This is a genomic window from Pelagihabitans pacificus (assembly GCF_009371985.2).
GTDB lineage: Bacteria > Bacteroidota > Bacteroidia > Flavobacteriales > Flavobacteriaceae > Pelagihabitans > Pelagihabitans pacificus.
Window position 1 is genome coordinate 288,358 of the sequence record NZ_VIKU02000002.1, and the last position, 230,686, is coordinate 519,043.

Sequence of the window (230,686 nt, forward strand, 5' to 3'; positions counted from 1 at the left end):
TTTAATGGCACTTTTGAAATCGACGGAAAAGTGATGCCCGTATCCCTTTTCAAACTCATCAAAAGAACCTCCCGGGAAAACCCGAACGATATCGTTTCGGCCTATAAGGACAATGTAGCCTTTGTACAAGGACCCCGGGTGATACAGTTCGCCCCAAAAAGTGCCGACAAACCTGATTTTTATGAGGAAAAACCCTTTGAGTCGGTTATTTCCCTTAAGGCAGAGACCCATAACTTTCCTACAACGGTAGAGCCCTTTAATGGTGCCGCCACCGGTTCGGGAGGGGAAATCAGGGACCGTTTGGCAGGTGGTAAGGGATCATTGCCTTTGGCAGGTACCGCCGTGTATATGACTGCTTATTCGCGATTGGAGGCAAATCGGCCTTGGGAAAAGGCAATGCCTGAACGCAAATGGTTGTACCAGACCCCGATGGACATCTTGATAAAAGCCTCCGATGGGGCCTCCGACTTCGGGAATAAATTTGGCCAACCCCTTATTTCAGGTTCCGTACTCACCTTCGAACATGCCGAGGAACAAAGGAGGCTTGCTTATGATAAGGTCATCATGATGGCCGGGGGCATTGGTTATGGAAAAAGGGAACAAGCCTTGAAAGATACTCCCGTAACCGGTGATAAAATTGTAATCCTTGGAGGGGATAACTACCGGATCGGAATGGGCGGGGCGGCAGTTTCCAGTGCCGATACCGGGGAATTCAGCGCGGCCATTGAGTTGAACGCCGTTCAGCGCTCTAATCCGGAAATGCAGAAAAGAGCGGCCAATGCGATTCGAGGCATGGTCGAAAGTGACCACAACCCTATCGTCTCCATCCATGACCATGGCGCTGGCGGACATTTGAATTGCCTCTCGGAACTAGTGGAGGAAACGGGCGGTAAAATCGATTTGGACAAATTGCCCATCGGTGACCCCACCTTGTCGGCCAAGGAAATAATTGGCAATGAATCCCAGGAGCGAATGGGGCTCGTTATTGGGCAAAAGGATATTGGCCTATTGCAACGAATCGCCGATCGGGAACGTTCACCCATGTACCAGGTAGGGGATGTTACCGGTAATCAAAAATTTACTTTTCAATCCCAAAGCTCCGGGGAGAAGCCGATGGATATGGACTTGGAAGACATGTTCGGTAGCTCTCCCAAAACAATCATGGCCGATACCACCGTTGAAAGAACCTACCACGACCCCAACTATTCTTTGGAACATTTCCACGAGTATCTGGAACAGGTGCTACAAATCGAAGCCGTGGCGTGTAAGGACTGGTTGACCAACAAAGTAGATCGATGTGTGGGCGGAAGGGTAGCCAAACAACAATGTGCAGGCCCTTTACAGTTACCCTTGAATAATGTGGGTGTAATGGCCTTGGACTTTAAGGGCAAGGAAGGCGTCGCGACCAGTATCGGACACTCGCCCATCTCCGGCTTGATCGATCCCATTGCCGGGAGCAAGAATAGTATCGCCGAAGCCTTGACCAATATTATCTGGGCCCCTTTAAAAGATGGTCTCCGATCGGTTTCCCTATCGGCCAACTGGATGTGGCCTTGCAAAAACGAAGGGGAAGATGCACGACTGTACCAGGCAGTAAAGGCCGTTTCGGATTTTTCCATAGCACTGGGCATCAATGTGCCTACCGGAAAAGATTCACTTTCCATGAAACAGAAGTATAGTGATGGGGAGGTGCTTTCTCCGGGTACGGTCATCATCTCGGCAGCTGGGAATTGTAACGATATAACCCAAGTCGTAGAACCGGTATTTCAAAAGGATGGTGGAAGCATTTACTATATCGATCTTAGTAAGGATACTTACAAATTGGGGGGGTCTTCCTTTGCACAGGCACTGCACAGTATAGGCAGGAAAGCCCCGACTATAAATGACTCCGATTATTTTAGTAAGGTTTTTAATACCTTACAAGAATTAATTAAAGAGGGGCACATCCTAGCCGGACATGATATCGCCTCGGGCGGATTGATTACAACGCTATTGGAGTTATGCTTTGCCGATACGGATTTGGGGGCCACTTTGGACCTGTCCGATCTGGAAGAGCCGGATAGTATAAAACTGTTGTTTTCGGAGAATGCAGGGATCGTATTTCAATCCAAGAACGGTAACACTGAACAGCTACTCATAGACAGAGGTATCAACGTAAAAAAAATTGGGGAAGTGACCAGCGTGGCCACACTTACCATCAAAAATGGTGGTATGGAGATGGGCTTGAACATTACCTCCCTCCGGGATACCTGGTTTAAGACCTCCTATTTGTTCGATGACCGGCAGACCGCAAGCGGTCTGGCAAAGGAGCGATACAAAAATTACAAAAATCAGGGATTGCGGTACAGTTTCCCGGAACACTTCAAAGGCATCATCCCCAAGAAAGGACAAAATGAAAGACCCAAAGCGGCTATCCTAAGGGAAAAAGGAAGTAATTCCGAACGCGAAATGGCCAATGCCATGTTCTTGGCCGGGTTTGATGTAAAGGATGTTCATATGACCGACTTGATCTCGGGCCGAGAGACCTTGAAAGACATTCAATTTCTAGGAGCCGTTGGTGGATTTTCCAATTCAGATGTATTGGGTAGCGCCAAAGGTTGGGCAGGTGCTTTCAAATACAATGAGAAAGCAAATACCGCTCTCAAGGATTTCTTTGCAAGACCGGACACCTTATCCATCGGAATCTGTAATGGCTGTCAATTATTTATGGAACTGGAATTGATCAATCCAGAACACTCGGCTCATGGAAAAATGACCTACAACGATTCCCATAAGCACGAAAGTAATTTTACCTCGGTCAAAATTCAAGAGAATAATTCGGTAATGCTATCCTCCTTGGCGGGATCCACCCTAGGAGTTTGGATATCGCATGGGGAAGGTAAATTTAGCCTACCCCTGCCTGAGCAACAGTACCATGTTGTTGGGAAATACGGTTATGAAGGGTATCCGGCCAATCCAAACGGCAGTGATTACAATATTGCTATGCTGTGTGATAAGACTGGCCGCCATTTGGTGACCATGCCGCATATTGAACGTTCCATATTTCCTTGGAACTGGGCATACTACCCCAAAGACAGAAAAGATGACGTGTCGCCCTGGTTGGAAGCTTTTGCGAATGCTAAAAAGTGGGTCGTAGAAAATAGTTAGCAATAGTAGTATACACTATTCCGGGTTCAAGTTTTATGGTTTTCAAACTGGTTAGTATTCGCACTAATTCCTGAAATGCGTGTCAAGCTAAAAATGGTAGTATTGGGATTTCCTCTGTGAACCTCCCAATGCTCTGTACAACCCTTTGAGATAACCAGCCTGCACTCTTGGTAATTTGTTAAATTAATCAAATTCGTGTTTATGAAGATACGCCCAGCAACTCGAGAAGACGTTCCAAAAATTGTTCAAATGCTTGCGACCGATCCGCTGGGAAAATTACGTGAGGCGTATAGAGACCCCCTTCCACAGAAATATTATGAGGCTTTTTCTCAAATTAATTCTGACCCAAACCAAGAACTGGTCGTTATTGAAAATAAGGAAAATAAGGTTATCGGTACCTTACAACTAAGTTTTATCCAATACCTTACTTATCAAGGTGGCGTTAGGGCGCAAATTGAAGCAGTCCGAGTGAGGGAAGAATATCGTGGCAAGGGTATTGGACGGTTATTGTTCGAATGGGCGATTCGAAGGGCGAGGACCCGAGGAGCGCATGTGGTGCAATTAACCACGGATAAAAAGCGGCCCGAAGCTTTTCGTTTTTATGGGAAATTGGGTTTTGTAGCAAGTCATGAGGGGATGAAACTTCATTTCAAATAAATACGGGATTCCCTACTTGAAAATCAAACTTGGTTTCCAGCATCATTGGCAAGAAGTTTGACTTTACTGCAGATTTGGCAACAAGTATGACGGTATTTTATCAAACTCATTTTATAATCCCGCTCACTTTCCCTATTTTGCAATTACCAATTAGAAACCTAGTATGCAAAACATCACCAGACTTTTCGATTTTCCCTATTACGCTTTGGAGAAATACAATCTCAAGGAAGCATTGGTCACCAAATACGCCGGTCAATGGGTGGCCACTTCCAATCAGGAATATGTGGACAAAGCGAACGCGGTGAGCCGCGCCTTGCTTCGAATGGGGGTACAACCCAATGACAAGATTGCACTTATCAGCATGACCAACCGTACGGAGTGGAATATCATGGATATCGGAATATTGCAATTGGGAGCACAGAACGTACCCATTTATCCTACCATTTCCGAAGAGGATTATGCCTACGTGCTCAACCATTCCGAGTCGAAGTACTGTTTTGTTTCTTGCCAAGAGGTTTATGAAAAGGTAAAGGCGGTTCAAGCCCAAGTCCCTTCCCTCAAGGATGTCTATTCGTTCGACGATGTTCCGGAATGCAAAAACTGGAATGAGATACTTCAATTAGGGGCCGATACGTCGAACCAAGAGGAGGTGGAAAAATTAAAAGCAGTGGTCAAACCGGAAGATCTGGCCACTTTAATTTATACCTCGGGAACGACCGGAAGGCCAAAAGGGGTAATGCTGTCGCATCGTAATGTGGTGTCGAACGCCATGGCCAGTGCAGAAAGACTCGCGATTGACTACGGCAAGGCCAAATGTCTCAGTTTTCTACCAGTGTGTCATATCTACGAACGTATGATGATGTATCTCTATCAGTACGCCGGGGTTACCATTTATTTCGCTGAATCAATGGAAACCATCAGCGATAACCTCAAAGAGACTGCCCCCCATGTGATGACTGCCGTACCTAGATTACTTGAAAAGGTATATGACAAAATCATCGCCAAGGGAGCCGATTTAACAGGGATCAAGAAGAAACTGTTCTTCTGGGCCGTCAATCTAGGTTTAAAATATGAACCGTACGGACGTAATGGTTGGTGGTATGAAAAGAAATTAGGGCTTGCCAGAAAACTCATTTTTAGTAAATGGAAAGAGGGCCTTGGAGGTAACCTATCATTAATTTCTTCGGGGAGTGCAGCGCTCCAGCCTAGATTGGCGCGGATCTTCAACGCCGCGGAATTCGGGGTGATGGAAGGATATGGTCTTACCGAAACCTCCCCGGTGATTTCCGTGAACGATATGCGCAACGGTGGATTTCGAATCGGGACCGTGGGCAAATTACTGAGGGATACCGAAGTAAAGATTGCCGACGATGGTGAAATATGTGTCAAAGGACCACAAGTAATGATGGGGTATTACAAAGACCCTGAAAAGACGGCCGAAGTGATGATCGATGGGTATTTTCATACCGGGGATATTGGCGAAATCGATTCCGATGGTTTTTTGAGAATTACCGACCGCAAAAAGGAAATGTTCAAAACTTCCGGCGGAAAATACGTGGCCCCACAATTATTGGAAAACCGCTTCAAGCAATCCCGTTTTATAGAGCAATTGATGGTAGTCGGGGAAGGGGAAAAAATGCCGGCAGCCTTGATACAACCGGATTTTGAATATCTTTTCGACTGGGCAAAAGAAAACAACATCACGATTAGTGAAAACTCCGATATCATTTTGAACGATAAAGTGCTTGCCAAATACCAAGAAGAAGTAGACTTGGCCAATGAACATTTTGCCAAATGGGAAAAGGTAAAGCAATTTCGACTCACCCCCGATGTATGGAGCATTAGCGAGGGCCATTTGACACCGACCATGAAATTAAGACGAAAGATTATCAAGGAAAAATACATGATCCTTTACAACGATATCTACGGACACTAGGGGGGCATACCTCGATTTTTACGAACATGTAAGGCGGCATGACCGGACTTCTTTGTAGCAACGTCACAAGACTAAAACATCATTTATGGGCCGTAGAAACGGGCATGTCTCAACGGCCATGTCAATTTATTGATCTGATAGGGTCCAAATACATAGATCTGGTATCCCCTCCCATTCCGAATCATAGAAGGTATTTTTTTAACAATTTATTATGCATGCATAATAAATTTTTCTATATTTGGGTACCCACAACCAACAAATAATGAAAGAAGTTACCATAGATTACGCACTACGCGCCACTTGGCAGGCCGTAGCCCGTATGTATAATGAAGAGGCAAAGAGTTTCGGGTCTACCATGGCCGTCGGCTTTACCCTATTGAGTATAGACCCCAAAACAGGAACCCCGTCCACGGCCCTTGGGCCTAAAATGGGTATGGAGGCAACTAGTCTTTCCAGAATCTTGAAAAGTATGGAGGAGAAAGGCCTAATAGAACGCAAACCGAATCCAAATGACGGTAGAGGGGTCTTGATTCATCTGACCGATTTTGGTTTGGAAAAAAGGAAAGATTCAAAGGATGTGGTTTTGCGTTTTAATGAAATGGTCAAAGAAAATGTATCACAAGAGAAACTCGACCATTTTTTCGAAGTTATGGAGACCATTAACAACCTGATTGCCGAAAAGAAAATACATCCTATAGAGACAACTGATTAATACCTAAAAATTAGATGAACAGACACATTAAAAAAGTAGCCGTCATTGGCTCTGGAATCATGGGAAGCGGCATCGCCTGCCATTTTGCCAATATCGGGGTCGAAGTGTTATTATTGGATATCGTTCCGAGGGAATTGACTGAAAAAGAAAAAGCCAAGGGACTTAGCTTGCAAGACAAAGTCGTTCGCAATCGTTTGGTCAACGACTCTTTGAACGCCGCCTTAAAATCAAAACCCTCGCCTATTTATCATCAGAAGTTCGCCGACCGGATAACTACCGGAAATTTAGAGGATGATATTTCAAAGGTCTCCAAGGTAGATTGGATCATCGAGGTGGTCGTTGAACGTTTGGACATCAAAAAGACCGTTTTTGAAAACTTGGAAAAACATCGGACCCCAGGTACTTTGATCACTTCCAATACCTCCGGTATTCCCATTAAGTTCATGAGTGAAGGCCGCAGCGATGATTTCCAGAAACATTTTTGCGGAACACATTTCTTCAATCCGGCGCGTTATCTGAAATTATTTGAAATTATACCCGGGCCAAAAACTTCAGCTGAAGTACTCGATTTTCTTAATGGATATGGAGAGCAATTCTTAGGGAAAACTTCCGTGGTCGCCAAGGATACTCCGGCGTTCATTGGAAATCGCATTGGAATCTTCAGCATCCAAAGTCTGTTCCATATGGTAAAAGACTTGGGAATGACCGTAGAAGAGGTCGACAAGCTAACGGGACCTGTTATCGGGCGCCCCAAATCGGCTACTTTTAGAACGGTCGATGTGGTTGGTTTGGACACTTTGGTACACGTGGCTAACGGCATTGCAGAGAATTGCAAGGACGATGAACAACACGGTCTCTTTCAGTTGCCAGACTTCATCAAGACGATGATGGATAATAAATGGTTGGGTAGTAAAACGGGGCAAGGTTTCTATAAAAAGGTAAAAGGGGATGGAGGAAAAAGCGAAATCCTAACCTTGGATTTGGACACGATGGACTACCGTTCCAAGAAGAGCGCCAAGTTCGCAACCTTGGAATTGACCAAAACCATTGATACTGTTACCGACCGCTTTAAGGTATTGGTAGGCGGTAAGGATAAGGCCGGGGAGTTTTATAGAAAGAGCTTTGCCGCCCTATTTGCTTATGTTTCCCATCGTATCCCTGAAATTACCGATGAGCTGTATAAAATCGATGATGCTATGAAGGCCGGTTTTGGTTGGGAGCATGGTCCGTTTCAAATTTGGGATGCCATTGGTGTTCAGGAAGGTTTGGAAATGATGAAGAACGAAAATGCGGAAGCCGCCCCATGGGTGAACGAGATGCTGACAAGTGGACAAAAATCATTCTATTCTGTCAAGGAGGGTGCCACCTATTTCTACGATATCCCTAAAAAGGCTTTGGAAAAAATACCAGGTCAGGATGCTTTTATCATCCTAGACAACATCCGTAAATCCAAGGAGGTTTTCAAGAACAGCGGTGTCGTAGTCGAAGATTTGGGCGATGGGATCCTCAATGTGGAATTTCAATCAAAAATGAATACCATAGGGGGCGACGTGCTTGCCGGCCTCAACAAAGCCATTGATATGGCCGAAAAAGAGTATCAAGGGTTGGTAGTCGGAAATCAGGCCGCAAATTTCTCCGTAGGTGCCAATATCGGAATGATTTTTATGATGGCGGTCGAACAGGAATACGACGAATTGAACATGGCCATCAAAATGTTCCAGGACACCATGATGCGTATGCGCTACTCCGCTATTCCTACCGTAGCTGCCCCACATGGCATGACCTTGGGTGGCGGGTGTGAATTGTCGATGCATTCCGATAAGGTGGTCGCTGCGGCAGAAACCTATATTGGATTGGTAGAATTCGGTGTCGGCGTTATCCCCGGAGGGGGCGGTTCCAAGGAAATGGCGCTGCGAGCACAGGATACGTTTAAAAAGAACGATGTAGAACTTAACGTCTTGCAGGAGTATTTCCTCACGATCGGAATGGCCAAAGTATCCACTTCGGCCTATGAGGCCTATGATTTAGGAATCCTGCAAAAAGGAAAGGATATCGTGGTCGTGAACAAGGACCGTCAAATTGCCACTGCCAAGGCACATGCCAAATTATTGGCCGAAGCAGGGTATACGCAACCTCCTAAGAGAAAGGATATCAAAGTGCTCGGCAAACAAGCCTTGGGGATGTTCCTGGTAGGAACCGATTCGATGGAGGCGAGCCATTATATCAGCGAACATGATAAGAAAATTGCAAATAAGTTGGCCTATGTGATGGCGGGAGGCGATTTGTCCGAACCCACTTTGGTCAATGAACAGTATTTATTGGATTTGGAACGGGAAGCCTTTTTATCGCTCTGTACCGAGAAGAAAACATTGGAGCGAATTCAGCACATGCTTAAAACCGGTAAACCACTAAGAAACTAAGAAACATGAGAACAGCATATATAGTAAAAGGATACCGAACTGCGGTCGGTAAGGCACCAAAAGGGGTTTTCCGATTTAAAAGAACCGACGAACTCGCTGCGGAAACCATCGAACACATGATGAAAGAATTGCCGCAGTTGGATAAAAAACGCATCGATGATGTCATTGTCGGCAATGCGATGCCCGAGGGCTCACAAGGACTCAATATGGCACGGTTGATTTCTTTAATGGGATTGGATATCGTGGATGTGCCTGGTGTCACAGTGAATCGTTTCTGTTCTTCGGGAATTGAAACCATCGGAATCGCCACCGCCAAGATACAGTCTGGAATGGCCGACTGTATTATTGCCGGTGGTGCGGAGAGCATGAGTGCCGTACCCATGACCGGTTACAAAACGGAACTGAACTATGACCTGGTCAAATCCGGACATGAGGATTACTACTGGGGCATGGGTAACACGGCGGAAGCGGTTGCCCAAGAATTCAATGTGTCGCGTGAGGACCAAGACAAGTTTGCGTTCGAATCGCACCAAAAAGCACTAAAAGCGCAAGCCGAAGACCGTTTTCAAGAACAAATAGCCCCTATTGAAGTAGAACAGACCTATATCGGTAGCGATGGTAAAAAGGCGACCAAAAAGTATACGGTCACCAAGGATGAAGGACCTAGGGCCGATACATCTTTGGAGGTCCTGGCAAAATTACGCCCGGTTTTCGCGGCCGGGGGAAGCGTCACGGCAGGGAACTCCTCACAGATGAGTGATGGTGCCGCGTTCGTGATGGTCATGAGCGAGGAAATGGTCAAGGAATTGAATCTGGAACCCATCGCACGCTTGGTCAACTATGCTGCCGCAGGGGTACCTCCTAGAATTATGGGTATCGGACCCGTTGCCGCAGTACCAAAAGCCTTGAAACAAGCTGGTTTAAAACAAGGGGACATCGAACTGATCGAATTGAACGAGGCCTTTGCCTCCCAATCATTGGCGGTCATACGCGAGCTCGATTTGAACCAAGCTATCGTGAACGTGAACGGAGGAGCCATCGCACTAGGGCATCCACTAGGTTGTACCGGGGCTAAACTGTCGGTACAACTGTTCGATGAAATGCGCAAACGTGATATGAAAGGGAAATACGGCATGGTCACTATGTGCGTGGGAACCGGACAAGGTGCGGCTGGGATATATGAGTTTTTAAATTAGAAACAAGACGAAAGAACAAAGAGATAGGACCTAAGGTGGGAAGACATAATTTCAAAAAACTCAAAATTTGGGAAGAAGGAATGTCCATAGTGGATGAAACCTATGTGGTAACCAAGAAATTTCCCGATTTTGAAAGATATCATCTAATTTCCCAATTAATCATGTGCTCGGTTTCCATACCGTCCAATATTGCCGAAGTTACGAGAAAGTCTTGCTATAAGCACTTTAACAAGTATATAGAAGACAGTCTTGGCTCGGCTTTTGAATGGGAAACGCAGTTGAATGTGGCATATCGTCAAAAATATATCGATGAAGAAAAATTTGAAATATTAGAAAATAGAATACAACAATTACAACGAATGATTTCAGGATTTCAAGACGGACTGAATCGTTAGTCTTGTCTCTTGAATCTTGATTCTTTAATCTTAGAATAGCTATGAGCACAGAAACATTAAATAAAGAGATACTACGAGGCGGACAGTTCCTCGTAAAAGAAACCAAATGCGAGGATATTTTTACCTTGGAGGACCTTTCTGAGGAGCAAAAAATGATGCGGGACAGCACAAAGGAATTTGTGGACCGCGAACTATGGGCACACTGGGAACGCTTTGAACAAAAAGACTACGCGTTTACGGAAGAATGTATGCGCAAGGCAGGTGAGCTCGGTTTGCTGAGCGTTGCTGTTCCGGAAGCATATGGCGGAATGGGCATGGGCTTCGTCTCCACCATGTTGGTATGCGATTACATCTCAGGGGCTACCGGTTCCTTTAGCACTGCCTTTGGGGCCCATACGGGCATTGGTACGATGCCGATTACCCTGTATGGCACCGAAGAGCAAAAACAAAAATACGTGCCAAAATTAGCCTCTGGTGAATGGTTTGGAGCTTATTGCCTTACGGAGCCTGGGGCTGGATCGGACGCGAACTCGGGTAAAACCAAAGCGGTCCTTTCCGATGACGGTACCTATTACAGCATCTCCGGACAAAAAATGTGGATTTCCAACGCAGGTTTCTGCAATCTGTTCATCGTATTCGCCCGTATCGAAGACGATAAGAATATCACCGGATTTATTGTGGAGAACGACCCGAGCAACGGTATCACTTTGGGAGATGAGGAAAAGAAACTCGGCATCCACTCCTCCTCTACCCGACAGGTGTTCTTCAGCGAAACCAAGGTTCCCGTTGAAAACATGTTGTCTGAACGCGGAAATGGCTTTAAAATAGCTATGAACGCCTTGAACGTTGGGAGAATTAAGTTAGCGGCTGCTTGTTTGGATGCCCAGAGAAGGGTTACGACCGAAGCGGTCAAATATGCCAACGAACGGATTCAATTCAAAACACCTATTATAAACTTTGGGGCCATCAAGGCAAAAATCGCCACCATGGCCATGAATGCCTATGTAGGGGAATCAGCCAGTTATCGCGCGGCCAAAAATATTGAGGACCGTATCGCCATTCGGGAGGCGGAAGGAAACTCCCACCAAGAAGCAGAATTAAAGGGAGTGGAAGAATATGCCATTGAATGCTCCATTCTGAAAGTGGCGGTCTCCGATGACTGCCAGGTAACCGCTGATGAAGGCATTCAAATTTTTGGAGGAATGGGCTTTAGTGCGGATACCCCGATGGAATCGGCATGGAGAGATTCGCGTATCGCACGAATCTACGAGGGCACAAATGAAATCAACCGGATGTTGGCAGTTGGAATGCTGGTCAAGAAGGCAATGAAAGGTCATGTGGATCTGTTAGGTCCGGCAAGGGCCGTAGGCGAGGAATTGATGGGAATCCCATCGTTCGACACCCCTGATTTTTCAGAATTGTTCGCCGAGGAAAAAGACTTGATTACCAGACTTAAAAAGGTATTTCTAATGGTCGCTGGAAGCGCCGTTCAAAAGTTTGGTCCGGAACTGGAAAAGCACCAACAGTTGATGATGGCCGCTTCCGACATCTTGATCAAGATCTATATGGCGGAATCAACCCTTCTCAGGACCGAGAAAAATGCAAAACGCTTCGGGGAAGAGGTGCAGGCCACTCAAATTGCTATATCTAAACTATATCTTTTTGAGGCGACCGAAACCGTGATTCGGAAAGGAAAAGAAGCTATCATCTCATTTGCGGAAGGCGATGAGCAGCGAATGATGTTGATGGGGTTAAAACGCTTTACAAAATATACCAATAACCCGAACGTAGTGGCCTTGCGCAATCAAATTGCCGATAAGGTAGCTGCGGATAACGGTTACACCTTTGACTAATTCAGATGAAACCCTTCTTTGAGACAGAGGGTAAGGGCTGTCCGCTAAAGCGGACAGCCTTATTTTTTGTCTCCTCAGAAGCTCTTTACCGGTTCCCGACCAAAAATCCAAACTTCTCGGAATAGTCGAGCATCTGGCCTTCGAAACTATCCGGCTGTATCACCCTAATGTCGACGATTTCACCCGAGTCGTTCGTTTCGGGTAGGAGCACCGGATTCACAAACCCGCTGTAAGGCGCCGATTTAAATTGCTGATTTCGGTCCAACACCTCGGCATGCAGCTTTTGATCCACTTTTACACCATAACCCTCTACCAAATCCTGCGCCGCTTTGAAATCTCCTTCCGATTTTATGCGCTGTGTCTCCCGCAATAGTTGCCCGAACAGGTCCCGCAACTTTTCATAATCGTTGATATTATAATAGGTCTTTCCATTCTTTTCCATCCTTTCGATCACATTGTCTTCCTTCCCCTTTTCAAAAGCCCAGGCAGAGACCCATTGTCTGTTGACCATGTGATCCTCCTCGATATCATCACCAAGCTCTATTCGAATCAACTGGGTCATCAATCCATTTCGGATATACCCATCATAGGCCGCTTTCCCAAGCTCTTCCCAATCGTCTACTAAGCCCAACTCCTGTATTTTGGGGTCCATCAAGAAATAGAGACCTACCAAATCTGCCCTTCCTTCCTCCATGGTAGAGGCATAATTCTTTAAAGTTTCCTTGGGTTGTCCGATTCCTGGGTTAATTTGCCCCGATGCATGACCGACTACCTCGTGCAGGGCGGTATGCAGTTTATCGGCCAATTGTCCGTACTGCTCTTCCAGAGCGATTTCCTCATCATCGTAGGCAAATTCCTTTAACCTACCACTTCCTCCGGCGTTGTTGTAGGCGTCGATAATATTTCCAAGGGAAACCGACTTGCTACCGTGTTTTTGGCGTATCCAATTGTTATTAGGGAGGTTTACGCCAATAGGAGTACTCGGGGAAGCATCCCCTGCCTCTCCGGCTACATTAACCGTCTTGTAGGAAACACCTACGACATCGCCTTTTTTGTGCTCCTCCATCAGAGGGGAGTTGTCCTCGAACCACTGGGCATTTTCCGATAGCACTGCCATTTGTTTGGACATCTCGAAGTCTTTTATCTGAACGATATTTTCATAAGAGCCTTTGTAACCTTTTGGGTCATTATAAACTTCTATAAAACCATTGATCCAATCAATATTTCCATCGGTAGCATTCACCCATGCGATAGCGTATTCATCCCAGGTATCAAGGCTTCCGGTCTTATAATAATCGATCAACAAACCTAAGGTTTTGGCTTGTTGCCCGTTCTCTGCTACTTCCTTTGCTTTTTCCAACCATTTGATGATTTCATCAATGGCGTTTCCGTACATGCCCCCGACTTTCCATACCTTTTCGATGAGCTTTCCGTTTTCCCTGACCAATTTTGAATTCAATCCGATCTCGATGGGCATCCCTTCAGGGCCTGTATCCATCGCCGAATAGAATGCTTCGACATCCGCATCGGTAACTGAGGGGCCATAAAAGTTAACGGCGGAGGAGGCCACATTATCAACCCCCTTTTTCTTGTTTACTTTTTTACTGTCCTCATCATTGAAAATGACCTCAAAAGCTGCCCCTTGCAACTCCGTATCGGTCTCTTTCAATAGAAAACCTAGGTAATCCTTGCCAAAACCTGGCTTTATTTTATCATTGGAATAGTGATGATGTATTCCGTTAGAGAACCACACCCGTTTCAGATACGTTTCAAATGCCTGCCAGTCCTCGGTGCTTTTATCGCCTTGGTAAGATTGATAAACATTTTCCAACGCACCCCTAATTTCAAGGTTATGGCGGTAATTCTGGTCCCAAATGATATCCCGGCCCGCGAGGCCCGCTTGGGTGAGATAATACACTAGTTTCTTTTCCTTGAGGGTCAATTGTTCAAAACCTGGAATTTGGTAACGAAGAATCCGGAGATCAGCGAACTGATCGACCACGTATTCAAATTCCGTTTTCTTCGCGACAACCGGTTTTTCTGTGACCTGTTCCTTACAAGACCACAAAAAACTTATAATCAGAAGACTACCTAATAGATTCTTTATTTTCATAATGAAGAGAAGATTTGAATTATGTTCAAATGTAACAAAACGCCTACTAATTGTTAGCTATCAAACCGGAAGTTTTAAAGGTCCGTATACCAACAAAAATTGTTTCGTATTCCGGTGTTGTTTTAAATCGTACAACCCGCTACTTTTAATGTATGAATAAAAATCTACTAAAATCGGCCTACTCCCCAGAGGATTTTCGAAAAAGAGGTCATCAGCTAATCAATGAACTCGCCGACCATTTATCGGACAAACTACATGGGAAATCGCAAAAGGCAATACATTGGAATCTTCCTGAGGATGAGCTCAACTTCTGGAAGGAATTTCTAAGGCGTGGAGATGACGCTTCCTTATTTTCCGAAATCACCAAACGCACCACCTATGTACACCATCCGCATTATATCGGACACCAGGTGAGTCCGTCGGCACCCATCACTGCGCTGAGCGGAATGATTAGTTCCTTGTTGAATAACGGAATGGCCGTATACGAAATGGGGATGTCGCCCTCGGCCATCGAACGGGTGGTAACCGATATTCTTTGTAAAAAGATAGGGTATAATGCCGATTCCAGGGGATTCCTTACCTCCGGCGGTACCTTGGCCAACCTCACCGCCTTGCTATCGGCCCGAAAAGCCAAGGTCGTACAAGACGTTTGGAATGAAGGGCATTCAGGGCAGTTGGGAATTATGGTTAGTGAGGAAGCCCACTATTGTGTAGACCGCGCTGCTAAAATCATGGGGTTGGGGGAAAAAGGAATCATTAAAATTCCGGCGACGAACGACTTTGAAATGGATACCTCTTTATTGGAGAAACGCTATCAACAAGCAACCGAAAAGGGAATTCGTCCTTTCGCTATTATCGGAAGTGCCCCCTCGACGGCTACCGGGGTATATGATAATCTGGAGGTTATTGGCCAATTCGCCCAACAGCATAACCTTTGGTTCCATGTAGACGGGGCGCATGGGGGAGCCGCCATCTTTTCGGAAAAATATCGATATACGGTGCATGGTATCGAGCTAGCAGATTCGGTAGTCATCGACGGCCATAAAATGATGATGATGCCCACTATCACTACCGCCTTGCTGATGAGAGAAGGAAAATACGCAAATGCCACCTTTAGCCAAAAGGCAGAATATCTTCTTACAGAGGCCGATCATGAGGATTGGTATAACTCCGGCAAAAGAACTTTCGAGTGTACAAAGACCATGATGAGCATCCACTGGTACACGATGTTTAAAGTATATGGGGAAGGTGTCTTCGACGAATTCGTAACCCAATTGTATGATATGGGGAGGCTTTTTGGGGATATCATCGAAAAGGAACCCGATTTTGAGCTTGCGGTTGCACCTGTATCGAATATAGTCTGTTTCCGTTTTGTAGATGCTACCCTCGATACAAAGGCCTTAAACAAGCTCAACGCAAACATACGGCAACAGCTGCTGGAAGATGGGGAATTCTATATTGTGCAGACCAAATTGAGAGGCATCCATTATCTCAGGGTGACCGTAATGAATCCCTTTACTACGGAGTTTCATTTTAAAAAGTTGCTGGGGAACATTAAAGGAATATTGGAGAATAGTCGACTGACCAAACGCTAAAACATTTTATTTAACCTGTCTTCAAAAGGGAATCCCTGTCCTACAAACAGTCTCAAAATCATTGCCGTTTATTGCTTGTCAAATAATGAGTACGCTTCATAAGGCAACAGCTTATTCCCGCATCGCGTCCAATACCTGCTCTTCGCTTTCTTTGCGAGAGAAGTTGATGGCGCATTCGATCAATGCTAAATGGGAGTATGCCTGAGGAAAGTTTCCTAAGAGTCTTTTGGTCTTAAAATCAATATCTTCGCTGAACAAACCTAAATGGTTACTATAGGACAAGAGCCGGTCAAAATGGACCATCGCCTTTTCCTCTTCCCCAATCTTGAACAGACTGTTGATAAACCAAAACGTACAAATTGTAAAGGAGGAGGAAGGTAAACCAAAATCATCTTCATTCTTGTATCGGTACAGCAAACCATCATTGCTCAAATCTTTCTCTATGGCTCTTACGGTACTCATAAACTTAGGGTCCTTTGCATGGATGAAACCGTAGGATTCCATCAATAGCACAGAAGCATCCAGGTCCTTTGAACCGTAGGACTGGGTAAAGGCATTCACCTCGGGATTCCAGGCATTTTCGTGGATATCCTTTTTGATTTCTTGTTCCAACTTCGTCCATTTTTCAATCTTACGGGACTTACGAAACAAACGGGCCACTTTAATCGCCCGGTCTACCGCAACCCAGCAAAGTACCTTTGAAAAAGTAAAGTGCCGGTCCTCGGTGCGAAACTCCCAAATTCCCTTATCGGCTTCTTTCCAGTGATTGGATACGATCCAGACAATCCCTTTTGTAATACCCCATAATTCCTCGCCATTTTCAAGATCGGTGGAATACTTGGCCAGCTGTTCATAAATAACATCCATCAAAATTCCATAAATATCATTTTGCCTTTGCTTGTAGGCTGCATTTCCAACACGAACTGGCCGGGACCCCTTGTAACCACTAAGATGTTCAAGGGTAGCCTCGGTCAATTTCTTCTCCTTGTTGATGCCGTACATAATCTGTAGTTTCTCGTCCTTATCGGGAATCAAATCAACGATAAACTGCAAATATCGACGGGCTACGTTCTTATGGCCCAAGTCCCCAATAACCTTGATAACCATAGAGGCATCCCGAATCCAACAAAACCGATAATCCCAATTGCGTACTTCCCCGATTGTTTCGGGCAAGGAAGTCGTTGCTGCGGCCAATACGGCACCCGTCTTGTCGTAGCTCAACAATTTTAAGGTGATAGCGCTACGGCCAATCTGCGTATTGTACTTTTTGTAATTTGGGGTTTTGCTGCTCCAGTTGAGCCAGTAAACCTTGGTACGTTCCAGTTCGGTGTACATTTTACGTACCGTTGGTTGAAAAATCTTTTCATTGTAACCCAGGAGCACGTAACCATCTTTTATGAGTTCGATTTCCCTGCCTTCCACCACAGCGTTTTTGTTAAAAGAGGTGTAGAGGAAAAAAGTATCGAACTTCTTTCCTTGGGTAAGGCTTACCACAAAATTCTTTTTTACATAGGTCTTGGTTTCCCCAAGTGCATATTCCAATCGAGGATTGTAGTGTAATATAAATCTAGGGGCCCCTTTGATATATTTGAAGTATCGAACGACTTCCGGAGGAGCGTTGTAACCCCCTCCTTCCTTTCGATACCTAGGCATAAAATCGCGAATCTCAAAGGAATTTTCACCGTCGGAAAAATGGGTGATCAACACCGCCGTATGTTTTTTATAGCGCTGCTTAACGGTATAGCCCGAATCGACCAAAATCTCAAAACTACCTCCTATTTTCTCATCCAACAACTTGGCAAAAACAGAGGAAGAGTCAAATTCCGGAAGACAGCACCAATCCAAACTGCCCGTTTTTGAAATAAGCGCTGCACTTCTACAATTTCCTATAATTCCGTAGTCTAAATTATCCATTTAATAAAAAAGTTGGTTCAATCGGAGCTACAATTGGTTTTGCCCTTGTTTTTGTCGAAATTTAGAGAAATTAAAAACAACAGAATACAAAATCGACCAATTTATGGGTAAAACTATCATAATCTCAAACAGACTCCCCGTGCAATTGCAAATTAGCAATGGAGGCATCACGGCCATCCCCAGTGTAGGGGGTTTGGCAACCGGGATGAAATCGGTACATTCCGGGGGTGATAGTCTTTGGATCGGCTGGAGTGGGCTGACCAACGAGGAAATCCCCGAGGAATTGGAAGATGAGATCGACGACGCACTCTCCAAACACGGCTCGTCAAAAGTGAGCCTGACCGAAGAGGAGGTCGAAGGTTTTTATTTTGGCTTCAGCAATCGTACCATCTGGCCTTTGTTCCATTATTTCCTGGAATATTCGGAATTTGAATTGGATAGTTGGAACACGTATAAAACGGTGAATAAAAAATTCGCCGATGCCATCCTTGAAAAGGCGGATGAAGACGATACGATTTGGGTACATGACTACCAGTTGATGTTGGTACCGCAAATGATCCGCGAAAAACGACCAAATATCGCTATTGGTTTCTTTCTGCACATACCATTCCCATCATATGAAATATTCCGCACACTTCCTTGGCGTAAGGAAGTTTTGGAAGGACTCCTCGGATCGGATTTGATCGGGTTCCATATTTACGATTACGAACGTCATTTTTTAAGTTCCGTGAGGCGACTTTTGGGTCTAGAAGTCAGTTTTAATGATATTTACAAAGGAAATAGAATCATTAAGGTCGATTCGTTCCCAATGGGCATCGACTATAAAAAATTCAGTGAGGCGGCCAAAAAACATGGGGAACGTAGTCCTGAACAGCACTCCGAGTTACAGCAACGCCTTAACAAGCATAAAACGAGTGACCCGGACGCCAAATTTCTTCTATCAATCGACCGCTTAGACTATAGCAAGGGTATTGCCAAACGTTTGTATGCGTTTGAATATTTTTTAAATAAATATCCCCAGTATAAGGAAAAAGTGAGGTTGATTATCCTAGCGGTCCCCTCCCGCTCCAACGTACCACAATATCAATTACTTAAAAGGGAGATCGATGAACTGGTGGGCCGTATCAACGGCGAATTTTCTACCGTCAGCTGGACCCCCATCTGGTATTTCTATCGATCAATGCCCTTTGAGAATCTCATTGATCTCTATACCTCTAGCGACATTGCCTGGCTCACCCCCTTGCGTGATGGAATGAATTTGGTTGCCAAGGAATATATCGCTACTCGAACCGACAAAACAGGTGTCTTGATTTTAAGCGAAATGGCAGGTTCGGCCAATGAAATGAATGAGGCACTACTAATAAATCCCAATAATTTCGAACAAATAGCCGATACTATTTATGAAGCTATCAATATGCCCAAAGAGGAGCAACAGCACCGCAATGAACAGTTGCAGCAACGCTTGCGACGCTATAATGTCGAAAAATGGGCACAGAGTTTCATGAACTCGCTGTTGGCCCAGAAAGAACGGGATGCAGCCCATGTATCTAAAAAATTGACCGACCATCATTTACAGATCATTATGGATGCATACGGTAATGCAAAAAAAAGGGTGTTATTCCTGGACTATGACGGCACCTTAACAGGCTTTCATAACGATCCCCAAAAAGCAAGTCCCGATGACGAGCTTTATCAATTACTCGATGCCATACATCAACAGGAGGGTACCGATATGTTTCTTATCAGTGGAAGGGACAAAGATACCTTCGCCAAATGGTTCCTATCGAAAAAATACAATATGATCGTGGAACATGGTGTTTGGATTTCCAAGGATGGTGAAGACTTTAAATTACTGGAAAATGTGAAAAATGATTGGATGGAAAATATTCGTCCCGTATTGGAATCGTTCGTAGACCGGACACCTGGCAGCTTCATAGAAGAAAAGAACTATTCGCTTGCGTGGCACTATCGAAAGACCGATCCCGATTTTGGCAATCTGAGAGCCTCCGAGCTAACGACGGTCTTGACCAGTCTCATCGGCACTGACGACCTTAGCGTACTTAACGGTAATAAGGTCATGGAAGTAAAAAGTAGTAACGTGAACAAAGGAAGGGCATCTGTTAGGATGTTGGGGGAAAACGAATACGATTTTGTATTTGCGATCGGTGATGACTGGACGGATGAATTTATGTTTCAGGAGTTACCCGATAGCGCCATTACCGTCAAAGTGGGCAGACAAAAGACACAAGCCGCTTATTTTGTGGAGAACACCTTGAAAGTACGGGAACTTTTAAAATCTTTTATGAATATTGCCCTATGACACAAAAAATCACCGCGCTATTATTTTTGGTCTCAATAATCGCCCATGCGCAGACCAATACCGAAGTATATCTTATGGATGTTAGCACAACCGATGGCAAAATAAGCTTGGGGGAGCCCCGGAATATTTCGAACAACGAAGGCTATGACAACCAGCCCTCTTTTTATAATGACAATCTGATATTGTTTTCCTCCACACGAAACCGTCAGACCGATATCGCCCAGTATAATGTGAGGGACAACATAAGCTCGTGGATTACCGATACCCCGAGGGGAAGCGAGTATTCCCCCCTGAAAATTCCTGGAAAGAAGGAGTTTTCAGCTATCCGTTTGGATACCAATGGTTTGCAACGCCTGTACCGATATGATATGGAATCGGGAAAACCCAGCCTCTTACTTCGGGATTTAAAGGTCGGATACCATCTCTGGTTTGCTGAGGATATTTTGATTTCCACTGTTTTAGTGGACGATCGAATGGACTTGGTGGTATCGAACTTACAGGATAACACCAACTACACCTTTCAGAAGAACGTAGGGCGATCTTTACATAAAATTCCCGGCACCAAATTGATCAGCTATATCAGTAAGGAAAACGAGGTGTGGGAAATAAAATCAATGGATCCTATCTCCGGAGCTACCCAATTTATCACCAATATACCTCCAGAAATTGAGGATATATGTTGGTTGATTAATGGTACTATCCTTGTGGGAATGGGCAATACCCTATATCGATTTCATCCCAAAACGGATTCCCAATGGAGTGTGCTCCATACCTTCGAAGGCAAAAACCTGGGCAGCATTTCGCGCCTGGCCACCAATGCCAATTCCTCTAAATTGGTATTGGTCTCGGAGGTATCCCCTGAAATTGTGGTCCAGAAACAAGTAGAAGCATATAACCAGAGGGATTTGGATGCCTTTGCCTCTTGCTATTCGGAAAATGTCTTGGTTCAATATTTTCCGAGCGATACCCTATACATGGGTCGCGAAACATTGAGAAACAACTACCAAAATTACTATGAAAACACCCCGGAAACCGGTGTGGAAGTAATTAAACGGATCAGTATCGGGAACAAAGTTATCGATGAGGAAAAAGCCAGCGATATGGGTAAGACCCAACGTCAGGTGGCCATATATGAAGTGAACAACGGTCTTATCGATAGCATGAGCTTTTTGTTTGAAAAAGAATCGGATATGGAAGCGGAAGCCGTTGTTCAAAAACAATTGGATGCCTATAACGCTAGGGATATCGATGCGTTTTTGGAAACCTATTCCGATGATATTCAAATATTCGACTATCCAAACAAGTTCAGCTATCAAGGAAAGGAACGAATGCGATCGGGATACGGTGATTTTTTTCAAAACACTCCGGACTTGAATTGCACCATTAAAAACCGCATAATCATAGGCAACAAAGTGATCGACGAGGAATATTTGACTGTCAATGGAAACAATTTTAACGCGGTGGCCATTTATGAGGTGAACGAGGGAAAGATTTCAAAGGTTACTTTTGTACGATAAGAACTCCCTTTGAAAACGCGGCCCCATATACTTCCCACTATTATTATTTCACAATTTGCATGTACCAGTCTTTGGTTTGCAGGAAATGCCATTGTCGACCAATTGGCCAGAAAAACGGGGCTAGGGCCGGAAATTATAGGATATGTATTGTCGTCCGTACAATTGGGGTTCATTATGGGCACCTTGGTCTTTGCTTTTTTAATGATTGCGGACCGGTTTTCACCATCCCGCGTTTTTTTGATCTGTGCGATACTGGGCGCCTTGTGCAACCTGTGCCTGCTTTTCGAGGAGATCTCCCAATGGGCCCTTCTTGCCGCGCGCTTTGGTACCGGATTCTTTCTAGCCGGAATTTACCCGGTGGGAATGAAAATCGCCGCCGATTACTATGAAAGGGGCTTGGGAAGGGCCTTGGGATATCTGGTCGGAGCGTTGGTGTTGGGAACGGCCTTTCCCTTTCTAGTAAAGGCCTTATCTATAGATACCAATGGCGCAATGGTAATTAAAACCACCTCCCTGCTGGCAGCCTTGGGAGGATGTACCCTTTGGTTGTTCGTACCAAACGGTCCGTTTCGAAAACGCAGCAAAAAACTGCAGTTGTCCGCGGGGCCAACCCTGTTTAAAATTGGCGGCTTTCAAAAAGCGGCCTTTGGTTATTTTGGTCATATGTGGGAGCTGTATGCCTTCTGGGCCTTCACACCCTTGGCGTTGCAAACTTTCAATGCCATGAACAACAAGGAATTCCCTGTCGCCATAGCCACATTTATGGTCATCGCCATGGGTGGGGTCTCCTGTATGTTGGGCGGACTGCTATCGCAACGTTTTGGAAGTAAAAAAGTGGCACAGTCGAGCCTGACGGTTTCCGGTCTTTTCTGTTTGGTCTCTCCCCTTCTTTTTTATTTGGATCCGTTGTTGTTTATGGCTGCCTGGTGTCTTTGGGGAATGGCCGTCACGGCCGATTCCCCTCAATTCTCTACATTGGTCGCCATAAACGTTCCTTCCGAACTCAAAGGTACGGCCCTCACCTTGGTCAACTGTATCGGTTTTGCCATTAGCATCGTCAGTATTCAATTAGGGTCTTTTGTCCTAAAGGGAGTAAATCCCCAATTCCTTTTTTTGATGTTGGCCTTGGGTCCGATTATAGGAATCTGGCAATTGACCAAAAAAGCCATTAATTTTTAATACATTGTAAGCCTCATAACAGATAGAAAATGAAACATCTTTTAGTTGTATTACTCTTTGTTTTTTACCTGGGGGGGAATGCCCAAACCGACCAACGCCTATATGACATTATCGAGGCAGTTTCAGCCGAACGCATCGCAAAGGATATAGAGACCCTGGCAAATTTTGGTACCCGGCATACCCTGAGCGATACACTTTCCCAGACCCGTGGTATAGGGGCTGCAAGACGGTGGATCAAAGCCGACTTCGAGAGGACCTCGGCCGCCTGTAATGGTTGTCTGGAGGTTTCCTATCAAAAGAACTTGGTACCAAAGGGTGATAACGACCGGATAACCAAAGATGTTTGGGTAGTGAATGTCCTGGCAGTTAAACGGGGTACCAAATACCCCAACCGCTATATCATCATGAGCGGGGATATCGATTCGCGGGTTAGCGACCCCAACAACTTCACCTCCGATTCACCGGGTGCCAATGACAATGCAAGTGGCATGGCCGGGACCCTTGAGGCTGCCCGGGTACTCTCAAAATATGATTTTGAAAATAGTATTTTATTCGTCGGACTATCGGGAGAAGAACAAGGATTGTACGGTGGGAAAGGACTCGCCGCCCATGCCATGGAACAGGGTTGGGACATCATCGGTATCTTCAACAACGATATGATCGGTAACATTACAGGTGTCGACGGCGTTGTGAGCAATACCGACTTTCGGATATTCTCCGAACCCGTCCCACCCACGGAGACCGAACGGGAACGAAAGGCCAGACGGTTCTATGGCGGCGAGGTCGACGGCATTTCGCGACAGTTGGCACGCTACATATACAGGAATGTTCGAACCTACATGCCCGAAATGAACCCCATGCTGGTCTACCGGCTCGACCGGTTTGGAAGAGGAGGTCACCACCGACCGTTCAACGATGTCGGTTTCGCGGGCATACGCATCATGGAAGCCCATGAGAACTATACCCAACAGCATCAGGATATCCGAACCGAAAATGGCATTGAATACGGTGATGTGCTGAGACATGTCAATTTTGAGTACGCCAAAAAATTGACCGCTGTCAATGCCATCAACTTGGCGTCTATTGCATGGGCACCACCTGCTCCTACTGAAGTGAAAATCGGTGGCATTGTACAGCCCTCGGCCAAATTTCAGTGGAGTCCGGTAGAAGGTGCCGTGGGCTACAAAATTTATTGGCGGGATACGACATCACCCACATGGGATTATAGTCGTTACGTAGGAGATGCCACGGAATACACCTTGGATGGCATCGTTATTGATAATTATTTCTTTGGAGTCTCCTCCGTTGGAAAAGATGGTTTTGAAAGCCCCGTAGTTTTTCCGAATGGAATCTTTCGATAAACCGGAAACGCACGTACCGCGTTCCAAAACAAACAATGGAATTTAGTGCTTCGACCTTTTAAGTTTAGCTAACCTATGAAAAAAAAAACATTTCTCATTGCCCTATTGCTTGTAAGTGTCACCGCTGCAGTTTTTGGTCAAACCTTTACCAAACAGGACACCCTACGAGGTAGTATTACCCCGGAACGGGCTTGGTGGGACTTGAATTATTATGACCTCAACATTAAAATCCAACCGGACAAAAAGTTTATTGCAGGCTATAACATTGTTCGCTACAAGGTTTTGGAAAAGAACGATGTGTTACAGATTGATTTACAGAAGCCTTTGAAAATAACCGCTGTTTTACAAGATGACGAGCAATTGGACTTCAGTCAAATTGGTCCAGCCTACTTCATCAATCTTAAAAAAGAGCAGCTCCCGGGAGAATACAACGAACTGTACGTACAGTATGAAGGACATCCGAAAGAGGCGGTTCGAGCACCATGGGATGGAGGGTTTTCCTGGAAAAAGGATTCCAACGGGAAGCATTTCGTCGCTACCTCGTGCCAAGGCCTGGGTGCTAGTGTATGGTGGCCCAACAAAGATCATATGTACGACGAGGTAGACAGCATGCGCATCGCGGTAGATGTTCCCAAGAATCTAGTAGCAGTGGCCAATGGTCGCCTTCGTGAAGAATACGAGTATGATCAAGGTGATTACAAACTGTACGAATGGTTCGTATCGAACCCCATCAACAATTATGGGGTGAATGTAAATATCGGTGATTACGTGCGTTTTGGGGAAACCTATGAAGGTGAAAAGGGTGCCTTGGATATGGATTACTATGTGCTTCGCGACGATTTGGAAAAAGCCAAGGAGCATTTTAAGGATGCTCCCAAAATGATGAAGGCCTTTGAACATTGGTTCGGCCCCTACCCTTTTTATGAGGATAGTTTCAAATTGGTTCAGGTGCCCTACCTTGGCATGGAACACCAAAGTTCGGTCACCTACGGCAACCAATTTAAAAAAGGCTATTTGGGAAACGACCTCTCCGGAACCGGTTGGGGGCTTAAATTCGATTTTATCATTATCCACGAAGCCGGGCACGAATGGTTTGCGAATAACATTACCTACAAAGATGCCGCAGACATGTGGATACACGAAGGTTTTACCGCATATTCGGAAAATCTATTCCTAGACTATTATTATGGCACGGAAGCGGCGGCGGATTATGTCATCGGGACCCGCGCCAACATACAAAACGACCGGCCCGTAATCGGAATCTACGATGTAAACTACGAAGGTAGCGGCGACATGTACTACAAAGGAGCCAATCTATTGCATACCCTAAGGCAACTGGTGGAAGACGACAAAAAATGGCGTGAAATCCTCCGCGGTCTCAACAAGGACTTCTACCACCGGACCGTCACCACCAAACAGATCGAGGATTATCTCAGTAAACATACGGGTAAGAACTTAAACGCTTTTTTCGATCAATACTTGAGAACCACGCAGATTCCAACGCTCGAATATGTGATTGAAGGCGATACCATTCAATACAGATATACTGATATCGTGAAAGACTTCGACATGCCCGTTCGTGTTTTTATAGACAGCGCAGCTTACTGGCTTTTTCCCGGTTCGGAATGGAAAACCGAACAGTTGGAAGGCGACTTATCGAGCTTCGAAGTGGATAGAAATTTTTACATTGAAACCAATAAAAGAACGAAATAACAACCGGTTTTCAATCCCCCTATGAAAACCGAACCAATCCTTGAAAAATGAAAAAGCATATCTTACTGGCATTGGCGCTATTCGGGGGAACGCTACCGCAATCATTGTTTGGACAGACACCTTCTTTTGAAGAGGTTCTTTCACTACGGTCTGTCTCCAATCCAATAATCTCGCCCAATGGGAAGCATATCGTTTTCCAATCACGATCGGCAGATTGGGATGCCAACAGTTATGACACGGAACTTTGGCTTTCCAAAAACGGGGATATCCCTTTTCAACTCACCAACAATCCCAAAAACAGCTCTACCAATCCGAAATGGTCCCCTGACGGACAATGGATTGCGTTCTTATCTAAAAAGTCTGACCATACCCAGCTACAGGTAATCCGTGCGGCGGGAGGGGAATCATTCCAACTCACCCACACCAAAAACAACGTCTTCAATTTTGAATGGTCACCGGACGGCAAACAAATCGCTTTTCTTCAATCAGAGGACAAGAAGGACGAAACTAAAAAGAGAACCGAAAAACTCGGAAGTTTTGAAGTCGAGGACAACGAATACCGCTTAAACCAACTATGGGCCATCGATTTTAAACCCGACCGCCTATATCACGCTGCCCTACCCAGCCAACTGAAGGATTCAATCTATACCAAAAGTTTGGAAGCCATCAAGGTCTTGGACAGCGTACCCTTTTCCATCAATGATTACGATTGGTCGCCCGACGGCAAAAAAATAGCCATTGAGCATCAGCCCGACCCCCTAAGAAACACCTTTTTTAAGGCTGATATCTCCATTTACGATACGGCCTCCAAAAGTTTAAAAAAATTGGTCGGCAACCGAAGCTATGACGGACTAGTAGGTTGGTCTCCCGATGGAAAATCCATCTTATACCAAACCAGTCTCAATGATAGCACCTCGAATTACTATCGCAACGGCAAGCTCTTCCGTATCGATATAGACGGCACCAATAATTCGCAATTGGCAAAGGATTTCGATGAAGACTTGTCCCGATTATATTGGAATGAGCAAGGCATCTTCGGGATAGCTTGGCAAAAGACAAAAAGACCCATGGTAAAAATAAATCCCAGGACCGGTAAGACATCCTTGCTTCCTTTAAATCTTGAACGTGTCTGGGGATATTCATTTTCGGACGATGGTAAAAAAATGGCTTTTTACGGAGTAACGGATGATCAAATATCGGAAATCTACTCAGCGGCCTATCCGTTTAAAGGCGCAACTAGGATTACGCAATCGAACCAACAGATCCAAGATTGGGCCACCTCCAAAAGTGAGGTGATTCGTTGGGAAAGCGAAGATGGTACGACGATAGAGGGCATACTGCACAAACCACAGGATTTTGACCCTGGTAAAAAATATCCGCTGATGGTCGTTATCCACGGAGGCCCTACCGGCATATCTACCCCAACACCAGTGCCAACGGGAGTCTATCCCATGCTGCAATGGCTGAACAAGGGAGCGCTGGTACTGCAACCCAATTATCGCGGCTCGGCGGGTTACGGGGAGGCCTTCCGTTCTTTGAATGTAAAAAATCTCGGTGTCGGCGATGCGTGGGATGTAGAGTCCGGAGTGAAACACTTAATAGAACAAGGCATTGTCGATAGTGAGAAGGTCGCCTCCATGGGTTGGAGCCAAGGGGGCTATATTTCGGCTTTCCTGACCACCAACTCGGAACTTTTCAGAGTCATTTCGGTGGGGGCGGGTATCTCGAACTGGATGACCTATTACGTCAATACCGACATACACCCATTCACCCGACAGTACCTAAAGGCCACCCCTTGGTCCGATAAGGCCATTTACGAGAAAACGTCGCCAATGACCAATATTGCGAATGCGACCACCCCTACTTTGATACAGCATGGGGAGTTCGATAAAAGGGTGCCACCGGCCAATGCCTATGAGTTATTTCAAGGCTTACAAGATGTAGGAGTCGAGACTAAATTGATTATTTACAAAGGGTTTGGTCATGGTATCAACAAACCTAAGGAACGACTCGCCGCTACTTGGCATAATTGGCAGTGGTTCGGGAAATACATATGGGGACAAGAAATTGAAATCCCCTTGGAATGAAATGGGATTCACCAACTTTTTAACGGTCAAGAAAGCGATTGGGATTGTATTTGCATTCAAGTCAAAGAAAAGAAGGGCGACAACTACTACCAACGGGCCCTGCACCACTAACCGTTTTAATACGGGATATGGAAAGATATTTAAGTGGGTTATGCCTTGAAATCAATTAGTTATTACCAACGAAGATACGCCATGAACCTCAATCAAGTTACAGTTCCTTCCTTAGACCTCGAAAAGTCGGTCCCGTTTTATGAAAAATTAGGCCTTCGACTGATTGTGAGCGCATTGCCACATTATGCCAGATTTGAATGCCCCAATGGCGAATCGACCTTTTCAATACATCAAACCGACGAACTCCCAAAAGGAGACGGGATTTATGTTTATTTTGAATGTGAAAATCTCGATGAGAAAGTGAAAAAACTAGTGGCAAAAGGAATACAATTCTACGAATTACCCAATGATAAAGATTGGTTATGGAGAGAGGCCCGATTGAAAGATTTGGACGGCAATCGGCTAATTTTGTTTTTCGCCGGGGAAAATCGATTGAATCCACCTTGGAGAATAAGACACTCCGACCATCCGTAAGCAATCAATGAAATAGTTCCGACTATGAAACTAAAAGTAGGCCTCGTTCAGGACAGTCCTGTCTTCTTTGACAAGGAAAAGACCCTCGATAAACTGGCGACATTGACCAAAAAGTATGCACAACAGGGTTGTCGCCTGTTGGTTTTTCCCGAATCCTTTGTTCCAGGATATCCCAGGGGTTTTGATTTTGGCGCCACGATAGGTAGTAGAACCCCGGAGGGAAGGGCGTTGTATGCAGCTTATCGAGACAACAGTATCTTACTAAAGGGAAAGGAGCTGGAACGACTCGAAAAGTTGGCAAGATCACAGAACGTATATTTGGTCATTGGAGTTACCGAAAAACAGGAGGCAAATGGAAGCCTCTACTGCTCGATGCTCTATCTCTCCCCTACCGATGGGCTATTAGGAGTACATCGGAAAATAAAACCTACCGGCACCGAACGAATTGTCTGGGCAGAGGCAGGTGGGGAATCATTGGTCACTTTCGATACCAAGATAGGTCGTTTAGGCGGACTCATATGTTGGGAAAACTATATGCCTACGGCACGGATGGCCATGTACCGAAAAGGGGTGGAGATCTACCTTGCCCCCACCGCCGATTCGAGACCTGAATGGACCGCCACTATGCAGCACATTGCCTTGGAGGGTCGATGTTTTGTCTTGAGCTGTAACCAATTCTATACCAAATCAATGTATCCTGAAAACTACCAACATTTAGTCTCGACAGAACCGGAAGACCTCTGCCCCGGAGGAAGTGTCATCGTTTCTCCGCTAGGAAAAATTTTGGCCGGACCGTTGTTTGATAGAACGGGTGTAGTGATGGCTGAATTGGATATGGCGGAAATCCCACAAAGCAAACTGGATTTTGATGTGAATGGTCACTATACACGAAACGACCTTTTTTCTTTCGAAGTTTCTGGACAACCGGAAACAAGGAAAGAAAAGGATATTCGTTAATTTTCAGTACCTCCCGAAAAACATTAAGACTATTTTAAGTCTTTGGAAGCACATAGCCATTTATTGTGCCGTAGCTTAGCACATTAAAAGATACAATGATCCAGGATTTCCTATTCACTTTCCTATGGAGTATTTCCCCCTTTGGCGAGGCCAAAGTCGGTATTCCTTTCGGAATGTTGAACGGGCTCAATATCTACGCGGTGTTTGTCATCTGTTTTTTCGCCAACGTGCTCGTTTTTCCCCTGATGTCCTTTTTCCTTCATAGTGTCAACAAATATTTTCTAAGATGGAACTTTTATAAGAAGAGTGCCTTGTATGTTGCAAGAAGAGCAAAAACAGGTTCAGGCCGAAATATTGAAAAGTATGGGTTCTGGGGACTCATCCTGTTCGTTATGCTACCCCTACCGGGCACGGGTGTCTATGCCGGAAGTATCGCCAGTTATTTGTTCAAAATGGAGAGACAAAAAGCTTTTATCGCCAACACCATCGGTGTCTTCTTCTCTTCGGCTATTATTTGGACTATGACCCTGCTAAGCATGAAAGGCTTGGGGTAAGGTTGTGATGTGGATAACTTCAAAAAAAAATCTTATTAGACTTTAAAAACTCCCCCTATTTTTGTCGGCTTTCGGGTACTTATGGAAAAACTGAAAGTCGTTGATAAACTCTACAATGTAAAGCAAAATGGATTTTCCGATTTTGCCCGATACTCTTTTTCCGAAGTGGTTAGACTCACAAAAACCTTGGCCATTTTAAAAAATGGGGTGCGGCTCGTCAACCAACCGGTCACATCCTATATTATGGAGGAAGTAGGCTTTTCGGTCTCAAGAAACAAAGGAGCCCATTGGCATTTAGTCAGCTTAAAGGCCATTCGAGATGCACAAGTGGAAAATGAAAAAATCGCTGCCCACGATTGGTTTGAAATGAAAGAATTTACCTTAGAGGAAAAACAACTTATCTATCTTCAATTCAAAAACGGAGAAGCTCAAAAATAAAGGATCAATTTGGCCCAAAAGCCTAAAAGAAATACCATTTTCACGCTTAGATTCCCTACACTGGGCTTGGCCGAGGTGCAGAAGCGCATCCAAACCAGGCATATCGCCCTTTACAGGCCTTTCCCAATTCGAATCGAAGGCCTACGGCCCACAATCTAGGGCTCACCGGTATTGAAAAAAAGAGACCATCTCAACAGTAGAATGGCCTTTCAGCGTAGGGTTTATGGACATCATTTTCCATTAAACTTCACATTCAGAAACGCCATTTGACCTACTTCTTCCCCTTCTTTGGGTTTATGAACAAAATAGATTTCCTTAGCCTTAATCTCGGTAGGCTTTTCTAGGTTGATCATAACCATACCCCCAGGTTGACCGGCTACCGGAGCTGGCATACTACCCGAACCCAACAATTCTCCATCGGGAGCGTTTAACCGCATTTCCATGTCCAGGCCCACTTTGGGCGGTTCTTGCCACCCTGCAGTAATCATTACCGAATTCACCCCTTTCAAATCGATATCGTCCAAAGCGAACCAACCTTCTCCTGAAGGAACCATCAAGAGTTTCATACCTCCGAATTCGATGGGTGAAAAACCCTCCACTTTGTCACTGCCGCTAAAGGGCACCGTACTTCCGCGAAGTGTAACCGATGCCATCCCTGTCAAAGGTCCGGCACCATCGCTACCCTCATCGGTATAACTCGCGGTTAGTACCATCACATTGTCGGTAGGTGACGGGTCGGGAATGATGGTTCCTGCTAAGGGAAGTGACTTTTTCCTCTCACCGGTATCGACCAAGGATTGAATGTATAAGGCCATCTGTCGTGACTCATCACTAGTGACATTTGGATGGGCCGGCATCATGACCTCGCCCCATACGCCAGTGCCCCCGGCTACGATTTTCTTTTGCAGATAGCCCAAGGCATTTCGCTGGCCTTTATATTTTTCCGCTATGGCCAAGTAGGTGGGGCCGATAGAGGCTTCCGCCTCCTTATGACAGGTTTTACAGTCCATTGCCTGGGTAAGGGCCTTTCCCGTGATCGCTGCTGACACCTGTTGGTGCCCCAAAGACTTGTTCACCTCATCCATACCCTCCATATAATCGACAGAGACAAAAACATTGTCGTCGTCGATAGCGGCATTATCATCGGGGTCGCTAACCGATACTTTATATTTTACCGGGGTTCCGGCAATAAAGAAAGATGAGTTTCCCCCACTTAGATCAATGGACAACTCGGGCCTTGAGTTTCCGGCCACTATGGATGTCATCGTACTTTTAGCGGAGGCCCCTTTATCATCTTTTACTTCGACAAAAACTTTGTAGTCCCCCGCTTGATCATAGGTATGGGTTATCTCAGGTTCGGAGGTCTCACGGGTCTCCCCATTTCCCAGATCCCATAGATAACGTACCGGATCACCCTCTCGATCTCGCGCCTCGACTTTTGCCGTAACGGTTAGCGGTAGCTTCCCCGAGGTTCGGTCTACTATTAAATTGTCGATCAAAGGAGGCCGGTTTCCTCCGTTGTATTCAATATAACTTAAGCCCGAGTCATCGTTTTGTGAAAACCAACCGCTTCCGTATTCGAGAAGATACACTCGTCCGTCCGGACCCATTTCCATATCAATCAAATTATTGAGTTTGATGTCGGAGGCAAAGGGCTCCATTTTATTGAATGTGCCATCTTCGAACAAGGTCACGGCCATCATCCAGCCACGCATCCAATCGTATATAATAACCTTTCCATCATAATACGAGGGAAGCCCTCCTCCATTGGGATACAGATCGGAATAGTAGGTAGGGCCTGCCATGGCATTTCTTCCCCCTGTACCTACCTGCGGAAAATCGCCGGTTTCAACATAGGGATAATAAACATAAGCCGGTTGTGCCGGAGGCAGTTCCCTTAGACCCGTATTATTTTTTGAATCATTGATTGGTTTCTCAGGGTCAAAGGCAGGGCCACTCTCGCCAGTCGCGTAGTCGTAATCATTGTAAGGTTTGTTATCACCGATAAATAGTGGCCAACCGAAATTTCCCGCGCTTCGGGCCTGGTTCATTTCATCATACCCTCTTGGTCCGCGTGTACCAATGCTATCTGCCCTGGCATCCGGCCCAACATCGCCCCAATACACGTATCCTCTCTTGACGTCCACCGAGATACGATACGGATTCCGATGTCCCATCGTATAAATTTCAGGCCTAGTTTTTTCGGTTCCCATAGGGAACAAATTGCCCTCCGGGATATCATAGCTGCCATCCTCATTGACCTTGATGCGAAGTATTTTTCCCCTTAGATCGTTTGTATTCCCGGAGGAGCGTCGCGCATCGTACTGCTCTTTACCAGGCAAATCGTTTAATGGGGCATACCCGTTATTCACATACTTGACGTTCTTTTCATTGAACGGGGTAGAATTGTCCCCGGTCGATAGGTACAGGAGATCATCGGGGCCAAAGGCAATAGATCCCCCGGTGTGACAACAAATTTCACGTTGTGAATCCACTTCCAGAATTACTTGCTCCGAGGCTAAATCAAAATTCCCGTCCTGATATTTAAAGCGGGAGAGACGATTCACCCATTTTTCTCCTGTTGGGGCGTAGTACACATATATCCAATGATTATTGGTATAATCGGGGTCTTTTTGAAGCCCCATCACGCCTTCTTCCGCATTGACCCCAGGGGTGTTCAAGGTTTTATGGTAAACATCCAAGACCGCTATTTCTTTCAGTTCCTTGGTATCATCCTTGTAGAGCATGATTTCGCCCCTTCGCTGGGAAATCAATACGTCATTGTTGGGCAGAATTGCCATTTCGGTGGGTTCAAAGAATTCACCCTCTACCAGGGTTACTTTGGAAAACCGGTCGATATCCGGTGGTATTTGGGTTGTGGCTTTTTCGTAATCAAGAATTTTATTATCGCCGATGGCATACTGGATACCGCCTAACAAATGTTTCAGAAAATTTTCTTCGGTATAGCTTTCTTCGGTATGTCCGGCCCCCGTATAGAAGGCACGGCCACCATCAAACTCATGGTACCAGGCAATAGGATGGAAGTCACCGTTCGTACCGCCTTCATAGGTAGACTCGTCAAGTGTCATCAGCACATTGACATCGGGATTGATACTCTTATAATTGTAAAGTTCATCGGTGCGATGCCAAACCGAATCGGTGAAGTGTTTCGTAGCGACAAAACCAAAATCCCTAATGATAAAATCGGCTTCAGGGGTCCCCGATGGATGGCTCTCGAATTGTGCCCCGGCCAATTTGTTGTACCAACCCCAATCGTATTCGGTATCGGCAGCGGCATGGATGCCCACATACCCCCCTCCAGCTTGGATATAGCGTTCGAAGGCAGCTTCTTGCCGGTGGTCCAGGACATTCCCGGTAGTACTCATAAAGATGACCGCGGAATACTGTTTCAAATTCTCATCGTTGAACAGCTCCGCATTCTTGGTCGTATCGACGGCAAAGCCGTTTTCGGCACCCAGCTTTTGAATAGCCGCAATTGCGGCTGGTATCGAAGCATGTTTGAAACCCATGGTATTGGAGAAGACCAGAACTTTCGGGTCACCTTCCCTTTTATTGTTGCATCCGGTCAAGACGAGACCGAACAAAATAATTACTGCCAACAGAAATTTTTTCATTGAATTGAGTTTAGCTCGTTTCAGCTTGGTTTAATTTATAAAAGTAATGATTCGGCCTCTAAATTGCCAAAATGATGGACAGGAATGTGTTATTTTTAGGGAAAATTCAAGCTGCAGCGATTATCCATGGAAAAAATACTGGAACACTATTTTAAGAGTGACGCTGAATTCCGCATTTGGTTACATGAAAACCATACCCAAAAGGAAGGTATTTACCTTATTTTTTATGCTGTTTCCCATGAAAAGGAAAGCATGCGTTGGGAGGAAGCGGTTAAAGTAGCCCTCTGCTACGGTTGGATCGATAGTACCGTAAAAAGTCTGGGTAACGGAAAACGAAGACAATATTTCTGCCCCCGAAAACCAAAGAGTGTATGGAGCAAGGTCAACAAAGACCATATCAAAGACTTACTCTCCAAAGGGTTGATGCACGAAAGTGGACTAGCCAAAATAGAGGCTGCCAAAAAGGATGGATCATGGACGGCATTGGACGATGTTGAAAATGGTGTAATCCCCAAAGATCTTCAGGACGCTTTTGATCAAAATCCGCTGGCCCTAAAAAACTTCAAAGGGTTTACGCGAGGGCAGCGAAAAAGTTATCTCTATTGGCTAAATCAAGCTAAAAGAAAGGCGACTCGACAAAAGCGTATCGATGAGATTGTGGGACTTTGCAAACAAGGTATCAAAAGCAGGGCATAAGGACTGGGGTGGCTTGTTATCAAATTGTAAATTTAATGGTACTTTTGTAGTAGCAGGCGGAGAGTGCATCGGGCCAGCGTGTTTCCGTTCTCGATTTTAATATCCGTTCCTAAGTTAAGTATGTCCAAATTACCAAAGGAATACCGATTCCTGGATTTATCGGATTACGGAAGACCTTTCGCACGAATCATTGCGGAATTCCTTAAGAATACCTCGTTCACCCCCATCCATATTACCCTGGCCTTTGTCGTTTGCGGTATCTTGGCCATCATCTGTATTTTGAACCAATACTATTGGGCTACGGCATTTTTTCTGATACTCAAATCAATTTTGGATGCGGCAGACGGCGAACTGGCACGGCTCAAGGAAACGCCAAGCTACACCGGAAGATATCTTGATTCCGTATCCGACATTCTTTTAAATCTTTTGATATTACTGACTATCTGGTATGTTACCAATGGTTCCTTAGTGCTTACGTTTCTTGCTTTTTTCGGGATTCAGCTACAAGGAACCCTCTACAATTACTATTATGTGATTCTTAGGAATAAACATAATGGCGATACCACCAGTCGCATTTTTGAAGAGGAGACCCCTCTTGCCATGAAAGGGGAAAAACAGCGGAACGTCAATATCCTTTTTGGGATGTACAGTTTGTTATATGGGGTTTTTGATAAAATCATTTATCGTTTGGATCGTGGCGCCGTCGAAAGCGAAAACCTTCCCAACTGGTTTATGACCGTTGTTTCTACCTTCGGACTGGGCTTTCAGTTGTTGGTGATCGGGGTGATGTTGGTTTTGGGCATCAAAGAGTACATTATCCCATTCTTTATCGGGTATTCATTGTTGATTTTTGTATTTATCGCAGTTCGTAGACTTATCAATCGGTAATTATTTATACCTTGGAGGGTGGGGTGTTCAATTAAAAACAAATCCTGTCTACTTGGTAAAGACATCAACCATGAAAAAACTAGTATTCATCGCGGCCTCTATTTTACTGGGTAGCTGTAATCAAGCCCAGGAAAAGAGGGTGAGCCCATCGGCAACCCTAATTTCCAATGTTCATATCATCGATGTCCGTTTGGGTGCTGTTTCGGAAAAAAGACAGGTAGTCATCGATTCGGGAAAAATCCAGTACATTTTGGAAACGATCGAGACGCCCGAAAACTTCGCCCTTCAAATTGACGGAACGGGAAAATACCTATTGCCTGGTCTTGCAGAGATGCACGCCCATATTCCCCCGCCGACCACCGACCCTGAAAGAATAGCGGAAACCCTATTCCTATACCTGTCCAACGGCATCACTACCATTCGCGGAATGCTTGGCGACCCTGCGCATCTGGTACTTCGGGAAAAAGCAGCTAAAGACGAAATTCTTAGTCCGAGAATCTTTACCTCAAGCCCGTCTTTGAACGGGAACTCGGTCAGGTCGACCCAGGAGGCGAGGGAAAAGGTAACCGCCTATCGGAAAGCGGGTTATGATTTCTTAAAAATACACCCGGGAATTCAATTGGACGTTTTCGATGAAATCGTCAAAACCGCCAACGAGGTAGACATCCGTTTTGCTGGCCATGTCCCTGTGGACGTCGGTATTCGCCATGCCCTTGAAAGCAAATATGCCTCTATCGACCATGTGGACGGATTTTTAGAGGGCCTTGTTCCCGAATCGGCCAACGTACAGCCGAACGAAAATGGATTTTTCGGCTACAACTTTACGCCACTGGCAGATATCGATCACATCGATGAACTGGTCCAAATGGCCGAAAATAATGAAGTCTGGATCGTACCCACCCAAAGCCTGTTCGAACGTTGGTTTGCCCCCATCGACGCCGATGAACTATTGAAACAGCCTGAAATGAAGTATATGCCCGCCAGCACCCTTAGGAGTTGGAAACAGCGAAAAAATGAATCAACAGGCGCGAACACCGGTTTTAATGAGGAACAGTGGCAGCAATTCACCAATATCCGTAGAGCGTTGATAAAGTCCCTTCAAGACAAGGGGCACGGCATGCTGTTGGGGTCCGATGCACCTCAGCTTTTCAACGTTCCCGGGTTTTCCATCCATCATGAAATCGATGGGATGACCAAAGCGGGGCTCACTCCCTTACAGATTATTCAGTCGGGCACCCTAAATCCGGCCATCTTTTTTGGTATGGGGAATACTTTTGGGGAGGTAAGGGAAGGGCTGGAAGCGGATTTGATACTACTCAATGCCAACCCATTAAAAGATTTAGAAGCCTTAAGGGAGCTTTCCGGGGTGATGGTGAGGGGAACGTGGCTTTCCAAACCGGAAATTGACAAAAAACTGGCAGAGATTGCCAATAATGCCATGAAAAACTAATCTCTTTTTTATGAGGCGACTTTTCGTTTTAATCCTTTTCACCCCGTTTTTAAGCCTTTACGCGCAAACCTTATTAAAACCCGACCGTGTTTTTGATGGTACCGAGATGCATGAAGGGTGGGTGGTTCTTGTAGAGGGAAACCTGATTACCTATGCCGGGACAGCTTCCGGATTGACCCCTCCCGAGCATATGGAACAAATCGACTTAAGGGGTTCTACCCTGATGCCGGGCATTATTGAAGGGCATTCCCATTTACTACTTCATCCCTATGATGAGACCGATTGGAACGATCAAGTGCTGAAAGAATCACCGGTAGAGCGTGCCATCAGGGGCTCGGTACACGCCAAAAAATCGTTGTTGGCCGGTATTACAACCATGCGTGATCTAGGAGCCGAAGGTGCCGGTTATACCGATGTTTATCTTAAGAAAACCATTGAAGACGGCATCATTCCAGGACCACGACTCCTAGTCGCAGGGCCTGCCATCGTTGCGACCGGTGCTTACGGGCCGAAAGGGTTTCATGATGGGGTGACCGTACCGCTGGGGGCGGAACCGGTAAGTGGGGTCGATGAAGCCATCCGGGCCGTACGGCGCCAGTTGGGCAATGGGTCGGACTTTATCAAAATTTACGCAGACTATCGTTGGGGTGCCGGTGAACCTTCCCAACCCACTTTTTTACAGGAAGAAATCGATGCCATGGTTGTCGCCGCGACCAGTGCAGGACGTTATGTGGTGGCTCATGCCAGCACCCCGGAAGGGATGCGTAGGGCGGTTTTGGGAGGGGTGGAAACCATAGAGCATGGAGATGGGGGCACTAAGGAGGTTTTTGGATTGATGAAAGAAAAGGGGGTGGCCCTATGCCCTACCCTGGCCGCTGGAGATGCGATTACCCGTTACCGTGGTTGGAACAAGGGAACCGACCCGGAACCTGCCCGTATCATACAAAAGAAAAGGTCGTTTCGATTGGCTTTGGAATCCGGTGTGGATATTGTTTTTGGTGGGGATGTAGGGGTATTCACCCATGGCGAAAACTATCTTGAAATGGAATTGATGGTTGCATATGGAATGCAGCCTTTGGACGTCCTGCGCTCCGCCACCTCCCTGAATGCCCGCGTATTTCACCTAGACAACCTGGGGAAGCTTCAAAAAGGGTTTTTGGCCGATATCATTGCCGTTGCGGGTGACCCTTCAAAGGACATACAAAGCATGCGACAAGTACCCTTTGTTATGAAGGATGGTACCGTTCTTAAAAAAGAATGAAAAAACGCTACTCCACCTCTTTCATCAACTCCTGGATAGAGCGTTCCAACTGTTCGTCACGCCCATTGTCGATGACCCCGGGCATATTCTTCACCTGAATCCCTGGATCGGTCTGGTTGTTTTCCATCCACTCACCCGCCTTGTTTTTGGCACTTACCGGGACCACCCCCCAAACACCACCGTTTGGTAGGCGCTCCCAACCCGCAAAACTGCAGGTTCCTGGAACGGGCATCCCCACGGTCTTTCCAATTTTCAGGTCCACGTAGCCACTGGCAAAACAGGATCCATCGCTGTACATCGACTCGTTAAACATGGCCAGGGTAGGCTTTGTCCATCTCGAGGTAGGCTCTCCCCCTACCTTGCGCGCTTCTGTTTCATAGGATAAAAAGGGCACTCCGGTAAAGAACATGGCCAAATCGGCCACGAGGTCACCGCCCCCGTTGAAGCGGGTATCTACTATGACTCCTTTTTTGTCGGAGAATTTGCCCATCATGCGTTCGTAAATCGAGCGGTAGGGTTCATCGCTCATTCCCGGTATATGTACATACCCCAAGGTTCCGTTGCTTTTTTCGGCGACCTCTTTTTCATTCGTTTTTACCCAGCGGCGATATAGCAATCGGTTTTCCTCCTGCAAGGAAATAGGTTTTACGGTAAGCTGTTTGCGTCCACCATTGGTATCCATCACATCCAACAAGGTGAAATTCCCGGCTTTTCGGTTCAAGTAGCTTGCCACATCCCGGCTGGGGGTAATGGGCTCCCCATCAATCTTTTCAATGACCGTTCCCGGTTGTAGGTTGAAGTCGGCCTTGTCCAATGGTCCGCCTTTGATTACTTCGGTAATTTTGATGCCATTCCCTCGGTGGGAATAGTCCATGAAAATACCCAGGGAGGCAGTGGCATCCCCATTCGGGATATTCCCGTTGTAACGTCCGCCCGCATGGGAGACATTCAGCTCCCCCAACATTTCGGAAATCATTTCGGCAAACTCGACGGAGTTGCCGATATGCGGCAAATACTTTTGATACTCCGACCGCATGGCGTTCCAATCGATGCCATGAAAGTTGGAGTGGTAGAAAATAGCATTGGTACGCAACCAAATATGATCGAACATGTATTTTCGCTCCGCGTCCGCATCCAATATCATCTCCGATTTGATCTCGACCGGCTTGGTCTTGGCTCCCTCCAAGTCAACCTTCGCAATCTTACCGTCGCTTAGCAAGAATAGGTTTTCCTTTTTCGAGTCCCATTGTAGGCTCCCTGATTTTGCCCCCAAGGGAATCAGCATTTTGGTGTTTTTTGTACGGAGCTCTGTTTCCCATAAATTCAAATCCTTTTCAAATCGTGCCAAATAATAGAGTTTCTCGCCATCTTTCGATAGCACGGCGTCACTGAGACGGGAAGAATGAATGGTCAAACGGCTTTTGCGGGTATCCAAATCTTCCCAATCGAAAGTCAATGGTTTGATCGTGTCCCTTTTGTCTTTGTCAGCATCCTTTTTCTTTTTACCCTTTTTGGCCTTCTTATCGTCCTTTTGGTCCTCCTTTTCCTTATTACCCTCTTCGATGAGCTTCATCAGGTCATATTCTTCCTTGGAAAGGTTATACTTGTCCCATGCGTCCTTGGTAAAGAACATGCTATAAACGTCCAACTCGCTACGACCGCTGGTAGCGTAGCTCTTTAATCCGTTACGGTTACTGAACCAAAGCATCTGTGTTCCACCGTTTACCCATTTGGGCGACATATCGTAGTAGCCACTTTCTGTGAGATTTATTCGTTTTTTGCCATCTACTGAAAGCATCAATACTTCATTATTACTCAATGTGGCTCCCCAGTCGACCAGTAGCCATTTGCTATCGGGACTCCATTGAAAGTATTGGTCCCCATCGGAAAAATGGTAAAGATCTTCCGGGGTCAGCAAAGTGGTCGTTGCCCTGGTCTCAAGATTCATTACCTTTAGCGTTCTTCGGTCTTCGACATAGGCCACGGATTTGCCATCGGGTGAAAATTCCGGGAGGTAATTATCCTTCCCATTGCTTATGAGGGTATCTTCCTTCACTAGTGTTGCGGCAAAGAAAAAAGGCTCCTCTTTGCGTACTTTTTTGGTTTGGTAGATATCCCATTTCCCATTTCGCTCGCTAGAATAAGCGACGGCTTTTCCATCGTGCGTGAACTTCACGAAACGTTCCTGTTCAGGGGTGTTGGTCAATCGTTTGGTCAAAGAACCTTCCACAGAAGTTACAAATACTTCCCCACGGGAAATAAAGGCAATTTCCTTACCATCCATAGAAATATCCATTTCCCTAACCTCTCCATTGATCGACACAAACTTATCGACGTTACTACCGGCCTGGGTTCGGATGTTAATGTTCACTTTTTGGGGCGATCCTCCTTCCTTCATGGTATACAACTCTCCGTCATAACTAAAGGCCAGTACGCCGTTACCGTTGCTCAAGAAACGAATGGGATGTGTTTTGAATTCTGTGAGCTGTTGTTTGTTCGAAGGAGTATCCAACACTAATTTGTGCACATTAAACGTCCCGCTTTCCTCACTTAAGTAGTAGAGCGACCTACCGTCTGTGGAGTACACAGGATTACGATCCTCACCACTAAAGGAAGTAACCATCGTATGGGTACCGGTCCCCACGTCATAACGCCAGATATCCCTTGTGATAGCCGATGTATGATGTTTTCTAAATTCATCTTCGTACCCCTTGAGGTCATGATAGACCATCTGCCTGCCATCGGCACTCACCTGAACATCCTCGGCAGGAACGGTCAGCACCTGTTCTACCCGCCCTGTATTTACGGGCACACTGTATAGTTCCGGCTGCCTGCCAGTCGGGTACTGACGGTGTCGAACATCATCTTGCCTAACGGCGCCGAACAATACCTGGGTGTCATCCCCTGAAAAAGTATAGGGTCGTTCGTCATTACTATGGAACGTAAGACGAGTGGCGGGTCCGCCCTTGGCATCCATGGTGAAAACATCGAAGTTGCCATAGCGATCGGAGGCGAAGGCCAGGGTCTTCCCATCCTTACTCCATACCGCCCTATAGTCGTGGGCGTCGTGGTAGGTCAATTGGGTAGCATTGCCGCCCTCGGACGGAACACTATATAGATCTCCTTTGTAAGTAAAGGCAATAGTAGCTCCATCAGGCGAAATTGCCGGATAACGGGCCCATCTGGGATTAACTTGTGAATGACTTAAGAAGGATACAAGGAAAAGTGTCAGAAAAAGCGGTTTGGTCTTCATAAAATAGTCTTACAAAAAATTCGTCGCGCAATATAGGGAAAGTGGGAAAATAGGGAGACTCATTTTTCAATTATTTGATAAAGGTTGCCTATATTTCGAGCATGGACAAGCACGATGAAAAAGCCTATTGGACCCAACGCTATCAGGAAGCACGAACGGGCTGGGATATCGGCTATCCGTCCGCTCCGTTAAAAGCGTATATCGACCAATTGGAGGATAAGAACATGTCGATACTGCTACCGGGCGCCGGCAATGCCTATGAGGCGGAATATCTTTGGAAACAAGGTTTCAACAATATTCGAGTCATGGATATTTCCGAGCTTCCCTTAACCCGCTTTTCGGAACGTATACCGGACTTCCCCGAATCACAACTACTAGTAACCGACTTCTTTGAACACCAGGGACAATACGACCTCATTTTGGAGCAGACCTTCTTTTGTTCGATTGTCCCTTCGGATGACAATCGATTTCGATATGCACAACACATGGCAAAGCTCCTGAAACCAGAAGGAAAATTGGTCGGTGTCTGGTTCGATTTTCCGTTGGGGGCAAGTATGGAAAAACGACCTTTTGGAGGGGATAAAAAACTGTATTTGAAATATCTAAACCCTTTTTTCGATACCATTACTTTTGAAAAGTGTTATAATTCGATTCGGCCTAGGCAAGGAATTGAACTGTTTGGGATTTTTAAAAAGAAATAGCTTTTTCCTTTCTCCGTTAACGTCCCTTTAAGAAATCCCGCTAAAGTTTTTGGTATATTTAACGCGACTAATTAAAACTTGGAAAATAGGGACGAAAATAGCCGCAAGACGATTGTAATCAACAGGAAAAACCTAGCAATCCTTAAAAGGTCATCATACTATTTTCTACACGCTCATTTCCTTTTTTTTAAAAACCGAATCACTTGAAAAAACTGTTACTCCCCGTCTTGATGCTTTTCGCATCCCTTTCGCTAGTTGCCCAAGAATTTAAAATGGATCTTGTCCAGGACCTCAAACCAAGGAATATCGGTCCTGGGGGCATGAGCGGTCGTGTTACCGCTATTGATGCCGTTCACACCAATCCCGACATCATGTATGTAGGTACCGCTTCGGGCGGACTCTGGAAATCAACTTCGGGAGGAATCAAATGGGAACCTATTTTTGATAAGGAGGTGACCGCTTCGATAGGTGCCGTGGCTATTCAGCAAAGCAATCCCTCGGTGATTTGGGTCGGCACCGGAGAGGGAAACCCTAGAAACAGTTTGAACGGCGGGTACGGGGTATACAAATCCCTGGACGGTGGTAAAAGCTGGAAATCAATGGGACTCGAAAAAACGAGACATATTCACCGCATCAAAATCGACCCTACCGACCCGAATACGGTATACGTGGGAGCCATCGGTTCCCCATGGGGCGAGCATCCCGAACGTGGTGTCTTCAAGACGACCGATGGTGGGGAGACTTGGCAGAAAATTCTTTTTGTCAACAATAAAACAGGGATCGCCGATTTGGTGATGGATCCGACCAATCCCAACAAACTGATCGCCGCGATGTGGGAACACAAGCGCGACCCTTGGTTCTTTAATTCCGGCGGAAAGGGCAGCGGCCTCTACATGACCCACGACGGAGGTAAGAACTGGAAAAAGTTGACCGATGAGGATGGACTCCCAAAAGGCGCACTTGGCCGCATTGGGGTGGCGATCGCGCCAGGAAAACCAAATATCGTGTATGCCCTGATAGAAGCCAAAAAAAATGCCCTTTACAAATCGGAGGATGGCGGCTTTAAGTGGAAGAAAATAAACGATAAAAAAGACATCGGCAATCGCCCATTCTACTATTCCGAGATCTATGTGGACCCACAAAATGAAAATCGGGTCTATTCGGTCTTTACCTATGTGAACGTTTCAGAGGATGGCGGTAAAAATTTTAGTCAGTTGATGCCCGCCTACGGGGTAGACAATGGCGTACACCCCGACCACCATGCCTGGTGGATACACCCGGAAAACGGACAGTTCATGATGGATGGTAATGATGGAGGCATGAATATTACCAAAGATGGGGGAAAATCATGGCGTTTTATAGGAAACATTCCGGTGGCACAATTTTATCACATCAATACCGACAATGAATTTCCCTATAATGTCTACGGAGGCATGCAAGACAATGGTTCTTGGCGGGGGCCGGCCTATGTGTGGCGTGCACAGGGTATACGAAACAGTTACTGGCAAGAAATAGCTTTTGGCGATGGTTTCGATGTAGTACCCGATCGAGACAATTCCCAATACGGTTACGCGATGAGTCAGCAGGGATTCGTATCACGCTATGACTGGAAAACGGGCAATAACTATATTGTACGTCCTACCCCGCCGGACGCCGATACCAAATTGCGTTTTAACTGGAACGCAGCCATCGGTCAGGATCCTTTTGACAATAATACCGTGTATTTTGGCAGTCAATTTGTACATAAAAGTACCGATAAGGGCCTTACTTGGCAGGTCATCTCTCCCGACCTCACAACCAATGACCCTGAAAAACAGAAACAAAGTGAAAGTGGCGGACTCACTATGGACGCTACCGGTGCGGAAAACCATTGTACGCTATTGGTCATAGAACCCTCTACCCTTGAAAAAGATATGTTATGGACCGCATCCGACGACGGTCGTGTACATTATACCATCAACGGGGGAACCGATTGGGTCGAAGTCACCCAAAACATTAAGGAATTGCCCCAAGGTAGTTGGGTCACCCAGATAAAGGCATCGAATAAAAACAAGGGGGAGGTCCTCTTGGTCGCGAATGATTATCGGCGATTCAACTATACTCCCTATGCCTACCGCACGAAAAACTATGGTAAGACCTGGGAGCGAATCGTCGATGAAAACGATGTGAAAAGCTATACCCTTTCCATCGTTGAAGATATTGAAAATCCTAATTTAATGTTCCTGGGAACCGACGATGGGCTCTATGTTTCATTTAATGCCGGAGCAAAATGGCAAAAATGGACCGAAGGCTTTCCTACCGTCTCCACAAAAGACCTGGTGATACAGCCAAGGGAACACGATCTGATCATCGGCACGTTCGGGCGGGCCGCATGGGTATTGGATGATATCCGCCCCTTGCGGGCCTTGGCAACCAGTATGGGTATACTTCAAGAAGAGATAAAACTATTTGATCCCCCAGTCGCGTATCAGGCAGCTTACCAGCAACCTACCGGCAGTCGTTTTGGGGGAGACGCCTTATACAACGCCGAAAACCGAAAGGAAGGAGCTATGATTACCTATTTCCTAAAAGAGGGAAAGAAAAAAGACGATGCAAAAAAGAAAGATGATGGGGAAGACGAAAAAATAAAGGATGATTCGGATGCTGAGGAAGGCACAGAGTCCGTTAATGGAAAAAAAGAACTGACAGGGGTGCAAAAAAAGGATTCCATCCAGTTCGATTTTTACGATGGCGATCGCTTGATTAGAACCCTAAAATTCAAGACCCCCGAAAAGGCAGGTTTTCACCGCATCTATTGGAACATGGATGAAAAAGGCCCGGACCGGCCCGCCCGGAAAATCAGTAAGACCAAGCGGGAAAGGGGAGGACGTTCGGTAAAACCGGGAGCCTATAAGGTAAAGGTCAGCTTTGGCGATGCTTCGGATGAAACCATATTGGAGGTCCAATCGGACCCACGTCTCAGCATCCCCCAAAAGGCGATCGATGATGCCTTTGTATATTCCAAGAAAGTGGAGGATTTGACGCAAATTGCCGCTGATGCGGTGAAACAGCTCATAGAAAGTAAAAATGTGGCCAATGAGTATAGTAAGGAGCTCAAAGAATTGGATCAAAAGAAATACAAAGACCAGATAAAAGCTTCCAACGATATTGTCAAGGCCATTGATTCGGTGGTAGCTATCTACGTTGGCAAGGAAGACAAAAGACAGGGCATCACACGTAACCCCGAAATGAATGTGATGCAACGCCTGGGCAATGCCCGATTCTACATTGCCAGTAGGCCCAACGGCATTACGGAGACGGAAAGAAAACTGCTTCTATATGCCGAGGAAGATTTGAAATCCGCTTTGGAGACGACCAATGGTTTTTTCAACGGGCGATGGAAGACCTATCGGGAAGAAATCGAAAAGTTAGAGGTATCACCGTTTAAGGAGACCAAGACCTTTAGTTTGGAGTAAGATTATTGAACTACCGTTCAATACCCCAAAACATGTCACATCAATTAAAAACAATTATCATGAAACAACTTGTAGCAGTAATTAGCCTCACCCTTTTTTTAGGATGTAAGGGGAAAGAAGAAGCCAAGACCCCAACCGTTGCGGAAAACATGAAGACCTACACCATCGAACAGATGATGAACAATGAGGCGATTGGTGGTGGTAGTTTTTCGCCAGACAAAACGAAGCTACTTATTTCGAGCAACCGCTCAGGAATCTATAATATGTACACCGTTCCCGCCTCCGGCGGGGAAATGATACCCGTCACGGAATCGGACAGCTCTTCGGTCTTTGCGATTTCCTATTTCCCCAAAGACGAACGCATGTTGTTTCGAATGGATGGAAATGGGGATGAAATCTATCACATCTACTTGCGGGAACCCGACGGAAGCCACCGGGACCTCACACCATATGCGGGCAAGAGAGCCAGTTTTTATGGTTGGACGAAAGAGAAAGACGGGTTTTATTTTTCATCGAATAAACGCGATGATCGATATACCGATCTATATGAAATGGATTTGGAAACCTTTAGTCCCAAGATGCTGTATAAAAATGAGGATGGTTATTTTTTGGGAGGACTTTCGGATGATAAAAAGTATTTACCGCTGATCAAACCCATCAATACCAACGATTCCGATTTGTTCCTGTACGATATGCAAACAAAGGAACTGACCAAAATCAATGAAAACCAAAGCGCCAATAGCCCGGAGGATTTCTCCCCGGATGGCAAGTATCTCTATTATACCACCGACGATGGAGGGGAATTCGCCCGGTTGATGCGATTTGACATAGCCAACAAAACCAACGAGGAAGTAATGACACGCGAATGGGATATATTGGGAAGTTATTTCACTGAAAATGGGAAGTATCAGGTCACGTATGTTAATGAGGATGCTAAAAACGCAATCGAGGTAATGGAGGTGGCCACCGGAAAAAATATCGTTCTCCCTTCTTTTGAAAATATGGACATCACCAATGTAGGCTTTTCCGATGATGAAAAATGGATGCGCTTCTACGCCGGTGGTTCGCACACCCCTTCCAATCTGTACGTATACAATCTAGAAACCAAGGAACAAAAGAAGCTCACCGATGTGTTGAACGATGAAATACAGCCCCAAGACCTGGTAAATGCCGAAGTAATCCGCTATAAGTCGTTTGATGGACTCGAAATTCCCGCAATTTATTACAAACCCCATCAAGCTTCGGTGGAAAACAAAGTCCCTGCACTCGTATGGGTCCATGGGGGGCCTGGCGGACAATCACGTCAAAATTTTAGTTCCTTGATTCAGTATATGGTCAACCACGGCTATGCGGTATTGGCTGTCAACAATAGGGGAAGTAGTGGTTATGGGAAGACCTTCTATAAAATGGATGACCTCAACCACGGGGATAAGGATTTAAAGGATTGCGTGGCGGGAAAAGACTGGTTGGCACAACAAGAAGAAATCGACGGTGAAAGAATCGGCATTATCGGAGGATCCTATGGGGGCTATATGACGATGGCCGCCTTGACCTTTGCTCCCGAGGAGTTCGATGTAGGCGTGAATATTTTTGGGGTGACCAACTGGATACGTACCCTTCGGAGTATTCCAGCTTGGTGGGAAGCACAGAAAGAGGCCTTGTACCTCGAGTTGGGAGATCCCAATAGTGCCGATTCCGTTCGCTTACGCGCCATATCGCCACTTTTTCACACCGATAAGGTCACCAAACCCCTCATTGTACTTCAGGGCGCCAAAGATCCGCGGGTACTTCAGGTAGAATCGGACGAAATTGTGGCAGGGGTCAAAGCTAACGGGGTGCCTGTCGAGTACGTACTTTTCGAGGATGAAGGTCATGGCTTCGTGAAAAAGGAAAATCAAATCGAGGCCTACAGCAAAATACTGGAATTTTTGGAAATTCACCTGAAGGGCGATGCCGGTAAGCCTATCGAGGATGGAAAAGCCTTGGAAATGGAACCCGGTTCGTAACCATACGCTTTCTGTAAAAACTACCCGTTCCTAACTAATTTAGGAACGGGCTTATTTTAACCAACCCAAGAGTCTTCGTTTGTTCAGCTACCATTTTAGTAAAAGAATTGCCCAAACAGTTTCAAGACGACATTTTTACTTCCGCCAAATAGGCTTTTCAGCAATTAAAATGGTTGATTCTTGATATATTGCTAATTCTTCAAACGCCCTACCAATAGTGGATTTAGTTGACTTTTGTCAGCTTTGTCGCTAGTAAGTGGCGCTACCTTTGCATTAGTAAGGGAACCGCCAATGCCACTTGGAAGAACCGCACTTTTATTTTTTATCTTAATTGGCCTTCATACCGCGGCACAGAAGGGAGAAGAGGACTGTTTCGGTACGTGGGCCGTTGTTTCCGGGGACCATCGCATATCTGAAAAACTAAGCATCCCCACTGTTGGCGTCCTGAGACACTACGAACTTTTTCAACACTACGAATTTGCCTTCGTCCGAACAGGGCTCACTTATCGGTTCAACGGAACGTTGTCAGGTACGGTTGGCTACGCCTATTTGGACTCGGAGCCTTTTATCATAAGTCCCGAGGCGAAAGGTGCACAACAACACTGGCTTTATGAAGAGCTGGTCTTGAAATCGACTCTGGGGAACCTTAATCTTTCCCATCGCTATCGATTGGAAAGCCGTTGGATACTTAAAACAGAGGGTACTATTTTGAGGCACCGTATGCGGTATCGGCTTCAATTGAAATATCCCATGGGCAAAAGATTATACGCCAACCTCTACAATGAAGTATTTGTAGCTTTCCAAGAGCCTTTGTTCAATCAGAACCGTCTACACCTTGGGTTAGCATACGTCGTATGCCCTTCATTGCGATTTGAAGTGGGGTATCTAAAAAACCATTTCCCCGATATTCATTGCGATCGTATCCGCCTTGGGTTGGTTTTCAAGACTGACTGGACGAAGAAGAAAAAACGCTAGTCCTATCCTTCTGATCGATTGAATGGTCAACTAGGACTTAAAACTTTAAATCCTTTATATTTACAGGACGTTATCGAGTGATTTTTTTCAATTTTCATCGGGTTCCAAACCGGTGAAATAATACGATGCCAAGTGCAAAAACACCTATTGTTACTACTGCTTTTATTTACAGTAATCATGAATGCCCAAGAAACGGGGGAAGACGAGCTTGGTTCTTGGCATATGTATTTTGGAATGAACCGAATTTCCGATAAACTCAGCATTCATACCGAAGGACAACTCCGTTACTATGAAGCTGGTAAAAACTTCAATCAGTTGTTGTTACGAACAGGACTAAACTATCATATCAAAAACGAAGCGATAGCTACTTTCGGATATGCCTACATTGATACGGATACCACCTTTGAGGAATTTCCAGAAGATATCGATTTCACGGAGCATCGTATTTTTGAGCAGTTCATCCTTAATAACAAGGTCTGGGAGCTGAATTTTGAACATCGATATCGATTGGAACAACGTTTCATTGATTTTGGGGCAAACAATGATGTACAACATAGGGCCCGCTATCGCTTACAGGTAATGGTACCGCTTACGGACATATTCTTTCTTAATTTTTATGACGAGGTGTTCCTCAACCTGCAAGGTAATACATTTGATCAAAACCGTTTGTATGCGGCCATTGGACTGAATGTAACCGATAATCTGAGTGTACAATCGGGCTTTTTAAAAAATCATTTCAGCACACGAAATTTCGACCGTTTGCAGGTAGCTGTTTTTTATAATCCCGATTTCAGAAAAAAGAAGTGACGATGCCCCTTATGGGGTAATAAATATACTAGATGAACATTTAGCCAACAATGTCCGTTCCGACACCTTTGAAATGAAAATAGCCTATTCCCGACCCATAAAGTGTTGCCTACGACAATTCAACGGCAACAACTTATAATAAATAATTAGCCTATGAGTCTCCAAAAAGTGACATTCCAGAACAAAGAAGGACACACGTTAGTGGGCAGATTGGAACTTCCCGTCAACAGCCATCCCCATAACTTTGCGATTTTTGCCCACTGTTTTACCTGCAATAAAAACCTTACTGCCTTAAAAAACATAGGCAAAGCCTTAACTTCCAACGGTTTTGGGGTCTTAAGGTTCGATTTTACCGGACTGGGCGAAAGCGGGGGCGATTTTGCAGATACCAATTTTTCCGGAAATGTAGAGGATTTAGTGGCTGCGGCAGACTACTTGGAGCACCGGCACCAAGCCCCTACCCTTTTGATAGGACACTCCTTAGGAGGTGCGGCCATCATTTTTGCCGCGGAACAAATCAGGTCGATCAAGGCATTGGCAACCATCGGCGCCCCCTCGGATCCGGCACATGTACAGCACCTGCTGCGGAGCGGGTTGGAAGAAATCGAGGCAAAGGGAAAAGCGACGGTTAATCTGAGTGGAAGGGATTTCACCATAAAAAAGCAATTTTTAGAAGACCTCCAGACAAAATCCCTGGCCGAAACCGTCAAAAGACTTCGCAAGCCGCTTCTTATCATGCATTCTCCCCAAGATGATACGGTGGGTATTAAAAACGCGGAGGAAATCTACGTCGCCGCCCACCACCCCAAAAGCTTTGTGTCGCTGGACGGTGCCGATCACCTATTAACTAGGAAAGAAGATTCGTTGTATGCTGGAAAGGTGATTGCCGGTTGGTCACAACGCTATGTCGATATTCCGGAAAAAACGCCCTTGAAGTCCGAACACCATGTGGTAGCAAGTCTGGACGGTACCGATGGGTTCACCACGGACATGAAAGTGGGCAACCATTACCTAACCTCGGACGAACCGACGGATGTTGGCGGTAAGGATTATGGGCCCTCCCCCTATGAGCTCGTGTCGGCCGGATTGTCGGCCTGTACGGCCATGACCGTTCAAATGTATGTCAGGAGAAAAGGATGGTCACTAGAAAACATCGAGGTACATACTTCCTACGGAAAATCCCATGCCGTAGACTGCGAGGCATGTGAATCGCCCGACTCTAAAATAGATACCTTTCATAGGGATATCAAGCTAACGGGGGATTTAGACGAAAAACAAATAACGCGTATCCTGGAAATAGCGGATAAATGCCCGGTACATCGAACCCTACATAGCGAAACCCAAGTAATTACCCAATTGGTGCACTAATGCAGAGCCCGGTGTTTGAAGTGAGCCTTTCAGGCGGCTTTGGAATTATTCTTCCGCCACACATCATCAAACCCTTTTTGGATAAGGGCCAAAAAAGGGTCAAGGTAGAGGCTTCCTTTGAAGAAAAGTCCATTTCGTTTCACGGGGCCATCCAAAAAAGGGGCGATCGCCATTTTATGATGTTCGGAAAAAACAATCAAAAAGCATTGGGCGTTTTTCCCAACGATTATTTTCAACTACAGTTTTTTGAGGATGACTCGAAATATGGGGTCGAAATATCCGAAGAACTGGAAGCAGTGCTTCTAAGCGATTATGATGCCTATCAAATTTTCGAATCTTTTACCAAAGGGAAGAAAAGGGGAATTATTTATATGATTTCAAGGTACACGGTTTCCCAAACCCGCATAGACAAATCAATTTTGCTTTGCGAAAATTTGAAGAAAGGTATTCGTGACAACAGGGATTTGTTGAAATCGTTCTAAGGAACCATTGACAATAGCCTTAATTTTGTTTAACTTTAGGCAAGAATTTAAAAACAAAAAAACAAATGAAAAAAATAAATGTATTGGTACTCGGTCTGCTGGTCGGACTGTCTTACAATTGTAAAGAAGTAAAGAAAGAGGCCCAGGAAGCCGGTGAGGAAGTCGAAGCGGCCGTTGAGGAAGTTAAGGAGGAAGTAACGGTCGAGAGCATCAAATTTTCGATGGAACCCAAAAGTGATAGCGATGTAAAAGGCGAAGTGACCTTTACGGAGGAAAACGGCGAGGTCAAGATGATCGCTATGCTCTCCGGTCTATCGGAAGGGGAACACGCGATTCACATACATGAAAAGGCTGACTGCTCCTCCGCCGATGGAAAATCGACCGGCGGACATTGGAACCCAACAAACGAACCTCATGGGAAATGGGGAGCAGCGGAAGGGTACCACAAAGGGGATATTGGTAATTTCACCGCTGATGCGGAAGGCAATGCCACCGTGGAATTTGACACGGACCAATGGTGTATTGGATGTGATGATGAGAACAAGAATATTGTTGGCAAGGCAGTCATCGTACACCAAGGAATGGATGACTTCGTATCCCAACCTAGTGGGGCGGCGGGTGCAAGAGTTAGTTGCACCGGTATCATCCAGTAAAGATGCCAAGGAATCAAAAAAACCTTGAAAGCGGCCCCGAGGCCGCTTTTTTGTTTGAATACAAGCGTACCGGCAAACGGCGTAAACACAACACCAGGACCCGTGAATTGAGGTCTGCCTGAGACTATTAAGTCAAGAGCTCACCGGTAACCGATAAGTGTTAGAACGAAACTATTGAAGTTCGGTCCTTTTCTTTGGATGTAAGGTCTTATTCAATGCCTTTTGGGCCGAAACTAGACGAAAAGCAATAAACAACATAAAAGAAAACCAAATAAAAAAGAAGACGTATTCCATAACAATTGGGGGATTTGTGGAACTTTATTCAGGTTAAATTCAATCTTTTCTGCAATACTTGGGGCATTTCAGAAGTTTAGATTCTAAATTTGAGGGTTAAATATATCACTTTAGATGATATTTTCCTACAAAAAAAATGCTAAAATGTCATAGGGTCCTTGTTTGCAATCAGAAATCCTCTTCGCTTATGCAACGTCAAGCGGGTTCATAATATCCGCTCGGAAAATGAAAACTCGACTATTTACATTATTTTAGCCTCTTAAGTACATGCCCATGAACCCTTCGGCAACTGGATGGATCGACAAATTCGGGTCCGAGGTCAAAGACCATTTGGAATATTACCCCGATTTCAGGTCGTTGTATGGAGATTTAAAAAAAATCGGCTTCGTCTATGGCATCAATATTAGAATCCCAAGGTTCATTCGGACTGAACACACTCTTTCAGAAGACGAAAAGGCAAAGATCAACTTACTTACGGCCCTCTATTTTACACATAGGCTTGAGCGGAAAGAACAAAATTTCAAGGCTTTTTTGGAAGAAATCTTTCAGTTCTATCAATCACTAAAAATAAACCAAATCTCCTTCCTTTCGAGTCTATTCGTGGGGAAGAAGACTTCGTCCCAGCTCGAAAAACTTATCGATTCCAGGGTATACCTGGAAGACAATGTCATCAGTAAGACCTTTAATAGCACCATTACCAACTCTTTGTTGTTCATAGATGTGTTATTGTTCAAAAAGTATTTAGATCAGCCACATGCCGACAGCTATGCGTACGCCCAATTGTTGGAGTATATAGCAATCAATATTACCTACCACGCCCTGAATTCGAAGGAGAAGAACAGGAGTGATGAGAAACTGGCACAATTATTCGCCGCTTCGCTTACTTTTATCGATAGCAACTCCGAGCATTTCGATGGTTCTTACCGTGAAAAACTATTGGAAAACCACTCTGTTTGGGAAAACAGCTATTTTTTGGATGTCGCCTGTCTTACCGTTTGGGAAGACCATTCATTGGAATACAAGGAATCGGAATTTATTTTCGGTATTGGAAAAGATCTTGGGTTCGATCATGTAGAGATTACCCGTGCCTTGGATGAGATTGCCTATTTTTTTGAAAAAAATGGAGAGACCATTCCGTTTTTAAAAGATCAAAACCTGGCATTGCAGTTTTATGAAAGCATGTCGAAAGTGGTCAATAAACTCATATTGAGAAACAGCAAAAGGCTTCAAAAAGAACTTTCGGAAAGTAGGGAACTGGTCGCCTTGATTTCGAAATCCGCCGTAAAGGACCTCAGTCCGGAAGAACGGAAAAAGATGCAAAATCAGTTGATCGACATCTTTAAAAGTATTCCTTCCCTAGCTATTTTTATTTTGCCGGGAGGTGCTGTTTTATTACCAATTTTTATTAAATTAATACCAAAGTTATTGCCCTCCGCTTTCGATGATAATCGTGTTAAAAAATAAGTTTTTTTCTGTTAAATTAACAGTATAAGAAAAATCTATTGAGATATTCAACTATTTAAAAATCAGATTTTTAAATGATTTTATTCCAACCATAACTTGAAATCTCTTACCCGTTCCCTACTTACGATGATTTCTTGCTCTGAAAAACGATTTAGCTTGATTTGAAGTCGCGAATTCGTATAGGATACGATGTCGTTGATGTGGTTGACATTGACGTAGAATTTCCGACTCACCCTAAAGAATGTTTTTGGCTCCAGTTCGGATTCCAAATTCTCCAACGTGGTCTCCAGCAAATAATTTCTTCCCTCGGAAGTAGCGGCATAGGTACCCTTGTTTTCACTGTAGAAACATTCTACGTCATCCGCATTGATGATTTTGAGATGCTGTCCTACCCTAGTGGTAAATCTCTTTTTGTATTCCCTTTCGAGCGGATTGACCAATAACTTCTTAATGTCATCGAAATCCAACGCCAATTTTTGGGATGAAGGTTTCAGTGCTCGATACTTTTTTACGGCTATCTCCAGTTCTTCATCATCGATAGGTTTCAATAGGTAATCAATACTATTCAATTTGAACGCTTGTAAGGCATATTCATCATAGGCGGTCGTAAAGATAATGGCGCTACGTACATCTACAGTTTCAAAAATCTCGAACGAGAGTCCGTCCGATAATTGAATATCCAAGAAAATCAGGTCGGGATGCTCATTATCTTGAAACCATTCAATGGCTTCTTCCACGGAATGTAGCATTGTGGTGACGGGAACATCAAGCTCTTCCAAAAGTCTTGCCAGACGCCTTGCGGCAGGTTTTTCATCTTCGATTATGATTGTATTCATCTGTAAGTTGAGAGGTTGAAGGTTATTTAAATGATCCTAATAGCGGAAATAAGCTCATTGCACATTCTTTATCAGTTTTCTTCTTCCATAAAACGCCGAATCTGTCGTTCTTCCCATTTCCTTCCAAAGAAAGAGATGCCCGAAAAAGTCCTCAACGCATGGATACACAGGGCAATACCCCATACAATCGACGTTCCGTAGGTATTCCAGTTCAACCAATCCAGGAACTCGGGGTTGCCCAACGCTTCTTTGCTAATGAGAATAATCGTAAATTTCTCCCTCAAGATAAGCAGTGCGGCATTTACTAGGATGTAAACCGTAAGGTGATTGTAGAATCCCCTTAGTTCCGCCACTCTCTTTTGGGCCCTTTCGTATTTTGTACGTGTTTTATTTTTCGCCTTCATTGATTCTATACGTATATTTTTTCCCTTCGCCTATTTTATATTTTTCTGCTTCTTTTCGGTCTTCCTCGATATATTTTTGTATCTGACGTTCTTCCCAGTCCTTGCTAAAAACACTAAATCCGAAGACCTTCGCAGCGTGAAACGCTAATCCTATGCCCCATGCCAACCACACGAAGAACGTGCCCAAATCCCAAAATGCTTCCGTAAAACTTTCACCATTGCCCAGGTTTCTGATCATCTTACTCACACTGATAAAGCTATTTACGATCAGATAAACGGTAAGGTGTATGTAAAAGCCCTTAAGCTCCCTTACCTTTTCCATGGCCCTTTCCTGTTTGCTTTTATTGTTGGTTTCCATTTTTTAAATTTTTGCTGCTATTCCCAACGGCTTCTTTGCTCGTCCTCTTCCATAAATTCCCGGATTTTTCGGTCCTCCCATCGCTTACCAAAGAAGGGATTGAAACCAAAAGCCTTGATTCCTTGGAATATCAATCCGATACCCCATCCAAAAGCTGCCCAAAGGAACCATGCATAGCTCCATTCATTCACATAGTAATTCAAGGCCCCCAAGAACGAAATAACCACTACATAGGATAACAAACTGGTATAGAATTTTTTTATTTCGGCCACCCTTTCCTTGGCCCTTAAATATTTATCATCGTTTTCCAAAAAATTCATGTCGTTGGTTTTTTATCATTGAACACTACAAATCTCCTAAAGAACCGTATAATCTTCAAAACTGTCATCCCGAACTGTGGTTTTACAAGGACGAGTTGGAACCTGCCCCGGTTTTACTGCACATTTTGGTCAAAAATTTTCATCTTCCATATATTGCCGCATCTTCCTTTCCTCCCATCGTTTGCCCCAAAGGGGGTGGTACCCAAAGGCTTCCATCCCGTGGGCAAAAACGCCAAAACCCCACCCTAACATGGGAAATATAACCCAAGGAAAGCTAGTTGTCCGATAATTGAGATAAGCCAAAAAGGGTATTACAATACAATAACTGATCACGTTCCCGTAAAAACCTTTGATCTTCTCCACTTTCTCTTTAGCTTTTTGATATCTTTTATCCTCAATAAGTTCTTTTTGCACCGTTATCATCGACACCTGTTTTCTGAGCATAGGCAGCCGTACCTTAAAATCGCTCGATGTTTTGTCGATACTTACCTGGCGATCGGTCAGTAAACCATAACGTTGTCGTATATTCTGCAAACCCACACCGCTACTCTTTTTGACCACCTGTTTCTCTTGAAGATTATTCCGTACCACTAGCGACCCATTTTCTTCAAAAACCGAAATGTGAAGCGGCCTGGTCTTGGTCACTACATTGTGCTTCACCGCATTTTCCAACAAAAGCTGCAACGACAAGGGTACAATCTTGGCTTCCGGGTCACTGCTTTTCTCGGGAATGTCCAAGACTATGCTGTCTTCGAAACGCATTTTCAAAAGTCGTACGTAGGTTTTGGCAAATTCCAATTCCTCATCTACCGACACCACATCCTTGTTCTTCTGTTCCAACACATAGCGATAAACCTTGCTCAAGGAAGTGGTAAACTTTTGAGCTTGATAGGGGTCTTCCTCAATTAAACTTGTGAGTACATTTAGGCTGTTGAAAAGAAAATGGGGGTCTAATTGGTTTTTAAGGGCATCAAACTTGGCCGAGGCTGTACCAGCGATTATTTTTTGTTCCTTGACCTTGGTTTCCTGTCGTTGTCTGTAATACCAAAAAGCATAAAAAATAAGCGCGACCACCAACGAAATAATCAGTGACAGATAGTATTCGTCAAAGCTTTCTTCGCTGAGAAACTCAGGAAGGTTTTGGTTATAGACACCCACCAGCAGTACAACCCTGGCAATAAAGACACCGACGACCGACAAGAGCGTATGCCCTATGATGGCCATGGCGAATCTCTTGGTCTTTAAAAGGCCTTCTTTGTACCGGTCAATCATGTAACCGTACCAAAACGCGTTGACGAGATAAAGAATGGTGGAAAAAATCATGTTGTCCAGAAAATTTCCCCAGAGCCAATCATAATCCACCCCCTCTTCAAACCTCCCCATAAAAAAGTAAATGACAAGGAATACCGTGTAAATGGATATTCCTATCACCAAGGCATTCAATACATGCTTTTTTAAGCGCCTCATTTCCCTTTATTTTCCGCAATTTTCAAGGATGGCCTCCGCTCGATCCTTTCCCCAACGCGGGTGAAAATCGCTCTCAGGTTTAAAGTTAGCAAAAAGTTCAATGGCGCGTCCCACATCCTTGCAATATGGGGCCGTATCCTGCCCAAAATACTTGGCGGACCCCATGTCCCATTGTGCCTTTGAAAAAACCACCCTGGGGTTGTCAGGGGCAAGTTTCAATGCTTTTTCATAAAGGGCCGCCACTTTACCTGAGAGGCTCATTCCGTAGGTAGCGCCATCAAAAGCAATCCAAGCCGTATAAATCATCGCCTGTTGTACCAGAATCTCGGGGTTATCCGGGGAAATCGCCTTGGCCAAGTCAACATATTCCTGTGCCTTCTCCAATTGCTGGGTCAATTTATCGGAATCCTTTTCCCCAAAGGAGGCGATGGTGTTGATTTGTGCTACATAGTAGTGCGGTAGCCAATTGTCCATTTCGACCGACGCGATACGTTCGAACGTATTGGAAGCTTCAATAGCCTTCCCGTCTCCCCATAGTTCAAATGCCTTTTGCATGCCCTTGGTGTATAGATCTTGAGCCGTTGCGAAGGTCGATATCAGAAATATAGCTGCGATTTTGATTGTCTTTTTCATACCGTTTTGATTAAAGTTTAATAATTTGCTTGACGGATTCTCCCTTCAGCTCGAATTTGGCATCCTGCCATTTTGGTGGGCCAAAACGGGCAGGGGCGTTGTTTGAAGATCCGGTGTCTTCCGTTGGTATACCTAGAAAAGTGTCCAGTTCCCCGTCGTTATCCTCATCATGAAAAACCGATACGGCGTAGATGCCATTTGGGACGTTTTTAAATGCCACAGTACTTTTGCCATCTACAATCTGACCAAAAGTGACCTTGTGTACTTTTTTAAGCCAATTGGCCTTTGAGTTGTACAGCCCAATGACCATTTGACCTTCTTCATTTTCGATATTGTTGATTACCACCTCTATTGTGACGCCCTGTTGCTGGGCATTTACTAAATGATTTAGAAACAGGGCGAGTATGATGAATACCAATTGCTGCATGATTTATTGTTTGATTTTTCGACCACAAAACTGAACCAATAAAAAGCACTTTTGAAAAAAGAACGACCGAACTGTTATTTTTTGGGGATGGACCGTGGTTACGAAGTCCTACCCAAAAACAAAGGGATTACAAACCAGCCGATCACGGGCTTTGAAAAAATCGGTCCATGTTAAGAATGGGTGCGGATAATCACCAAAGTTGGCTTGATCAATGAAAACCCTATCTTTAGGAAAACCAACGACCAAATATAATGACCGAATTCAGCACACCCCTTGAAGCTTTTTTACATTGGGAGCGTACAGACCCTGACCGCGTCTTCTTGAAACAACCTATCAACAGGAACTATAGGACCTATACCTATGGAACAGCCGGTATTGAAGCGCGAAAAATTGCCACCGCCCTGTTGGACTACAACCTACCCGATAAAAGTCAAGTCGCCTTGCTCTCCAAAAATTGCGCACACTGGTTCATGGCCGATCTGGCCATCATGATGGCCGGTCATGTGTCGGTGCCGATATATCCCACCCTAAACGCGGATTCTATAGCTCAAATCTTGGACTTAAGCCATTCCAGGGCTATTATTATCGGTAAACTCGATGATTTTGGGTTACAAAAACCGGGTATTTCCGATATACCCATTATCAGTGTGGGCCTGTATGGTGAGACCGAAGGGGACAGTTGGGAAGATTTACAACAGAAATGTCGTCCTCTCGCAGAGCCATATGAACAGCGTACCGATGACTTAACGACCTTAATTTATACTTCGGGCACTACCGGCAGGCCCAAAGGGGTCATGCATAGTGCCGGAAACTTTATGAAAAGTGCCCACACCCTAATTTCTCTGGTTAACCTACCGGAAAATCCTCGGCTTTTTTCCTATCTTCCACTATCACATATCGCAGAGCGTGCAGGGCTAGAAATGAGAGGTATGGTTTTGGGCGCTCAAATCTACTTTCCGGAATCACTGGCGACTTTCGCCCGTGATCTGGAGGCCGCCCAACCCCATTCTTTTGGTGCCGTCCCTCGAATTATGGCCAAATTTCAGGAAAAAATACTGGAAAGCCTTCCTCAAAAAAAGTTGGATCTTTTACTTAAGATTCCCTTAGTAAACAATTGGATAAAAAAGAAGTTACGAAAAAAATTAGGTTTAAGCGACGCACGAATTATAGTATCAGGGGCCGCCCCGATGGCAAGTAGCCTAATTCGTTGGTACCGCAGCATTGGAATCGAAATCAATCAAATGTATGGCATGACCGAAGATTGTATCATTTCCCACACCAATGTTCCAGGCGCCGACAAAATCGGTACCGTGGGCAAACCGCTTCCCGGGGTTCGGACCAAACTATCTCCAGAGGGGGAAATCTGGCTTAAAAACGACTGCCTAATGATGGGGTATTTCGAAGCTCCGGAAACGACCAAGAGCGTATTCACCGAAGATGGTTTTTTAAAGACCGGTGATATCGGGGAATACGACCATGACGGTTATCTCACCATTACGGGAAGGGTAAAAGACCAATTCAAAACGGACAAAGGCAAATATATTGTGCCTACACCAATTGAACTAGATCTTTCAAAGAACAACTACATCGACCAAATATGCGTTGTCGGGACAGGAATTCCTCAGCCCATCGCCCTGATAACACCCTCTGTTTTAGCAAAGGCCAAAACCCAGGAAGTGCTAGAATTCAGCCTCAACGAAATCTTGGTTTTGGTAAATTCATCCTTAGAGAAACACGAGAAAATTGAAAAAATAGTGGTCATGAAGGAAGATTGGAATGTTGAAAACGGATTGATAACCCCTACTCTTAAGGTAAAGCGGGATAGCATCGAGAAACTACACCGGCCCTATTATAAATCCTGGTTTGACCGTAAGGAGAAGGTTATTTTTGAGTAAATCGATTACTTTTTTTATTGCGCTACTCCACGTATTATGGTACCATTGGTGGCACCATGATATTGCCTTTCCCTGGCGAAATAGAAAAAAAAACGATATCCATTGGAATCCCATACCTTTGCGGCTTATTTATACTACATGACATTTAAAGAACTCGGCATTGCCGAACCTATTCTTCGTGCGGTCGAAGCCGAAGGATATACCAATCCGACCCCTATTCAACAACAGGCAATTCCTATTCTGTTAAAGGGCAAAGACCTTTTGGGGGTTGCCCAAACCGGTACTGGAAAAACGGCCGCTTTCGGGATTCCTATTCTGCAGCATCTCTTTTACGCGAAAAATGGATATCACGGCAAGCGTCGCATCAAAGCCCTGATTGTGACCCCTACCAGGGAACTCGCTATCCAGATTGGTGAAAGCCTTACGGTATACGGGAAACATACGGGCTTAAAAAATACGGTCATCTTCGGTGGGGTTAAACAAGGAAAGCAGGTAAACGCCTTGAGAAACGGTGTGGATGTATTGATAGCCACCCCTGGGAGATTGCTTGATTTAATGAATCAAGGGTATATTTCGTTCCACGATTTAGAATATGTCGTATTAGACGAAGCGGATCAAATGTTGGACATGGGCTTTATACACGACATCCGGAAAATCATTTCAAAACTACCTCCGGAACGACAATCGCTTTTCTTTTCGGCCACCATGCCTAAGGACATTGTGGAGCTTTCCAGAAAAATGCTGGGCGATTTTGAACGGGTAACCATTAAACCGGAGCAAGCCACAGCGGAAAAAGTGGATCAAGGGGTCTATTTTGTCAGTAAAAATAACAAACCAAAACTTTTGGTCCATCTCTTAAGGGAAAGACCTAATGATTCCGTACTTATTTTTTCCAGAACCAAGCACGGAGCGAATAAAATCGTAAAAAAATTGGCACAAGCCGACATTCGATCGGCCGCCATCCATGGAAATAAATCCCAAACGGCACGTCAGAAGGCTTTGGGGGATTTTAAAGATGGTAAGTTGAAGGTATTGGTCGCCACGGATATTGCGGCCAGGGGAATCGACGTGGAGGAGCTTTCACTTGTTATTAACTATGACCTGCCCAATGTTCCGGAAACCTATGTACATCGCATCGGAAGAACGGGACGCGCCAGTGCCAGTGGAATTGCCCTGTCGTTTTGTGATAAAGACGAACGTCCTTATCTAAGGGCTATCGAAAAGTTAATCAAACAGGCAGTGCCCCTTATGCCAGAGCATCAGTTTGTAGAGGAGAACGATGAGCAAGAGACCGAGCTTAAAAAACAGCCACAAAGACCGGCGGGTCACCGGCCAAAAAACGCGAACGCAAAATATGCCAGGTCAAAAAGTTCGAATTACAAAAAGGGCAACCATCGACGAAGAAAGTTTCGGGGCGGACAACAACAAGGTTCCCAGGGAAACAAGGAGGCTTAGAACAACCTCACAAGGCATTTAGATCAATTGTATTCGGGACATAAACACTTCCTTGTGTGATTTGCTCAGTGGTATCACCGTACGCCCGATTTCGAGATGATGATCGGCGACAATATCAACGTTTGACAAATTCACCATATAAGATCGGTGTACTCTGACAAATTGGGTCGTTGGAAGGCGCTCTTCCATTGTTTTAAGAGTACTTGTCAAAACATAGTTACCCTTGGCCGTGAAAATCGTGGAATAATTCCGGTCGGCCTCTATATAAAGAATTTCATCGAACAAAAGTTTCTCCATTTTGCCATGATGTCGCACGAAAAAACGATCCGATAACACCTCAATGTCCAAATGCAATCGGCCCGTACCACTACCTTCCTTCGGTTGCTCCAACACCAGCGCAATCGTACGCTGCAAGTTGAGCCTGTTAAATGGTTTGGTAATAAAAGCCTTCGGATGCGTTTCCTTGGCCTTTTCAAAAGTAGCGTCATCCGTATTGGCGGTAAGGTAGATGATCGGAAGGTCGACATATTTCCGAATAGCCTTGGCGGTCTCAATTCCATCCAATGAACCTTTTAAGTTGATATCCAAAAGCAAAAGATCGGGAATATGTTCCTTAACATTTGAAATGGCAGCCTCTCCCCTAGATTCAATGCCCGTGACCTCATACCCGAGTTTGGTCAATTGAAGTGAAAGATTCGCCCCTATGATCATGTCATCCTCAACAATTAAAATTCGTGCTGGATAATTCATCTTTAAGCAGCTTTATGGTGTTGAAATTGAATGGATACCGATGTCCCTTGATGCATATTGAGAACCATCTTGCCGTCTAACTGTTTGGTCAATAACGAAATCAACTGTGTGCCGAATCCGGTACCTTGAACATCGGTTTGGGGAGTTCTCCCAAGGCCGTTGTCGATGACTTCCAATTCTAATAGAGGTCCAATTTTCTTTAGACTTACTTGAATGAGGCCCTGTCGCCGATTCGGAAATGCATATTTCAAGGAGTTTGTTAGCAACTCGTTGACTATTAAGCCAATTGGTATTGCCATATCAACATCTAATTCAATTTTTTTCATGTCGATTTCAATCGTCACGTGACCTTCCGCTCCAAACGAATCGACTATGTAATCCGATAGGTTGACAAAATAGTCCTTCATTTCGATGGCGGCCAAGTTCTCTCCTTGATATAGTTTTTGATGGATCATACCCATGCTGTGAACCCGATGCTGGCTTTCCGAAATGGCGTTCGATACATTCGGGTCACGGATCTGTGCCGACTGCAGGGAGAGAAGACTCGAAACCATTTCAAGATTGTTCTTTACCCTATGGTGTATTTCCTTCAAAAGAAACTCCTTTTCCGCATTCCGCTTTTGGAGTATTCGATTGACTCTGTACTTATTCTGAATTGCTTTAGAAGCCAAAAGAAGAAGCAAAAACAAAAGTCCTGCTATGATGCCTATCATCACTTGCCAAGTACGTTGCTTTTGAATTTGGGCTTCCTGAAGCAATATCGTGTTTTCTTTATTGGCCACATCAAATTCGGTGCGCAACAGGGATATTCGTTGATCGGCTTCCGCGGTAAAAATCCGATTCTTCAATACATCGTATTCGGCAAATGCCATATACGCCTCCCGATAATCGTTATTAGCGGCATAGGCCCTACCCAAGCTCTCATAGGCTTGGCTCAAGTAGTACTCATCCCCAAAGTCGTCTGTGGCTATGCCAATACTTTTTCGAAGACTTTCAATAGCAGCCAAATTCTTCCCCCGTAAAAGCTGCAGTTTGCCTATAGCGAGCCACGAGCGCATCAGCATAAATTCGTTATCCAATAACAATGCATACCTTACAGCTTGATTGCCCGCTTTTGCGCCCTTATCAAATTCCTGTAAATAGGAATATAGGTCTACCAAGGAAATATATACATCACTTAGGTTATTGTAAAAACCGTACCGCTCGGCTATAATGAGTGAATGCTCGTAATATTGGAGTGCTTTCCGATATTCCTTTAAAGCCAAATAGTTGTTCCCGACTACATATAGTGTAAAATCGTAGTCAAGATCCGTAATGCCGCGATCTTCGAAAACCGCGAGCGATTTAAGTCCGTATTCCAATCCCGTCCTAAACTTGGATTGTTTCCAAAAAAGGTTGCTTAAGTCGCTAAATGCTAAGGCAACGGTTTTTTTATCATTTAACTTTTTTCCAAGATGCAGGGCTTCCAAGGCATAATCGGCCGCCTTATCGAGTTCCCCTCTTCGCTCATATACATAGCCTAATTGGGTATAAAGCGAGGCCAAGTCGCTTTTCCTCACCTTGCTTTTAGCCGACTCCAATACCTCTTGGGCCTCGCCAAGCCTTTCCATCCTTAAAAAAATGGCACCTTGGGTTATCTGAAATCGGCCCTCCCATACACTATCCTTTTTTTCTGCCGTAAGGGCCAAACCCTCATTGGTAAATTTCAGGGCCTTGACCAAGTTTCTGGTGTGCCAGTAATAGGCCAGGTCATTAAGTATCGAAAATTGAATGGAATCGGTTTTTACTAAAGCGTAGGCGTTTTCAAGTGTTTTCAAGTAAGAGGGGCCAAAATTATCGGTCTCCACAAACACTTTCTTGTAAGGGTTTTCGCGGTCAAAGTCGACTATTTGGGCAATGAGGTAACCGCAATTCAAAAAAGAAAAGATACTAAGAAAAACAGCTTTTAGGAAAAAGCCCCTCATTTGCTGGTTTGGTTGTTAGCGGGGGAACAAGCTTGTTAAATATACAACATAATTCCCACATACTGTTCGATAAACAGAAAATGGGATTCGGACAAGAAAACCACCCGTTCGTCCTCTATAGCTTCTCTAATGCTTTTTAAATCAATTCCTTAGTGTAAGACAAAACAATAAGAATAATCAGCCAACGTGGGAAGCCATGAAAAAGATACTACTTGGAATATCCACCATGGCCTTATGGTTAAACTCGTGCCGAGACCAAAGTCCAGATCATCCGATTATTTCGACTGAACCGACATCAGCCATTGAACAGCTTATGAAAAATAGAAGCAAAGACTATATCAGGGCATGGAACTCGAAGGATTTCAATTTGATGAGAACCGTTACGAGCACTGATTTTGAAAGAAATGTAAATGGTGAAATACGCTCTAACTCCCATCAGGGACTGGAAGAAACCATGCATTCTTGGCATATCGCCGTTTCCAACTTCAATATCGAGGTGCGTGAAATGATCGTGAAGGGTTCAAAGTCCTACACAAGGTGGACAGGCACCGGAACCAATACAGGAATGTATGGTGAAAATCCGCCAACAGGGAAAAAAGGCAAAACAGAAGGTTTTATGGTTTTGACCTTTAACCAAGATGGCAAGGCGATTCGGGAAGAAGTATTTTACGATGTACTGGGTGTGGTAGAGGATTGGGGCTATACACTAACTCCCCCAATTATGGAGTAATACGAACCAACACAAATTTTAATCAATAACCAATAAATCATAGAATTATGAGAACACTAAAGATCAAGCTGATGCTAGCCGCAATGCTGCTAGCACCCATGAGCATCATTCAAGCACAGGAAAGCGGAACATCCCAAGCCTTTTGGGTACATGAAGATGTAGTAAAACCTTCCATGGTGGAGGAATATGAGCGTATTTGCAAAGAATTGGTCGCCAACATGAAAAAACACAATATCCAAGAAGCAAATATGATTGTCGCCAATCTTGCCGACTCGCGCTATCTATATGTAGGACCCATCGAGAATATGGCCCAGTTAGACAAACCGGTATTTGCCACCTTGGCGCAAAAAATGGGAGGCACGGCCATGGCGGACCTATTCGATGGAATGGATAAATGCTACGACGTGGAGCAAAACTATGTTATTCATTTAGATACGGAACTATCATACATGCCCAACGGTATGACACAAACCCCGGAAGGTGAAAATTATCGAAAGTTTCACTACTTGCACTTTGCTCCCGGGAATCGAAAGATGATCAAGGAAAAAATGAAGGCCGTTCGGGATATGTTTGCCGAAAAAGGATCGAAAGTTCATTACAGGGTGTACAAAAGCGGTTTTGGGGCACGCGGAGAGTTCTATATGGTGGCAGTGGCGGCCAAGGATGCGGTAGACTATGCGCAAAAGGCATTGGAAAACGATGCGCTATTGGGGAAAGATGGAAATCAAATAATGGGCGATTTATTCAGCAATTTGCTGAAATATGAGGAATATTTAGGTCGTATGCGTCCAGATATGGCATATTCACCTGCCAATTAAAAAGAACTAAAACGGCAGGCTGCCACATTCGGGGGAATAATTGGCAATAGTTCAACTTTTGATTTTTAAAAATTAGTGTTTTCAAAAGCAATTTAGTCAATAGCTATTGCCTCTAAGGCAGCCTGCTTTTTAACCCGATAAAAAAGTAACACGAATATTAATCTTTAAATACACAACCCATGAAAAAACTATTGTACATCGCACTATTACTGCCATTTTTGGCAATTTCGCAGAACAACGAAAGCCTCGTCCTTGAAAATGTAATGATTACGGCCCTCCCTGAAAAAATTGCCGAATTCGAGGCCGGCATGGCGGCCCATAACAAGAAATTCCATGCCGACGGACCGTATGGCGCAAGGGTTTATTCCATTGCCAACGGCAAAAACGCCGGTAAATATATGTTGATTATGGGACCGTTGCCCTGGAGTGCTATGGACGGGCGACCCTCCAGCACGGAACACGATGAGGATATGAATAAGAATGTGGCCCCATACATGATGCCCGATGTTGAGGTAAATTACATGAAAATGCATCCAGAGCTTTCCAATTTTTCGAAAGATTTTGAAATCAATAACGTTTCTGTCTTCATGGTCGACATCAAACGTCTAAAAGAAATAGACTTTATGGAAAAGGTGGTCAAAAAAGTGGTCAAAATGCAAAAGGAAAAAATGCCGGATGAGATTTACGGTATTTATACCAACGAAATGAACAACATGGATGGAATGGATTTTGGTTTCGTCACCTTCTTTGACTCCATGTCATGGATGGGTCGAGAGGACAAATTTCCACAGCATTTTGAAGAAGTACACGGCGCTGGGAGTTTTAGTCAACTTTTAGCAGATCTCGAAGCGACCACCGATGGCGATAGGGCAGAAATATGGTCCCTTCGTAAAGACCTTAGCGGCCCCGATGCCAAGGTGATAGCCGCCACAAGGTAAGAAGTGACCACTAAACGATCACCATAAACTAACCAACCACTGCAAGACCCGGAAAACTCTCCGGGTCTTCTTTATGGACCCGGTCGGTTGTTTTAAGAGCGCCCACCCCTTCGATTATAAACCAATCTTGTTTAAGACGAATTCCATAGGGAAAACTATCCATATTAATCAGTATCTTGGTTGCAATACAAAAGTTCTAATCTTCTTTTTTTGATATGAAAAATACCTTTACCCTTTTCACCCTGCTGTTTACGCTAACCATACAAAGCCAGGTAAAATCGAATTTGGAACTACTTGACATATTCGACATGGAGTATATCACCGATCCACAAATCTCCCCCGATGGAAGCAAGATTATCTACGTTCGCAACTTTAAGGATGTGATGACCGACAAAAACCTATCGAATTTATGGGTTATCAATTACGACGGCTCAAACAATAGGCCGATAACCTCCGGCAATCAGAACGATTTTTATCCCAGATGGTCACACGATGGAACAAAAATCATTTTTAAGTCGAATAAGGCAGACGACAAAGTGAAATTGTACCTTATGTGGATGGATACCAAAGAAATAGTCCCCTTGACCAACACCCCTCAGGCCCCGGGACAAATAAGTTGGTCCCATGACGACCGTTACCTAGCCTTTAATATGTTTGTTCCGATGAAAAACGAGTCTATCATCAAAATGCCCGAAAAACCGGAAGGAGCCAAATGGAATGCGCCCCCCACTTATATCGATAAATTAAATTATCGCGGTGACGGGCAAGGTTATCTCAAAGGCGGCAACTTGCAACTGTTTATACTCTCAATAGATGGCGGCACCCCGAAACAGCTTACGGCTACCCCTTTTGACCATGGTGCGCCTATCTGGTCAAAAGACAATCGTACACTCTATTTTTCAGCGAATTTTAATCCCGATGAGGACTTTGAGCCCAACAACAGCGAACTGTACGAACTTGACCTGTCGGATAACAGTATAAACGCCCTTACCGATCGATACGGGCCTGACGACTCCCCTATCCTGTCCCCGGATGGCACTAAAATCGCCTATACCGGTCTTGACGATCAACTACTGGGATACCAATTAAACGAAGTGTATACGATGGACCTTACCGAGCGGAAACCCAAACTGCTCTCGGGGGATTTCGACCGAAATATTCAAAATATTCAATGGGCCGGAGATGGAAAAGGACTTTATTTTCAGTACAATGATCAGGGTGATACGAAAATCGGTCATTTGTCGCTTACAGGAAAAGTAACAAGTATTGCGGCTGGCTTGGGAGGCACCTCCTTGGGAAGACCTTACAATTCTGGCAGTTATTCCGTTTCCAAAAATAGCCGGTTAACGTATACGCTGGGGGGAACCGAACATCCATCCGATTTGGCGGTACAGGACAGGAAAGGCATGAAAAGACTCACGTTTGTCAACGACGACCTGTTTTCATTTCGAAAACTGGGAAAAGTAGAAGAACTTTGGTGGGAATCTACCTTTGACCAACGCAAAATACAAGGTTGGGTGGTGACCCCTCCCGATTTTGACCCTACAAAAAAGTACCCATTGATACTAGAAATCCATGGAGGACCTTTTTTGAGCTACGGTTCCGTTTTCTCGGCCGAGATACAGGCCATGGCCGCTGCAGGTTATGTAGTGTTATACGCAAATCCGCGTGGGAGTGCCAGCTATGGTCAAGAATTCGGGAACCTCATCCACCACGACTATCCGAACCATGACTATGAAGACTTAATATCGGGAGTCGATGCGGTCATCCAAAAAGGGTATGTTGATGATAAAAATCTTTTTGTTACCGGAGGTAGCGGTGGTGGGGTACTCACCGCATGGATCGTTGGTAAAACAGACCGCTTTAAGGCCGCGGTGGTCGCCAAACCCGTTATCAACTGGACAAGCTTTGTATTGTATGCCGATAGTCCGGCTTTTTTCTCTAAGTACTGGTTCGGGAAAAAGCCTTGGGAAGATCCGGAAAACTATTTTAAACGTTCTCCGCTCTCCTATGTCGGCAATGTCTCTACACCGACCATGTTGCTAACAGGTGAGGAAGACTATCGAACCCCCATAGCGGAATCCGAACAGTTTTATGCAGCCCTAAAATTGGAAGGGGTAGAAACGGCTATGGTACGAATCCCCGGAGCCTCTCACGGTATCGCCAACAGGCCCAGTAATCTGGTCGCTAAATTGGCCGGCATATTGGCTTGGTTCGAGAAATACAAAGAATAAACGTATGATTGGAAAACTGGGTGAACAGGTTACCCAACTGTTTCGCAAATACATGCCCGATGCTTTCGTATTTGCCATTCTACTGACCCTGTTGGTGGCATTTGGCGCCTTGTTCTGGGTAGGCGTTTCGCCTCTTGAAATCATTGTTTCCTGGTACGACGGTTTTTTTGACCTTTTGGCTTTTGGCATGCAGATCGTATTAATTATTATCACCGGTTTCGCCATAGCCCTGTCCCCTGCAGTGAATAAAGGGATCGATTATTTGACCCGTTTTATCCGTACTCCCCGTCAGGTTTATTTTTTTGTGGTCATGATAGGGATGTTGCTTTCCTTGGTGAGTTTTGGATGGTTGGTGATTACCGCCGTATTGGCGAGGGAACTGGCGCTTCGGATAAAAGGCATCAACTATGCTTTTCTTATTGCCTGCGTTTATTTTTCCATGAATAGTTGGGTAATGGGGTTATCAAGTTCTATTCCGCTCTTACTAAATACCGACAAAAACTTTTTAATCGACGCTGGAATATTGGAAACCGTCATACCTACCTCGTATACCTTAGGAGCTTGGCTCAATATTACCATGATACTACTCTTGGTGCTAGGAGCTCCCATCATCATGCTATTACTTTTACCAAAGCACCAAAAGCCAAAAGAGCTCTGTGAACTATTGGCTGAAAGTTCCGACGAGACCACCATGAGCATACAGGAGGAAGCCTCCCTTATTGAATTACCCAAAAAGGCAGTATCGGACAGATTGAACAACAGTGTGATATTACAAGCAATGATCGTGCTCATGGGCGTCACCTATATCGTATATCATTTCATGACCAAGGGGTTGGACCTCAACTTTAATATCATGATTTTCTTTTTTTTGATTCTGGGCCTCCTTTTGCATAAAACCCCCATTCGTTACGTGGTGGCCATGAAGAGGGCCAGCAGTAATATTTCGGGAGTTTTGTTTCAATACCCCTTTTATGCGGGGATAATGGGCATTATGCTCTATACAGGCCTCGGGGAGAGACTGGCGCAATTATTGGCGTCGGTGGCCACCATTGACTCCTATCCCTTTTACGCCTACCTGACCGGTGGAATGGTCAACTTTGCCATCCCTTCGGCGGGTGGGGAATTTGCAGTGGTCGGTCCCGGAATAATCGAGGCGGTAAAGGAAATTGGGGCCGGTCTCCCGGAAAAACAGGTGACGGCGATGATTTCCCGGGCGTCGCTATCGATTGCTTATGGTGAAAGCCTTAGCAATATGTTGCAACCCTTTTATTTACTGTTGGTCATTCCGATTATGGCCAAGGGGGTCAATATTCATCCTAGGGACGTGATGGGCTATTTACTGATTCCGTTCTTGTTGTTTTTTGTCATCCAATCATTATTGGTGGTTTTCATGCCCCTCGCCTAAACATCGCGATAAAAGGTCAGTCCGTTTTTATAGGGGTCATAGAATGCAAATTCCTTGGTGCCCCAGGCGGTCTCCCTTAGCAAAGTGTGTGCATGAAAAACACCCTTTTGACCGAATTCCTCATAGAGCGATTCAATGTTTTCAGCGACAATACGAAGCATCGGGCGGTCGATTTCCATCTCCCACTCGGAGGCATCGTGCCATTGCAAATGAATTTCAATGGCATCGCGAATAATCCCTGCATACTTGGGATTTTTGGAATCATCCGCAAAAGCAATCTTAAAGCCCAATCTGTTTACATAGAAATCCAAGGCTTCGACTACATCCTTCACCGGAAGTACGGGATGAATCTGATGTAAATATCCTTTTGGTTGCATTGACTAAATGTAACAGTAAATTATTACATTGACAATCCTTTCAATACACCCGTAATGGCCATCAAATTTCTTCCTTTGCTCTTTTTTCTAAGCGCGCTGTCGGTAGATGCGCAGGAAATTAAGGTAATGACCTATAATATAAAATACGACGATATCAATGATACCGTCAATAACTGGAATGATCGTAAAGATGCCATGGTTCGACTTTTGCAAAAAGAGCAGCCGTCCTTCATCGGTCTTCAGGAAGCACTCCTACGTCAATTGACCTACCTGGACGAAGCATTACCAGACTATCGGTATATAGGCGTCGGAAGGGACGATGGAAAACAAAAAGGGGAATTCTCCCCTATCTTATACGATGACAGCCGATACCACATGCTTCGATCGAATACCTTTTGGCTATCCAGGACCCCAGAAAAAGTATCCGTCGGATGGGATGCCGCCTTGGAACGCATCTGTACATACGGACTATTCGAAAACAAGCAAACCATGGAAAAACTTTGGGTTTTCAATACACACTTCGATCATGTGGGCACGAAGGCACGGAAAAAATCCGTGCGTCTTATTGTCAAAAAGATAAAAGAAGTAAACAGCCAAAATCTTCCAGTGGTGTTCATGGGCGATTTGAACCTTACCCCCGACCAAAAACCGATTGAATACCTGCAGACCAAAATGGATGATGGATTGCTTATTTCCGAAAATCCGATGAAAGGTCCATCGGGTACCTTCAACGGGTTTGACAGTCCCGCCCCTATAAATCGGCGTATCGATTACATTTTTGTAAAAGACCTTGCCGTAAGTACCTACCTGCACTTGGATGAACGATTGGAAAATAGAAAGCACATCTCGGACCATCTCCCGGTAATTGCCCTGCTGGAAAAATAAAAAGGCCGAACAGTATGACAGTCCGGCCTTCGTAATTTTATCACCTTCTTTAGTCTGTTAAGAATGAAATTAAGAGGTCGTTCAGCTCGTCGGCATGGGTAATATTCAATCCATGTGGAGCTCCCTGCACTATTTCATACCGATTATTGGGAATACCCGCTGCGGCTTGGTCTGCCGACGTCTTAATCGGCACCGTTTCGTCGGAATCGCCATGGACGATCAACGTAGGCACGGTCACATTTTTAAGTTCTGTTCTAAAGTCGGTATGCATCCAGGCCAATGCAGCCTGTATTGTTGCCCTGGGAGATGCGTGGGATGCAATGATGAAATCGTATTCCAATTGCGCTTCACTTACGCGATCTTTGTTGTCGTCGTAGTTATAAAATCCTTTGTGAAAGTTTTTTAAAAACCCCACCCGGTCGTTTTGAAGGGCTTCCTTCATTTCCTCTAAGGCATCCACGGGAACTCCATCCGGATTATCCTCTTTTTGCTTGACCAAAGGAATGATACTACTGATCAGGACTGCTTTGGCGATTTTATCCGATCCGTAATCCGTGAAATAACGGACTACCTCACCACCTCCCATGGAAAACCCGACGATTATCGCATCTGCTAATTGAAGTCCCTCAATGATAGTGTTCAAGTCGCTTGCCAAAGCCGAGTAGTCATACGATTCCCAAGGTGCCGAGGAAATACCAAATCCCCTTCTGTCGTACGAAATACATCGAAACCCCGATTCTACAATTTTCCACACTTGTTGCTCCCAAGATTTTCTACTCAGGGGCCACCCGTGAATTAATAGTACAGGCTGACCACTCCCATAATCCTCATAAAAAATATCTACTTGTTCTTTTCCTGTTTTGTTTGTTATAAAAGGCATCTATCGTGTTTTTAGTTATTGTCTAAAATTATTTGAAAACATGAAATTTTCTTGACTCATTTGACATTAAGATTCGCTGTTTTACCTAGTAGTTTAACACCTTTCCCTTATTAAAGGATTCGACAGGATACTATCTTATATATGACCAAGGCAATGCTGTTTCGGCCTAGGCAGCGTATCACCATTTCGAGGTCGGTTCCTTTATATTTCTTATATTTAAGATAAACAACCTTCATCATGTTACATAACAAATTTTGGCAGGCCTTCTTCGCATTGTCACCGATACTTATATTTATCATTGCCATTATTGGATATATGGTCTTTGTGTTTTCGCTTGTGGGGAATATTGAACAGCTAGAGAATTCCGGGAATGTCCCCGCATCCTATATACTTGGTAGCATAGGCACCTTTTTTGTGGTCATTCTACTTGCTATTTTCATCGCCTTAAGCAGTTTGATTTTTTACATTATGCATGCAGTACAAAATCCAAATCTCAAAGAAAATAATCTTTTATTGGTATGGATTCTGCTATTCATCTTTGTAGGCGGTATCGGAAAACTGATGTATTGGATCATTGAAATCGTAGGGAAGCGAAATCAAGGTATTTCAACTGATCAAATCCGAACATGAAAACGAGAAGGGATTTTATCAGGAAAACGAGTTTGGGAGGTATCGCCTTGGGAATACCTTTACCTGCCTTCACAACAGCAAAACCGTCAACCGATAAGCACCGATCCATGTCAGCACCAAAAATATCCTTGGCCCAATGGTCATTACACAGGGCAATAGAAAACGGCACTATGAAAGCAGTGGATTTTCCCAGTATAGCTAGCAACCAATACGCGATTCGAGCAGTTGAATATGTAAACCAATTCTATCTGAAGCATGCGGCGGATCAAAAGTTCTGGCTACAGATGGGACAACGGGCCAAAGACGCTGGCGTACAGAGCCTGTTAATTATGGTCGACGATGAGGGTAATTTGGGGAGTTCAAAAGCAGTGGAACGCAAAAAAGCGGTAGAAAACCATTACAAGTGGATCGATGCGGCCAAACTCTTGGGATGCCATTCCATAAGGGTAAACGCTTTCGGGGAAGGAACCAGACAGGAACTGTATGATGCACTGATAGACGGACTCGGAAATTTGGCCGCTTATGGAGCAAAAGAGAATATCAACGTATTAATCGAAAATCACGGACTGCATACCTCTGATGGAAAGTTCATGGTAGGGATCTTAAAGCAGGTAAACAGTCCCTTTTTGGGCACCCTTCCCGATTTTGGCAACTGGTGTCTGACAGCTGAATGGGGTAGCACCCAGGGCGACAAATGCGATACCGTGTACGACCCGTATGAAGGATTATCCGATTTTCTACCCTATGCCAAAGGAGTCAGCGCCAAAACATATGATTTTGATGAAGCGGGGAATGAAGCCAAAATGAACTACCATAGATTGCTCAAAATGGTGAAGAATTCTAATTTCGATGGGTATATTGGTATCGAGTACGAAGGCGAAAAGATGTCCGAACCAGAGGGTATCAAGGCGACCAAAGCATTGATTGAAAACGTTTGGAAGGAGTTGGAGTAGGTTTTAGACCAGTTCCATTTTAAACAACTCGATAGGTTCCTGCTTGCCCCGAAGTGTCAATTTTCCTATCTGTACAAATGTAGTGCCCATGTCTTTGCTTAATTCTTTCAACAAGTTTCCGGAAATCAACACATCGGCATTATAGCCGTTACACTGATCTTGGATACGAGCGCTAGTATTCAATACATCCCCTGTATAGATGATGTCTTTTTTTATGATTCCAATTTCACCTGTGGTTACTTCCCCGATATGATAACCGGCCTTGAACTCGGGAACCAACCCGAAGCGCTCAAGGTATGTAGCGCTCTTTCTGTGGAAAACCTTTTTGATTTTCTTAAAACATCGAATACAATTATCATGGCGAACTCCCTTTTTTTGTTGCCAAGACACCACGATCTCGTCACCAACATATTGATATATTTCCCCGGAAGTATCGAGAATGGCTTCGGTCATATCGGCGTAATAAGTCTTCAATAACCTAAAATACCTCTTGTGGCCCAGTCGTTCCGCAATGCTGGTGGAGGCACGCATGTCGAGGAACATAAAAATACGTATTTCGGACTTGGGCACATGATACCTGCCAAAAAGAAAATTGTAGAGCACCCCGTTCCCGAGATACTGACTTATCTCCGAGAAAAACAAAGTAAGAACCAAGGTGACCCCGATATATATAATAATGCTCCAAAATGCAAAATTACTCACGAATCGTTGCAGATCATTAAGGGCTTTTTCAGATGTAGACTCGTCGGCAATCAGACTGTTCACCAATGCTACCCCGATTAGAAATAGTATGATAAAGATTAGATAAAATGAGGTTTTCAGCACTATTTTAACCCACAACGCCTGTTTTTCGAAGCGTCTTCTCAGCCATACTACCTCTATCCAGCCCTGTAATAGTCCCATAAGCAGACTGCTTGGTAGGATGACTTTCAGGTTATTGTAAAAATCATACCGGTTTCCCGTAGCAGGATATAGAGGTTCCCGACCTAGGATTCCGTATTCGACTAAGAGAAATACCAATCCAAAAAGGAGCCAAAAAACTCCAAATGGAACAATCTGTTTAAAATAACGTCGATATCGCGGTCGCAATCCCATTCCCTAAAAATAAACTTTCTGATATGAACAAAGGATATTTATTTGGGAAGGGTTCCTTTCAAACGCAGCGAGAACCCGCTGCCCTATCAAATTGCGATGATAGCAATTTAAATAACAGGGTTACCACTGCCTAAACCTGATTTCCCACGCCTTTCATGTATGGCCCATACATCCAGATTGTTTTCGCCTAAGCATACTCTTTCGTGTAATTGCCCATTCGATACCTAAAATTTTAAAAAAAATGGTTATTGCGTAATAGTATGATTATCAGTATTTTAATTAATTTTTACAATTTTGTATTTCTTAAATTATGTTAAATAATCTATAAAATAGTACCTTTTTATACATAGTACTGTAACAAAACTAATACTATGTCGTCTAGTAGGTGTAAGCAAATCAAAAACAACTATAAAATCATTATAAAAACTAGAAATCATGAAAGCATCATTCAACAGAACGGTAACAGAATCGAAATCAGGACAGTACTTTTCATCCTTGAGCCATAGCAAAAGGGCTCAGTGGGCTCAATACAGAAATTTTAATCGATAAATAATTGATTAGGTTGGACATCATGCCAACTGGGTTTACGAAAATGACAATTGAGTAGCAATCATTTTCTTCCCATATTCAATTCTAAGATTTTTGTGTCATAAAAAAACAAACAACACTTTAAAACTAAAAATAATGAAAGCATCATTCAACAGAACGGTAACGGAGTCAAAAACAGGACAGTACTTTTCATCTTTGAGCCATAGCAAAAGGGCTCAGTGGGCGCAGTACAGGAACTTCAACCGCTAATTAAAAAAAACTATCAACAACATTCTAAAAACGACCATCATGAAAGCATCATTCAACAGAACGGTAACAGAGTCAAAAACAGGACAGTACTTTTCATCCTTGAGCCATAGCAAAAGGGCTCAGTGGGCACAGTACAGGAACTTCAACCGCTAATCACGGTTTTACCCAACAGGTCATCATCATAAAACAACGTCATGAAAACATTCATCAATCAGTATCCAACGGAATCGAGAAGGTTCGTCTCCCTGACCAAACTTAGGGATAGCAAGCGGTTTCGTTGCACAGAACAGTCATTTAGCCTTCAATAGTAGCCATACTAACACTGGGTAAAAAGGGAATACACCTCATCAATGTATTCCCTTTTTTCCTTTTACGGTACCCATGCCCATCGAATTTTTAAAAAAATAGCATAATTTAGGAAATAGGATGTCCCATTTAGAAAGTATCGATTGTCCTAAGCATATAACCTTTAAAACTTAAATCATATGAAAGAGTTTATGATGCTTTTCAGAACAGAAAGAAATGACGCACCACCACCTTCTCCGGAACAAATGCAAGCCATGGTCAAAACGTGGCAAGATTGGATCGGTGGTATTGCGGCCCAAGGCAAATTTGTAAGTACGGATGCCCTCGGCTATCAGGGGAAGACAGTTCATGCCGATGGGTTGGTCACCGATGGGCCCTATGCTGAAATCAAGGAAATCGTTGGAGGCTATATCGTAGTAAAAGCTGAAAACCTGGAGGAGGCCGTAAAACTATCGGAGGGCTGCCCTACCCTATCCATTCCAGGCGGCAAGGTAGAGGTGCGGGATGTAATGGTGTTCGATATGTAATTTACGAGCCGTCGTTGCGAGGTAGTTACCCAAGGACAGGGTTCGAGGCAATCGCTTAATTTCCGATACGAAAGCACCAACAGATTGCTTCTTTTCGCGCGCTATGACGGCTCCTTTTTACCATTGCCATAACAACTATCCGAATGAACCGTCAAGAACTTATACCACACCTTTTCCGAACCGAATACAGCAAGATAGTTTCGGTACTCTGCAAAACCTTTGGATTTTCCCAGATCGCGCTTGCCGAGGATATCGCCAGTGAGACCTTTCTGACCGCTACGGAAACTTGGGGCCTCAAAGGAACTCCCAAAAATCCAAGGGCCTGGTTGTATCAAGTTGCCAAAAACAAGGCCCGGGACGGTTTTCGTCACAATAAGGTATTTCAACAGAAAATAAAGCCCGAACTTGAACATCGAAACACCACTTCAATCGAATTGGAGATTGATCTATCCGAACCAAATATCAAAGACAGTCAACTGCAAATGCTTTTTGCAATATGTACCCCTATCATATCCAAGGAAGCCCAAATTGCCTTGGCACTGCGCATTCTTTGTGGTTTTGGGGTTACCGAGATCGCGAAGGCATTTTTAAGCAACAAAGAGACGATTAATAAAAGGCTACACAGGGCCAAAGAAAAATTGCGGGCTGCCAAAATCGATTTGGGAATCCCCCATACAATAGCCATTGAGGAGCGGCTCGACAATGTCATCTCTGTGGTATACCTTCTCTACAACGAGGGCTATTATTCGACCACCTCAGAGATAAATATTAGAAAAGAGCTTTGTATCGAGGCCATGAGACTTTCACTTCTATTGTTGGATCATGAACCGACCAATCTCCCGAAAACAAACGCGTTAATGGCTTTGTTCTGTTTCCATGCCTCTAGATTCGAGGCACGCTCCAACAAGGATGGGGAACAAACCCTATATTTCGATCAAGATATTGGAGCTTGGGACCAAGAGCTTATAAAAAAAGGGGTAGCGTATCTTCGATTGTCCAGTTTGGGTACGGCCATTACCAAATATCATCTGGAGGCTGTTATCGCCTACCAGCATACCCAACCAAACGATTCCAAGGAAAAATGGGGACAGATACTGCAATTGTACAATCAACTGCTTCAGTTAAGATACTCCCCGATTATAGCTTTGAACCGCACCTATGCGCTATCCAAGGCCTACGGTAAACAGGTGGCGCTGGAGCAGGCACTAAAAATAGATATGAAAAACAATCACTTCTATCATTTGTTGTTGGCAGAACTGTACTCCGATTCGGATAGGAAAAAACAAAAGGACCACCTTGAACTTGCCATGGTGACCGCCACCACAGATCACGAAAAAAAAATAATTCTACGTAAATTGGATAAAGCGAAACAAAATGGCATATGACGAATTTTTGGCCGATCGGATCCGGCAAGTTTTGAAACAGCAGTCAATCGTTTTTGAGGAAAAGAAAATGATGGGCGGGCTTTGTTATATGGTCGACGGTAAAATGTGCCTAGGACTTGACATCGATAAAAAAACCGATACCTCACGTCTAATGTGCCGAGTTGGTCCCGATGCATACGACCATGCGTTGGCAAGACCTTACTGTACCCCCATGAATTTTACCGGTCGTGTTATGAAAGGATATGTTTTTGTTGCCGAAGATGGTTTCGACTTGGACAAGGACCTCAATTATTGGCTTCGATTGTGTCTGGATTTCAATCCTTTGGCCAAGAGCAGCAAGAAAAAGAAATAGTGGGTCTTACAGCTCATCCCTAGTGATAACGATCGTACTGTTCATCATCTCAACGGCATTCGCATTATCGATGATAGCGACTTCGGCTCCTGACCAACTGTGCCATTGCAGAAAATAGGCTGCCTTTCCCTTCAACATATCGGCCCATTGCATCATGTTCCAATTCCCGTACCCATCTTCCAGCGGGCCCGATTCGGATAGCACCAACGTTTTTCCCAGGGATTTTAGTGCTTTATAATCCGGAAAATCCGGTGAACTTCCGTAAAAATCCATACCCACCAAATCAACTACCTCATTTCCTGGATAAAACGTTGTTACTTCAGCGTTCCAATATTGATAGGGAATCACAGAATATACCCATATAAGGTTGTCCAAACCGTAATCAAAGGTAAGGGTATGGTAAAGGTCTCTCCAAAGTGCAATAAAATCGGCCTCGTTGGTTTGTTGGTTGTTATAAGCGTTGATGCCCCACCAAAAGAAGTCTCCGTTCATTTCGTGAAAAGGACGCCATATAACGGTGACTCCGGCATCTTGAAGTTTCTGTAGCGCCCCGGCGATCTGGTCCAGTTCCGTTCGATAATTGATCCATGCCTTCGTTTGGACCTCCCCCTTGAGAAGGGATTTCAAATTGATTTTCCCTTTATTCTCAACGGTGTTCCAATATACATTGTAACCCTCTACGAAAGGGTTATCCGCATGCCAGCTTAAGGTAACCAAACCTCCTTGGTTCCAATGGTCGATCAGGGATTGCACGGGATAGTCCGAACTAGGAAAAAAGCCCAAGTCGGCTCCCATCAGCCCGACATGTCTCCCCGAAATATCGGCCAGCATATCGACATATCGATTATAATACGTTGTCATGTCATCCGGCCCGTTGCCGCAGTGCTGCCCAACTATGAGTTGTTCGTTCTTGACCAGTTCATCAAAATACGCTAGCAGTTGCCTTTTGCTCCGATCAAGAAAGAGCACTTCGCTATCGATCCCGGGTGGATTAAGCAGATCATTTGTATTGCTGCCTTCCGTGTTTTCAATATTCGGGAGTGTTTCAACAGTATCTTTAGGGACACATCCTATAAACAGTAACAACCCCGACAGTAGAAGTATTTTTTGCATCTTGGTGGGTTTTGCGGTCTCTTCATTAAAACACCAAGAATCGTTCCATAAATCGACCCAAGAAAAGGATAAACACAGGAGGTATGAAAGACTTTCAAGTGGTCAAATCAGCTAGCACCTAAAATTTTAACTTTATTATCTGTCTAAAAATGAGTATCTTATGACTTAGCAACCCATAACTATTTTCGTCATGGCCACCATTAAATCATTAAACAAATGGGCCAATGCCCATACGTACTACCCGTTAGATCTGCTGCGACTCGCCCTTGGGGTTTTCCTATTTATAAAAGGAGTCGATTTTATGTCGAACCAAGCCCAGATGGCTGAAGTTATCAAACCTTTTGAAAACATGCCGGGAGGCATGCTTATTCTACATTATATCGTCCCGGCACATTTTGTAGGCGGTTTCTTAATCGTGGTAGGTCTATTGACCCGCTGGGCCGTGCTGGCACAGTTACCAATCCTAATTGGAGCTGTCTTGGTCAATTTCTTGGGGATTATGAATCCAACAAACCTGATATTGGCTCTTTCGGCCTTAGCCATTTGTGTTTTTTTTCTGTTCTACGGTTCTGGAAAACATTCGATGGACTACTATTTGAAAATGCAGAAATAACCAATCAACGGTTTCCTCAACTCACTTGGTCTAAGGGGCATAAGGGACAGTAAATACGGTTAGTCTTCACCCTTTATCAAAGGGGTCGTTCGTATAGACAAAGTTTGGGAGGGGTAAAAGCAGATTTAAAAAATCATATTCCTATCCAATACTTGGAAATCCTCAGGACGTCATGGGTGGAATGCCTCTAGTGTCAGGTTCGTTTGACTGCAACGCCCACAGGTTAGCATTTTGGCCAAGGGAACAGAGCCCTACAGCGGCCATTCTAAAACTAGGGGAATTCAATCGGTACCAATAGTACTATTTAGGGAAACTATCACAGTGCTTCCAACGCTCTTTTTACATATACCCTGGCCAAATGTGAGCGGTACTCCTCGTCTGCAAAGTGGTCGCTAATAATATCATCGACTCCATCCATGGCATGCTTTGCGGCACTGCTAGTGCCATCGTAAGCATTTTCTACCGCGGTGGCCCTGAAGGGTACCCCCGATACTCCCGTAACACCTATCTGAACGCCATCCCCTTTTTTGATGGCCGCTACCCCAACGACTGCAAAACGGCTGGCTGATTGAAAGAACTTTTGATAGGTACCTTGGGAGACTTTGGGAAATCGAATGGCGGTAATAATCTCGTCATCTTGCAAGGCGGTCAAGAAAAGCGCTTGGAAAAAATCGTTGGCCCCGATCGTACGCTTACCGTCTTTCCCCTCGGCCACGATGGTCGCCTCACAAGCCAACACCGTTGCCGGATAGTCCGAGGCGGGATCGGCATGCGCCAAACTGCCCCCTAATGTGCCACGGTTCCGAACTTGGATATCCCCGATACATAATGCCGCTTGGGATAGAATGTTTACATGTTCCCTAACCAAATCGGAAGTAGCGATTTGATGATGCGTACAGTTGGCTCCTATAACAATTTCGTCCCCTTCCTCGGTGATGGTGTTCATCTCTGAGATACCACCGATATCAATCAATACAGAGGGTGTGGCGAGTCGTAGTTTCATTGATGGAATCAAACTATGGCCTCCCGATAAAATTTTGGCCTCATCACCGTGCTCTTGCAATAAGGTCAAGGCCTCTCCCAAAGAGGACGCTTTTATATAATCAAATTTTGCTGGTATCATGTTTCTTATTATTTGGTTTACCTCGGTTTTTTTAAATTTCTATTCTCGCTTACTTAGCTGTTGGCAGTTCAAAAGACAAAAGAAACAAGATAAAAAACGAAAGACCCTTAATTGTTAAAACCAATATGTTACTGAAAACTTCTATCTTCCGTCTTATTTCTAACAGCTCCTGTCTACGCATGCATCGCTTTCCAAACGCGTTGGGGTGTTAAGGGCATTTGGATGTCGGTCACGCCCAAATGCGAGAGGGCATCGACCACGGCATTGACCACCGCAGGGGTAGATCCTATAGCACCCGCCTCTCCGGCACCTTTGACCCCTAAGGGATTATGCGGACAAGGGGTGACGGTACGGTCGGTTTCGATCATGGGAACGTCATCTGCACGCGGCATGGCATATTCCATATAGGAACCGGAAAGCATTTGTCCCACTTCGTCATAGACTACCTCTTCCAATAACGCTTGTCCTACGCCTTGGACTACCCCACCTTGAATCTGACCATCAACAATCATCGGGTTCATCACATTGCCGACATCATCGCAGGCCAAAAAACGTTTCAAATGAACCTTCCCCGTATCCGAATCGACCTCTACTACCGCGATATGCGTTCCAAAAGGATACGTAAAGTTGGTCGGATCGTAGAAACTTGAAAAATCCAATCCGGGCTCCAATCCTTCCGGGTAATCGTGAGGTACATAAGCGGTCAAGGAAACATCCCCAAATGAGACGGACTTGTCGGTTCCTTTTACCGTCCATTTTCCTTCGGCATACTCCAAGTCTTCCTCCGCCGCTTCCAGTTTATGGGCTGCTATTTTGGCTCCTTTTTCCAATACTTTTTCAACACTCTTTATGATGGCACTTCCACCTACCGCCAAGCTTCTGGACCCATAGGTGCCCATACCAAAAGCCACCTGGTCGGTATCACCGTGCTCAATTTCGACATCGGCCATATCAATCCCCAATTTATCGGCCACGAATTGGGCGAATACGGTCTCATGTCCCTGACCGTGGGAATGGGTACCTGTAAACACCGATACCTTACCGGTGGGTTGTACACGAACCGCCCCCACTTCATAGAGTCCGGCACGAGCCCCCAAAGAACCGACGACGGCCGATGGGGCAATACCGCATCCTTCTATGTAGGTGGATATCCCGACCCCCAAAAGTTTTCCATTTCTTCGGGCTTCTTCCTGTTCTTTACGGAATTCCTCATAGCCCAACATTTCCAATCCTCTTTTTAAAACAGCCTCGTAGTTACCGCTGTCGTATTGTAACGCCACCTGGGTTTGGTAGCCAGGTTCATTGACTCCATCAAAAGGAGGGATGAAGTTTTTGAACCGTATTTCAGCAGGATCCATATTCATTTCCTTTGCTGCCTTGGAAATGATCCGTTCCAACAAATAGGTAGCCTCGGGACGGCCTGCCCCACGATAGGCATCGACCGCAACGGTATGGGTGAACGGTGCGGTTACGTTCAAGTGGATCAACGGCGTAGTGTACACGCCTTGAAACAACGTTCCATGTAAATAGGTAGGTACTGCCGGGGCAAATGTGGATAGATAGGCCCCCAGGGCACAGTACTCATCGGTTAAATGGGCCACTATCTTACCATCCTTGTCAAAGCCCATTTTGGATTTCACCACATGATCGCGCCCATGCGCATCGGTCAAAAAGGCCTCACTGCGATCGGAGGTCCATTTTACCGGTCTCCCAATTTCTTTTGAAACCCAAGTGAGAAGTGCCTCCTCTGTATAGTGGTATATCTTACTTCCGAATCCGCCTCCGACATCGTAGGATAGTACACGTACCTTATGTTCGGGTATTCCCAACACAAAAGCACATAGTAACAAGCGGATCAAATGTGGATTCTGGGTGCTGGTATACAAGGTCCATTTTCCCGCATTTACATCATAGTCGGCGATATAACTCCTGGGTTCTATGGCATTCGGTGCCAGGCGTTGGTTTCGGTATTCCATCTCGGTAACGTGATGTGCCGATGCCAAGGCGGCCTCCACTTCTGCCCGATCGTTGCCGATACACCAATCAAAAGCTGCATTATCTGGCCATTCATCGTGAACAAGGGGAGCGCCGGAATCCATCGCTTTTTGTGGGTCGGTCACCGCAGGAAGGGGCTCATAATCGACCTCGACCATTTCGGCCGCATCACGCGCCTGTTCCAAGGTTTCGGCGATTACAATGGCTACCGCTTCCCCCAAATGTCTTATTTTGTCTTTTGCCAATAGTGGATGCTTCGGCTCCCGCATGGTTTCCCCATTTTTAAAATTGACCTGCCAACCACATGGCACACCGTATTCCCCACAGCCGTCTTCCGCCGTATATATGGCCACTACACCTGCCATATTTCTTGCATTGGTCGTATCGATCCGTACAATCTTCGCGTGGGCATACGGACTTCGCACAAATGCCGACTGTGTCATTTTAGGTAATTTGATATCATCGGTGTAGCGCCCGGCACCTTTCAGAAATCGAGCATCTTCACGTCTTTTGATTGGTTTTCCTATAAATGTTCCCATACTCTATGCTTTCATTTGTTCAGCTGCATGCTGAATCGATTTAACGATGTTGTGATATCCGGTACAACGGCAAAAATTTCCCTCGAGGCCATGCCGGATTTCCTCCTCGGTCGGATTTGGGTTGTTCTTCAAAATATCGGCGGCGGTCATCACCATGCCTGGAGTACAGAACCCACATTGCAACCCGTGGTGTTCCCGAAAGGCTTCCTGTATAGGATGCATTTGGTCTCCCTGAGCCATTCCCTCAATAGTCGTTACCTCACTGCCATCGGCCTGTACGGCCAATACGGTACATGATTTCACCGCCTGGCCATCCAATGTTACCGTGCAGGCCCCACATCCACTGGTATCACAACCAATATGGGTTCCCGTAAGATCTAAATGCTCCCTGAGGAAATGCGATAGACTGATCCTAGGTTCGATATCATGGGTCACCAATTTCCCATTTATCGTAATAGAGATATTCATATGCTATGTTTTAATTTATTCCCTTTTTAATCTTGTACCCAACGAGTCTAGACATCTCTTCCGTTGCTGACAAAAGAGCCCTACTTATTGACTATAAATCGAAAGGTTCGTTTGGGTTTCGGAGCAGGGTACCTATCCCCGAAAAGTTCTTGAAGATAAAGATTAAGATGGATATTTTACAAAATTTTGGGGAAAAATTTGCCTACTATTTAACAAGAGTATCAAAAATGTTCATAGTCCTCAAAAAACACTTAAACAAGTGAAGTGTTTCGCAATTTTCGTTTTTGACGAAATTGGTACAGCACCTGTTTCAGGCTTTCCAAATTATGGGCCGAAGCCAATACATCGATATAGGGCAAGGCTGTTTTCATCCCTAAGGCGTCAGGAGAAAAATCAGGACTCCCCGCCAACGGATTCAACCAAAAGACTTTTTTTGATTTTTTATAAATGGCTTGCATCGCCTCTTTTAGCACTTCCGGCGCTCCCGTGTCCCAACCATCGCTAAGAATGAGCACCAGGGTCTTTTTGTCCAACATCCCATAACCGTATTCATTGGTAAAATCATAAAGACAGCTTCCTATAGTCGTACCACCGGACCATTGGGGCACACGATCCGAAATCATATCAAAAGCCTTTTCGAACTCGTTATTATCGAGTAACTCGCTTACCCGATGCAATGCGGTACTGAAAACAAAGGTCTCGATTTTGTCGTAGGCATTTTGAAAAGCATAAATAAGATGAACGAAAAAGCGGCTATACAGGTCCATTGATCGACTTACATCGCATAGCAGTACCAGTTTTAACTTCTTTTCCTTTTGCTGACTAAATACAAAATGTTGTAGTTCGCCCCCATGCCTCATGTTGCACCGCATCGTACGGCGGAGGTCGAGCTGTCGGTGCTTTTTGGAATATTTTTTAAGACGGCTTTTTTGATGGGCCATTCTGCGTGCCATTTTTTGAAGCAATCGCATCATCAACTGCATTTCCTCTTTGCTGAGGTCTACGAAATCTTTTTTTGCCAATACCTCGATATCGCTAAACGAGGCCACTTGCTTTTCTTCCTCGGTCGGGTTCAGATTCAACCAATCTTTTAACGATTCGAATCGAGCTTCTTTTTCCCGGCGTCCGGATTGTTGATTTTTTGGTTCCTGAACCTGCTTAATCTTGGAATCGCCGGCCTTGGAAAGTTGTTTCCAGAATTCGAGGTAAAGCTCGTCGAACAAGGATTGTTGGTATTGATTTTTGGTCAGTACCGCCTTTAAGGCCTTTTGAAAATAACGTTCGTTGCCGATAGGCAAATGGGTGAGGGCAAGCAATGCATCGGATTCCTCGCTAGCCCCTACTGGAAATCCCTTTCCCCTCAAAAACCGGCATAGAAGCACGATGTTTCCCGAAAGGGTCGTTTGTATTTCGATTGGATTGGGTTGCATTGCTTCTTTCAATTACCCAATTCTAGAGGTTACCCCTGTTTTATCCAGCAATTCCGAAAGTGCATCCTGGGTATGCCTTAGGTCTTGCCAATCTTTGAGCACTACCCCAAGTGTATCTTCTACCAATTGCTTATCGAGATGCGTCAAATGTAGGCTGGCAAGGGCCCGTGCCCAATCGATCGTTTCCGAAATACCCGGGGTTTTTTCCAATTTCATTTGCCGTAATTCTTTCATAAAAGCACAGATTTCCCGGCCTAACTTTATATCCACCTCTGGTACTCTTGTCTGTACTATTGCCAATTCCTTTTCAAAACTGGGGTAATCGATCCATAGATAGAGGCACCTTCTACGCAATGCTTCGGACAGTTCCCTGGTTCTGTTGCCGGTTAATATGATCTGGGGTTTACTGGTTGCTTTTATTGTTCCTATTTCTGGAATGCTTACCTGCCAGTCGCTCAGTACTTCCAACAAAAAACTTTCGAATTCCTCGTCGGCCCGATCGACTTCATCGATTAACAATACCGCATTCTTTGGATGGGTAATCGCCTGCAACACGGGTCTTTTGAGAAGGAACTTATCCGAAAAGATGGTTTCCTCCAACGCTTTAAGGTCCTGCACCCTTTGTTCTTGCATTTTTAGGTAGAGTAGTTGATGCTGATAGTTCCATTCGTATAGGGCATGGGTACTATCCAACCCCTCATAACACTGTAACCTTATCAAGTCGGTATCAAGTGCTTTCGCCATCACCTTGGAAATCTCGGTTTTTCCCACCCCGGCGGGACCTTCTATAAGCAGGGGTTTTTCCAATTTCATGGCCAGGAAGATCGACATAGCTATGGTATCATCACCGATATAGCCTTGTTCTTGGAGCATTTTTTGAATTTGTTGTAACTCAGGGGTCTTCATTTTTCAATCGGATATGGCGTAGAAGTTAAAGTTAACAATAAAAACTTCAATCCAAAGCGCAGCACCCAGTGTACGTATTTGATGCATTGAATCACCGTCCCACGAGTGTACTATGAATAATTTCCTGCTAATACTAAAAGATATAAGAAGGCACAAGGCTTGCCCAAAGTTCTTTGTAACCTTCCATACGAACTAGCATTGGCCCAACATTAAAGATTATCCAATTGATTGCTATTCTTATCCTGACTGATGGTCCAAAAGAAACCAACAAAAACAAAAGTGTCTGCCGTAGGTCTGATGGTGCGTCTTTCAAAAAAGTTGTTCGCATTCGGAGAATCTGCATATTGGTAGCCGTTCACGTTGCAAAAACCGGTCACATTGCTCACCGAGAAATACAGGATTTTCTGTTGTGAAATAAGATAGGCCCAATTGACACTTAAGTTGTTAAAAGGTTTCGTCTTTTCTGCGAGAAATTCGGGTGTATTGGGGTTGTCATAGGGTCTTCCGGAAGCGAAGTTGTAGGATATACCTACTTGGGACCGCCAGTCGGTAATAAAGTATTTGGTCACCAATGAAAAGTTATGGCGAGGTGCAAAATTTGGAGTGGCCCTTTCCCGAAAATTTTGAAAGTCCCGCTCGGTATCGAGGTAGGAATAGGATAGCCAGTAGTCCAAATTTTTGACGCTTTTATTATCCCTCCAAAAGAGGTCGATTCCTGTGGCATAACCGGTACCCAAATTGTTGAAGTCCGAATCGAATTGGGCCTGTTCGGTATCGAACTTTACCAGCTTGTCGTACTCTTTATAATAGGCCTCGGCCCGAAAGGTTTGTTTGTCTCCCAAGAATTGGTAATTGAGGATATAGTGGGAAGTTTTCTCGGGATCCAAGGAGGCATCAAATTTGGAATACTCGGTCAAAGGGTTCTGATAGAAGTCTCCATAGGCCACTGAAAATTGCCCCTTATCACTGCTTTTAAAGGCGAGCGATACCCGTGGAGCCAAGTTAAAATCGGCAAGTAGTTGCGAATATTCGGCCCTAGCACCCAATTTAACGGCGAACTTGTTACTGAAGAAAATATCGGTCTCGGTGAAGGCGGCGCTTAAGTTGTCCTTGGCGGCCGTGTCTGCGGTAAAACCTTGGGACGAGGTAAAGGTATCGTCATAATCCGTGATGAAATGCTCGGCCCCAAAGCTTAGTCGAAAACGATTGCTAAAGTTTTTTCCAACTTTTAGTTTTAAGTGTGACGCGACTTCAGTGGTGTTGATAATATCTTCCGTGAGTTTAATATCGTTCTTGTCCGAGGATACACTTGCCCCCGCAGTGATCATCCAATCATTTTCAAAGAAATATTTATAGGATGAATTCACGTAAAGGTTGTTATTCCTTAGCCGAAAGTTCACAAAATCGTCAAAGTTGATGTCCTCCTGTTCAATATCCAAATTAGCATAGTTAAAGCCGGTATAGAATTTAAAAATGCTTTTTTCCTTTTTACTACGAAAAACAGCCTCCCCGGAAATAGACTCGTACGGTTTGTTCCAAAGGGCCCCTTGGTCATTGGGAATCAATTTCTGATAAGGCGCCAGGTTGATGTAGGAGGTATTGATGCTCAGCGATTCGCCACCCCAAATCTCGGTATGGCCAACCCCACCCCCGACCGACATCAAGGATATATCGGTTTTTTCCTGATCAGGCATATCGGTGGTATTCAATAACAGTACACTAGACAGGGCTTGCCCATATTCCGCCGAGTAACCACCGGTACTAAACGTAATACCCTTAAAGAGAAATGGGGAAAACCTTCCTCGTGTAGGGATATTATTTGCCGTGGCGTTGAAGGGTTGAAATACACGCAAACCATCGATGAATACCTGTGTTTCCCCAGCGGATCCTCCCCGCACGAAGAGGCGTCCGTCTTCATTGACCGTGGTGGTTCCCGGCAATGTCTGAAGGGCTGCAACAAAGTCACCCGCCGCCCCAGCCGTCGTGACGATGTCCAAAGGCTTTAAGACGGAGGCTTTCGAATTGTCACCCGCCTCAAAAGTCCCTGCTGTGAGTGTTACACCGGTCAATTCATTAATCGCTTCGGTCAGTTCAATTTTCAAATCTTTCAAATAGGATACATCACCGGCTTGCATAAATGTCTCATAGGCCATCATTGAAACAATGAGATTTTGGGTTCCCGTCTCGGTGGTTTCAAAAGAGAATTTTCCGGTATCATCGGTCGATGCCCCGTCATAGGTTCCCTCTAAATATACATTGGCCCCGCCAATGGGAAATTTACCATCGGAGACTGTGCCCGAGATGATAACTTGGGAAAAAGTACTATAACTATAAAAAAAGGTAAGGACCACTAAAAATTTACGCATGACAATTCATTTATGTAGTGCCACAAAGGTCAAATGAACGTAACAACCGTACCAATCATATTGACCGAACCGTCGATATCAAGGAGTGAAATGAAAATAAAAAACAACGGTACGATTCAGTCCCCAAAATCTACAATTCGGTAGTATCGATTTTAAATTGAAGCCCTGCCATTGCATCTTTGGGGCATCATTAACAATCAAAATTTTTAAAAATGAAAAAATTAGGAATCTTAGCAGTAGCATTTTTATTCTTGAGCCTTACCTCTAGCGCTCAGGAAGAAACAGGCAATACGATTACAGTAATCGTCGAAAATGTACTTTCGGATGGGGGTACTATTTTAGCGGGACTTCATACCGAAGACACCTTCATGAAGAATGGCGGTATTGCTAATGCCAGCTCGCCCGCAAAAGCAGGCGAGGTCGTACTAACTTTTGAAAATGTACAACCAGGTACGTACGCGATCATGGTTATGCACGATGCCAATGACAACATGCGAATGGATATGGAAGTAAATGGCATGCCCAAGGAAAGCTATGGCATGAGCGGTAATGCAATGACAATGGGACCACCAACCTTTGCCGATGCTAAATTCGAATTAACCGATGAAGATCAAGAGTTCAGGATTCGGTTTTAAGACCAAAGTCGGCCCCCTAATACCATAAAAAAATATGTAAACCCGTGGCCAGCCATGGGTTTTGCTATTAGGGTACTTTTGTTTACAAGGACTTCCATTGAGGGAATAGCTTTTAAATCTCCTCCGCCAGCCAAGCTTTCATCATCCAGACTGTCTTTTCCTGTTCAGTTATAAAATCACTCATCATACTATTGGTGCCTTCATCATCGGCTTCATCGGAGGCATCGAGAATACGCCTTTCGATAATCAATAATTCTTTGAGGGAATCGACGATCAGCCGAATAGCCTCTTCATCCTTGGTGACATTTTTTCCTACCGGTACTTTGGAGTGCGCGATATAATCTTCAAAAGTATGCTGCGGTACGCCTCCTAATGTGAGAATTCGTTCCGCAACCATATCTACTTTGATATTCGCATCATCGTACAATTCTTCAAATTTGACATGAAGGTCAAAGAATCTTTTTCCCCTGATATTCCAATGAATTCCGCGCAGGTTTTGGTAGTAACGTTGAAAATTGGCCAATAATGTATTGAGATCTCCGCTCAACAATTTCGATTTTTCGGCATCAAGGCCGATACTATTTAATTTCATGGTACACCCTTTATTTAATTATATAAAGTTATTAAATATAGAATGAATTTTGGATAGATTTTATTGATAGTTTTTATAATTTTATAGGGCAAAATTATGTGCAATGACTATCACTCAATTACAATATGTGCTCGCCGTGGCGGAACATCAAAATTTCACTTTGGCGGCCCAAAAAAGCTTCGTCACCCAACCTACGTTGAGCATGCAGGTCCAGAAATTGGAAGACGAACTCGATATCTTGATATTCGACCGCAGCAAAAAACCGATTGCGGTCACAGAGGTGGGTAAGAAAATTATTGCGCAGGCTAAAAACATAGTCAATGAGGCGGAACGCATCAAGGATATCGTAGATCAGGAGAAAGGGTTTATAGGAGGTGATTTCACCTTGGGAATTATCCCGACCGTGATGCCCACTTTGTTGCCGATGTTCCTTAAAACATTTATCAATAAGTATCCAAAGGTAAACCTCATCATCAAAGAACAGAATACGGAACAAATGATCCGTAATATTCAAGACGGTCATTTAGACGCTGCTATCGCCGCCACTCCGTTGGAAATCGAATTCATCAAAGAGCGTCCTTTGTATTACGAACCTTTCGTTGGCTACGTACCCAAAGACCATCGGCTCGGAAATGCCGACAAGTTGAGTCCTGAAGATCTTGAAATCAACGATGTTCTGTTGCTCCAGGACGGCCATTGTTTTCGCGACGGGGTCATCAACCTCTGTCAGGCACCCAAAAACTTCAAGGAAGATCATTTTCAGCTACAAAGCGGTAGCTTTGAAACCATGGTAAACCTGGCCGATGAAGGTCTTGGCATGACCCTTCTGCCCTATTTGAATACACTGGAGTTGGATACTGAAAAAAGCAAAAATCTCAGACACTTCAACGAACCCAGTCCAGCGAGGGAAGTAAGCCTTATCTATCATAAGAACGAACTGAAAATTCAGATTATCAATGCGTTAAGGGAAGTAATTTCCGGGGTAGTAAGGGGAGCAATTGCCTTTCAGGATGTGAAAATAATCAGTCCTTTGAATAAAAAATAAAAGCCCCGCTAACTTGCGGGGCCTTTGATTATGCTTTCAAATAAATTAAACTTTCCTGTAATTCCGGTTTGTCGGTCAAGAACTGTTTCAACCAGCGTTTTAGTTCTTCAAGTTCTTCCGGTAACAATCGCTCAATTGCTTTTTTTACCTCTTTACAAAACAATTTCGTGTCAAAACTAACTTTTTGGAGAACGGTTTTAGTGTACTCCAGCATAGCTCTAGCCATATATCAAAATGTTTAATTGGGTTGTTGTCTACCAAGGTAACAAAAAAATGAATTTTTTATTGCCGCACACTAGTTAAAAAATGTCTAATTTCGTGTTAAACACAATAAAAATGGGCTTTGCCAAGCGTCAATAAATTCTTACCAAAACATGAAAAACACACTTTGCTGTTTTGTCGCCGTGCTACTTTTAGCGAGCTGTGCTTCAACAAAAAACCGAAAAATACGAAAAGAAATTGGCAGGGAACTAAACGATAGGCTTTTAGATAATCAGTTTACGGGTTTCTTGGTGATGGATGCCACCACAAAAGACACTATCTTTTGTAAAAACCACTTGAAATACTTTACCCCGGCGAGCAATACCAAAATTTTTACGCTCTACACTTCCCTTCAAGTGCTTCCGGAAAAAGTACCCGCTTTGAAGTATCTGGTACAAGGAGATACACTATTCATACAGGGTACCGGGGACCCTACTTTGCTCCACCCCCATTTCCAGGATAGTACTGCCATCGACTTTTTAAAGAATTATGAACATATCGCACTATACCTCAATAACTTCAATACCGCAAAATTCGGGGCTGGTTGGGCATGGGACGATTATCCGTATTACTATCAGGTCGAACGAAGCGGATTTCCCCTTTATGGAAATGTAGTTACCGTTTTTGGAAAGGATTCTATCCAGGCAATACCTGCCTATTTCAAGAACAACATTGTTGCTATGGAATACCCGATCAATCGGGAAGCAGACCGCAATCTGTTCTACTATGCCGCCGACCGAACAGATACCCTCACGGTGCCTTTCAGAGTAGATAGTTCGCTAACCCGTGTACTGTTGGAAACAGTTTTGAAAAAGAAGGTGCAAATCATCAATGAATTTCCTGAAGGGGATAAGGAACTCCTTTTCAGTGTCATTTCCGACTCGGTCAATAAAAGAATGATGGTCGAAAGTGACAATTTTTTAGCCGAGCAGCTGCTGATCTTAGCCGCTTCGAGCCTGTCGGACACCTTGGATGGGTTTAGGGCGCAGGAATACATTCTGGAAAACCAGCTCTCCGACCTCCAACATCCACCCAGATGGGTCGATGGTTCGGGGCTTTCGCGTTACAACCTATTCACTCCCCAATCGATGGTACATGTGCTTCAAAAGTTATTTGATGAACTTCCGAGAGATCGTTTGTTTACCCTATTCCCTGCCGGAGGTGTCTCGGGCACACTGGAAGACTGGTATACGGGGGATGACCAACCCTATATCTATGCTAAGTCCGGTAGTTTGGGAAACAATTACTGCCTCAGTGGTTACCTGATAACCCATACAGGGAAGACCTTGATTTTTAGTTTTATGAACAACCATTTTTTGCGACCTTCCAGTGAAATAAAAAAAAGAATGGAAGCTATTCTCGAGTTGCTTCGGGATACGTACTGAACCGGTGTTCTCCCCATGCTACATTTTTTGAAAATTTTCGCTGGAGCAACTCCAATTTAGGATGGATGTATCTCTTGCAAAAAGGTTTGTTCGGATTGGAGTAGTAATAAGCATGAAATTGTTCGTCAGAGGGCCTAAACCTCTTGAAAGGTAGTATTTCAGTAATCAATTTTCGCTTGAATTCCCCTTGTAGCTCTTCCCACATGGTGTTCAATACTTGTTCATCCTCCGATTCGATGGTATAAACAGCGGAACGATATTTTGTGCGCATCGAGTGATTCGCCGTACTCTCATGGGTATGTAAATGGATTAATACTAACTCTTTAAGGGATATTTCATCCGGGTCGTAAGAGACAATTACCGCTTCGGAAAACGTATCGTATTTTCCATTGGAAGCCACAAAACCTGGTTTCACGTTTTCTACTCCTTTAAGTGAGTGAAAAACCGCTTCTGTACACCAATGGCATCCCCCGCCAAACGCTATGTTACGAATATCCGCCATACTTTATACGTCGTCAAGAGCGTACAAAAATTACCATGAAACCTCTATTTTGAAATGATACAACGAACATAACCGCTAGTACGGGCGGGCCATCATCCGGAAACCGTTTTCAAAAGGTGCTTTGATGGGGTGGAAACTATGGAACACTAATCCAATAAGCCACTGATAAGGGCATATTGTAGCAACATCATGGTTTTGGCATCCTTGATTTCCCCTGACCGCATCATACCCAATGCACCATCAAATGAGACTTCCAAGACCTCGATATTCTCGGTCTCGTGTTCGGCCCCGCCTCCTTCACCAACTTTCATTCGGTCTTCATAGGCCCCGATAAAAAGATATAGGATTTCGGTAACCGATCCGGGTGACATATAGGTTTCATACACTTTTTGAACATCGTGGATCTGGTAACCGGTCTCTTCTTCCACTTCTTTCCGGATACAGTCCTCTGGGTGGTCGCCATCCAAAAGTCCCGCGCAGACCTCTATCATCATCCCGTCTTCATTTCCGTTTACGTAGGTGGGCATTCTGAATTGACGGGTCAACACCACGGTGCGTTTTTTCTTATTGTACAATAAAATGGCCGCCCCATTTCCCCGGTCATAGGCTTCCCGTTGCTGCGTTTCCCAGGTACCATCCTCTTTCCGGTACTCAAAAGTAAATTTGTTGAGGGTGTACCAGTTGTCTGAGAGCAACTCTTTTCGAATGTTTCTGATACGGGAATTTTTCAAAAGGACTTCTTTTAAGTTGGAATTCAATCAAACCTACGTGGGTAGATAACTGTTCTTGCAATAGGCTTGCATCAAGTATTGCCCATCCCTATAGGCTCCATCGATTCCCGACCTCGGAAACAGGTTTGCATCCCTCATACGTACCAGGAACAGGATCATAGCTAAGTACATTCTCCCCAATTTCCTCAGAAGTAAAATAGGCCCAGATCGCCATGGATTTCATGGATCTATAAAAACCGATCGGCTCTTGTTCACCTACGGTTGTGCCCCAAACACCGGGATTGAACTTTCCTGATGACTTTTCCGCCGCTTCTAGAACGGCTACCCTATCGGTTTCGTCCAAGTCGAAAAAAAACGTTCCAAAATCTTGCTTGCAATTAGCATTAAAAGTGGCTATTTCGGATCGCATGGCTTGTTGTGCTTCTTCAACGTAGGTCATCGCGATTACTTTGTCTATAAACAAATCTACTTTGACATCCAAAGCTCCTGGAGTATCCGTACGCGGTAAAATCACATCGACCAAAGCCGCTATTGTTTTGGCTTCGTTCTCGTCGAAGAACATCGGCTGCCAATCCAATCGGGATTCCTGCTTACATGATTGGAATATCGAAAGGAAAGAAGGTGCTACCATCGCAGCTCCTGCCAATAAACCCGTTTTTTTCAATGCTTTTCTTCGATCCATCGATTTAAATGTTAAGTTTGTTCAATTCAGAAACCGCGTGATGGGCCGCCCTGGCGGTAATGGCCATATAGGTCAATGAGGGATTAACACAGGAGGACGAGGTCATACAAGCCCCATCGGTCACAAAAACGTTTTTTGCGGCATGCACTTGGTTAAAGCCGTTCAATACGGAAGTCTTGGGATCCCGGCCCATTCTAGCCGTACCCATTTCGTGCACACCATTACCCATTTCGTGTTCGTTGTCAAAACCTAGTACATCTCTTAATCCCGCTTTTTCCAACATCTCCACGGCGTCTTCCTGAATCTGTTTGTTCAACGCTTTTTCGTTCTCCTTGAATTCGGCATCAATCGATAAGGTGGGCTGCCCCCATTTGTCGAGTACTTCAGTGTTCAGGGTTACTTTGTTTTCGTGGTAAGGTAAACATTCCGCAAAGCCGGTAATAAAGAATTCCCAAGGCCCCGGTTTCAGGATACCGTCTTTAAAGTCGGCCCCAAACTCCTCGCTATTGGCAGGATTTCCGCCCCGATATCCTCCGCCTTGATAACCGAATCCGCGTAGAAATTTATCCGATTTCGTTTTTTCGTCAATATTCCAATATCTAGGAATATATATGCCGTTGGGTCTTCTTCCCTTATAATATTTATCATCAAATCCTTCCACCTTTCCTATGGCACCTACCCTATAAGTGTGATCCATTAAATTACGTCCCAATTCGCCACTGTCGTTTCCTAATCCGTTTTCGAATCTTTTGGAAGTAGAGTTTAACAGAATCTGGGTGGTACCCAAGGCCGATGCATTGCAGAAGATTATTTTGGCCGAATAGACGATATCCTCATTCGTTTCCGCATCGATGATTCTTACTCCTGTAGCCTTTCCCTTTACATCGTCGTATACAATAGACTGCACAATGGAATGCGGTCGGATGGTCAAATTACCAGTAGCATTCGCTGCGGGGAGGGTCACGGAATTACTGCTAAAATAGGCTCCAAAAGGGCATCCGCGGCTACATCGATTCCTATTCTGACATTGACCTCTACCATTATGGGGAACGGTTAAGTGCGCACACCGTCCGATAATCATATTTCTACCTGGAAAATCCTTTTCGATTCGGGTTTTTACGTGTTTTTCGACACAATTGAGCTCCATTGGCGGCAGAAAATGACTATCGGGCAATTGAGGTAAACCCAAAGGTTCCCCACTGATACCGGCAAATTTCTCTACATAGGTATACCAGGGCTCGATATCTTTATACCGAATAGGCCAATCAACACCATGACCATCTTTGGCATTCGCTTCAAAATCCAAATCACTCCATCGATACGTTTGTTTGCCCCACAATAAAGATCTGCCTCCCATTTGGTGACCTCGTAGCCAAAGGAACGGTTTTACCTCTGTGTAGGGATTCGCCTCGTCATCGGCCCAAAAATGTTCGGTATCGGTACCAATCCATCCAGAACGTATAGCTTTATAATGTTTCCTTTTTTGCTCAGGGGTAAGTCCGCCCCTCAGTTCGGAATCCCATGGATCTAGATTCATGGTGGGATAATCTACTACGTGTTCCACGATCCTTCCACGTTCCAGAACCAAGGTTTTAAGTCCTTTCTCGCAGAGTTCCTTTGCGGCCCATCCCCCACTGATACCTGAACCTATGACAATCGCGTCATAGGTCATCTCTTTTTTTGCATCTATATTATAATTGGCCATGTACGGTGCTATTTGCGGTTGAAGATAAGAATTAAAGATCGAGATCACAAAGATATTGGTTTGTCGAAATAGTAAAAATGGAACTATCTTTAGTAAAAAGTAAACCAATAACCAGTTCTTCAATCATTGAACATGTTTTAAAAAAATACCTATTCATCTTAACCAAATAAAATTGAAAAAAACCAACATTTTCATTGTAATACTAGCACTCCTAACTTTAAGTTGCCATCAAAAAACTACGAAGCAGAAAACCGAAAAAAAACTTCCGAGAATTGCCATTGCCGGACTCGGTATTGAGTCGAGCACCTTCTCTCCTGCCCAAACACATGAAGAGGCTTTTCATGCCCGTATCGGAGATTCGATTTTTGGGCGCTATCCTTTTTTTGCAGAAGGCACCGATGTTCGTAAAAGGGCCGAATGGATACCTACGTTATTGGGTAAATCCTTACCAGGTGGCATCGTCACTCGGGAGGCTTATGAATCCTTGGTCGAAAAAACCTTGAAAATGCTAGAAGAGAACGGTCCGTATGACGGCCTCTTTTTCGATATCCATGGGGCTATGAGCGTGGTTGGGCTCGATGACCCGGAAGGTGACCTGATCAAACGTATTCGCGAAGTAATCGGCACCGAGGTATTGGTTTCCACCTCTATGGATTTGCACGGGAACGTTTCGGAACGTTTGGCACAGCATTCCGATTTGATTACCTGCTACCGAATGGCACCGCATGAAGATGCGCTGGAATCGAAGGCACGGGCTATCACGAACATGTTAGATCGTTTGGAAAACGGCCAGGGCAAACCAGCCTACAAGGCATGGATTCCCGTACCCATCCTTTTGCCGGGGGAAAAGACAAGCACCCGAATCGAGCCTGGTAAGAGTCTTTATGCCAAAATACCTTCCATAGAAGCCCAGGAAGGAGTTACTGATGCCGCTATCTGGATCGGTTATGCTTGGGCCGATGAACCTCGTAACCATGCCGTAGTAATGGTTACGGGCGACAACAAAGAGGAAGTTACAACAGGCGCCGAACAGTTGGCCAACGCCTTTTGGAACGTTCGAAATGAATTCGAATTCGTAGCACCCGTAGCGACTTTGGAGGAGAGCCTCAAAAAAGCGCTCGCTAGCAACAAACAACCTTTTATCATCAGTGATATGGGCGATAATCCTACTGCAGGTGGTGCGGGCGATGTTACATGGACACTGCGGGAACTCTTGGGGCGACCGGAGTTCAAAAGCAATGAGGGCCCTTCGCTTATCTATGCTTCCATTCCCGGTCCAGAATTGATAGAGGAAGCGTTGAAAGTTGGTGCTGGCGGAAAGGTTTGCGCTGTGGTCGGAGCGGCCGTTGATGATCGCTTTGCGCCTCCGCTGCAACTTACCGGCACAATTATGGCTATTAAAGAAGGAGACCGTGACGCAGAAGTGGAGGTCGTGGTAAAAATCGGAAGTGCGAACGTTATTGTCACCAAAAAACGGAAACCCTACCACCAAGAAAATGATTTTACCGATCTGGGGCTAAATCCTCGCCAAACAGATATCGTAGTGGTAAAAATCGGCTATCTGGTGCCGGAACTTTACGAGATGCGGGGTGATTGGATTATGGCTTTAACACCCGGTGGTGTCGACCAAGACTTGGAACGTCTCGGGTACCAACGCATCAAACGCCCCATGTTTCCGTTGGACAAAGACATGGAAGACCCGGATTTGACAGCGCGCTTGATTCCTGCTTCCGATGCTTTGAAGTAAGAGTTAAACGGTCAACGCGTTGCTCAAATACCTGCGGAACGGAAGCATTTCCCGATATACCCTGATGAGTTTTTTGTCAAAATCGTCTTGTAGCACCTCTTTAGTGGAAAACGCCACAGCGACCGCGAAGGTCTTATTGCGCAACAAGTCGATATGTGGATGGTCGTTTGAAAAACCCTTAGGGGCCTTTACCAATTTTTCGTCCTCATAAAGACCCCCGAACGTTTTTTTGAAAGAAGGTTTGTCGATGATCTTTTTAAGTTTCTCCCCATCGTAGTCGATGGCATCCCTAAGACTTCGCAAGGTTTTAGGGTCGGGTCGCCACAGTCCACCAGCGAATAACGAACGTTCGATTCCTATTTCAACGTAGAAATCCCCCGTACCGGGACGTTTGTCCAATCCCGCCCCGAAATGGTCCTTGTAAACAGGTTTGTGGGGATGAAACATCAAATTGTTGTTGATGCGATTGATGCCCTTTTTGCCCGGCGTATCGTAATAATCGTCATCGATGGTCGCGAGCTGGTCGTTCATTCTATCCAACCATTCGATGAAATCGTTCCGGACCTCCTTATACCACTTTCGGTGGGTGTCCATCCAATCCTTATTGTTGTTCTTCTGTAGTTCTTTCAGGAAGTTGACGAGGTTGTGGAAATCCTTTGGTAGCTGATAGACTTTAAATGGTTCGATCAAATTCAACTAAGAAGGAAGTGACCAACGGGTGGATGTACTAAAACTGATTATCCCCACCAACGATATCGCCCAAGGTTCCTAAGATGCTTCCTTCCCCCTTATCCTTTCCACCTCTGGGAAGGGCGGCCAACACCCTGCCCGCCAAGCGACTAAAGGGCAGTGATTGAACGTACACGATTCCTGGTCCTCGCAGCGTGGCGAAGAACAATCCCTCCCCCCCGAAGACGGTATTTTTGATACCGCCCACAAACTCGATGTCATAATCTACATTTTGGGTAAAGCCTACGATACATCCGGTATCTACTTTGAGCATCTCGCCCATGGCAAGTTCTTTTTTTGCCAAGGTGCCACCGGCATGCACAAATGCCATACCGTCACCTTCCAACTTTTGCATGATAAAGCCCTCGCCCCCAAAGAGCCCTCGGCCCAGTTTCTTGGAAAATTCGATACCGACCGATACCCCTTTGGCCGCACAAAGGAATGCATCTTTCTGGCAGATAAACTTCCCTTGTTTTTCCGATAAGTCGATAGGCACTATTTTACCTGGATAGGGTGAAGCAAAGCTCACTTTCTTTTTTCCGTGGCCTTCGTTTAGAAAAGCGGTCATGAAAAGGCTTTCCCCCGTAAGAATGCGCTTTCCTGCAGAGAAAATTTTGCCTAAAACGCCTTTCTCCTGATTGGAACCATCCCCAAAAATGGTATCCATCTTGATGTCATTGTCCATCATCATAAAACTTCCAGCTTCGGCAACGACTGCCTCCTGGGGATCCAGTTCGATTTCAACGTATTGCATTTCTTCTCCGTAAATCTGGTAATCTATTTCGTGCGCGTTCATTGTTTTATTTTTTCATTACTGGGTTAAAAGATTATTGTGGTAATCGAAATTATTGTGTTCTTGACCAATTGGTATCAATCTTGCCTTAAAAGTTACGGGTGACCCGGATAATTCTGTAACTTCAAACTTTTCGCCAAGTCTTCAAGACTATTAACACTTCGACAAGATTGTACTCCGTCCTCGATAGCTTATACTAATTAATCCTTAATCTTCACTGTCCATTCAAAGTGGAAGGTCGAGACCACTACATCCTGTTCATTGACTCCAACAGACTTCATCCAAAAGGTTTGCCCCTCACCGGTGGCGATGGTTTTGTCCAAAGCCTCCTTGATCAGGTGACCATCTTCACAAGTAAACGTAATCTTACCCGTAGCTTTTTTTGAGAAATTGGCTTTGTTATTGGCGACCAGCATCGATATTCTTCTTCCCGTTTCCCTGATTTGCAAGGTGACCATCGCCCCAGTAGCGAACTCCGCGGCCATCCCCTGGACGGCCCAAAACATCGATTTAAACGGATTTTGATTGAACCAGCGATGCCGAACCGTTACGATTGCCTTCCGGTCATCAATATATTTAAGACGAATCCCGCACCACCAGGCCGAAGGTAGTTTAAAAAAAGTGAAAGCGTTGAACTTGCCGGTAGATACTGCCATTGGCATCTATTTTGCCCTAAAAGTATTGAAAATAGTTCAATCTTTAATTGTTAATTATTTGTTAAATATTAGTACTATGTGTTGCATAGTACCTGTGTTTAGATATATATTTGTATAAGAAAATAACATGCCATGACTAATACCTTATCAAAACACGAACGAAACTTATCGGCCCTGATCCATGCGTCGACTTTTTCAAAGTTCTTTATTCCTTTCGGGAACTTTATCATTCCCTTGGTATTATGGACTGCGAACAAGAAAGAATATGAATTTGTTGATTATAACGGCAAACAAGCACTGAATTTCCAAATTAGCCTACTGCTCTACTCCATTGTATTGGGTATTGTCAGTATTCCTTTTTTCATCGGTTTCTTTCCCGATATTTTCGATTTCGGTTTTGTTGGCCTAGATCGCCTGAACAATTTCAACAACCTCAACATTCATTTCGACAGTGATGATTTTCGGTTTGGGAGATGGTTGGTACCTCTCGGTATCACGGGATTGATACAGGGCGCCTTGATCGTGGTCAATATCGTATATACCATTCTCGCTGTTATCAGAACCAATGAAGGACAAACATTTAAATATCCGATCACTATCAATTTTATAAAATAATAGAACAATTCAAAAAATAAAGGAAGGTACTCATCACACCGGATCAAAGAGTTTATTCATCAACCATCAACGAGTATGAAGTTTATTCATCAATCAAAAAACGAACCGTTAACCCATGCAGACGACCACTTCAAAAGAGTTTAAAAAACAGCCGAAGGCGTCGGGACTGCTTAAAAAGCAAAAAGAAATTATGAATGTAGAAAACACAAAGGCGCAAATGCGTAAAGGGGTTCTAGAGTATTGCATTCTTTCCATATTGAATGGCAAGGATAAATATGCCTCCGAAATCCTCGAGACCTTAAAAGACGCCAAGATGCTGGTAGTGGAAGGTACTATTTATCCGCTACTTACCAGATTGAAAAATGCAGGGCTACTCAACTATCGTTGGGAAGAGTCTACCAGTGGACCGCCCCGAAAATATTATACCTTGACCGAGACCGGAAAAATGTTTCTCAAAGAGCTCGATACTACTTGGGACGAATTGAGAAGTGCAACAAACCTGGTCACCAAAAGCAAGTAACCATTAACAACTACACACTGAAGATAGCATAGTGTAAAAACAATCAAAAAATGAACAAGACAGTAAATATAAATCTCGCCAATATCCTTTTTCATATCGATGAGGATGCGTACAATAAAATGAGGCGTTATCTGGAGGCCGTAAGACGTTCCTTTGCCAACACCCCGGGAAGCGATGAAATACTCGCTGATATTGAAGCCCGAATCGCGGAGCTTTTCCATGAAAAATTGGAAAACGAGCGCCAGGTAATTACCCAAAAAGAGGTAGACGAGGTAATCGCCATTATGGGGCAGCCAGAGGATTACATGGTCGACGAGGACATCTTCGAGGATGAGCCGCGATCATCGGCTTCCCAGGAACGAAAAAGAGTTAAGAAGCTCTATCGCGACACCGAACAGAAATACGTGGCCGGGGTCTCCTCGGGACTGGCCCATTATCTAGGCATCGATCCTATCTGGGTGCGGCTGTTGTGGATTGTACTTACGCTCGGCTCCGGAGGCGGTTTTATTCTCCTATACGGCCTGCTATGGATCCTGATTCCGGAGGCGGCCACTACCGCCCAAAAGTTGGATATGCGCGGTGAGGCGGTTAACATCAGCAATATCGAGCGAAAAGTAAAGGAAGGCTTTGATGATGTTGCCGAAAAAATTAAAAGTGTCGATTATGACAAGGTCGGCAGCAGGGTAAAGGACGGAGGCAAAACTTTTTTCGATACCCTGGGTGATATCATCATGTTCTTGTTTAAAGTAATTGGAAAGTTTGTTGGAATTCTTTTGATTATCATCGGTGCGGCCGTCATCATAGGTATGTTCGTCGGTATGTTGACCGTAGGTACCTTGGACTGGATTCACCTTCCCGGTCTCGATGGATTTGTAAACAACGTAACCGATACACCCGTATGGCTACTATCGCTCCTGTTTTTCTTTGTCATTGGGATACCCTTCTTTTTCCTACTGTATTTAGGACTCAAGATCCTGGTAACCAACTTGAAATCGATTGGGAACATTGCCAAATTCACCTTACTGGGTCTATGGCTGATCTCACTCATCTCCCTGATTGTCATCGGGGTACGGGAAGCCGCTTCCCATGCTTTCGACGGTGCGGTCAAAACGAGTAACGAACTCTACATGGACACCGTAAACGACACCCTCAACATTCAGCTTGCGACCTCCGAACTGTGGGATAACAGGGTTCACATGCGAATGGACGACAGTGTAATGACCTATGATGACGACGGACAACCGGTGCTACTGTCCGACGATGTACGCTTTCGTATCCGCAAGTCCAAAGATTCCATAGCACGCATTGAAGTACGAAAGGAAGCGAACGGTCCTTCGATTGCCGAAGCCAAAGGCACGGCCGAAAAAATTGACTATGCGTACAAAGTGCAGGGCAATACGCTGGTAATGAACGATTTTTTGACTACCCTGGGGGATAGTAAGTTTAAAGACCAGCAAGTGAGGGTAAATTTGTTACTCCCCGCGGGTGCCCACATGAAATTCGGTTCTACGGGCGATGGTCGTAATTGGAGAATGCGGGCCGACACCGATAAAGCTACCGATGGCCTGGGAGGATATCTTTGGAAGATGGGCGAGGACGGGGAACTAAAATGCCAAGACTGTCCGGAAAATATCGATTCTTGGGACGAAGGGAAGGGGGAAGATGGAAGAATCATCATTAATGAAGACGGTATCGATATTAATTTTCAAGACGAAGATGGAGAGTCGTTCAAAATGAAAATCGATGAGGATGGTGTGAACATCAAAGCCAAAGACAAGGACGGTAACGATATCGACAAGGTTATCATTAATGAAGACGAGGTAGATATCGATGTTGACGATAACAGGGATACCCTGCAAATGAAAATTGACAAGGATGGCGTTCGAATCAGGACGGGCGATTGACACCTTACAGTTCATCCATAGGATTTGACAACTCGGTCCCGTGAATTGGAAAAGAAAGATTTAAATACGCAATTTTACATTAATCAATAACAACAACAGTAATCAATGGTTGCGCTTACTTCAGGAGACCGAAACAGGTGCGACATAAAACAACGATCATGACAACACTAGTAAAAATTACCATCGCATTAGTACTCACCCTTTTCCTCTCATCGTGCGGTTTTGACATTCGCATCGATGGCGACAGCTGGGGAAGCGGAAAGAAAGGTAACGGCGTCGTTACCACCCAAACACGAAGCGTCACCGAGGATTTCACCGAAATTACGGCTTCGGAAGGCCTTATGGTATATGTAACCCAGGCCAAAGACTTTAAAATCGAAGTGGAGGCCGACGAGAATATCATTGATCTTATCGGTACCGATATCAACGACGGACGATTGAAGATACACGCCATCAAGAACATAGGGCGGGCTACCAAAAACGTTTATGTGTCGCTTCCCGATGTGACCGCTATCAAAGCTACCAGTGGCGCACATCTGGAAACCAAAAACACTATCAAAGGAAATCGATTGGAGATCGATGGCAATAGCGGTGCCCTATTGACCTTGGAACTCGATGCCGATGATGTGGAAATCGATGCGAGTAGCGGAGCCAACCTTTCTATTTCAGGTACGACCGAAGAGGCAGATTTCGATGTAAGCAGCGGGGGTAACGTGAATGCTCGGGAACTGGAGTCTAAAATATGTACCGCAGAAGCTAGCAGCGGGGGTAACCTTCGAATCCACGTTACCGAGTCTTTGGTGGCGAACGCCAGTAGCGGGGGAAATATCTCGTACTCCGGAGATGCCTCCTTTGAAGGTAAAAAGAATTTTTCAGGAAGCATCGTACATAAGGATTAGTATTTAAAACAAACCTGAACACCAACAAGACCCTTGATTCCATAAGACCGGAATCCAGGGTCTTTATTTTAGCCGTCCCGATTGTTTGTCTATATTAGTACAAACCTTATCGACAATGCGAGTACTCCTCAAAAAGTATGTGCTTCCTCTTAAACATACCTTCAGCATTTCACGCGAATCGCACGATTTTCAGGACACCCTGATAGTTGGTCTTTCGTTGGATGGACGAACGGGTTATGGCGAGTCGACTTCCAATACCTATTACAATAGCACTGTGGAAAGCATGATGGCCGAAATAAAGGCCATTCGAGATGAGTTGGAAGCATTTGAGTTCACGACCCCGGAAGTGTTCCATTCCTTTTTGGTCAGTAAGGGATTGACCAACTTTACCATTTGTGCCTTGGACCTGGCGGCACACGATCTATATGGAAAACTGTTAGGGAAACCGTTGTATGAACTTTGGGGGACCAACCTAGACTATTATCCTATTACCAATTACACCATTGGCATTGATACCATTGAAAAAATGGTCGCAAAAATGAAGGAAACTCCCTGGCCTATCTACAAAATAAAATTAGGCACGAACAATGACGTTTCCATCGTGAGGTCCTTACGCGAACACACCGATGCGGTTTTCAGGATCGATGCCAATGGTGCTTGGTCGGCCCATGAGACCATTCGCAATGCCCCAATATTAAAAGACCTTGGAGTGGAGTTTTTGGAACAGCCCTTAAAGGCCGATGATTGGGAGGGCATGGAACGGGTGGCCCATCATTGCGTGCTGCCGGTAATCGCCGATGAAAGTTGTATCGTGGAAGGAGATGTTGAAAATTGTGGATTACACTTTAACGGCATAAACATTAAACTCGTCAAATGTGGCGGGCTTACCCCGGCATTGCGTATGATTAAAAAGGCCAGGGAACTGGGGCTGAAGGTGATGGTAGGCTGTATGACCGAATCTACGGTAGGTATCTCGGCCATTGCACAGCTTTTGCCCCAGTTGGATTATGTGGATATGGATGGACCGTTGCTCCTGAAAGAAGACATTGCCGACGGGATACAAATAGTGGAGAATGGCAAACTTGTTTTCCCGACCGCGGGCGGGAGCGGCATAACCCTACGACAATGGTAGCTTATATCGATTCATTTCCGGGAAGGGAGCTTTTGCTCAATAATAAAAAATACCTGTACTTTGGTGGTACCGCCTACCTCGGACTTCAAACCGATCCGGCGTTTCAAAAGCTATTCATACAAAATATAAACACCTATGGTACCAGCTATGGGGCCTCCCGTAAGTCAAATATCCAAATCACCATTTTTGAGGAAGTGGAGGCCTATTTGTCCCAACTGGTAGGTAGCGAAGCATGTAGTACCCTATCCTCCGGATATCTGGCGGGACAATTTGTGGTACAGCAACTGAGCACCCGTGATTATCGACTCTTCTACGCCCCCAATACGCATTCTGCACTTTTTGCCTCCAAAACCAAGTGCTACACGACTTTTGCTACCTTGAATATTGCCCTACGGGAACATTTGTCCACAAAAAGCACCCAAATTCCAGTGGTTTTTCTGGACTCCATCGATTTTTCCGGTAGTAATTATCCCGGTTTTGAAGCACTGAAATCCTTGCCCTTGGACCAGATCGTACTCGTAGTCGATGACTCCCATGGCATTGGCATAGTTGGAGATTCAGGAGCTGGTGTATTCAGAATGGTAGAAGCGCTTCGACCCAGGGAACTTATCGTCTGTTGTTCATTGGGCAAGGGATTCAGCGTTCAGGCCGGAGCAGTTTTTGCCAAGGCCAAGAGAATAAGGCAACTTACCGACTCCGATTTCTTCGGGGGAGCGAGTCCCGCCTCCCCGGCCTCGATGGCCACCTTACTTCAAGCGGAATCGATTTATTTAGAAAAGAGGCGCAAGCTTCACGACAATATCGAAGTGTTTCTTAAACAGCTCAAAAACCCGGATTTTTTTCTTCAAATGCCCAGTCATCCTGCCTTCAGCTATACTGGTGACCCCTTAACCGATTACCTTAGGGTGCATCACATAATCGTAACAAGTTTTGCCTACCCGAGTGAGGCTGCCACGGTAATGAATAGAATTATTCTAAGCGCCGCCCATACCAAGGACGATATTGATAGGTTGGCGGAGGCCATTAATTCTTTTAGGGAATAGCACCTAAGAAACTTAGTGCGTCTTAAGTATTATATTGTTAAATTTTCTTAATATTTTTTAGGAATATGATAAATATAGTTCGTATCTTTTATGTGTTTACCGAGGTACTAATTTAAATACTACGAATATGAAAAAAATAGCAGGATTGGTTTTGCTGATGTTGGTAATCGTATCTACAACTGCGCTCACATCCTCGAAACCACAAACGGAAAATTCCCTGGAAGGCACTTGGGAACTTATCAATCGTTTTAACTACGACGAACAAGGGGTTTCCGACACCATCCCCAACACCAATGGCTATCGCCAGGTTAAGATATACAGTAAAGGCAAGGTCATGTGGACACGTTATTCCCCCGACGATCCCGCGGAATGGTTCGGTTTTGGATCATATACCAACACCCAAAACGAGTTGGAAGAACGCCTGGAATACGGTTCGGATGCCATGATGAAAGTCATTGATACCGTGCAAGTCTTTAAATTTGAGCTCGTACTTGACAAAGATACCTATAGTCAAATAACATTGGATGACGAGGGGCACCGTACCTTCTCGGAAAACTATAGGAGAATCGATTAAGTTACGATTAATTCCCATCAAAAAGGGTCGTCGTCATATGACGGCGACCCTTTTTTACAGTTTTCTTCTATTGGTTTTAAGCCACTTCTTCCGGGGTTTCAACGGTCGCCAAATACCGTTCGGCGTCCAAAGCCGCCATACAACCCGTACCTGCGGCGGTAACCGCTTGCCGGTATTCTTTGTCCTGTGAATCTCCGGAGGCGAAAACACCCGGTTTATTGGTTTTTGTGGATTTTCCCTTGGTAATTAAATATCCGGTCTCGTCCATATCTAATTGGCCCTTAAAAATATCGGTATTCGGCTTATGCCCAATGGCGATAAAAAGGCCGGTTATAGCAATCTCCTCTTTTTCACCGGTCTGGTTGTTGACCATCCGGAGGCCTTCTACCACTTGGTCTCCCAGTACCTCGTCGACCTCGGTATTATATCGTATCTCGATATTCTTCAGGCTATTCACCCTATGCTGCATGGCCTTGGAAGCACGCATATGGTCTTTTCGCACCAACATAGTCACCTTATTGCAAATATTGGCCAAATAGGAGGCTTCCTCGGCAGCTGTATCCCCACCACCCACGATGGCAACGTCTTGGCCTTTGTAGAAAAATCCGTCACAGACGGCACAGGCAGAAACACCACCCCCGCGTAAACGTTGCTCGCTGGGAATGTTCAGGTACTTCGCCGAAGCACCGGTTGCAATAATAATAGTTTCCGCTTCTACCTTTTTATCGTTGTCCACGGTAACAAGGTGAATACCGCCTACCTCATCACTCAGCTCAACGGCGGTAACCATACCAATACGAACTTCGGTTCCAAAACGTTCTGCCTGCTGTTGAAGTTGCACCATCATGGTGGGCCCATCGATTCCCTCAGGGTACCCCGGAAAATTATCAACTTCAGTAGTAGTGGTTAATTGGCCCCCTGGTTCCATTCCAGTATATACCACGGGTTTTAAATCTGCCCTAGCAGCATATATGGCAGCAGTATACCCCGCTGGACCAGATCCTATAATCAATGTTTTTATTCTCTCTATTTGCGCTGACATAGTTTGCTTGAGTTTATATGACAAAAGTAGTTTTTTTACAAAAAAACTTACTTTTTTATTATTAAAAGTTATCCGAGTGCATCCTTGCAAAAAACTTTTAAACAAGGATACTTTCGCGTTAAGTGAACAATGTAGTCCAACTTGGTCCCAAATACGTTCAATTTCCGTGAAATTCATTGTTAATCTACGCTAAAATCAAGTAATCTCATCGACCAAAGAATCTCCCTCAAATTATTTCCGTCATTTCTTTTTATGAAAGAATCGTATGTGTAATTGATAAAAAACATTACAAAGGCTGACAGACATCATTTTTTTTTATTCAAATCCTCTGTAATTTTGGAATCGTTTTTAAAAAGCACTAATAGTGAACAAAGTACTCAAGACCGTAGTCATCGATGATTCGGGCATGCAGCTCAAGGTAATATCCAAATTAGTGAATAATCATCCCAATCTAACATTGGAAGCCGTTTATGAAAACGGTGTAGCCGCAAGGGAGGGACTGCAAAAAAAGGAGATCGACCTTATCCTACTTGATATCGAAATGCCAGTCATTGACGGTTTTGATTTTTTGGATACTTTGGAACATAGGCCTCAAATCATTATTATTTCGGGCAAATCGGACTACGCCTTAAGGGCTTTTGATTACGATGTTACCGATTACCTTCACAAACCCATACTTCTTCAGCGATTCAACACCGCAATACAAAGAGCGCTGGCCAACCATCTTCACTCCGTGGGGGAAGGCACTCCCCAAGATTTCATTTTCGTTAATAGCAATCTTCAAAAAAGAAAGGTTGTGATCGACCAAATTAAGTGGATAGAAGCCTTAGGGGACTATGTAAAGATCATTACGTCCAATGGTAAAATATTGGTGCTCACGACCATGAAGGCATTCTTGGAACGGTTACCCAATCCCAAGTTCATTAGAATACATAAGTCCTATGCGGTAAATGTGGAAAAAATCGACAAATTCTCGAGCACCTATGTAGAAATCGGGGATGAAAAAATCCCAATGAGCCGCCTCAGAAAATCAGAGCTGGAAAAAGCGCTCGCCGAAATCTGACCATCTTCTTCATAAACCCGATTTATTTTGAGAAAAACGAGGTAGTTCCTTTACTGGGATACACCTCAAATGCCTCGAGTTCGATATCAAACTTCTCTAGATACCTTAAGGAAGCCTCTTTTACAAAATCCGACACGGCTTCTTGATGAACGATATTCAAGGTACATCCACCAAAGCCACCGCCCGTTTGGCGTGCGCCGAGTACGGCAGGGTTCGTTTTTGCAAATTCTACCAGAAAATCGGATTCGGAACAACTCACTTCATACAAGGTGCTGATACCTTCATGTGCTTCATACAGGAGTTGGCCTACTAATCCCAATCCATGGTTTTCCAAGGCTTTTGCCGTTTGCAACACCCGTTCATTTTCCGCAATGATAAAAGAACAACGCTTCAATACCGTATGACTTAACTTATCGCTGCACTCGTCTAACATATTCTTGCTAACATCCCGCAAGGAACGTACCTCTGGAAAATAATTTTGAATGACAGCTACGCCTTGCTCGCACTCATGTTTTCGTACATTGTACTCACTAGAGGCGAGGTTGTGGGATACTTTGGTATTCAGGAGCACCATTTTATAGGGATGCAACTGTATCGGGATCATTCTATGCTCGAGCGACCTGCAATCCAACAAAATCACATGACCGGCTTCGCTCATCACGGAAGCAAACTGATCCATTATACCACACTCGGTACCTACATAGGTACGTTCGGCAATTTGGGAAAGTTGCACAATATCCCTTTTTGTCAGTCCAAGATGAAACAACTCATTTAGGCCAAAAGCCAAACCGCATTCCAGCGCCGCCGAGGAGCTCAACCCGGAACCCGAAGGCAAATTACTTTGAATAGTACAATCAAAACCCTGAAGCTTATCGGTTCGCTTCAAAATCTCATGAAGAACACCCAAAATATAATTTTCCCATTCGGTCTCACTTTTCGAAATCCTGTCAAGATTTAACTTGAATCCGGTCTTGAAACCAGTACTATATATATTGCATTCCCGATCGGATGCATTCTTTTGGAATTTGAATACAATTTTCCTTTCGATGGCAGTGGGCAACACATAGCCCATATTATAATCGGTATGTTCTCCGATCAGGTTGATTCTACCTGGCGATGCTACTACCAATTCCGGATTGAACGTTTCTAAAAACCGCATGAACTTCAGCTTACCCTTTTTCGTTTCGTATCATTTCAACGGTTGCCACTGTCCTAAAACCCAAATGTTCCTGGGCGGAATCGAGACTCGTTCCCATCCTGGCCGATATCCGATAGCTTGCACAATACGAATCGCTGCATAGAAAAGAACCCCCTTTGATGACTCGTTCACGCGCATAGGGATCCCTGGCATTATATGGGGTCGAAGCCCCCTGTGGATTCACCAAAACCTTCCCGCTAGCAGCAGTCTCGGCATAATAATTACTGTTGTACCAATCACTCGTCCATTCCCAGACATTCCCTGCTATGTCATAGAGCCCAAAGTCATTGGGACGATACGACTTAACGACTGCCCTACGTTCATACCCGTCCTCTCCGGTGTTCGTCACAGGAAATTCACCTTCCCAAGTATTGGCCATTTCTGGGAGGATGCTTGCATCCTTTCCCCAGAAAAAGGGGGCATCGTGGTTATTTCCCCTTGCCGCACGTTCCCATTCGGCCTCTGTGGGTAATCTTCGTCCGGCCCATTCACAGTAGGCCACCGCGTCTTCATAGGAAATATGGACCACCGGTTCGTTGTCCTTGCCAATAATATTGCTGCCCGGACCGTTGGGGTGTTTCCAATTGGCCCCTATCGTCCATTGCCACCATTGTGAGAAATCGTAAAGGTTGGAAACCGAGGACTTTGTTTTCTTGAACGTGAGTGAACCGGGTCGCATAATACTATCAGGAGGTTTCGGCGTACCTGCGGGCAGCTGCTTTTTCATTTCCTCCCAATCAATTTCCCGCTCTGCGACCGTAGTATAGTCGGTGGCATCGACGAATGCTTTGAACTGGGCATTGGTTACTTCGGTAATATCCATGAAAAATCCGTCGACAATGACTTTGTGCGCCGGTTTTTCATGGTCCATTGCCATCTTATCTCCTGGTACCGCCCCTTTTATAACCTCCCCTCCTGGAATCCAGACCATGCCCTCGGGAGCTTTTATATCCTTTGGGGGAGCAATAAGAATGTCAGGTTTTGACGCTTGGGGTGTATTTTTTTGGGAGACGGTATCCGGGATTTCAGACTTCGTCACCGTCTTGTCCCTACACCCGACCACCGAGAAAAAGACAAACAATATCGTACATAAAAAAAGGGTTCGACACATAGTTCTAAAACAATTGAACCTTAAATTTAATCCTATTTTTTGGTTAATAAACCATCGTCTATCAAAGGAATTTGAAAATGATTCAATTCGGGAGCGTTGCGTTGCAATTGAAATATTTCCGCGGCCTTTTCCAGTATCCGGGGATGTTCTGCTGCCAGGTTCACCTGCTCGGTAGGGTCGTTGTCAAGATTGTATAGTTCAAGTGTAGGTTCGTCTTGATTCATCAAGTTCTGTCTCACCAATTTCCAATCGCCCATTCTCAAGGCTACCTGTCCCCCATAACTGGGAAACTCCCAGTATAGGAATTCGTGTTGCCGTTGCCCTTCCTCGGAGAGGAATGTGGGCAAAAGGCTAATGCCATCGGTGTCCTCAGGGATTTCGTATCCGGTAAGTTCAGCGAAGGTCGCGAGCATATCGTAATGCGCCGAAACATGGTCGCTCTTGCTTCCGGCCTTTATACGTGCGGGCCATGAAGCAATCATCGGAACGCGTATACCCCCTTCGTACAAAAAACCTTTTCCCCGACCATACCCCCCCGTGAAAGGCCTGGCGCTCTCAAAAAATTCCGGATCGGCACCACCGGCATAGCTCGGTCCGTTGTCCGAGGTAAAAACGATGAGTGTATTCTCATAGATTCCTGCTTCTTTCAATTGTTTGACCAACTTGCCGATGTTCTCATCGAGGTAGGAGACCATGGCAGCATAGGCCGCATGTGGGTTTTTATGTGGAAAATATCTGTTATTATCCCCATTCGCCAAATAGGGCGTCTCTTTCCCAAACTTCGCTACATAGTAATCGACCCATCGTTCCGGAGCTTGTAATGCAACGTGTGGAATTGGTGTTGCCCAATATAGAAAAAAAGGTCGGTCGTTATTCTCGGCAATAAAACCGGTGATTTCATCGAACATTAAATCCGGACTGTAATCCCTTCCGTTAAAATCGGCATAACTATCGGGGTTTGCAGGGTCTTTTCCTTCAGGGAAAGCAGTATGTGGGGCTATCGTATCGTTCCTCAAATGCACCCGTTCCCTATTTCGATATAGGTGTAGCGGATAATAGGTGTGTGCCTGTCGCTGGCAATTATATCCATAGAAGAAATCAAAGCCCATTTCATTAGGAATCGATCTCGTATGCGGCGCACCGAGCCCCCATTTGCCCACCAAAGCTGTCGTATAACCTACCCCTTTTAATCTATCCGCCAGGGTGATGGTCCCCTCCGGCATCGGACCTTGGCCCTCCAAGGTCGAATCTTTTGCCATGGCACGGTAGTTCCATACGTCGCCCCGTTCTTTCCACTCACTATTACCGCGAATATACGCATGACCGGCATGCTTCCCTGTGAGAAACATGTAACGGGCGGGGGCACAGACCGGTGCGCTGCTGTAATGTTGTGTGAAGAGCATCCCGCTTGCAGCCAAAGCATCAATATTGGGGGTTTCTATTTTTTCCTGACCATATACGCCCACTTCCCCATACCCCAAATCATCGGCTAAAATGAAAATAATATTTGGAGGGGAAGCAACAACCGTCTTTTGTAATGAAGGGGACTGTTCCTTACAGGAAAAAAACAATGTCCCTACCAACAGCAGGGACATGCGTTTTCGATGAGTAAAAAGCCAATTGATTCTTTTCACATCACATTAGTTTTCCCGGGTGTCGGTATTTCATACCATCCGTCGGCGTTGGGTTGAACAGGTGCCGGCGAGTCCCAGGTGAGGGCATCCGGAACCAGTTTTAATTCCGATTGCATCGCCTCTTCCCATTGTATTACTTTTCCGGAATAGGTTGCCATTCTTCCCATAATAGCGGTCATGGTACTTTTCGCTCCATTCTCGGCATCGGCCAATACTCCCCCGTTGCGTATGGATTCGAAGAGTTTTATATGCTCTACCTCATACGGATTCGGATCGTCTTTGCCCCTATGCTCAAAAAGCGTTTCGCCACTCCAGTCCTTCATGGTTGTATTATCGCCTTCGGTAGAAACGGTTCCCTTGGTTCCTTGGAAAAATTCGGACACCCTGCTCATGGTTTCAGGCTGATGACGGCATTGGCTTGCGATTACGGCGCCGCTTGGATACGTAAACTCCACAAAATGATGGTCAAATATTTCCCCGTGATCTTTTCCGGTTCGCACTTGTCTACCGCCCATCCCTTGTGCCGAGATAGGGTATTCACCAATGAACCAATTGGCTACATCGATATTGTGAATATGTTGTTCCAAAATGTGATCACCACACAACCAGTTGAAATAGTACCAATTACGCATTTGATATTCAAGCTCGCTCTGTTCGGGCTTGCGTTCACGAACCCAAACCCCGCCACTGTTCCAATATACTTGACCCGATACAATTTTTCCGATTTTGTCTTGTTTCAATTGATCAATGGCCGCTAGATAGTTGTCCTGATAATGTCTTTGAAGCCCAACTACCACATTCAATTTATCCTCCTTGGCCTTTTTTGCAGCGGCCAATACCCTGCGAACCCCGGGTACATCGGTCGCTACGGGTTTTTCCATAAAAACATGTTTCCCATTGTTGATGGCATACTCAAAATGAGCGGGGCGGAAACCCGGTGGGGTGGCCAAAATAACCACATCGGCCAGATCCATTGCTTTTTCGGCAGCATCAAAACCTACGAATTGATTTTTTTCCTTGACCTTTACCTTTTTGCTCTCCCCCATTTCTTTGGAAATATTCATCAAGCTGCTTTTCAATCGGTCCTCGAAAGCATCTGCCATAGCTACCAGTTGCACATTATCATCGGCATTTAATGCTTGAATGGCCGCCCCGGTTCCACGGCCTCCACAGCCCACCAAGGCTATTTTTAACTTTTTATCGTTGAACACATTGTACATGGCGTTCATCTTCAGATTGGGCAGCAACATCGTACCCCCGGTAAACAGAGCGGTGTTTTTTACAAAATTCCTTCTGGAGTTTTTTCCTGTATTGGCGGAAGTGACGATTTTTCCTTTGCTTTTCATACGTTTAAATGTTTTTAATTATCTGAAAAAAGTTCATTAAAAAATTGAGAACGTACGTAACCGCTACGCTCTCGCATTAAAAATTTTAGCCATCGCCTTTTGCGAAGTAATTTTCAAAATTTCTTAATGCTCGTTTCATCTGTTTGGATTTTTCCGTTTCGATAGTCTTTCAAGATAAAACATTATTTGCAATCCGGCAATCCCGGCTTCCTTTGTTTCTTTCCGCAAAACCTTTATAAAATTAAAACTTCCTAAGGGATGCCCGGGAGTTTTACATACGTGTTATATACTTAAGACCTTTAGATATATTGGTTGATGATATTCTCAAATAGTTCTTGCTTCCCGCTTCGCAACGCAAGTTCTCCGTTGGCAACGGCAATCTCATACAGATCTTTCAATTCGAGCTTTCCATCCTCAAAATCCTTTCCTTTTCCGACATCAAAGGAGGCATAGCGTTTTTTGCGCAGTTCGGTATACGGAGAAGCGGTAATGACCCTGTCTGCAGCAATCAAAGCCCTGGCAAAGGTGTCTGCGCCTCCGATGTGGGCATGAAAGACATCATCCATGTCCGTAGAGTTTCTTCTGATCTTGGCATCAAAATTAATTCCTCCGCCTTGCAGACCGCCAGCCTCAAGAAAAACCAACATTGCCTCGGTCAATTCCAGGACATTGTTGGGAAACTGGTCGGTGTCCCATCCGTTTTGGTAATCTCCCCTATTCGCGTCCATACTCCCCAACATACCCGCCTTGGCAGCTACGGCGAGTTCGTGTTGAAAGGTGTGCTGCGCCAAAGTGGCATGGTTTACCTCGATATTCATTTTAAAGTCTTTTTCCAAGCCGTATTCCTTGAGGAAACCAATGGCCGTGGCACAGTCGAAGTCGTACTGGTGTTTCATCGGTTCCATAGGTTTGGGTTCAATAAAAAAGGTTCCGGTAAAACCCTGCCCCCGTGCATAGTCCCTGGCCATGGCCAGGAATCTACCCATATGGTCGAGCTCGCGACCCATATCGGTATTCAGGAGCGACATATAACCTTCCCGACCTCCCCAGAAGACATAATTTTCTCCATCCAGGGCCATAGTAGCATCCAAAGCGAGCTTTATTTGGGCACCCGCACGGGCTACCACGTCAAAATCGGGATTGGTGGCCGCTCCGTTCATGTACCTTGGATTGGAGAAACAATTGGCCGTTCCCCAAAGTAATTTTATCCCCGATTCCGCCTTCTTTTGTTTGATGTAATCGGTAATCGTTGCCAATCTCTTTTCCGATTCTGCAAAAGTGTCGGCTTCCTGAATCAAGTCGAAATCGTGGAAACAGAAATAATCAAACCCCATCTTGCTTATGAACTCGAAAGCTGCATCTGCCTTATCCTTCGCGGCCTGCACCGGATCGGCAGCTTGATCCCAGGGGAAGTTCTGTGTTCCAGGCCCAAAGGGATCCGCTCCCTGACCACAGAACGTATGCCAATAGGCCACAGCAAACTTAAAATGATCTCTCATTGTCTTACCCGCTATCACCTGTTCGGGATTATAGTATTTAAATGCCAAAGGATTATCAGACTCCTTGCCCTCATACCTTATTTCCCCGATACCCTTAAAATATTCTTTGTCTCCTAGTATAACCATGATAATAGTATTTGTTGCTAATTGATTAACGATTATTGATTACGATTTCCAATTCCTGTTTCCATCTATGGTAGGCGTCGATGTATTCGGCCTTGTTCTCCAAGGGTGTAAAGGTACCCACATGGTCGTTGTCCATAACGTAGGCTCCGAACTTCCGGTAATCTCCCCCATGCAGTCCGGCCGCCCTTGCAGCACCAATGGCCCCGGTAGTGTTATAAAGTTCTATTTCGTGGCCTACTAATGTGGCCACCGTGTTGGCAAATATCCCCGAGCGGAACAGATTGTCGTTCCCTACCCTCATAACGTTCACGATAATGCCGTCCGATCGCATAATGTCCATACCATATACAAAGGAAAAAGCGATTCCCTCCAGAGCAGCCCTGCATACATGTGCCTTGGTATGATTGTTTAGATTAATGTTCAACAGTCGTGATCCGACTTCCCGGTTGTTCAACATTCGCTCCGCACCGTTTCCGAATGGAAGCATTACCACCCCATCGGAACCTACCGGTATTTTGGCAGCCAAATCGTTCATCTCTTCATAGGAAGTTACCGAAAGGTTATTGAGCAACCAGCGATATTGAATGCCGGCTCCATTAATACACAATAGTTTGCCGATTCTCGGGGAAGACCCCTTACTATAATTCACATGGGCGAAATTGTTTACCCGGGCACTTTCCTTTACAGACAAACTATCGGTTACGGCGTAGACCACACCGGAAGTACCTCCGGTGGCGGCCACTTCACCCGGTCGAAACACATTCAATGAAAGGGCATTGTTGGGTTGGTCACCGGCCCGATAGTATACAGGGGTCCCTTCTGCCAGTCCACTTTCCGCAGCACCTTTTTCATTCACCAGGGCTTGTATACCAAAAGTATCCACAATCTCCGGAACCATGGAATTATCGATACCATAGTGATCCAATAAGATTTGAGACACCTCCCCTTCCTTAAAATCCCAAAGAATGCCCTCGGAAAGTCCGGAAATGGTTGTGTTGATGCTCCCCGACATTCTGAATGAAATATAGTCCCCAGGGAGCATAAACTTATCTATCTTGTCATAAATCCCAGGCTCGTTTTCCTTGACCCACTTTAATTTGGAGGCCGTAAAATTAGCCGGGGAGTTCAAAAGGTGTGCATTACAGGTTTGCTCCCCAATGTCGGCAAATGCGTTGTTCCCGATTTCGACAGCCCTACTATCGCACCAAATAATCGACGGACGTAATACCTCCCCGTTTTTATCGACCACCACGAGCCCATGCATTTGATAGGATATTCCGATTCCGGTAATTTGGGATGCAGAAACGCCACATTCCTGTTTCAATTTCCTAATTGCGAGGCAAACATGTTGCCACCAATCGTTCGGATCCTGTTCGGCCCAGCCGTTTCGCAGGGCCAGCATGCCCATTTCTGTCTCCGGCTGTTGCACAAGGCCGATACTTTTCCCTGAGGCGATTTCTACCAAAGCCGCCTTAATAGAACTACTCCCGATATCCAATCCCAAATAATACATACACATTTAAAGGTAGGGTGCCCATAGAAAGCGGAAACTCGTTTATCCCTTTTTGGTGCTATTCTATTTTATGTTCGAGAAAACGAAATAATTTTATGTCCACGCCAACCACTATAGGCTTTCGTATCCAAAAAACAGCACACTGTGACAGGAATGGAAGTATCCGCCTCCTTAAAAACACTTTTAAGTGCCCTAAATATATAAAAAGGCTTTCGTACTTCGGCTATGAATAAAGAAGCTGACGAAATTTACGTATTCTTTAGCAAAATAGAATAAGGGGGAAATCTATTTAAAATATATGCCCATCTGTTTGCACACCTACATCGGATTTAGGACTTAAAGACGTAAGACATATGACGAAATATTATCGAAGTAGCAACTCCTTGCATAGAAATTCATAGAATCCAAATAAGTCTTACTTCGAATGTCCGCCCGTCCCATATCGTGTTTTAAGATCAGGTCTTGTTGCGGACAGACATTAATAACTAAAACCGATAGTTCAGCTTTAGTACGACCGCCCTCGGAAGCACCGGTACTACCACAAAACTAGCGTTGGGATTGGACTGTACAAACTCGGTAGTGACCCCGTTCGCATTTGCCCCAAAACTGTTCGCACCAAAGAAATTGGCCAGGCCGGCCGAATTCAAGAGGTTGGTGCCGAGAATACTTGCATCGATATTTTCATTGATGGCATATCCAAGGCCGGCATTGAAAATGCTATAGGAAGGAAGTTGAAATGCATTCGCGACGTTTCCTTCCCGTTCGCCCATGAACTGCCATCTAAGAAATCCGTTGAACCTTTCCTTTTCATATTCAGTACCCAAATTAAACATGATATTTGGATTGAATGGAAGCTCGTTATCCGAGAAGTCGGTTATCGAGTCATCGGAAATATCCACTGTTCCCGCTGCATCATAGATGGTCCATTGTGTCGCTACCGCATTTTGGAGCGTTCCGTTGAACGTTAGACCGAGGTCGGGAGTGACGGCGTAGGCACTCTCCCACTCCAGCCCGATGGTTCTTGAATCATTGAACTGCACGGGTGTGTAAAAAATACTGCCACTTTCCTCGTCGAACTCGAAGTTAGTGGTGGCGATATCCCTTAACTGGCTCCAAAAAGCGGTGGTGGTAAAAGAGAATTGATTACCTCCCCACTTCACACCGAGCTCTGCTTGATTTATTTTTTGGATTTCAGCAGCTTGATTTATGGGTACATTTTCGAAGTTATTAAAGTAGTAATTCAGTTCCGGTGCTTTGTTTCCTCGGGAAAATCGAAAAAAAACGGCAACATTTTGTTTAAAAGTGTAGTTGAGCCCTGCAGAATAGGACAGGTAGTCATAGGTAAAATCGAAGGAATCCCGTTCACCCGACGCAACGCGGAGGAAATTATCAAATGCGGTGGTAACATCGCCATCGACCCCACCTTCATCTGGCAGATTAATCCATCGATCCTTACTTCCGTCATGTCCTATGGACTCGTAACGCAGTCCGGCATCGAGATATAGGTTTTCCTGTATTTTCCATCGATCATTTACAAAAGCGGCTATTTGGCTTACATCTGCCCTTGCATTAATAAAAAAAAGTCCACCATAACTACTTAAACCATTGGCATCGGTAAATTCAATTACTGGCTGCCCCGGGTTTTCCAAAGTAACGGAAAGCATTCGTGGATCGGGTTCATAGGTGACAAAACCAAAGCTCCCTTGGGTGAACATCGAGGTATCGGAAAAACCGTAGGCAGCACCTAGGGTCAAGTCGTGATTCTCCATATTTTTTGAGAGGCTCACTTCCCCAATGAGCTCGTCGGCCGCATTGTCTTTATACCAAGCGGCCGTACCCATGACGGCATCGTTTGGGAGTCGCCCATCGGTCAGATATTCGAAACTAGGTGATCCTCCCTGAAAGGCCGCCAAGGTACCTGTGTTATCGACCCGGGCCAATTCGGTACCGGTTCGGGCGTCCCGGAACACTACCTGACCAAAACCATCGAATCCTCCCCCTAGGAAATAGGACGTGGGATCTGCCAGGCTTACAAAATTATTACTGATAGAAGTTTGCCAATTAGCACGTTTACGGGAATATTTTGTATTGAAACGAAGTATCCAATCCTTACCCAGCTCTTGAAATAAATCGACACCAAAGGCCCGGTCTTGGGCGTGTACTCCTTGGGAAGGATCAAAACCATTGGTCGCGCCTTCGTCCAGTCTTCCCGGATCGGGAATATTGGATTCAAAACCCGGCATCATCAATGCCGTTGTATTGAAATCCTGCCCAAAAGCAGCTTTTGGATCGTCCCAATCGGTAGCGGCCACCCCGGTATAGCGATTTGTAAAATCATCCAATATTTTGCCGTAAAACTTAAGATATCCACCACTGGTCCTTTTAATGATGTTCATTTTTAATTGCCCCCCTTTGCTAAAGGTAAAATCTGTATTGCGTGCTCCCTCATCGTTTCGGTAGTGTCCTCCGAGATTGAAAAACCAGTTATTCCCCAATGGGCCACCCAAGGTCCCGTCTATCCGGGTCAATGGATTATTTTCGCCTTGGAGTCCTCCCTGTAACGAAATCTCTCCACCGAATTGATCTTTAGGGCCTTGGGAAATGAAGTTGAATATACCCCCTGGGGCGTTCAAGGCCGTGATAGAGGCACTTCCCCCACGTATGGCCTCCACTTTCTCGGTAGTAAGATCCATGCGATGGAATAATTCCGGAGTGTAATAGGAATGTTGTATGAGACTTACCGGAAGGCCGTCTTCCTGTAACGATACATAGTACCAACCTATATCGTCCTCTGCCGAAGCGGAAATCCCACGTGCATATACCCTGGTGAACACCTCCCCGGCGGATGGATCTGTAAAGACGCCGGGGATCGCTTGCAAAATATCCGCGGTACCTCTGGGTACCAAGCGTTGCAAGGCCTCTTTCTCGAGGGTAGTTATCGCCGTACTCGACTCTAATTGAATTCGCGGATCAAAAACACCCGTAACCACCACGTTTTGTAGGTTGAGCGGGTCGTCTTCCAAGGTCGGGGACAACGTTATATCCTGGGAATTAATGGTCAGCGATTCACGATAGGTCTTCGCCCCTACATAGGTGATTACCAAAGTGTATTCCCCGGCATCGACGTTGGGAATGTTAAAAGCTCCCTTGGCATCCGTCACGGCAAAACGTTGTACCGGCTCCAATACAACGGTTGCACCCACCATCGGTTCGCCATGGCTATCATTTACCTCACCGCTAATGGTTACTTGACCCGACAAGGACGAAAATATGAATGTAAAAAAGACAATTAAAAGAAAGGAAAGCGTTCTGTTCATATTAGCTAAGATTGAGGTGTGCAAATATAGTCTTCATATTCATAACGTACTATTGGTTTTGTTTTTCAGTCGGTAAATTGTGACATTTTTTTTGCCGAGGCCGTTAAAATCTCAAAATCCCATCGATTTTTTTATGGATAAAATAATTTTAAACTATCTTTTCACTCGGATTGATACCAAATTCAACCTTTCTGAAAACTATTTTCAGGGAATAAATTCATAAACAACCAAACGTTTTAATTTATGGACAATACAGGAAATTCGACATCAGTGAACGCCAACAGACTTTTCTACGGAAGTTGTTTTGCGTTAATTACCACAGCCTTATCATTTAGCATTCGTGCGGGCATCTTACCGCAACTCGGAGAGGAATTAAGTCTTACCGCCGAACAGCTGGGTTACATCAATTCGATGTGGTTTTTAGGTTTCCCCATTTCGATGGTTATCGGGGGTCTTATCTATCACAAAGTAGGTGGCAAAATAATTATGCAGTTCGCTTTTTTTGCCCATGCCATCGGGATTATCATGACCATCTATTCGGGCAGTTATATTGGTCTATTGATTTCCACCTTGCTTATCGGACTGGGTAACGGCTGTACCGAAGCTGCTTGTAACCCTATGATAGCCGATGCTTATCAAGGGAATAGGATGAGTAAGATGATGAACCGTTTTCACATGTGGTTCCCCGGCGGCATCGTCATCGGAAGTTTGGTCTCTAAGTTTATGACCGATGCCGGTTTTGGTTGGGAAACGCAGATATGGGTCATCTTAATACCTGCCTTGATCTATGCCTATTTGTTCTTTGGTCAAAGTTGGCCCAAGGCAAAGGTGCAGGAAGCGGCCACCCTTGCCGGAAACCTAAAGGCAATGGTATCCCCATTGTTTCTTTTCATGATTATTTGCATGGCGCTTACCGCTATCACTGAATTTGGGCCTCAACAGTGGGTAGGTCTCATTTTGGCCAAAAGTGGGGCACAACCCATGTTGGTGCTTGCGTTAGTAACGGGTCTGATGGCGGTTGCCCGTTATTTTGGTGGGGATATGGTACATAAATTCGACCAGACGGGAGTGCTTCTTGGTTCCGCTATCTTAGCGACGATAGGTGTTTATTTATTTAGTACCCAGACAGGCGGGATGGCCTATGTTGCCGCCATATTCTTTGCGCTTGGGGTCGCCTACTTCTGGCCGAACATGATTGGTTTCATAGCCGATAAAATTCCAAAAAGTGGTGCTTTGGGCATGTCTATCATCGGGGCGGTAGGAATGTTTTCCACTTCTATCTTCCAACCGATCATCGGGGGATGGATCGATTCCGATAAAGCAGCGGCCGCAGCGGCCGGACTCACTGGTGACGAGCTTGAATTGGTGGCCGGACAAGCAACGTTGGGCACCATGGTTTCCTTCCCTGCCATACTCATTGTACTCTTTACTATTCTATTGTTTTGGGTTCGTAGTAGAAATGCGAATTCGAAAGCGCAGGCACAGACCCAGGAACCGGCCACTTCGCTTTAATTTCGCTAACCTATTTCGTTGGATTTCGATTTGTCTTCCAAGAAATAGGGTTTGAAGGGATAAAGGGGTTGAAAATCATTTCAACCCTTTTTTACTACCCTAGAAGTTGTCCAAGGACATTAATGTCTTATGAACGGCTTCTTGTTCGATAGCCGCACCGTATCGCGTAACTCGTTCCGCCAACCCTTCAAAAGCGGTCATATCGGTTCCCCAAAGTGACTTGTTCGACAAAATAGCGACTATCAGCGCTTTCATAGACGACTCCTTACCTTCATATTTCGCCCATTGTTCGGCGAAGAATTGGATACTTTCCGACTCGTCGCGCAACTCAATTATTGACCCTTTGAATTCCCCTTTATAATATCGTATCAATGCGGCAAGCACGAATACGATACGTTCCGGGAGTTCCTGGTACCTGTCATAAAAATCTTTCAAGGTAGGCAACAACCGCGTCCGGAACTTGGAAATGCTATTTAGGGCAATACTTTCCAGACGATGTTTTACAAACGGATTTTCAAATCGATTCAAAACATCGGCAATAAAAAGTTGCTTCCGGTCGTCAGGTAAGTCAAGGGTGGGTGCTACTTCCTCCTGCAACAGGGATTTCACAAAATGGCTCATTGCCTCATCCGCCATACAATCCTTTACGGTCCGCATTCCCAACATAAAGCCCACAGGCACCATTGCCGTATGGGCTCCGTTTAGTATTCGGACCTTCATTTCCCGATAGGGAGCCAATTCCTCAACAAAGAAAACGTTCAGCGCGGTTTGGGAAAAGGGAAGCTCTTTTTGAGCCACCTCGGGACCTTGAATTACCCAACTGTGGTAGTACTCCCCGGCCACCATCAATTCATCTTTATATCCTAGTTTGTTTTGGAAGTGTTTTTCCCTATCTGTTGGATAACCGGACACGATACGATCTACCAAGGTGTTACAAAAATAGTTGTTGGTCTTTATCCAATTGTCAAACGCATCCCCTAGCCCCCAATGCTCCGAATACTGCAGTATGGTTTCCTGTAAGACAAACCCGTTATCGACTATTAGCTCACAGGGCAGTATGATGCACCCCTTAGAAGTATCGGCAGCGAAATGCTGGAAACGACGGTACAACCAAACGGTCAATTTGGCCGGAAATTCCTTTGGTGGACTGTCCGCTAAGCGGTCCTCGGTATTGAATCGGATACCTGCCTCCGTGGTATTGGAAACCACAAAACGGATATCGGACTGCTGTGCCAATTCCAAATAGCGCTCCCATTCCGTGTACGGATTGATGATGCCCTGCACGCAGTCTATCTGTTTTATTTCGGTAAACGATTCGCCGCTCGATATGCCATCCAAAATCACTGTAAATAGTCCGTCCTGCGACTTTAGGAGTTGATAATCCCCATGTTCGGTAGGTTTTACGACCACTACACCTCCTTTAAAATCAGTGAGGTCGTTTAAGGTCTGTACCATCCAATCGACAAAGCCACGGAGAAAGTTACCACCACCAAACTGCATCACTTTTATAGGTAGTATTTTGTCACTGTCTGTATTGGCCCTATCGAGTTTTTTCATTCGTACTAGAGTGAAATGCCCCGTTTCCAAGGTATAAAATCATCCTGACCCAATCGCACAGCGGCAGGGATACTTTTACCACTGGCCACTTGAATGATATATTCCAATAGATCGGCGGCCTTTTCTTCCACCGAAGCGGAACCTGTTATAATGTCCCCGGTGTTGAAATCGATGATATCGGCCATGCGCCGGCTAAGGTCGTTGTTGCTGGAAATCTTTATCACCGGTGCCAAAGGGTTTCCGGTAGGTGTTCCGAGTCCCGTGGTGAAGCAAATAATGGTAGCGCCCGAACCGGCGAGGCCTGTAGTGCTCTCCACATCATTTCCGGGGGTACAGAGTAGGTTCAATCCTTTTTTGGAAACCGGTTCTGCATAATCCAACACGTCGGTAATAGGACTTGTGCCTCCTTTTTTAGCCGCTCCCGCCGACTTCATGGCATCGGTTATAAGGCCGTCTTTAATGTTTCCCGGTGAGGGATTGTTGTCAAAACCAGCGCCCACTGCCAATGCACGATTCGAATACGATTGCATCAAGTTAGCGAATTTTTCCGCATCGGTGTCCGTTTCGCAGCGATTGATCAATTCCTGTTCAACTCCGTTCAATTCCGGGAATTCGGAAAGCATGGCGGTTCCTCCCAGCGCAATGAGTAAATCGGCCGTGGCTCCCAAAACCGGGTTGGCGGAGATACCTGAAAACCCATCCGATCCCCCGCATTCCAGTCCCAACACCAAGTGGCTTAAAGCGGCGGGGCGGCGTGCTACCTTATCGGCTTCGATCAAACCCAAAAAGGTTTTTTTGACAGCTTCCTCTATAAAATGTCGTTCGTTTTTACTTTTTTGCTGTTCCAGTACGTGTAGGGGCTTGGAAAAATGAGGGTCTCTTTCGGTGATGGCCTCCTCCAACATCTTGTATTGGGCATTCTGGCATCCCAAGCTTAAAATAGTGGCACCCGCCGTATTCGGGTGGGTGATGTAACCTGCCAAAAGGCTGCATAGTGTTTTCGAATCCTGCCGGGTGCCCCCACAACCGCCGTCGTGGTTCAGGAATTTAATGCCGTCGACATTGGGGAAGATTCTTTTTTGTTTAATGTCCTCCGGGGTCCTGATGATATCGGTAGATAGAATATCCTCCGTGGACGCTCCTGTCTTATACGAATTGACCAGGCTTTCGGTATCGACCATAAAATCGGTGGTGGTATGATAGCCTAGGGATTTCAACAATGCGGATTTCAATACCTCTATGTTTCGGTTTTCACAAAAAACCAAGGGGATTACCAACCAGTGATTAGCGGTGCCTACCCTTCCGTTGGCCCTGTGGTAGCCCTCAAAAGTGCGGTCTTTCCAGAAAGTTACATCGGGGGCTTTCCAAGACGGTTTGTCCGCTCCGATTTGGTATTCCGAGGCGGCATGCGTTGTATTCAGGGTACTAAGGGATTCCCCTTGGGCTATCGGCCGGGTAGCCTTGCCCACCAAAACGCCATACATTACGATTTCATCGCCTTTCGAAAAGGGTCGTATGGCAAACTTATGTTTGGCCTTTATGTTCTGTATCAAGGGAAAATCGAGCGTGCCATAATGTATGTGGGCACCTTTTGGCAAATCGACCAAAGCGACCAGTACATTATCCTTTGGATGTATTTGTAGAAATGGTGTCGGCATGCATCGTATCCTTTCGAATGTCCAAGCTTAAAGGTATACAATATTGTTCTTTCAGGCTATCGAAACCTTTTACCTGCGCGATTCCATAATTGGACATCGGATTTCGGGTTCCGGAAATCGACGACCTTGGCTTTGGATTCCACCCATATTCTTGTAACCATACACTGCTACTATTTCAGCAGCTCAATTGCAACCTTCTGGTCATCCGGAACAGCGTGTTGGGGTTATCATGACAGCGTTTCTAAGAAAGGAGGCGTTTATGCGTATAGGATGTACGAAATTCGAAGCGTTATGGAACGGCTTGCTATTTACTGGCCGATCAAAACTTCAATTTTTCATTTTTATCCCAAAGGCCCCAATAAGCCCCGACATCGCCTTCCGCTCCTACTTTCCAAGATTCATCGAAGGATGAAAAATAGAACATTTCAATATTCTCTTTTGCAGCCCATACCTGGCTATTGATAAAGTATTTCATGGCATTTTCCGCAGAAGGAATCGCTCCTTTCAACCGTTCACCCTGACTTGGCCAACCGGTTTCCGTGATGATTACTTTTTTACCCCTTGCGGCATCCGTGGCCTGCCCAAACATCTGTTGCATATGGTTCAAGGAATATTCTATTGGACATCCCTCCCAGTAGGGATAGCAATTGGAAAGTATCACATCACAGGCTTCCGTTATTTTCGGATGATTGGTAAACTCGTAATAGGCATCTACATATCCTACGGGAATATTCGGTATCGCTTCCTTTACCCTTTGCATGTAGGCAAGTAATTGCTCCTCGTTCAACTCTCCCCTGTATAATACTTCATTGCCAACCGCAGCAATATCCACACAACCTTCCCTGCCCAATGCTATCAAGGCTTGCAGTTCCGTTTCATTGGTCTCCATATCATCACTTAGCCAAGCGCCCACCAAGGTTTTAAGTCCATGTCGATGTGCAATTTTAGGGATGTGCTCGTTTCCTTCAATACAGGAAAAGGAACGTACCCATTTGGTGTAAGGCTTTAAAATCCGCATTCTTCTTGCTACCTGCCCTTCAGTGATGATATCCCCTGGCTGTTGCCCATCTTCATACATGCTAAAACAAATCCCGTGCATTCCGCCTTGAAGTGTTTCCAACCAAAGTGCCCTTAATTCGTCTTCTGGAATTTTGTTAAAATCCACACCCGCGTGTCTTTCATAATTGTGTTTCGCGAGTGAAAAATGATGACCTTCTCTATATGACATTATATTTTATCTATTTAATACCTTTGTTATAATTCTCCCCTACGCTTTACCAACTCTGCCTTGATTTCCTTAGCTCTTTGTTCTGACAAGCTATACTTCCACATCACCCATACGGCGAGTGCCGCGGTAAGCGATGGAACTACGATATCGGCAATTCTCAGCCTGTTCATGGTTTCCACGGTTTGTTCGGTAATATTAGGGTCGAACCCCACAATCTTCAAAATCAATCCCCCTAAAACAAGGGCAATCGACTGACCTATTTTAACCATCAACCAATAAATCGCCCCAAAAGTACCTTCTTTTCTGGGCATACCATTTTCCAATTCGTCCAAATCACATACATCGGCGGTCATAGACATCATTAAAGTGAACAGCCCGCCCATACCGAAAGCGAATAGCGGAATAGGCACGAAAATAAGCCAAGGAATATCATTCCCGGGATCGATAGAGAACCAAGACATTCCTATACTATCAAGAATTGGGTTCAACCATTCAAAAAGAGAACCGATCGCCGAGGTCAATCCTTTCCCCAAACCTGTTTCGTTAAACTGGCGATTGAGTTCTTTATCAAAGCCCCACCACTTTAAAAGATACCCTACTATTGAAAGGATCGTAGAAATAATAAAGGCTTTTTTCTTACCGAATTTATCCGACATTTTTGAAATTATCGGGATTACCAAAAACGCCGTTATCATTGCATTTATGGTGTTGAACCACGCCGGCCATGTACCGGCAATTTCATAACTGCCGTTATACATATAAAATACAATGATGAAAACGCCGAATGCGGCCACCAATTGAAATCCATTAAAGACTAAAAACGTGGCACCACACAGTTTCATAAAGGGTTTGTTTTTGGAAACCTGTACAATCCCGGCTAGCAAATCTTTCATGTTCGCGGCAAGCGTTTTGAAATTTATTTCTTTTCGATTCTCCATATGAGAGGCATCGATACCTTTGCAAAACATTGCCGGCAGGATTCCAAAAACAATACACATCACTCCGACAATAAGGGCCATCGTACGTACCCCTTCCGTTTGTGTATTAAACGTTTCCGAGTCTGGAATGATTACATACAACCATGGCACGATCATCCATGCAATTTGACCCATCGTATTGGAAAAAGCCATCAATCGGGTACGCTCGTTGTAATCTGAGGTCATTTCATAGCCAAGGCCGACCAATGGTGTTGCGAACATCGTATTACCAATAAGGAATAGTAATTGAAGAATCATTACATGCCAAATGATATAGGACTGAGACGCATTATCATCGATTTGCCACATTAAAAAGAAAAGAATACCGCTTATAATTGCACCGACAAAAATATAGGGTCTCCTCCGGCCCCATTTCGATTTGGTATTATCCGAAATGAAACCCATTATCGGATCCGTTATCGAGTCAAATATCCTTGGCAGCCCCCCTAAGAGTCCAGCCCATAAGGGATCTACACCCCAAGCTGTTAGCAAAAAGAACTGAATAAAGACACCCAAGGTTCCAGGCAATATATTCAGTATAAAATGGCCTGCCCCAAAGGCGGACTTTTGCCCTACAGGGACTTTGTCTTTTGAAAGTGTTTTTACTTGACCCATATTTCTTCGTTTAGTCGGTGGTATTCCACATTACGGTAGTTTCGTTGGTTCTATTTGATTATTATGGTTTGAATGGCCTGGGCATTTATTGCAATAACTACATTGCTTTCTCCAAGGGTTAAGCGTACGCTTTTCCCAACGTTTCCTTCATTAAAAAGAATTACCGCTATGGAACCGTCCAAATTTTCAGCCACCGTAACCAATAAGTTGGAATCTGAACTTTCAAACCCGATACGTTTTGCCCCTGGTCTGATAAATCTACTGAAATGACTTAAAACGTAGTAAATGGGGGTGAAATAGACCTCGTCATTATTTGGATCTACTATTACCGGGGCAACGCACCAATTTTTAAACCAGTTGGGTCCGCCTTGCTTGTCCAACACCATATTCCAATCGATCCAACCGTCTACCCAATTGTTCAAGCATCCGATAATATCCCTTGCGTAGCGATTCACCGGAGCATATTTTGGGTGTAGGTGCCTATCTTCCTCCGGGGCCCAATCCCAACCCCAATCGGTCGCCTCTTTTTTCCAATACCAGGCATCCTCTTTCCATTTGGGAATTTCGGCATCTACACAGGCTTCGGTCTGTATCAAATGTTTATCCGGTGCTTTATCGTGCGCATATTGCAGGGCATCCGGAAATACTTCATACGTACTTGCGTACCAATGTATTGCAGTGCCGTCATAGTACTTTGAGGTTTCCTCATTGGCATACATTGCATCGACCCACTCCTTCAGATGTTCCCGGTTTTGGTCATAGCCCAATATTTTTACATCGTGCCCGTTGGCTTCAAGGGTGGGCCCTAAGTCATTTTGGACAAAATCGGTCATTTCCTCTGCAGTGAAATGCATGCTCTCCCAGTTGTTGTCGTTCCCCAAGGGCTCATTTTCAACGGTAAACCCCCAGATACCTATGCCTTGTTCTTTATAGGCATCCAAATACTTGGAAAAGAATTGGGCCCAGGTAGCCCTATATTCCGGCAGAAGCTTCCCACCCCTCCAGTCGTTGTTATCCTTCATCCATGGTGGTGCGGTCCACGGCGATGATATGATCTTAAAGCCATCTTTGGATAGTGCCATTGCATCCTTGATCATGGGGATAATATCGTCTTTATCTTCCTCAATCGAGAAGTTTTTTAGCTCGATGTCTCCTTCAACTGGCGCATAGGAATAATTGCTCAGCGAAAAGTCACACGAGTTCATATGGGTGCGGGTCAATGAATATCGTGCCCCACTTTCCCCAAAATAAGCTTCTAAAATCCCGGTTCGATTTGCTTTGCCCATCTGGTTCAGTAATGAGGCCGAAGCTTCGGTAAAAGAACCACCAAATCCGGTAATCGTCTGAAATTTTTCTTCCGGAATTATTTTGACATCAACCGCCTCGACCGCTGTTGAAAACTCCGTAAGCCGGGTCAACTTATTTCCATTTGCCGAACTTTCAAAGACCTCGACTTGCAGGGGTTCCGGTTTTTCATCGCAACTAAGCATGAGAAAAGTGATTAGGATATATATGCCATACTTAAACACTTTCATAGGTAAAGGTTTAGGACACTTATTATTGATGTGCCGCAATTTCGTTCGCGGTCGGAGGCACCGATACTGTTTTCATCAATTCCCCTTTATCCCCATCGTACGTTTTGGTGATTGGGTTTCCGTTTCTTGTCAAGCCTTCAAAAATCCCCTTATCGACCAAATCCCAAATAGCATATTTTGCCTGGCCGTTTATCGTAAACAGTCCAAAGTGATTTTCAGACCCCTTGGCGTTTTGGGCATCTTTCCAAGGCTCGTTAAAGGCTTCGAAATAGAAACACGATATACCCGATTCATTGGTCCAATCCCTCATGAGTCGGTGATACAAGCCTTCCTTATACTCGTCGGTCGCCTTTGAACCGGTAGGGCCGTAATGGCCGTTTGAAACCGTGGCCCAGCCTGTTTCACCGATATGAATGGGTTTGGAAATTCCAAGACTTTTTAGGTAGTTGGATACGCTATCATATTGTGATTTTGCAAATTCCAATGCCCGCACCATGGCCGCATCGATTTTTTCGATATCCGATAGTGCCTCCTGATCTTCAGGAACACCCCAAAATGCTGGATTGTAGTGTGTGTTATGATAGGGATAGGTATGCATCGAAATATAGTCGACGGCCCGCACCAGTTTTTCCAGATCCCCGGTGTGATAGCTTGCATCTCCCCCACCCCAGGACGAAAAGTCATCCGAGCTCGTTATCCATAAATCCTTTGGTAATGTTCCCGCCCTCTTTAGGTCCTGTAAGTGATTTACCCATTTCAGAATGACACTCGGCTGTACATAATAGCTTGTAGCCCAGGTGACCATGGCCTCATTACCTACCGCGATTATTTTAACGATATCGGGATACAGTTTTGCCAATCTGACGGCTTCCTCGATCTCCACCGCATTCCTTACACTTTCCTGATGATGATCGGGTTCTTGATCGGTCCATGCATTTTTACAGTCGATCCATGCACCGAGCATCACATACATTTCGAAACCCGGGTCTTCTTTCTTCAATTCGCTGATCGCTTGTAAGACATTCGAGGCATGAGGCAAATGAACCTTGTAAGTACGTATAATTTTTACGCCCATTGCCGCCAAGATTTTCATATCTTCCTTAAGCTCGTCCAGAGTAGGCTCAATGTCATGGTCTACATGTCGATACCCGCCATAGGACATGGCCAAATACGCCGGGTTTCCTAGAATATCCTTGGCACTTACACTTGATTCCTTTGTCACTTTTTCCGTTTTGTTTTCTGTTTCCGAATTGTTTTTGCATGAGAACACCAATGCTATGAGCAGCATAATGGTGATCATCGTAGTACTTTTTTTTCGATTCTTCATACCTCTATCCACTTTTCATTTCTCCATTGACACAATGATACTTTCCACCTCTCCCGTTCTTCCAAATATCCTGTTGCTGGTTTTCGAGTCAAGTTGATGACCAATGGTTTCCATCGATGAACCATCGGCCATGAGCACTTTCAAACCTGTAGCCTCGGATAATTTATAGACCATGGGTACTTGGCAATAGGTGAAGCCAAGGGAATCTTTTTCCAATTCCATATTCTTCACTTCGCCACCGACCGATATGTAGGTGAAGGTTGAAGCGTTTTTTAAAAATTCCTCTTTTCGCAACAACCGTGGGTCGAAGGTTAACCTTCCTTCTTTCACAAAAACACCCAACTCCCCGAACCTACTTAGAATGTCTTCTTTCACTTGGCCTGTCATACCCGGTTGCTGAGCGCCTTTGCCTGCTGGCGTGTGGGAATACGGGTCCGTTGGAAAAGCACCGTACAATTCCGGGGACTTATGTACCCCAATGCCTTCATTGATTTCGTAATAATGCGCTAACAACTTCCCTATGGTTTCCTCACTTTCTTTTTTTTCAATGGCTCTTAAGCAGGTTTCCTGAACGGCCAGTAATAGCTTTGAGACCATGTGCCAGTAAATAGAGCCAAGACCCTCATAACCGAAGAAGGTTCCAGACCGCCCCGTGAACGACTTATGGTCGAAAACCTCTTCAAAAATATCCAATAAAAGCTGCCTATCTTTAGTAATCCATTCGTCATATTCATTCGGTAACTGCGACAAGGCTTTTTTTAAGCTTTCGGCATTGTTGAAAGAACCGTTGAAATGATAGTCGCCATTGATATCTTTCTCAATTATCTGTGAATTATCATCATTCAAAAGCTGTTGTACCAAGGTTGATTTTTCTATTTCTTCAGATGGGATGTTGTTCTTTTCGGTAAAACGAGGCAATTCCTTATTCGGATACAGGATGTAGCTATATTGATCGGGTCTAAACAGCGTACTATTCTTAAGCGCATCCAATACGCTCAAGGACGCTTTTGCCGAGAGATAGCCGGCACTTAAAACGGCTACCTGACCCTCGAGCATTTCCGACAGGTAAGAAATAGATACCTCCGTATTGTTTTTAACGGTCATCAAATTGTAGGCATGGTATAGATTATCTTCGCGTTTGTTGGCCTCAATACTATGCTCAAGGTATGTAAGGCAAACCTGAACAAACTGCAATATGTCCCCCCTTGTTATTTTCTCCTTCTTGGAAGCAAAACCATTTTCATAAATGGTCTTTCTGTATTGGCTACCTGCATTCCCCAATCCGTCCATCACTGTTTTCCTGTCCGAGTCCGAAACTTTATTGGAAAGAATGGGTAGGTTGACGAGAAGTGTATCCCGTACCCCATTAAAGAATGCGATCAGTTCTTTTGAGATTGGATATTCTTCTTCCGACGTATGTTGAACCAAGCCTTCGAAAAACTTTAAAAATCTTCTCAGGTAGTAAAGGGTCACCATGGAAACACCGTTACCCACCAGCGCATTATTGGCATCGTTCCATTCCGGTCGCTGCGTATTCATCCAAATACCTGCTTCAGGGATAAAATTGGATACTTTTGCCAATACCGTAGCCAACAGTTTTTCCAGTAGGTTGACCTGATAGATGGATTGGTCCGCACCCTTTAACAAGGCCGCATCGGCTCCTTTCCGCTCCCGGTCCCTGTTGATTTCAGCATCCAATTCGGCATCAAAGACAATGGTGTCCTTCGGGTTTTTGAGTACATCGGCATAGTCCTTTATCTTATAGGGTACATTGGCGTATACGAACATGTCTTGGTTAAAATAGGCAGCCAGTTTGTTCGGGTAATGGTTTTCAATGAATTCCAGAAATTTCAAAAGATAAATAATCTGATGATCGCCCCAATACCCGATGTATGACCAGGGGTCGTCCGGTTCGATAGCCTCCCAGTCGAAGCCGTCTTTCGTGACCCTGTACGGGTTGTAACCATCAAAGGTTGTGGCATTGAGAAACTTATGGATCATACTCTCGATAAACGCCGGATAGGAATGCGCCAACGCCTCCCAATTTTGAAAAATATCGCGCCAGTTTCCCTCATAGTCCAATACTTTTTTACCATCATCCGTCTCCGTGTTGATTGAGAATTTATTCCACGGACGGCTTGGATCACCGTGCCTTCTACTAAATTTCAACGGCATGTACTCCAAAGCCAGTCTTTTGAAATTGCTGTTATGCTCGTTATCGGCCAGCTGTTTCAAGTAATTAAGCCCAAACTCCTCCGGAAGTTTTTCCAACGCTATCCTCTTTTCTTGGTATACTTCCTTATTCGCGTTTTGAATATACTGTACAAAATCAGCCTTCTCAATGGTATAGTTGTTATCAAAAATACCACCCCGCATGATGTTGAAGAGCGTGTTTGAAAAGTGACGGGTATTCCTCAATTTATCAGCCGTCAATTGCATGGCATCTGCCCCTGCGTTTAACGCCAAGAGGTTCTTTGATCCTTTTTCAATGTCTTCTAGAACGATTTGGGACAGGTTTTTCCTGTTCTTTATTTTGTCGGTAATCTTTGCAATAGCCCCCCGAGACTGATTTACCTCCGCCACGATCATCCAATGCCTTTCATCCCCGGATTTCAAGGAGATATCGGCACAAACAAAATAGGCTCCCTTTTCGGCCTTTACAGCCGTCTCTTGTCGGAGTTGGTGCCCTTTTCTGAATGCATCCAATTGTAGGGAAGAAACCAAATAGGTCGCATTATTGATTCCAGTGGACCAGACCGTGGTCGCTTTTAAGGCTTCACTGGGTTCGGCCCGATCCACAATGATTGCGCTTAGGGCATAAACACCGAGGCCATACTCGGCTTCCAACTCATTTTTTTTGTACGCATCCACCAAGTTGCTACTATTGTTTTGCAAAGCGGAATTGACACCATAAGGCATAATGTTCTGAATGCCATCCAAAACTGTTATTTCAATCGCCTCATCGCGATTATTCCCAATAGTCGCCCTTTTAACAAAACCAAATTGACTACTTGAATTCCAATGGTATCGAAAAGTGAGTCCCAAATCATCATTGACCTCCTCAAAAACAATTTTATTACCGTAACTATTTTTATAAAGATTTCTGTGGATAGTATAAATACCTGAATACCTATTGGAAAAAGGTTCCCATAGATGCGTTTTACCATCCAGATGAAGCTGGAATATGGTTTTACTTCCCGTTATATCGGCAGATTCGGTGATTTTATCATCGGTATAATATGGAAACAACGCCGATTCGGAATTTTTTCTTCCAGCGGATAATCCACCATTGCTCGATATAAACATCCAGTGATTGGAATCACTTACAATGCTCATAAAGAACGGACGCATGGCATCGTAGTTCGAAATTTTATAATAAACTTCGTTTTCAAAGACTACTTGTTTCCCGTTTACCGCGTCTGCATCATAAACCGCCTTTTGATTTCCTATAAAAATTGAATTTGTGCCCATCCTTTTTTTTCTAACAACCGCTATCCAATGAATTCCAAACGATTTCTGTTCTATTTGAATTACTAATCCTGTTTTATTTTCTAATCAACAATTCCTCCACTTCCTCCAAGGTTTTTCCTTTGGTCTCAACCACGTACTTATAAACAAAGAGAATCGCACAAAGGGAAAGTAGGGCATAGATCCCAAAAGTAATCGTAGGACCCAGATTTGATAGTTCCCAAGGGAAAACCTGGGTGACCGAAAAACTTATCAGCGAGTTAAAAAAACCAACCACGGATATTGCGATTCCCTTTATCTTACTGGGAAAAATCTCGGAAATTAGGGTCCACATCACAGGACCCAGGGAAATCGCAAAAGAGGCTACGTACAACAGAATGGCAACGAGCACCAAGGTAGCATTTATCCGTATAAAGTTGGTAATCCGGTTTCGCTTAAAGTCTAAAAACTGATTCGCAGTCAACTTTGATTCCACTTCTTTAAACAGCGCTGCCTGTCCTTCAAATGATCTACCATCCAAATCGGATAGGGCCATCCTCATTTCTTGGTCGTCAATTTTACCCAGTGTCTCCCCGCTAAAACTGTAGGAAGCGTTGTTAAAAGCGACAGCTGCCATTACCAAGGCAATGGTCATACATGTGGTGCCTATCAATAACAGGGGTTTTCTTCCCAACTTATCGATCAACCAAATGGCAACCAAGGTAAACACCAAATTGGTCAACCCTACAACAATTGCCTGAAGAAAAGAGGAATCGGTCGTGCCACCGGCTTGTTCAAAAATGGTCGGGGCATAATAGAAAATGGCGTTGATTCCTGTAATCTGTTGAAAGAACGCGATCCCAAAAGCAATGATCATTATGGTCGTATACTTGTTTTGAAACAAATCGGAAAGCGTTCCTTTCTTCTCCTTCTTTGCGATTCCCCGTTGTATTTCCGAAATGGTTATTTCGGCATATTCCTCACCACCGATCTTCTGTAGGATTTTGCGGGCCAATTGAACCTTGTTCAGTTTTTGAATGAGCCATCTAGGACTTCTTGGTACCGTAAAGAGCGCCAGGAAATAAATCAAGGCGGGGATGGCTTCCACGCCTAACATCCACCGCCAGCTTTCCCCCTCCAAATTGACCAAAAAGTAATTGGAAAAGTAGGCAACCGAAATGCCGATAACGATATTCAATTGATTGAAGGAAACCAAACTTCCTCGAAGTTTGGGTGGGGCTATCTCCGCAATGTACACGGGCGCTATCAAGATAGCACCACCTATGCCGATACCGCCTATGATCCTCGCCGTGATAAATTCAATATACCCGGTGGCCAAAGCCGACCAAGTTGCCGATATCGTAAAAAGGGCCGCCACAACGATCAATACTTTTTTTCTGCCAAATTTATCCGCTAACGGGCCCGCCATCAGATTTCCCGCCATTGCGCCAAAAATCACACACCCTACCGAAAAGCCCAACATCCATTCGGTCATTTCAAAATATACGGTTATTCCTTTAACGGCTCCTGAGATGACGGCACTGTCGAAGCCCAAAAGGAATCCCCCCAACGCAACGATCAGGCTGATCAACACCGTGTAGGATTTGTTCATTTTGATTACGTCGTCGGTTGTTTCCATTTCCTGTTTTTTGAATTGCCCAAAATATAGGTCAACCAATACATTGATTGCCTTTGCTTTAAAAGTAAGGCTAAACTTTGGAAAAAAGCTAGCAACCGGACACTCCAAGCCAGCCTTTTTCCAGTATTGTTGTGTACTACCCGACTATTCCAGGATTAAATCATCCAAATAATATGTGCCTCCGGAAGTGATAGGGCTATCCGTCTGGTCATTATCCGGTTTTATAACCAATTGGCTGTATGACGTCGGTGAGGCAGGTAGGTTTATGAACGTAAATTCAACCTCTGTCCACTCATTGGCATTTGGAATGGTTACAAAAACCGGGGCTGGATTTCCGATGCTACCATCGTTCGGATTGGCAAGCAGCTCAAACCTAAAAACCACGTTGGCTTTTGTGGAATACACTTTGACTTTGAATGTATCGGTCGTGGTTAAATCAAAATTTGATGGAAATACATTTTGAATTCCTGCAAAGAAATCCGAGCCCGTAGGCTTGTCTACCTGCAAAACAAAATCAGAGGTGTTGATACCGGTCTGGAACGGATTCGCGACCAGTTCCGAGGTAATCCCCGCTCCAAAATTCTGGGAAGAAAGGAACGTTTCACAGCCTTCGAAATCTAATGGAAGCGCTGTAGCCGCTATTTCGGTATCGGTACATCCACCACTACCCCCACCGCTACTGGCCGTGTAGAAAAACACATTGTCCACAAAGATGTTCGCCTCTAGCCCATCACCCAGAACGTCGAAGATGATCTGGTTGATCGTCGGGTCGTCGGGCAACGGCCCTTCACTACCGAGTGAGGGTACCAAATCGGCAAGCGCCACATCGATGCTATTCCATTGGCCACCTGTCAAGTTCACCTCTACGTCCTCCCTGGAAACAGGGTCGGTAAAGGAAATGAGACCGGCCCTGAACGAAACATCCTCGGCCACCCAAATGTCCATACTGAAGTGGGTCCTTCCGTCAAAACCTGTATCATTCTGTAGCCCCACGAAATTGGTGTTGGCATAGCTCCATACGTCATCACCGGCCACCTGGATCTCCGAGAACGTGGCCCCGCCATCGTTGCCAAATGCCCTGGGGTTGGTCCCCGATGCGTCGGTGTAAGCATTACTGAACACCGAAGTCACGTTCGCCGCATCCTGGGTCGGTGCTGGTGCCGCCATGGTCGGTTCGGTGGGCATTCCACCACCATCGGCGGTATAGAAAAACACATTGTCCACAAAGATGTTCGCCTCTACCCCATCACCCAGAACGTCGAAGATGATCTGGTTGATCGTCGGGTCGTCGGGCAACGGCCCTTCACTGCCGAGTGAGGGTACCAAATCGGCAAGCGCCACATCGATGCTATTCCATTGACCACCTGTCAAGTTCACCTCTACGTCCTCCCTGGAAACGGGGTCGGTAAAGGAAATGAGACCGGCCCTGAACGAAACATCCTCGGCCACCCAAATGTCCATACTGAAGTGGGTCCTTCCGTCAAAACCTGTATCATTCTGTAGCCCCACGAAATTGGTGTTGGCATAGCTCCATACATCATCACCGGCCACCTGGATCTCCGAGAACGTGGCCCCGCCATCGTTGCCAAATGCCCTGGGGTTGGTCCCCGATGCGTCGGTGTAAGCATTACTGAACACCGAAGTCACGTTCGCCGCATCCTGGGTCGGTGCTGGTGCCGCCATGGTCGGTTCGGTGGGCATTCCACCACCATCGCCGGCGTTTTGAACAATATTATCCACTAAGAAAGTACCCTCAACCCCAGGATCAGCATTAAACCCAATAAATAATATCATTTGACCATATTGACCATCCGGAACCAAAGGCTGCCCATTTTGGGAATCACCATCAATGAAACTAGCTACTGCATCGACGGCAAAGTCAAAACTTAAGGTTTCCCAGCCAGAACCGGTATGCGTTGTCAAAACTTCTACATCCCTAGCTCCGCCCTCACCGTTTTCAAACTTGACCAAAACAGCGATTTGTTCAGAAGAAAACAACTCCAACTGAATCGTCTTATTTTCACCGCCAAAGTCTACTGCCGTTCCCAAAGGGAATTGCACATTTTGGAATTGACCGCCACCGGCTATCATTTGTCCAACATTGGTGGTGTTTCCATTGCCCGTTTCGGGGTTTGTTACTATCGAGAAGCCGATATTGTCCCCTACAATGGCATCATAACCAACATTGGTGCCGTCAAAAACAATGGGCAATGCTATTGGCGCCAGAGGTTCCGGGATACTGATGGTAATTTCATCCTCAAAAGTATCCGAGGCCCCTGCTACGTTTGAAGCCTCCAACTTTACCGTGAAGGTACCACTGGCAAAAGTTTTGACGGGATTGATTTCCGTAGAGGTATCGCCGTCACCAAAATCCCATTTATAGGAGCTTGCCTCTTCGGAGATGTTTATAAACGTAACCGTACCCGTGTCCCCGTTTTGAGTAAAGGTAAATCCGGCCACTACTTTCGGCAAATTCGCATCGTCGTCTTCATCGCAACCAAAAAAGGATACGGCCAAGGTGAATATGAAAACAAGCTTGGACTTTCTTATTAATTCTTTCATAGTAATTCGTTTTTAGTTTGCGTTTGTGTTTTTATAGACCCTCACATAGTCTACCAACATGGTTTGTGGAAAAATAGTTTCTTCGTTAGGGGAGCCGACAAAAGTGCCACCAACAGCTAGGTTCATAAGTATGTAGAAGGGTTTATTGAAGACCCATGTTCCTTCACCATTAGTTTCCTCGTCGACATCTTCAGGGGTAATTTGATTGTAAAGGATATCATCAACATAAAAATTGATGAAATCGGGACCCCATTCGATACCGAATATGTGGAAACCGGTGTCAAACCGGTCATTTTCCAGTTTGTATTCCTTGGATATCGCATTTCCACCGGAATATCCGGGACCGTGTATGCTACCTATCAGAACGGTCGGGTCCTGCCCGCGATATTCCATGATATCGATTTCCCCTGCACCAGGCCATGGGTTTTCATCGATATCGGCCCCCAGCATCCAAAATGCGGGCCAAATGCCTTGCCCGTACGGCAAACGGATTCGCGCTTCAAAACGACCGTACCGTTGCTCGAACAAATCTTTGGTCAACAGTCTTGCCGACGTATAGCCCGAACCTTGAAAATCTTCTTGTTTGGCAGTTATCAATAAATTCCCGTTCTGTACGGTCACATTCTCCGATCGGTCGGTGTAGTATTGTAGCTCCTGATTGCCCCAACCGTTTTCGCCGGTACCTATATCATAGGCCCATAGAGTGCTGTTGGGAGCACCATCGACATCAAACTCGTCTTGCATGGTCAGCTCGGTAAAGGTCGCCACGGTCTGGGTGTCCTCTGTTTCGCAGCCCGATGTAAGCCCAAGTGAGATTACTATTGCGCATTTTAGAGCAATAGATCGTATTGTTTTTATCTGTATATGTTTCATAACCATTCTTTTCAATTTTCAGGACTGCACTATTCTGTATAGAAGTAAATGTTGTCAAATATGAAGTTCGGACCGCCTATTAATATGAGGGCTCCAAGATTGTTTCTCTGGGTAGCCAAATCTCCGTCAAGTGGTATATCAAAGGAAGTCCATTGGCCTACTGTTAGATTATTTAAAGTGAATCTAAGGTCCACATCATCCCCGATAGGGAATCCTGTATTTACATCCGTTTCAAGTTCTTGGTTGGCTCCGACATCCCTAATTTGAATTTCCACCTCAGTGCCAGCAGCCTGTGCATAAACATCAACATGTAGGAAAGTCCGTGCCGAGGCGTCTACCGTATTTTCAAATATAATTCCAGTAAAGTTATTGTTGGCATATGTCAGGACCGCATCACCGTTGGTCGTAGTAATCGACGTCTCTGTGGTCGATCCGCCAAAACCTGGTGAAAAATTGCTTTCCGTAACATTCGGATAAACATCACTAAATATAGAACTTACATTGGCTGCAGGTCGTGTTGGTGTCGGGGCCGCTTGAAGGCCACCTATAGACGTTACTTCCAGAGATCCCTGTGCCCCCACATTTGCCAGTTGAGCCGTAATAGTTGCCGTTCCTTCACCGATAACGGCAACTTCCCCCAACTCATTTACTTGAGCGACATCAACATCGGAAGAGGTAAACTTAAAATAGGAAGGTGCAGCAATCACCGTTTGGTTGATTCCAGATTCCAAATTAAAGGTTTGCGTAAGACCTCCCAAAATCAGATTGGAACCCGTAAAGGCTTGCTCTGTAACGTCTTGGCCGTTAAAAATGGCCGGACGGGGTTGTGCTATCGTCCCCAGCTTTTCAAACTTTACTTCATCTAACCAAAAGGTATATCCGAACCCAAATGTTAAATTAGTTCCCGCTGAAAACCAAAGCATTCCCCTTTCTTCAATGAGTTTTGAGGGGTCGGGAATGGGAATAACATATTTTACCCAGTTGGTACTCAGGGCGACATTCGTCCTCGTTACTTGAAATTTGTTTTCCACGAAGTCCTGCCCAAAACCAATTTCCCCGATAATTACACCTTGGGAAGCTTTTGCATAAAACGTCAGTGCATCGAATTGTGTCAAATCCCTTCCCGACCCATCTATTCTAAAGATGGCACCGGCAAAACTCCCTTCCGGATCATCGGCGTTGGGGACATCAATCCGGATAGAGGCGTCACTTTCGAAACCAACCTGCTCATCGACCGAAAAAGCGGTGGCCTTCGCGTTCAGAAAAGGAAAATAAAAATCACTTCCCAAACCTACGGGCGCATCGGTAAAAACCTCACCCGAGTTATTAAAAGTTGCAAACTCCACATCCTCCGAAAACTCCCTTTCACAACTGAAAAAAACAGTAATACCGAAAGCCAGAAGAAGTACAAATCGTACGTTACTATATTTGAAATTTTTCATCTTTTCCATCTTTTTATTGCCCGATATTGATATGTACATATGTCATGATTTCCCACTCTTGCCCATTATCAAAGCCGACCGGGCTCAGAATAGGTTCGGGGGGAAATGTATTCGGTGGTACAGCGATTGGCGAATAACGAGGTGAGAACTCGTTTAGTGATCGCCATGTACCGCGGATGCCTACTTGAGTACTGGGCAAAATGAACCAGTCAGGTTTACCAAGGGTGGTAGAAATATCCAACATCAATTGGACCGGGAATGTTAAGTTAAAATCTCGATGGTAATCATAAGGTCCCCAATCATTAATTTTTTGGGTGTACTGTAATCTAAATTTTTTATAAATCATTCGAACGTCGCCACCGAAACGCCTAATTAATCGCTCTGAATCTCCATTCCCCTGTCCATTTCCATAGTAGAAATTACCGATAATACCCAAATCCGGTCCAAGTTTAGAGACCATTCTGGAGTGGACTTCCCATAAGTCTTCCGCGGGGGCCGAATTGGGAAAGGCGAAGAAGGTCCGATCGGCCTGAAACCCGATATGGGCGTCCATTGTGGTCGGGAGATGACGATAAACGAAGCCCAAATTCATGGCAAACTTTGCATCTTCGGAGCGGTCATTGTCCCATTCATACATCCAGGTGCCGGGAGTCGGGTCATATGTAATCAGCAGTTCACCGGCCGTGGTCTCCCTGTTCGCACGAACCGAGAAAGGATCGTCAATGATATTTCGTAGGCGTCCGGGCCCCTGAACATCATTGGGCATGGCGTCGACCAACGGTTTTTGCCACATAAAATTGGGGGCGATCTGGAAATTTCCGGCTGCAAAGGTAAATCCGGATAAAATATTTACTTGGTTACCGCTTCCCGTATCCCTCAGCTTCCATCCGGTAAAGGTCAGTGTTTGATCGGCACCACCATTGGCAATAAGACCCATCGCGGCAGTTTGACCGTACCAATTGAATTTACCACCTTCATAGGTAATCTTTAATTTACCTCCCCAGTTGTCGCTTGCTTGTATTCGATCTTCATATACCACGTAGTTGCCCGGGGTACCCCTAACATCCTGAAAGGTAATACCGTTCAATGGGCTCCCAGCCCAAATACCCCCTAGCTCTACGCCGAATTTACCAAACTCCCTTTCCACTGCTAGCGCGGCCCTTTCGGTAGGCCATGGGGGAATTACACCACTTCGTACCTGATTTGCGTCCAAAATGCGTCGGCCGTTGTCGTCCAACACTACTTCCGTTTCAAAATCCCTATGATAAATACCGGTTACATCAAATTTTCCAATATGTTTTTGGTACTTGAAAAGCATGGTAGGATTTGCTCCCCACCATAATTGGGGACCTATGGCCGCTTTTAAACCTTTTAGCACCCCTTTTCCATCGATCTCCGCCCCGAGTATCTCCCCATTGTAGATATCCAAGTTCGGACCGTAATTGGCCTCCGGATAGAACCCAAAAAAGTCTCCCTCATAGCCCCAATGGTAATGGCCAGTTCTGTAAAACCCCCTTAAATCGAATTCTTTTGCCTTCCACTCAAACTCCGCTTGATATACGGCAACCCTATTATTGTCGGCCAATACTACATCACCATCGGGAGAGGTTACCGTAATGGGTCTAGCCCTATTTTCGTAAAATATCTCGTTTATAGGGTTTTGGGCTACATTCCCTACCACGTTGAGATTCACCTCGGCTCGCATATTCGGTGCCGGGTTGCCCTCTACCCCGATAAAATAGGACTGCATATGATCAAATCCCAATTGGTTCGGAAACGTCAGGGGATCATCAGGGTCGGCATTGTCCGGAGTTGTAATCAAGCTGCCGCCTGTACTGAAGGTCGCCAATTTCGCCTGTAGGTTGCTTATGCGCAGTAATTTGCTTTGTTCCCCCAACAGGGCGGCCCTGTCGCCCCTAGCCTTTAAAACCGCTTCCATGATTTCGATATTATCGAAATGGTTTTCTACAAAATCCAAGTCGACCCCTTCTTCATACGGATTCAATTGATGTGCTTCCTTTAATGCATAGTAGGCCGCACGCGGGTATAGATCGTACAAACCCCTAGGATTGGTCGGCCCTTTGGCACAGATGCCGAACCACTCCTCGTTCATATTATTTGCCCCGGGAGCCGCCAGATCTATGGCGTATCCCCCGTTGGACCATGAAGCATTGGTGTCGTGCACGTCGGCATTTTCCCTGTCGTCGAAACCAAACTTCCACCACCCATCACTAAACTGGAAAGTAAATCCACCTATAGAGTTCCCTACTTTCCCCAGGCCTGCCGCATTTTCATAAATTTCCTTCCAATTGCCTACCATATAATAAGCCTGGGCTTTTTGATCTTCTTTATTTTCGATCGCGTTGAAAGCATCCGCCCCAAACTCGGTGAACAGCACAGGTTTGTTCAATTTGTCCTTTACCACCTGGAACATATCACCAAAAGAAACACCTCTGTATGTATTGGTACCATAAATATCGATATCCGGGCATTCCTCTGCGACAATATCGATAAAAAGCACATCTCCGTTACATATGGCTACCGGATGCGAACCATCCATCGCCTTCATCATTTTCGCAGCTTCGTTCATTAAACGATACATTGGACGACCACGACTTTCCCCTATGAATTCCTTTTCTTTTTCATCATCGGGAAAATCCTCGGTTTCCGCTCCTGCCCAGAATAATCCGTAGTTATTCTCGTTCCCCAGTAAATAAAGTAAGAGACCAGGTGTATCCTTATAGCCCTTCACCAACTCTTCCATTTCAGACATCAGGAATTCTTGGGTTTTAGGGTCGTCATAGATCGTTACAGGAGTCCATACACCATCTAATGTTAATCCATACCGCCCAAACGAATGATTAAGCATGGTATAAATACCATAATTCTCATAGATATACTTGATCCATTTGGCAGGGACCCCAGTATATTGACGTATGACATTTACGTTCATGTTTTTTAAAAGCGACATCTCCGTATCGAGTCCGGCTTTGATCACATCGTCGGACTTCTTCCAGAATTCGGCATTGACCGTATTGGTTCCTATTGGAATGTAATCCCAATTCATGCCATTGATCATAAATTTCTCACCGTTTACGACCAATTGCGTTCCATTTTCATCCTGTAAAACCTCCACCTTGGCGGTTTGGGCAAAGGTGAAGGTAGTAAGGAAGAAAAAGGTTAGTTTGAGTAGTTTTTTCTGAAGTGCATTCATAGAGCTTTTTTTGATTCCTTAAACTTAGGGTCAAAAATTATGAATACCATAAATTTTGCCACTACAAAAAATATACATGGCAAAAAATGAGTCGTATTTCTATTGATATCACAGATAGAGGTATCTCAAACGACTGCTATAGTGGATGTTCTGTCTAATTGTTAAAAACGCGGTATTGTTCAACCAAAGCTCTTAAAAATCACTTTTGTATAGGTAATGTTGAGGTATGGGGAAGTGATGTTGAGGTTGCAACTGAGAACGGTGAGTTCGTCACAACTTTAAAATGTAGCCTACTAAATTGTCTCCCTGCCGTAAATCCATTTTTTTGCGAAGTCTATAGCGCTTTATTTCAACACTTCTCGGTGAAATATGTAGCAGTTGTGCTATCTCTTTTGAAGATAGGTTTAAACGCAAATATGCACACAATCGAAGGTCGTTGGGTGACAGATTCGGATGTAAGGCCTTAACTTTTTTTAAGAATTCGCTATCGGCATTGTTGAAAGCTTCCTGGAAAAGTTCCCAGTCGTCATTCCTGTTAAGACTCTTATCTATGATTTTGATTACCGGCCTCACCATCTCTTTGTCCTCTATGGAATTCAGCTCATTTTTAATATTGGTAAGCAACTCATTTTTCTTGATAATGCTCATGGTCGAAGCTGCCAATTCCTTACTCTTGCTTTTATTCTCTATTTCCAGTCGCTCGTTCTTGATTCTTATAATTTCCTTCTCGTTTTGAACTTGGGTCAACTCCAACTCACGTTTGTTTTTTTCTATAAGTTTTTGACGTTGCTTCCTATAATACCGTTTGTAGGCGAAATGCATAAAGAATGAAAGCAGTACCATTCCCAATACATAAAGAGCGATCATCACGTTGGAGATGTACCAAGGTTTTGCTATCACAAAGGAATACGATGCCGTATTGTTCGACATTGTATTCCCAATTTTTGCCCTAAGGTCGAAGGTATATGCACCAAAAGGGAGGTTCTCATAAAACACCTCGGCCTTTTCCGACCAATTGCTCCATTCGTCGTACATTCCCTTTAGCCGAAATTGGTATTGTGTACTTAAATACTTGTTGTAGACCGGAGCGTAGAAGGAAAAGTTGAAATTGTTTTCATTGCTTGCAAAACTACCTTCCGTCATTTGGTCGAGTAGCGTTTCGTCGGTATTATCGCTGTTGGTAATACTGCCTATATAAACACCAAAATCCTTAGGTTTTATTTCATTGATATTGAATGTTAAATACCCAGAGGTTTTTCCTACCAAATAGGTGCCGTCCTCATTTAGCTTAATAATACTTTCATAGCCTAGGATGTCGCCCCTCATTTCTTTTGTCAAGGGCACATTTTTTATTTTCAAGGAATTGGTCAAGCCTATGGGTTCGAAAAAACTGATGTTCGATTTGTTGAAAATCCATAATTTTTTGTCCTCCTCATGGACTACTAGCTTCCCGGATTCATATTCTTCCTCTGTATACGCCCTACTTAAAAGACTGTCTGTCACAAACCTTTGGTCGTCCTCGTCGTAATGGAGAATACCGTTTTTATAGGCATATAATAAGTTGCCATTGTATTTCACCAGTCCCGAATTGGAACCTTTTAGAAGCGTATCCTTCACCATATGTTTTACTCCGAAAAAGGAATCATCCACCTCTATTTTAAACACCCCGTTATACTCATGGTTTACGAAGATTTGATTGCCCAACGTTTCAAAATACCTAGATGAATTGTTAAAACCACTGATCTTATTTCGTAGCCTCCACGAATCACCCGATCTTACCAGTACATACAACCCATCATAGTTGCCCTGAAGTAACAGACCCGGCCTATTGGGCAGCTTACCCATATTCCATGCCCCTTGAATACTTACTATTTTGGTGGCTTGGTCACCCTTAATTTCAAAAGTTCCGGAATTATGGCCACACAACAGTTTTCCATCAATTTCTTTCAAAAACCATACCTGTTCCTGGGTACCGTTGATAAACCTAAAACCATTGTTACCATTCAGTGGCTTATAAAATAATCCCTGATTTGTTCCGAGGTATAAATTACCGTCGTACACCGCAGATGCATAAACACTGCCTAAAACTCCTTTGGTATCGTTGAACACCCGGTAGGGTGCTTTTAAATTCACATAACTGACGCCATGATCAAGTCCCGTCCATATATTGCTATCAATATCCTCAAAAAGCGACAAAACCGTATTGTTGGACAAGCCAGTATCCTGATTGATCCGATACAATAATTCTCCGCGGTCACTTAAATAGAGTAAACCGTCGGATACAGACCCCAAAACAAAACTTTTATCCCTTAACTGGATTCCCGCATACAAACTAAGATTTGATAAAAAGGTATTTGGAAAGGCGTTCGACGGTACCAGCACATCATTTTCCAAGGTATAGAAACCATTATTTTTTGTGAGAATCAAGAGATCCTTCCCACTACCAAAAATGTTTATGACCTCATCATTTCTAACGATGTCATCCTCAAAAAGCAAAAAATCGCTGCCTGATTCCAGTTTAAATATCCCCTCTCCCATCCTTTGAAAATAGATGTTTTGATCGATTTCGAACATTTTCGTGATGGTACTTTCGGAATCAATCGTTTTCACCATTCCGTTGTTTACATTCCATATGTATATCCGTCTTAAAGATTGAAAAACAACGTAATCATCAACATTAATAATGTTCCAAAACTCCTCGTCTTCGATGAGTTCCACGGACATTTGTTTGGATATGGAAGTGTAGGACAAAGTGCCCAGATTATTCTTTTGCCAGTAACCGAATTCCATAAAACAACCGGTATAAATACGGTCATCGACCACCTTTACGGAGCGCATAATCGTTTCATTGGGAGAAGGATATAACTGCCAGCTTGCTCCATTGAACTCCATGAGCCCCTTGCTATTGGCAACGTAAACCAGTCTTTTGGGGGACTGTGAAATAGCCCAGTTCTGATTTTCACCATGATAGTCTTTGGGGTAAAAATTTTGAATGGGCGGAAGCTCCTGGGATAGTAGTCCAATGGTTGTGAGGAGGAAAAAGAGGGAAACGTATTTCAAATTCGAGTTTTTCAATATTCTAAGTGGTAATATAGAAACTTTATTCATCCAACCCATATTTCTTTAGCGATTCATTCCACGATACCGATTGAATGCGGGTAATAAGCTGTTTGTTCACCTCATTGAACAAGGGCTGGGATTTCGGCATAATGAAGCTCCTATACTGTTTTTGAAAAGTCAGTGGAAGTAGCCTGATGTCATTTCCCATGTCATTGGTTTTGATGAGGTACTTCGTCGTGGTCTTATCGGAAACCAAAATCTCAATTTCTTTTCTCGCCAAGGCCCTAAGGGCCTGTAACGGGGTTCTATACACCTGTGACGCTTGCAAATCGTGTTGATGCATAAAGAGTTCGGCATCAGAGGCTCCCACAACACCCATTTTTTTGGCGCCCTGTAGGTCTTCCAGTCCACTGATATCCGCTTCGAGCGTATTGACCGTTAACGTTGAAGCAATGGTGGCGGTAAATCCGGAAATGATGATAATTGCGGTAAACATCCAGATGATGGCTATGGTCTTTCCCAAGTGTGTCTTTGGCGCCTTATCACCATAACCGACCGTGGTCATGGTCACCGCGGCCCACCAAAGGCCATCGAAGAGACCCCTGATACCAGGCCTGAACTGGTATTTGTTCGTCTTTCGTTCGGCAAACCATAGGATAGTTCCAAAAGTCAATAAAATCACTAGCAAGAGTAGTACTATGTTTAAAAAATCACGGGAGAAAAAGTTATTGACAAAAATTTGAAATTGACCTTGGCTGCTGGTCGTAGTCGCGACGCCCACACTCGAAATATAGAAGGGCTGACTTACCTGAAACCGCTCTATCCGACTGGGGCTATTGCTCAACGGATTGATGGAAATATCGAGCTCGTCATAGTCGAGGGAACGGATGATACCCACCGCATCACTATATTCCACATATTCATAGGCGATATTCATCTCGGTTGCCATATGCTCCCAAAGATCAATCGAAACCCCGGCATAGCCCTGTGACTCCTTTACAACAAATGGTGGATCCTCGTAGATACCCACCAACAGGGTATCCCGAAAGGCATTGGCATTTCCTATGAGACCCATGGAAAGAACCGAAATAAATAATACTGTTGAAGAGAGTTTGTCCATATTATTTGAGCTCATCGTTAGCGTTTACCGACAAAAACCGGACGAGAATTCCCAACAAGGCACTGATTTGCTGTGAAAACGCATTTTTTTCCTTGGAATAAATGCAAAAAACCGCCGTGCCGCCATTCTTTTGATCGAAGGGTACATATATTCGTGATACATATCCGATACTATCTTGTTGGCTTACGTAGTCCCCAACTTCTTTGGTAAAATCATGGATTAAAAGGGGTTTTTCGGTAACCATAACATAACTTGCCAAGTTGTTCCTTTCATTAAATGCCTCCTCCCGTTTGATCATTTCATGATTCCCCCGAAGGTACCCCTTGAATCTGATTACCTCCCCTTGTTTGTAGGCAAGCTCAAAAACATCGATGCCCGTTGGAAGCTCTACCAATTTGCTGAGAATGGGTAGTACGGTCTTCCAGCTAGAATCCTCGGGAATTTGTTTGATCAACCTATGGAGTAGGTAAATATTGACTCCCGTACTCTTCAGTTCGTTTTTTTTCTGCTTGAGGGTACTACTTTGCTCGACCAATTCGGCCTCTTTTTCTGCCAGTTCCTTTTGTTTATGGTATAGCGAAGCTTGTAAGCTCCCAACCCGTTTCAGCAGCCAGCGCCTTACGAAGAACCAAAAGAAAAAGAATCCAATGGTCACCAGTAGGAAAACGCCCCACCAGGTGCGGTACCATCTTTGCGATACATCCAACTCTACTACCACGGGTGCGCTCCATCTAAACCCCCCGGTTTTTTGACCCTGAACCAATATCCGATAGTTTCCGCCCTTCAGTTCCTCTAAGACAAGCTCAGGGGTCGGGACATCGGACCAAGCGACATCGTCTATGTCTTCCCGGGGTAAACCACTCTCGAATATTTTATATCGATAGTTGACATCCTCGCTTGGGAATGTCAGCGTTGCCATGGTAATCCGGACTTTTTGGGATTCCTTCAGTTGGATGGTATTTTGCCCTTCAATCTCGCTATTATCTACCCTAACCTCTTTAATAATAGGTGTCTTTGTTTGATACGGCCAAGGGTTGGTCCGTGAGGAATACACCACCCCTTCCGGCGTACCGACCCAGAGCTGTGAGTCGTTATAAAGAACCATACAACGGTAAGAGGATATCTTTGAGGGGGTTCCGCTATCCTCGTCAAAAATCACGTAGTTCCCTTCCCCATCCAAATGTATAAGCCCGTTGGTATCGGTAGCCAACCAAAGCGCATTATCGGGCATGGCGGTTATTGATCGAACCTCATTGTCGGTATACTGCCCGAGGCGGACCTTCCTAATGGTCTCGGTATCGTATTTAAGAAGTCCGTCGGTAGTCGCTAGCCAAACGATACCCAAACGGTCCACGGCCATATCATGAACTTCAAAATTACCGCTGACCTTAAATGGAAACGGCAAACTCTTGTTTTGAAATCGGTCGGATAAAGGATCGTATTTATATAAGTAGGATGATACACCGATGCCAGCGGCGTACAATTCGTTTTTACCACCTTCTCGAATGACCAATATACGATTGTCAAAGCCTTTCTCCTTTCCGTATTCAATAACATCCCCTTTCGGATTGATCTTTGCGGTACCTACGATGGGTTGATTGGAGGCCGCCTGACAGAACCACAGATTTCCGCTGTGGTCTGCCGAGATAAAGAAGATACCACTACCCCTTGCGCTAAGATCATAGGTTCTTGCCAATTGACGGCCGCGATATTGAAATATCATTCCTTCCGCCGAACCATACCATATGTTATCGTTCAACGAGCCGATACCGACGATGCCATTGAGATTATCCTCTTTTTCAAACCCTTTGGATATGCCTTGGTCGCGTATCCGCGATACATCGCCTTGAGAAATTAGGATGGGGCCCTCCGGGTTGGAGTTCATCGCTCGAATATTGTCATGTCCCAAACCCGAAACACTTTGAAAAAAGCTAGACCACATTAAGGTAAGCCCTTTGTCGGAACATACCCAGATGACCTCATTCGATGCATTTTCATCTTTGGTAAAGTGTAACCGATTGATGGTGCCAAAGGAGAGTTCCTCTACCCTGTGTGGATCATTGGCACCAAATACCTTGGATAACTTGGCGTTGTTTCCATCGTTTTGAAAGGTGTAGATGGCCGACTCCGTATTTAGGAACATACTGCCCTTATGGTTTACCGCGATGTGCCGGAATTCCTTATCCACGGCAAAGATTTGCCTGTTAACAACATTCCGACTACGGGTTACCGTAAATTTTTCAAGCCGATCTCCTACTAACCAAATAACATCATCCGCTACCAAAAAGTGATGGCTCCGACCGACATTTTTAAAGAGCGCAAATTTTTGGGAAGTATCGTCTAGGTAGAAAAGACCTTGCCCCGGCACCAATACCCAAATGGTCCCGAATGTATCCTCCCCGAAGAACATTTTTGGGGTTTTTACGCGGGATACCGAATCAAACAGCTTCCCTAAATCTTCTTCTTGGGAAAACATAAGAATGGATCCGTTCATTTGACCTGTCCACAACCTGTTTTGACTATCCTTAAAAAGTCCAGTAGGGTAATGAAAGTCCGTACTTGTCTTAAATGACGCTATCCGGGGTTGGTCATTGGCGTAGAAAATCCTATGTATCCCGGTATCGTTCGAGAATAGCAGGTTGTTTTCATCCCAGGAAACAAAGGTTCGTATGGTCTTGCTGCGCAAGGTGGTATTAAAATCCTCAAAAGTATTGCCATCAAATCGAAAGAGCCCTTGATCGGTCGCCAACCAGGTATAGCCCTTGAAGTCCCGTATTACCTGATTGACATTTTTAAAAGGAACTTCCTCCCCGTGATAATAAGCATACTTGAACTTCTGCCCGTAGGACCACCCGGCCATAAACAGGAATACATATAGGAAGAATATTTTGAATCGCATAGGCTCATGGTCCGATTCCTAAAGATAAAAAAAGCTGGCGATTCATTTTTTTGAGGAAGCGGAGGCCAACCATCGTTGCGATAGCACCTTCCTTTGGGTACGTAGGGCTTCTATGTAAACAATTGTTTTTGATAGCAACAGCGACCAAGATTGATGTAGTTTCCAATAAAATGAACTAAACTACCCCCAAACATTCAGGGGCCAAAGACCGATGGGTTTGGATTCATATTGAAAGTCGGCCAAAGTGCAACGATTTATGCACAGTTCCGCCCGCTGTTTGTTGACGGTAATCCGCACGTAAATATCCAATCTTTCGGGATTGTTCCGTTTTTTCCTTGTGAAGAAAATCACTCCTAAAATGCTGTCCGTACACATGTTGCAAGTCTTTTTAGTTAAACATAATTTGTTTAAAGACTACATCCAGAAGGCCTGAATGCTACTTAAATTTACAACAAATTGCACACCGAATTACACACCAAAAGGGTGGTTTCAGATGATATCGTATGAATGCAATAAAAATAAAAAGCACTGTCAATCAGTCAGTTGACAGTGCTTTGATACCCACTGAAAAGTGGTTCGTCGGGATGACAGGATTTACAGAATCCTCGGCAGCCCTTTGCTGCAAATGGAAAAGCGAAGCCGTCGCTCCCGCTTTTTTTGTTCCCGGCCCCGTGCCTAAACTTTGTTTTGGACGATTCCGGGAACAAAAAAAGTGATTTGCCATGGCAAATCACTTTTCCGCTTGGTCGGGATGACAGGATTTGAACCTGCGACCACTCGGCCCCCAGCCGAGTGCGCTACCGGACTGCGCCACATCCCGAAAGTTTATTAAAGGATTCTAAAACTCATAAATCCCTATGGTTTTTGACAGACCCAGAACGTACTGTGGTGCAGTTTATCCTGAGCGAAGCCGAAGGGCCACATCCCGAAAGTTTATTAAAGGATTCTAAAACTCATAAATCCCTATGGTTTTTGACCGACCCAGAACGTACTGTGGTGCAGTTTATCCTGAGCGAAGCCGAAGGGCCATATCCCGATTTTGGATTGCAAAAATATAAAAGTTTATCAGAAATGCATCACAGTTCGTCCTTCTTATTTTATGAACTTGCATTCGCGAGAATTGAAAAAAAGAGCTACCTTATTGTCCATAAGCCTTCCACTACCAATTCTTACGGTATTTTGACGCTCGGAACTCCAACTGGGTTTCCAGTCCATCATTGGCTATGATTCAAAAAAAATAGTGATAAAACCCCATTTAGTTGACTTAATTTATTTTCTATGAAAACATTTTCAAGGCGGGAGGCCACAAAGTCCATAGCGTGTTTCACCTTAGGTACGGCCATCTTACCCGCTTTACCCTCTGTAGGGACCAATGAAATGACAACACGAAAAATTCCGTCTTCAGGTCAGCCCCTTCCCGTTGTGGGTCTAGGGACCTGGCAAACCTTTGATGTTGGAAACGACAGTGCCGCTCGGGAAAGACTCTCGGAAGTACTTACGAAAATGAAGGAAAAAGGTGGAAAAGTCATCGACAGCTCTCCCATGTACGGTAGCTCGGAACAGGTGGTCGGCGATCTCACCTCACGATTGGGAATCCAAGACGATTTTTTCTATGCGACCAAAGTGTGGACCTCCGGAAAGCAAGCGGGACAAGACCAGATGGAAAGTTCTTTGCGCAAAATGAAAAGGGAAAAAATCGACCTGATGCAAATACACAATCTGATCGATTGGCAAACACATCTTAAAACACTCAAGGATTGGAAAGAGCTGGGAAAAATCAACTATTGGGGCATAACCCATTACACCGATGCATCCCATGACACCCTGGCGCGAATCATCAAGGAGGAACAGCCCGATTTTGTGCAGTTCAACTATTCCATCAACCGACGTAATGCGGAAATCAGCCTTCTAAGAACCGCAGAAGAGCATGGCACTGCCGTGATTCTAAACCGACCTTTTGATGGCGGTTCCCTATTCAGCTCGGTCCGCGGAAAAATACTGCCGGACTGGTGCAAAGAGCTCGGCATCAACTCTTGGGCCCAATATTTTTTGAAATACCTTCTTGCCGACGAAGCGGTTAATTGCGCAATACCCGGAACATCAAAACCAAAGCATGTAGTCGATAACATGATGGCGGGATATGGAAGGCTTCCGACCCAGCGGGAACGTCAAAAAATGCTCGATTATCTTAAGACATTTTGAAACAGCTCATTACGATTCATAAATCGACATCATTCCAAGGCCTCCATCCATTCGAACATCCGTTCTGTCCACCCGCGCAAATGGGAATCTTTTCTTGCTAGGGAAAATCCGTGTCCCCCTTTGGGATACACATGCAGGGTAGCTGGGACACCTTTGTCTTTCAAAGCCTTTAAAAAGTCTAAACTGTTCCCTACCGGAACGGCTTCATCGTCCATTGCATGGAACAAAAAGCTAGGAGGCGTGTTTTCGGTCACTTGTTTTTCGTTGGAAAAGTAGGTCACTAGATCCGCCGGCGGATTTTCCCCCAAAAGATTGTATTGGGAACCTTTGTGGGTCGATGTCTCACCAAAGGTAATCACCGCATATCCGAGCGCCATAAAATCCGGACGGGCACTTTCAGCATCGATTGCATCCATCGGTTCGTAGACCGTTTCGTTAAAATGGGTGCCCAAAGTAGAAGCCAAGTGTCCCCCGGCAGAAAAGCCAATAATCCCAATTTTATCCGGCTCTATGTGAAAGTCAGTAGCCATGCTACGCACCAGACGCATCGCACGCTGTGCATCGATCAGGGGTACCAGGTGCTTTTCCTCTTGTGAGGTATCCGAGGGGAGCCGATACTTTACAACGATTCCTGCAATCCCTTTCCCATTCAAAAACTTGGCAATATCGGTTCCTTCCCAATCATAAGCCAAAATTCCATAGCCACCTCCGGGAAATATGAGCATGGCTTCACCAGTGGCATTGGATACCGCCGGTAGATAAACTTCTATAGAAGGCTGTTGTACCTTACTGATACGCAGAATTCCGTTGACCTCCCGCACCTCCTTTTCGCCAGACTCGATGCGATTCGGGATTTTGTCCTGCGGCCATAGTGGCATAATGGTATCTTGGGCACGTAAGGATACCTGTATCAACATAAAAATAGCCCCTAGTTTTAGTAGTCTCATAAAAGATTTCTTTTCAATCCATACCTGGAATCGGGTCGCTGGAACCGATGGGTTTTCCCTGCCAAAAAATTCCTTCGTCACGATATTCCAGCACACGCTGAAAATCACCGGTATACGGCAGGCGGTTCTCTTTCGGGAGCCAAGCAGCTAAGCTGTCGGCCTTCGACCGATACTCTGGCCTACCGATAAGATTCGTCCATTCGTTCGGATCCTTCCGCAAATCGTATAGTTCTTCGCTACCGTCGGCATAGCGAATATACCGCCATTCCTTAGTGCGGACAGCATGATTGTTCCAATTGTTGGTGGTGATCGCAGGCCACGGCCTGGTAGCTTTTGCATCCTTTAAAAAAGGCACCAGACTATGGCCCTCCAGATCTTCTTTTTCCGGCATGCCGCAAAGCTCGTTAAGAGTAGGGTAGATATCGAGCAACTCCACCGGCTCGTTGGTCTTTTGACCGACACCGATTCCTTTTCCGGCAAAAATCAAGGGGACCCTGGTAGACCGCTCCCATAACGTATTCTTCCCTGAAATTTCCTTTTCCCCAAGATGGAAACCGTGATCGGACCATAAAACAATGATGGTATTTTCGGCCTGTCCGTTTTCCTCCAAAGCATCCAAGACCCGTCCCAACTGACGATCCATAAAACTGATGGCGGCTAGATAGGCCTGTACGAATAGTGTATCCTGGTCCTTTTCCTGAAACCATTTCCATCGGGGTTCGGGAACGTCCCAATGGTTGTACCAAGATGCCCTCGGCGTATCTTCCCGGTCATCGGCCAACATCGGCGGCATTTGAATGGAGTCTTTGGGATACTTTTCAAACTCTTTTGTGGGAGCGTAGAGCGGTACATGGGGTAGAAAGAATCCTACCCCCAAAAAGTAGGGGCCTTCCGGTCGGCTTTCCAACACATCCACGGCCCAATTCGCTACTTCCCAATCCTGGACGTCTTCATCCTTTAAACCAAAATCGCCCCAATCGACCCAAGGATTGTTACCTCCCGGTGTCTCCCCTGCCAGTTTTCGAGGGGGCTGCTTCTTTACCCCTGACGATGGTCCCAAACTATCAAACTCGGTATCCTGTTTTCCTCTTCCATAGCCACCGTGAAAAATCTTTCCCGTTGAATAGGTCTTGTATCCGTTCGTGGAAAAATACTGGGGCAACGTTACTAGGTCTTTCAATTCCGGAACCTCCCGTATCCATGGGGAGAGGCCATAAATTCCAGTGGTAGAAGGTCGATATCCCGTCAGCACACTGGTGCGTGAGGGATTGCAGATTGGCGATTGGGTATGGGCATTGGTGAACAAGGTTCCGCTGGTAGCCAAACGGTCGATATTCGGTGTTTGTACCTGCGGATGACCCTGTAGGCATCCCACCCAGTCGTTCAGGTCATCTACCGCAATAAACAACACATTGGGTTGGGTTTCTGTTTCCACTTCTTTTTTTGGAGCCTCCTCACATGATTGAAATAGAAAAAACAGCATCCATGCCACCAGTAATACCCGTCCTATAATACCAGTATTTGACTTTTGAAACCGTGTACTTTGAACTTTGGACCACTTCATTCGCATTCCCATTTAAAATTGGCAACTTTATCCTTATGGGCACCCGATAAATTATAATGCCACCATTCGGTTCTGGTAGACCAAAAACCGTGTTTTTCCATGGTTTCCTTAAGTAGCTTGCGATTCTCTAGGATTTTCCTCGGTAGCTCGGTCATATCATGATAGGCCCGCTTACCGAAAAAATCGAAGTCGGTACCCATATCGAGCTCCTTCCCATCCAAGGTCTCCAAGGTAATGTCGACTGCCCCACCCTTGTTATGGATCGATCCCTTTTTGGGGTTTGCCACATATTGGGGGTTGGGTACGATGGCCCACATCTTGTATTGTACCGAATTGGGGCGATAACAATCGAAAAACTTGATACGGACACCGTACTTCTCAAATTCCTTATTCGCCATCAACAAGGCTTTTGCGGTCTTCACCCGGGTATAGCATTCGGCACAGTCGTATACCTTCTCCTTTAAGAAATTATTTTCCGTAGCGTACCGGAGGTCGTAAGCAAACCCATCGCTAAAATCGGCCAAACGGATAAACGTTGTATCCGCTAGGTTCGTGAAGGTCCTAAAATTTTTTTCGGGTTGTTTTTGTACTTGGGGGGTAGCATTCCTTTCCTCGTCCGTCATCCGAAACCCTTGCTTCGATTCCTCCTTTGCGGATGGATCTTCTTTGCAGGCCACCATCAAAATGGCTATTGTGAACGCTATTCCAAACTTCCCCATGTACATTTTTAACTATACAAATCTATAAATACTTAACTAAAAAAATACACGGAATTTGTATCCTTCACACTAAATAAGTGCCACAAACGACCGATATCCCCCACTTCCTAATCTTTGATAGCCAAGGCCATTCTTTTAAAAAACGAATTGTAAACGTAGGGTTTTCCCTTTGCAGGATTCCCGTCTTCGCCCCTTCGTACAAAAACCATGTTCCATTCTGGAATTACAAAGCACATATTGTTATGTAGACCACTTGCATAGTAGAGCGATTTAGGTGCATCGGGCATGTGCCATTTTCCTGTTGGCATTTCTCCGTTTACCCACCAATTGTAGCCATAACAGCCACGACCATCGACATTACTGCGGTCGGTATCGGCTACCTCATCGGTAAACACCTGATTTTGCGTGGCTTTGCCAATCCATTCCCTTGATAATAGCCGTTGTCCGTTCCAATTGCCTTCATTAAGGTAAAAATGACCGAAACGGGCCAATTGTTCCGCATTGATCATGACGCCCGTACAACCATTGTTAATCGTTAGTTCCGGCAAATTCGGATCTTGTTCGGTACCCCATTCGTATTCCCCCAATCCAATGGTTTTCCCGATCTTCTCGTCAAAAATAGACTTCAAGCTTTTTCGCGCTTTCATGGTAAGGAGCCGGCCGAACATCATTTGTGCCTCGTCCCAATAGGCATATTCGGAACCGGGTACAAACAGGGCGGAATCGATCGCGTAGGGGGTCCACGACCAGTCCGCACTCGGTTCGTTCCACCGACTTTCCCCATTACCACTGTAACCCGAGGTCATGCTGGCAAAATGTTTTAACCGTACCTCTGGATATAGCTCTGCCAAAGCCGTGTCGATTTCCTTGGCGAAAGTTTCCTCGCTGAGCATCCCTTGGTCGGTTAGTATTCCCAAAACCGTACTGGTAAAAGACTTGCTGGAAGAGTAAATATTGTGCTTTTTATAAATACTATCGCCTCTGTAAACGACGTAGCCATTACGCGCGATAAAAACCTCCTCCAATCCGTCCTCCCCGGACTCGGATGCCAAATAATCCAGTGCCTCCTGCATTTTTTGGGAATCGATTCCCAGCTCTCCAGGTTGCTTTTCTATCCATGTATCCCCCGGAAAAACCATGGGCAACGGTTCTTTTTTTCCTACGCAGGAAAGACAAATGATACCAATAAAAAATAGACTGGGAAGTTTCACTGATTATGATTTTTGCTTTTCTTTTATTAAGTTATTAAAAATTGGGCGGTTCCAAATCTGCCCGAACGGATTAATCCATTACTAAAATGACAACTATTTTCGCATGATGACGATTACCCAATCCATGTCGCCCTTCCCGTCCAAGGCCGAAAGCGTAACACTATTCGGTTTGGTAATCTTCCAACCACTATTTTGCATATCGTAGAGTTTGCCCCCTCCCTTAGGGTCGTAAAAGGCGATTGTAAAGGCGCCATCACCTATTTCCAAATCGGTGGTTTCCCCCTTGGGCAGGTACACCACATAAATCTCATTCTTTTTGGCAAAACAATAGGCCTTTTCGTTGCTTACCAGTTCGTCGTGGCCCTTCATCTCCCAAAATGGCAAATGGTCTTGAAAGAACACCCGTGCGTTGTTACTGGTTTCCCACCACTGGTTGCGGGCACGAAAGTCCTCCGCGGCCATGTCGTTATGTGCGGTATCAAGACCGCCGAAATACCAAGAGGTACCGGCTCCACCAGACAGTAAACTGCCCCATAGACTAGTGCGCATGACCATGTCATGGTTATTGTTTGCGGCCGTATCGGTAGTGACCCCGATATCCCAATGCCCTATCTCATCCAGATAAACCACCCAGGGTTTCTTTTTTCCCATAGAAAGGTCGATCCACTTCCGAACTTCTCGATGTACTTCGGTCGTGTCGAACATTTGCAGCGACGGTATCTCAAAATCCCGATATCCCAATAGCGGTGTTAGCGTCTCTTGGATAGGATCCAATGGTCTTCCCTCCATGCGCTTCCCGGTCACACGAATATGATTATGTACCGCAATCGGATGGTCATAGGGATCAATACCTCTTATATAGGAGGCATAGCTCTTCAGTTGCTCGGGGCTACGATTGGTTTCCTCCCCTAAATTCCATACCACCCCTAAATGATGTCCAAAACGCGCAACCAGTTCCTTATAGTAAAGCTTTCGTTCCAGACCTAAATCCCCTTTGTTCAGGATGGTGTCGTTTTCCGTTTCTTGGGTAAATACGTTCATAGCCATTCCCAACTGATCCATATGGGTGAAGACCACTTCCCACTGGGCCAACTTGCTGACATCATAGCGGGTCTGTTTCCCCGGGGCGGTCCACGGCCAAACATCGTCACCATCACCATGTTCGTTCATAACCAAAAAATAAAGGCTGTTCATCCCTTTCCCTGCCAAATAATTCAATGCGCCAATGATACCCTTTCCCTTGTCATCTCCCCAAGTGGGATCTCCTGATTTCCAATCGGCCACATGTGTAGCAAATTCATGCAGTCCTTCGTTTAAGGTCGGCGTTTCGGCACCACCATTGTCAAAGGTGCCATCGAATTCGTGATAGGCCAAAAAGTTCTCCGGACTGCCCACCCCATTTTTTAAAAAAGGCTTTCCAGTCTCCGCCTCTTCCAAATAACGCTTTCCAGCGTAGGTGAGCCTACCGGTTTTATAAAATCCCTTAGCGGTCGTATCGACTTCCATCACCTTAAATCTTCCCTTGGTTTTCCATAAAGAACTATACGCCCCGGAAGATTCAGCGACGGAAACAGCAATCTCTTTTCCTTTCAATAGCTGTGATTCGAATTGCCAATCACCGGCCGTCGACGGGGTAAATTTTACCCGCCATTTATTCCCTGAAACCGCTCCTGTATTGCCGGCATCGCCATCCGCAGCGAAGTACCCATGTACCGGTACGGTATCTTTTCCATTATGGAATCGCGTAATCAAACTGTAGTCCAGGAACGGATTGATGCTATCGGTCTCGGAAAGTTCGGGCCCATCGAAGGTAATGGTAATCGGGTGCCATTTTTTTAAGCTCCCTTCCAACACATAATTTTTGGTAGTTTCCTTTTTCGTACAGGCTGCAAGAAAAAAGAACGAAGCGCAGGCGAAACCTGCAAGCTTCTGCCAAGGTATGGTTTTCATTGGTAGTGGTTTGATTTAATGCATTGAAGATAGGTATATTTTTTTGTTGTATAAATCCATATACTTTCAAATTTGTATTTGAATTTGTCAGTATATTGGTGGTGGTTCTGCTTATTTTTATTGACTTTTATAAGCCTATTCCATTTTTAAAAAGTTGATGTACCCTTTAACAAACAACCTATGCTACAATTCCCTATTGATTTTGTATGGGGTTCCGCTACTTCAAGCCACCAGATAGAAGGAGGGGCCACCGAGGATGGGAGGGCGTGGAGTATCTGGGACGCCCATACCCATACCCCTGGTAGAACCAACAACAACGAAACTGCCGATGTTGCCTGTGATCACTATCACCGCTACAGGGAAGATGTACAATTGATGGCGAATCTTGGATTGAAGGCCTATCGATTTTCCATCTCATGGAGCCGGATACAGCCCGACGGTCAAGGGGCTATAAATCCAAAGGGTATTGAATTTTACAATAATCTCATCGATGAGTTATTGAAACATAACATCACCCCTTGGATTACCCTGTACCACTGGGATTTACCTTTGGCCTTACAAACTGAAAAAGACGGATGGCTGAATCCTGAAATTGCCGATTCGTTCGCCCAATACGCCGGTATCTGTTTTGAAAATTTTGGGGACCGGGTAAAACATTGGATTACCTTGAACGAACCATGGGTAGTGGCCATATTAGGGCATGGTGAGGGTGTGTTCGCCCCGGGGCGAATATCGAAAAGCGAACCCTATCTAGTAGCCCATCAATTACTTCGGGCGCATGGCAAAGCAGTACAATGCTACCGGGAACACTATCAACCCGAACAACAGGGACAGATTGGAATCAGTAACAATGGCGATTGGCGGGAACCGTCGAGCGAAAAGCAGGCGGATAAAGATGCGGCGACACGGTCGCTGGAATTTTTTCTGGGTTGGTTCGCAGACCCCATTTACCTTGGGGATTATCCACAGGTAATGAAAGATCGCGTAGGTGAACGACTCCCAAAGTTTACCGAGGAGGATATCAACCTGATCAAAGGCTCTAGCGATTTCTTTGGATTGAACCACTATACGACACTCTATGCCTCGGACGTAGACCCAAATGCCGACGTACAAAACGAGGTCTATGGCAATGGTGGCATCTTTGAAGATCAATACGTGCAACTAACTGCAGATCCCGAATGGAAAATGACGACCATGAATTGGGCAATCGTTCCATGGGGATGCCGAAAACTGATAGAATGGATCAGTGAACGTTATGGGAATCCACCGCTCTACATTACCGAAAACGGCTGTTCACTCGACGATCAGATTGAAAATGGGGAAGTAAACGATACCGTGCGGAAAGAATTCATTGAAAGTTATTTGGCCGCCTGCCATAAGGCCATCAAGAACGGGGCTAACCTGAAAGGTTATTTTGTCTGGTCGTTCATGGACAATTTTGAATGGGCGCTCGGCTATTCGAAACGTTTCGGTATTCATTTCGTCGATTATGGGACCTTGGAACGAACGCCAAAAAATTCGGCCCTATGGTACAAACAAGTCATTCAAAACCGCGGATTTGAATTCTCGCAACCCGACTCTAAAATCTAGGACCCATGCTAAAAAGATTGCCCCTACTATTTCTGCTGATGGGAATATGCTCTTGCAAGGAAGCGAAAACCCTGGCTATCGACAAAAAGGAAACACCTCAGGAAAAATGGCTATTGGGATTTGAGAAAACCAAACTGAATCCGATCATGATTGCCGATTCCAGCTATGTTTTCCTCGACCCCATTACCAAAAAGCAGGTAGCATGGCAAAAAGCCGACGTCTTTAATCCCGGGGCCATTGTTCGAAACGATACCGTATTTCTTTTATTTCGGGCAGAGGACAATCCAGCTGCAATTCTAGGTAGAAGAACATCCAGAATCGGTTTGGCCTATAGTGCCGACGGCATCCATTTTACAAAATACCCCGAGCCGGTCTTCTTTCCTGCCGAGGATGAATTCCGCCAGTGGGACTACCCCGGCGGGGTAGAAGATCCCCGTGTTGTGGAAATGCCCGACGGCAGCTATCTCATGTTGTACACAAGCTGGAACCAAGACGTCGCCCGTTTATCTTCCGCTACCTCCCAAGACCTGAAAAACTGGACCAAGCACGGCCCGGTGTTCCGGAAAACGTACGATGGAAAGTTTATGGACATTTGGAGCAAATCGGGATCGATCGTTACCGAATTGGTCGACGGTCGGCTAAAGGCAAAAAAAATCAATGGAAAATACCTCATGTACTGGGGAGAACTCTTCGTAAATCTAGCACAATCCAAGGATGGCATCCACTGGGAACCAACGCTCGATGAAAACGGGGAACTACTCCATGTTTTTGAACCTACATCGGGTGACTTTGACAGCCATTTGACAGAACCCGGACCCCCTGCACTGTACACCGAACAAGGTATTCTTTTGCTCTATAACGGAAAGAATTTGCAAGGTGAGGGCGCTAGCAGCCAATATCCCGAGGGCACCTATTGTGGAGGTCAGGTATTGTTCGACAAAGAAAATCCAGCTGAGTTCATCGGTCGACTGGAAAGCCCTTTTATTTGCCCTAGTCTTCCCCACGAAATTAGTGGACAATATAAAGCCGGTACAACCTTTATAGAAGGTTTGGTCTACTTTAAGGACAAGTGGTTCCTCTATTATGGAACCGCCGATTCAATGGTAGGGCTGGCAATAAAAGAATAACGATTCCAATCATAATACAATACGCCAATGAAGCTATTCCCATCCCTTATTCAACTCTTCGTGCTTTGCTGTATCATCTGCGCATCAAACGCTCAGAATGTAGTCTCCTATGTAAATCCCTTGGTGGGATCCGATTCGTCTTTCGACCTTTCCAATGGAAACACCTACCCCGCCATAGCGCGGCCATGGGGCATGAATTTTTGGACCCCCCAAACTGCCGAGAACAAAGATGGGTGGACGTATGCCTACGACTCGAATACCTTCAACGCTATCAAACAAACCCATCAGGCCTCCCCGTGGCTCAACGATTATGGCACTTTTTCCATCATGCCCCGAACCGGCAAAAGTGAAACCACCGAGGAAGGGCGAAAATCGTTTTTTAGTCATAAAATCGAAGTATCCAAACCCCATTATTATAAGGTCTATGCGGCCGATTACGATGTTTGGGCCGAAGTGACCCCGACCGAGCGGGCCGCCCGCTTCCGTTTTACCTATCCCGAAACCGATGATGCCCATTTGGTCATCGATGCCTTTGGTATGGGTTCGCATCTAAAAGTGGAAGGTAACACCATTACCGGCTATAGTCAGTACAATCATGGGGGCGTTCCACAGAATTTCAAAAATTATTTCGTGATTGAACTGGATAAACCGATTGAAAGTGTTGAGTTATACGACACCCACGAGCTATTAAAAGATAACCCAAATGAAGCTACGGGTGAACATATCTTGGCCGTCGTTCGTTTCCAAACCCAAAAGGGTGAAGTAGTCGAATTAAAGACTGCTTCTTCCTTTATAAGCCTGGGGCAGGCTAAATTAAACCTGGGAAATGAAATAGGGGACTCCGATTTTGAAACGATAAAACAGCAAGGGGCCGATACTTGGAACCAGTGGATGGGAAGAATTCAAGTGGAAGGCGGTTCCTTAAAAGAACGCCAAAACTTTTATACGGCCCTTTACCGCTGCCTATTATTTCCACGGAAGTTTTATGAAATCGATGCCGAACGAGATACCATACATTACAGTCCGTTTAATGGAAAGGTCGAGGCCGGGGTACTCTTCACCGATAATGGCTTCTGGGACACTTTCAGAGCCATCTTTCCACTTTTTACCCTGGTGTATCCCGATATGAACGCCCAAATGATGCAAGGGCTGGTTAATACATATAAGGAAAGTGGTTGGCTTCCCGAGTGGGCCAGCCCCGGACACCGTTCGGCTATGATCGGATCCAATTCCGCCGCCATCATTGCCGATTCCTATTTGAAAGGAATCCGTGGGTATGATATTGACACCCTTTATGAGGCCATCCTTAAAAACTCGGAGAACGAAGGGCCGTTGGCATCCGTAGGCCGACTTGGGGTCGATTATTATAATAAATTAGGCTATGTGCCTTATGATGTCGATATCAAAGAAAATGCTGCCCGCTCCCTGGAATATTCCTTTGACGATTTTTGTATCTATCAACTGGCAAAGTCGCTCGACCGCCCTAAAAAGGAAATCGAGTTGTTTCGGGAACGCGCCGACAATTATAAAAAACTGTTTGATTCCAGTACCAACTTCATGAGGGGCAAGAACAAGGATGGCACTTTTCAATCACCCTTTAACCCCGTTAAATGGGGGGACGCCTTCACTGAGGGGAACGCTTGGCACTATACCTGGTCGGTCTTTCAGGATATCGAGGGACTCATTCACCTCATGGGCGGTAATAAAGCCTTTAATGAGAAATTGGATGCCGTTTTTACCACAGCCCCGGATTTTGATTATAGCTATTACGGATTCCAAATCCATGAGATTACCGAGATGCTCATCGCCGGTATGGGGCAATATGCGCACGGCAACCAACCTATTCAGCACGGTATTTACTTATATAACTATTCGGGACAGCCCTGGAAAGCACAAAAACGTGTTCGGGAGGTTACGGAGAAGCTTTATCTGCCTACTCCTGACGGCCTTTGCGGTGATGAGGATAACGGTCAGACCTCGGCATGGTATGTATTTTCCGCCATAGGGATGTATCCGGTGAGTTCGGCTACCAATCAGTACGTATTTGGATCACCGCTTTTCGATAAAATCACCCTACACCTAGAAAACGGGAATACCTTTACCATCCGGAATAAAAATAATCGTCCCGAGAATGTGTATATCCAAAACGCCCTCTTGAACGGCACTGAGTATACCAAAAATTTCATCACCCATGAAACGCTTTGGGAGGGAGGGAATCTACAATTCACAATGGGGACCGAATCCAACACGGAACGAGGTACACAGCCGGAAGACACTCCCTACTCCTTAAGTAAAGACCTATGAAAAAACCAACCGCCTACATTGTATTGGTCATTGTGCTACTATTGCTGGCTTGCGCTGAAAAAAGGAAAGAAGAAGCCGATGATACCATCCCACGAAAACCAAATATCGTCTTGATATTGGCCGATGACCAAGGCTGGGGAGATTTAAGTTATCATGGCAATACCAACCTACGAACCCCAAATATCGATTCGCTGGCATTTAACGGGGTGTCTTTTGAACATTTTTTTGTACAACCTGTATGTTCCCCTACCCGCGCCGAACTGTTGACAGGAAGATATTATACAAGAACAGGTGTACACTGGGTCTCTGAAGGTGGGGAACGTATGAATCCCGAAGAACGGACCATTGCCGAAATCCTTCGGGAAAATGGTTATAAAACCGGTGCTTTCGGAAAGTGGCATAACGGAATGCAACCGCCTTATCACCCAAATTCCCAGGGTTTTGACACCTACTACGGTTTTGCCTCAGGACATTGGGGCAACTACTTTAGTCCGCTGCTTGAGCAAAATGGAAAACTGGTGAAAGGCGATGGCTTTCTAACGGATGACCTTACCAATAAAGGCCTCGCGTTCATGGAAGCACATCAAGACGAATCTTTTTTTCTCTTCCTTCCCTATAATACGCCCCATAGCCCCATGCAAGTACCCGACACCTATTGGGACCGTTTTAAAAACAAAGAGTTGGAACAACGCTATCACGGTGATGAAATCGAAGACCTTAATTTTACCCGAGCGGCCCTCGCCATGGTCGAAAACATTGATTACAATGTGGGTCGCGTATCGGCCAAACTCAAGGAACTGGGATTGGAAGAAAATACCATTGTCATCTACCTATCGGACAATGGTCCGAACGGATGGCGCTACAACGGAGGTATGCGCGGCAAAAAAGGTAGCACGGATGATGGCGGGGTACGGAGTCCGTTTTTTGTCCAATGGAAAACGGTCTTGCCGGCAGGAAAAAAAATCCCAGAGATTGCTGGTAGCATCGATTTAGTACCCACGCTGATGAACCTGATAGGTGCAGAAACATCTTCGCAACCAGCAATGGATGGAAGAGACCTATCTCCTTTGATGAGAGAGGCAAACCCCACTTGGAACGATCGGTTCATTTACAATCACTGGAACGGGCATACCAGTATACGTTCCCAACGATATCGACTCGACAACGAAAACCGTTTATACGACATCATCAATGACCCCGGTCAGATCCATGATATTTCCAAAGACTACCCGCAGTTGACCGATTCCCTGATGCAGGCCAAAGCGAATTGGCTTAAGGAGACCAGTCCCCTGACTTGGGAAACCGACCAACGCCCCTTTACCCTGGGCCATCCCGAAGCCCACTATACCCAGCTACCCGCCCGGGACGGCATTCCGCATGGCCATATCAAACGAAGTAACAAGTACCCAAACAATACATTCTTCACGAATTGGAAGAGTGAAAAGGATTCCATAACCTGGGACGTGGAAGTCCTGGCAGATGGGGAATTCGAAGTGCTGTTGTACTACACCTGCAAACCGGAAAATGCCGGGGTCGGACTCCTACTGAGCCATGGAGAAAGTAAGTTGGCTACCCGATTGCGCCAGGCACACGACCCACCACTTACCGGTATGGAAAACGATCGCGTACCTCGAATGGAATCGTATGTGAAGGATTTCAAGCCGTTCCGCATGGGAACCATACGGTTACGAAAAGGAAAAGGCCCATTGTCCCTAAAAGCACTTGCATTTTCCGGGGAGGAGGCCATCGATGTACGCCTACTACAATTCCGAAAAATAAAGTAAGGTGGCTTCTCCTAAAGACAGAAAGATCACCAAACCCACCCGACGGCAGTTGCAAAAACTTAGGGACCTTCCAAAAGTGGGCTATGCCTTCGGACACCAGGACGCCTTAACCTATGGTATTGGTTGGAAAAATGACGGCAAACAGTGGAAGAGCGATGTGCAACTTGTATGCGGAGAGCATCCGGCGGTATTCGGTTTTGAACTGGGAAATCTGGAACGGGGGCTCCCTGAAAGTATTGATTCGGTCAACTTCGGAATTATGAAAAAACTGATTCGAAAAGCGTATCGAAAAGGAGGTATTGTTACCCTTAGCTGGCATCCGGACAATCCGGTCTCCAACAAAAATGCCTGGGACACTACGAGGGCGGTGCATACCTTGCTGAGGGGCGGTACCCTTTACGGGCAGTATCGTATATGGATGACACATCTTGCCCGTTTCCTTAAAAGCCTCAAGGACAAAAACGGAAAACGAATCCCTATTGTCTTTCGGCCCTACCACGAAATGAACGGCAGTTGGTTCTGGTGGGGAAAGGGGCATTGCAGTACCCAGGAATATACAGCGCTCTGGCGTCAAACTTTTCATCTATTGACCAACGAATTTGATGTTCACAATCTACTCTATTGCTATTCGCCGAACCTTTTAATGCATAAAAAAGATTATCTGAAGTATTATCCCGGCGATGCCTATGTGGATGTTCTCGGAATCGATGTCTATCAACATATCAATAACACCTTGTTCAAAAGGCATTTGAAAAAAGATTTGCGGCTGTTGAAAAAAATAGCCGAGGAAAAAGACAAACCCTTTGCCCTGACCGAAACGGGATTGGAGAAAATCGGCAAAAAAAATTGGTTTACAAAAGTATTACATCCATTGCTGGTCAACAGCGGCATCTCCTATGCCGTCGTATGGAGAAACGATAGTCCCGGACACCATTACGCTCCCTATCCGGAACATCCGATTTGTAAAGACTTCATAACCTATGCTGCCTTTGTCGAAGTGCTTTTTTTAAAGGATATTTAAAAAGTATCCTTTGCAAAATACCTACTGTTTGATGGGTGCAAGATGTCCATCCTTACCTGTCATTTGCCAATGCCCCAAAGAGATGGGGATGTTTCCGATAGCATTTAACGAATCAAAGAAATCCTTCACCTTGAACGGGACGTTCTCTGCCTCCCGTTTTCGAGCAAATTCGGCCATAGCTTCTTTCAACAAGTACTTTCCGGTAATATAACTGGTGCCATAGCCCGGCTGTCTCAGATAGAGGTGTTGTTCAAAAATGAGGAGGTCTTTTTCGGTTTTCATCCATCCCCTTGGGGTGTACCCGGAATGAATGCCCCCCGCCTCCTCCATCGTCATTTCATTGGCATGGGCATACAATGACCCCAAGCCCCTTGCAGCCCTTTGGGCCATCATGATGTAAACGATTTCCCTGGATCGAGGACTGTCGTCATATAGCCCAGCTTGCATAAATAGTTCTTCTACCGCAGTGGCCGTACCTTCGTTTCGGGAATCGAAAATGTTGTATAGCAAGGGGTCGCGCCGAATCTTACTGGCATGTGGCTCATTATCCATTCGAGCCAGTTCGAACCAGTGGTAAAAATGGGAAAAGAGCGGCCGTGGGTCGTAGTGGGCGGTTATCCAGAAAAAGTTCCGTTTTTCTTCGGGAACAAAATGCCCTAGATGCTCCTTTAGTGCAGGTTCAAAATAGTCCTTAACAGTCACAATCTCTTGCTCCCTTAAAAATGACATTAAACTTTCCGCGGCATTTTCCGCTAATTTTTGATAGGTTTCCGGGGAATCTGCAGCGACCAGATCCGGTAAATTACGATTACGATGTTCTTCCAGCTTGAGTCCCGACCAAGCGTTTGCCAACTCGGTTTTTAAAATGGTCACCTCATCTTCCCAGGTCAAGGGTACCAAATGTACATTTTGTAAATACCAGGAGTAGTTTTCCTTACCGATGCCGGAAGGGCCTGTCTTTGAATCCGCTTTTGCTTCCAACCAGGCGGCCAGATTATCGGTGGATTCAATCGCCTCGTTGATCGCATTCACGAGCTCCTTGTTCTCGTTTACTCCGGGCAAGTCTAGCAATCCCTTTAAATGATTACTTTGGGTTTTGATATCGCGTATGCCGGCAATCCATAAGTCTCGGGCGTTTCCCGTGAGGTTATATTGGGCTTGGGCATTCAAAGTAGGGATTATGCTTATTTCTTGGAGAAAACGTTTTTGTTCACCCGCTTCCAAAGGAAAATCGTACGTCCATACCTCCAATGTTGCGTGATGCGTGGGTCCTTCGTGGGCGGGGACATCACTGCGATTCATCCAAACCGTTTTATAATACGCCGGATCCCGCTCCCAAGGTTTAAGGATGCGGTGATTAAAATCATAGCCGTTCATTTCGGCCCATACCAACATCCAATCCACTTTTTGGGCTACTGACCATCCTACGGTATCGATGGCGGCCAAATTAGATCGGAGCGTTTTGAACTCCGTCCAGCGTTTTTCAAAGGTCGCCCGGGTATAGTCGGGTACTCCTTCCAATGTAGGTGGATTTTCGAAACTGCGCCATTTCTTAAATAGCGCTACTAATTCCTTATTACCGTTAGCGGAATCCCCGTTTTGGGCGTACGTCAAATTTTGGACACCTACAAAAAAAATGGACAGAAGTACTACGAACAAGTTGGTTGGTCCCATAAAACGAATTTGTGCCGAACAAGATACGTAATCGCTGCAATTATTTCCTTCATTTTATACATACAAACAACAAGACCATGCATTAGGAGAAAAACGCTCTTCCCATAATTGAAAAGAGCGTTTTTGGTAATACAGTAAGCAGGCCAACCAATTATTCCTTGGCACCCTTTGATTTCAGGTATTTGGTTATTTCGGTATGCTTTTTTTTCTTGGCCATTTTAAGTGGTGAGCGGTAACGCCCAGAGGTATCGGTCGAGGATTGGTTGATATCGGCCCCATTCTCGACTAGGTACTTGACTACGGATAGATGCCCCTGTTCACTCGCATTGATCAACGGGGTTTCATCATCAATGACTTCGGCATTGATATCCGCACCCAAGCCTATCAGGTATTTTACAATATGAAGTTGACCGCCTTTTGCTGCCATAATTAGGGGATTCCCATCTCCTTTTACGCCCTTGTTTACATCCGCACCAGCTTCCACCAAAATTTTCATGATGCCCAAAAAGCCATATCTAGCGGCCTGTATCATGGCATTCCCATCCCCAGGGAACGATCTATTGACATCTGCACCCCGCTTTATCAGCAAACGCACCATTTCTTCGTCTCCGCTGGCTATGGCCGCCATTATCGGATAACCATCCGACGTGGAGCCCAAATTGGGGTCGGCACCACTTTCCAACAACAAACCCGCAATTTCTGAATTGGAGTGCTGTAGGGCCCTATATAGGGCAGTACCTTCCCCATATAGCATTTCATTGACATCTACCCCATTGGCAATTAGGATTTTAACCGTTCCGAGTGCTCCATCCGCCGCTGCTCGCATCAACGGAGTTTGGTTTTCGGAGTGATTATTTTGATACTCCTCCCCATCCCAATTGTATTCGGCATCATCGGTATAGGAAGTTTGGCTTTCTTGCGCACCCAGCAAAAAAGGTTGATTCATAAACAAAACGGTAGCAAAGAGTACCGGTGCGATAAAAGCATACTTGAAATAATTGTTTCGATTTGATTTTTTTGTGTTCATCATGACGATTCGTTTTTTGATTAATGAATGATTATAACTAGAAACTATGGTTAATGGTTTTTGTTGAGTGGCAATTTCCAATAGGTTTATCTGATATTTTTCGGACTCTACAGTTTTGGCTTTTAGCAGGTAGTCATCGGTTTGATACTCGATATTTTTTTCAATCTCCTTTCTGTAAAACCAGGCAAACGGGTTGAACCATAAGAAAATAATCACCAATTCAGCTAGTAGCAGATCTAAAGAATGTCTTTTTTGCACGTGTACTTTTTCGTGTTGCAATACTTGTTCGTAGGTGTCAAGGCTATATTTACCGGGGTCGATGAAGATATAGTTAAAAAAGGAACAGGGACCACTAGGGCCTTCACCGTTGATAATGATGGCATTACCATCAACCACTTGGTCGGCCTCCTTTCGAATTCTCCGAAACAAAGTTAGAAACTGACCTATGAGTCGTAAGGACAGTACCGACACCCCAAACACATAAATCAAGGAGATCCAAAAGAATGGTCCCTTAGTTCCGGAAGCTATCCGCTCAATACGCGTGCTTGAAGCATCCATGCTCTCATTTCCAGCAACATCAGTACTTTCCAAAGAACCCAAGATATCCGTATCCTTTAAGGTATTCGTTGCATCTACTCCCACGTCCTCCAACACATTGCCGATGATACCCTGGTTCGAAATCAATTCGGGAAGGGCAATGAACGGCAATAGAAAAGCGCAAAACAATCCCGCAACTAGATACATACGGTTCGCCTTGAAAAAACTCTCCTTTTCCAATAGGAGTTTGTAGAACACCCATAGGATAATGATGACGAGGGAGGCTTTGATCAGCAAGGATACCATAATCTATACTTTTTTAGATTTTATAATAGCAATCAATTCTTGTATTTCCTCATCGGTTAATTGTTCCTGTTTGGCGAAATGGGCCATCATTTTTGAAAAGGAGTTATCAAAATACTTCTTCTTGATATTGCTGATATCCTCTTTTCGGTATGCTTCCATACTCACGACAGCATTGTACCTATCGACATTTCCTAACTTTTCAGAAGTCAAAAAACCTTTTTTGACCAAAATCTTTACGATGGTGGCAACCGTATTATAATGAGGTTTGGGATGGGGTAGCCGTTCAACAATGTCGCGAATGAACATTCCGTCGGATTGCCAAATAAGCTGCATTATTTGATCTTCCCTTTTAGTCAGTTTTTGCATGAAAAATCAATATTAATATACAATACTACTAAATACTTAGTAGATATACTAATTTATTAGTAGAATTTTTATGGGTAGTATACCATCAGATTATGACTTCGCTGATAGCTTACTTAATTATTGGTCGGAATAGGAAAGCGTATCGCTATCGACATATCCGATACGTTCCGCTTTGGCATGGAAAGGCACATCCTTCGGTAATGCGCCGCCATAGATGTTCCAAATGGAGTCTTGAGGCCGTTTCCAAACAATGGTGGCATCCGACCGTTGGGAAAATAGGACGATACCATTCTCTTTCTCTTCCATTTCAAGCGATGGCAGTTGTGGTTGTTCTCCGGTAGGAAGCCATTTGGCTATTAGTTCCTTTTCAGGAATACGGCCCAGGTCATTCGTTTCCGTTATCCAGTCGGATAAGATTGTACGGTACCGAACTAGGGTGTCTTGCAGTTCCGAATGATGGACCAAATTGTTTAGTTCGTAGGGGTCATTTTCCAAGTCGTACAACTCCTCTTCCGCTTTTGGGGTATTCAACCAGGCGGCTTGTTCCTTTGTCAAACCCTTTTCTGCATGCAGCTTTCTTAAATTCCGCATCATGGGCATCTGCTCCCGGTAGGATACCGGAAGGGCGTGGGGTAAACTCGTGTCAAAACTTTTGATATACTTATACCGGGGGCCTCGTACGGCACGCAAGCGGTCGTAGACCTCATCGAAACGATCGGATGAATGGAAAGTGTATGCAGGTTTTTGGTTGACCTCATATATGCCGAACTGGGCCACCCCTTGCATTACTTTTGGAGGTTCGATTCCAGCCAGCGACAATACCGTTGGAGCTAAATCGATAAAACTAAGCAAACGATCGTCCCTGCTTCCTGCATCTGTATTCCCTCGGAATTTAATAACCATGGGTACCTTGGTTCCTGTTTCATACAGTGCCCTTTTATGGCGTGGAAAAGGTCCACCATGATCTCCATAGAAGAAGATAATACTGTTCTCATAGAGGCCATCTTCCTTTAATTGCCTCAACACCTCCCCGATTTGATCGTCCAACCTTTTCAGATTACTGTAATTAACCGCCAAATCATGACGTATGGTATCATTATCCGGAAAATACGGGGGTACCGAAACCTCGGCTGGGTCAACGAACAAGGAGTCCTTGCCCCTTTTCCAAATTTGGGATTCATGGCAGACCGAAAAATTAAAGACGGTAAAAAACGGTTGTCCCGCGGCACGTTTGCGCCAGTGACGTTTATCACTACTTTCGTCCCACGCGGCATCGGTCTTTTCAAAGTTGTAATCTTCCTTGGGCCCGTTGGCACAGTAGTAACCTTTTTGCCTGAGGTATTCCGTAAACATTTTCACACCTTCGGGCACAACGGGAGAGTAGCTTGGTATTCCGATAGTCGGTTCATTGTTCTTTCCTCTCCAAGAGGCGTGTGTTCTCATATTATGGGTTCCCAGTGTGGTTGGATACATCCCGGTAATGATGGCACTTCTCGCCGGGGCACAAACAGGCACCGGGGAGTATGCATTCTCGAACACTGTCCCATCCTTGGCCAAGGCCTCCAGATTTGGAAGTGAGATGGTCGAGTCGCCGTACATCGGGAACCATTCGGGAGATTGGTCCTCGGCCACCAACCAAACAATATTTGGCAACATTTCTTTTTCAGTTGATTCCGTTCCGGTTTTTTTTTCGGTACAACCCACTAACAAGAGCGTCATACCTACCCAAAAAAGAATGCTATTTTTCATTGTTAATTCGTTATTTGTTAAAAACTAGTGATTTATTCCTAAAATCGAAAGCGCCGTCCCTTGGTGAAGGAACAACGCTTGAACGCAACGAAAACCGATTGGGACGTTATTCCAAACTCTTTAAGTAATCAAGGCTTTTCGGAACCTGGTCCACTACGCGGGAAGATTCATCCTCAATGAACAAATACTCCAACCCTAATTTCTTCGCTTCTTCCACAACGCTTGCAATATCGACCTGTCCGGTGCCCAATACAACATTGTTCTCGACATCGGATTCCCCGGTATGGCTAATTCCGACCCCTTTTTCGCAGTCTTTTAAATGCATTAATTTGAACTCGTTCGGATAGCGTTTCAACCACACCACCGGATCTTCGCCCGGCAATGCGAACCAATACACGTCCATCTCAAAATCGAAATTATCTGATTTTTTTACCATATAATCCATCAAAGTAGCCCCTTCGTATGGTCTAAATTCGTAGCCATGGGGATGATATACCAAACGAACCCCTTCATTTGCCAGAAATTCTCCTGATTTGTTGAATACCTCTATGGCTTTTTCGGTGTCGGCCAAGGTAAAGTCGGTACCGTTGTGGGGAATCCAAAAACAAACTACGTATTTAGCATTGTAATTTTTTGCCCTGGCAAGCACTGTCTCCGGGGAATCCTGCAGCTCTTCGAAAGGTGCACTGACGCTGACCATGGTCAGGTTATTCTTAGCCATCAGCGCCTTATACTCTTCCATGGGATACCCATAAGTACCGTCGTTGCCATCTTCCAAGTAGCGAATACCCCACTCGTTAATCTTGGCGAAGGTACCGGGAACGTCTTTTGGGAACTCGTTTCGCAGGCTATACAGTTGAATCCCTATTTGTGGTTCGTTTAGACTATTTAGATAGTCGAGGCTCTGCGGCACTTGCTCTACAACCCGTGAAGATTCATCCTCAATAAATAGATACTCGATTCCCAATTTTTTGGCCTCGGCAACGGTCCCGGCAATATCGACCTGGCCCTGACCTAGCACCACATTGGTCTCTACATCCTCATGGCCCGTATCGTTCCCTTCTACACCGTGTTCCATATCCTTCAAATGCATCAGGGTAAACTTGGAGGGATACTTTTTCATCAAGGCCAATGGGTCTGCTCCTCCGTGATGCGCCCAGTACACATCGAGCTCGAAAGTAAAGTCCTCTGCATTTTGTGCCATGTAGTCAAAAAGGGTCCCATCTTGCCAAGGACGAAATTCATAGCCGTGTGGATGATACGCAAGTATGAGTCCGTTTTGTTTTAGTTGCTTTCCTGCTTTATTGAAAACTTCGGTGGCATGTCGGGTCTCTTCCAAATCCCATGTATTGTCATCGTGAGGCACCCAAGCACACATGACGTATTTTGCCCCAAAAGCCTTGGCGTTATCGATTACCTTTTGTGGATTGTTCTCCAAATCCTCAAAACCTGCCCCGACACTCACCACATCCAGTTGATTATCGGCCAGCATTTTTTTAAAATCCTCGATTGGAAGACCGTAAGTGCCACCCCCTTCGATTTTGGTGATCCCCCAATCCTTGATGATTTTCAAAGTGCCGGGGACATCTTCCTTAAATTGGTTTCTTAAGCTGTAGAGCTGAAGCCCCACTTCTTGCGCATCGGTTGAAACGACACAGAGTGCCGATACAACTATCAGTAACATTTTTTTCATCTTCTGTTATTTCAAAATTATCTTCTACAAACCGTTCTCAGGTCAAAAGGTTGCCCTTCTCGTCCCATTCGGCAATGACTGCACGTTGGCTCTGATCGACGCATTTGGCCACCCATTCCGGGTCGTAGGACATTCCGTGTTTGGCCAGTACGTCTTCGGGTACCCCGTCCCAAACATTGGGCATATTGCCTTTATATCCCAAATCCCCAATGCCGACCTTAGAGGTGTAATAGCCAGTTACGGTGAGCCCTCGCATCAAAAAGAAAAACTGAATTTCAAGAGGCTGTTCTTCCAAGGGAATCTCCGGGTCGTGAAATGCGATTGGGTCCAAAATTGCTTTTTGTTGTTCCAAAGTGGCATTTTTGAACTCCACGCCATATTCCGTGTTGCTCTTATGGTCGAGCCACATGAGTCCGCCTAGAAGGGTAGTTTGCATTTCGGGAATATCCTTGCCCATAAATTCTATAAATGCAGGGACATCCGCCTCAATTGGGCCTCCATGGGGTTCCTTGGGTGGAAGTATGACCGTGCTCAATACGGCGATGGTTTCCATCTCGTGTTCGTTGAACAATTGTTCGGCGTCGAGCTTTTCGATAAGCTCCAGTTCTTCCGGGGTTCTGCCAAAATACTTTGTATCCTCCGCCGCGGGAATGTCTTGTGTTATTTTCTCGCCCTCGGTCTTACAACCATGGAAAGCCAAAGCGGAAGCGCCGGCACCTAGGATAATCGTTTGTATACTCTTTCTTCTGTCCATCTCCTAAATGTTTTGCTGTTTTAGTTGTTCGATGATATAATCCGATGCCCTCCATGACAAAGCCAAAATAGTCCATGTACAATTTTTATCCGCTTGGGAGACAAACGGACCGGCATCAACGATGAATACATTATCCGCGTCGTGTAACTGCTGGAATTTGTTGGTGACAGAGGTTTTTGGGTCGTCGCCCATTCGTGTGGTACCTACTTCGTGGATGATTCGCCCAGGGGCCAACAGACCATAATCCTGCTCCTTGGTCGGCGTATCACCCAAGGGTGTGCCACCCATGTTGTGAATCAGTTCCTCAAAGGTTTCCTGCATATGCTTGGCTTGTTTTTTCTCGAGGTCGGACCACTTGTAGTTAAACTTCAAAACAGGGATACCGAATTGATCAACGGTAGTAGGATCGATCTCGCAGTAATTTTCCTTCCTCGCGATACCTTCTCCCCTGCCCCCGAAACCAATGACGGAACCATAGTATTTTTTAACATCGTCCCGTAGACTGTCGCCATACCCTCCCACTGGAAGATTAAAGAATTTATTGAATTCGTTCGGACTGAAGCCAAAACCGTAATTCGGCATTCCCATGCCGCCCCACACCTCAATATGATAACCCCTGGGAAAATCCAGTTTGGAGTTATCGCCCCACCAAGGTGAATACACGTGCATGCCACCAACACCATCCTCATTGTAGGAGACATCCCGATTCATTAAGCCAGGAATAAAACCGGCACGACTGCTGCCGGTAGAGTCATGAAGATATTTCCCTACCACATCGCTACTATTACCTAGACCGTTCGGATGTTGTTTACTTTTTGAATTCAATAAAATACGGGCCGAGCTGCAGGCCGATGCCGCCAGCACCACTACTTTTCCTTTCAGCTTGTATTCCTTTCGGTCTTCCTTACTTATATAGGAAACCCCTGTAGCCTTTCCCTCCTCGTTCGTGGTTACCTCCCTCACTACGGAATTCACGAAAATCTTGACCCGTCCCCCGTTTTTTTGCGCCGGGAAAATGAGGCAACTTCCCGCGGAGAAATCGGCATATACCGAACAGGAACGTCCACATTGTCCGCAGTAGAAGCAAACACCCCTATCGTTGTTGATTTTTTTGGTCAGCATCGACATGCGACTGGGTATCACCGGAATACCTGTCTTTTTAGCTCCTTCGATGTAGAATAACTCGTGTAATCTCGGTTTGGGGGGTGGCAGGAAGAATCCGTCCGGGTCGTTTTCAAGCCCCTCATTGGTCCCGAATACCCCGATCAACTTGTCCACTTTATCATAATAGGGTTTTACATCATCATAACCAATGGGCCAGTCCTCACCATACCCATCACGGGTTTTTCCCTTAAAATCCTTTGGGCCAAAACGGAGCGAGATCCGCCCCCAGTGGTTGGTGCGTCCCCCTAGCATGTGGGAACGGAACCAATCGAATTTTGTACCCTCTTCATGGGTGTAGGGCTCGCCTTCTATCTCCCATCCACCATAGGCCATGTCCCATTCGCCAAAGGCACGGGTTGTGTTCGCTCCCCTTCTGGGAGATTCATAGGGCCATTTCAATTGGGTCATGGTCTTCGGGTCTGCGGGATCGAAAAACGGTCCGGCTTCGACTACTGCAACATTCAGGCCTGCATCTGCCAATTGTTTCGTAGCCATACCGCCACCGGCCCCCGAGCCTACAATTATTACATCGTACACCTCCGATGATTCTTTTATTTGCATATTTTTTGTTTGATCGGTTAATGAGGATAAGATACATTTTTTAAGCGATTCCACCATCGCGCTGAGGGCTTCTTGTCACTTTTTGATAAGAATGTATCCTAAAATAATAATTAAATATGTAATTTATTCCTCATCGAAGGGGCGTTTGCCGGACATCAAAGCCAAAATGTTCCCTACAATCACTTATCGTTATCATGCATAGAAGACACTTCCTCAATCGACTTGCCTTTGCTTCCGCCGCAACCGGTGTGGTTACCCACAGTGCTTTTGCCACTGAATTATTAAAGGAACCCTTGAAAATCAAGGACTTGGAAATCTGGAAGTTTGATGGTTCACGACCCCCCTCGGAAGGTTTTATAGGATGGATCAATTCGAATCCCTCCCAAATTTATGGTGCAAGCGATGCAGTGCCCTTAACGAAGGCAAAAGAACCACGCGGTGACAAGATTCCCTATTCAGCCCTGTATCTGGTGGTCAAAACCAATACCTCCATGACGGGCGTTTACGGCCCCATCGATTGGGAAGCGGCCCTAGTAGTACACCATCAGCTAAAGCGGCAGCTCATCGGCCAATACGCTTTGGACATCGAGTTTATCTGGGATCGATTGTATCGATCGAACCGTCATTCCCGCTCGGGTCATTACATGATGGGCTTGAGTGCAGTGGACAACGCCCTGTGGGACTTACGTGGCAAATTCTTGAAAACACCCGTCTATCAGCTCATCGGCGGAGCAGCTAGAAAACAGGTGCCCGTCTACGGCAGTTGCTTGGGCTTTTCGGTCGATCCGGAGTTGGTAGCGGAGCGTTGTAAAAAACTGGACGGACAAGGATTCACCCATCAAAAGTGGTTCTTTTCCTTCGGGCCGGTGCATGGAAGAAAGGGTCTGGAGTACAATGTACTTCTGGCAAAAACCCTCCGTGAAACCTTGGGCAACGAATCGGATTTTATGTTTGATGCGTATATGGGATGGAATCCGGATTATGCATTATCCTGGGCACGCAGGGCGGAGGTTTACGAACCCTTTTGGCTCGAGGAAGCCTTTCAACCAGCTGAATCGAAGAGCTTCGCCGACCTCCGAAAAAAAACCAGTATTCCCATCGCAGCAGGCGAGCATCTATACAATCGATGGGAGGTTGCGGACTATCTACGGGCAGATGCACTTTCGTTTGTACAGGTAGACCCGGAATGGGGCGGTGGTATCTCTGAACTTTTAAAAATCTGCTCGTTGGCCTCGGCTTTCAACGTACGGGTGGTACCACACGGACACAACCTGCATGCAGCCCTGCATGTAGTGGCAAGCCAATCGCCCGATGTTTGCCCGATGGGGGAATACTTGTTGAACAAAATGGATCACTATTATATGTTCGAACGGGATTCGCTAGTTCCCATCAATGGAAGAATCACCCTTGCGGACCGACCAGGGTTCGGGATTGAGTTCGATGACTCCAAAATTGATAAAAGGGAACGGCTATTCTCCTGAATCGACCAACTATTTGATGCGATCGCAGTTCATTTCCGGTTAGTTTTCCCGGCTTCCGTCTTAATGATATAATAAGGGGTTGTTTCCTGCGTTACCACCACGGCAGTGATAGATTTTATGGGTCTTGTTGCCCGGGTGTTCCCTATTCAAGACCAAATCGGTGCTAAAATAGCGCATGGTGTAGCCGGTTCTTCGATACTCACTGGTATTGGCATTGGCACCATGGATGATACGGGAATCGTGTAGGGAATAATTGCCTTGCTCCAGTTCGAACCACACCACCTCTTCCTCCTTGACCTCGGTCTTTATTTCGGTATCGAAGGTTGCGGCGTTTCCGTCGATGGCTGCATATTCCGAGAATCCGTTTTTATGGGTACCAGGTATCACGCCCATACAGCCGTTTTCCTTAAACGAGGGATCGATGGCCAGCCAGACGGTCGTTACCTTATCAAAACTATCGAAACGGCCTTTCCAGTAAGCGCTGTCTTCATGCCATGGGGTGCGTTTGCCCACCTTGGGCTCCTTGCAAATGAAATGACTACTCCATAATCCGATGTTCGGTCCTATCAAGCCCTCAACTACGTCGAGCACCTCATCGGCCATTAAAAAATCGAACAGGCGATTGTCTTTAAAATGGGGCACATCGAGCTGATCGGCCCCCAACTCCCCCTTATTTTCCAAATGCTCTTCAAAAATCCCATACAATCGGTCAAAATCTTTTGGATTGAACAAGGGGCGTCCGGTCAAGAGATAACCGTTGTCCACATAAAATTTTTTTTCGACGGTCGACAAGCCATTTTTGTTTTGAATACGCGCCATGATATCGTTTTAGAAATTAATTCACCACAAAGTTCGTCTTAATATCCGCTACTAAAAATGAAAAAACTGGTGTATATGGCACATTTATAGGTCTATATGGATGCGGTTTAGAATGCAATGGTATTCTTCTTTCGAAACTCGTTTGGACTAAACCCAAACTCCGCTTTGAAAAGCTTATGAAAATAATTGACATCCTTGTAGCCCAGTTCGTAGGCAATTCTCTTAATTCCCTTGTTCGTAGTGGCCAATCGCTCTTTTGCTTCCAGCAGACGGAGGTGATTGACACACTGGGTAACATTCTGTCCGTAGTACTTTCGAAGGCTCCGATTCACATGAGCCCTGGAACGTTTGCACAAATGCAGGAATGCCTCCACGCCACCTTTGTACAGCCCTTCCGGATAACCCGACTTAAACTGTTGCAGCGCGTATGCCAACCAATGGGGGACTCCCTGGTCGGAAACTTTGGAGAAATGCAGCAATTTAAACACATTCATCAAGAGTTGGTCCAAATAAAAAAGACTTCTCGACGCTTCCAATACGACATCGGCACGATGGGAAAGGGATCGCAGCTGATCGGGAGTCAACCACAATGGGGGAAGGTTTTCCGCCATTGACCAGAAAAAGACCTCCTCGCCGTTAAAATAGCGTTTTTTGAACAGTGCCACATCCCTCGGATAAAAAGCGAGGTTGTACAGTATCAATTGCTCTTTGGGTGATTCAAAGTCAAAGGTGTGGCAATCATGGGGTCTCATAAATACCAAGGTACCTTCTTTCAATGTATACTGTTTGCCGTTTAAAAGATGTGTTCCCGTACCGTTGGCCACCCAAAAGACTTCAAAATAATCGTGATAGTGGTATTCGAGCGGCGTATCTTTCGACAGGAGGTTTTTTGATAGATGAAACTGTTCGGAAGGTCCTAAAAATGTCTGTAGATCAAAAAGGGTCGCTGTACGTCTCATGGTATCGGTCTACAATACCCTTTTGATGCCCGAAAAATCTTCCCGATAGCGGGTGGGGGTTCGCCCTTTGCTTTTTTTGAACACCCGGTTGAAATTGGCGATACTATTGAATCCGCACATAAATGCAATCTCGGAAATGCTCAAATCTTTTTCTATAAGCCAGCGTGAGGCATACCCGATTCGCACATCGTTTAAATACTCCACAAACGTCTTTCCCGTTCTCTTTTTGATGAATCGATTGAATGACACATTACTCATATTCAATAAGTTAGATACTTCACCTAACGTAATTTTCGAAGCATAGTTCTCCTGTACATATTCATAAAGCACTTTTATCTTTTCGCTGTTCTCGAAGTTTTCCAGATGGATGGTGGAGGTAGAAAGCAGCCGTTGATTCCGTGAATTGGCCAAGTCAAAGAGTATGGATAGCAATTCCATAAAATAATCGATACCATCCAATTTGGAAATTTTAAATAGCCTTGGTTGCATCTGTAGGGCCGCTTCCTCTGAAAAAAGAATACCATGAACGGATCGGTTGAAGAGATCCCTTAAGGGCTTCATGATACTTCTTCTCAGAAATGCATCGTCGAATAGATCTTCATGGAACTGAATGGTTACTTCCCTGATGCCCTTGTTCGTACATTTATGCTGCTCCCATCCGTGATAAAGACTAGGCCCCACCAATACTAGTTCCACGTTGGTGATTTCTTCGATACTATCGCCCACGATACGCTGAACCCCTTCTCCGTTTACGATGAAATTCAACTCCATCTCGGGATGAAAGTGAATTGGAAAATCAAAAAAGTCCTTGGTTCGGTCAAAAACCAAAAAACAGTCTTCACTCGACAATGGGGTGATTTCCCGATGTATTTTTTTTAGTATATCCATCTATGGCAGGTTCCTTTTGCTTTTTTTTGCATCCGTTTTGACAAAATATAGTCATCGCAATATTAACAAATTTTTTAGATTTGAACAATATTTTAGTACTATTGCCCTGCTAAACTTATTAATTTCTAAATTCGTCCCTTGTATAATTGAAAAATTCTAAATCTTCTAAAACCAAACCAGACAAAATCGTATGCTTCAAGCCGTAGACATTGCCATCATTTTGGCCTATTTGATATCTACAGTAGTCATTGGCCTAGTACTCCGGAAGAGAGCACAGCGAAGCAAGGACGATTATCTTCTTGGAGGCAAATCACTCCCTTGGTATATGCTTGGACTCTCCAATGCCTCCGGTATGTTCGATATCTCGGGAACCATGTGGTTGGTGACCATCACTTTCGTATATGGGTTAAAGAGTATTTGGATTCCGTGGCTTTGGCCGGTTTTCAACCAGGTTTTTTTAATGGTATACCTTTCCGCATGGTTGCGACGAAGCAACGTAACTACCGGTGCGGAATGGATCTTCTTCCGTTTTGGGGAAGGTAAGGGGGGCAAATGGTCGCATACGGTCGTGGTCGTCTTTGCCATTGTGAGCTGTCTCGGTTTTCTGGCTTACGGGTTTATCGGTTTAGGAAAGTTCGTAGAGATATTCCTGCCTTGGGAAATCGTAGGTGTCTATATTCCCTTCGAGGTCGCTCCAGAATATGTTCCTCATTTGTACGGCACTGTTTTCACCTGTTTTGCCGTTTTTTACTCTGTTTTAGGGGGAATGTCGGGGATTGTATGGACCGATCTCTTACAGTTTACCATCATGACGGTATCGGCCATAGCCATTGCTTTCATCGCTTGGTCGGCAATGGGGGAAAATAGCCTAACACTTCCCGAAGGCTGGATGGACCCCTTCTTTGGCTGGAATCTCGATATCGACTGGACCGGTATTATTACCGAGGTCAACGATAAAATTGCATCGGATGGCTTCTCCCTTTTCGGAATTTTCTTTATGCTCTGTGTTTTTAAAGGCATTCTTTCCAGTATTGCGGGGCCGGCACCCAATTATGACATGCAAAAAATACTTTCAACCAAATCCCCCAAAGAAGCTGCCAAGATGAGTGGTTTCGTATCCTTGGCCCTAATGCCCGCAAGATATCTAATGATCGGTGGGTTTGCCGTTTTGGGACTTTTATTCTACGAGCAGTTAGATCTTCAAAGGGCCGGACAGATTGATTTTGAACAGATTCTTCCTTCCGCCATTAGTCAATTTGTACCCGTGGGGCTCATGGGACTTCTTCTCGCCGGGCTTTTGGCGGCCTTCATGTCGACCTTTGCAGGCACTTTGAATGCAGCACAGGCTTATTTGGTAAACGATATTTATCTGAGATACAAGAAAGATGCCGCACCAAAACAGGTGAACCTCATGAACTATACGAGCGGTATTGTCGTCGTTATCGTAAGCATTGTCCTAGGATTCTTTGTTGAGGATGTCAATTCGATTACGCAATGGATTGTGTCTGCCTTATGGGGAGGGTACATCGTATCGAACATCTTGAAATGGCATTGGTGGCGCTTTAATGGGGAAGGCTATTTCTGGGGGATGCTCTCCGGATTGATTCCCGCCATATTGTTTCCGTTGGTCTTCCAGGAAACTTTGGAGCTCTATCTCTTCCCCCTTTTACTACTCATAACCACGGTTGGATGCATTTTGGGAACCTACACTGCAGGCCCGACCGATGAGCGAAAATTGATGGACTTTTATAAAAGAACGCGCCCCTGGGGTTTTTGGAAACCTATTCGGGACAAGGTCGTGGCCGAAGACCCCAATTTCAAGGAAAACAAAAGCCTAAAAAGAGATATGTTCAACATTTTTATTGGTACCGCTGCACAGACCCTTTTGGTAATCATACCCCTATATCTAGTGTTAAGGGAATACACTTCCCTATGGATTTGTTTGGGCATTTTTGCCGTTTGTGCCGTACTCCTTAAAAAATTCTGGTGGAACACCTTGGATGAACAATTATAATGTGCCAAACTCGACCAAGCATTATGACTACTGAAAAAATCAAGAATTACGACAAAATCGTCGCTGAACACAACAGGCTCTTGGAACGCCATAACCCCCCTACCGATTTTACAAACGGTATCTACCAACGCTATACCTACCCGATTATTACGGCGGCGCATATTCCTATTCATTGGCGGTACGACCTGAATCCGGAAACCAATCCCTATGGGTTGGAACGTATCGGAGTGAATGCGGCCTTTAATGCAGGTGCCATTAAATGGAATGGCAAGTATGTACTGGCCGTTCGAACCGAAGGTTGGGACAGGAAATCGTATTTCGCCTTCGCGGAAAGCGATAACGGTATCGATAATTTCAAGTTTTGGGACACTCCTCTTTTGGTGCCCCAGACCAGTGAGCCCGATGTCAACGCCTATGATATGCGCCTGACCCTGCATGAAGATGGCTATGTCTATGGCATCTTCTGTACGGAAAGAAAAGACCCAAATTCACCAAAAGATGATACGTCGGCCGCCATCGCGAATGCCGGCATCATCCGCTCCAAGGATATGAAACAATGGGAACGACTTCCGGATCTTATTTCGGCATCGAAGCAACAGCGAAATGTGACCATACACCCCGAATTTGTCGATGGGAAATATGCCCTATACACACGCCCTCAGGATGGTTTTATCGAGACCGGTTCGGGCGGGGGTATCGGATTGGGATTTGTAGATGACATGGCCCATCCCGAAGTGAAAAACGAGGTTATCCTAAATCCAAAGACCTACCATACCGTGTATGAACTTAAAAATGGACAAGGCCCCTCTCCTATACGAACTCCCGAAGGATGGTTACATTTGGCCCATGGGGTTCGCAATACCGCAGCGGGCTATCGCTACGTATTGTATATGTTTATGACCGCTTTGGATGATATAACGAAGGTAATACACCAACCTGGAGGTTATTTTATGGCCCCGACCGATGAAGAAATGATCGGTGATGTAGGAAATGTGCTTTTCAGCAACGGATGGATCGCCGACGATAACGGGAAGGTATTTATCTACTATGCCTCCTCCGATACCCGTATGCATGTAGCTACATCCAGCATCCCGGTACTCTTGGATTACTGCAAGAATACACCACAGGATAAGCTATATTCCAATGGCTCGGTTCAAAGTGTCATCGATTTAATCGAAAGGAATAAGGGATATTATTGAGAAGCACATCTTTTTAGTTGATTTATTTGAATAGTTTGGCAACGCCCTTGAATCCCCCGTCGAGGGTGTTGTTATTTTATCCAGTTACATTTTATATCCATACTTTCCTTTCCTTGTTGGGACCATCAGAAATTCCGTATCTGCCCAATCGCCTTTTCCGCAGTATCAACGGGAAGCTTACAGCTCGTATCCTGGCAGACGAAAATGTAGGTGCCCTCTTCTGCATACCGTCCCTTAAACAACGGAAGCTCACTTTCCACGGTAGTAGCTACCACCAAGGTGTTCGGAAGATGGGTCTTGTTCAGTTGAGCCACCAACTCACCTGCATCCCGACCTACTACGGCAACTTCGTAAAAAGGAGCGGTGTGATGCATGAGTAGTTTTGCCCATCGCGCATAACTGGGAGCGCCTTCGGTAATTGACTCGGTCATTGATGCTAACATCCCTTTCGAAGCATCGACCATATCTGTATCGTACAGGATATGTCCCAGTCGAAAGAGGTTGTGCGCCATTACGGCATTGGGTGACGGCAAGACACCGTCGTCGGTCTTAATAATTTTGGCAATTAAATCATCATCGCTGTTATATCGAAACATTCCGGACGGGTCTCCGAACTTTTCCATTACCTCTTGGGTCAAAAGTTCGGCAAAGTCCAAATACGACCTATCGTAAACCGCGGTGTATAACTGCAGACTCGCATCGATTAGGAAGGCATAATCCTCCAAAAAGCCTTCCCTCATTTTGCTTCCTTCTTTATAGGAATGCACCAATGCACCGTCTTTGTAATTATTCTTTTTTAAAAACGTAAAGACGTTCTTTGCTTTCTCCAGATGTTCGGGTTGTCCAAACGCTTTATACGCATCGACAAACGCATTGATCAAGAGGGCATTCCAAGAGGTGATTATTTTATCGTCGCTATTGGGGCGCACCCTTTTATTTCGAACTTCCAACAGTTTTTTCTTCCACTCTTTTTTGGCCTCTCCCAACGCTTCGATGCTCAAATCGTGCTCCCTTGCAAAGGCCTTATCACTAGTGGATCTATGAAGCACAAAGTTTCCATCTTCCCAAACGGTATCGGGCCTGATTGTATAATAGGCGGCAAAAAGTTCGTAGGTCGCTCCCAATACCGATTTTAGCTCGGCATCGTCCCACAGGTAGAACTTCCCTTCCTCCCCTTCGCTATCGGCATCGATTGCCGCTTGATAGCCACCGTCCTTATCTTTCATCTCACGTTCCAAAAAAGCGATTGTCTCCAACACCAATTCCTTGTAGGCCGGTTCCTTAAAAACCGCGTACGCTTCAGAGAACAGGCTAATTGCCTGTGCATTGTCATAGAGCATTTTTTCAAAATGTGGTACCTTCCATTGGGCATCGGTGCTATATCGGTACAGCCCTCCCCCTATGTGATCGTAAATACCCCCATTGACTATCTTATCCAAGGTGTTCTTTACATGGGCCTTGGCTGCATCATCATCGGACAAAATGGCGTAGTCCAATAAAAAATCGAGGTTGGATGGAAGCATGAACTTCTGTGGACCTCGGTCCCCTCCTTGTTCGAAATCCCAAAAGGAACGCCAATTGGCTACGCTTTTCCGCAAGACTTCGGTCGTCAACGTTTCAAATCCCGATGTCGGCTGTACCAAATTGGCCTGAGCGATTCCTTCGGCCACCATATCGGAGTATTCCGCTGCCTTGGCCGGGTCATTGTGATAGAGCTCATTGATTTTTGTCAATACCTGTGTCCATTGATCCTTGGTATGGTAGGTGCCCCCATAAAGGGGCTTTCCGTTGGGTAGCGTTATGACATTCAGCGGCCAGCCACCCGTACCGTTCATCAGTTGTAATGCCGTCATATAGACTTGGTCGATATCGGGTCGTTCTTCCCGATCTACTTTGATATTGATAAAGTTTTGGTTCATGATTTTGGCCACTTCCTCGTCCTCAAAAGTCTCCTCCTCCATCACATGGCACCAATGACAGGAAGAATAACCGATGCTCACCAGCACCAGTTTGTTCTCTTTCTCGGCCTCTTGCAACGCGGCCTCGCTCCAAGGCCTCCAATCTACGGGATTATGGGCATGTTGTAATAGATAGGGACTGGTCTCTTCGGCGAGGGCATTGGTATATTGATGGCGGACCCCTTGTTTCTCCCCTTTTTGCTTGACGTCTTTCTCCTGACAGGACATCAGCACAACTAAAAACGATAAAACCAATAATTTCCTGCTTCGAAAACGTATGGGATGCATAGCACTCTTTTATAGCGCGAAAATACAAATTTACGGGGCAAGCGCGGTGTTCGGCATCGTATTATCTTAATCGCTCGTAAAACTTGAAGCTGGTAGCCCGGCCCCATTGAACAATTTGGCCAGGGCCGTATTGCTCCACGCAAAACGCACGTGTTTAGGGTCGGCTACCTGATCGGAAGAAACGATGACCCGATCTGCTTGAATGGTTGCTTTTGCAGGGTGGAATTTTCCATCACTGCCGGCCAATTCGAATTGGGTGATTTCCTTGCCTCTACTTGTCAGCCCGGTCGCATGGTCAAAAAAGACAGTGACTTTTGATCCATTTGTTTTCATTTCCCTGAACAATGGTCCGAACACCTCCGTATCCATCCGATTATAGCGCTGTTTTAAAGCAATATTGGCCAGCCGTATCCCTACATCTTGCTTGTTTTGAGGATGGATATCATCAATAGTACAAATATCACTCGTTACTACCATTCCGGTATTCGGGAGCTCCATCGCCCTACGCTGCTCATCGCGTACTCGAACTCCCTCCTCGGGGTTTCCATAGTTGTAGGGAGCAATCTGAACGTAATAAAATGGAAAATCATAGCCCCAGGCCTGTCGCCAAGAACCGATCATAGTGGTAAAGAGATTGCGGTAGTTCCCCGCATTGGCGGTATTTGACTCCCCCTGATACCAAAGCGTTCCTGCTATTTTGAAGAAAGTCAAAGGTGCAATCATGCCGTTGTAGAGGGTTGATGGCTCCACGGTCACCCATTGATTCGGACGTATTTTTTTGGCGGATTCCCTTAAATCGGGATGTGTCTCAAAAACCTTGCCCGGGGTCCATACTTCCGCACAGGAAGCCCCCCAGGAGGCATCGATCAGTCCGATGGGGATATTCATTTCATCTTGCAGCCGTCTGGCAAAGAAATAGGCGACCGCACTAAAATCGGGCATGCTCCTCGGCGTACAAATATCCCAATAGCCAGACACGTTATCCTGTGGGTGTTCGGCGGTTCTTTTGGTTACGCTAAAAAATCGAATCGTTGGGTGATCGGCATTTTTGATTTCGATTGCCGCGTTGTCAATACCACTATGGGCACTCCATTCCATATTCGACTGACCTGAACAAAGCCAAACCTCCCCGATAAGGATATTCTTGAGTGAAATCTCGTTCGATGCCCCCGTAAAACCCATCTCAAAGGGGCCTCCCGCATCAGGGGTGTTCACAATCAAATGCCACTTTGCGTCGGTTGCGGTTTTTAGGTCGTACTCCTTTCCATCCCAACCGGTCATTATGGTTAATTCCTCTCCCGGAGCTCCCCAACCCCAAAGCGTAACCTCCGCATTCCGTTGCAAAACCATGTTACTGGAAAAGATAGTGGGTAGTTCGATTTTAGCAAATAGGAATTGGAAGCTACATGCGGTCAACGACAATATCAAGAGCAGTCGATATTTCATAGATACATTTTCAAAAGTTACCTTTAAATATAATGATTTCACCCATACGCCGGGCAATTCGGTTTTTTCAATATCTTTAGGGGATACTGATAATACCCGACCAATGGAAAACAAAAATTTCTACATCAATAGACGGCGTTTTTTAAAGGGCACCACTGCTGCCACGGTACTCTCTTGCTTTGGTGCCTACGGAATGGATTTGATGCACCAAAAAAAACCCTTACGCGTGGGACTCATTGGTACAGGATGGTATGGCAAGAGCGATTTGTTCCGTTTGATACAAGTTGCAAATGTAGAGGTCATATCCTTGTGTGATGTCGATCGACACCAACTTGAAAAAGCTGGAAAATTGGTCGGCGAGAGACAACGATCCCGTAAGGTACCTAGGTTGTATACGGACTACAACAAAATGTTGGCCGAAAGGGATCTGGATATCGTACTGATAGGGACCCCCGACCATTGGCACGCTCTTCAGGGCATCGCCGCCATGAAATCCGGAGCCCACGTATACTTGCAGAAACCCATTAGTGTCGATGTGCTGGAAGGGGAAGCATTGGTGGCTGCAGCAAAAAAATATGATCGGGTCGTGCAAGTAGGCACGCAACGCAAAAGCACCCCACACCTGATCGAAGCCAAAAAGAATATCGTAGATAAAGGATTGTTGGGCAAAGTATCGCATGTTGAAATGTGCTGCTACTATCATATGCGCGATAAGGGCAATCGTCCGGTTGTGGAAGTTCCGGATTTTTTTGATTATGATGAATGGACAGGTCCCGCACCCTTACGGGAGTTCGATGGGATTCCACACCGAAGGTGGCGCGCTTTTATGGAATATGGCAACGGTATTGTAGGGGACATGTGTGTACACATGTTGGATACGGTTCGATGGATACTAGATCTCGGATGGCCCAAACGTGTCAGTTCTACCGGCGGCATTTTCGTTCAAAAAGAGGCAAAGGCAAACATCACCGATACGCAGACCGCTATTTTTGAGTTTGATGAACTCGATTGTGTCTGGAACCATCGCAGTTGGGGCACGCCTGCCGATCCAGCATATCCCTGGGCGTTCAAATTGTACGGCGATAAGGGTACCCTTTCGGGAAGCGTTATGCAATACGACTTTATCCCAGAGGGTGATGGGGAGAAAATACATAAAAATGTTATTTACGAGCGGGAAAAATATCCCGAGGACGTCACCGAAAAGGACATTGAATTGCATGCCGCTCCTGCCACGCGATTGCATATGCTCGATTTTCTAAAAGCCATCGACCAAGGAAGCCTTCCCGTTGCCCATATCGAACAAGGACATATTTCTACAGCCAGTTGCATCTTGGCCAATATGGCGATGGATTTGAAACGTCCTCTTTCCTATAATCCGGAGGAAAAAATTGTTCGAAACGACCCCGAAGCTACCCAACTATTGCAACGGTCCTATCGCGAGGGCTGGGAGCACCCTGGAGCTGTATGATTCTAATGGTAGAATCACACTGTTGATAAAAGCTCTTGCCGGACTACCCAACATATTTCGAATGCTAAAAGAAATTTTCATTTCCGATACTATCGGCACCTGTCCCTTACAACGGTACTTTTTTTACCGACAAAATTGGCAGAGCATACCCTAGCGGGTAGCTCCATTGCAATCACCCATGTGAACGGTAAGCAAGCCTCGTACACGACGTTTCCCAGGGTGAATTCGGACTGGTTCCATTTTTAGTTGCGAAGGTCGTAGACAAATAACGGTAATCCCTTTTGCAGGAATCGTGTCTTGTTACACTTGGCTTAAACCCCCTCCTCCATCAACTTTTGATCCAAGAATTTCTTTGCGCGGGGTATGTCCTCTTCTTCCAAGTGTTCAATAATAATGGGCAGATTGGGATGTGCCTTCGCCAGTCGTCTAAGATATAGGTTGTAGTTAAGGTCTCCAAGCCCAGGAGCTGGTAGCTCTATTTTACCGACCCCTCGTAAAGAGTGCCCCTCGGTAGCAGTTACTTCGGTAAGCTGTACACCCTTGTCTTCCTGAACCAATTTGACATCCTTTGCATGTGCAAAAACTATTTTGTCGCTCAGCGCATCGAATATTCTGTTCAAAGTACCATCGATATCCCCAATATTATGTTCTTCAAAATAGTTCGTTGGATCCATTGCCAATTTCAAGTGTGGGTCATCGATATCGGCGAACAGGCGCAAGCTCTCCTCGATAGACCCTATCACATTATTTACGTAAGTTTCTACAACAAAGGTGACCCCATGATCTCTGGAAAAATCCACCAGTTCTTTGATAATGTCCCTACATTCCTCGTACCCTTGCTCCGTTTTGTTTTTTGGATGGTGAATCCAATCGCTGTCCGGATGAAATGTCCCAGTTTCGCTTGGCACGTAGGGTGAACCCAAATCATGGGCATGTTCAATAATTTTTTTAAGACGATCCAAATTGGCTTTGCGGCGCCCAGGAATGGGATCGGTAAGATTTGTATAGCTGGAGATACAGGAAATTGGTAAGTTGTAGCGCCTAAAGGTGTCCCTTATCTTGATACATTTTTCCTTGGTAATGTTTTCCGTGGAAAGATCCATGTCTTTGAAGGTAAGGTCTAATTGAACCGTATTGAAACCCAAATCCCTGATTCGTTTAGCGGTCTCTTCCAAACCATATGGAAAGTATCCCGTAAATATGCCTACTTGTAACATAGTGCTGTATATTGGTTCTTCTTTTAGTTGACAATCTCTTCTATGGCTACCGCCCGCTTTTCCCTTGCCGAACGGTAACAAGCATCTACAAGGGCCATGGTCAACAAGTTGTCTACCCCACTAATTTCGGGCTCTGTTCCATTTTCCAAGGCCACAAGGAGCTGTGCCATGGTTCCAACAAACGCATCGGGGAACCAAACCTCGTTCCATTTAGGTTGTTTCCATTCCTTTCCGATGCCTGTACTGGTAAATTCGAGTGTACTGGGGGTAGGTTCGGGGTAGCTAGGCCAACCGATTGTTCCCTTTGCCATACCCTCTAAACCCTCTATTCGATATTTGATATAAATATCATCGGCCGCACCTTCCCTTGCCGGGCCGGTCCATACATCGTCACAGGAAAATGCCCGTAGTCCGTTTTCGTATTCAAGGATGTACATACAGATACCATCGTCATGACGGAAACTTGTACGGGGATCGGGCCTTACACTGGCATAGACCGATTTTGGATCTCCGAACCAATAGCGAAAGGTATCCAAGTGGTGTATACTCATATTTCGTAAGGTCAAATACCCAAGGCTTTCGTGCCATGGCAACCAATGGGGTATGGCCCGCATGTCGATGGTGGCCAGTACCGGGCCGCCTAAATACCCTTTTTCCAAAATAGATTTACACGCCCTAATCGATTGGTCGTATCGCATATTCTGGTTGACGGCCAGGACAATACCTGCATCTTGACATAATCGCACGATCGTCTTCGCATCCTCATACGTATCCGCTATCGGTTTTTGGGCTAAAATTCCCTTAATGGTCGTTCCCCGTTTCACTACCTGTTCAATGATGGCTTTTTGCGCATTGGGTGGTACCGCAATATCCAACACCTCTACTTTTGGATTGTTCAAAAGGTCTTCCAACGTTTCGTGAACGCTGGGAATGTCATGTCTTTCCGACACTTCCCGGGCTCTTGATGGCGTGCGGGAATAGATGGCGACAGGATTGAAATCGGCTTTTTTGTAGGCCACCAAATGGCAGTCGGCCATAATAAAACCCGCGCCGATACATCCGATACCGATCGATCTGTTATCGGGCATCCGGGGCAGATAGTCGAGCGGTGTAACGCTATTCTCCTTCAAGCTTATTTTCTTTAGTCTTTAATTGTTCCTTGGTTTTGTCAGAATCGGGTGATACCCAATCAACCGGATTATCTTGATTTGACCCGTCGAATTTGAAATTCTTGATTGCTTCCCTGTTTACTATCTTTAATGGGGTATAACTAGCGTGTTGCCCTTTTTTGTAAGGATTGTTCCTGGCCGAATTATAACAGCAAATTAAAGACCATCTAGAGAAATCGGAGCGATTCTGGTCCGATCGGTGCAAAATGTTGCAATCAAAGAACATCGCATCGCCCGGTTCCATCTCACAGTATACCAATGGAAATCGTTCCATTGCCGCATTTACACGTTCCATATCGGCCCCGGCTTGATCGCCCGTAAGGGAATGGTCTACCCTTCCCATCGCATGTGACCCCTTTAGGACCTGCAAACAACCATTCTCCCGAGTTGCCCTATCCACCGCAATGGTAACGCTTGTTAGCAGCGGTTCTAACAGTCCAAAGTTGTACCAATAGCCATAGTCTTGGTGCCAAGTCCATGCTCCACCTACTTTGGCATCTTTCAAGATCATTTTTGAATGATAGTGGTATACCTCGCCACCGAGTAAGTCTTCGGCAGCTTTGACAATTCGCTCGTTTCGGGAAAACATTCCGTAGATGTTATTTCCGGGATGGTTCCAAATCGATAATCGAACGGTGCCCCCTTCGCCATCGGCACGCCCATACGAGCGTTTGTCCAATTCCCGATCGGTCTGGGCTGTTTTTTTCAATAAATCTATTTCCTCGGTATCGAATAGATTCCTTAAAACTAAGAAACCATCTTTTTGATAGGTCTCAATTTGTTTTGAAGATAACATGGATTTGAATTATGACACTCCTTTACCATGCGCCCGAGCATTCCAGGCGATAGCAAGTGTTCGTCAATATACTTGTAAGGTACAACACTATATAACATCACACAATACCTTATTTGTCAAAAGGTTATCTAAAACCAACTCGTATCAAAGAGTAAAAAGGTATGGAAAATCGACTGTTTACGACAGTTTCCATTCCATAATATTTAGTACTTTCCTTTTCTAAAAAAATCCATAGGTGTTCAAACCATCGAATTGTAGAAAAATGATATGGCACTCGGAAACTTTACAAAGAAAGGCTACTATGGGCCAAATTCGGTTCTTGGCAATCGCCTTTCTAGTGATGTTATTTTCTTGTCGCGACGAAAAACAGTCTGCAGTTATGAAACCGAATATCATTTTCATTTTTGCCGACGACATGACCTACTCCGCTATTCGTGCGTTGGGCAACCAGGAAATACAAACCCCTAATCTCGACCACCTGGTCGCCAAGGGCACTACCTTTACAAATGCCTACAACATGGGGGCCTGGAACGGGGCGGTCTGTGTAGCCTCTAGGGCTATGATCATTTCGGGGAGAAGTGTATGGGATGCATATGACCTAAAAGATCAATGGAAACAAGGCGAGGCGTTTGATAAGACCTGGGGACGACTCATGGCGAAAGCTGGTTACGAAACCTATATGACTGGAAAATGGCATGTAGATGCACCTGCCGACAGCGTTTTTCAGCACGTGGTGCATGTACGTCCAGGAATGCCCGGTGATGCGTGGATCAATGCCGGGAAAGGGGCCAACTTCCAAGTAGATGACGGTACCGCCCTTCCGGTCGGTTACAATCGACCCTTGAACGAAAACGATTCGACCTGGTCTCCTACCGACCCAAAATTTGGAGGCTTTTGGGAAGGAGGTACGCATTGGAGCGAAGTGGTAAAGGATGATGCCCTGAGTTTTATCGAGAACGCCGATAAAAGTAATCGTCCATTCTTTATGTACCTGGCATTCAATGCGCCGCACGACCCACGACAGGCTCCTCAGGAATATCTCGATCTATATCAATTGGAAGGAATCCCGGTTCCCAAAAGTTTCCTACCTGAGTATCCCTTCAAAGACAGTATTGGAAACGGAAGGGATTTGAGGGACGAGGCATTGGCCCCTTTCCCACGCACCGAATATGCCATCAAAACCCATACAAGGGAATACTATGCCCTGATAAGCCATTTGGATGCCCAAATCGGACAAATACTCAATGAATTGGAAGCTTCAGGCAACAAAGACAATACCTACATTATCTTCACGGCGGACCATGGACTCGCCATGGGGCACCACGGTCTCATGGGAAAGCAAACACAATTCGACCATAGCATTCGGGCACCCTTTATTATTTGTGGTCCCGATATTCCAAAAGGTCAAAAAATTAATGCCGATATCTACCTTCAGGATGCGATGGCCACCAGTTTGGAATTGGCAGGAATTGAAAAACCGGAGTATGTCTTTTTTAGCAGTATCGTCGATTTAGCAAACCAATCGAGGCAACAAAGCCATTACGATGGTATCTATGGTGCTTACATGAATTTACAGCGTATGGTCCGGAAAGATGGTTTTAAGCTCATAGTATATCCCAAATTGGACAAAGTATTGCTATTCGATATGGAAAATGACCCTCAGGAAATGAACGACCTTGCCCATGATCCCGAACACCAATCGGACATTAAAGCACTGTTCGAAGCGCTGTTGCAAAAGCAAAAAGAGTTGAATGATCCGTTGGATCTCTCGCATATTTACCAACAAACCATCCTTCAGCGAGATAGCGCTGGGCAGCTTGACAAGATATCATTAAAACCGTAACTTGTAGGATACAAATAACAGCCGCTATGTCCTCATCAAAAAAGAAACAACGACCTCCTACATCTATTAATCGTAGAAGATTTCTACAAAAAACGGCCCTTGCCGCCGGGGCAATTACCATTATTCCCAGACATGTCTTGGGGCGTGGGTTTACCGCACCCAATGACAAGATACATCTCGGGTTCATCGGCTTGGGACGACAGAGCAACGGACTCGCCAAACGATTCGTATCGAGTACCGAAGCACAAATCATCGCCGGAAGTGATGTATGGACCACCAAAATGGACTGGTTCCAAAAACATGTATCCAAATTATCCGCTGACCAGCGCAAGGTGGAAAAATTCGATGGTTTTCAGCTTTATGGTGACTATAAGGAATTATTGGAAAATTCCGAGGTCGATGCAGTGGTGATTGCGACGCCGGACCATTGGCATGCCCTGATGGCCATCGATGCCCTAAAAGCGGGAAAGGACGTTTTCCTAGAAAAACCCTTGACCCATCGAATTGCAGAAGGCATCGAACTGGTGAATACGGTTGAAGGTACAGGTAAGATATTACAGACCGGAAGTATGCAACGTTCCAACGAAAATTTCAGAAAAGCCTGTGAGCTGGTCCGTAATGGTTATTTGGGAGAAATTTCAAAAGTATTGGTGAATGTGGGAGACCCTGCTATCGATTATGATTTAAAGGCGGAAGCCCTTCCAAAAGAAGTCGACTGGAACAAATGGTGTGGCCCCGCTCCGCTATTGGCCTACAATCACCGGTTGGCACCCTCGACTAACGAGGTCGATTTTTGGCCCGACTGGCGCAAATATAAGGAAACCGGGGGCGGTATTTTATGTGATTGGGGCGCGCATATGTTCGATATTGCCCAGTGGGCCTTGGACATGGATCGATCGGGACCTATTCGATACCTACCCCCGCAAGACCGTTCCGCTGTCCGTGGTCTGCGGATGTTTTACGATAACGGTATCGAGATGGTACATGAAGATTTCGGTCGGGGTTGGGGAGTGCGTTTTATAGGATCCGAAGGTACCTTGGACATCAGCCGAAGTTATTTTGAGACAAGCCCGGAGTCGATACGCACAGCGGAACTAAAGGATTCCGATATCCGATTGTACAACTCAAATGGCAACCATTACCAAGATTGGTTGGATGCCATTAAGAACAACACCTCCCCTTTGTGTGATGTGGAAACCGGCCATCGATCGGCGAGTATTTGCAATATTGCCAACATTGCCTACCAACTGGGAGAGGATCTTGAATGGGATCCGGTAGAACAACATTTCAAAGGCAATGCAGCAGCCAATGCCCTTAGGCACCGACAGAATAGAATATTCTAAGAATATAGAACAGCAAATCCCAACAACGGAAGTTGGTTAAAATTTCAAAAAGACAAAATCCATTGCACTTTTGAAATAAAACTTGAAAAAAGGATGGTAAAAGACTTGGCAACGTATCATGGGTTATGTTCCGATTTATTCGAGTGGCCCGAAACCCCGGCGGATTGGAATCAATATCGGCTTAGCGAGGAACAGGTAGCCCATTTTCATGAGTATGGTTATGTTTCGGGCATCAAACTACTCAATGAAGAACAGATCGAAGTACTTCGGAAAGACTTGGAAGCCGTGATGGACCCAAAACATCCGGCACATCACCTGTTTTACGAATACCATAGCAATGAATCGGAAGACTCCGATTCGGTCTTGTTCCATTCCCTGGGACACTGGCGCATCACCGAGGGTTTTCACGATGTGCTTTGGAATCCCGCTTTTGTGATGGCCGCCCACCAGTTGTTGGAAGACAAACCGGTTCGTTTCTGGCACGACCAGCTTTTCTGCAAACCGGCCAAACATGGAGGGGTCGTAGCCTGGCATCAAGACTATTCTTACTGGACACGGACCGTGGCCATGCAACATTTGACCTGTTGGACCGGACTTGACGATGCCACCGTCGAGAATGGATGCCTACATTATATTCCGGGCAGCCATCGATGGGGTCTATTGGATGCCCCTTCCCTAGCAGGGGATATGAACGGATTAATGGAATACCTTACCGAAGAACAAAAAGCAGCATTTAAACCGGTGGCCATCGAATTGAAAAAAGGGCATGCCTCCTTTCACCATCCATTGTTGGTGCACGGCTCGTATGAAAACAAATCCGAACTACGCAGAAGGGCCTTTGTACTGAACGTATTTGCGGATGGCACGGTCAGCAATACAAATGAGGAGTTGCTGAAAGGTGTGCCACCAATTCCCAAAGGCGGGAAAATGGGGGGAAAATTTTTCCCCTTGTTGTTTGAGGGAAATTAATTCACAACACACGATAATCGCAAAGGGTAAGAATGAAACGTTCGGGCACTGCAGATCTGGCATTATATGGTGGAGGTATTCCCCCGTGGCTCTTTCGTAGAATGAAGGAACTGACGCTACCAGTGGTAAAGGCCATCATCGCCCAAAAAGGAACCGATGATTTCTTGGAACGCCTGTCGGACCCCTTTTGGTTCCAAAGTTTCGGGGCCGTTATCGGTATGGACTGGAATTCTTCTGGGGTGACCACCGCGGTGATGCGTGCCTTAAAACAAACGATCAATCCCCATTCCAAAGAGCTGGGACTGTATATCTGTGGCGGAAAGGGAACCGAATCTATCAAGACTCCCAACGAACTTTTGACCGTGGGCGACCGAACGGGATTGAACGGACTGGCATTGGCCCGCGCAAGCAAGCTTAGTGCCAAAGTGGACAATACGGCCCTTCAAGACGGCTTTAGTCTGTATCTGCATAATTTTGTGGTAAGCGACACTGGAAAATGGACCGTTGTTCAACAGGGGATGCATCAATCCAACGGGAGGGCACGACGCTATCACTGGCATTCCGAAAACTTGAAATCGTTCGTCGAAGAGCCACATGCCGCTGTTTGTGGCGAAAACCAGGGGGAAATTCTAAATCTCGTACATAAGGAAGCCCGAGCGACACAAAGAGGTATTTTGAAGATAGCGGCAGAGCATCCTGATAAGCTACTGAAGGAGATTCCCCGTTTAATCGTACCTACCTATTGCGATGTAAAGCCAAAAGACATCGATTTAAAGCGATTGGGGAGTGTTTTATGGCTGGCACAGGAAAGCGAGACACAAAAATTTGATGATCTGTTGTTGCTAAAAGGCCTTGGCCCCAGAACGTTACAATCGCTAACGCTCGTCAGCGAAATCATTCATGGTACACCCTCCAGATTTTCAGATCCCGCCCGTTTTTCCTTTGCCCATGGTGGAAAAAATGCCAAGCCCTTTGCGGTACCCACCAAAATCTACGACAAGACAATCTGCACGCTGAAAGAAGCTGTGGATAAATCACGAATAGGAAATAGCGATAAACTGAGGGCTATCGAAAAACTGACCAAAATTGCCCAAAGAGCGGAAGCCGGTTTTATGCCCAATGCCAGTTTTGATAAGGTCGTCGCCCACGAGAAGTCGAAGGCTGACGAATATGGGACCAAAGGTATGCCCTTGGCATCTAAAAAACCTAAAGATGAACAGTTGCGGCTGTTCGATAACCAATATGACTGAAAAGTGCTACTGGTGTCCCTATTCAATGACCAACTCGAACTCGTCCGCCTCCGAAATCAAAAAATATCCCAGGGGATAGTTGTCAAAATTAGTCGTATTGATCATATTGCCTCTGGTAGTGGCAGGAACTGACTGAAACGGACCACCGCCTTCCCCCGCCTGTTCGATTACCAGTTCAAAATAGGTATAGTATTGCGCACTGATCCCATAGGCTTTAATCGTAACGGTATCGCCCGGCTGTACATCGTCGGAATCGTAAAAAGAGGAAAACACAAAATCCTCGCCCTGGAAAAAACGATCCTCCAAAGGCCTGAAAATATCGAAACCGAAGTCGTAAAGATAGTAATCGTCCCGACTGCCATCGTCGGTGAACTCAACGATCACCTCGGTCTCATCCCCATCGAATAGGGTATTGGTGCCTTGCCGTACTTCGTTGATCGGGGCTACGGGAATAAAGGAAGTGACACCCCTATAGGTTTCGCTATCGTAGATGATAGTCAGTTCATATTCCGTATCAAAATTGCCCAACACAGCAGGGTTTTCCGGACGATAGTATTCCGTAGTCCCATCGTAAAGTAGCGGGTATTCGATGCCGCTTCCCAAATCGGTGATAATTACCGTTGCGTCGTTAACCAAGGGAACCCCATCTTCAAAGAAGTCGGAAGAAAGGGTCAATCGTACGCCCCCTTCAAAGCGCAATGGGGTTTCTTGGGTAAACAGATTAAAATTGGCATCAATACTCAAACGAGGTTCCGAACTGGGTACCTCCACTTCGATGACGTCTTCACAACCGAGGTAAAAAAGAGCTATCCCGACCAAAAAAATAAATCTCCGCATGGCTTAAAATTTAAAGTTATAGGTAACCGAGGGCACAATACCGAAGATAGAGGTTCGAACGGCCTCGTTATTACCCGTATCCACATTCTCCCTAAAATTGATAGCCGCCGCATTTCGCCGATTGTACAGATTGTAAATTCCAAAGGTCCATTCCGCTTGCCAGTTACGTCCGGTATTCTTCAGGGGTGTCAAAGTTGCCGATACATCCAATCGGTGATAAGCGGGCAGGCGCTCCTGGTTTCGGAGGCCGTAAATGGGAACTACCAAACCCCGCTGCTCATATTGCCCAATAGGATAGTTGGTCGGTTGACCGGTTTGGAACAGAAAGTTACCGTTAAAACTCCATTTCCCGTTCAGTTCGTAGGAACCATTCAGGGAAATGTCGTGGGTTTTATCAAAGGGCGTATGGTACCATTCTCCCCCATTGATACCGGGCTCTTCGGGGGTGCGCCCCGGGGTACGCTGTTCAGACCGTGATAAGGTGTAGGCCAACCAGCCCTTTAGCCTTCCATTATTCTTTCTTAGTAATAACTCCAAGCCGTAGGCTCTAGCGTCTCCGTTGAGTATCACTTGCTCTATGTCATTGTTGGCAATAAGATCGGCCCCATCGATATAGTCAATCCGGTTATCAACATCCTTATAGAAGGCTTCCGTTTCCAAGGAGTAATCCCCATTTTTAAAGTTTTTGAAATACCCGATGGCATATTGGTCCAGCAGTTGTGGCTTTGCGTATGGTCCGCTCGGAGTCCATACATCCAAGGGGGTGGGCGAACTGGTATTCGACAACAGATGAAGGTACTGCGCCATATGATTATAACTGGCCTTAATGGAATTGTTCTCGTTGATAAGGTAGGAAAGGCCTACCCTTGGTTCAAAATTGTTAAAAGTAGCCAAGGATTCGCTTCTACTTACATTGTCGACCCGAATGGGATTGGCCCCCTGATAGATCTGAAAATCTTGGTTGAACAACACTGGAGCATCATTTTCGTATCTATTGAATTCATCCTGACCCAATCGTGCAAAATGGCTCCAACGTACTCCATACTGGACGGTAAGCTCAGCGCTGATTTTTTGTTCCGCCTCTAAATAAGCCCCAAACTCATTGGCATACTTATCGGTAAGTTTATCGGGCACAATGCCCGAGTCTTCCCGGTTGGGTCTTATCTCCCCAGGATTGAACTTGTAGTAAATATTGTTGATTCCATAGCTCAGTTGGAAGTTGCTTGCTAGGTAATGTTTGAAGTCATATTTGATATTGAAATTGCGGATACCGGAATCCCACTGGAAACCTAATAGGTCTAGTTCAAGCCCGTAGTAATAGTCCGAATAAATCAAGGAAAGGTTGGAGAACAATTTATCGGAGAACAAATGATTCCATCGAAAATTGGCCACCGTGTTGCCATAGGTATTCTCAAAACTTTCCGCGATTCCAAATACATCCCTGCCAAAATAGCCGGAAAGGTATAGGTTATTCCTATCATTCAGTTGGTAGTTCAGCTTGGTATTCAGGTCGTAGAAATAGGCCAAATTGTCGTTATCGGCCAAGGCCAGGAACAGATGTGCATACGAAGCCCTTCCCCCAATTAAATAGGCGCCCCGGTCTTTTTCCAGGGGGCCTTCGGCCAAGAGACGGCTGGCGACCGCGCCGATACCACCGTTCATTTTAAATTGCTTGCTATTCCCCTCTTTCTGGTAGATATCAAGTACCGAGGAAACCCGACCCCCATATCTAGCCGGAATACCCCCCTTGTACAATTTTATATCCTTGATGGCATCAGGATTAAATACCGAGAAAAAACCGAATAAATGGGAAGAGTTGAATACGATCGCCTCGTCCAACAATATCAGGTTTTGGTCCGCCGCGCCCCCACGTACGTTGAAACCCGAAGCACCTTCCCCCGCACTGGTAACGCCAGGCAACAGTAAAATAGACTTGATAACATCCGCCTCCCCCAAAACAACCGGAATCTTTTTAATGCTGGCAGCGGTTAGTGCATTTACGCTCATTTGTGGTTTTCTGATGTTGGTTCTCTCCACATTCTCCACCACCACCACCTCGTCCAATTGTTCGGCTTCCTCCGCTAGTTGAAAATTGATCCTCTGATCTTGATCCAACGTAATGGTGCGCACGATATTCTGAAAACCAATAGAGCTTACCTGTACCTCATAAGTACCCTGCGGAAGGGAAATGGAATAAAACCCATATTCGTTGGTCACCACACCAGTACCTAATTCCGGAATTGCCACGGTAATCCCGATCATGGTTTCGTTGCTTGCTGCTTCCGTAATAGTACCACTCAATGTAAACCTGCCCTGTGCATGGCCCATGGAAAAAAAGAATATAGCGATGAAAACAAGAGGATAGTGGAACAAACGCATAGTATCAATTTAACCTATGAAACGGGTTAGCCGATGCAAAATAAGGGCAGGGAGGTTCGATTCCCCACTATGTTATACCAGCGCGTTCTTTTTCTCTACGAACTGGACTTTTTAATATATAAAGGCTAAATCAGCTCTAATTTTTTGGTTAAACCGTTTGGTTGATTTAATTTTAAATCCACTATGTTCTGTATCTCTTAAAAAAGAGACCTTATATTATTTACTATCAACACTTTACATAAATAGTAATCAAAAGTTTTATCACATAAAGAAGTTATACATCCGTGAATGCTTTTAATTATCTTTGTTAACACCCTATGAAACAAGAAGAAAAAACAGAAACCGAACAACTCATTCTCGAGGCGGCCAAAAAGGTCTTTATCGAAAAGGGGTATGCCGGAGCACGAATGCAGGCAATTGCCGACGAAGCACAAATCAACAAGGCCATGCTGCACTACTACTATCGCAGCAAGGAGGCGCTCTTTAGCCGTATCCTGGAATCGGCCGTGGCAACGATGTCGGGTCAGATTATCCCGGCTTTACAAGGGAAAGGTACGGTCATGGAAAAGATAGAGAGTCTCGTGAACAATTATATAGATACCATCATCCAAAACCCCTATATACCGATGTTCGTCCTCAATGAATTGGCCCAGAACCGCTTGAACTTCCAAGAAAGTCTCATGGCGAAAATGGCAACCAACGATACCGTGGAACAGTTTATGAAACAGATCATGAAGGAACAGAAGGCAGGGATTCTACAACCCGTGGGCCCACACCATATCATGCTTACCGTAATGTCGTTGATAGCCTTTCCCTTTATAGCCAAACCCGTCTTTACGGGAGTGATGAAGATTCCTGAATTTATGTATTTGCAAATGATGGAGGAGCGGAAACAGCTAGTTATGGAAATCATAAAAAAGTCATTTTTAAAATAAATTTTTTACATTTGCGTTAACCGTATGGTTAAATCAATTAGTCAACTTTAATTTTCGGCTCAGAACCACAGTATTTTAAGAATATGGAATCAAATCGAATTGCGAATACCAACCCTTGTATTTCCTTTTACCTACTGCTGTTGCTTGCCCTTTTTGGTCACATAGGCAACATGCGTGCACAATATGCATCCCTCGGACTGGAAGAGGCCTACGGTTTGGCCAGGACCAACTACCCCTTGATAAAAGATGGGCCCTTGCTCGAAAACATTGCTGAAATCAACCTACAGGTACTCAATCGTAAACGTTTGCCCACCGTAGATTTGGTCGGTCTTGGACAGGTGCAAAGTGAAAACGTACAAATCGGAACGGAAGACCCCAATAGTCCGATAAGCGTAAGTGTACCGCTGGAAAGCTACCGAAGTTATCTCGACATTAACTACAATCTTTTCGATGGAGGACTGACCCGTGCTAGTAAAAAAGCCGAGACCACCCAGTTAAAAGTGAACCAACAGGCCCTTCAGGTAAATCTTCGCAATCTCAAAGATCAAGTAAATACACTCTTTCTGAATATCCTGTTGTTGCAACAGCAAAAAGACCTCTTGGCCATTTCAAAAGAAGATATCGTGACGAACATCTCGCTGCTACAGGCCGGATATGATAACGGGACCGTCTTGGAAAGCGAACTGGCCAAACTTCAGGTGCGCAAGATAGAACTGGAATCGGAAGAAATCAGCCTGCAAGGCGATATCGATGCTTTTCTAGAGGTACTCTCCAAACTCCTAGGAGCAGTGGTTACCAACAACACCTTATTGACCCTGCCTGAACCCATATTCCAAGAACAAGCAGCTTTGGCCATTACCCGGCCCGAACAAAAACTTTTTGAGTATCAGCGCGAATTGTTGGAAATCCAAAAGAGAAAATTCGATGCGGATCGCCTGCCCAAACTATCGCTTTTTGCCCAAGGGGGTGTGGGCTATCCCAACCCCTTGAACTTTGCCGATATTTCAACTTCCACCTATGGCCTAGGAGGAGTTAGGCTGAACTGGAACATCGTGGATTGGGGCGTTTCCAAGAAGGAGAAAAAGAAAATCGACCTTCAAAAACAACAGATTGCGGTCGATAAGGAGGTATTTGAATTCGATATTCAAAAAAGTGAACGGGAATCGCTTCAAAAACTCAACGCCCTCAATGCCCAAATCGAAAAAGACCGGCAAATCGTTGCCCTGCAATCAGAGATCTTAAAGCAAACTGCCGTACAGTTACAGGAAGGCGTTATCAATTCAAATGACTATGTAATGCAGGTGAATGCCGAACTGTCGGCCCGACAACAGTTGGAACTGCATCTGGTTCAAAAACAAAAATTACAAATCGAATATCTAACCCTTTTTGGAAAACTATAGATCATGAAAAAAAACGGCTATAAAACACTATTTTGGAGTCTCTCCATTGTATTGACAACCTCTTGTTCGAATAATGAAAAATCGGATGCGTATGGAAATTTCGAGGCGGTTTCCGTAACCATCGGTGCCGAAGGAATCGGAAGGCTGGTCTCCTTTGGGATAGAAGAGGGAGAACAACTTAAGGCAGGGGCGCAGGTGGGGCTCATAGATACCACCCAGTTGCACCTGGAAAAATTGCAGCTACAGGCTAAGCTGGAAGCCATGGACCTAAAACTGCAGGAAGCGGCGCCCGATATCGCCATTTTATTGGAGCAAAAACAGAATGCGGTGCGCGAACGGGACCGTACAAAAGTACTTTACGAACAAAAGGCGGCCACCAAAAAACAATTGGACGATTTCAATGGGGAAATCGACGTGATCGATCAACAGATCAATTCCACCAAGCGCCGAATTGGAGTCGCCAATAGGGGAATTCTTTCCGAGCGGAAACCGATTCAAGCGCAAATCGATATCATCGAAAAACGGATTCAGGACCATCGGATTACCAATCCCATCGACGGAACGGTGCTGACCAAGATTGTAGAGGAATCCGAGTTTGTCAACACAGGGGCCCCATTATATAAAATAGCCAATCTAAGCACTTTAAAATTAAGGGCTTATACCAGTGCTTCCCTATTGCAAAATGTGAAACTCGGTGATACGGTCACCGTATTGGTCGACGATGCTGCCAACGGATATAGAACATTGGAAGGAAGGGTCATGTACATCGCCAGCGAAGCCGAATTTACCCCGAAAACGATCGAGACCAAGGAAGAAAGGGTAAATCTGGTATACGCCATCAACGTGGAAGTCCAAAATGACGGTAGCCTCAAAATTGGGATGCCCGGTGAAGTCCAGTTCAAACATACCTCTAAATAACTCACGATGTCAGCAATCACCGCCGCACATATCAGCAAAAGTTTCGGGGAAGTACGAGCCCTTCAGGATGTATCCTTATCGGTGGAACATGGGGAGTTGTTCGGACTCATCGGTCCCGATGGGGCAGGTAAATCCACCTTGTTTCGAATTTTGACCACTTTATTACTGGCCGATGAAGGGGAGGCTTCCGTTGCGGGCCACCCAGTAGTTAAGGAGTATAAGAAAATCCGTAGAAAAGTGGGTTATATGCCTGGGAAATTTTCCCTCTACCAAGACCTTTCGGTACAGGAAAACCTCACCTTCTTCGCAACGATTTTTGGGACTACCATTGAGGCGAATTACGAATTGATCCAAGACATCTACGTACAGATCGAACCATTTAAGACTCGTTTGGCCGGGAAGCTGTCGGGTGGAATGAAACAGAAACTAGCCCTTTGTTGCGCCCTGATACACAAACCGGAAGTACTTTTTTTGGACGAACCCACCACCGGAGTGGACGCCGTAAGCAGAAAGGAATTCTGGGAAATGCTGCAACGATTAAAAGAAAAGGGCATCGCTATTTTAGTGAGCACCCCTTACATGGACGAAGCGGAACTTTGCGACCGCATTGCCTTGATACAACATGGCAAAATACTGCAGACCGATTCCCCGGCACGGTTGCGAACGTCCTATACGCATCCGTTGTATGCCGTAAAAGCAGCGGATACCTATCGCTTGTTAAAAGGGCTTCGAGAAGCTATTTATACACGCAGTGTGCTTCCCTTTGGAGGTTTCCTCCACTTGAGCACCAGGGATATCATGGATCCCGAGCAAATCAAAAACGACCTCGACCGAAAGGGCTTTTCCAATATAGAGATAAAGAAAATCGAAGCCACGGTAGAGGATGTTTTCCTGGAACTGAGTGAAACGGACGAACTCAAAACAGCTACCCGATGAGAGGCCTCAAGAAGAGTAAGTGGCGTTTTATCTGGATTCTTCCGATAGCACTTCTCGGTATGACCGCGATGGCCGAACTACTCTATCTCGACCTTATCGATAAAGAGATGGAAACACAGGGCAAGAAACATTTAATCGTTCCTTTGGGAAAGGTTAAACTCCTCTGTGTGACCGCTTTCCTAATTCCCAAAACACGGCGAATCGGTTTTTTACGCTGTGCTGCCTACATCGGGGGTATCATCGCTGTAGATTGGATCATGAAAGAACCACCCCTTCCAGGGATACTGCTACAAACATTCCTTTGGGTCGGCATGTATTTCGAAGTGCCACAATTTTTTTATTTGGAACGGACAAAATCACGAAAACATGAATGAATACGCCATCAAAGTGGAGGGGCTCACTAAGCGCTTTGGTGATTTTACGGCCGTAGACGCGATTACATTTAACGTCTCCAAAGGGGAAATATTTGGTTTTTTGGGTGCTAACGGGGCAGGAAAGACGACGGCCATGCGCATGCTGATAGGCTTAAGCAAGCCTACCGAAGGAACCGGTTACGTAGCAGGGTTCGACATTCGTACCGAAGCCGAAAAGATAAAAAAAGGGATTGGTTATATGTCGCAAAAATTCAGTCTCTACAATGATCTTACCGTCAAGGAAAATATTCGTTTCTATGGTGGCATCTACGGTCTATCCAAAAAGCAGATAACCAAAAAGACAACCGAGATCATGGAGGAATTGGGATTGTTCGAAGTAGCCAAAAAGCCTGTAGCCGCACTTCCATTAGGTTGGAAACAGCGTCTGGCGTTCGCAGTTTCCATGGTTCATGATCCCGAAATCGTATTCCTGGACGAACCGACCGGCGGGGTAGACCCCCATGTTCGACGGCAATTTTGGGAAACCATTTACCAACAGGCCGATGCGGGACGTACCATTTTTGTGACCACGCACTATATGGACGAGGCCGAATACTGCGATAGGGTTTCGATTATGGTAGCGGGAAAAGTGGAAGCGCTGGATAGCCCTGACAATCTGAAAAATCAATATGATTCGGAGACGATGGACGAGGTCTTTTTAAAACTCGCTAGATGACCCATAGCGATCAAAGCAGGGGAATAAAAGAATAGTAAACCTTAAAAACACTCTAAAAAACAATTACCATGAAAAGATACTTTTTTGTAGTACTAGCACTTCTGTTTGGTGGCATAGGTCTCGCCCAGGAAACAGGGGATTTGACAATCAGGATCGATGTCGTCAAAAACAAGGGAAAAGGTCAGCTGGTTTTTTTGCTTTTTGATCAAGAAGAAGGCTTTCCCAGGGAGGCCGATAAGGCCAAATACAGGGCCAAAATAAAAAAAGTCGTATCCAAAATGAGCCATACCTTCACGAACATCCCGTACGGGGAGTATGCCGTCTGTGTATTTCACGACGAGAACGAGAATGGTGCCATCGACACCAATTTTATGGGAATGCCGAAGGAACATGTGGCGGCTTCCAATATGACCGGGATGGGGCGACCCTCGTTCAAAAAGTGTGAGATCAATCTTGGCGAATCCAAAATGTCCGTCGAACTCGACTTTATAAACGATTAAGCGATGTTCAAGGTCTTCAAGGCATTCGTTCAAAAAGAACTCTACCACATCCTCAGGGATAAACGTACCCTACTTATCCTGTTCGGCATGCCGGTCGCACAGGTATTGATTTTTGGCTACGCGGTCACCAATGAATTTCGGGATGCCTACCTCGACATTTACGATCAGGCTGGGGATCACATGAGTCAAGAATTGGTTCAACATCTGCAAAGCTCGGGGCATTTTCAAGTAAATAACATGATTCGCTCCGACAAGCAATTGGAAGATGGTTTCAAGGCAGGAACCACCAAATTGGCCGTGGTGATTCCCGTAGATTTCGCCTCGGACCTGTCCAACGGAAAATCGGTAAGCGTACAACTACTGGCAGATGGATCAGATCCCAATAATGCGAATACTTTGGTGCAGTATGCGAGTACCATGATCACCAGTTTTCAAAAAGAACGGTTAGACCAATCGGAAAATCCCTATCAGATTGGTGTGCAGACCCGCATGCTTTATAACCCGCAACTGGCAAGTGCCCACAATTTTGTGCCTGGTACCATCGCATTGATCCTGTTGATTATTTCGGCTATGATGACCTCTCTGACGATTGCCCGGGAAAAAGAATTGGGAACCATGGAAATTCTATTGGTATCTCCCCTACCCCCATTGCTTATTATTTTGGGGAAAGTGGCCCCATACGCGGCTCTCTCGTTCATCGATGCATTGTTGGTACTTATTTTAGGGTATTTCGTTTTCGATGTTCCAATTGTAGGTAATCTGCTACTCTTATTGGCGGTATGTTTTCTTTACGTGGTGGCCGCCCTCGCCTTGGGGACCTTGATATCGACAGTTTCCAAGACACAACAAGATGCCATGTTACGGTCGCTTATGGGTTTGATGATGCCGTCGATGCTGTTATCGGGGTTTATTTTTCCCTTAGCGAGTATGCCCAAAGTGTTGCAGGTCTTAGGGTCCATTATCCCGGCTACCTACTTCATCGAAATCTTAAAAGGTGTTATGTTAAGAGGCGTAGGTTTCGACCTAGTGGTCTGGGAGGTTATGATACTGGTGGGCATGACCGTTTTTCTGCTGTTCATGTCTTACCGAAACTTTAAAATACGATTGGAATAAGATGAAGATCCTCGCCTATTTAATCCAAAAAGAGTTTACACAAATATTTCGCAACAAGGCACTATTACCGATGATGACCATTTTGCCCATTGTGCAATTGATTGTTTTGAGCAATGCGGCCTCGAATGAGGTCAAGAATGTAAACATTGTCATCGTTGACAAAGACCACAGTGAACAGTCCCGACTCTTGACCCGGAAAGTAATGGCCAACGATCGGTTTTCCCTGGTTAGCGCGCCCTATAACAAAGAGGATGCCATGGAAACCATGCAAAAGAACGACGCCGATATCATTCTCGAAATCCCTCAAAATTTTGAACGTTCCTTTCTAAAGGGCGAACGACCCCAACTTCAAATCTTGGTAAATGCCATCAACGGACAGCAGGCTACTGTGGGTGTTGGATATCTCAACAGCATCATTGGTAGGTTCAACGCCGAGTTGATGAGCGACATAAAACGACCTATAGTAAATAAAAATGCGCAAATTCAGATTGCTTCCCGTAATTGGTACAACCCGGAAATCGAGTATACCCATTTTATGGCCCCTGGTATTCTTGCAGAGTTGACCGCTTTGCTCACCATCATTCTTTCGGCCATGAACATCGTACGGGAACGCGAAATCGGGACCATTGAACAAATCAATGTGACCCCGATTAAGAAATGGCAGTTCATCTTAGGAAAGTTAGTACCCTTTCTTTGTGTTGGCCTTGTTCTTTTAACCGTAGGCCTGATAGCCAGCAAGCTGATTTTCGATATTCCCATTCGTGGCAACATCGGGATCATTTTTATTTACGGAATCGTCAACCTGGTAGCTGTTCTGGGACTGGGACTATTGATTTCGAATTTTGCCAACACCCAGCAACAGGCAATTTTCGTGGCTTTTTTCTTTATTTTGATTTTCGTGCTGATGTGCGGCCTGTTTACCCCCATTGATAGCATGCCAAAATGGGCTCAATATTTTACCCTCCCCAATCCCCTGGCACATTTTATATCGGTTTCTAGAAAGGTGTTGATGAAAGGCAGCGGATTGGCGGATATCAAGATGGAATTCCTCTATACCTTCCTCCTTGCCATTGTATTCAACAGCTTGGCGATATGGAGTTATAAAAAACAATCCTAAGATGAGGCAACGATTCGGTAACCTCGGATTCTTTTTGTTCCTTCTAGTCATAACTCATGCTATGGTAAGTGCTCAGCAAGACTCCCTTGTCCGATCTCCCAAGTTGACCGATAGGGAGCTATTGGCAAAAATCCCGATGTTTTCCATTTATGGTGACAATTATTTTATCACCGGTACCGATTTACGGGGGCCCGTAACCTCCGATACCAGTGATGCTAAATTCCAATTAGGTTTTAAGCAAATGCTGACCGATGTTTTATTGCCCTATGATGCCTTCCTTTTTTTCACCTACCGGCAAAAGTCGTTCTGGGATATCTACAAAGATTCATTTCCCTTTAGGGAAACGAACTATAATCCTGGCCTAGGAATCGCCAAACTTTGGTTCAAGGATAATAAGCTGGACTACGGTTTATGGTTTCAATTTGAACACGAGTCGAACGGTAGGGACAGTATCAGTTCCAGAAGCTGGAACTTTTTATCGCTACGCTATTCAAAACCGATGGGAGATCGCTGGCAATTTATGGCGAAGGGATGGGTGCCCATCGGCGATATTTCCAGCAATCCCGACATTATGGATTACAAAGGCTATTTTCAGGTGCACCTCGCCTATCGCCCTACAAAAAATTTGATTTTTGAAGGTGATTTCAGCAAGAGCTTCACCGCCGATTGGAGAGGGAACGTCCAATTATCGTTAAGTTGGAAACCCTTCAAAAAGTCGAATCAGTTCCTCTATTTGCAATACTACGTCGGGCAAGCCGAAAACTTGATCGAATACCAGGATAGTGTAAGCAAACTACGTATTGGAGTCGCCTTCAAAGAACTGTTTGGGAACTTTAGATGAAACGACCATCGAATTCGTAGATCGCTCTAGGCTCTTGGTAGAGTGAATGTTAGGGATTGTATATCTTTTTTTCAGCTCCGCAGCCTACATCCTATCTTTGATATGGTTATCAAAAATGGTATCAAGATAAGCAACCGTAAGACCAGAATATGCTGTTCAACAAAAATACAATGCGATGAAGAAAAACAACATGTATTTGATAGGTCTTCTATGTGCAACCGGGCTCTGCATATTAGGTTGCGAAGACGATGATGGTAGTGTGGCCAGTTCGGAAGTTGTAGCTGCCGAAGCGGTAAGCGATCAACAATACATCGAAATCCAAAACGCTACCGAAGCCATCACTGGGGTCTCCGGGGATGCCTTTTTGACCGATACCGGTGCAGACAAGCGGGCTAGTACTTATAAAATAACCGACTGTGTCGAACGCAGCTCCGAAGAGGTAAATGGGCGGGTAACCATCACCTTGGACTATGGTGAAGGGTGTGAGCTCGGGAACGGTGATACCGTTTCCGGAGTGATCGCGATTACCTATGACCAGAATGATTCGGCAAATGGGGCGGTGATTCTCACCACTTTGGAAAATTACCGATACAACGATATTTCGGTTACGGGGAACGCTAGCTCGATATATATGGCCAACGAAGAAAACGGTGGTTTCATCTTTTCCTCTGAAACCGATCTGTCTTTTGAGTGGCCCGACGGACTCACTGCTATCAGCTATAGTTTGTCGGAAACGGAGACCGTCTTCGCAATTTCGGATGAGGCCTTTGATCTTTACACTTTGGTATCTGGAAACGGCAACACCGAATTTAGTAATGGGGATTCGTACGGCTACGAGATTACCGTCCCGCTACGTTCCGAAATTGGCTGTGCCTATATCGTGAGCGGAGTTATGGTTTCTTCGGAAAACAACAGTACGTTGACCAGGGATTATGGGGATGGCAGCTGTGACGATATCGCCACGGAAACAGACGACGATGGCAATACCGTTACGGTCGACTTGGACCGGGATACCATGGATAATGATAATAGCTAAGTGTTTCATAGTGATTTTTTTAATTAGCACTATTATTTCTTGACCGGAAGACCGCTTTTTTGGAGGCGGCCTTTTTGGTTAAAAAATGGTACATTTATTTGGAAATGGACTAACTGTAAGGCCTAATCGCAAAACGGGATTACAAAACCAACAAGTTTAAAAACCGGAAAACGATAGCTGACAAAAATCATCGCATGAGCACTCTTTTTAAAAAACTTGTAAAAGGAATAGGCATTTTCGTCGGACTATTCCTAGCACTACTGTTGTTCACCTATTTGTTTTTCCTGATCGGATGGCGCACTGAATCAAAGGAAAATATGCAATTGCTGGGAGTTGAAGCCCCGTTACTTTCATCAGGCGGTATTCAATTTCGGGACTTGAACAAAAACGGAAAAGTAGATCCCTATGAAGATAAAAGGGTACCTCTTGAAAATCGGGTCGAAGACTTGGTCTCCCAAATGAACATCGAGGAAAAGGCCGGTTTACTATCGGCTCATTTTTTGGCCATGGAAGAAGACGGTTCCCTACTTGAAATCCCAACGCTCTCCGATCCTTTTTCTTTTTTGACCGAAAGCACATCCGGTACGATACTGAACAAGAAAATGAGCCATGTACAAAATTTGGGTGGCACTTCTGCCTTGGCCTATGCCACATGGAACAACAATCTCCAAAAATTTGCCGAGCGTACGCGTTTGGGAATTCCCATCACCCTTATTTCCGACCCAAGACATGGTACCATGGCCATGCCGGGGGCCAGTGCCCAGGCAAAATGGATCTCTGTATGGCCGTCCCAGTTGGGGCTTGGGGCCATAGGGGATACCGTGTTGGTGCGAGAATTCGCCGATATCGCCCGGCAGGAATACTTGGCTATTGGTATCCGTTTGGCCCAACACCCCATGGCAGATATCGCTACCGACCCTCGCTGGGCAAGGGTCAACGGTACGTTTGGGGAAGATGCCCATTTGAGTGCCGCCCTTACCAAGGCGTATATTTTAGGGTTTCAAGGGGATAGCCTTGGTACGAACAGTGTCGCATGTCAGACCAAACATTTCGCAGGCGGTGGTCCCCAGGAAGATGGCTGGGACGCCCATTTTGAGAGTGGTAAGGGGCAGGTGTATCCCGGTGATAACTTTGACTATCATTTGATTCCCTTTACCAACGGGGCCTTGGCCGCTAACACAGCCCAAATAATGCCTTATTATGGTATACCCAAGGGGCAGGTCAAGGAAGAAGTCGGTTTTGCCTTTAGCAGGGAGATGATTCAGGAACTCCTCAGGGATTCCCTAAAGTTTGACGGCGTCGTGGCAACCGATTGGGGCATTATCTCCGATATGGCGGTAAAGAATGCTTCGGCCTGGGGTGCGGAACATTTGACCGAAAAGGAACGGGTAAAGAAAGTATTGGATGCCGGATGCGATGTTTTTGGTGGGGAGTATGCCACCCAATATATCATCGACCTCGTTGAAAGCGGGGAGGTCTCGGGGGAGCGAATCGACGTTTCCGTCAAAAGGGTCTTGAGGGATAAGTTCCGTCTTGGCCTTTTCGACAATCCCTATGTGGACCTGGAAAAAGTGGATATTGTCGGAAATCCGATTTTTATGGAGAAAGGAAAGGAAGCGCAAAGAAGATCATTGGTGCTTTTGAAAAACGAAAAAGGTATGCTACCGCTTTCATCGGATAACAGAATATACCTCGAAGGGATGACCCAGGAAGGGTTATCCAAAAAATTTCACCAAATCGTAGACGATATGGATGATGCGGACGTCATTATTCAAAAATTGGAAACCCCTTCTTCACCGCCAGAAGGTGGTAGTTTACTGGAAAGGCTGATTCCGCAAGGACGATTGGATTTTCCCGAAGATGAAAAAAATAAGATTCTTGTACGTACCCGCTCCAAGCCAACCATCACTGTTTTGACCATTCAGCGACCGCCGGTGATTCCCGATATCAATGCGGCCAGCAAGGCAGTGATTGCCGACTTCGAATGTCAGGACGAGATTATCCTTGAATTGATATTCGGGAAATTCAATCCCACTGGGAAGCTTCCCATCGAAATTCCGTCGTCAATGGAAGCAGTGGAAAACCAGAAGGAAGACCTCCCTTACGATTCCAAAAATCCACTCTATCCCTTTGGCCATGGACTCACTTATAGCAAATGAACGACCTCAAGACTACCTATAAGTCACTTGCTGAAAAAACGTTCTTGCTACCGCTTTTTATAATTGAAGGCTAATTAGCACTTTTGAACACCTAAAATCCTAAAGCCCCACTCTTTTCATAAAATTGGCCTTGTAACTATCCCCAATGGGAATTCGTATATCGTCGATAATAATTTTACTTCGCTGTACTGCATCGATGTAATTGATATTGACCATGAATGATCGATGAACGCGAAAGAATTGATTCGAGGGTAGTTTGGCCTCCATTACGCGAAAACTCATCAAGGTTAAAATAGGTTTATTCGAATTTCCCTTACTATGGATTTTCAGATAGTCTTTTAACCCTTGTATATACTTGATATCATCAAACTCCAATTTGATATTTCCGTATTCGGATTTGATAAAGATAAAACCATCTTTTATCGGTAGATCTCCCCCAGCGGACGTAATATTTTCGGTCGGCCCCTTCGCTGCCTGTTTCAGGGTGTACATTTCCTTTGCACGGTTCACTGCCTTGACAAAACGTTCGAAGGGAATCGGTTTTACCAGATAATCGACCGCGTTTAGATCAAAGCCGTCCAAGGCATATTTTTGGTATGCCGTAGTGAAAACAAATAATGGTTTTCTATCCAATGTCTTGATAAATTCCAAACCGTTAATTTGTGGCATCTCGATGTCTGAAAAAACCAAGTCTACTTTCTGCTCCATTAAAAGCCCCGTAGCGTCAAACGGATTGGTGAAAGTACCGATGACCTCCAAATAGCCGATATCCTCACAGTACGATTTCATGATGTTCAAGGCCAAGGGCTCGTCGTCAACAATAATACATCTCATCTTACGAAAGTTTTAGTTGCAGGTCCACTCGATAATCGTCTTTATTATCCATAATCCTTAGGCAGTGGGCCTCCGGATATTGGAATCCCAGTCGATTTTTTACATTCTTAAGACCGATCCCGGAATTCTCCTTATCGGTTTTCTTTGGTCCGATTAAATTAATCACCTTAAAATCCAAGGTGTTATCTTGAATTATAATCTTGATATCCACTTTGGTTCTACCCTTGTAATCCGTGCCATACTTAAACGCATTTTCAATAAAGGTAATGAGTAAAAGAGGTGCTATTTTCTTATCCACATAATCGCCTCGAATCAACAATTTTACGTTTTCACTATCAGAGAGTCTTAATCGCTGTAAGGCCACGTAATTCTTAATATAGCCTATTTCCTTTTCAAGAGAAACCTCATTTTGGTTGGCCTCATAAAGCATGTACCGCATGAGTTCCGATAGGGTAATTACCGCCTCGGAAGCGTCATCGGATTTATTCCGTACCAAGGAGTAAACACTGTTCAAGGAGTTAAAAAGAAAATGGGGATTGAGTTGTGCCTTTAAAAACTCCAATTCGGTCTCCGCCCGTTGCGCCTCACTTTCGGCCTGTATCTTATCGCGTTCGTAAAAATCCTTTATCAATCGCAACGTACCGCCTAGAAGAAAAAATGCCAATGATACCGCGGTAATCATGGCATATTGAAGATGGCGGAAAGGACTGTCCTTCCCAATACCAACCATATCGCTCATTCTATCAAACGGCGAGCTCGAGGGTAGCCATTTAACCAAAAGGTTGAACATTACTAAAAATAATATCGAAAAAAGGGCGTACAGAAAAAACTTCTTCTTCAATAAGAGTTTTGGGGAGAGAATCGAATAATTGACATAAAACAGCACCGGGGGATAAACCAGCCTTAAGAGCATGCCTTCATCAATCTTACCAAAGGTCGATAAGGCCATACCCAACGGAAGGGTTAAAATACATATCCAAATGAAAACGTGTATCCACGGTTCCCTTACCAACAACTTTTTTTTCAAACGCAAGGTATTAGGCAAATAGGTCATAAGATACTCATTTTTTAAAAGTGATCCCATGTACCCGAAGTTCCTCAATCGAAATGGAAGGGCGCTCATTCAGTCTTATTTTGTCGACTACCAATTGTCCCGCTTTTTCGGCATCCTCCCTACAGGTAAAATACTGCTTGCCATTTACGGCCGGAATGTAGTCTTGCTGTATCAGTAGTTTCGAATCAAAGTGAATTTGGTATCCCCACCTATCCATTCCATGTGCTTGGGCAGTTACGCGATAGGAACCGTCACCAGCGCCCATACGTATGTCCTCATCCAAATAAAAACCCAGCAGCAATACCACCAATCCTATGACGAAAAGTGCCAATATATGTTTTAGATAGCCTTTCATTGGTGGTACGGCAGAATTACTTTTGTATCGCTATCAGTCATCTTCATCTTCTTCCTCAAAAGGGAAGAATTCGCGATTGTCGTCCAAATAAAGGTTTGCACTGTTCCCCAAGGCAACAAATGCCCTGCTGCCATCGTAAAAGCCAATAGCCCCTCGCCTGGCAATACCCTCGTAGGCCGTCTTCTCTTCCCACAAATCGGTGGCCGGATTGTATTCCCATACCGATGAGACTGCCCCTAATCCCGACGCACCGCAAGCAATATATCCCCTGTCACCAATGCTAAAGCCTACCGCATCACTTCGTTCTATAAAATAATCGTCATCATCATCGAGGTCCAACAAGGCCGTCCAAGTCTCGTTCGAGGTATCGAACACCCAAAAATCGGTTTGGTCCAGACCATTTGATTCCCCAGTTCCAAAGTATACCTTGTCACCGATGGTAAAGCTGGTGGCATCCCTTCGTTTAGTGCCTCCAAAACCGACCAGTTCGGTCCAGCGGTCCGATGACGGATCATACTTCCAGAAATCCTTGCGATCGTTGTCACCGTCATATCCAGTGCCCACATAGCCAATACTGGCCGAATTGAACGCGGTGGCACCCCTTCTAGGTGCCCCTCCAAAAGCTGCGATGGAATCCCAACGATTAGCACCGATATCATACCGGTAAAAATCGCCTAATTCATTGTCTCCATCAAAGCCTAGGCCTACAAATCCGTCGCCATTGGCGGTAAAACCGACCGCAGCGCTACGTTCAACCCCTGGATAGTCGGCCAATTGCCTCCAAAAATCCCCTTCAATATCATACTCCCAAAAGTCTTTCAGATAATCATCCCCATCGAAGCCGGTACCCATATATCCTTTATTACCGATGGTAAAGGCCGCGGCACTGCTACGGGGGATACCGTCAAGAACGGAACGATCCTCCCAGTTTCCCAGGTTATCGTCGTCGTCGTCGTCACTAGAGCAGCTTACCGCGGCCAAAGACATCACAAGAACCGATAGAAACTTCACAGTTTTAAGGATAGTTAACGGCCGTTTAATCATTGTTTTCATCTAATCTATTGTTTATGTTAATCGTTAATCCCATGGTGATATATAAGGAATCCCCCGTATTGAAATCGTTCAGCTGATTATGGTTTTGATCTAACAGAAGAAGCTGATTCTTTGAGAGATAGCCTACGTTTACCAATGAAGTTAGATACGGTTGCATTCGATAGGTGTGTTTGATGCCGATATCGATTGCTTCATACTCCAACTTTGAATGGGTAAAAGTGCCGGTGCCAAAGAAGCTCAATGGCCCGGAAAGGTTGGTATAGGAGCCCTGAGGCCTTGCGATAAAAGAAAGTTGCTGTCTTTCCCCAATAACATACTTTAAGGTGGTTTCCGGAAAGCCCAAACGATAGTGCCAGCTGTTTTTCAGGGTCCCTTCCAATGAAAGTATCGGATAAAAATCAGGTCTTCCCAACAAAGCTCCATAGCCAAGACCAAATCGCAAACCAAGATTATTTTTTTTCCCCTGCCAGATCTTCGTAAAAACTAGGCTTCCCGCGTATTGTATATCATCCTGTCCCAAACCATCAACCAAATTCGAGGAGATGACAGGGGAAAAAAGTGTCTCGATCGTCCAATTTCTCGAGAATTCGGAACGATAAAAAACCCCTGCCATCATGTGATGAGTCTCCTCCAATGGCTCGGTTTCCAGACCTATGACCGTATCAAAAAAGTTATAGGTCTTCTTTTCATAAGACAGGTTCACCACCAACCGACTTCTTTTTCCCAATGGTATGTTAGGCGTAATCGCAAGCCTATAGCTTCCCCAATAGATATCGCCAGCCGATGGCACCATCGAATAATCAAACCGGGCTATTTCATAACCGGTCATCTCTTGGGCCGTTATCTTCAATGTTGTCATAAAAAGTAGAAGGGCACTAAAAAAATAGCTTTTCACTTATTGATTTTGACTAAAAGTATTGGTGGTGGATAGGGTGGCAAAAAAAAAATAGACCAACCGACAAAATGTCTATACCGTACGGCAAATTCTATCTACCAACACTGCAGTTGGCATTCATCGTGGGAATTAGGTGATTGGTATACAGATTAACCAAATCGGTATAAAATACTTCGGGACACCTGACCGTTCCGTTTTATTTGCTTCAAATTAATATGGTATGCGACTCCTTTTTGGTCTATTAGCAATAACTGCCTTACTTTCTTCCTGCTCTGTGGAAGATCGTGAGATTCCCACTCTAGTGGTAGGGCAGGATTTCACCGATTCAAACGTACGTCTAGTGACGGTCGATACCTTTACCGTGAAACTGACCACCTTTAAATTTGACAGTATCAACACCTCTACGAGCAATCGGCTGTTGGTGGGTAGCTATTACGATGATTTCTTTGGGCGGGTTTCCAGTCAGAGTTATTTTGAGCTTTCGGCAATCAACTATACGATTCCCTCCGATGCGGAACTTGATAGCATTGCATTGATTTTAGGGTATGACGGCTATTTTTATAATGATACCACGCAACTCGCGGAAATCAATGTATATCGACTACTGGAGGAAGTGTCTGCCGAGGACGACGTTTTCTACAATACCAGCCAACTTACATTTGACACCGTTCCCGTGGTTACGCGCCGATTTTTTCCAGAACCGACCGGTGAGGACTCACTGCATATTCAAATACCCTTGGCCTTCGGAAGGGAACTTTTCGATTTGATTCAGGAAAACGATATCAATAGCGACCGTGAGGTGCGGGAAAAACTAAAGGGCTTCACCCTAAGGCCATCAAATGAAGAGAATACCGCGGTTATCGGTTTCTCAAGAGATCCTGAAATTACCCGCTTACGCTTTTTTTATTCCATACCCGGAGAGTTCGAAGATGACGAGGAAGCCTTTGATCTCTTTATCAATCAAAATACCGGTTTGCCCAGGGCCTTCAATCAGATTCAAAGCGATGTTACCGGTATGTTATTGGATACATTGACCGATCAGGAAATAAATCTGCCGTCGGAACTGAGCGGCAATTTTAGCTTTATTCAATCGGGAGTGGGCCACGCTACCAGGATAGAATTCCCCACCCTCACCGATATCGGCCAAATACCAGGAACCGGAACCATTCTCGATGCCATTTTAGAAATCAAGCCACCAGTGACTTCCTACAATGACAACTTACCCATTCGGGATTCCTTGAACGTACAGATCGTCGATCAGAACAACGTAATTACAGAGACCATTGTGAATGGAAATGGAGCCGTATTTGCCCGCATCAATGAAGCGAACAGTGAGTTCAACGATATATTCTATCAAATACCCTTGGTCACCTACCTCGATCAAGAACTGGCACAAATCCCAGAGGTGGAAGATGCCGTTATCATCTATCCCAAAAATTACAATCAAACGGTAGATCGTATAGTGCTACAAGGAGCAGGAAGTAGTGATTTTGAGGCAAAACTTATTCTAACTTATGCTATTTATGATGAGTAGAACCTGGCTGCTTCTTGCCATGGCGGCACTGATGACGTTCGATATGATTGGACAGACCAATAACCTCACAGGATCTCCATACTCGCTTTTTGGTCTTGGCGTAAGTACCAATTCGAATATCGGAAAGAACAGTGCCCTCGGCAGAGGCGGCTATGCCCTTGAGCCTGCTGGTTTTATCAATAATTACAACCCAGCCTCCTATGCCGCCGTTTCAGAAAAGAATTTTATGTATGACATCGGTTTTCTGGCAGAGTTGAGTACGGTTTCCAATCGGAACAATGAGGAACGCCGATTGGCAGGTAATATGTCGAGCCTGGCCATTGCCTCCAGTATCAGTAAAAAATCAGGGCTAGGACTTACCCTTGACCCCTATTCGGACGTGGGTTACGCCGTTGTTGGTATAGAAGGCAACATCGAAGGGTCGTTCGAAAAGTTCAGCAGTAATATCTTCGGTTCCGGCGGATTGAACGACCTTAAGCTAAGTTATGGCTATAGCATCAATGAACATATCAATGTAGGACTAGGAATCTCTTATCTTTTTGGGAGTATCGATGAAACAGAACGTATCAATACTGGTACCAGTTCCTTAAACGTGCAGGAAACCAACAGATACTTTGGTGCCCGAATCGATTTTGGGGTCCAAGGCAAACTCAACGATTATTTCGCCATTGGGGCACGATGGCAATTACCGACCAGTCTAGCCGCCAGAAGGGACCGAAACGTATCGAAGTCTACCGGACTATTACCGAATCCGGAACCAGTTGAAAACACGAGCGATATTACCATCCCTAGTTTTGATCTGCCTTTGGAAATAGGAACCGGTCTCGCCATCAGCCCATGGTCAAGTTTGACATTGAATCTCGACTACACCGGGAGCTATTGGGGCGCGACCGATCAACATGACAATATTGGAACTTTTGTGGACCGAAACGTGTATGCCTTTGGCATGGAGTACCTCAAAGATGAAACTAGCTTTAAGTTTTGGGAACGAATTGGTTTTAGAGCCGGATTCAACTACGACAGTGGCTATTTACAGGTTAACGATGAGACGGTCGGTAGTTATTCGATTACCGGCGGACTGGGCATTCCTATCGGAAGATCGACCCTAAATCTTTCCTATGCCTACCGCGGCAGTGGTTCTTCGGAAGGTATCCAGGTGCAGGAGACCTTTCATACCATCAATGTGAACATAAGCCTTCGGGATATTTGGTTTTTGAAACGGAAGGTAAATTAAAATTTACTAATCCCTATAACTTTAAAAAACAATCCGATGACTACCTAACGCCTTTGCCCAGCCATCCACTCCATGATAGTCACCGGTCTACCGTTCATTAGAACCGGATTACCATCAAAATCAAAATCGGCATGATTGGCATGGGAATAGATCCATGACCAATGGCCGTTATAACGGTAATCATCCCCTCCGAAAAATCCGGTAATATCGATTACGTGGTCGTAAAAGGAGAAATGAATGTTTTCAGCGCCGGTATTTTTCAACCGTTTGTACAACGGAACCACGGTTTCCCCTGGTATCGTTACCTGATCGTCTTTGGAATGCACGAACCAAATTGGGATGTCTTTAATCGACCGAACCTGCTCATCGGTAATGAATTGATTTTGATAGGCCAGAGCACTGATATAACCTGCTGCGAAATAATCGGGATGTTGCAAGAGTAACTTCAAGCCCATATAACCGCCGTTGGAACATCCTCCGATGTAAATCCGGTCGGTATCTATTTCCGGATGCGCTGCAACATATGTTTTGATAAAGGCCATTAAGGCTTCATTATAAATATCGTCTTCCTTCCCGCGTGTATATTCCCCGCTGGCACTTTGCATCCAAAAAGTGGGACTTTGGGGTGCCAATACGAAGGCACCTCCAAACAGGGCTTGTATTTCCTCAGAGGCATAATTCACCGCTTTGTTCGCAATTAGGGGGATACTGGGATCGGTGCCCCCTTCCCCACCCCCGTGGAGCCAGATGATCAGAGGCCATTTATCGCTATCATTTTGAGGTGTAAAAGATGCGTATGAGAGTGTAATGTCGTTGTGTGAATACGTGCCACTTAGATCGAATGTATCGATTTCGGGCATTATCCGTCCTTGCTCGTTGTCCCATATTTTTCCCGAAGGCTTGTGGTTGATGATCAATCGATAATCAATCCATTGATTGCTACCGCGGTTTTTGGTCCTAATATATTTTATGGGTGAGCCCAGTACGTCATCCGGCCCTACAAAAAGGACCAGTGTAATATGGTGTCCTTCAGTGACCCTATTCCCCTTGCTATCGGAAACATAGGCGTAGACTACTTTTCTTTCTCCTGTGGATATCTCTGGTTCCATTGCTACGCCTTCCGCACTTCTGTTGACCGTCACTGAAAAATGGGATGCATTGGTCTCGGTAATGGACCGCTGATTTGGCAGGATGACCTTATTTACCGCAGGCCCCCAATCGTAGCCCTTGACAACCAAAGTGTAACCTTTTCCTGAAGTTGTTACCTGTGCGGCCGTTGGTGTTAGTGAAAAGAAAATCAGTACCAACAGCGTTGCCTTGTATATATTAAAATAGGTTTTCATGGTGTACATGGTTTTGGTTAGCTCTTAACTGGTGTTATTTTTCCGCTTTTTTATAGCTAATAGCCATTCCCCCGCCTGAATTATCCACGGTGGTGCTATAATTTTCAAGGCTTTGTACATACGCCAAGTACGCCCTCGTTCCGGACATTCCCCGACGCCCTTCCGGACGCACATTGTGTGCCGTAAAACAACCACCTACCTCCAATTTCGGAGAAACTTCCTTAAAGTAATTCGTGTACCAATCCTTGTCGGCATCACTGAATACAAAATCAAAGGGGCCCTCCAATTTCTTGACCAATTCATGGGCATCGGCCAGTCTGGCATCCACATAATTCGTTAATCCCGCCTCTTTGATATTGGCAAGTGCCTTCTTGTATCGGGTCTCATCAATGTCAATGGTTATCAGCTTCCCACCGGTTTTACTAAACGCCCATGCAATCCATATCGTGGAATGCCCCGTGGAAGTTCCTATTTCGAGTCCCTTTGTATAGCCATTTTCGACGATGATGTCATATAGTAATTGCCCATCGGAAGCGGGAACGTTCATGTCTCGCCATTCGCTCTTTTGACTTTCGAGAAAGACTTTTACCTTAGTATCCAACCCAGTAGTATCCAAGGTTTCTTGCGCTTGAAGCGCAAAATTGTGGGGTAATACGACGATTAGAAGCAGGTGGACCAATCGCTTCGTTTTCGTTCCATTCATTTTCATGTGCAGGTCTTTTTGTAATTCTGAAAGGCTAACAAAACAATATCCATAACTTTTTTCTTCTTTACTACGCAAGCAATGATTCAAACGCTACTACAAGATAATCCATAATTATCAAAACCGTCTCCGTTGTCCGGAATACTGCATGGCTTCTCCCTTACCAAAACCATAGCTGAATCCGAAGGCGACAAATGTGCCCCGTAGTCGTCGGCTAAAGACCTCGAAATCGGTCTGGACAATTTCGGTTTCATTGATTCGCGAAGCGAAAAGGTCCCGTACGCTCAGGTTCAATACAGCCTTCCCTTTAAGGATATTCTTTCGAAGACCCAAATCCATAAACAGAAAGTCGTTTCGTACCCCCTGAACCGTTTTTACCCGTGATCGATAGTTTCCGATGGTCTCCAATTCGAAATCGGCCGGTAGCTTAAGTTTGGCCATTACTTTTGAGGACCATTGGTTTCCGTCAAAATCGAACACCGTGCTATTAAAAATACCTTCCCTTTTAAATTGGCTATAGTTAAAATCCCCATTGAGGGTCATCCATTTAAACGGACTGTACTTCGTGTTGAATTCGATTCCTGTTACATTATTTGTACCGATGTTTTCGGGTCTGACCGTATTGACGTTGTTTTCAAAGATCGATACCCGTTCGATGACATCGGTCGTATAGCGTTGGTAGATGCCAAAATTCAAGGAAGCCTTTCCTAGTATGTAAATGCTGGTTAATTCATACGAATCGGTAAACTCGGGCTGTAACCCCGGGTTCCCCTGACGGATACTAAAATTGTTCCTGATATTAAAAAAAGGATTCAAATCCCAAAGCCTTGGTCGATACACCCTTCTTGAATAGCCCGCCTGTAAAGAAATCCTATCGGTAAATTTATAGGAGGTGTGAAAGCTTGGGAAAAGATTGGTATAATTCTGGTCGTTGGTCTCATTGGTGGTGGCAAGCAGTGTATTCAAATCGGTCTGCTCTAATCGCACACCCCCTTTTACTCCCCATTTCTTACCTTCATAGGCTGCGGTTGTATAAAGCCCCAACACATTTTGGTCAAACTCAAAGACGTTGGTAAGTCCGGGGTCTACCACAAAGCTACCCCCCACCAAATCGGACACTTCAAAATCGTTGCTTACGTCGTTCAAGACGTATTGGGCACCTGTCTCCAAACTCCACTTTTCCGAAAATGGGCGAGTGTAGTCCAATTTAAAGGTGAAGACCGATTCCTTGAAGTCGGTCCGGGTCTTCTGTTCGGCATCGTTGGAATCCCCGCTGATAGTCGTATTCACAAAATCCGAGGATTGATCTTTTCCAAAAAAATTGCCCAATGAGCTAAAAACAAGGTTATGGTCCTCATCACCCTTAAAGTCTTTCTTGTATTGTAGCTCAAATTGAAGTTTTGGGTTTTCCGCTTCGGTTACCTCTGTACGAAGCCATTCCGAGGTTACGGTGTTAGTGGCATCCACGGCGCTAAAATTGATCGTCGAGGGCTGATCTTCCAGCTCCAGGGCAAAATTACCGGAAAGCGTTAACACGCTGCTCTCATTGATATAATAGTCGGTACCCAATACAAAGTTGTAATACGTCTCGTTGCGGAATTCCGTACCGGTCGACAAAATAGTGGTGTTGTTCACCAAATCGACATTTCGGTTTTCGGTATCGTTGGGCAATTCCCGCAGTCCAAAACCCAACTGACTGAATAAATTGAATTTTTCGCCTCTCCGATTGAGACTTACCCCGATACTATGCGCATCGGGGGCTCCTGTATTCACTGAAACGGAACCGTTTAGTCCCTTTCGTTGTTCCTTTTTTATAACAATATTGATAATACCCGAAGTACCTTCCGCATCGTATTTGGCCGACGGATTGGTAATCACCTCTACCCTATCGATCATATCGGCGGTAATGGTTCCCAAAGTGTTTCCTTCCTCGCTTGCGATTACCGAGGGTTTCCCATTGATCAATATTTGCACACCTTGACTTCCCCGCAAACTGATTTGGCCCTCGATATTTACATTCACAGAGGGTACATTGTTCAACACATCCAAGGCACTGGCCCCGGTACTGCTCAAATCCTTACCAACGTTGAATACTCGCTTATCGAGCTTGAACTCCGTTCTTGAAACCTCTCCCTCGACCACAACTTCTTCGAGCTGTTGTGCATCTTCTGACAGAGCAATAATCCCAAGATCTATATTCTTGGTGTCGGCAACAGGCTGTCCGAACGTTTTATTGGCAAATCCTATGAAACTAATTTCAATATAGAAATTGGTGGCGGTGGTCTCCAAAACGAAACTGCCATCGTCCAAAGTAGTGGTTCCCGTAATAGGTTTTTTTGTCTCGTTATCCGCTACCATCACGGTGGCGAAGGCTATCGGCTGCTCCGTACCCTCCTCTACCACCTTGCCTAATATCGTCACGGTACGCTCCTGGGCCAACCCATTTGCACAAAACAAGAGCAACAGGAATATCAGGGTACAAGAAGCTTTAAGATTACATTTCATACGGTACATTTCTTTTTACTTCAAAATTGGAGGTATATAAACCCAATTAAAAACAAAATCCCCTGAACGACAGGGGCAGGATGGTCATCAGCATACTTTTCCGTAATTTATGGTGAAAATGTCGTTTAGGGGATTCTAATGGTCGTTTGGAATATCGATTTTTAGACACTGAGGGAGAAGCCTTAGCTTTGAAACAACGAACCCGTCTTGAATTCAATAGAAAAATATAAAACTTGATCGCTAGAAAAGAGCTGTTGTTTCAGTTTGTATTGCACTTGGTAGTGCTGTTGTTCTATGCATTCGATCGGAACGACCCGGGTATCGATTGGCCCCAAGTTGCCTTTTTCACCAATTATGCCTTGGCCTCCGCTTTTATTACGTATTTCTTGATGCCGCGCCTCTTATACCGCAAAAAGTACTGGTTGTTTTTTGGTGCCGTCCTTTTGGTGATTACGGGGGTGATTATTATCGAAGAACTCTTCCTGGAAAAAATATTCTATCCGGGCACGAGAAAGGCAGAGAACTTTCCGGGAATTTATTTCACCTTGGTCGATGTGCTACCGGTTATGGCAATTTTGTCGGGCTTTAAATTTGGATGGGATGCACTTCAAAAGCAAGAGCAAATCGATGAACTTAAAAATACCGTTCAGGAGAGTGAGCTGCAGTTCCTGCGATCACAAATCAATCCACATTTTTTGTTTAACAACCTGAACAACCTATACTCCTATGCCTTGGAAGGGTCTATTAAAACCCCGGAAATAATTCTGGAGTTAAGTAGCGTACTCCGCTATATGCTGTACGAGTGCAAAGAAAAATTTGTCCCCTTGACCAAAGAAATCGAACAGTTGCATAACTTTATAAAACTCAATAAGCTACAGATCGAGCACAGAGGAACCATCAATTTTAAAACCCTGCATATTCATGCGGACTATAAAATTGCGCCCTTAATTTTGATTGTCTTTATAGAAAATGCCTTCAAGCACAGTCAATCCGGACAATCAAAGGATATAGAAATCGATATAGAAGTAAGCATGGCCGGCAATAAGTTGCAATTTAAATGTATCAATAACCATGAGGCCACAAAGGGGTTGGATACCGTTGCACAGGGCATTGGCCTGGAAAACGTGAAAAAACGATTGCAATTGATCTACCCCGATCGCCATACCTTGAATATACATGAGGGGCCTAACAGTTATGAAGTACGATTGACCCTTGAATTGGAAAAAATGAACTTGGCATGAACTGTATTATCATCGAAGATCAACCTCCCGCACAACGGATTCTTAAAAAGTTCATAGAGGATGTGGGCACGCTACAATTGACCGGGATTTTCCCCGATGCGCTACAGGCGGTGGAATATTTGAAGACGAATAAGGTCGATTTGTTGTTTTTAGACATTCATTTGCCCAAAATATCCGGAATCGAGTTTTTGCGTACGATGCCCCACCGACCGCATGTTATTTTAACCACTGCGTTCCCTGACTACGCTTTGGAGGGCTACGATCTAAATGTAGTCGACTATTTATTAAAACCTTTTTCCTTTCAACGATTTTTACAGGCAGTTGCCAAAGTGCCTAGCGTACAGGAAGCGATACGCAACAGTACGGAAAATCAACCATCCAGAGAAGAAATCTATATAAAGTCGGGCCATGAACACGTGAAAATAGCGATACAGGATATTTTTTATTTGCACTCCGACTCCGATTATACCGAGATACACACCGCTACGAAGAAATTATTATCAACCGAACCATTACGCTTTTGGTTACAGGTACTGGAGCAACATTCATTTTCCCGTGTGCACAAGTCGTATATTATCAATACCCGGAAAATCGAACGTATCTCAGGAAATTTGATATATATGGCCCCTAATTTTAAAATTCCCGTAGGGAGGGCCTTCAAAGAGGACTTTATGAAAAAAATACTAACTTAAGGCACATGGCCGCCTACTAAAACCCTATACAGATGAAAGAGATTAAAAAGGAAGACATTACGCAAGAGGTGTTCGACCTCTATGACGACTATGCCCATAATCGGGTCAGCAGGAGGCTATTTTTGGATAAATTATCCACTTATGCCGTCGGCGGTCTCACCGTTTCCTCACTCCTGAGTTTTATCTCACCTGATTACGTAAAGAAAATTCAAATAACACAAGACGACCCACGTTTAAAATCCGAATTCATCGATTATGAATCACCAAAGGGTGGAGGTTCTATAAAGGGCTTGCTTTCCAGGCCTGCCGATGCAACGGGAAAGCTTCCGGGAATCGTGGTAGTACATGAAAATCGTGGCTTGAATCCACATATCGAAGACGTGGGAAGGCGTGCCGCACTGGCTGGGTTTATCTCGTTGGCCCCGGATGCCTTGACCCCATTGGGTGGTTACCCTGGCAATGATGATGATGGTCGTGAATTACAGCGCAAAAGGGATCGCAATGAGATGCTGGAGGATTTTATCGCGGCATTCGAGTATTTAAAAGCACATCCCGATTGTACCGGTAAAGTGGGTGTCGTAGGTTTTTGTTTTGGAGGCTGGATTTCGAATATGATGGCGGTAAAAGTACCCGACTTGGGTGCGGCGGTGCCCTTTTACGGCGGACAGCCCAAGGAGGATATCGATAAAATCAATGCTCCTCTACTCCTTCATTTTGGGGAATTGGACAAAAGGGTCAACGAAGGATGGCCTGCTTATGAAGCAGCGCTTAAAGAATATGGCAAAGAATATAAGGCCTACATGTACGAGGGAGCAAACCATGGTTTTCACAACGATACCACGCCCAGGTACGACCGGGAAGACGCAGAATTGGCATGGAAGCGAACCATCGACTTTTTTCAAGAAAAACTAGGATAATTGGCACACTAATCACTATCACACCTCTGCCGAAAGAGGTGTGTTTTACCGAAAAATCAGGTACCCTTTTTGTTTCGCCTTTCCTTCGGTTTTCTTGACCAAACCAAGAAAAATATAAAGGCAACGATCGTAAGTACCACCAAGGCAGCACCCAAGAAGTAAGTCTCTTCGTTCGTTTGTGTTTCCGCAAACCCTTTTATCTGAGTAACAAGTGTTTTCATCGTTTGTTTGTTTTATCACTTTCAAAAATTGCCCGTTTTTGTCAAGAGGCACACCTTCCATGGGTGGATATTCAAAACTATAGGTCATACGCTATATTAACTATGACGAATGTCAGCCCCGCTGTACGTGGGTGGCTTTGTTGATTATATAAAATTTCATTAGCTCCAAAGTTAGGAAGCCCTTCTGCCACCTGACCAATATCATTTCGAAATCGTTACGACAAACCTAGATTTGACAGAAGTATAATTCAGATTCCAGAGGTTCCTCGTATACCACGTCTATCAATAAAATACGCTTGTAATGGAAAACAAAAAAATTGGCTTGGTACTTTCAGGTGGCGGCCATAGAGCTGCCGCCCATGCCGGGGCGCTAAAGGCAATGGAGGAGCATGGTATTTTTCCCGATATCATTTCTGGGACAGGAGCAGGTGCCTTGGTAGGTGCCCTGTATGCGGCCAACCATTCTCCGGATGACATACTGGCCGCCTTTAAGGAAGTGGAAATCTTCAATTTTGCCAGGCATGATCCAAATTTTCAGAACATCATCGACACCGATCTATTTTGCGATATGCTACAAGGGTATCTTCCAGAAGACAGTTTCGAGGCACTGGACAAAAAGGTATTGGTGACCACCACTGATTTGCTTCATGGCTGTGTAAAGGTTTTTGAAGAAGGGCCACTGATCAAGGTTTTACTTGCCTCCATTTCATTTCCCGGACTCTTTCAACCGGTCGACCTAGACAATTCATTGTATATTGATGGCTGCATCCTGGATAACTTTCCCGTTGAACCCATACATGGGAAGTGCGATGTAATTTACGGGGTATATGTGAGTCCTGTGGCCAAAATGGAATTTTCCGATTTTAAGCACACATATACCATTTTGGATAGGGCTTTTCAGTTACCCATGAATCGAAATGCCAAGGAAAAGTTTCCGCTCTGCGATGTGCTAATTTATCCACACCAATTGGGCAATCACAGTCTTTTTGATGCGCAACATTTAAATACTATTTTTGAGATAGGATACAAGACCACCTTGCAAGAATTGAAAAGAAGAAAAGCGCAGATCAACTTTCTAAAAATGAAAAGCTAGTCCAGCTTCGCATCTAAACTAGCGATACTACAATGGAGTTTATAGACTACTACAAGGTATTGGGAATTCAAAAAAAAGCGACCGACGCAGAGGTTAAGAAGGCGTATAGAAAGCTGGCCCGTAAGTATCACCCCGACCTTAATCCAAATGACAAGGAGGCAGAACGCAAGTTCAAACAGATCAACGAAGCAAATGAGGTGCTGAGCGACCCTGAAAAACGGAAAAAATACGACCAGTATGGGAAAGATTGGCAGCATGCCGAGGAGTTTGAAAAACAACGGAAAGCAGGTCGTTCCCAAAGTGGTTTTGGGGGGTATAC

The 230,686-nt window shown here is 45.1% G+C and carries 180 protein-coding genes and 1 tRNA gene (2 of these 181 running past the window's edge); 93 read left to right on the forward strand and 88 right to left on the reverse strand.

The window, feature by feature from the left end:
• The 8 genes from purL to FK220_RS08740 all read left to right on the forward strand — a co-directional run.
• Positions 1-3,147: the 3' portion of a phosphoribosylformylglycinamidine synthase gene (purL, locus tag FK220_RS08705; RefSeq protein ID WP_152573926.1), read on the forward strand. It extends 516 nt beyond the left edge of the window; the window shows 3,147 of its 3,663 coding nt (coding positions 517-3,663); its start codon lies off the left edge, out of view; its stop codon occupies positions 3,145-3,147.
• 201 nt (positions 3,148-3,348) lie between these two features.
• Positions 3,349-3,804 (forward strand): GNAT family N-acetyltransferase, encoded by a 456-nt coding sequence (locus FK220_RS08710; RefSeq protein WP_152573927.1) that lies wholly within the window; start codon positions 3,349-3,351, stop codon positions 3,802-3,804.
• Positions 3,805-3,967: 163 nt separating this feature from the next.
• Positions 3,968-5,740 carry an AMP-dependent synthetase/ligase gene (locus FK220_RS08715; protein WP_152573928.1) on the forward strand — a complete coding sequence of 591 codons (1,773 nt, stop codon included), beginning with the start codon at positions 3,968-3,970 and terminating at the stop codon, positions 5,738-5,740.
• A gap of 262 nt (positions 5,741-6,002) precedes the next feature.
• Entirely contained in the window at positions 6,003-6,452 is a 450-nt protein-coding gene (locus tag FK220_RS08720; RefSeq protein ID WP_152573929.1) for a MarR family winged helix-turn-helix transcriptional regulator, read from the forward strand.
• 14 nt (positions 6,453-6,466) lie between these two features.
• Positions 6,467-8,872 carry a 3-hydroxyacyl-CoA dehydrogenase/enoyl-CoA hydratase family protein gene (locus FK220_RS08725; RefSeq protein ID WP_152573930.1) on the forward strand — a complete coding sequence of 802 codons (2,406 nt, stop codon included), beginning with the start codon at positions 6,467-6,469 and terminating at the stop codon, positions 8,870-8,872.
• 5 nt (positions 8,873-8,877) lie between these two features.
• Positions 8,878-10,068, forward strand: a complete 1,191-nt coding sequence (locus tag FK220_RS08730; protein WP_152573931.1) for an acetyl-CoA C-acyltransferase — start codon at positions 8,878-8,880, stop codon at positions 10,066-10,068.
• A gap of 35 nt (positions 10,069-10,103) precedes the next feature.
• Entirely contained in the window at positions 10,104-10,463 is a 360-nt protein-coding gene (locus FK220_RS08735) for a four helix bundle protein (RefSeq protein ID WP_152573932.1), read from the forward strand.
• A 41-nt stretch (positions 10,464-10,504) separates the two neighbouring features.
• Positions 10,505-12,316, forward strand: a complete 1,812-nt coding sequence (locus FK220_RS08740) for an acyl-CoA dehydrogenase family protein (RefSeq protein WP_152573933.1) — start codon at positions 10,505-10,507, stop codon at positions 12,314-12,316.
• An 85-nt stretch (positions 12,317-12,401) separates the two neighbouring features.
• On the opposite strand, the gene FK220_RS08745 is transcribed toward FK220_RS08740, so the two are convergent.
• Positions 12,402-14,429 carry a dipeptidyl-peptidase 3 family protein gene (locus FK220_RS08745; protein WP_152573934.1) on the reverse strand — a complete coding sequence of 676 codons (2,028 nt, stop codon included), beginning with the start codon at positions 14,427-14,429 and terminating at the stop codon, positions 12,402-12,404.
• A 152-nt stretch (positions 14,430-14,581) separates the two neighbouring features.
• Between FK220_RS08745 and FK220_RS08750 the strand changes: the two genes are divergently transcribed.
• On the forward strand, positions 14,582-16,024 hold the full coding sequence (locus FK220_RS08750) for a pyridoxal phosphate-dependent decarboxylase family protein (RefSeq protein WP_152573935.1): 1,443 nt from the start codon (positions 14,582-14,584) through the stop codon (positions 16,022-16,024).
• 111 nt (positions 16,025-16,135) lie between these two features.
• On the opposite strand, the gene FK220_RS08755 is transcribed toward FK220_RS08750, so the two are convergent.
• Complete coding sequence (locus tag FK220_RS08755) at positions 16,136-17,938, reverse strand: glycoside hydrolase family 15 protein (RefSeq protein ID WP_152573936.1); 1,803 nt, start codon at positions 17,936-17,938, stop codon at positions 16,136-16,138.
• 103 nt (positions 17,939-18,041) lie between these two features.
• Between FK220_RS08755 and FK220_RS08760 the strand changes: the two genes are divergently transcribed.
• The 10 genes from FK220_RS08760 to FK220_RS08805 all read left to right on the forward strand — a co-directional run bounded on the left by FK220_RS08760 (position 18,042) and on the right by FK220_RS08805 (position 30,649).
• Complete coding sequence (locus FK220_RS08760; RefSeq protein WP_152573937.1) at positions 18,042-20,258, forward strand: bifunctional alpha,alpha-trehalose-phosphate synthase (UDP-forming)/trehalose-phosphatase; 2,217 nt, start codon at positions 18,042-18,044, stop codon at positions 20,256-20,258.
• A complete protein-coding gene (locus tag FK220_RS08765) occupies positions 20,255-21,775 on the forward strand; it encodes a nuclear transport factor 2 family protein (RefSeq protein WP_152573938.1) in 1,521 nt (506 codons plus the stop codon). The genes FK220_RS08760 and FK220_RS08765 overlap by 4 nt, the downstream gene beginning before the upstream one ends.
• Positions 21,776-21,784: 9 nt before the next feature.
• A complete protein-coding gene (locus FK220_RS08770) occupies positions 21,785-22,954 on the forward strand; it encodes an MFS transporter (RefSeq protein WP_152573939.1) in 1,170 nt (389 codons plus the stop codon).
• 29 nt (positions 22,955-22,983) lie between these two features.
• The gene (locus FK220_RS08775; RefSeq protein ID WP_152573940.1) at positions 22,984-24,315 is read left to right on the forward strand and encodes a M28 family metallopeptidase; all 1,332 of its coding nucleotides are present in this window, start codon (positions 22,984-22,986) and stop codon (positions 24,313-24,315) included.
• 75 nt (positions 24,316-24,390) lie between these two features.
• Positions 24,391-26,028 (forward strand): M1 family metallopeptidase, encoded by a 1,638-nt coding sequence (locus FK220_RS08780; protein ID WP_152573941.1) that lies wholly within the window; start codon positions 24,391-24,393, stop codon positions 26,026-26,028.
• Positions 26,029-26,075: 47 nt separating this feature from the next.
• A complete protein-coding gene (locus FK220_RS08785; protein WP_152573942.1) occupies positions 26,076-28,115 on the forward strand; it encodes a S9 family peptidase in 2,040 nt (679 codons plus the stop codon).
• 192 nt (positions 28,116-28,307) lie between these two features.
• Positions 28,308-28,700 (forward strand): VOC family protein, encoded by a 393-nt coding sequence (locus FK220_RS08790; RefSeq protein ID WP_152573943.1) that lies wholly within the window; start codon positions 28,308-28,310, stop codon positions 28,698-28,700.
• A 24-nt stretch (positions 28,701-28,724) separates the two neighbouring features.
• A complete protein-coding gene (locus FK220_RS08795) occupies positions 28,725-29,657 on the forward strand; it encodes a carbon-nitrogen hydrolase family protein (RefSeq protein ID WP_152573944.1) in 933 nt (310 codons plus the stop codon).
• Positions 29,658-29,752: 95 nt separating this feature from the next.
• Positions 29,753-30,211, forward strand: coding sequence for a COG2426 family protein (locus tag FK220_RS08800; protein WP_152573945.1), 459 nt, complete (start codon positions 29,753-29,755; stop codon positions 30,209-30,211).
• 81 nt (positions 30,212-30,292) lie between these two features.
• The gene (locus FK220_RS08805; RefSeq protein WP_152573946.1) at positions 30,293-30,649 is read left to right on the forward strand and encodes a pyruvate kinase; all 357 of its coding nucleotides are present in this window, start codon (positions 30,293-30,295) and stop codon (positions 30,647-30,649) included.
• Between the two features lie 230 nt (positions 30,650-30,879).
• Here FK220_RS08805 and FK220_RS08810 read toward each other — a convergent pair whose 3' ends face one another.
• Positions 30,880-34,284: a ThuA domain-containing protein gene (locus FK220_RS08810; protein WP_152573947.1), complete on the reverse strand. Its 3,405-nt coding sequence runs from the start codon at positions 34,282-34,284 to the stop codon at positions 30,880-30,882.
• Between the two features lie 126 nt (positions 34,285-34,410).
• On the opposite strand from FK220_RS08810, the gene FK220_RS08815 reads away from it, so the two are divergent.
• From FK220_RS08815 to FK220_RS08830, 4 genes are all read left to right on the forward strand, one after another.
• Entirely contained in the window at positions 34,411-34,980 is a 570-nt protein-coding gene (locus tag FK220_RS08815) for a YdeI/OmpD-associated family protein (RefSeq protein WP_152573948.1), read from the forward strand.
• A 120-nt stretch (positions 34,981-35,100) separates the two neighbouring features.
• Entirely contained in the window at positions 35,101-35,868 is a 768-nt protein-coding gene (locus tag FK220_RS08820) for a CDP-alcohol phosphatidyltransferase family protein (protein ID WP_152573949.1), read from the forward strand.
• Between the two features lie 70 nt (positions 35,869-35,938).
• A complete protein-coding gene (locus FK220_RS08825; RefSeq protein ID WP_152573950.1) occupies positions 35,939-37,318 on the forward strand; it encodes an amidohydrolase family protein in 1,380 nt (459 codons plus the stop codon).
• Positions 37,319-37,328: 10 nt separating this feature from the next.
• Positions 37,329-38,579 (forward strand): metal-dependent hydrolase family protein, encoded by a 1,251-nt coding sequence (locus tag FK220_RS08830; protein WP_152573951.1) that lies wholly within the window; start codon positions 37,329-37,331, stop codon positions 38,577-38,579.
• 7 nt (positions 38,580-38,586) lie between these two features.
• Here the strand turns inward: FK220_RS08830 and FK220_RS08835 are convergent, their stop codons facing one another.
• Positions 38,587-41,832, reverse strand: a complete 3,246-nt coding sequence (locus FK220_RS08835) for a S41 family peptidase (protein ID WP_152573952.1) — start codon at positions 41,830-41,832, stop codon at positions 38,587-38,589.
• A 101-nt stretch (positions 41,833-41,933) separates the two neighbouring features.
• Here FK220_RS08835 and FK220_RS08840 point away from each other — a divergent pair, with 101 nt between their 5' ends.
• The 9 genes from FK220_RS08840 to FK220_RS08880 all read left to right on the forward strand — a co-directional run bounded on the left by FK220_RS08840 (position 41,934) and on the right by FK220_RS08880 (position 54,037).
• On the forward strand, positions 41,934-42,533 hold the full coding sequence (locus FK220_RS08840) for a methyltransferase domain-containing protein (protein WP_152573953.1): 600 nt from the start codon (positions 41,934-41,936) through the stop codon (positions 42,531-42,533).
• A gap of 230 nt (positions 42,534-42,763) precedes the next feature.
• On the forward strand, positions 42,764-45,988 hold the full coding sequence (locus tag FK220_RS08845) for a WD40/YVTN/BNR-like repeat-containing protein (RefSeq protein WP_152574295.1): 3,225 nt from the start codon (positions 42,764-42,766) through the stop codon (positions 45,986-45,988).
• A gap of 59 nt (positions 45,989-46,047) precedes the next feature.
• Positions 46,048-47,994 (forward strand): S9 family peptidase, encoded by a 1,947-nt coding sequence (locus FK220_RS08850; RefSeq protein ID WP_152573954.1) that lies wholly within the window; start codon positions 46,048-46,050, stop codon positions 47,992-47,994.
• Positions 47,995-48,285: 291 nt separating this feature from the next.
• Complete coding sequence (locus FK220_RS08855) at positions 48,286-48,969, forward strand: DUF2490 domain-containing protein (protein WP_152573955.1); 684 nt, start codon at positions 48,286-48,288, stop codon at positions 48,967-48,969.
• Between the two features lie 132 nt (positions 48,970-49,101).
• Positions 49,102-49,776 (forward strand): DUF2490 domain-containing protein, encoded by a 675-nt coding sequence (locus tag FK220_RS08860; protein ID WP_152573956.1) that lies wholly within the window; start codon positions 49,102-49,104, stop codon positions 49,774-49,776.
• A gap of 153 nt (positions 49,777-49,929) precedes the next feature.
• Positions 49,930-51,144: a bifunctional alpha/beta hydrolase/OsmC family protein gene (locus FK220_RS08865; protein WP_152573957.1), complete on the forward strand. Its 1,215-nt coding sequence runs from the start codon at positions 49,930-49,932 to the stop codon at positions 51,142-51,144.
• Positions 51,144-51,626, forward strand: coding sequence for a YdeI/OmpD-associated family protein (locus FK220_RS08870; protein WP_152573958.1), 483 nt, complete (start codon positions 51,144-51,146; stop codon positions 51,624-51,626). The genes FK220_RS08865 and FK220_RS08870 overlap by 1 nt, the downstream gene beginning before the upstream one ends.
• Positions 51,627-51,691: 65 nt before the next feature.
• Complete coding sequence (locus FK220_RS08875; RefSeq protein ID WP_152573959.1) at positions 51,692-52,279, forward strand: superoxide dismutase family protein; 588 nt, start codon at positions 51,692-51,694, stop codon at positions 52,277-52,279.
• Positions 52,280-52,846: 567 nt separating this feature from the next.
• On the forward strand, positions 52,847-54,037 hold the full coding sequence (locus FK220_RS08880) for an LETM1-related biofilm-associated protein (RefSeq protein WP_152573960.1): 1,191 nt from the start codon (positions 52,847-52,849) through the stop codon (positions 54,035-54,037).
• A gap of 80 nt (positions 54,038-54,117) precedes the next feature.
• Here the strand turns inward: FK220_RS08880 and FK220_RS08885 are convergent, their stop codons facing one another.
• The 7 genes from FK220_RS08885 to FK220_RS08915 all read right to left on the reverse strand — a co-directional run bounded on the left by FK220_RS08885 (position 54,118) and on the right by FK220_RS08915 (position 58,482).
• Positions 54,118-54,873: a LytR/AlgR family response regulator transcription factor gene (locus tag FK220_RS08885; RefSeq protein WP_152573961.1), complete on the reverse strand. Its 756-nt coding sequence runs from the start codon at positions 54,871-54,873 to the stop codon at positions 54,118-54,120.
• Between the two features lie 71 nt (positions 54,874-54,944).
• On the reverse strand, positions 54,945-55,277 hold the full coding sequence (locus FK220_RS08890; RefSeq protein ID WP_152573962.1) for a 2TM domain-containing protein: 333 nt from the start codon (positions 55,275-55,277) through the stop codon (positions 54,945-54,947).
• Complete coding sequence (locus FK220_RS08895; protein ID WP_152573963.1) at positions 55,261-55,635, reverse strand: 2TM domain-containing protein; 375 nt, start codon at positions 55,633-55,635, stop codon at positions 55,261-55,263. The genes FK220_RS08890 and FK220_RS08895 overlap by 17 nt, the downstream gene beginning before the upstream one ends.
• Before the next feature lie 17 nt (positions 55,636-55,652).
• Positions 55,653-55,955 (reverse strand): 2TM domain-containing protein, encoded by a 303-nt coding sequence (locus FK220_RS08900; RefSeq protein WP_152573964.1) that lies wholly within the window; start codon positions 55,953-55,955, stop codon positions 55,653-55,655.
• Positions 55,956-56,084: 129 nt separating this feature from the next.
• Positions 56,085-57,422: a 2TM domain-containing protein gene (locus tag FK220_RS08905; RefSeq protein ID WP_152573965.1), complete on the reverse strand. Its 1,338-nt coding sequence runs from the start codon at positions 57,420-57,422 to the stop codon at positions 56,085-56,087.
• A gap of 6 nt (positions 57,423-57,428) precedes the next feature.
• Entirely contained in the window at positions 57,429-58,055 is a 627-nt protein-coding gene (locus FK220_RS08910; protein WP_152573966.1) for a tetratricopeptide repeat protein, read from the reverse strand.
• A gap of 10 nt (positions 58,056-58,065) precedes the next feature.
• Positions 58,066-58,482, reverse strand: coding sequence for a DUF2141 domain-containing protein (locus FK220_RS08915; RefSeq protein WP_152573967.1), 417 nt, complete (start codon positions 58,480-58,482; stop codon positions 58,066-58,068).
• Positions 58,483-58,733: 251 nt separating this feature from the next.
• Between FK220_RS08915 and FK220_RS08920 the strand changes: the two genes are divergently transcribed.
• Both FK220_RS08920 and FK220_RS08925 read left to right on the forward strand, forming a co-directional pair.
• Positions 58,734-60,377 (forward strand): AMP-binding protein, encoded by a 1,644-nt coding sequence (locus FK220_RS08920; RefSeq protein WP_152573968.1) that lies wholly within the window; start codon positions 58,734-58,736, stop codon positions 60,375-60,377.
• 138 nt (positions 60,378-60,515) lie between these two features.
• Complete coding sequence (locus FK220_RS08925; RefSeq protein ID WP_152573969.1) at positions 60,516-61,832, forward strand: DEAD/DEAH box helicase; 1,317 nt, start codon at positions 60,516-60,518, stop codon at positions 61,830-61,832.
• 18 nt (positions 61,833-61,850) lie between these two features.
• On the opposite strand, the gene FK220_RS08930 is transcribed toward FK220_RS08925, so the two are convergent.
• Both FK220_RS08930 and FK220_RS08935 read right to left on the reverse strand, forming a co-directional pair.
• Positions 61,851-62,582: a LytR/AlgR family response regulator transcription factor gene (locus FK220_RS08930; protein ID WP_152573970.1), complete on the reverse strand. Its 732-nt coding sequence runs from the start codon at positions 62,580-62,582 to the stop codon at positions 61,851-61,853.
• A 2-nt stretch (positions 62,583-62,584) separates the two neighbouring features.
• Positions 62,585-64,546, reverse strand: a complete 1,962-nt coding sequence (locus tag FK220_RS08935) for a tetratricopeptide repeat-containing sensor histidine kinase (RefSeq protein ID WP_152573971.1) — start codon at positions 64,544-64,546, stop codon at positions 62,585-62,587.
• A gap of 313 nt (positions 64,547-64,859) precedes the next feature.
• Between FK220_RS08935 and FK220_RS08940 the strand changes: the two genes are divergently transcribed.
• The 5 genes from FK220_RS08940 to FK220_RS08960 all read left to right on the forward strand — a co-directional run bounded on the left by FK220_RS08940 (position 64,860) and on the right by FK220_RS08960 (position 70,671).
• Positions 64,860-65,276: an ester cyclase gene (locus FK220_RS08940; protein ID WP_166204837.1), complete on the forward strand. Its 417-nt coding sequence runs from the start codon at positions 64,860-64,862 to the stop codon at positions 65,274-65,276.
• 47 nt (positions 65,277-65,323) lie between these two features.
• Positions 65,324-66,094, forward strand: a complete 771-nt coding sequence (locus FK220_RS08945; protein WP_152573973.1) for a hypothetical protein — start codon at positions 65,324-65,326, stop codon at positions 66,092-66,094.
• 179 nt (positions 66,095-66,273) lie between these two features.
• Positions 66,274-67,032 (forward strand): hypothetical protein, encoded by a 759-nt coding sequence (locus tag FK220_RS08950; protein ID WP_152573974.1) that lies wholly within the window; start codon positions 66,274-66,276, stop codon positions 67,030-67,032.
• Positions 67,033-67,247: 215 nt separating this feature from the next.
• Positions 67,248-69,266, forward strand: a complete 2,019-nt coding sequence (locus tag FK220_RS08955; protein WP_152573975.1) for a S9 family peptidase — start codon at positions 67,248-67,250, stop codon at positions 69,264-69,266.
• A 4-nt stretch (positions 69,267-69,270) separates the two neighbouring features.
• Positions 69,271-70,671 (forward strand): short-chain fatty acid transporter, encoded by a 1,401-nt coding sequence (locus FK220_RS08960; RefSeq protein WP_152573976.1) that lies wholly within the window; start codon positions 69,271-69,273, stop codon positions 70,669-70,671.
• Here FK220_RS08960 and FK220_RS08965 read toward each other — a convergent pair.
• The gene (locus tag FK220_RS08965; RefSeq protein ID WP_152573977.1) at positions 70,668-71,048 is read right to left on the reverse strand and encodes a glyoxalase superfamily protein; all 381 of its coding nucleotides are present in this window, start codon (positions 71,046-71,048) and stop codon (positions 70,668-70,670) included. The genes FK220_RS08960 and FK220_RS08965 overlap by 4 nt on opposite strands.
• Positions 71,049-71,102: 54 nt before the next feature.
• Here FK220_RS08965 and FK220_RS08970 point away from each other — a divergent pair, with 54 nt between their 5' ends.
• The gene (locus FK220_RS08970; protein ID WP_238718960.1) at positions 71,103-71,933 is read left to right on the forward strand and encodes an endonuclease/exonuclease/phosphatase family protein; all 831 of its coding nucleotides are present in this window, start codon (positions 71,103-71,105) and stop codon (positions 71,931-71,933) included.
• Between the two features lie 49 nt (positions 71,934-71,982).
• Here FK220_RS08970 and FK220_RS08975 read toward each other — a convergent pair whose 3' ends face one another.
• Positions 71,983-72,813, reverse strand: coding sequence for an alpha/beta fold hydrolase (locus FK220_RS08975; RefSeq protein WP_152573978.1), 831 nt, complete (start codon positions 72,811-72,813; stop codon positions 71,983-71,985).
• 237 nt (positions 72,814-73,050) lie between these two features.
• Between FK220_RS08975 and FK220_RS08980 the strand changes: the two genes are divergently transcribed.
• A complete protein-coding gene (locus FK220_RS08980; RefSeq protein WP_152573979.1) occupies positions 73,051-73,443 on the forward strand; it encodes a hypothetical protein in 393 nt (130 codons plus the stop codon).
• On the forward strand, positions 73,440-74,396 hold the full coding sequence (locus tag FK220_RS08985) for a sugar phosphate isomerase/epimerase family protein (RefSeq protein ID WP_152573980.1): 957 nt from the start codon (positions 73,440-73,442) through the stop codon (positions 74,394-74,396). Before FK220_RS08980 ends, FK220_RS08985 begins: the two co-directional genes overlap by 4 nt.
• A 3-nt stretch (positions 74,397-74,399) precedes the next feature.
• Here the strand turns inward: FK220_RS08985 and FK220_RS08990 are convergent, their stop codons facing one another.
• Complete coding sequence (locus FK220_RS08990; RefSeq protein ID WP_166204839.1) at positions 74,400-75,299, reverse strand: adenylate/guanylate cyclase domain-containing protein; 900 nt, start codon at positions 75,297-75,299, stop codon at positions 74,400-74,402.
• Between the two features lie 1,475 nt (positions 75,300-76,774).
• On the opposite strand from FK220_RS08990, the gene FK220_RS08995 reads away from it, so the two are divergent.
• The 3 genes from FK220_RS08995 (at position 76,775) to FK220_RS09005 (ending at position 78,859) form a co-directional block, all read left to right on the forward strand.
• The gene (locus FK220_RS08995) at positions 76,775-77,122 is read left to right on the forward strand and encodes a YciI family protein (RefSeq protein ID WP_152573982.1); all 348 of its coding nucleotides are present in this window, start codon (positions 76,775-76,777) and stop codon (positions 77,120-77,122) included.
• Between the two features lie 143 nt (positions 77,123-77,265).
• The gene (locus FK220_RS09000; protein WP_152573983.1) at positions 77,266-78,507 is read left to right on the forward strand and encodes an RNA polymerase sigma factor; all 1,242 of its coding nucleotides are present in this window, start codon (positions 77,266-77,268) and stop codon (positions 78,505-78,507) included.
• Positions 78,497-78,859 (forward strand): TfoX/Sxy family protein, encoded by a 363-nt coding sequence (locus FK220_RS09005; protein ID WP_152573984.1) that lies wholly within the window; start codon positions 78,497-78,499, stop codon positions 78,857-78,859. Before FK220_RS09000 ends, FK220_RS09005 begins: the two co-directional genes overlap by 11 nt.
• A gap of 6 nt (positions 78,860-78,865) precedes the next feature.
• On the opposite strand, the gene FK220_RS09010 is transcribed toward FK220_RS09005, so the two are convergent.
• Positions 78,866-79,972, reverse strand: coding sequence for a glycosyl hydrolase (locus tag FK220_RS09010; protein ID WP_152573985.1), 1,107 nt, complete (start codon positions 79,970-79,972; stop codon positions 78,866-78,868).
• Positions 79,973-80,162: 190 nt separating this feature from the next.
• Here FK220_RS09010 and FK220_RS09015 point away from each other — a divergent pair, with 190 nt between their 5' ends.
• Positions 80,163-80,585, forward strand: coding sequence for a DoxX family protein (locus FK220_RS09015; RefSeq protein ID WP_152573986.1), 423 nt, complete (start codon positions 80,163-80,165; stop codon positions 80,583-80,585).
• 316 nt (positions 80,586-80,901) lie between these two features.
• Here FK220_RS09015 and FK220_RS09020 read toward each other — a convergent pair whose 3' ends face one another.
• The 6 genes from FK220_RS09020 to FK220_RS09045 all read right to left on the reverse strand — a co-directional run bounded on the left by FK220_RS09020 (position 80,902) and on the right by FK220_RS09045 (position 89,412).
• Positions 80,902-81,708: an FAD binding domain-containing protein gene (locus FK220_RS09020; protein ID WP_152573987.1), complete on the reverse strand. Its 807-nt coding sequence runs from the start codon at positions 81,706-81,708 to the stop codon at positions 80,902-80,904.
• 173 nt (positions 81,709-81,881) lie between these two features.
• Entirely contained in the window at positions 81,882-84,242 is a 2,361-nt protein-coding gene (locus FK220_RS09025) for a xanthine dehydrogenase family protein molybdopterin-binding subunit (protein WP_166204841.1), read from the reverse strand.
• Between the two features lie 3 nt (positions 84,243-84,245).
• Positions 84,246-84,710 (reverse strand): (2Fe-2S)-binding protein, encoded by a 465-nt coding sequence (locus FK220_RS09030; RefSeq protein WP_166204843.1) that lies wholly within the window; start codon positions 84,708-84,710, stop codon positions 84,246-84,248.
• Positions 84,711-84,961: 251 nt separating this feature from the next.
• Positions 84,962-86,152: a vWA domain-containing protein gene (locus FK220_RS09035; RefSeq protein WP_152573988.1), complete on the reverse strand. Its 1,191-nt coding sequence runs from the start codon at positions 86,150-86,152 to the stop codon at positions 84,962-84,964.
• Positions 86,153-87,046 carry an AAA family ATPase gene (locus FK220_RS09040; protein WP_152573989.1) on the reverse strand — a complete coding sequence of 298 codons (894 nt, stop codon included), beginning with the start codon at positions 87,044-87,046 and terminating at the stop codon, positions 86,153-86,155.
• Positions 87,047-87,255: 209 nt separating this feature from the next.
• Complete coding sequence (locus tag FK220_RS09045) at positions 87,256-89,412, reverse strand: TonB-dependent receptor (RefSeq protein ID WP_152573990.1); 2,157 nt, start codon at positions 89,410-89,412, stop codon at positions 87,256-87,258.
• Between the two features lie 212 nt (positions 89,413-89,624).
• Here FK220_RS09045 and FK220_RS09050 point away from each other — a divergent pair, with 212 nt between their 5' ends.
• Complete coding sequence (locus FK220_RS09050) at positions 89,625-90,047, forward strand: DUF2141 domain-containing protein (RefSeq protein ID WP_152573991.1); 423 nt, start codon at positions 89,625-89,627, stop codon at positions 90,045-90,047.
• Positions 90,048-90,159: 112 nt separating this feature from the next.
• Here the strand turns inward: FK220_RS09050 and FK220_RS09055 are convergent, their stop codons facing one another.
• Positions 90,160-90,639 carry a Dps family protein gene (locus tag FK220_RS09055; RefSeq protein WP_152573992.1) on the reverse strand — a complete coding sequence of 160 codons (480 nt, stop codon included), beginning with the start codon at positions 90,637-90,639 and terminating at the stop codon, positions 90,160-90,162.
• 103 nt (positions 90,640-90,742) lie between these two features.
• Between FK220_RS09055 and FK220_RS09060 the strand changes: the two genes are divergently transcribed.
• Entirely contained in the window at positions 90,743-91,684 is a 942-nt protein-coding gene (locus FK220_RS09060; protein ID WP_152573993.1) for a hydrogen peroxide-inducible genes activator, read from the forward strand.
• Between the two features lie 28 nt (positions 91,685-91,712).
• On the opposite strand, the gene FK220_RS09065 is transcribed toward FK220_RS09060, so the two are convergent.
• On the reverse strand, positions 91,713-91,910 hold the full coding sequence (locus FK220_RS09065) for a hypothetical protein (RefSeq protein WP_152573994.1): 198 nt from the start codon (positions 91,908-91,910) through the stop codon (positions 91,713-91,715).
• Between the two features lie 148 nt (positions 91,911-92,058).
• Between FK220_RS09065 and FK220_RS09070 the strand changes: the two genes are divergently transcribed.
• Entirely contained in the window at positions 92,059-93,330 is a 1,272-nt protein-coding gene (locus tag FK220_RS09070; protein WP_152573995.1) for a D-alanyl-D-alanine carboxypeptidase/D-alanyl-D-alanine-endopeptidase, read from the forward strand.
• Here FK220_RS09070 and FK220_RS09075 read toward each other — a convergent pair.
• The 4 genes from FK220_RS09075 to FK220_RS09090 all read right to left on the reverse strand — a co-directional run bounded on the left by FK220_RS09075 (position 93,299) and on the right by FK220_RS09090 (position 96,950).
• Positions 93,299-93,832: a peptide-methionine (S)-S-oxide reductase gene (locus FK220_RS09075; RefSeq protein WP_152573996.1), complete on the reverse strand. Its 534-nt coding sequence runs from the start codon at positions 93,830-93,832 to the stop codon at positions 93,299-93,301. The two genes, FK220_RS09070 and FK220_RS09075, sit on opposite strands and share 32 nt — an antisense overlap.
• A gap of 146 nt (positions 93,833-93,978) precedes the next feature.
• Positions 93,979-94,563, reverse strand: coding sequence for a GDP-mannose pyrophosphatase NudK (nudK, locus tag FK220_RS09080; protein ID WP_152573997.1), 585 nt, complete (start codon positions 94,561-94,563; stop codon positions 93,979-93,981).
• Positions 94,564-94,651: 88 nt separating this feature from the next.
• Positions 94,652-95,245 carry a gluconate 2-dehydrogenase subunit 3 family protein gene (locus FK220_RS09085; RefSeq protein WP_152573998.1) on the reverse strand — a complete coding sequence of 198 codons (594 nt, stop codon included), beginning with the start codon at positions 95,243-95,245 and terminating at the stop codon, positions 94,652-94,654.
• Positions 95,246-95,249: 4 nt separating this feature from the next.
• Complete coding sequence (locus tag FK220_RS09090; protein ID WP_152573999.1) at positions 95,250-96,950, reverse strand: GMC oxidoreductase; 1,701 nt, start codon at positions 96,948-96,950, stop codon at positions 95,250-95,252.
• A 199-nt stretch (positions 96,951-97,149) separates the two neighbouring features.
• Here FK220_RS09090 and FK220_RS09095 point away from each other — a divergent pair, with 199 nt between their 5' ends.
• Entirely contained in the window at positions 97,150-98,697 is a 1,548-nt protein-coding gene (locus tag FK220_RS09095) for a M81 family metallopeptidase (RefSeq protein WP_394352425.1), read from the forward strand.
• A gap of 3 nt (positions 98,698-98,700) precedes the next feature.
• On the opposite strand, the gene FK220_RS09100 is transcribed toward FK220_RS09095, so the two are convergent.
• The 3 genes from FK220_RS09100 to FK220_RS09110 form a co-directional block, all read right to left on the reverse strand.
• Positions 98,701-99,393, reverse strand: coding sequence for a DUF2461 domain-containing protein (locus tag FK220_RS09100; protein ID WP_394352422.1), 693 nt, complete (start codon positions 99,391-99,393; stop codon positions 98,701-98,703).
• A 31-nt stretch (positions 99,394-99,424) separates the two neighbouring features.
• Positions 99,425-100,222, reverse strand: coding sequence for a TIGR00266 family protein (locus FK220_RS09105; protein ID WP_152574001.1), 798 nt, complete (start codon positions 100,220-100,222; stop codon positions 99,425-99,427).
• A 197-nt stretch (positions 100,223-100,419) separates the two neighbouring features.
• Positions 100,420-100,875, reverse strand: a complete 456-nt coding sequence (locus tag FK220_RS09110) for a DUF4442 domain-containing protein (protein ID WP_152574002.1) — start codon at positions 100,873-100,875, stop codon at positions 100,420-100,422.
• A gap of 132 nt (positions 100,876-101,007) precedes the next feature.
• On the opposite strand from FK220_RS09110, the gene FK220_RS09115 reads away from it, so the two are divergent.
• The 7 genes from FK220_RS09115 to FK220_RS09145 all read left to right on the forward strand — a co-directional run bounded on the left by FK220_RS09115 (position 101,008) and on the right by FK220_RS09145 (position 107,562).
• Positions 101,008-101,490: a DUF4870 domain-containing protein gene (locus FK220_RS09115; protein WP_152574003.1), complete on the forward strand. Its 483-nt coding sequence runs from the start codon at positions 101,008-101,010 to the stop codon at positions 101,488-101,490.
• A 190-nt stretch (positions 101,491-101,680) separates the two neighbouring features.
• Positions 101,681-102,010: a PadR family transcriptional regulator gene (locus FK220_RS09120; protein ID WP_152574298.1), complete on the forward strand. Its 330-nt coding sequence runs from the start codon at positions 101,681-101,683 to the stop codon at positions 102,008-102,010.
• A 50-nt stretch (positions 102,011-102,060) separates the two neighbouring features.
• Complete coding sequence (locus tag FK220_RS09125; protein ID WP_152574004.1) at positions 102,061-103,914, forward strand: PspC domain-containing protein; 1,854 nt, start codon at positions 102,061-102,063, stop codon at positions 103,912-103,914.
• A gap of 158 nt (positions 103,915-104,072) precedes the next feature.
• Entirely contained in the window at positions 104,073-104,813 is a 741-nt protein-coding gene (locus FK220_RS09130) for a head GIN domain-containing protein (protein ID WP_152574005.1), read from the forward strand.
• A 115-nt stretch (positions 104,814-104,928) separates the two neighbouring features.
• The gene (locus tag FK220_RS09135) at positions 104,929-105,945 is read left to right on the forward strand and encodes a dipeptide epimerase (RefSeq protein ID WP_152574006.1); all 1,017 of its coding nucleotides are present in this window, start codon (positions 104,929-104,931) and stop codon (positions 105,943-105,945) included.
• Complete coding sequence (locus FK220_RS09140; protein WP_152574007.1) at positions 105,939-106,988, forward strand: aminotransferase class I/II-fold pyridoxal phosphate-dependent enzyme; 1,050 nt, start codon at positions 105,939-105,941, stop codon at positions 106,986-106,988. Before FK220_RS09135 ends, FK220_RS09140 begins: the two co-directional genes overlap by 7 nt.
• Positions 106,989-107,115: 127 nt before the next feature.
• Positions 107,116-107,562: a hypothetical protein gene (locus tag FK220_RS09145; protein ID WP_152574008.1), complete on the forward strand. Its 447-nt coding sequence runs from the start codon at positions 107,116-107,118 to the stop codon at positions 107,560-107,562.
• A gap of 76 nt (positions 107,563-107,638) precedes the next feature.
• On the opposite strand, the gene trxB is transcribed toward FK220_RS09145, so the two are convergent.
• Positions 107,639-108,604, reverse strand: coding sequence for a thioredoxin-disulfide reductase (trxB, locus tag FK220_RS09150; RefSeq protein ID WP_152574009.1), 966 nt, complete (start codon positions 108,602-108,604; stop codon positions 107,639-107,641).
• Positions 108,605-108,968: 364 nt separating this feature from the next.
• Here trxB and FK220_RS09155 point away from each other — a divergent pair, with 364 nt between their 5' ends.
• Entirely contained in the window at positions 108,969-109,667 is a 699-nt protein-coding gene (locus FK220_RS09155) for a LytR/AlgR family response regulator transcription factor (RefSeq protein WP_317168319.1), read from the forward strand.
• 22 nt (positions 109,668-109,689) lie between these two features.
• Here FK220_RS09155 and galK read toward each other — a convergent pair whose 3' ends face one another.
• From galK to FK220_RS09190, 7 genes are all read right to left on the reverse strand, one after another.
• On the reverse strand, positions 109,690-110,826 hold the full coding sequence (gene galK, locus FK220_RS09160; RefSeq protein WP_152574010.1) for a galactokinase: 1,137 nt from the start codon (positions 110,824-110,826) through the stop codon (positions 109,690-109,692).
• Positions 110,827-110,836: 10 nt separating this feature from the next.
• Positions 110,837-111,976, reverse strand: coding sequence for a formylglycine-generating enzyme family protein (locus FK220_RS09165; protein WP_152574011.1), 1,140 nt, complete (start codon positions 111,974-111,976; stop codon positions 110,837-110,839).
• A 32-nt stretch (positions 111,977-112,008) separates the two neighbouring features.
• Positions 112,009-113,610, reverse strand: a complete 1,602-nt coding sequence (locus FK220_RS09170) for an arylsulfatase (RefSeq protein WP_317168320.1) — start codon at positions 113,608-113,610, stop codon at positions 112,009-112,011.
• Positions 113,607-114,956, reverse strand: a complete 1,350-nt coding sequence (locus FK220_RS09175) for a Gfo/Idh/MocA family protein (protein WP_152574012.1) — start codon at positions 114,954-114,956, stop codon at positions 113,607-113,609. Before FK220_RS09175 ends, FK220_RS09170 begins: the two co-directional genes overlap by 4 nt.
• Positions 114,957-115,255: 299 nt before the next feature.
• Positions 115,256-116,581, reverse strand: coding sequence for a xylose isomerase (xylA, locus tag FK220_RS09180; protein WP_152574013.1), 1,326 nt, complete (start codon positions 116,579-116,581; stop codon positions 115,256-115,258).
• Between the two features lie 25 nt (positions 116,582-116,606).
• A complete protein-coding gene (locus FK220_RS09185) occupies positions 116,607-118,094 on the reverse strand; it encodes a xylulokinase (RefSeq protein WP_152574014.1) in 1,488 nt (495 codons plus the stop codon).
• 485 nt (positions 118,095-118,579) lie between these two features.
• A complete protein-coding gene (locus FK220_RS09190; protein WP_152574015.1) occupies positions 118,580-121,411 on the reverse strand; it encodes a TonB-dependent receptor in 2,832 nt (943 codons plus the stop codon).
• Positions 121,412-121,654: 243 nt separating this feature from the next.
• Here FK220_RS09190 and FK220_RS09195 point away from each other — a divergent pair, with 243 nt between their 5' ends.
• Complete coding sequence (locus FK220_RS09195; protein WP_152574016.1) at positions 121,655-122,923, forward strand: MFS transporter; 1,269 nt, start codon at positions 121,655-121,657, stop codon at positions 122,921-122,923.
• A gap of 99 nt (positions 122,924-123,022) precedes the next feature.
• Here the strand turns inward: FK220_RS09195 and FK220_RS09200 are convergent, their stop codons facing one another.
• From FK220_RS09200 to FK220_RS09280, 17 genes are all read right to left on the reverse strand, one after another.
• The gene (locus tag FK220_RS09200) at positions 123,023-124,480 is read right to left on the reverse strand and encodes a tagaturonate reductase (RefSeq protein WP_152574017.1); all 1,458 of its coding nucleotides are present in this window, start codon (positions 124,478-124,480) and stop codon (positions 123,023-123,025) included.
• A 5-nt stretch (positions 124,481-124,485) separates the two neighbouring features.
• Positions 124,486-126,138 carry a UxaA family hydrolase gene (locus tag FK220_RS09205; RefSeq protein WP_152574018.1) on the reverse strand — a complete coding sequence of 551 codons (1,653 nt, stop codon included), beginning with the start codon at positions 126,136-126,138 and terminating at the stop codon, positions 124,486-124,488.
• A gap of 319 nt (positions 126,139-126,457) precedes the next feature.
• A complete protein-coding gene (locus FK220_RS09210) occupies positions 126,458-127,366 on the reverse strand; it encodes a glycoside hydrolase family 17 protein (RefSeq protein WP_152574019.1) in 909 nt (302 codons plus the stop codon).
• Positions 127,367-127,392: 26 nt separating this feature from the next.
• Positions 127,393-128,958: an MFS transporter gene (locus FK220_RS09215; protein ID WP_152574020.1), complete on the reverse strand. Its 1,566-nt coding sequence runs from the start codon at positions 128,956-128,958 to the stop codon at positions 127,393-127,395.
• A gap of 50 nt (positions 128,959-129,008) precedes the next feature.
• Positions 129,009-130,493, reverse strand: coding sequence for a glycoside hydrolase family 30 protein (locus FK220_RS09220; RefSeq protein ID WP_152574021.1), 1,485 nt, complete (start codon positions 130,491-130,493; stop codon positions 129,009-129,011).
• A 22-nt stretch (positions 130,494-130,515) separates the two neighbouring features.
• Positions 130,516-131,820, reverse strand: coding sequence for a glycosyl hydrolase family 17 protein (locus FK220_RS09225; protein ID WP_152574022.1), 1,305 nt, complete (start codon positions 131,818-131,820; stop codon positions 130,516-130,518).
• 15 nt (positions 131,821-131,835) lie between these two features.
• Positions 131,836-135,291: a hypothetical protein gene (locus FK220_RS09230; protein ID WP_152574023.1), complete on the reverse strand. Its 3,456-nt coding sequence runs from the start codon at positions 135,289-135,291 to the stop codon at positions 131,836-131,838.
• A 73-nt stretch (positions 135,292-135,364) separates the two neighbouring features.
• Entirely contained in the window at positions 135,365-137,014 is a 1,650-nt protein-coding gene (locus FK220_RS09235; RefSeq protein WP_317168321.1) for a sugar porter family MFS transporter, read from the reverse strand.
• A gap of 36 nt (positions 137,015-137,050) precedes the next feature.
• Positions 137,051-139,468: a PKD domain-containing protein gene (locus FK220_RS09240; RefSeq protein ID WP_152574025.1), complete on the reverse strand. Its 2,418-nt coding sequence runs from the start codon at positions 139,466-139,468 to the stop codon at positions 137,051-137,053.
• A 12-nt stretch (positions 139,469-139,480) separates the two neighbouring features.
• A complete protein-coding gene (locus FK220_RS09245; RefSeq protein ID WP_152574026.1) occupies positions 139,481-140,341 on the reverse strand; it encodes a glycoside hydrolase family 16 protein in 861 nt (286 codons plus the stop codon).
• 29 nt (positions 140,342-140,370) lie between these two features.
• Positions 140,371-141,783 carry a glycosyl hydrolase family 16 gene (locus FK220_RS09250; RefSeq protein ID WP_152574027.1) on the reverse strand — a complete coding sequence of 471 codons (1,413 nt, stop codon included), beginning with the start codon at positions 141,781-141,783 and terminating at the stop codon, positions 140,371-140,373.
• A 13-nt stretch (positions 141,784-141,796) separates the two neighbouring features.
• Positions 141,797-144,997 (reverse strand): glycoside hydrolase family 2 TIM barrel-domain containing protein, encoded by a 3,201-nt coding sequence (locus FK220_RS09255; RefSeq protein WP_152574028.1) that lies wholly within the window; start codon positions 144,995-144,997, stop codon positions 141,797-141,799.
• Between the two features lie 270 nt (positions 144,998-145,267).
• On the reverse strand, positions 145,268-148,057 hold the full coding sequence (locus FK220_RS09260) for a helix-turn-helix and ligand-binding sensor domain-containing protein (RefSeq protein WP_166204845.1): 2,790 nt from the start codon (positions 148,055-148,057) through the stop codon (positions 145,268-145,270).
• A 40-nt stretch (positions 148,058-148,097) separates the two neighbouring features.
• Positions 148,098-149,192: a transporter substrate-binding domain-containing protein gene (locus FK220_RS09265; protein ID WP_152574030.1), complete on the reverse strand. Its 1,095-nt coding sequence runs from the start codon at positions 149,190-149,192 to the stop codon at positions 148,098-148,100.
• Positions 149,179-152,076 (reverse strand): ligand-binding sensor domain-containing protein, encoded by a 2,898-nt coding sequence (locus FK220_RS09270; protein WP_152574031.1) that lies wholly within the window; start codon positions 152,074-152,076, stop codon positions 149,179-149,181. The genes FK220_RS09265 and FK220_RS09270 overlap by 14 nt, the downstream gene beginning before the upstream one ends.
• Positions 152,077-152,256: 180 nt before the next feature.
• A complete protein-coding gene (locus FK220_RS09275; protein ID WP_152574032.1) occupies positions 152,257-152,451 on the reverse strand; it encodes a hypothetical protein in 195 nt (64 codons plus the stop codon).
• A 368-nt stretch (positions 152,452-152,819) separates the two neighbouring features.
• Positions 152,820-152,896 (reverse strand) — tRNA-Pro (locus FK220_RS09280).
• Between the two features lie 44 nt (positions 152,897-152,940).
• Here FK220_RS09280 and FK220_RS09285 point away from each other — a divergent pair.
• Both FK220_RS09285 and FK220_RS09290 read left to right on the forward strand, forming a co-directional pair.
• Positions 152,941-153,303: a hypothetical protein gene (locus FK220_RS09285; RefSeq protein ID WP_152574033.1), complete on the forward strand. Its 363-nt coding sequence runs from the start codon at positions 152,941-152,943 to the stop codon at positions 153,301-153,303.
• A gap of 51 nt (positions 153,304-153,354) precedes the next feature.
• Positions 153,355-154,278, forward strand: a complete 924-nt coding sequence (locus FK220_RS09290) for an aldo/keto reductase (RefSeq protein ID WP_152574034.1) — start codon at positions 153,355-153,357, stop codon at positions 154,276-154,278.
• A 29-nt stretch (positions 154,279-154,307) separates the two neighbouring features.
• Here the strand turns inward: FK220_RS09290 and FK220_RS09295 are convergent, their stop codons facing one another.
• From FK220_RS09295 to FK220_RS09315, 5 genes are all read right to left on the reverse strand, one after another.
• A complete protein-coding gene (locus tag FK220_RS09295) occupies positions 154,308-155,225 on the reverse strand; it encodes an alpha/beta hydrolase (RefSeq protein ID WP_152574035.1) in 918 nt (305 codons plus the stop codon).
• Positions 155,226-155,238: 13 nt separating this feature from the next.
• The gene (locus tag FK220_RS09300; protein WP_238718961.1) at positions 155,239-156,789 is read right to left on the reverse strand and encodes a sulfatase; all 1,551 of its coding nucleotides are present in this window, start codon (positions 156,787-156,789) and stop codon (positions 155,239-155,241) included.
• Entirely contained in the window at positions 156,786-157,508 is a 723-nt protein-coding gene (locus FK220_RS09305; protein WP_152574036.1) for a M15 family metallopeptidase, read from the reverse strand. Before FK220_RS09305 ends, FK220_RS09300 begins: the two co-directional genes overlap by 4 nt.
• A gap of 107 nt (positions 157,509-157,615) precedes the next feature.
• Complete coding sequence (locus tag FK220_RS09310) at positions 157,616-158,719, reverse strand: serine hydrolase domain-containing protein (protein WP_152574037.1); 1,104 nt, start codon at positions 158,717-158,719, stop codon at positions 157,616-157,618.
• Between the two features lie 93 nt (positions 158,720-158,812).
• Positions 158,813-160,669: a DUF5060 domain-containing protein gene (locus FK220_RS09315; protein WP_152574038.1), complete on the reverse strand. Its 1,857-nt coding sequence runs from the start codon at positions 160,667-160,669 to the stop codon at positions 158,813-158,815.
• A 180-nt stretch (positions 160,670-160,849) separates the two neighbouring features.
• On the opposite strand from FK220_RS09315, the gene FK220_RS09320 reads away from it, so the two are divergent.
• The 5 genes from FK220_RS09320 to FK220_RS09340 are packed head-to-tail and all read left to right on the forward strand — an operon-like array spanning position 160,850 to position 168,495.
• Complete coding sequence (locus FK220_RS09320; protein ID WP_152574039.1) at positions 160,850-162,259, forward strand: GH1 family beta-glucosidase; 1,410 nt, start codon at positions 160,850-160,852, stop codon at positions 162,257-162,259.
• 5 nt (positions 162,260-162,264) lie between these two features.
• On the forward strand, positions 162,265-163,386 hold the full coding sequence (locus tag FK220_RS09325; RefSeq protein ID WP_152574040.1) for a glycoside hydrolase family 130 protein: 1,122 nt from the start codon (positions 162,265-162,267) through the stop codon (positions 163,384-163,386).
• Between the two features lie 27 nt (positions 163,387-163,413).
• Positions 163,414-165,690, forward strand: a complete 2,277-nt coding sequence (locus FK220_RS09330) for a GH92 family glycosyl hydrolase (protein ID WP_152574041.1) — start codon at positions 163,414-163,416, stop codon at positions 165,688-165,690.
• A complete protein-coding gene (locus FK220_RS09335) occupies positions 165,687-167,474 on the forward strand; it encodes an arylsulfatase (RefSeq protein ID WP_152574042.1) in 1,788 nt (595 codons plus the stop codon). The genes FK220_RS09330 and FK220_RS09335 overlap by 4 nt, the downstream gene beginning before the upstream one ends.
• A 1-nt stretch (position 167,475) precedes the next feature.
• Positions 167,476-168,495, forward strand: a complete 1,020-nt coding sequence (locus FK220_RS09340; RefSeq protein ID WP_152574043.1) for a glycoside hydrolase family 26 protein — start codon at positions 167,476-167,478, stop codon at positions 168,493-168,495.
• 21 nt (positions 168,496-168,516) lie between these two features.
• Here the strand turns inward: FK220_RS09340 and FK220_RS09345 are convergent, their stop codons facing one another.
• The 7 genes from FK220_RS09345 to FK220_RS09375 form a co-directional block, all read right to left on the reverse strand.
• Positions 168,517-170,169 carry a hypothetical protein gene (locus tag FK220_RS09345; protein ID WP_152574044.1) on the reverse strand — a complete coding sequence of 551 codons (1,653 nt, stop codon included), beginning with the start codon at positions 170,167-170,169 and terminating at the stop codon, positions 168,517-168,519.
• 151 nt (positions 170,170-170,320) lie between these two features.
• Positions 170,321-172,039, reverse strand: a complete 1,719-nt coding sequence (locus FK220_RS09350) for an ankyrin repeat domain-containing protein (RefSeq protein ID WP_152574045.1) — start codon at positions 172,037-172,039, stop codon at positions 170,321-170,323.
• Between the two features lie 3 nt (positions 172,040-172,042).
• Entirely contained in the window at positions 172,043-172,405 is a 363-nt protein-coding gene (locus tag FK220_RS09355) for a BlaI/MecI/CopY family transcriptional regulator (protein WP_152574046.1), read from the reverse strand.
• A gap of 117 nt (positions 172,406-172,522) precedes the next feature.
• On the reverse strand, positions 172,523-174,154 hold the full coding sequence (locus tag FK220_RS09360) for a sulfatase family protein (protein WP_152574047.1): 1,632 nt from the start codon (positions 174,152-174,154) through the stop codon (positions 172,523-172,525).
• A gap of 106 nt (positions 174,155-174,260) precedes the next feature.
• Positions 174,261-175,847, reverse strand: a complete 1,587-nt coding sequence (locus FK220_RS20040) for a sugar phosphate isomerase/epimerase family protein (RefSeq protein WP_238718962.1) — start codon at positions 175,845-175,847, stop codon at positions 174,261-174,263.
• A 37-nt stretch (positions 175,848-175,884) separates the two neighbouring features.
• A complete protein-coding gene (locus tag FK220_RS09370) occupies positions 175,885-176,601 on the reverse strand; it encodes a gluconate 2-dehydrogenase subunit 3 family protein (RefSeq protein WP_152574048.1) in 717 nt (238 codons plus the stop codon).
• Positions 176,602-176,604: 3 nt separating this feature from the next.
• The gene (locus tag FK220_RS09375; protein WP_152574049.1) at positions 176,605-178,326 is read right to left on the reverse strand and encodes a GMC family oxidoreductase; all 1,722 of its coding nucleotides are present in this window, start codon (positions 178,324-178,326) and stop codon (positions 176,605-176,607) included.
• Positions 178,327-178,520: 194 nt separating this feature from the next.
• On the opposite strand from FK220_RS09375, the gene FK220_RS09380 reads away from it, so the two are divergent.
• Complete coding sequence (locus FK220_RS09380) at positions 178,521-179,807, forward strand: enolase C-terminal domain-like protein (RefSeq protein WP_152574050.1); 1,287 nt, start codon at positions 178,521-178,523, stop codon at positions 179,805-179,807.
• A 60-nt stretch (positions 179,808-179,867) separates the two neighbouring features.
• Here FK220_RS09380 and FK220_RS09385 read toward each other — a convergent pair whose 3' ends face one another.
• The 3 genes from FK220_RS09385 to FK220_RS09395 form a co-directional block, all read right to left on the reverse strand.
• Positions 179,868-180,626 carry a phytanoyl-CoA dioxygenase family protein gene (locus tag FK220_RS09385; RefSeq protein ID WP_152574051.1) on the reverse strand — a complete coding sequence of 253 codons (759 nt, stop codon included), beginning with the start codon at positions 180,624-180,626 and terminating at the stop codon, positions 179,868-179,870.
• Positions 180,627-180,733: 107 nt separating this feature from the next.
• The gene (locus tag FK220_RS09390) at positions 180,734-181,585 is read right to left on the reverse strand and encodes a helix-turn-helix domain-containing protein (protein ID WP_152574052.1); all 852 of its coding nucleotides are present in this window, start codon (positions 181,583-181,585) and stop codon (positions 180,734-180,736) included.
• 9 nt (positions 181,586-181,594) lie between these two features.
• Positions 181,595-182,473 carry a helix-turn-helix domain-containing protein gene (locus tag FK220_RS09395; protein WP_152574053.1) on the reverse strand — a complete coding sequence of 293 codons (879 nt, stop codon included), beginning with the start codon at positions 182,471-182,473 and terminating at the stop codon, positions 181,595-181,597.
• Positions 182,474-182,663: 190 nt separating this feature from the next.
• On the opposite strand from FK220_RS09395, the gene FK220_RS09400 reads away from it, so the two are divergent.
• Positions 182,664-184,487, forward strand: a complete 1,824-nt coding sequence (locus FK220_RS09400; RefSeq protein WP_152574054.1) for a sodium:solute symporter family protein — start codon at positions 182,664-182,666, stop codon at positions 184,485-184,487.
• A 23-nt stretch (positions 184,488-184,510) separates the two neighbouring features.
• A complete protein-coding gene (locus FK220_RS09405; protein WP_152574055.1) occupies positions 184,511-185,686 on the forward strand; it encodes a glycoside hydrolase family 130 protein in 1,176 nt (391 codons plus the stop codon).
• Positions 185,687-185,811: 125 nt separating this feature from the next.
• On the opposite strand, the gene FK220_RS09410 is transcribed toward FK220_RS09405, so the two are convergent.
• Together FK220_RS09410 and FK220_RS09415 are read right to left on the reverse strand one after the other, a co-directional pair.
• Positions 185,812-187,932: a thioredoxin domain-containing protein gene (locus FK220_RS09410; protein WP_152574056.1), complete on the reverse strand. Its 2,121-nt coding sequence runs from the start codon at positions 187,930-187,932 to the stop codon at positions 185,812-185,814.
• 66 nt (positions 187,933-187,998) lie between these two features.
• Positions 187,999-189,378 carry a sialate O-acetylesterase gene (locus tag FK220_RS09415; RefSeq protein ID WP_152574057.1) on the reverse strand — a complete coding sequence of 460 codons (1,380 nt, stop codon included), beginning with the start codon at positions 189,376-189,378 and terminating at the stop codon, positions 187,999-188,001.
• 103 nt (positions 189,379-189,481) lie between these two features.
• Here FK220_RS09415 and FK220_RS09420 point away from each other — a divergent pair, with 103 nt between their 5' ends.
• Positions 189,482-190,846: a Gfo/Idh/MocA family protein gene (locus tag FK220_RS09420; protein WP_152574058.1), complete on the forward strand. Its 1,365-nt coding sequence runs from the start codon at positions 189,482-189,484 to the stop codon at positions 190,844-190,846.
• A gap of 311 nt (positions 190,847-191,157) precedes the next feature.
• Here the strand turns inward: FK220_RS09420 and FK220_RS09425 are convergent, their stop codons facing one another.
• Genes FK220_RS09425 through FK220_RS09435 form a run of 3 tightly spaced genes read right to left on the reverse strand, consistent with a single transcriptional unit; the run spans position 191,158 to position 194,028 of the window.
• Positions 191,158-192,063 (reverse strand): sugar phosphate isomerase/epimerase family protein, encoded by a 906-nt coding sequence (locus FK220_RS09425; protein WP_152574059.1) that lies wholly within the window; start codon positions 192,061-192,063, stop codon positions 191,158-191,160.
• A 23-nt stretch (positions 192,064-192,086) separates the two neighbouring features.
• The gene (locus FK220_RS09430) at positions 192,087-193,193 is read right to left on the reverse strand and encodes a Gfo/Idh/MocA family protein (RefSeq protein WP_238718963.1); all 1,107 of its coding nucleotides are present in this window, start codon (positions 193,191-193,193) and stop codon (positions 192,087-192,089) included.
• Positions 193,180-194,028, reverse strand: coding sequence for a phytanoyl-CoA dioxygenase family protein (locus tag FK220_RS09435; protein WP_152574060.1), 849 nt, complete (start codon positions 194,026-194,028; stop codon positions 193,180-193,182). Before FK220_RS09435 ends, FK220_RS09430 begins: the two co-directional genes overlap by 14 nt.
• A 379-nt stretch (positions 194,029-194,407) precedes the next feature.
• On the opposite strand from FK220_RS09435, the gene FK220_RS09440 reads away from it, so the two are divergent.
• From FK220_RS09440 to FK220_RS09455, 4 genes are all read left to right on the forward strand, one after another.
• On the forward strand, positions 194,408-195,871 hold the full coding sequence (locus FK220_RS09440; RefSeq protein WP_238718964.1) for a sulfatase-like hydrolase/transferase: 1,464 nt from the start codon (positions 194,408-194,410) through the stop codon (positions 195,869-195,871).
• A gap of 26 nt (positions 195,872-195,897) precedes the next feature.
• Complete coding sequence (locus tag FK220_RS09445; protein WP_152574062.1) at positions 195,898-197,214, forward strand: Gfo/Idh/MocA family protein; 1,317 nt, start codon at positions 195,898-195,900, stop codon at positions 197,212-197,214.
• 93 nt (positions 197,215-197,307) lie between these two features.
• On the forward strand, positions 197,308-198,183 hold the full coding sequence (locus FK220_RS09450) for a phytanoyl-CoA dioxygenase family protein (RefSeq protein WP_152574063.1): 876 nt from the start codon (positions 197,308-197,310) through the stop codon (positions 198,181-198,183).
• Positions 198,184-198,215: 32 nt separating this feature from the next.
• Positions 198,216-199,433 carry a DUF763 domain-containing protein gene (locus tag FK220_RS09455; RefSeq protein ID WP_152574064.1) on the forward strand — a complete coding sequence of 406 codons (1,218 nt, stop codon included), beginning with the start codon at positions 198,216-198,218 and terminating at the stop codon, positions 199,431-199,433.
• A gap of 18 nt (positions 199,434-199,451) precedes the next feature.
• On the opposite strand, the gene FK220_RS09460 is transcribed toward FK220_RS09455, so the two are convergent.
• Positions 199,452-200,270 (reverse strand): DUF4249 family protein, encoded by an 819-nt coding sequence (locus FK220_RS09460; protein ID WP_152574065.1) that lies wholly within the window; start codon positions 200,268-200,270, stop codon positions 199,452-199,454.
• A gap of 3 nt (positions 200,271-200,273) precedes the next feature.
• The gene (locus FK220_RS09465; protein ID WP_152574066.1) at positions 200,274-202,649 is read right to left on the reverse strand and encodes a TonB-dependent receptor; all 2,376 of its coding nucleotides are present in this window, start codon (positions 202,647-202,649) and stop codon (positions 200,274-200,276) included.
• Between the two features lie 317 nt (positions 202,650-202,966).
• On the opposite strand from FK220_RS09465, the gene FK220_RS09470 reads away from it, so the two are divergent.
• The 12 genes from FK220_RS09470 to FK220_RS09525 all read left to right on the forward strand — a co-directional run bounded on the left by FK220_RS09470 (position 202,967) and on the right by FK220_RS09525 (position 214,693).
• A complete protein-coding gene (locus FK220_RS09470; protein WP_152574067.1) occupies positions 202,967-203,584 on the forward strand; it encodes a TetR/AcrR family transcriptional regulator in 618 nt (205 codons plus the stop codon).
• Between the two features lie 83 nt (positions 203,585-203,667).
• On the forward strand, positions 203,668-204,984 hold the full coding sequence (locus tag FK220_RS09475) for a TolC family protein (protein WP_152574068.1): 1,317 nt from the start codon (positions 203,668-203,670) through the stop codon (positions 204,982-204,984).
• Between the two features lie 3 nt (positions 204,985-204,987).
• Positions 204,988-205,902 carry an HlyD family secretion protein gene (locus FK220_RS09480; RefSeq protein WP_152574069.1) on the forward strand — a complete coding sequence of 305 codons (915 nt, stop codon included), beginning with the start codon at positions 204,988-204,990 and terminating at the stop codon, positions 205,900-205,902.
• A gap of 6 nt (positions 205,903-205,908) precedes the next feature.
• Positions 205,909-206,838, forward strand: coding sequence for an ABC transporter ATP-binding protein (locus FK220_RS09485; RefSeq protein ID WP_152574070.1), 930 nt, complete (start codon positions 205,909-205,911; stop codon positions 206,836-206,838).
• Positions 206,835-207,212 (forward strand): hypothetical protein, encoded by a 378-nt coding sequence (locus FK220_RS09490; protein ID WP_152574071.1) that lies wholly within the window; start codon positions 206,835-206,837, stop codon positions 207,210-207,212. The genes FK220_RS09485 and FK220_RS09490 overlap by 4 nt, the downstream gene beginning before the upstream one ends.
• Entirely contained in the window at positions 207,205-207,927 is a 723-nt protein-coding gene (locus FK220_RS09495) for an ABC transporter ATP-binding protein (protein WP_152574072.1), read from the forward strand. Before FK220_RS09490 ends, FK220_RS09495 begins: the two co-directional genes overlap by 8 nt.
• A gap of 68 nt (positions 207,928-207,995) precedes the next feature.
• Positions 207,996-208,427 carry a DUF2141 domain-containing protein gene (locus FK220_RS09500; protein ID WP_152574073.1) on the forward strand — a complete coding sequence of 144 codons (432 nt, stop codon included), beginning with the start codon at positions 207,996-207,998 and terminating at the stop codon, positions 208,425-208,427.
• A 3-nt stretch (positions 208,428-208,430) separates the two neighbouring features.
• Entirely contained in the window at positions 208,431-209,540 is a 1,110-nt protein-coding gene (locus FK220_RS09505; protein ID WP_152574074.1) for an ABC transporter permease, read from the forward strand.
• Between the two features lies 1 nt (position 209,541).
• The gene (locus FK220_RS09510) at positions 209,542-210,657 is read left to right on the forward strand and encodes an ABC transporter permease (RefSeq protein ID WP_152574075.1); all 1,116 of its coding nucleotides are present in this window, start codon (positions 209,542-209,544) and stop codon (positions 210,655-210,657) included.
• A 61-nt stretch (positions 210,658-210,718) separates the two neighbouring features.
• Positions 210,719-211,498: a phospholipase A gene (locus FK220_RS09515; protein WP_166204847.1), complete on the forward strand. Its 780-nt coding sequence runs from the start codon at positions 210,719-210,721 to the stop codon at positions 211,496-211,498.
• Positions 211,499-211,673: 175 nt separating this feature from the next.
• Complete coding sequence (locus FK220_RS09520; protein ID WP_152574077.1) at positions 211,674-212,534, forward strand: hypothetical protein; 861 nt, start codon at positions 211,674-211,676, stop codon at positions 212,532-212,534.
• Positions 212,535-212,728: 194 nt separating this feature from the next.
• Positions 212,729-214,693 (forward strand): glycoside hydrolase family 3 protein, encoded by a 1,965-nt coding sequence (locus FK220_RS09525; RefSeq protein WP_238718965.1) that lies wholly within the window; start codon positions 212,729-212,731, stop codon positions 214,691-214,693.
• A 99-nt stretch (positions 214,694-214,792) separates the two neighbouring features.
• Here FK220_RS09525 and FK220_RS09530 read toward each other — a convergent pair whose 3' ends face one another.
• From FK220_RS09530 to FK220_RS09550, 5 genes are read right to left on the reverse strand one after another with little or no spacing between them, the layout of a single operon-like run.
• A complete protein-coding gene (locus FK220_RS09530; protein ID WP_152574078.1) occupies positions 214,793-215,527 on the reverse strand; it encodes a LytR/AlgR family response regulator transcription factor in 735 nt (244 codons plus the stop codon).
• A 1-nt stretch (position 215,528) separates the two neighbouring features.
• Positions 215,529-216,581 carry a sensor histidine kinase gene (locus FK220_RS09535; protein ID WP_166204849.1) on the reverse strand — a complete coding sequence of 351 codons (1,053 nt, stop codon included), beginning with the start codon at positions 216,579-216,581 and terminating at the stop codon, positions 215,529-215,531.
• A 7-nt stretch (positions 216,582-216,588) separates the two neighbouring features.
• Positions 216,589-216,936: a DUF4907 domain-containing protein gene (locus FK220_RS09540; RefSeq protein WP_152574080.1), complete on the reverse strand. Its 348-nt coding sequence runs from the start codon at positions 216,934-216,936 to the stop codon at positions 216,589-216,591.
• Positions 216,937-216,969: 33 nt separating this feature from the next.
• Positions 216,970-217,989, reverse strand: a complete 1,020-nt coding sequence (locus tag FK220_RS09545) for a Kelch repeat-containing protein (RefSeq protein ID WP_238718966.1) — start codon at positions 217,987-217,989, stop codon at positions 216,970-216,972.
• Positions 217,973-218,884, reverse strand: coding sequence for a DUF6268 family outer membrane beta-barrel protein (locus FK220_RS09550; protein ID WP_152574081.1), 912 nt, complete (start codon positions 218,882-218,884; stop codon positions 217,973-217,975). The genes FK220_RS09545 and FK220_RS09550 overlap by 17 nt, the downstream gene beginning before the upstream one ends.
• Before the next feature lie 220 nt (positions 218,885-219,104).
• Between FK220_RS09550 and FK220_RS09555 the strand changes: the two genes are divergently transcribed.
• Both FK220_RS09555 and FK220_RS09560 read left to right on the forward strand, forming a co-directional pair.
• Complete coding sequence (locus FK220_RS09555) at positions 219,105-220,418, forward strand: DUF4270 family protein (protein WP_152574082.1); 1,314 nt, start codon at positions 219,105-219,107, stop codon at positions 220,416-220,418.
• On the forward strand, positions 220,408-221,652 hold the full coding sequence (locus FK220_RS09560; protein ID WP_152574083.1) for a hypothetical protein: 1,245 nt from the start codon (positions 220,408-220,410) through the stop codon (positions 221,650-221,652). Before FK220_RS09555 ends, FK220_RS09560 begins: the two co-directional genes overlap by 11 nt.
• 44 nt (positions 221,653-221,696) lie before the next feature.
• Here the strand turns inward: FK220_RS09560 and FK220_RS09565 are convergent, their stop codons facing one another.
• From FK220_RS09565 to FK220_RS09575, 3 genes are all read right to left on the reverse strand, one after another.
• The gene (locus FK220_RS09565) at positions 221,697-222,995 is read right to left on the reverse strand and encodes a prolyl oligopeptidase family serine peptidase (RefSeq protein WP_152574084.1); all 1,299 of its coding nucleotides are present in this window, start codon (positions 222,993-222,995) and stop codon (positions 221,697-221,699) included.
• Positions 222,996-223,029: 34 nt separating this feature from the next.
• The gene (locus tag FK220_RS09570) at positions 223,030-223,704 is read right to left on the reverse strand and encodes an O-methyltransferase (RefSeq protein WP_238718967.1); all 675 of its coding nucleotides are present in this window, start codon (positions 223,702-223,704) and stop codon (positions 223,030-223,032) included.
• A gap of 111 nt (positions 223,705-223,815) precedes the next feature.
• A complete protein-coding gene (locus FK220_RS09575) occupies positions 223,816-226,203 on the reverse strand; it encodes an outer membrane beta-barrel family protein (RefSeq protein ID WP_152574085.1) in 2,388 nt (795 codons plus the stop codon).
• Positions 226,204-226,436: 233 nt separating this feature from the next.
• Between FK220_RS09575 and FK220_RS09580 the strand changes: the two genes are divergently transcribed.
• The 3 genes from FK220_RS09580 to FK220_RS09590 are packed head-to-tail and all read left to right on the forward strand — an operon-like array spanning position 226,437 to position 229,053.
• Positions 226,437-227,444, forward strand: coding sequence for a sensor histidine kinase (locus tag FK220_RS09580; RefSeq protein ID WP_152574086.1), 1,008 nt, complete (start codon positions 226,437-226,439; stop codon positions 227,442-227,444).
• Positions 227,441-228,136 (forward strand): LytR/AlgR family response regulator transcription factor, encoded by a 696-nt coding sequence (locus FK220_RS09585; protein WP_152574087.1) that lies wholly within the window; start codon positions 227,441-227,443, stop codon positions 228,134-228,136. The genes FK220_RS09580 and FK220_RS09585 overlap by 4 nt, the downstream gene beginning before the upstream one ends.
• A gap of 32 nt (positions 228,137-228,168) precedes the next feature.
• Complete coding sequence (locus FK220_RS09590; protein WP_152574088.1) at positions 228,169-229,053, forward strand: dienelactone hydrolase family protein; 885 nt, start codon at positions 228,169-228,171, stop codon at positions 229,051-229,053.
• Positions 229,054-229,109: 56 nt separating this feature from the next.
• Here the strand turns inward: FK220_RS09590 and FK220_RS09595 are convergent, their stop codons facing one another.
• Entirely contained in the window at positions 229,110-229,274 is a 165-nt protein-coding gene (locus tag FK220_RS09595; protein ID WP_166204851.1) for a hypothetical protein, read from the reverse strand.
• Positions 229,275-229,575: 301 nt separating this feature from the next.
• On the opposite strand from FK220_RS09595, the gene FK220_RS09600 reads away from it, so the two are divergent.
• Both FK220_RS09600 and FK220_RS09605 read left to right on the forward strand, forming a co-directional pair.
• Positions 229,576-230,367, forward strand: a complete 792-nt coding sequence (locus FK220_RS09600) for a patatin-like phospholipase family protein (RefSeq protein ID WP_152574089.1) — start codon at positions 229,576-229,578, stop codon at positions 230,365-230,367.
• A gap of 32 nt (positions 230,368-230,399) precedes the next feature.
• Positions 230,400-230,686, forward strand: partial view of a DnaJ C-terminal domain-containing protein gene (locus tag FK220_RS09605; protein ID WP_152574090.1) — the start only. The gene runs 607 nt beyond the window's last position; 287 of the gene's 894 nt are visible here — the first part of the coding sequence; the start codon lies at positions 230,400-230,402; its stop codon lies off the right edge, out of view.

Excerpts from the sequence above, each read along its gene's own strand:
- FK220_RS08710 (WP_152573927.1), top strand. The coding sequence starts at position 3,349 with ATGAAGATACGCCCAGCAACTCGAGAAGACGTTCCAAAAATTGTTCAA.
- FK220_RS08715 (WP_152573928.1), top strand. The coding sequence starts at position 3,968 with ATGCAAAACATCACCAGACTTTTCGATTTTCCCTATTACGCTTTGGAG.
- FK220_RS08720 (WP_152573929.1), top strand. The coding sequence starts at position 6,003 with ATGAAAGAAGTTACCATAGATTACGCACTACGCGCCACTTGGCAGGCC.
- FK220_RS08725 (WP_152573930.1), top strand. The coding sequence starts at position 6,467 with ATGAACAGACACATTAAAAAAGTAGCCGTCATTGGCTCTGGAATCATG.
- FK220_RS08730 (WP_152573931.1), top strand. The coding sequence starts at position 8,878 with ATGAGAACAGCATATATAGTAAAAGGATACCGAACTGCGGTCGGTAAG.
- FK220_RS08740 (WP_152573933.1), top strand. The coding sequence starts at position 10,505 with ATGAGCACAGAAACATTAAATAAAGAGATACTACGAGGCGGACAGTTC.
- FK220_RS08745 (WP_152573934.1), bottom strand. The coding sequence starts at position 14,429 with ATGAAAATAAAGAATCTATTAGGTAGTCTTCTGATTATAAGTTTTTTG.
- FK220_RS08750 (WP_152573935.1), top strand. The coding sequence starts at position 14,582 with ATGAATAAAAATCTACTAAAATCGGCCTACTCCCCAGAGGATTTTCGA.
- FK220_RS08755 (WP_152573936.1), bottom strand. The coding sequence starts at position 17,938 with ATGGATAATTTAGACTACGGAATTATAGGAAATTGTAGAAGTGCAGCG.
- FK220_RS08760 (WP_152573937.1), top strand. The coding sequence starts at position 18,042 with ATGGGTAAAACTATCATAATCTCAAACAGACTCCCCGTGCAATTGCAA.
- FK220_RS08765 (WP_152573938.1), top strand. The coding sequence starts at position 20,255 with ATGACACAAAAAATCACCGCGCTATTATTTTTGGTCTCAATAATCGCC.
- FK220_RS08775 (WP_152573940.1), top strand. The coding sequence starts at position 22,984 with ATGAAACATCTTTTAGTTGTATTACTCTTTGTTTTTTACCTGGGGGGG.
- FK220_RS08780 (WP_152573941.1), top strand. The coding sequence starts at position 24,391 with ATGAAAAAAAAAACATTTCTCATTGCCCTATTGCTTGTAAGTGTCACC.
- FK220_RS08785 (WP_152573942.1), top strand. The coding sequence starts at position 26,076 with ATGAAAAAGCATATCTTACTGGCATTGGCGCTATTCGGGGGAACGCTA.
- FK220_RS08790 (WP_152573943.1), top strand. The coding sequence starts at position 28,308 with ATGAACCTCAATCAAGTTACAGTTCCTTCCTTAGACCTCGAAAAGTCG.
- FK220_RS08795 (WP_152573944.1), top strand. The coding sequence starts at position 28,725 with ATGAAACTAAAAGTAGGCCTCGTTCAGGACAGTCCTGTCTTCTTTGAC.
- FK220_RS08800 (WP_152573945.1), top strand. The coding sequence starts at position 29,753 with ATGATCCAGGATTTCCTATTCACTTTCCTATGGAGTATTTCCCCCTTT.
- FK220_RS08805 (WP_152573946.1), top strand. The coding sequence starts at position 30,293 with ATGGAAAAACTGAAAGTCGTTGATAAACTCTACAATGTAAAGCAAAAT.
- FK220_RS08810 (WP_152573947.1), bottom strand. The coding sequence starts at position 34,284 with ATGAAAAAATTTCTGTTGGCAGTAATTATTTTGTTCGGTCTCGTCTTG.
- FK220_RS08815 (WP_152573948.1), top strand. The coding sequence starts at position 34,411 with ATGGAAAAAATACTGGAACACTATTTTAAGAGTGACGCTGAATTCCGC.
- FK220_RS08820 (WP_152573949.1), top strand. The coding sequence starts at position 35,101 with ATGTCCAAATTACCAAAGGAATACCGATTCCTGGATTTATCGGATTAC.
- FK220_RS08825 (WP_152573950.1), top strand. The coding sequence starts at position 35,939 with ATGAAAAAACTAGTATTCATCGCGGCCTCTATTTTACTGGGTAGCTGT.
- FK220_RS08830 (WP_152573951.1), top strand. The coding sequence starts at position 37,329 with ATGAGGCGACTTTTCGTTTTAATCCTTTTCACCCCGTTTTTAAGCCTT.
- FK220_RS08835 (WP_152573952.1), bottom strand. The coding sequence starts at position 41,832 with ATGAAGACCAAACCGCTTTTTCTGACACTTTTCCTTGTATCCTTCTTA.
- FK220_RS08840 (WP_152573953.1), top strand. The coding sequence starts at position 41,934 with ATGGACAAGCACGATGAAAAAGCCTATTGGACCCAACGCTATCAGGAA.
- FK220_RS08845 (WP_152574295.1), top strand. The coding sequence starts at position 42,764 with ATGCTTTTCGCATCCCTTTCGCTAGTTGCCCAAGAATTTAAAATGGAT.
- FK220_RS08850 (WP_152573954.1), top strand. The coding sequence starts at position 46,048 with ATGAAACAACTTGTAGCAGTAATTAGCCTCACCCTTTTTTTAGGATGT.
- FK220_RS08855 (WP_152573955.1), top strand. The coding sequence starts at position 48,286 with ATGCCACTTGGAAGAACCGCACTTTTATTTTTTATCTTAATTGGCCTT.
- FK220_RS08865 (WP_152573957.1), top strand. The coding sequence starts at position 49,930 with ATGAGTCTCCAAAAAGTGACATTCCAGAACAAAGAAGGACACACGTTA.
- FK220_RS08870 (WP_152573958.1), top strand. The coding sequence starts at position 51,144 with ATGCAGAGCCCGGTGTTTGAAGTGAGCCTTTCAGGCGGCTTTGGAATT.
- FK220_RS08875 (WP_152573959.1), top strand. The coding sequence starts at position 51,692 with ATGAAAAAAATAAATGTATTGGTACTCGGTCTGCTGGTCGGACTGTCT.
- FK220_RS08880 (WP_152573960.1), top strand. The coding sequence starts at position 52,847 with ATGAACCCTTCGGCAACTGGATGGATCGACAAATTCGGGTCCGAGGTC.
- FK220_RS08885 (WP_152573961.1), bottom strand. The coding sequence starts at position 54,873 with ATGAATACAATCATAATCGAAGATGAAAAACCTGCCGCAAGGCGTCTG.
- FK220_RS08890 (WP_152573962.1), bottom strand. The coding sequence starts at position 55,277 with ATGAAGGCGAAAAATAAAACACGTACAAAATACGAAAGGGCCCAAAAG.
- FK220_RS08895 (WP_152573963.1), bottom strand. The coding sequence starts at position 55,635 with ATGGAAACCAACAATAAAAGCAAACAGGAAAGGGCCATGGAAAAGGTA.
- FK220_RS08900 (WP_152573964.1), bottom strand. The coding sequence starts at position 55,955 with ATGAATTTTTTGGAAAACGATGATAAATATTTAAGGGCCAAGGAAAGG.
- FK220_RS08905 (WP_152573965.1), bottom strand. The coding sequence starts at position 57,422 with ATGAGGCGCTTAAAAAAGCATGTATTGAATGCCTTGGTGATAGGAATA.
- FK220_RS08910 (WP_152573966.1), bottom strand. The coding sequence starts at position 58,055 with ATGAAAAAGACAATCAAAATCGCAGCTATATTTCTGATATCGACCTTC.
- FK220_RS08915 (WP_152573967.1), bottom strand. The coding sequence starts at position 58,482 with ATGCAGCAATTGGTATTCATCATACTCGCCCTGTTTCTAAATCATTTA.
- FK220_RS08920 (WP_152573968.1), top strand. The coding sequence starts at position 58,734 with ATGACCGAATTCAGCACACCCCTTGAAGCTTTTTTACATTGGGAGCGT.
- FK220_RS08925 (WP_152573969.1), top strand. The coding sequence starts at position 60,516 with ATGACATTTAAAGAACTCGGCATTGCCGAACCTATTCTTCGTGCGGTC.
- FK220_RS08930 (WP_152573970.1), bottom strand. The coding sequence starts at position 62,582 with ATGAATTATCCAGCACGAATTTTAATTGTTGAGGATGACATGATCATA.
- FK220_RS08935 (WP_152573971.1), bottom strand. The coding sequence starts at position 64,546 with ATGAGGGGCTTTTTCCTAAAAGCTGTTTTTCTTAGTATCTTTTCTTTT.
- FK220_RS08940 (WP_166204837.1), top strand. The coding sequence starts at position 64,860 with ATGAAAAATAGAAGCAAAGACTATATCAGGGCATGGAACTCGAAGGAT.
- FK220_RS08945 (WP_152573973.1), top strand. The coding sequence starts at position 65,324 with ATGAGAACACTAAAGATCAAGCTGATGCTAGCCGCAATGCTGCTAGCA.
- FK220_RS08950 (WP_152573974.1), top strand. The coding sequence starts at position 66,274 with ATGAAAAAACTATTGTACATCGCACTATTACTGCCATTTTTGGCAATT.
- FK220_RS08955 (WP_152573975.1), top strand. The coding sequence starts at position 67,248 with ATGAAAAATACCTTTACCCTTTTCACCCTGCTGTTTACGCTAACCATA.
- FK220_RS08960 (WP_152573976.1), top strand. The coding sequence starts at position 69,271 with ATGATTGGAAAACTGGGTGAACAGGTTACCCAACTGTTTCGCAAATAC.
- FK220_RS08965 (WP_152573977.1), bottom strand. The coding sequence starts at position 71,048 with ATGCAACCAAAAGGATATTTACATCAGATTCATCCCGTACTTCCGGTG.
- FK220_RS08970 (WP_238718960.1), top strand. The coding sequence starts at position 71,103 with ATGGCCATCAAATTTCTTCCTTTGCTCTTTTTTCTAAGCGCGCTGTCG.
- FK220_RS08975 (WP_152573978.1), bottom strand. The coding sequence starts at position 72,813 with ATGCCTTTTATAACAAACAAAACAGGAAAAGAACAAGTAGATATTTTT.
- FK220_RS08980 (WP_152573979.1), top strand. The coding sequence starts at position 73,051 with ATGTTACATAACAAATTTTGGCAGGCCTTCTTCGCATTGTCACCGATA.
- FK220_RS08985 (WP_152573980.1), top strand. The coding sequence starts at position 73,440 with ATGAAAACGAGAAGGGATTTTATCAGGAAAACGAGTTTGGGAGGTATC.
- FK220_RS08990 (WP_166204839.1), bottom strand. The coding sequence starts at position 75,299 with ATGGGACTATTACAGGGCTGGATAGAGGTAGTATGGCTGAGAAGACGC.
- FK220_RS08995 (WP_152573982.1), top strand. The coding sequence starts at position 76,775 with ATGAAAGAGTTTATGATGCTTTTCAGAACAGAAAGAAATGACGCACCA.
- FK220_RS09000 (WP_152573983.1), top strand. The coding sequence starts at position 77,266 with ATGAACCGTCAAGAACTTATACCACACCTTTTCCGAACCGAATACAGC.
- FK220_RS09005 (WP_152573984.1), top strand. The coding sequence starts at position 78,497 with ATGGCATATGACGAATTTTTGGCCGATCGGATCCGGCAAGTTTTGAAA.
- FK220_RS09010 (WP_152573985.1), bottom strand. The coding sequence starts at position 79,972 with ATGCAAAAAATACTTCTACTGTCGGGGTTGTTACTGTTTATAGGATGT.
- FK220_RS09015 (WP_152573986.1), top strand. The coding sequence starts at position 80,163 with ATGGCCACCATTAAATCATTAAACAAATGGGCCAATGCCCATACGTAC.
- FK220_RS09020 (WP_152573987.1), bottom strand. The coding sequence starts at position 81,708 with ATGATACCAGCAAAATTTGATTATATAAAAGCGTCCTCTTTGGGAGAG.
- FK220_RS09025 (WP_166204841.1), bottom strand. The coding sequence starts at position 84,242 with ATGGGAACATTTATAGGAAAACCAATCAAAAGACGTGAAGATGCTCGA.
- FK220_RS09030 (WP_166204843.1), bottom strand. The coding sequence starts at position 84,710 with ATGAATATCTCTATTACGATAAATGGGAAATTGGTGACCCATGATATC.
- FK220_RS09040 (WP_152573989.1), bottom strand. The coding sequence starts at position 87,046 with ATGAAGACCCCTGAGTTACAACAAATTCAAAAAATGCTCCAAGAACAA.
- FK220_RS09045 (WP_152573990.1), bottom strand. The coding sequence starts at position 89,412 with ATGCGTAAATTTTTAGTGGTCCTTACCTTTTTTTATAGTTATAGTACT.
- FK220_RS09050 (WP_152573991.1), top strand. The coding sequence starts at position 89,625 with ATGAAAAAATTAGGAATCTTAGCAGTAGCATTTTTATTCTTGAGCCTT.
- FK220_RS09055 (WP_152573992.1), bottom strand. The coding sequence starts at position 90,639 with ATGAAATTAAATAGTATCGGCCTTGATGCCGAAAAATCGAAATTGTTG.
- FK220_RS09060 (WP_152573993.1), top strand. The coding sequence starts at position 90,743 with ATGACTATCACTCAATTACAATATGTGCTCGCCGTGGCGGAACATCAA.
- FK220_RS09065 (WP_152573994.1), bottom strand. The coding sequence starts at position 91,910 with ATGGCTAGAGCTATGCTGGAGTACACTAAAACCGTTCTCCAAAAAGTT.
- FK220_RS09070 (WP_152573995.1), top strand. The coding sequence starts at position 92,059 with ATGAAAAACACACTTTGCTGTTTTGTCGCCGTGCTACTTTTAGCGAGC.
- FK220_RS09075 (WP_152573996.1), bottom strand. The coding sequence starts at position 93,832 with ATGGCGGATATTCGTAACATAGCGTTTGGCGGGGGATGCCATTGGTGT.
- FK220_RS09085 (WP_152573998.1), bottom strand. The coding sequence starts at position 95,245 with ATGGATCGAAGAAAAGCATTGAAAAAAACGGGTTTATTGGCAGGAGCT.
- FK220_RS09090 (WP_152573999.1), bottom strand. The coding sequence starts at position 96,950 with ATGGCCAATTATAATATAGATGCAAAAAAAGAGATGACCTATGACGCG.
- FK220_RS09105 (WP_152574001.1), bottom strand. The coding sequence starts at position 100,222 with ATGAACGCGCACGAAATAGATTACCAGATTTACGGAGAAGAAATGCAA.
- FK220_RS09110 (WP_152574002.1), bottom strand. The coding sequence starts at position 100,875 with ATGGCAGTATCTACCGGCAAGTTCAACGCTTTCACTTTTTTTAAACTA.
- FK220_RS09115 (WP_152574003.1), top strand. The coding sequence starts at position 101,008 with ATGACTAATACCTTATCAAAACACGAACGAAACTTATCGGCCCTGATC.
- FK220_RS09120 (WP_152574298.1), top strand. The coding sequence starts at position 101,681 with ATGAATGTAGAAAACACAAAGGCGCAAATGCGTAAAGGGGTTCTAGAG.
- FK220_RS09125 (WP_152574004.1), top strand. The coding sequence starts at position 102,061 with ATGAACAAGACAGTAAATATAAATCTCGCCAATATCCTTTTTCATATC.
- FK220_RS09130 (WP_152574005.1), top strand. The coding sequence starts at position 104,073 with ATGACAACACTAGTAAAAATTACCATCGCATTAGTACTCACCCTTTTC.
- FK220_RS09135 (WP_152574006.1), top strand. The coding sequence starts at position 104,929 with ATGCGAGTACTCCTCAAAAAGTATGTGCTTCCTCTTAAACATACCTTC.
- FK220_RS09140 (WP_152574007.1), top strand. The coding sequence starts at position 105,939 with ATGGTAGCTTATATCGATTCATTTCCGGGAAGGGAGCTTTTGCTCAAT.
- FK220_RS09145 (WP_152574008.1), top strand. The coding sequence starts at position 107,116 with ATGAAAAAAATAGCAGGATTGGTTTTGCTGATGTTGGTAATCGTATCT.
- trxB (WP_152574009.1), bottom strand. The coding sequence starts at position 108,604 with ATGTCAGCGCAAATAGAGAGAATAAAAACATTGATTATAGGATCTGGT.
- galK (WP_152574010.1), bottom strand. The coding sequence starts at position 110,826 with ATGCGGTTTTTAGAAACGTTCAATCCGGAATTGGTAGTAGCATCGCCA.
- FK220_RS09165 (WP_152574011.1), bottom strand. The coding sequence starts at position 111,976 with ATGTGTCGAACCCTTTTTTTATGTACGATATTGTTTGTCTTTTTCTCG.
- FK220_RS09175 (WP_152574012.1), bottom strand. The coding sequence starts at position 114,956 with ATGAAAAGCAAAGGAAAAATCGTCACTTCCGCCAATACAGGAAAAAAC.
- xylA (WP_152574013.1), bottom strand. The coding sequence starts at position 116,581 with ATGGTTATACTAGGAGACAAAGAATATTTTAAGGGTATCGGGGAAATA.
- FK220_RS09185 (WP_152574014.1), bottom strand. The coding sequence starts at position 118,094 with ATGTATTATTTGGGATTGGATATCGGGAGTAGTTCTATTAAGGCGGCT.
- FK220_RS09190 (WP_152574015.1), bottom strand. The coding sequence starts at position 121,411 with ATGAACAGAACGCTTTCCTTTCTTTTAATTGTCTTTTTTACATTCATA.
- FK220_RS09195 (WP_152574016.1), top strand. The coding sequence starts at position 121,655 with ATGGACAATACAGGAAATTCGACATCAGTGAACGCCAACAGACTTTTC.
- FK220_RS09200 (WP_152574017.1), bottom strand. The coding sequence starts at position 124,480 with ATGAAAAAACTCGATAGGGCCAATACAGACAGTGACAAAATACTACCT.
- FK220_RS09205 (WP_152574018.1), bottom strand. The coding sequence starts at position 126,138 with ATGCCGACACCATTTCTACAAATACATCCAAAGGATAATGTACTGGTC.
- FK220_RS09210 (WP_152574019.1), bottom strand. The coding sequence starts at position 127,366 with ATGTCATATAGAGAAGGTCATCATTTTTCACTCGCGAAACACAATTAT.
- FK220_RS09215 (WP_152574020.1), bottom strand. The coding sequence starts at position 128,958 with ATGGGTCAAGTAAAAACACTTTCAAAAGACAAAGTCCCTGTAGGGCAA.
- FK220_RS09220 (WP_152574021.1), bottom strand. The coding sequence starts at position 130,493 with ATGAAAGTGTTTAAGTATGGCATATATATCCTAATCACTTTTCTCATG.
- FK220_RS09225 (WP_152574022.1), bottom strand. The coding sequence starts at position 131,820 with ATGAAGAATCGAAAAAAAAGTACTACGATGATCACCATTATGCTGCTC.
- FK220_RS09230 (WP_152574023.1), bottom strand. The coding sequence starts at position 135,291 with ATGGGCACAAATTCAATTTTTATAGGAAATCAAAAGGCGGTTTATGAT.
- FK220_RS09240 (WP_152574025.1), bottom strand. The coding sequence starts at position 139,468 with ATGAAAGAATTAATAAGAAAGTCCAAGCTTGTTTTCATATTCACCTTG.
- FK220_RS09245 (WP_152574026.1), bottom strand. The coding sequence starts at position 140,341 with ATGAAACATATACAGATAAAAACAATACGATCTATTGCTCTAAAATGC.
- FK220_RS09250 (WP_152574027.1), bottom strand. The coding sequence starts at position 141,783 with ATGAAAAATTTCAAATATAGTAACGTACGATTTGTACTTCTTCTGGCT.
- FK220_RS09255 (WP_152574028.1), bottom strand. The coding sequence starts at position 144,997 with ATGAATGCACTTCAGAAAAAACTACTCAAACTAACCTTTTTCTTCCTT.
- FK220_RS09265 (WP_152574030.1), bottom strand. The coding sequence starts at position 149,192 with ATGAGCTCAAATAATATGGACAAACTCTCTTCAACAGTATTATTTATT.
- FK220_RS09270 (WP_152574031.1), bottom strand. The coding sequence starts at position 152,076 with ATGCGATTCAAAATATTCTTCCTATATGTATTCCTGTTTATGGCCGGG.
- FK220_RS09275 (WP_152574032.1), bottom strand. The coding sequence starts at position 152,451 with ATGTGTACGGACAGCATTTTAGGAGTGATTTTCTTCACAAGGAAAAAA.
- FK220_RS09290 (WP_152574034.1), top strand. The coding sequence starts at position 153,355 with ATGAAAACATTTTCAAGGCGGGAGGCCACAAAGTCCATAGCGTGTTTC.
- FK220_RS09295 (WP_152574035.1), bottom strand. The coding sequence starts at position 155,225 with ATGAGACTACTAAAACTAGGGGCTATTTTTATGTTGATACAGGTATCC.
- FK220_RS09300 (WP_238718961.1), bottom strand. The coding sequence starts at position 156,789 with ATGAAGTGGTCCAAAGTTCAAAGTACACGGTTTCAAAAGTCAAATACT.
- FK220_RS09305 (WP_152574036.1), bottom strand. The coding sequence starts at position 157,508 with ATGGGGAAGTTTGGAATAGCGTTCACAATAGCCATTTTGATGGTGGCC.
- FK220_RS09315 (WP_152574038.1), bottom strand. The coding sequence starts at position 160,669 with ATGAAAACCATACCTTGGCAGAAGCTTGCAGGTTTCGCCTGCGCTTCG.
- FK220_RS09320 (WP_152574039.1), top strand. The coding sequence starts at position 160,850 with ATGCTACAATTCCCTATTGATTTTGTATGGGGTTCCGCTACTTCAAGC.
- FK220_RS09325 (WP_152574040.1), top strand. The coding sequence starts at position 162,265 with ATGCTAAAAAGATTGCCCCTACTATTTCTGCTGATGGGAATATGCTCT.
- FK220_RS09330 (WP_152574041.1), top strand. The coding sequence starts at position 163,414 with ATGAAGCTATTCCCATCCCTTATTCAACTCTTCGTGCTTTGCTGTATC.
- FK220_RS09335 (WP_152574042.1), top strand. The coding sequence starts at position 165,687 with ATGAAAAAACCAACCGCCTACATTGTATTGGTCATTGTGCTACTATTG.
- FK220_RS09345 (WP_152574044.1), bottom strand. The coding sequence starts at position 170,169 with ATGGGACCAACCAACTTGTTCGTAGTACTTCTGTCCATTTTTTTTGTA.
- FK220_RS09350 (WP_152574045.1), bottom strand. The coding sequence starts at position 172,039 with ATGGTATCCTTGCTGATCAAAGCCTCCCTCGTCATCATTATCCTATGG.
- FK220_RS09355 (WP_152574046.1), bottom strand. The coding sequence starts at position 172,405 with ATGCAAAAACTGACTAAAAGGGAAGATCAAATAATGCAGCTTATTTGG.
- FK220_RS09360 (WP_152574047.1), bottom strand. The coding sequence starts at position 174,154 with ATGAAAAATAGCATTCTTTTTTGGGTAGGTATGACGCTCTTGTTAGTG.
- FK220_RS20040 (WP_238718962.1), bottom strand. The coding sequence starts at position 175,847 with ATGAAAAAAATGTTACTGATAGTTGTATCGGCACTCTGTGTCGTTTCA.
- FK220_RS09370 (WP_152574048.1), bottom strand. The coding sequence starts at position 176,601 with ATGGACAGAAGAAAGAGTATACAAACGATTATCCTAGGTGCCGGCGCT.
- FK220_RS09375 (WP_152574049.1), bottom strand. The coding sequence starts at position 178,326 with ATGCAAATAAAAGAATCATCGGAGGTGTACGATGTAATAATTGTAGGC.
- FK220_RS09380 (WP_152574050.1), top strand. The coding sequence starts at position 178,521 with ATGCATAGAAGACACTTCCTCAATCGACTTGCCTTTGCTTCCGCCGCA.
- FK220_RS09385 (WP_152574051.1), bottom strand. The coding sequence starts at position 180,626 with ATGGCGCGTATTCAAAACAAAAATGGCTTGTCGACCGTCGAAAAAAAA.
- FK220_RS09390 (WP_152574052.1), bottom strand. The coding sequence starts at position 181,585 with ATGAGACGTACAGCGACCCTTTTTGATCTACAGACATTTTTAGGACCT.
- FK220_RS09395 (WP_152574053.1), bottom strand. The coding sequence starts at position 182,473 with ATGGATATACTAAAAAAAATACATCGGGAAATCACCCCATTGTCGAGT.
- FK220_RS09400 (WP_152574054.1), top strand. The coding sequence starts at position 182,664 with ATGCTTCAAGCCGTAGACATTGCCATCATTTTGGCCTATTTGATATCT.
- FK220_RS09405 (WP_152574055.1), top strand. The coding sequence starts at position 184,511 with ATGACTACTGAAAAAATCAAGAATTACGACAAAATCGTCGCTGAACAC.
- FK220_RS09410 (WP_152574056.1), bottom strand. The coding sequence starts at position 187,932 with ATGCATCCCATACGTTTTCGAAGCAGGAAATTATTGGTTTTATCGTTT.
- FK220_RS09415 (WP_152574057.1), bottom strand. The coding sequence starts at position 189,378 with ATGAAATATCGACTGCTCTTGATATTGTCGTTGACCGCATGTAGCTTC.
- FK220_RS09420 (WP_152574058.1), top strand. The coding sequence starts at position 189,482 with ATGGAAAACAAAAATTTCTACATCAATAGACGGCGTTTTTTAAAGGGC.
- FK220_RS09425 (WP_152574059.1), bottom strand. The coding sequence starts at position 192,063 with ATGTTACAAGTAGGCATATTTACGGGATACTTTCCATATGGTTTGGAA.
- FK220_RS09435 (WP_152574060.1), bottom strand. The coding sequence starts at position 194,028 with ATGTTATCTTCAAAACAAATTGAGACCTATCAAAAAGATGGTTTCTTA.
- FK220_RS09440 (WP_238718964.1), top strand. The coding sequence starts at position 194,408 with ATGAAACCGAATATCATTTTCATTTTTGCCGACGACATGACCTACTCC.
- FK220_RS09445 (WP_152574062.1), top strand. The coding sequence starts at position 195,898 with ATGTCCTCATCAAAAAAGAAACAACGACCTCCTACATCTATTAATCGT.
- FK220_RS09450 (WP_152574063.1), top strand. The coding sequence starts at position 197,308 with ATGGTAAAAGACTTGGCAACGTATCATGGGTTATGTTCCGATTTATTC.
- FK220_RS09455 (WP_152574064.1), top strand. The coding sequence starts at position 198,216 with ATGAAACGTTCGGGCACTGCAGATCTGGCATTATATGGTGGAGGTATT.
- FK220_RS09460 (WP_152574065.1), bottom strand. The coding sequence starts at position 200,270 with ATGCGGAGATTTATTTTTTTGGTCGGGATAGCTCTTTTTTACCTCGGT.
- FK220_RS09465 (WP_152574066.1), bottom strand. The coding sequence starts at position 202,649 with ATGCGTTTGTTCCACTATCCTCTTGTTTTCATCGCTATATTCTTTTTT.
- FK220_RS09470 (WP_152574067.1), top strand. The coding sequence starts at position 202,967 with ATGAAACAAGAAGAAAAAACAGAAACCGAACAACTCATTCTCGAGGCG.
- FK220_RS09475 (WP_152574068.1), top strand. The coding sequence starts at position 203,668 with ATGGAATCAAATCGAATTGCGAATACCAACCCTTGTATTTCCTTTTAC.
- FK220_RS09480 (WP_152574069.1), top strand. The coding sequence starts at position 204,988 with ATGAAAAAAAACGGCTATAAAACACTATTTTGGAGTCTCTCCATTGTA.
- FK220_RS09485 (WP_152574070.1), top strand. The coding sequence starts at position 205,909 with ATGTCAGCAATCACCGCCGCACATATCAGCAAAAGTTTCGGGGAAGTA.
- FK220_RS09490 (WP_152574071.1), top strand. The coding sequence starts at position 206,835 with ATGAGAGGCCTCAAGAAGAGTAAGTGGCGTTTTATCTGGATTCTTCCG.
- FK220_RS09495 (WP_152574072.1), top strand. The coding sequence starts at position 207,205 with ATGAATGAATACGCCATCAAAGTGGAGGGGCTCACTAAGCGCTTTGGT.
- FK220_RS09500 (WP_152574073.1), top strand. The coding sequence starts at position 207,996 with ATGAAAAGATACTTTTTTGTAGTACTAGCACTTCTGTTTGGTGGCATA.
- FK220_RS09505 (WP_152574074.1), top strand. The coding sequence starts at position 208,431 with ATGTTCAAGGTCTTCAAGGCATTCGTTCAAAAAGAACTCTACCACATC.
- FK220_RS09510 (WP_152574075.1), top strand. The coding sequence starts at position 209,542 with ATGAAGATCCTCGCCTATTTAATCCAAAAAGAGTTTACACAAATATTT.
- FK220_RS09515 (WP_166204847.1), top strand. The coding sequence starts at position 210,719 with ATGGTAAGTGCTCAGCAAGACTCCCTTGTCCGATCTCCCAAGTTGACC.
- FK220_RS09520 (WP_152574077.1), top strand. The coding sequence starts at position 211,674 with ATGAAGAAAAACAACATGTATTTGATAGGTCTTCTATGTGCAACCGGG.
- FK220_RS09525 (WP_238718965.1), top strand. The coding sequence starts at position 212,729 with ATGAGCACTCTTTTTAAAAAACTTGTAAAAGGAATAGGCATTTTCGTC.
- FK220_RS09530 (WP_152574078.1), bottom strand. The coding sequence starts at position 215,527 with ATGAGATGTATTATTGTTGACGACGAGCCCTTGGCCTTGAACATCATG.
- FK220_RS09535 (WP_166204849.1), bottom strand. The coding sequence starts at position 216,581 with ATGACCTATTTGCCTAATACCTTGCGTTTGAAAAAAAAGTTGTTGGTA.
- FK220_RS09540 (WP_152574080.1), bottom strand. The coding sequence starts at position 216,936 with ATGAAAGGCTATCTAAAACATATATTGGCACTTTTCGTCATAGGATTG.
- FK220_RS09545 (WP_238718966.1), bottom strand. The coding sequence starts at position 217,989 with ATGAAAACAATGATTAAACGGCCGTTAACTATCCTTAAAACTGTGAAG.
- FK220_RS09555 (WP_152574082.1), top strand. The coding sequence starts at position 219,105 with ATGCGACTCCTTTTTGGTCTATTAGCAATAACTGCCTTACTTTCTTCC.
- FK220_RS09560 (WP_152574083.1), top strand. The coding sequence starts at position 220,408 with ATGATGAGTAGAACCTGGCTGCTTCTTGCCATGGCGGCACTGATGACG.
- FK220_RS09565 (WP_152574084.1), bottom strand. The coding sequence starts at position 222,995 with ATGAAAACCTATTTTAATATATACAAGGCAACGCTGTTGGTACTGATT.
- FK220_RS09570 (WP_238718967.1), bottom strand. The coding sequence starts at position 223,704 with ATGAAAATGAATGGAACGAAAACGAAGCGATTGGTCCACCTGCTTCTA.
- FK220_RS09575 (WP_152574085.1), bottom strand. The coding sequence starts at position 226,203 with ATGAAATGTAATCTTAAAGCTTCTTGTACCCTGATATTCCTGTTGCTC.
- FK220_RS09585 (WP_152574087.1), top strand. The coding sequence starts at position 227,441 with ATGAACTGTATTATCATCGAAGATCAACCTCCCGCACAACGGATTCTT.
- FK220_RS09590 (WP_152574088.1), top strand. The coding sequence starts at position 228,169 with ATGAAAGAGATTAAAAAGGAAGACATTACGCAAGAGGTGTTCGACCTC.
- FK220_RS09595 (WP_166204851.1), bottom strand. The coding sequence starts at position 229,274 with ATGAAAACACTTGTTACTCAGATAAAAGGGTTTGCGGAAACACAAACG.
- FK220_RS09600 (WP_152574089.1), top strand. The coding sequence starts at position 229,576 with ATGGAAAACAAAAAAATTGGCTTGGTACTTTCAGGTGGCGGCCATAGA.